The organism is Streptomyces sp. NPDC058295, from assembly GCF_042880655.1.
Lineage (GTDB): Bacteria > Actinomycetota > Actinomycetes > Streptomycetales > Streptomycetaceae > Streptomyces > Streptomyces coriariae.
The window spans coordinates 1-228646 of record NZ_JBHVYO010000006.1; the positions used below are offsets into that span (position 1 = coordinate 1).

201 protein-coding genes, 1 tRNA gene and 2 pseudogenes (1 of these 204 cut by a window edge) are annotated in these 228646 nt (G+C 72.0%); 87 read left to right on the forward strand and 117 right to left on the reverse strand.

The genetic code is table 11. From position 1 onward, the window contains the following. Positions 1–113 precede the first annotated feature (113 nt). Positions 114–2912 (reverse strand): penicillin acylase family protein, encoded by a 2799-nt coding sequence (locus ACFVYS_RS08160; protein ID WP_389499932.1) that lies wholly within the window; start codon positions 2910–2912, stop codon positions 114–116. Between the two features lie 267 nt (positions 2913–3179). On the opposite strand from ACFVYS_RS08160, the gene ACFVYS_RS08165 reads away from it, so the two are divergent. The 6 genes from ACFVYS_RS08165 (at position 3180) to mscL (ending at position 8982) form a co-directional block, all read left to right on the forward strand. Beyond that, positions 3180–4679, forward strand: coding sequence for a potassium/proton antiporter (locus ACFVYS_RS08165; protein ID WP_389500318.1), 1500 nt, complete (start codon positions 3180–3182; stop codon positions 4677–4679). A gap of 277 nt (positions 4680–4956) precedes the next feature. Then, positions 4957–6249 carry an MFS transporter gene (locus ACFVYS_RS08170; RefSeq protein ID WP_389499934.1) on the forward strand — a complete coding sequence of 431 codons (1293 nt, stop codon included), beginning with the start codon at positions 4957–4959 and terminating at the stop codon, positions 6247–6249. A 67-nt stretch (positions 6250–6316) separates the two neighbouring features. Next, on the forward strand, positions 6317–6631 hold the full coding sequence (locus ACFVYS_RS08175) for an FmdB family zinc ribbon protein (protein ID WP_389499935.1): 315 nt from the start codon (positions 6317–6319) through the stop codon (positions 6629–6631). A gap of 76 nt (positions 6632–6707) precedes the next feature. Next, on the forward strand, positions 6708–7550 hold the full coding sequence (locus ACFVYS_RS08180) for an S-methyl-5'-thioadenosine phosphorylase (protein ID WP_389499937.1): 843 nt from the start codon (positions 6708–6710) through the stop codon (positions 7548–7550). A 169-nt stretch (positions 7551–7719) separates the two neighbouring features. Further along, complete coding sequence (locus ACFVYS_RS08185; RefSeq protein ID WP_389499938.1) at positions 7720–8406, forward strand: RcpC/CpaB family pilus assembly protein; 687 nt, start codon at positions 7720–7722, stop codon at positions 8404–8406. Positions 8407–8514: 108 nt separating this feature from the next. Continuing rightward, positions 8515–8982 carry a large conductance mechanosensitive channel protein MscL gene (gene mscL, locus ACFVYS_RS08190; protein WP_389499940.1) on the forward strand — a complete coding sequence of 156 codons (468 nt, stop codon included), beginning with the start codon at positions 8515–8517 and terminating at the stop codon, positions 8980–8982. A gap of 76 nt (positions 8983–9058) precedes the next feature. Here mscL and ACFVYS_RS08195 read toward each other — a convergent pair whose 3' ends face one another. Then, entirely contained in the window at positions 9059–9241 is a 183-nt protein-coding gene (locus tag ACFVYS_RS08195) for a hypothetical protein (protein WP_389499942.1), read from the reverse strand. Positions 9242–9360: 119 nt separating this feature from the next. On the opposite strand from ACFVYS_RS08195, the gene ACFVYS_RS08200 reads away from it, so the two are divergent. From ACFVYS_RS08200 to ACFVYS_RS08215, 4 genes are all read left to right on the forward strand, one after another. Continuing rightward, on the forward strand, positions 9361–10629 hold the full coding sequence (locus ACFVYS_RS08200) for a low temperature requirement protein A (RefSeq protein ID WP_389499944.1): 1269 nt from the start codon (positions 9361–9363) through the stop codon (positions 10627–10629). 50 nt (positions 10630–10679) lie between these two features. Next, a complete protein-coding gene (locus ACFVYS_RS08205; protein WP_389499946.1) occupies positions 10680–11708 on the forward strand; it encodes a P1 family peptidase in 1029 nt (342 codons plus the stop codon). Between the two features lie 145 nt (positions 11709–11853). Continuing rightward, positions 11854–13080, forward strand: coding sequence for an Ig-like domain-containing protein (locus ACFVYS_RS08210; protein ID WP_389499948.1), 1227 nt, complete (start codon positions 11854–11856; stop codon positions 13078–13080). Positions 13081–13257: 177 nt separating this feature from the next. After that, the gene (locus ACFVYS_RS08215) at positions 13258–14004 is read left to right on the forward strand and encodes a DUF6227 family protein (RefSeq protein WP_171397809.1); all 747 of its coding nucleotides are present in this window, start codon (positions 13258–13260) and stop codon (positions 14002–14004) included. Between the two features lie 29 nt (positions 14005–14033). Here the strand turns inward: ACFVYS_RS08215 and ACFVYS_RS08220 are convergent, their stop codons facing one another. The 5 genes from ACFVYS_RS08220 to ACFVYS_RS08240 all read right to left on the reverse strand — a co-directional run bounded on the left by ACFVYS_RS08220 (position 14034) and on the right by ACFVYS_RS08240 (position 20821). Next, positions 14034–14351, reverse strand: coding sequence for a hypothetical protein (locus ACFVYS_RS08220; RefSeq protein ID WP_389499950.1), 318 nt, complete (start codon positions 14349–14351; stop codon positions 14034–14036). 243 nt (positions 14352–14594) lie between these two features. After that, a complete protein-coding gene (locus ACFVYS_RS08225) occupies positions 14595–16697 on the reverse strand; it encodes a fructose-specific PTS transporter subunit EIIC (RefSeq protein ID WP_389499952.1) in 2103 nt (700 codons plus the stop codon). Between the two features lie 460 nt (positions 16698–17157). Continuing rightward, positions 17158–18105, reverse strand: coding sequence for a 1-phosphofructokinase (pfkB, locus tag ACFVYS_RS08230; protein ID WP_389499954.1), 948 nt, complete (start codon positions 18103–18105; stop codon positions 17158–17160). After that, on the reverse strand, positions 18102–18863 hold the full coding sequence (locus tag ACFVYS_RS08235; RefSeq protein ID WP_389499956.1) for a DeoR/GlpR family DNA-binding transcription regulator: 762 nt from the start codon (positions 18861–18863) through the stop codon (positions 18102–18104). Before ACFVYS_RS08235 ends, pfkB begins: the two co-directional genes overlap by 4 nt. Positions 18864–19273: 410 nt before the next feature. Then, positions 19274–20821, reverse strand: a complete 1548-nt coding sequence (locus ACFVYS_RS08240) for an MFS transporter (RefSeq protein WP_389499958.1) — start codon at positions 20819–20821, stop codon at positions 19274–19276. A 62-nt stretch (positions 20822–20883) separates the two neighbouring features. Here ACFVYS_RS08240 and ACFVYS_RS08245 point away from each other — a divergent pair, with 62 nt between their 5' ends. Further along, entirely contained in the window at positions 20884–21954 is a 1071-nt protein-coding gene (locus ACFVYS_RS08245) for a helix-turn-helix transcriptional regulator (RefSeq protein ID WP_389499960.1), read from the forward strand. On the opposite strand, the gene ACFVYS_RS08250 is transcribed toward ACFVYS_RS08245, so the two are convergent. After that, positions 21951–22805 carry a TetR/AcrR family transcriptional regulator gene (locus ACFVYS_RS08250; RefSeq protein WP_389500320.1) on the reverse strand — a complete coding sequence of 285 codons (855 nt, stop codon included), beginning with the start codon at positions 22803–22805 and terminating at the stop codon, positions 21951–21953. The two genes, ACFVYS_RS08245 and ACFVYS_RS08250, sit on opposite strands and share 4 nt — an antisense overlap. A gap of 1029 nt (positions 22806–23834) precedes the next feature. Then, positions 23835–24833, reverse strand: coding sequence for an RNA polymerase sigma factor RpoD/SigA (locus ACFVYS_RS08255; RefSeq protein ID WP_389499962.1), 999 nt, complete (start codon positions 24831–24833; stop codon positions 23835–23837). Positions 24834–25018: 185 nt separating this feature from the next. Here ACFVYS_RS08255 and ACFVYS_RS08260 point away from each other — a divergent pair, with 185 nt between their 5' ends. Continuing rightward, the gene (locus tag ACFVYS_RS08260) at positions 25019–25558 is read left to right on the forward strand and encodes a GNAT family N-acetyltransferase (protein ID WP_389499964.1); all 540 of its coding nucleotides are present in this window, start codon (positions 25019–25021) and stop codon (positions 25556–25558) included. Positions 25559–25602: 44 nt separating this feature from the next. Here the strand turns inward: ACFVYS_RS08260 and ACFVYS_RS08265 are convergent, their stop codons facing one another. Continuing rightward, on the reverse strand, positions 25603–26412 hold the full coding sequence (locus tag ACFVYS_RS08265; protein ID WP_389499966.1) for a dioxygenase: 810 nt from the start codon (positions 26410–26412) through the stop codon (positions 25603–25605). A 296-nt stretch (positions 26413–26708) separates the two neighbouring features. Between ACFVYS_RS08265 and ACFVYS_RS08270 the strand changes: the two genes are divergently transcribed. Then, positions 26709–27218, forward strand: coding sequence for a MarR family winged helix-turn-helix transcriptional regulator (locus ACFVYS_RS08270; RefSeq protein WP_389499968.1), 510 nt, complete (start codon positions 26709–26711; stop codon positions 27216–27218). Between the two features lie 13 nt (positions 27219–27231). On the opposite strand, the gene ACFVYS_RS08275 is transcribed toward ACFVYS_RS08270, so the two are convergent. Then, the gene (locus ACFVYS_RS08275; protein ID WP_389499970.1) at positions 27232–28770 is read right to left on the reverse strand and encodes an MFS transporter; all 1539 of its coding nucleotides are present in this window, start codon (positions 28768–28770) and stop codon (positions 27232–27234) included. Between the two features lie 201 nt (positions 28771–28971). Further along, positions 28972–29619: a TetR/AcrR family transcriptional regulator gene (locus tag ACFVYS_RS08280; RefSeq protein WP_389499972.1), complete on the reverse strand. Its 648-nt coding sequence runs from the start codon at positions 29617–29619 to the stop codon at positions 28972–28974. Between the two features lie 432 nt (positions 29620–30051). Between ACFVYS_RS08280 and ACFVYS_RS08285 the strand changes: the two genes are divergently transcribed. The 4 genes from ACFVYS_RS08285 to ACFVYS_RS08300 all read left to right on the forward strand — a co-directional run bounded on the left by ACFVYS_RS08285 (position 30052) and on the right by ACFVYS_RS08300 (position 34155). Beyond that, on the forward strand, positions 30052–31377 hold the full coding sequence (locus ACFVYS_RS08285; protein ID WP_389499974.1) for a M6 family metalloprotease domain-containing protein: 1326 nt from the start codon (positions 30052–30054) through the stop codon (positions 31375–31377). Positions 31378–31793: 416 nt separating this feature from the next. Next, a complete protein-coding gene (locus ACFVYS_RS08290) occupies positions 31794–33410 on the forward strand; it encodes a helix-turn-helix domain-containing protein (RefSeq protein WP_389499976.1) in 1617 nt (538 codons plus the stop codon). Positions 33411–33473: 63 nt separating this feature from the next. Beyond that, positions 33474–33549, forward strand: a tRNA-Arg gene (locus tag ACFVYS_RS08295). 195 nt (positions 33550–33744) lie between these two features. Continuing rightward, complete coding sequence (locus tag ACFVYS_RS08300) at positions 33745–34155, forward strand: VOC family protein (RefSeq protein WP_389499978.1); 411 nt, start codon at positions 33745–33747, stop codon at positions 34153–34155. Between the two features lie 112 nt (positions 34156–34267). Here the strand turns inward: ACFVYS_RS08300 and ACFVYS_RS08305 are convergent, their stop codons facing one another. From ACFVYS_RS08305 to ACFVYS_RS08330, 6 genes are all read right to left on the reverse strand, one after another. After that, a complete protein-coding gene (locus ACFVYS_RS08305; protein WP_389499980.1) occupies positions 34268–34438 on the reverse strand; it encodes a hypothetical protein in 171 nt (56 codons plus the stop codon). Between the two features lie 36 nt (positions 34439–34474). After that, a complete protein-coding gene (gene amaP / locus ACFVYS_RS08310) occupies positions 34475–35068 on the reverse strand; it encodes an alkaline shock response membrane anchor protein AmaP (protein WP_389499982.1) in 594 nt (197 codons plus the stop codon). Positions 35069–35078: 10 nt separating this feature from the next. Continuing rightward, complete coding sequence (locus tag ACFVYS_RS08315; RefSeq protein ID WP_389499984.1) at positions 35079–35768, reverse strand: DUF6286 domain-containing protein; 690 nt, start codon at positions 35766–35768, stop codon at positions 35079–35081. Further along, a complete protein-coding gene (locus ACFVYS_RS08320) occupies positions 35765–35965 on the reverse strand; it encodes a hypothetical protein (RefSeq protein ID WP_389499986.1) in 201 nt (66 codons plus the stop codon). The genes ACFVYS_RS08315 and ACFVYS_RS08320 overlap by 4 nt, the downstream gene beginning before the upstream one ends. Before the next feature lie 242 nt (positions 35966–36207). Then, a complete protein-coding gene (locus tag ACFVYS_RS08325) occupies positions 36208–36435 on the reverse strand; it encodes a hypothetical protein (protein ID WP_310433611.1) in 228 nt (75 codons plus the stop codon). A 44-nt stretch (positions 36436–36479) separates the two neighbouring features. Beyond that, entirely contained in the window at positions 36480–36944 is a 465-nt protein-coding gene (locus ACFVYS_RS08330; protein WP_389499988.1) for an Asp23/Gls24 family envelope stress response protein, read from the reverse strand. A 604-nt stretch (positions 36945–37548) separates the two neighbouring features. Between ACFVYS_RS08330 and ACFVYS_RS08335 the strand changes: the two genes are divergently transcribed. Further along, positions 37549–37875: a GYD domain-containing protein gene (locus tag ACFVYS_RS08335; RefSeq protein WP_389499990.1), complete on the forward strand. Its 327-nt coding sequence runs from the start codon at positions 37549–37551 to the stop codon at positions 37873–37875. 658 nt (positions 37876–38533) lie between these two features. Here ACFVYS_RS08335 and ACFVYS_RS08340 read toward each other — a convergent pair. Then, positions 38534–39565, reverse strand: coding sequence for an N-acetylmuramoyl-L-alanine amidase (locus tag ACFVYS_RS08340; protein ID WP_389499992.1), 1032 nt, complete (start codon positions 39563–39565; stop codon positions 38534–38536). A gap of 432 nt (positions 39566–39997) precedes the next feature. Here ACFVYS_RS08340 and ACFVYS_RS08345 point away from each other — a divergent pair, with 432 nt between their 5' ends. After that, complete coding sequence (locus tag ACFVYS_RS08345) at positions 39998–41722, forward strand: dolichyl-phosphate-mannose--protein mannosyltransferase (protein ID WP_389499994.1); 1725 nt, start codon at positions 39998–40000, stop codon at positions 41720–41722. Between the two features lie 282 nt (positions 41723–42004). Here ACFVYS_RS08345 and chvE read toward each other — a convergent pair whose 3' ends face one another. The 5 genes from chvE to ACFVYS_RS08370 form a co-directional block, all read right to left on the reverse strand. Further along, entirely contained in the window at positions 42005–43102 is a 1098-nt protein-coding gene (gene chvE, locus ACFVYS_RS08350; RefSeq protein WP_389499996.1) for a multiple monosaccharide ABC transporter substrate-binding protein, read from the reverse strand. An 863-nt stretch (positions 43103–43965) separates the two neighbouring features. After that, positions 43966–44862, reverse strand: coding sequence for an RNA polymerase sigma-70 factor (locus tag ACFVYS_RS08355; protein WP_389499998.1), 897 nt, complete (start codon positions 44860–44862; stop codon positions 43966–43968). 106 nt (positions 44863–44968) lie between these two features. Beyond that, positions 44969–46168, reverse strand: a complete 1200-nt coding sequence (locus ACFVYS_RS08360; protein ID WP_389500000.1) for an NAD(P)/FAD-dependent oxidoreductase — start codon at positions 46166–46168, stop codon at positions 44969–44971. Positions 46169–46384: 216 nt separating this feature from the next. Further along, positions 46385–47080, reverse strand: a complete 696-nt coding sequence (locus ACFVYS_RS08365) for a response regulator (protein ID WP_389500001.1) — start codon at positions 47078–47080, stop codon at positions 46385–46387. After that, complete coding sequence (locus ACFVYS_RS08370) at positions 47077–48468, reverse strand: sensor histidine kinase (protein ID WP_389500003.1); 1392 nt, start codon at positions 48466–48468, stop codon at positions 47077–47079. The genes ACFVYS_RS08365 and ACFVYS_RS08370 overlap by 4 nt, the downstream gene beginning before the upstream one ends. A gap of 240 nt (positions 48469–48708) precedes the next feature. Here ACFVYS_RS08370 and ACFVYS_RS08375 point away from each other — a divergent pair, with 240 nt between their 5' ends. Together ACFVYS_RS08375 and ACFVYS_RS08380 are read left to right on the forward strand one after the other, a co-directional pair. Continuing rightward, a complete protein-coding gene (locus ACFVYS_RS08375) occupies positions 48709–49395 on the forward strand; it encodes an ABC transporter ATP-binding protein (RefSeq protein WP_389500321.1) in 687 nt (228 codons plus the stop codon). After that, entirely contained in the window at positions 49392–51776 is a 2385-nt protein-coding gene (locus ACFVYS_RS08380; RefSeq protein WP_389500005.1) for an FtsX-like permease family protein, read from the forward strand. The genes ACFVYS_RS08375 and ACFVYS_RS08380 overlap by 4 nt, the downstream gene beginning before the upstream one ends. Positions 51777–51782: 6 nt before the next feature. Here ACFVYS_RS08380 and ACFVYS_RS08385 read toward each other — a convergent pair whose 3' ends face one another. Continuing rightward, a complete protein-coding gene (locus tag ACFVYS_RS08385) occupies positions 51783–52874 on the reverse strand; it encodes an acyltransferase family protein (protein ID WP_389500007.1) in 1092 nt (363 codons plus the stop codon). A 316-nt stretch (positions 52875–53190) separates the two neighbouring features. Further along, entirely contained in the window at positions 53191–53589 is a 399-nt protein-coding gene (locus ACFVYS_RS08390; protein WP_389500009.1) for a BlaI/MecI/CopY family transcriptional regulator, read from the reverse strand. A gap of 127 nt (positions 53590–53716) precedes the next feature. Here ACFVYS_RS08390 and ACFVYS_RS08395 point away from each other — a divergent pair, with 127 nt between their 5' ends. Next, a complete protein-coding gene (locus ACFVYS_RS08395) occupies positions 53717–54229 on the forward strand; it encodes a DUF4396 domain-containing protein (protein WP_389500011.1) in 513 nt (170 codons plus the stop codon). 52 nt (positions 54230–54281) lie between these two features. On the opposite strand, the gene ACFVYS_RS08400 is transcribed toward ACFVYS_RS08395, so the two are convergent. Next, positions 54282–54779: a hypothetical protein gene (locus tag ACFVYS_RS08400; protein WP_389500012.1), complete on the reverse strand. Its 498-nt coding sequence runs from the start codon at positions 54777–54779 to the stop codon at positions 54282–54284. Positions 54780–54926: 147 nt separating this feature from the next. Between ACFVYS_RS08400 and ACFVYS_RS08405 the strand changes: the two genes are divergently transcribed. Then, entirely contained in the window at positions 54927–55361 is a 435-nt protein-coding gene (locus ACFVYS_RS08405) for a MarR family winged helix-turn-helix transcriptional regulator (RefSeq protein ID WP_389500323.1), read from the forward strand. 105 nt (positions 55362–55466) lie between these two features. Here the strand turns inward: ACFVYS_RS08405 and ACFVYS_RS08410 are convergent, their stop codons facing one another. After that, the gene (locus tag ACFVYS_RS08410; RefSeq protein ID WP_389500014.1) at positions 55467–56669 is read right to left on the reverse strand and encodes an MFS transporter; all 1203 of its coding nucleotides are present in this window, start codon (positions 56667–56669) and stop codon (positions 55467–55469) included. 135 nt (positions 56670–56804) lie between these two features. Here ACFVYS_RS08410 and ACFVYS_RS08415 point away from each other — a divergent pair, with 135 nt between their 5' ends. From ACFVYS_RS08415 to ACFVYS_RS08425, 3 genes are all read left to right on the forward strand, one after another. Beyond that, positions 56805–57776 (forward strand): ArsR/SmtB family transcription factor, encoded by a 972-nt coding sequence (locus ACFVYS_RS08415; protein ID WP_389500016.1) that lies wholly within the window; start codon positions 56805–56807, stop codon positions 57774–57776. An 83-nt stretch (positions 57777–57859) separates the two neighbouring features. Next, entirely contained in the window at positions 57860–58363 is a 504-nt protein-coding gene (locus ACFVYS_RS08420; RefSeq protein WP_389500018.1) for a glutathione peroxidase, read from the forward strand. A gap of 114 nt (positions 58364–58477) precedes the next feature. Then, a complete protein-coding gene (locus ACFVYS_RS08425; RefSeq protein ID WP_389500324.1) occupies positions 58478–59350 on the forward strand; it encodes a MerR family transcriptional regulator in 873 nt (290 codons plus the stop codon). 180 nt (positions 59351–59530) lie between these two features. On the opposite strand, the gene ACFVYS_RS08430 is transcribed toward ACFVYS_RS08425, so the two are convergent. The 3 genes from ACFVYS_RS08430 to ACFVYS_RS08440 all read right to left on the reverse strand — a co-directional run bounded on the left by ACFVYS_RS08430 (position 59531) and on the right by ACFVYS_RS08440 (position 61858). Continuing rightward, positions 59531–59722 (reverse strand): DUF397 domain-containing protein, encoded by a 192-nt coding sequence (locus tag ACFVYS_RS08430; RefSeq protein ID WP_020131958.1) that lies wholly within the window; start codon positions 59720–59722, stop codon positions 59531–59533. Between the two features lie 211 nt (positions 59723–59933). Next, entirely contained in the window at positions 59934–60803 is an 870-nt protein-coding gene (locus ACFVYS_RS08435; protein ID WP_028807189.1) for a helix-turn-helix transcriptional regulator, read from the reverse strand. 299 nt (positions 60804–61102) lie between these two features. Then, positions 61103–61858 carry a GPP34 family phosphoprotein gene (locus ACFVYS_RS08440; RefSeq protein ID WP_351763262.1) on the reverse strand — a complete coding sequence of 252 codons (756 nt, stop codon included), beginning with the start codon at positions 61856–61858 and terminating at the stop codon, positions 61103–61105. A gap of 427 nt (positions 61859–62285) precedes the next feature. Between ACFVYS_RS08440 and ACFVYS_RS08445 the strand changes: the two genes are divergently transcribed. Further along, complete coding sequence (locus ACFVYS_RS08445; protein WP_389500021.1) at positions 62286–64691, forward strand: D-alanyl-D-alanine carboxypeptidase; 2406 nt, start codon at positions 62286–62288, stop codon at positions 64689–64691. Between the two features lie 170 nt (positions 64692–64861). Beyond that, on the forward strand, positions 64862–66883 hold the full coding sequence (locus tag ACFVYS_RS08450) for an MFS transporter (RefSeq protein ID WP_389500023.1): 2022 nt from the start codon (positions 64862–64864) through the stop codon (positions 66881–66883). Here ACFVYS_RS08450 and ACFVYS_RS08455 read toward each other — a convergent pair whose 3' ends face one another. Next, positions 66884–67795, reverse strand: coding sequence for a hypothetical protein (locus tag ACFVYS_RS08455; RefSeq protein WP_389500025.1), 912 nt, complete (start codon positions 67793–67795; stop codon positions 66884–66886). A 76-nt stretch (positions 67796–67871) separates the two neighbouring features. Here ACFVYS_RS08455 and ACFVYS_RS08460 point away from each other — a divergent pair, with 76 nt between their 5' ends. Beyond that, entirely contained in the window at positions 67872–68657 is a 786-nt protein-coding gene (locus tag ACFVYS_RS08460; RefSeq protein WP_389500027.1) for an SDR family oxidoreductase, read from the forward strand. Positions 68658–68795: 138 nt separating this feature from the next. After that, a complete protein-coding gene (locus tag ACFVYS_RS08465; protein ID WP_389500029.1) occupies positions 68796–70364 on the forward strand; it encodes a sodium:solute symporter family protein in 1569 nt (522 codons plus the stop codon). Here ACFVYS_RS08465 and ACFVYS_RS08470 read toward each other — a convergent pair. Next, on the reverse strand, positions 70361–71479 hold the full coding sequence (locus ACFVYS_RS08470) for an ADP-ribosylglycohydrolase family protein (RefSeq protein ID WP_389500031.1): 1119 nt from the start codon (positions 71477–71479) through the stop codon (positions 70361–70363). The genes ACFVYS_RS08465 and ACFVYS_RS08470 overlap by 4 nt on opposite strands. 127 nt (positions 71480–71606) lie before the next feature. Between ACFVYS_RS08470 and ACFVYS_RS08475 the strand changes: the two genes are divergently transcribed. Then, entirely contained in the window at positions 71607–72134 is a 528-nt protein-coding gene (locus ACFVYS_RS08475; RefSeq protein WP_389500033.1) for a DUF2165 domain-containing protein, read from the forward strand. A gap of 31 nt (positions 72135–72165) precedes the next feature. Here the strand turns inward: ACFVYS_RS08475 and ACFVYS_RS08480 are convergent, their stop codons facing one another. Together ACFVYS_RS08480 and ACFVYS_RS08485 are read right to left on the reverse strand one after the other, a co-directional pair. Further along, complete coding sequence (locus ACFVYS_RS08480) at positions 72166–72753, reverse strand: hypothetical protein (RefSeq protein ID WP_389500035.1); 588 nt, start codon at positions 72751–72753, stop codon at positions 72166–72168. Positions 72754–72948: 195 nt separating this feature from the next. Continuing rightward, positions 72949–75552 carry a bifunctional FO biosynthesis protein CofGH gene (locus ACFVYS_RS08485; protein ID WP_389500037.1) on the reverse strand — a complete coding sequence of 868 codons (2604 nt, stop codon included), beginning with the start codon at positions 75550–75552 and terminating at the stop codon, positions 72949–72951. A 179-nt stretch (positions 75553–75731) separates the two neighbouring features. Here ACFVYS_RS08485 and ACFVYS_RS08490 point away from each other — a divergent pair, with 179 nt between their 5' ends. Continuing rightward, on the forward strand, positions 75732–76451 hold the full coding sequence (locus ACFVYS_RS08490) for a hypothetical protein (protein WP_389500039.1): 720 nt from the start codon (positions 75732–75734) through the stop codon (positions 76449–76451). A gap of 20 nt (positions 76452–76471) precedes the next feature. On the opposite strand, the gene ACFVYS_RS08495 is transcribed toward ACFVYS_RS08490, so the two are convergent. Both ACFVYS_RS08495 and ACFVYS_RS08500 read right to left on the reverse strand, forming a co-directional pair. Continuing rightward, positions 76472–77317 carry an LLM class F420-dependent oxidoreductase gene (locus tag ACFVYS_RS08495; protein WP_389500041.1) on the reverse strand — a complete coding sequence of 282 codons (846 nt, stop codon included), beginning with the start codon at positions 77315–77317 and terminating at the stop codon, positions 76472–76474. A gap of 177 nt (positions 77318–77494) precedes the next feature. Further along, positions 77495–78286 (reverse strand): hypothetical protein, encoded by a 792-nt coding sequence (locus tag ACFVYS_RS08500; RefSeq protein WP_389500043.1) that lies wholly within the window; start codon positions 78284–78286, stop codon positions 77495–77497. 228 nt (positions 78287–78514) lie between these two features. On the opposite strand from ACFVYS_RS08500, the gene ACFVYS_RS08505 reads away from it, so the two are divergent. Next, positions 78515–79405 (forward strand): DUF4344 domain-containing metallopeptidase, encoded by an 891-nt coding sequence (locus ACFVYS_RS08505; protein WP_389500045.1) that lies wholly within the window; start codon positions 78515–78517, stop codon positions 79403–79405. 372 nt (positions 79406–79777) lie between these two features. Here ACFVYS_RS08505 and ACFVYS_RS08510 read toward each other — a convergent pair whose 3' ends face one another. Both ACFVYS_RS08510 and ACFVYS_RS08515 read right to left on the reverse strand, forming a co-directional pair. Then, the gene (locus tag ACFVYS_RS08510; RefSeq protein WP_389500047.1) at positions 79778–80245 is read right to left on the reverse strand and encodes a protease inhibitor I42 family protein; all 468 of its coding nucleotides are present in this window, start codon (positions 80243–80245) and stop codon (positions 79778–79780) included. A 59-nt stretch (positions 80246–80304) separates the two neighbouring features. Beyond that, complete coding sequence (locus tag ACFVYS_RS08515) at positions 80305–80919, reverse strand: ALF repeat-containing protein (protein WP_389500326.1); 615 nt, start codon at positions 80917–80919, stop codon at positions 80305–80307. A 280-nt stretch (positions 80920–81199) separates the two neighbouring features. On the opposite strand from ACFVYS_RS08515, the gene ACFVYS_RS08520 reads away from it, so the two are divergent. Next, the gene (locus ACFVYS_RS08520) at positions 81200–81688 is read left to right on the forward strand and encodes a nuclear transport factor 2 family protein (protein WP_389500049.1); all 489 of its coding nucleotides are present in this window, start codon (positions 81200–81202) and stop codon (positions 81686–81688) included. Here the strand turns inward: ACFVYS_RS08520 and ACFVYS_RS08525 are convergent. Next, positions 81685–82527, reverse strand: coding sequence for an endonuclease/exonuclease/phosphatase family protein (locus ACFVYS_RS08525; protein ID WP_389500051.1), 843 nt, complete (start codon positions 82525–82527; stop codon positions 81685–81687). The genes ACFVYS_RS08520 and ACFVYS_RS08525 overlap by 4 nt on opposite strands. An 83-nt stretch (positions 82528–82610) precedes the next feature. Here ACFVYS_RS08525 and ACFVYS_RS08530 point away from each other — a divergent pair, with 83 nt between their 5' ends. The 3 genes from ACFVYS_RS08530 to ACFVYS_RS08540 are packed head-to-tail and all read left to right on the forward strand — an operon-like array spanning position 82611 to position 83561. Further along, complete coding sequence (locus tag ACFVYS_RS08530; protein ID WP_389500053.1) at positions 82611–83006, forward strand: nitroreductase/quinone reductase family protein; 396 nt, start codon at positions 82611–82613, stop codon at positions 83004–83006. 28 nt (positions 83007–83034) lie between these two features. Next, positions 83035–83265 carry a hypothetical protein gene (locus tag ACFVYS_RS08535; protein WP_389500055.1) on the forward strand — a complete coding sequence of 77 codons (231 nt, stop codon included), beginning with the start codon at positions 83035–83037 and terminating at the stop codon, positions 83263–83265. Beyond that, complete coding sequence (locus ACFVYS_RS08540) at positions 83262–83561, forward strand: type II toxin-antitoxin system PemK/MazF family toxin (protein WP_389500057.1); 300 nt, start codon at positions 83262–83264, stop codon at positions 83559–83561. Before ACFVYS_RS08535 ends, ACFVYS_RS08540 begins: the two co-directional genes overlap by 4 nt. A gap of 21 nt (positions 83562–83582) precedes the next feature. Here the strand turns inward: ACFVYS_RS08540 and ACFVYS_RS08545 are convergent, their stop codons facing one another. The 6 genes from ACFVYS_RS08545 to ACFVYS_RS08570 form a co-directional block, all read right to left on the reverse strand. Continuing rightward, positions 83583–84995 carry an aldehyde dehydrogenase family protein gene (locus ACFVYS_RS08545; protein WP_389500059.1) on the reverse strand — a complete coding sequence of 471 codons (1413 nt, stop codon included), beginning with the start codon at positions 84993–84995 and terminating at the stop codon, positions 83583–83585. 233 nt (positions 84996–85228) lie between these two features. Next, a complete protein-coding gene (locus ACFVYS_RS08550) occupies positions 85229–86959 on the reverse strand; it encodes an amidohydrolase family protein (RefSeq protein ID WP_389500061.1) in 1731 nt (576 codons plus the stop codon). A 164-nt stretch (positions 86960–87123) separates the two neighbouring features. Then, the gene (locus ACFVYS_RS08555) at positions 87124–88242 is read right to left on the reverse strand and encodes an LLM class flavin-dependent oxidoreductase (protein WP_389500063.1); all 1119 of its coding nucleotides are present in this window, start codon (positions 88240–88242) and stop codon (positions 87124–87126) included. Between the two features lie 112 nt (positions 88243–88354). Next, positions 88355–89125, reverse strand: a complete 771-nt coding sequence (locus ACFVYS_RS08560; RefSeq protein WP_389500328.1) for an SDR family NAD(P)-dependent oxidoreductase — start codon at positions 89123–89125, stop codon at positions 88355–88357. Positions 89126–89238: 113 nt separating this feature from the next. After that, a complete protein-coding gene (locus ACFVYS_RS08565) occupies positions 89239–90162 on the reverse strand; it encodes an LLM class F420-dependent oxidoreductase (protein ID WP_389500065.1) in 924 nt (307 codons plus the stop codon). Beyond that, positions 90159–91427, reverse strand: a complete 1269-nt coding sequence (locus ACFVYS_RS08570; protein WP_389500067.1) for an amidohydrolase family protein — start codon at positions 91425–91427, stop codon at positions 90159–90161. The genes ACFVYS_RS08565 and ACFVYS_RS08570 overlap by 4 nt, the downstream gene beginning before the upstream one ends. A 193-nt stretch (positions 91428–91620) precedes the next feature. On the opposite strand from ACFVYS_RS08570, the gene ACFVYS_RS08575 reads away from it, so the two are divergent. Beyond that, on the forward strand, positions 91621–94599 hold the full coding sequence (locus tag ACFVYS_RS08575) for a BTAD domain-containing putative transcriptional regulator (protein ID WP_389500069.1): 2979 nt from the start codon (positions 91621–91623) through the stop codon (positions 94597–94599). Between the two features lie 200 nt (positions 94600–94799). Next, the gene (locus ACFVYS_RS08580; protein ID WP_389500071.1) at positions 94800–94997 is read left to right on the forward strand and encodes a hypothetical protein; all 198 of its coding nucleotides are present in this window, start codon (positions 94800–94802) and stop codon (positions 94995–94997) included. An 89-nt stretch (positions 94998–95086) separates the two neighbouring features. Here the strand turns inward: ACFVYS_RS08580 and ACFVYS_RS08585 are convergent, their stop codons facing one another. Beyond that, a complete protein-coding gene (locus ACFVYS_RS08585) occupies positions 95087–96667 on the reverse strand; it encodes a FadD3 family acyl-CoA ligase (protein ID WP_389500072.1) in 1581 nt (526 codons plus the stop codon). 100 nt (positions 96668–96767) lie between these two features. Here ACFVYS_RS08585 and ACFVYS_RS08590 point away from each other — a divergent pair, with 100 nt between their 5' ends. Genes ACFVYS_RS08590 through ACFVYS_RS08600 form a run of 3 tightly spaced genes read left to right on the forward strand, consistent with a single transcriptional unit; the run spans position 96768 to position 99151 of the window. After that, positions 96768–97925, forward strand: coding sequence for a lipid-transfer protein (locus ACFVYS_RS08590; protein ID WP_389500074.1), 1158 nt, complete (start codon positions 96768–96770; stop codon positions 97923–97925). A gap of 39 nt (positions 97926–97964) precedes the next feature. After that, positions 97965–98381, forward strand: coding sequence for a Zn-ribbon domain-containing OB-fold protein (locus ACFVYS_RS08595; RefSeq protein ID WP_389500076.1), 417 nt, complete (start codon positions 97965–97967; stop codon positions 98379–98381). After that, positions 98378–99151, forward strand: a complete 774-nt coding sequence (locus ACFVYS_RS08600) for an enoyl-CoA hydratase/isomerase family protein (protein WP_389500078.1) — start codon at positions 98378–98380, stop codon at positions 99149–99151. Before ACFVYS_RS08595 ends, ACFVYS_RS08600 begins: the two co-directional genes overlap by 4 nt. 30 nt (positions 99152–99181) lie before the next feature. Here ACFVYS_RS08600 and ACFVYS_RS08605 read toward each other — a convergent pair whose 3' ends face one another. The 8 genes and pseudogenes from ACFVYS_RS08605 to ACFVYS_RS08640 all read right to left on the reverse strand — a co-directional run bounded on the left by ACFVYS_RS08605 (position 99182) and on the right by ACFVYS_RS08640 (position 106123). Then, entirely contained in the window at positions 99182–99562 is a 381-nt protein-coding gene (locus ACFVYS_RS08605) for a toxin-antitoxin system, toxin component, PIN family protein (RefSeq protein ID WP_389500080.1), read from the reverse strand. A 35-nt stretch (positions 99563–99597) separates the two neighbouring features. Then, positions 99598–100299, reverse strand: coding sequence for a DUF433 domain-containing protein (locus ACFVYS_RS08610; RefSeq protein ID WP_389500082.1), 702 nt, complete (start codon positions 100297–100299; stop codon positions 99598–99600). 22 nt (positions 100300–100321) lie between these two features. After that, positions 100322–101207: pseudogene (locus tag ACFVYS_RS08615) on the reverse strand (hypothetical protein). A gap of 279 nt (positions 101208–101486) precedes the next feature. Beyond that, positions 101487–101708 (reverse strand): DUF397 domain-containing protein, encoded by a 222-nt coding sequence (locus ACFVYS_RS08620; protein WP_389500083.1) that lies wholly within the window; start codon positions 101706–101708, stop codon positions 101487–101489. A gap of 127 nt (positions 101709–101835) precedes the next feature. Continuing rightward, positions 101836–101946: a Scr1 family TA system antitoxin-like transcriptional regulator gene (locus ACFVYS_RS08625; RefSeq protein ID WP_389500085.1), complete on the reverse strand. Its 111-nt coding sequence runs from the start codon at positions 101944–101946 to the stop codon at positions 101836–101838. A gap of 188 nt (positions 101947–102134) precedes the next feature. Further along, positions 102135–102671 (reverse strand): hypothetical protein, encoded by a 537-nt coding sequence (locus ACFVYS_RS08630; RefSeq protein ID WP_389500086.1) that lies wholly within the window; start codon positions 102669–102671, stop codon positions 102135–102137. Between the two features lie 165 nt (positions 102672–102836). Next, on the reverse strand, positions 102837–105212 hold the full coding sequence (locus tag ACFVYS_RS08635) for a PQQ-binding-like beta-propeller repeat protein (RefSeq protein ID WP_389500088.1): 2376 nt from the start codon (positions 105210–105212) through the stop codon (positions 102837–102839). Positions 105213–105400: 188 nt separating this feature from the next. Beyond that, complete coding sequence (locus ACFVYS_RS08640) at positions 105401–106123, reverse strand: VOC family protein (protein ID WP_389500090.1); 723 nt, start codon at positions 106121–106123, stop codon at positions 105401–105403. A 134-nt stretch (positions 106124–106257) separates the two neighbouring features. Here ACFVYS_RS08640 and ACFVYS_RS08645 point away from each other — a divergent pair, with 134 nt between their 5' ends. Then, the gene (locus ACFVYS_RS08645; protein ID WP_057600733.1) at positions 106258–106893 is read left to right on the forward strand and encodes a TetR family transcriptional regulator; all 636 of its coding nucleotides are present in this window, start codon (positions 106258–106260) and stop codon (positions 106891–106893) included. A gap of 86 nt (positions 106894–106979) precedes the next feature. Here the strand turns inward: ACFVYS_RS08645 and ACFVYS_RS08650 are convergent, their stop codons facing one another. Next, a complete protein-coding gene (locus ACFVYS_RS08650; protein WP_389500092.1) occupies positions 106980–107432 on the reverse strand; it encodes an Lrp/AsnC family transcriptional regulator in 453 nt (150 codons plus the stop codon). A gap of 82 nt (positions 107433–107514) precedes the next feature. Between ACFVYS_RS08650 and ACFVYS_RS08655 the strand changes: the two genes are divergently transcribed. Then, positions 107515–108129, forward strand: a complete 615-nt coding sequence (locus tag ACFVYS_RS08655) for a LysE family translocator (RefSeq protein WP_389500094.1) — start codon at positions 107515–107517, stop codon at positions 108127–108129. Between the two features lie 47 nt (positions 108130–108176). Here the strand turns inward: ACFVYS_RS08655 and ACFVYS_RS08660 are convergent, their stop codons facing one another. Together ACFVYS_RS08660 and ACFVYS_RS08665 are read right to left on the reverse strand one after the other, a co-directional pair. Next, a complete protein-coding gene (locus tag ACFVYS_RS08660; RefSeq protein ID WP_389500096.1) occupies positions 108177–108650 on the reverse strand; it encodes a nitroreductase family deazaflavin-dependent oxidoreductase in 474 nt (157 codons plus the stop codon). Then, complete coding sequence (locus ACFVYS_RS08665) at positions 108647–109888, reverse strand: acyl-CoA dehydrogenase family protein (protein ID WP_389500330.1); 1242 nt, start codon at positions 109886–109888, stop codon at positions 108647–108649. Before ACFVYS_RS08665 ends, ACFVYS_RS08660 begins: the two co-directional genes overlap by 4 nt. Before the next feature lie 113 nt (positions 109889–110001). Between ACFVYS_RS08665 and ACFVYS_RS08670 the strand changes: the two genes are divergently transcribed. Beyond that, the gene (locus ACFVYS_RS08670) at positions 110002–111171 is read left to right on the forward strand and encodes an acetyl-CoA acetyltransferase (protein WP_389500098.1); all 1170 of its coding nucleotides are present in this window, start codon (positions 110002–110004) and stop codon (positions 111169–111171) included. Between the two features lie 76 nt (positions 111172–111247). Here ACFVYS_RS08670 and ACFVYS_RS08675 read toward each other — a convergent pair whose 3' ends face one another. Further along, positions 111248–112051 (reverse strand): phosphatidate cytidylyltransferase, encoded by an 804-nt coding sequence (locus ACFVYS_RS08675; RefSeq protein WP_389500100.1) that lies wholly within the window; start codon positions 112049–112051, stop codon positions 111248–111250. After that, complete coding sequence (locus tag ACFVYS_RS08680; RefSeq protein ID WP_389500102.1) at positions 112048–113877, reverse strand: aminotransferase class I/II-fold pyridoxal phosphate-dependent enzyme; 1830 nt, start codon at positions 113875–113877, stop codon at positions 112048–112050. The genes ACFVYS_RS08675 and ACFVYS_RS08680 overlap by 4 nt, the downstream gene beginning before the upstream one ends. 225 nt (positions 113878–114102) lie before the next feature. Between ACFVYS_RS08680 and ACFVYS_RS08685 the strand changes: the two genes are divergently transcribed. Next, on the forward strand, positions 114103–115098 hold the full coding sequence (locus ACFVYS_RS08685; protein ID WP_389500104.1) for an expansin EXLX1 family cellulose-binding protein: 996 nt from the start codon (positions 114103–114105) through the stop codon (positions 115096–115098). 17 nt (positions 115099–115115) lie between these two features. Continuing rightward, positions 115116–115781 carry a pyridoxal 5'-phosphate synthase gene (locus ACFVYS_RS08690; RefSeq protein ID WP_389500106.1) on the forward strand — a complete coding sequence of 222 codons (666 nt, stop codon included), beginning with the start codon at positions 115116–115118 and terminating at the stop codon, positions 115779–115781. A gap of 364 nt (positions 115782–116145) precedes the next feature. Here ACFVYS_RS08690 and ACFVYS_RS08695 read toward each other — a convergent pair whose 3' ends face one another. The 3 genes from ACFVYS_RS08695 to ACFVYS_RS08705 form a co-directional block, all read right to left on the reverse strand. Beyond that, positions 116146–116625, reverse strand: coding sequence for a hypothetical protein (locus ACFVYS_RS08695; RefSeq protein ID WP_389500108.1), 480 nt, complete (start codon positions 116623–116625; stop codon positions 116146–116148). Between the two features lie 106 nt (positions 116626–116731). Beyond that, on the reverse strand, positions 116732–117334 hold the full coding sequence (locus ACFVYS_RS08700; protein WP_389500110.1) for a GNAT family N-acetyltransferase: 603 nt from the start codon (positions 117332–117334) through the stop codon (positions 116732–116734). Between the two features lie 25 nt (positions 117335–117359). Next, a complete protein-coding gene (locus tag ACFVYS_RS08705) occupies positions 117360–117764 on the reverse strand; it encodes a Zn-ribbon domain-containing OB-fold protein (RefSeq protein ID WP_389500332.1) in 405 nt (134 codons plus the stop codon). Between the two features lie 265 nt (positions 117765–118029). Here ACFVYS_RS08705 and ACFVYS_RS08710 point away from each other — a divergent pair, with 265 nt between their 5' ends. From ACFVYS_RS08710 to ACFVYS_RS08735, 6 genes are all read left to right on the forward strand, one after another. Next, positions 118030–119673, forward strand: coding sequence for a subtype B tannase (locus ACFVYS_RS08710; protein ID WP_389500112.1), 1644 nt, complete (start codon positions 118030–118032; stop codon positions 119671–119673). 343 nt (positions 119674–120016) lie between these two features. Continuing rightward, positions 120017–121207 (forward strand): flavin-containing monooxygenase, encoded by a 1191-nt coding sequence (locus ACFVYS_RS08715; protein WP_389500114.1) that lies wholly within the window; start codon positions 120017–120019, stop codon positions 121205–121207. 336 nt (positions 121208–121543) lie between these two features. After that, a complete protein-coding gene (locus ACFVYS_RS08720; protein WP_389500116.1) occupies positions 121544–123019 on the forward strand; it encodes a flavin monoamine oxidase family protein in 1476 nt (491 codons plus the stop codon). 148 nt (positions 123020–123167) lie between these two features. Beyond that, on the forward strand, positions 123168–125393 hold the full coding sequence (locus tag ACFVYS_RS08725; RefSeq protein WP_389500117.1) for an acetate--CoA ligase family protein: 2226 nt from the start codon (positions 123168–123170) through the stop codon (positions 125391–125393). After that, the gene (locus tag ACFVYS_RS08730; protein WP_389500119.1) at positions 125384–126178 is read left to right on the forward strand and encodes an enoyl-CoA hydratase/isomerase family protein; all 795 of its coding nucleotides are present in this window, start codon (positions 125384–125386) and stop codon (positions 126176–126178) included. The genes ACFVYS_RS08725 and ACFVYS_RS08730 overlap by 10 nt, the downstream gene beginning before the upstream one ends. Before the next feature lie 62 nt (positions 126179–126240). Continuing rightward, complete coding sequence (locus tag ACFVYS_RS08735) at positions 126241–126840, forward strand: flavin reductase family protein (protein WP_389500334.1); 600 nt, start codon at positions 126241–126243, stop codon at positions 126838–126840. 30 nt (positions 126841–126870) lie between these two features. Here the strand turns inward: ACFVYS_RS08735 and ACFVYS_RS08740 are convergent, their stop codons facing one another. Beyond that, on the reverse strand, positions 126871–128415 hold the full coding sequence (locus ACFVYS_RS08740) for a multicopper oxidase family protein (protein WP_389500121.1): 1545 nt from the start codon (positions 128413–128415) through the stop codon (positions 126871–126873). Positions 128416–128644: 229 nt separating this feature from the next. Then, on the reverse strand, positions 128645–129982 hold the full coding sequence (locus tag ACFVYS_RS08745) for an MFS transporter (protein ID WP_389500123.1): 1338 nt from the start codon (positions 129980–129982) through the stop codon (positions 128645–128647). A 71-nt stretch (positions 129983–130053) separates the two neighbouring features. Between ACFVYS_RS08745 and ACFVYS_RS08750 the strand changes: the two genes are divergently transcribed. Further along, on the forward strand, positions 130054–131091 hold the full coding sequence (locus ACFVYS_RS08750) for a GlxA family transcriptional regulator (RefSeq protein WP_389500125.1): 1038 nt from the start codon (positions 130054–130056) through the stop codon (positions 131089–131091). Here ACFVYS_RS08750 and ACFVYS_RS08755 read toward each other — a convergent pair. The 4 genes from ACFVYS_RS08755 to ACFVYS_RS08770 all read right to left on the reverse strand — a co-directional run bounded on the left by ACFVYS_RS08755 (position 130981) and on the right by ACFVYS_RS08770 (position 135664). Next, entirely contained in the window at positions 130981–132270 is a 1290-nt protein-coding gene (locus tag ACFVYS_RS08755) for an MFS transporter (protein WP_389500127.1), read from the reverse strand. The two genes, ACFVYS_RS08750 and ACFVYS_RS08755, sit on opposite strands and share 111 nt — an antisense overlap. Before the next feature lie 106 nt (positions 132271–132376). Continuing rightward, entirely contained in the window at positions 132377–133426 is a 1050-nt protein-coding gene (locus ACFVYS_RS08760) for a Zn-dependent alcohol dehydrogenase (protein ID WP_389500129.1), read from the reverse strand. A 41-nt stretch (positions 133427–133467) separates the two neighbouring features. Continuing rightward, complete coding sequence (locus tag ACFVYS_RS08765; protein ID WP_389500131.1) at positions 133468–134616, reverse strand: acyl-CoA dehydrogenase family protein; 1149 nt, start codon at positions 134614–134616, stop codon at positions 133468–133470. Between the two features lie 130 nt (positions 134617–134746). Further along, entirely contained in the window at positions 134747–135664 is a 918-nt protein-coding gene (locus ACFVYS_RS08770; protein ID WP_389500133.1) for an SDR family NAD(P)-dependent oxidoreductase, read from the reverse strand. A 101-nt stretch (positions 135665–135765) separates the two neighbouring features. Between ACFVYS_RS08770 and ACFVYS_RS08775 the strand changes: the two genes are divergently transcribed. Next, positions 135766–136692: a cyclase family protein gene (locus tag ACFVYS_RS08775; RefSeq protein WP_389500135.1), complete on the forward strand. Its 927-nt coding sequence runs from the start codon at positions 135766–135768 to the stop codon at positions 136690–136692. Positions 136693–137218: 526 nt separating this feature from the next. Here ACFVYS_RS08775 and ACFVYS_RS08780 read toward each other — a convergent pair. The 4 genes from ACFVYS_RS08780 to ACFVYS_RS08795 form a co-directional block, all read right to left on the reverse strand. Beyond that, the gene (locus ACFVYS_RS08780) at positions 137219–137731 is read right to left on the reverse strand and encodes an ATP-binding protein (protein ID WP_389500336.1); all 513 of its coding nucleotides are present in this window, start codon (positions 137729–137731) and stop codon (positions 137219–137221) included. A 551-nt stretch (positions 137732–138282) separates the two neighbouring features. Then, on the reverse strand, positions 138283–139167 hold the full coding sequence (locus ACFVYS_RS08785) for an acyl-CoA dehydrogenase family protein (protein WP_389500137.1): 885 nt from the start codon (positions 139165–139167) through the stop codon (positions 138283–138285). Positions 139168–139177: 10 nt separating this feature from the next. Further along, a complete protein-coding gene (locus tag ACFVYS_RS08790; protein ID WP_389500139.1) occupies positions 139178–140311 on the reverse strand; it encodes an acyl-CoA dehydrogenase family protein in 1134 nt (377 codons plus the stop codon). Positions 140312–140364: 53 nt separating this feature from the next. Next, positions 140365–141561, reverse strand: a complete 1197-nt coding sequence (locus ACFVYS_RS08795; RefSeq protein ID WP_389500141.1) for an amidohydrolase family protein — start codon at positions 141559–141561, stop codon at positions 140365–140367. Between the two features lie 177 nt (positions 141562–141738). On the opposite strand from ACFVYS_RS08795, the gene ACFVYS_RS08800 reads away from it, so the two are divergent. After that, entirely contained in the window at positions 141739–143247 is a 1509-nt protein-coding gene (locus tag ACFVYS_RS08800) for a class I adenylate-forming enzyme family protein (RefSeq protein WP_389500143.1), read from the forward strand. Between the two features lie 419 nt (positions 143248–143666). Here ACFVYS_RS08800 and ACFVYS_RS08805 read toward each other — a convergent pair whose 3' ends face one another. Beyond that, complete coding sequence (locus tag ACFVYS_RS08805) at positions 143667–144179, reverse strand: EF-hand domain-containing protein (RefSeq protein WP_389500144.1); 513 nt, start codon at positions 144177–144179, stop codon at positions 143667–143669. Between the two features lie 174 nt (positions 144180–144353). Further along, positions 144354–144734, reverse strand: a complete 381-nt coding sequence (locus ACFVYS_RS08810) for an STAS domain-containing protein (protein WP_389500146.1) — start codon at positions 144732–144734, stop codon at positions 144354–144356. A gap of 319 nt (positions 144735–145053) precedes the next feature. Here ACFVYS_RS08810 and ACFVYS_RS08815 point away from each other — a divergent pair, with 319 nt between their 5' ends. Continuing rightward, a complete protein-coding gene (locus ACFVYS_RS08815; protein ID WP_389500147.1) occupies positions 145054–145644 on the forward strand; it encodes a sigma-70 family RNA polymerase sigma factor in 591 nt (196 codons plus the stop codon). A 50-nt stretch (positions 145645–145694) separates the two neighbouring features. Beyond that, positions 145695–147281, forward strand: coding sequence for an anti-sigma factor family protein (locus ACFVYS_RS08820; RefSeq protein ID WP_389500338.1), 1587 nt, complete (start codon positions 145695–145697; stop codon positions 147279–147281). Between the two features lie 133 nt (positions 147282–147414). On the opposite strand, the gene purU is transcribed toward ACFVYS_RS08820, so the two are convergent. Next, positions 147415–148299, reverse strand: coding sequence for a formyltetrahydrofolate deformylase (gene purU, locus ACFVYS_RS08825; protein WP_020130207.1), 885 nt, complete (start codon positions 148297–148299; stop codon positions 147415–147417). Between the two features lie 94 nt (positions 148300–148393). Next, positions 148394–148894 carry a hypothetical protein gene (locus ACFVYS_RS08830; protein WP_078615735.1) on the reverse strand — a complete coding sequence of 167 codons (501 nt, stop codon included), beginning with the start codon at positions 148892–148894 and terminating at the stop codon, positions 148394–148396. A 118-nt stretch (positions 148895–149012) separates the two neighbouring features. Here ACFVYS_RS08830 and ACFVYS_RS08835 point away from each other — a divergent pair, with 118 nt between their 5' ends. Continuing rightward, positions 149013–150341, forward strand: a complete 1329-nt coding sequence (locus tag ACFVYS_RS08835) for an ABC transporter substrate-binding protein (RefSeq protein ID WP_389500149.1) — start codon at positions 149013–149015, stop codon at positions 150339–150341. 105 nt (positions 150342–150446) lie between these two features. On the opposite strand, the gene ACFVYS_RS08840 is transcribed toward ACFVYS_RS08835, so the two are convergent. Continuing rightward, positions 150447–152345 (reverse strand): hypothetical protein, encoded by a 1899-nt coding sequence (locus ACFVYS_RS08840; protein ID WP_389500151.1) that lies wholly within the window; start codon positions 152343–152345, stop codon positions 150447–150449. A gap of 212 nt (positions 152346–152557) precedes the next feature. Continuing rightward, positions 152558–153943, reverse strand: a complete 1386-nt coding sequence (locus tag ACFVYS_RS08845) for a transcriptional regulator (protein ID WP_389500153.1) — start codon at positions 153941–153943, stop codon at positions 152558–152560. Positions 153944–154278: 335 nt separating this feature from the next. Between ACFVYS_RS08845 and ACFVYS_RS08850 the strand changes: the two genes are divergently transcribed. Genes ACFVYS_RS08850 through ACFVYS_RS08860 form a run of 3 tightly spaced genes read left to right on the forward strand, consistent with a single transcriptional unit; the run spans position 154279 to position 157352 of the window. After that, positions 154279–154941, forward strand: a complete 663-nt coding sequence (locus ACFVYS_RS08850; protein ID WP_389500155.1) for a bifunctional DNA primase/polymerase — start codon at positions 154279–154281, stop codon at positions 154939–154941. A 36-nt stretch (positions 154942–154977) separates the two neighbouring features. Continuing rightward, positions 154978–155748, forward strand: coding sequence for an ABC transporter ATP-binding protein (locus ACFVYS_RS08855; RefSeq protein ID WP_389500156.1), 771 nt, complete (start codon positions 154978–154980; stop codon positions 155746–155748). Next, positions 155745–157352, forward strand: a complete 1608-nt coding sequence (locus ACFVYS_RS08860) for a transporter (protein WP_389500158.1) — start codon at positions 155745–155747, stop codon at positions 157350–157352. Before ACFVYS_RS08855 ends, ACFVYS_RS08860 begins: the two co-directional genes overlap by 4 nt. A 202-nt stretch (positions 157353–157554) precedes the next feature. On the opposite strand, the gene ACFVYS_RS08865 is transcribed toward ACFVYS_RS08860, so the two are convergent. Both ACFVYS_RS08865 and ACFVYS_RS08870 read right to left on the reverse strand, forming a co-directional pair. Further along, the gene (locus ACFVYS_RS08865) at positions 157555–158511 is read right to left on the reverse strand and encodes an alpha/beta fold hydrolase (RefSeq protein WP_389500160.1); all 957 of its coding nucleotides are present in this window, start codon (positions 158509–158511) and stop codon (positions 157555–157557) included. Between the two features lie 518 nt (positions 158512–159029). Next, a complete protein-coding gene (locus tag ACFVYS_RS08870) occupies positions 159030–159722 on the reverse strand; it encodes a metal-dependent transcriptional regulator (protein WP_020130217.1) in 693 nt (230 codons plus the stop codon). Between the two features lie 270 nt (positions 159723–159992). Between ACFVYS_RS08870 and ACFVYS_RS08875 the strand changes: the two genes are divergently transcribed. Beyond that, positions 159993–160748: an SIS domain-containing protein gene (locus tag ACFVYS_RS08875; protein WP_389500162.1), complete on the forward strand. Its 756-nt coding sequence runs from the start codon at positions 159993–159995 to the stop codon at positions 160746–160748. A gap of 85 nt (positions 160749–160833) precedes the next feature. Here the strand turns inward: ACFVYS_RS08875 and ACFVYS_RS08880 are convergent, their stop codons facing one another. After that, on the reverse strand, positions 160834–162312 hold the full coding sequence (locus ACFVYS_RS08880) for a PAS domain-containing protein (protein WP_389500164.1): 1479 nt from the start codon (positions 162310–162312) through the stop codon (positions 160834–160836). A 21-nt stretch (positions 162313–162333) separates the two neighbouring features. Next, the gene (locus ACFVYS_RS08885) at positions 162334–162837 is read right to left on the reverse strand and encodes a GNAT family N-acetyltransferase (RefSeq protein WP_389500165.1); all 504 of its coding nucleotides are present in this window, start codon (positions 162835–162837) and stop codon (positions 162334–162336) included. Between the two features lie 760 nt (positions 162838–163597). On the opposite strand from ACFVYS_RS08885, the gene ACFVYS_RS08890 reads away from it, so the two are divergent. Continuing rightward, positions 163598–164614, forward strand: a complete 1017-nt coding sequence (locus tag ACFVYS_RS08890) for an isopenicillin N synthase family dioxygenase (protein ID WP_389500167.1) — start codon at positions 163598–163600, stop codon at positions 164612–164614. 93 nt (positions 164615–164707) lie between these two features. On the opposite strand, the gene ACFVYS_RS08895 is transcribed toward ACFVYS_RS08890, so the two are convergent. Further along, positions 164708–165808, reverse strand: coding sequence for a citrate synthase 2 (locus tag ACFVYS_RS08895; RefSeq protein ID WP_389500169.1), 1101 nt, complete (start codon positions 165806–165808; stop codon positions 164708–164710). 383 nt (positions 165809–166191) lie between these two features. On the opposite strand from ACFVYS_RS08895, the gene pdxH reads away from it, so the two are divergent. After that, positions 166192–166872 carry a pyridoxamine 5'-phosphate oxidase gene (gene pdxH, locus ACFVYS_RS08900; RefSeq protein ID WP_389500170.1) on the forward strand — a complete coding sequence of 227 codons (681 nt, stop codon included), beginning with the start codon at positions 166192–166194 and terminating at the stop codon, positions 166870–166872. Positions 166873–166920: 48 nt separating this feature from the next. Here the strand turns inward: pdxH and ACFVYS_RS08905 are convergent, their stop codons facing one another. The 13 genes from ACFVYS_RS08905 to ACFVYS_RS08965 all read right to left on the reverse strand — a co-directional run bounded on the left by ACFVYS_RS08905 (position 166921) and on the right by ACFVYS_RS08965 (position 183728). After that, complete coding sequence (locus ACFVYS_RS08905) at positions 166921–167487, reverse strand: hypothetical protein (RefSeq protein WP_389500172.1); 567 nt, start codon at positions 167485–167487, stop codon at positions 166921–166923. 85 nt (positions 167488–167572) lie between these two features. Then, the gene (locus tag ACFVYS_RS08910; protein ID WP_389500174.1) at positions 167573–168220 is read right to left on the reverse strand and encodes a TetR/AcrR family transcriptional regulator; all 648 of its coding nucleotides are present in this window, start codon (positions 168218–168220) and stop codon (positions 167573–167575) included. Beyond that, a complete protein-coding gene (locus ACFVYS_RS08915; protein WP_389500176.1) occupies positions 168208–168954 on the reverse strand; it encodes an enoyl-CoA hydratase family protein in 747 nt (248 codons plus the stop codon). Before ACFVYS_RS08915 ends, ACFVYS_RS08910 begins: the two co-directional genes overlap by 13 nt. Next, entirely contained in the window at positions 168951–170519 is a 1569-nt protein-coding gene (locus ACFVYS_RS08920) for a 4-coumarate--CoA ligase family protein (protein WP_389500178.1), read from the reverse strand. Before ACFVYS_RS08920 ends, ACFVYS_RS08915 begins: the two co-directional genes overlap by 4 nt. Before the next feature lie 42 nt (positions 170520–170561). After that, complete coding sequence (locus ACFVYS_RS08925; protein ID WP_389500180.1) at positions 170562–171707, reverse strand: acyl-CoA dehydrogenase family protein; 1146 nt, start codon at positions 171705–171707, stop codon at positions 170562–170564. A gap of 80 nt (positions 171708–171787) precedes the next feature. After that, a complete protein-coding gene (locus tag ACFVYS_RS08930) occupies positions 171788–173635 on the reverse strand; it encodes an acetyl/propionyl/methylcrotonyl-CoA carboxylase subunit alpha (protein ID WP_389500182.1) in 1848 nt (615 codons plus the stop codon). A 5-nt stretch (positions 173636–173640) separates the two neighbouring features. Then, positions 173641–175248, reverse strand: a complete 1608-nt coding sequence (locus tag ACFVYS_RS08935; protein ID WP_389500183.1) for an acyl-CoA carboxylase subunit beta — start codon at positions 175246–175248, stop codon at positions 173641–173643. After that, positions 175245–176933 carry an acyclic terpene utilization AtuA family protein gene (locus tag ACFVYS_RS08940; protein WP_389500185.1) on the reverse strand — a complete coding sequence of 563 codons (1689 nt, stop codon included), beginning with the start codon at positions 176931–176933 and terminating at the stop codon, positions 175245–175247. The genes ACFVYS_RS08935 and ACFVYS_RS08940 overlap by 4 nt, the downstream gene beginning before the upstream one ends. After that, complete coding sequence (locus ACFVYS_RS08945; protein ID WP_389500187.1) at positions 176930–177724, reverse strand: TIGR03084 family metal-binding protein; 795 nt, start codon at positions 177722–177724, stop codon at positions 176930–176932. Before ACFVYS_RS08945 ends, ACFVYS_RS08940 begins: the two co-directional genes overlap by 4 nt. A 156-nt stretch (positions 177725–177880) precedes the next feature. Then, on the reverse strand, positions 177881–178321 hold the full coding sequence (locus ACFVYS_RS08950; RefSeq protein ID WP_389500189.1) for a hypothetical protein: 441 nt from the start codon (positions 178319–178321) through the stop codon (positions 177881–177883). An 84-nt stretch (positions 178322–178405) separates the two neighbouring features. Then, complete coding sequence (locus tag ACFVYS_RS08955) at positions 178406–179365, reverse strand: DMT family transporter (protein ID WP_389500191.1); 960 nt, start codon at positions 179363–179365, stop codon at positions 178406–178408. A gap of 143 nt (positions 179366–179508) precedes the next feature. Further along, complete coding sequence (locus ACFVYS_RS08960) at positions 179509–180633, reverse strand: lipid II:glycine glycyltransferase FemX (RefSeq protein WP_389500193.1); 1125 nt, start codon at positions 180631–180633, stop codon at positions 179509–179511. Positions 180634–180812: 179 nt separating this feature from the next. Then, on the reverse strand, positions 180813–183728 hold the full coding sequence (locus ACFVYS_RS08965; protein WP_389500195.1) for an FAD-binding and (Fe-S)-binding domain-containing protein: 2916 nt from the start codon (positions 183726–183728) through the stop codon (positions 180813–180815). A gap of 173 nt (positions 183729–183901) precedes the next feature. Between ACFVYS_RS08965 and serC the strand changes: the two genes are divergently transcribed. Then, on the forward strand, positions 183902–185020 hold the full coding sequence (gene serC / locus ACFVYS_RS08970; RefSeq protein WP_389500197.1) for a phosphoserine transaminase: 1119 nt from the start codon (positions 183902–183904) through the stop codon (positions 185018–185020). A gap of 127 nt (positions 185021–185147) precedes the next feature. Here serC and ACFVYS_RS08975 read toward each other — a convergent pair whose 3' ends face one another. Both ACFVYS_RS08975 and ACFVYS_RS08980 read right to left on the reverse strand, forming a co-directional pair. Further along, on the reverse strand, positions 185148–186668 hold the full coding sequence (locus ACFVYS_RS08975) for a cellulase family glycosylhydrolase (RefSeq protein WP_389500199.1): 1521 nt from the start codon (positions 186666–186668) through the stop codon (positions 185148–185150). Between the two features lie 142 nt (positions 186669–186810). Next, the gene (locus ACFVYS_RS08980) at positions 186811–187827 is read right to left on the reverse strand and encodes a WD40 repeat domain-containing protein (RefSeq protein WP_389500201.1); all 1017 of its coding nucleotides are present in this window, start codon (positions 187825–187827) and stop codon (positions 186811–186813) included. 101 nt (positions 187828–187928) lie between these two features. On the opposite strand from ACFVYS_RS08980, the gene ACFVYS_RS08985 reads away from it, so the two are divergent. The 3 genes from ACFVYS_RS08985 (at position 187929) to ACFVYS_RS08995 (ending at position 190362) form a co-directional block, all read left to right on the forward strand. Next, positions 187929–188603 carry a GDSL-type esterase/lipase family protein gene (locus ACFVYS_RS08985; RefSeq protein WP_389500202.1) on the forward strand — a complete coding sequence of 225 codons (675 nt, stop codon included), beginning with the start codon at positions 187929–187931 and terminating at the stop codon, positions 188601–188603. A 118-nt stretch (positions 188604–188721) separates the two neighbouring features. Continuing rightward, positions 188722–189312 carry a Uma2 family endonuclease gene (locus ACFVYS_RS08990; protein WP_389500204.1) on the forward strand — a complete coding sequence of 197 codons (591 nt, stop codon included), beginning with the start codon at positions 188722–188724 and terminating at the stop codon, positions 189310–189312. A gap of 60 nt (positions 189313–189372) precedes the next feature. Next, positions 189373–190362 (forward strand): aldo/keto reductase, encoded by a 990-nt coding sequence (locus ACFVYS_RS08995; protein ID WP_389500206.1) that lies wholly within the window; start codon positions 189373–189375, stop codon positions 190360–190362. A 207-nt stretch (positions 190363–190569) separates the two neighbouring features. Here the strand turns inward: ACFVYS_RS08995 and thpR are convergent, their stop codons facing one another. Continuing rightward, entirely contained in the window at positions 190570–191142 is a 573-nt protein-coding gene (gene thpR, locus ACFVYS_RS09000) for an RNA 2',3'-cyclic phosphodiesterase (RefSeq protein WP_389500207.1), read from the reverse strand. 51 nt (positions 191143–191193) lie between these two features. Between thpR and ACFVYS_RS09005 the strand changes: the two genes are divergently transcribed. Then, on the forward strand, positions 191194–191739 hold the full coding sequence (locus tag ACFVYS_RS09005; RefSeq protein ID WP_389500209.1) for a GNAT family N-acetyltransferase: 546 nt from the start codon (positions 191194–191196) through the stop codon (positions 191737–191739). A 12-nt stretch (positions 191740–191751) separates the two neighbouring features. Here ACFVYS_RS09005 and ACFVYS_RS09010 read toward each other — a convergent pair whose 3' ends face one another. Further along, the gene (locus tag ACFVYS_RS09010) at positions 191752–193023 is read right to left on the reverse strand and encodes an MFS transporter (RefSeq protein WP_389500211.1); all 1272 of its coding nucleotides are present in this window, start codon (positions 193021–193023) and stop codon (positions 191752–191754) included. A 124-nt stretch (positions 193024–193147) separates the two neighbouring features. Beyond that, the gene (locus ACFVYS_RS09015; protein ID WP_020130246.1) at positions 193148–193585 is read right to left on the reverse strand and encodes a MarR family winged helix-turn-helix transcriptional regulator; all 438 of its coding nucleotides are present in this window, start codon (positions 193583–193585) and stop codon (positions 193148–193150) included. A gap of 153 nt (positions 193586–193738) precedes the next feature. Here ACFVYS_RS09015 and ACFVYS_RS09020 point away from each other — a divergent pair, with 153 nt between their 5' ends. Continuing rightward, positions 193739–193921, forward strand: a complete 183-nt coding sequence (locus ACFVYS_RS09020) for a ribbon-helix-helix protein, CopG family (RefSeq protein WP_057600791.1) — start codon at positions 193739–193741, stop codon at positions 193919–193921. Between the two features lie 43 nt (positions 193922–193964). Here ACFVYS_RS09020 and ACFVYS_RS09025 read toward each other — a convergent pair whose 3' ends face one another. Next, positions 193965–195416: an NCS2 family permease gene (locus ACFVYS_RS09025; protein WP_389500213.1), complete on the reverse strand. Its 1452-nt coding sequence runs from the start codon at positions 195414–195416 to the stop codon at positions 193965–193967. Positions 195417–195534: 118 nt separating this feature from the next. On the opposite strand from ACFVYS_RS09025, the gene ACFVYS_RS09030 reads away from it, so the two are divergent. Next, positions 195535–195816 (forward strand): DUF2530 domain-containing protein, encoded by a 282-nt coding sequence (locus ACFVYS_RS09030; protein WP_389500215.1) that lies wholly within the window; start codon positions 195535–195537, stop codon positions 195814–195816. A 131-nt stretch (positions 195817–195947) separates the two neighbouring features. Then, positions 195948–198314 carry an HAD-IC family P-type ATPase gene (locus ACFVYS_RS09035; protein ID WP_389500216.1) on the forward strand — a complete coding sequence of 789 codons (2367 nt, stop codon included), beginning with the start codon at positions 195948–195950 and terminating at the stop codon, positions 198312–198314. Positions 198315–198330: 16 nt separating this feature from the next. Here the strand turns inward: ACFVYS_RS09035 and ACFVYS_RS09040 are convergent, their stop codons facing one another. The 5 genes from ACFVYS_RS09040 to ACFVYS_RS09060 form a co-directional block, all read right to left on the reverse strand. Beyond that, positions 198331–199143 (reverse strand): hypothetical protein, encoded by an 813-nt coding sequence (locus tag ACFVYS_RS09040; protein ID WP_389500218.1) that lies wholly within the window; start codon positions 199141–199143, stop codon positions 198331–198333. 169 nt (positions 199144–199312) lie between these two features. Beyond that, complete coding sequence (locus ACFVYS_RS09045; protein WP_389500220.1) at positions 199313–200242, reverse strand: hypothetical protein; 930 nt, start codon at positions 200240–200242, stop codon at positions 199313–199315. A 162-nt stretch (positions 200243–200404) separates the two neighbouring features. Next, complete coding sequence (locus tag ACFVYS_RS09050; RefSeq protein ID WP_389500222.1) at positions 200405–201172, reverse strand: calcium-binding protein; 768 nt, start codon at positions 201170–201172, stop codon at positions 200405–200407. Between the two features lie 147 nt (positions 201173–201319). Further along, positions 201320–204493, reverse strand: a complete 3174-nt coding sequence (locus ACFVYS_RS09055) for a sacsin N-terminal ATP-binding-like domain-containing protein (RefSeq protein ID WP_389500223.1) — start codon at positions 204491–204493, stop codon at positions 201320–201322. Between the two features lie 510 nt (positions 204494–205003). Then, positions 205004–205966 carry a DUF3027 domain-containing protein gene (locus ACFVYS_RS09060; RefSeq protein WP_389500225.1) on the reverse strand — a complete coding sequence of 321 codons (963 nt, stop codon included), beginning with the start codon at positions 205964–205966 and terminating at the stop codon, positions 205004–205006. Between the two features lie 387 nt (positions 205967–206353). On the opposite strand from ACFVYS_RS09060, the gene ACFVYS_RS09065 reads away from it, so the two are divergent. From ACFVYS_RS09065 to ACFVYS_RS09080, 4 genes are all read left to right on the forward strand, one after another. After that, positions 206354–207787, forward strand: a complete 1434-nt coding sequence (locus tag ACFVYS_RS09065) for an MFS transporter (RefSeq protein ID WP_389500226.1) — start codon at positions 206354–206356, stop codon at positions 207785–207787. 74 nt (positions 207788–207861) lie between these two features. Then, positions 207862–208374, forward strand: a complete 513-nt coding sequence (locus tag ACFVYS_RS09070) for a DUF2771 domain-containing protein (protein ID WP_389500228.1) — start codon at positions 207862–207864, stop codon at positions 208372–208374. Continuing rightward, on the forward strand, positions 208344–209093 hold the full coding sequence (locus tag ACFVYS_RS09075; protein ID WP_389500230.1) for a futalosine hydrolase: 750 nt from the start codon (positions 208344–208346) through the stop codon (positions 209091–209093). Before ACFVYS_RS09070 ends, ACFVYS_RS09075 begins: the two co-directional genes overlap by 31 nt. Next, positions 209083–209931 carry a 1,4-dihydroxy-6-naphthoate synthase gene (locus ACFVYS_RS09080; protein ID WP_389500232.1) on the forward strand — a complete coding sequence of 283 codons (849 nt, stop codon included), beginning with the start codon at positions 209083–209085 and terminating at the stop codon, positions 209929–209931. Before ACFVYS_RS09075 ends, ACFVYS_RS09080 begins: the two co-directional genes overlap by 11 nt. 39 nt (positions 209932–209970) lie before the next feature. Here the strand turns inward: ACFVYS_RS09080 and ACFVYS_RS09085 are convergent, their stop codons facing one another. Continuing rightward, entirely contained in the window at positions 209971–210354 is a 384-nt protein-coding gene (locus tag ACFVYS_RS09085; protein ID WP_020130260.1) for a cold-shock protein, read from the reverse strand. A gap of 181 nt (positions 210355–210535) precedes the next feature. Between ACFVYS_RS09085 and ACFVYS_RS09090 the strand changes: the two genes are divergently transcribed. Then, positions 210536–210787 (forward strand): hypothetical protein, encoded by a 252-nt coding sequence (locus ACFVYS_RS09090; RefSeq protein WP_020130261.1) that lies wholly within the window; start codon positions 210536–210538, stop codon positions 210785–210787. Here the strand turns inward: ACFVYS_RS09090 and ACFVYS_RS09095 are convergent. Then, entirely contained in the window at positions 210763–211410 is a 648-nt protein-coding gene (locus ACFVYS_RS09095) for an HAD family hydrolase (RefSeq protein ID WP_389500234.1), read from the reverse strand. The two genes, ACFVYS_RS09090 and ACFVYS_RS09095, sit on opposite strands and share 25 nt — an antisense overlap. 31 nt (positions 211411–211441) lie before the next feature. Then, on the reverse strand, positions 211442–212443 hold the full coding sequence (locus ACFVYS_RS09100) for a hypothetical protein (protein WP_389500236.1): 1002 nt from the start codon (positions 212441–212443) through the stop codon (positions 211442–211444). A 239-nt stretch (positions 212444–212682) separates the two neighbouring features. Here ACFVYS_RS09100 and ACFVYS_RS09105 point away from each other — a divergent pair, with 239 nt between their 5' ends. After that, positions 212683–215328, forward strand: coding sequence for a helicase-associated domain-containing protein (locus ACFVYS_RS09105; protein ID WP_389500237.1), 2646 nt, complete (start codon positions 212683–212685; stop codon positions 215326–215328). Between the two features lie 195 nt (positions 215329–215523). On the opposite strand, the gene ACFVYS_RS09110 is transcribed toward ACFVYS_RS09105, so the two are convergent. Beyond that, positions 215524–216078, reverse strand: a complete 555-nt coding sequence (locus tag ACFVYS_RS09110) for a hypothetical protein (protein ID WP_389500239.1) — start codon at positions 216076–216078, stop codon at positions 215524–215526. A gap of 161 nt (positions 216079–216239) precedes the next feature. On the opposite strand from ACFVYS_RS09110, the gene ACFVYS_RS09115 reads away from it, so the two are divergent. Further along, positions 216240–217886 (forward strand): DNA repair helicase XPB, encoded by a 1647-nt coding sequence (locus ACFVYS_RS09115; protein WP_389500240.1) that lies wholly within the window; start codon positions 216240–216242, stop codon positions 217884–217886. A gap of 1 nt (position 217887) precedes the next feature. Here ACFVYS_RS09115 and ACFVYS_RS09120 read toward each other — a convergent pair whose 3' ends face one another. Further along, positions 217888–218070 carry a hypothetical protein gene (locus tag ACFVYS_RS09120; RefSeq protein ID WP_389500242.1) on the reverse strand — a complete coding sequence of 61 codons (183 nt, stop codon included), beginning with the start codon at positions 218068–218070 and terminating at the stop codon, positions 217888–217890. Positions 218071–218381: 311 nt separating this feature from the next. Between ACFVYS_RS09120 and ACFVYS_RS09125 the strand changes: the two genes are divergently transcribed. Continuing rightward, on the forward strand, positions 218382–220469 hold the full coding sequence (locus tag ACFVYS_RS09125) for a HelD family protein (protein ID WP_389500243.1): 2088 nt from the start codon (positions 218382–218384) through the stop codon (positions 220467–220469). A gap of 95 nt (positions 220470–220564) precedes the next feature. Here ACFVYS_RS09125 and ACFVYS_RS09130 read toward each other — a convergent pair whose 3' ends face one another. After that, on the reverse strand, positions 220565–221284 hold the full coding sequence (locus ACFVYS_RS09130) for a copper homeostasis protein CutC (protein ID WP_389500245.1): 720 nt from the start codon (positions 221282–221284) through the stop codon (positions 220565–220567). Positions 221285–221398: 114 nt separating this feature from the next. On the opposite strand from ACFVYS_RS09130, the gene ACFVYS_RS09135 reads away from it, so the two are divergent. Next, entirely contained in the window at positions 221399–222043 is a 645-nt protein-coding gene (locus tag ACFVYS_RS09135) for a hypothetical protein (protein ID WP_389500247.1), read from the forward strand. Between the two features lie 11 nt (positions 222044–222054). Further along, positions 222055–222549, forward strand: a pseudogene (locus ACFVYS_RS09140) (GNAT family N-acetyltransferase); the annotation flags it as partial. Positions 222550–222593: 44 nt separating this feature from the next. Here ACFVYS_RS09140 and ACFVYS_RS09145 read toward each other — a convergent pair. After that, a complete protein-coding gene (locus ACFVYS_RS09145) occupies positions 222594–222860 on the reverse strand; it encodes a DUF4031 domain-containing protein (RefSeq protein ID WP_389500249.1) in 267 nt (88 codons plus the stop codon). A gap of 7 nt (positions 222861–222867) precedes the next feature. Beyond that, complete coding sequence (locus ACFVYS_RS09150) at positions 222868–223251, reverse strand: hypothetical protein (protein ID WP_267022497.1); 384 nt, start codon at positions 223249–223251, stop codon at positions 222868–222870. A 55-nt stretch (positions 223252–223306) separates the two neighbouring features. Between ACFVYS_RS09150 and ACFVYS_RS09155 the strand changes: the two genes are divergently transcribed. From ACFVYS_RS09155 to ACFVYS_RS09165, 3 genes are all read left to right on the forward strand, one after another. Further along, positions 223307–224200, forward strand: coding sequence for a MurR/RpiR family transcriptional regulator (locus ACFVYS_RS09155; protein WP_389500251.1), 894 nt, complete (start codon positions 223307–223309; stop codon positions 224198–224200). Positions 224201–224300: 100 nt separating this feature from the next. Beyond that, positions 224301–225236, forward strand: coding sequence for an N-acetylmuramic acid 6-phosphate etherase (gene murQ, locus ACFVYS_RS09160; RefSeq protein WP_389500253.1), 936 nt, complete (start codon positions 224301–224303; stop codon positions 225234–225236). A gap of 16 nt (positions 225237–225252) precedes the next feature. After that, positions 225253–226716: a PTS transporter subunit EIIC gene (locus ACFVYS_RS09165; RefSeq protein WP_389500255.1), complete on the forward strand. Its 1464-nt coding sequence runs from the start codon at positions 225253–225255 to the stop codon at positions 226714–226716. Here ACFVYS_RS09165 and ACFVYS_RS09170 read toward each other — a convergent pair. Continuing rightward, positions 226649–228163 carry a subtype B tannase gene (locus ACFVYS_RS09170; RefSeq protein WP_389500340.1) on the reverse strand — a complete coding sequence of 505 codons (1515 nt, stop codon included), beginning with the start codon at positions 228161–228163 and terminating at the stop codon, positions 226649–226651. The genes ACFVYS_RS09165 and ACFVYS_RS09170 overlap by 68 nt on opposite strands. Positions 228164–228341: 178 nt before the next feature. On the opposite strand from ACFVYS_RS09170, the gene ACFVYS_RS09175 reads away from it, so the two are divergent. Continuing rightward, positions 228342–228646, forward strand: partial view of a hypothetical protein gene (locus tag ACFVYS_RS09175; protein ID WP_389500257.1) — the 5' portion only. The gene runs 271 nt beyond the window's last position; the window shows 305 of its 576 coding nt (coding positions 1–305); it begins with the start codon at positions 228342–228344; the stop codon falls past the right edge of the window.

Sequence of the window (228646 nt, forward strand, 5' to 3'; positions counted from 1 at the left end):
GGGGCACCCGGTGGGGCCCGCCCCGCTCCACCCCCCAGCCCCGGTGCCCTCGTCCGCACCAGGGGGCCCGCCCGCCGCGGGGGGCGGGCCCCTTCTTCCGTACGGTCGGCAGCTCAGGGTTTGAGCACCAGGGTGTCGCTGGTGCTATCGTCGACCGCCTTCTTCGAGAAGGACCAGTCGAGCAGTTCACCGTTGGCCCACTTGTCCGTCTGGTCGGTGTAGTGCGCGCTGAAGGCGTGTCCCGAGGCTCCCGTGAGGTTGATCCACTTCGACTTGTCGAGATCGTCGAGGTTGACCACCATCCGCATCGACGGCACCCAGACGACGCCGTAGCCGCCGGCCGCGTTCCAGCCGGTCGCGTTGACCGTCGCCTCGCCGCCGCCCAGCTTCCACGGACCGCGGTTCAGGATGTACTGGAGGAAACCGGGACCGCTGGTGCCCAGGGTCTGGTTCTTCAGGAACAGGCGGTGCAGCCGGCCCCAGCTCCAGGTGTCGATGTCCTTGCCGAGCTTGGCGGTCAGCTCCCAGCGGGCGTCGATCATGGCGCGCGCGAACAGCTTGTCGCGGTCGTGGTCCGCGCCGGGGCGGGTGCCCGACTCGGGCGTCGTCCACCAGTCGCTGTCCGTCTTCGTCATGAGGTTGCGCACGACCTCGAACCAGCGGTCGCCGCCGTCCGGCTGCGCCTGGTCGGCGTCGCGCTGACCGCACTCGCGGACCTTCTCGGTGTCGTCGACCGGGCCGGTGGTGTTGACCGGATCGACCCACAGGCACTGGTCCTCGACCCGCAGCTCCTTGGGCAGCTTGTTGCCGAAGGCGAGCTTGAGGATGTTGCGCCAGACCGCGTTGAAGTAGGCGGCCGCGGCCGAGTCGGCGTCCTGGGTGAAGTCCCAGTTCTCGAGCAGTTTCTGTGCCTCGCGGACGTCCGGTTCGTCGAGGTTGATCTTCTTCAGCACGGGCACGAGCAGCTTCGCGATCTCGCTGTCGTCGTCCAGCTGCATCTGGCGCATGTCGTCGGTGGAGATCTTGCCGCCGCCCTTGATCTTGCCCTTGATCAGGTCGGTGATCCGCTGGCTGCGCGCGCCGTAGCCCCAGTCCGTGGTGAGCGTGTACGGGTACTTGTCCTTGTCGACGACGGCCTGGTTGGCGGTGACGATGTAGCCGCGGGCGGGGTCGTACTCGTAGGGCAGCTCATCGAAGTCGATGTCGCCCTTCCACTTGTACTTGGAGTCCCAGCCCGGCGCCGGGATCGAGCCGTCGACACCCTTCGCGCGCGTGGGGATCTTTCCGGGCAGCTGGTAGCCGATGTGGTTCGAGGTGTCGGCGTAGACGAGGTTCTGCGAGGGCACGTCGAATTTCTCGGCCGCCTTGCGGAAGCTGTCCCAGTCCTTCGCCTTGTCGATGGCGAAGACGGCGTCCATGGAGGTGCCCGGCTCCAGCGCGGTCCACTTCAGGGCGACGCCGTAGCCGTCACCGCGGTCGGGTGCCGAAGCGTCGACGTCGTCGACGGTGGCCTTCTTGCCGACATCGATGAGTTCGTCGTCACGGTCGGACAGGAGGGGCATCCCGTCCTCGGTCTGCCGGACGACGATCTTCTTGGACTCGCCGCCGGCGACCTTGATGGTCTCCTCGCGCGTGACGAACGGCTTCACCTTGTTGTTGTACTGGTAGCCGTCGTCCCCGGAGAGCTTCTCCAGGTAGAGGTCCGTGACGTCGACGCCGGAGTTGGTCATGCCCCAGGAGATCGTCTGGTTGTGGCCGATGATCACACCGGGCATGCCCGCAAAGGTGTAGCCGGAGACGTCGTACTGGCACTTACTGGAGACGGCGCGGCAGTGCAGGCCCATCTGATACCAGACGGACGGGAGCGACGCCGACAGGTGCGGGTCGTTGGCCAGCAGCGGCTTACCGGTGATCGTGTTCCCGCCGGCGACGACCCAGGAGTTCGAACCGATGCCGTTGCCGTTCACGCCGACGGCCGTGGGCAGGTCGTCCAGGACGTTGTAGAGGCCCGAAAGCTGGCTCTGGAGGGCCGAGCCCTCCGTACTGCCCGAGGACGAGGAGGACGAGTCCGAGGAGGTACCCGTGCCGTCCGTGGAGCTGTCGCCGGAGTCGCTCTGGCCGTCGGTCTGCTCGAACGTCTTGGTCAGCTCGTCGTACTGGCCGTCCTGGACGATCGCCTGGTTACGGTCGTACGGGTACTGCGGGTACAGCTCGGCGATCTGGGCCGGGCCGAGGCGGCTGGTCATCAGGGCGCGGTCGATCTCGTCCTGCATGTTGCCGCGCAGGTCCCAGGCCATCGCCTTCAGCCAGGAGACCGAGTCGACCGGGGTCCACTCGGTGGGCTTGTAGTCGTTGGTGAACCCCAGGGCCGCGTACTCCAGGGAGATGTCGGCGCCGTCCTTGCCCTTGAGGTAGGCGTTGACCCCCTTGGCGTAGGCCTGGAGATACTTCTTGGTGTCGGCGTCCAGCTTGGAGTCGTACTCCTCCTTGGCGACGCGGTCCCAGCCCAGGGTGCGCAGGAACTCGTCGTTGTCGACCTGGCTCTTGCCGAACATCTCCGAGAGCCGCCCGGAGGTCATGTGCCGGCGGACGTCCATCTCGTAGAACCGGTCCTGCGCCTGGACGTAGCCCTGCGCCATGAACAGGTCCTCGTCGGAGTCCGCGTAGATCTGCGGGATGCCGTAGCCGTCCCGCTTCACGTCGACGGGCCCGGTCAGGCCCTCGAGTGTGATCGAACCCTTGGTCTGCGGGAAGGACGCGCGGACGGTGCTGATGGACCAGTAGGCGCCGTAGGCGATGCCTCCGATGATGGCCAGCACCAGCACAAGCACGATCAAACGGGCTTTGCGCCCCTTCTTCCTGCCGGACTTGCCGGGCTTGTCACCCGATGTGGCGGTGGTGTTGGGGGGCATCGCTGTCCTTGCTGTCCTAACGCGAGCGGCAGGCGGTCCTGGAGTGCTGGAGCAACCATAGGCGCAGGGCCTTGTGCCACTTGACGCGGAGTCGGGTACCGGTACGGAGGGATGTTCGATCTTCCCTCGCCGAGCGTCAAGAAATCGTCAAGAGTTAGGTAAGGTAACGAAGTAGTTGGGTCCGGAGCTCGCAGCTTCGTGTCCGATGTATCCGAAGCACATGTGCGCCCGCGCGCAAGCCGCGCGCGCCGGTGAAGGGAACCGCCGCTGACTGTCCACCACCTCAACCAGCTCCTGCTCGTCTGCTCGCTCGTCCTGCTCGTCGCCGTCGCAGCGGTCCGGATCTCCTCGCGCAGCGGGCTCCCCAGCCTGCTCGTCTACGTGGGGATCGGCGTTCTCATGGGCCAGGACGGCATCGGCAACATCCACTTCGACAATGCCGAGATGACCCAGGTCATCGGCTACGCAGCCCTGGTCGTGATCCTCGCCGAGGGCGGCCTCGGCACGAAGTGGAAGGAGATCGAACCGGCCCTGCCGTCCGCCACGGCGCTGGCACTGGCCGGCGTCGCGGTCAGCGTCGGCGTCACCGCCACGGCCGCGCACTTCGTGACCGGCCTGGAGTGGAGACAGGCGCTGATCATCGGCGCGGTGGTGTCCTCGACCGACGCGGCGGCGGTCTTCTCCGTCCTGCGCAAGATCCCCCTCCCCTCGCGCGTGACGGGCACCCTGGAGGCCGAGTCCGGCTTCAACGACGCTCCGGTGGTCATCCTGGTGGTCGCCTTCTCCACGGCCGGCCCCGTGGAGCACTGGTACGTGCTGCTGGGCGAGATAGCGCTGGAGCTGGCCATCGGCGCCGCCATCGGCCTCGCGGTCGGCTGGCTGGGCTCCTGGGGCCTCAGGCACGTCGCGCTCCCCGCCTCCGGCCTCTACCCGATCGCCGTCATGGCGATCGCGGTCACCGCGTACGCGGCGGGCTCCCTGGCGCACGGCAGCGGCTTCCTGGGCGTCTATCTCGCCTCGATGGTCATGGGCAACGCGAAACTGCCGCACTGGCCCGCCACCCGCGGGTTCGCCGACGGTCTCGGCTGGATCGCCCAGATCGGCATGTTCGTGCTGCTCGGGCTCCTGGTGACCCCGCACGAGCTGGGCGACGACGTGCTCCCCGCGCTCGTCATCGGCCTGGTGCTGACCATGGTGGCCCGCCCGCTCAGCGTCGTGCTGTGCCTCACACCGTTCCGGGTGCCCTGGCAGGAGCAGACACTGATGTCCTGGGCCGGGCTGCGCGGCGCCGTCCCCATCATCTTGGCGACGATCCCCATGGTGAACGGAGTCGACGGCAGCCGCCGCATCTTCAACATCGTCTTCGTCCTGGTCGTCGTCTACACCCTGATCCAGGGGCCGACGCTGCCCTGGCTGGCACGCAAGCTGCGCCTGGGCGGCGATCCCGAGGCCGCGGATCTCGGCGTCGAGTCGGCGCCCCTGGAGCGGCTGCGCGGGCACCTGCTGTCCGTGGCGATCCCCGAGGGGTCGAAGATGCACGGCGTCGAGGTCAACGAGCTACGGCTGCCGGCCGGGGCGGCCGTCACCCTCGTCGTGCGCGAGGGGACGTCATTCGTGCCGCTGCCGACGACCGTGCTGCGACGCGGCGACGAACTCCTTGTCGTCGCCACGGACCCGGTCCGCGACGCGGCCGAACGGCGACTGCGCGCCGTCGGACACGGCGGCAAACTCGCCGGATGGCTGGGCACGGGCGGCGGCGCGCGTTAAGTGCATGTTTCGCACCGTTCACACCCCCCTCATTCGGAGGCGGCCGACCCTACGGTGCTCATTTTCACAGGGATGACGCACCTTGATCCCTGTACGATGAAGGCACACCTTGATCGAACCAACTCTGCCTGACGCAGAGCTGGCGCGACCGTATGGCGGCCGGGACACCTCGTGCGGCGAGCACCGGCATCTACCGCAGCACGCGCAAGAGGACAGCTCTCGGCGCCCCCGCCCTTACGACGGGGTCGCGCTACCAGGCGGCAGAAAGGCACGGGCCGTGGCATCCACGGTCACCACCGAGCCGTCGAAGGACTCGTCGGCCTCGTCCCGCCCGGGATACGGACAGCTGCTGCGTACCCGCGGCGCCTTGACGTTCCTGCTGCCCGGCTTCGCGGCCCGCCAGCCGTTCGCCATGCTCACCATCTCCATCGTGCTGCTCGTGCAGCACACCACCGGCTCGTACGGCGCGGCCGGTGCCGCCGCGGCCGTCACGGGTGTCTCCATGGCGCTGTGCGCGCCCTACAGCGGGCGGCTCGCCGACCGCTACGGGCAGCGCGCGGTGCTGATCCCCGGCGTGCTCCTGCACACGCTGTCGGGCCTCACCCTCACCGTGCTCGCCCTGAGCCACGCCCCCCTGTGGACGGTGTTCGCGGCCGCCGTGCCCACGGGCGCCTCGGTACCGCAGATCGGGCCCATGGTCCGGGCCCGCTGGGGTGCGCGGCTGAAGGGCTCGCCCCTGATGACCACCGCCGCGGCCTTCGAGTCCGTCACCGACGAGCTCACCTTCGTCTTCGGCCCTCTGCTGGCGACCGCCCTGTGCACCGCCGTGAATCCGGCCGCCGGCCTGGTCACCGAAGCCGCGCTGACGCTGCTCGGCGGTCTGCTGTTCGCCGCGAGCAAGAGCACGCAGCCCCAGGTCGCCGTCGCCGGGCACACGCGCGTGGAGCACGCCTCGGCGCTGCGCGTCCCCGGAGTGCGGGTGCTGATCGTGGCCTTCCTGGGCATCGGTACCGTCTTCGGCGGCATGCAGGTCTCGCTGGCCGCGTTCACCGAGTCCATCGGCGAGCCCGGCCTGAACGGCGTCCTGTACGGCACCTTCGCCGCGGGCAACATGCTCTCCGGTCTGGTCTGCGGCGCCATCGCCTGGAAGGTCGCCCCACAGCGGCGCCTGGTCGTCGCCTATGCCGCACTGGCGCTCGTCGCCTCCGGCCTGTGGGCGGCGCACTCGGTGCTCGTCCTGGCGGGCCTCGGCCTCCTGGTCGGCATGTGCATCGCGCCCGCGCTGATCACCGGCTACACGCTGGTCGAGGACCTGGTTCCGGCCGGCGCCCGCACCGAGGCGTTCACCTGGCTGACGGGCGCGGTCGCGCTCGGGCAGGCGGCCGCCGTCACGATCGCCGGACAACTGGAGGACCGCTTCTGGGGCGGCGCCGGTTTCCTGGTGCCCCTGGGGGGCACCGTACTGGCCCTGGTGACCCTGCTGGGGCTGCGTTCACGGCTGGAGACGCGTCCCCGCGCGCGTACCGTCGCACGTGGCGTCGGTCACCGCGTGCCGGTGACAGTGGACTGATCCCCCGGAATACGTCAAGATAGACCGTCGTTAGCACTCACTGAGTGAGAGTGCCAGGAGGAAGACAGTGCCGACCTACCAGTACCAGTGCACCGAGTGCGGCGAGGGCCTCGAGGCGGTGCAGAAGTTCACCGACGATGCCCTGACCGAGTGCCCCAACTGCAGTGGCCGCCTCAAGAAGGTGTTCTCCGCCGTCGGCATCGTCTTCAAGGGCTCCGGCTTCTACCGCAACGACAGCCGCGGCTCCTCGTCGAGCAGCTCGCCGGCGTCGTCCTCGAAGTCGTCGACGTCCGGGCCCGATGCGAAGCCGTCGACGTCGTCGACGTCGGACTCGAAGTCGTCGAGCACCGGCACCTCGACCGGCAGCAGCTCAGCCGCGTAAGGCTCGCTCACAGGACCCTGTCGTCATTGCGACGACGGGGTCTTCGGCGTTTCCCGGGGCCGTTAGGGTGCGACGCATGGTGAACAAGGCGAACGCAGAGATCGGTGTGATCGGCGGCTCAGGCTTCTACTCGTTCCTCGACGACGTGACCGAGCTCCAGGTCGACACCCCCTACGGACCGCCCAGCGACTCGCTCTTCCTCGGCGACTTCGCCGGCCGGCGGGTCGCCTTCCTGCCCCGGCACGGACGCGGACACCATCTGCCGCCCCACCGGATCAACTACCGGGCCAACCTGTGGGCGCTGCGCTCGGTCGGGGCGCGCCAGGTCCTCGGTCCGTGCGCGGTGGGCGGTCTGCGACCGGAGTACGGGCCCGGCACGCTGCTCGTGCCCGATCAGCTGGTCGACCGCACGAAGTCGCGGATCGGAACATACTTCGACGGGCTGCCCCTGCCCGACGGCACGGTGCCCAACGTGGTGCATGTGTCCCTGGCCGACCCCTACTGCCCCGCGGGACGCTCGGCTGCCTTGAAGGCGGCACGTGGCCGGGAGTGGGAGCCGGTGGACGGCGGGACGCTGGTCGTGATCGAGGGGCCGCGGTTCTCGACCCGCGCCGAATCGTTGTGGCACCAGGCGCAAGGTTGGTCGGTGGTGGGCATGACGGGGCACCCGGAGGCCGCGCTGGCCCGTGAACTCGAGCTCTGCTACACGTCCCTGAACCTGGTCACCGATCTGGACGCGGGCGCCGAGAGCGGTGAGGGCGTGTCGCACGAGGAGGTTCTGCGGGTGTTCGCGGCGAACGTGGACCGGCTGCGGGACGTGCTGTTCGACGCGGTGGCCGCGCTGCCCTCCGACGCCGAGCGCGACTGCCTGTGCTCGAACGCGCTGGGCGGGCTGAATCCGGGGTTCGAGCTCCCGTAGCCGATGCAGGAGGCGGGAGCAGCGGGAAACGGAGCCCAGGGCGCGGAAGTTCTTCCTCGGGTGAGGGAGTTGTCCACAACCCGGCGGTGGTCCACAGGTTCCGGCGAGCGGCGGCGCGAAGGCTCATCGTGGCTTCGCAAACCCGTTCCTCGTCGCAGGTGGTGATCTCGTGTCCGACTCTCTCGTTCCCCCCTCTCCTCTTTCCCCTCTTCCTCCGCTTCCTCCGCTTCCCTCGCCCGCCTCGTCCCCGCTCTCCTACGCGACGCGTCCACCGGGCACGGAAGCTCCGGCCACCTGCGAGGTGCCGCCCTTCGCTCCCGTGCGGGTCCGCGGCGGGCGGTACCGGCTGGGACGGCTCGTACGGAGCCGGCGGCGGGCCCTCGCCCTGGGGCTCGCCATCACCGCCGCCGCGCTCGTGGCGTCCGGCCTGCGGGACGGCGATCCGGCCCGCGGGCATCCCGGTGGGGCCATGCGCGCGGACGCAGGCGGGCGCTCACACCCCCGCGCGCAGGCTCCACTACGCGCCCCTGCACATGACCCTCGCGCCGGGGCGAAAGTGGCGGCGCCGGTACGGATCGCCGACGCGGCCACGGTCCGGCTGCTGCGCCCCGGTGACCGGGTCGATGTCATCGCCGCCGAGCCGACGCCGCTGGGCGGTGTGGACGGCACGGGCGGCGACGCCCATGTCGTCGCGCGCGGGGCACTGGTGACGAAGGTGCCGGAGCCGCTGGATACCGACAGCGCCGCCGGCCCGGCCGACGACGGGGCGCTGGTCGTCCTGTCGGTGCCCCGGTCCACCGCCGCGCGCCTGGCGGGGGCGAGCGCGACGGCTCGGTTGGCGGTGACCCTGTGGTGACGTCAAGCCCCTCGTCCGAGGGGCCGAATTGGACACGCCCTCCTGGCGTTGACGTAGGTTGCGGAGCTGTTTGTTCCACAACCTGTACATGCGAGGAGTGTCCCCGAGGTGAGCGAAAAGAAGGCAAGCGTCTGGCAGGGCTTCAAGACCTTCCTGATGCGTGGCAACGTCGTCGATCTGGCAGTAGCGGTGGTGATCGGCGCGGCCTTCACGAACATCGTCAACTCGGTGGTGAAGGGAATCATCAACCCGCTGATCGGAGCGGTCGGCACCAAGAACCTGGACAGCTACAACTCCTGTCTCAAGGGCCCCTGCACCGGCACGGGGGACAGCGCGACGGGGGTACGGATCCTGTGGGGGTCCGTCCTCGGCGCGACCCTCACCTTCGTGATCACCGCTGCGGTCGTGTACTTCCTGATGGTCCTGCCCATGTCGAAGTACCTGGCGAAGGTGGAGGCCCGCAGGAAGGCCAAGGAGGGCGCGCAGGAGATCATCGAGGTGACCGAGCTGGAGGTGCTCAAGGAGATCCGCGACGCGTTGGTCGCCCAGCGGGGCTCGGGGCACAGCGAGCGGTAGAGGCGCTCGACGGGGCCCTGCGGGCGGTGCTCCGTCAGGGCTCCCGGGCCTGCCGGACCGGCCGTGTCCGTCGGGTTCAGACGTGGTGGGGCGGCTTCTCGTCCAGGAAGCGCTTCAGGTCGGCGACGCTGTCGCCCTCTGTGGACGGACGCTCGCCCCACCCTCGGTCGGTGTCGTCCGAGGACTGCCGGTCCAGCGGGTCGTCGAAGATCAGCGCGGCCTTCGGGTCGCGCGGCTCGGAGGCGGAGGGTGTACTCATCCCTCCAGAGTACGGCCCCGGGACCAGCTCGGGTCAGGACCTGGCCGACGGCCACGCACCGCGCGAGCCTGCGGATTCCGCACAAGATTTTCCGCCGCTTGTCTGCTGTGCTGGTACCCATGACGTCCAGTACGCCCCCGTCGGCCTCTCCCCCTCCTCCCGGGACCCCCGGCACCCCGGCGCCCATCCGCTTGAAGCCACTGCGCAGCCTGACCGCGCGCGGGAAGGGCGAGAGGCACCGGGTCGCCTCGCCCCTCGAGCTCTTCTTCGACCTGTGCTTCGTCGTGGCCATCGCCCAGGCGGGCATCCAACTGGTGCACGCCGTGGCCGAGTCACACGCGGGCGAGGGCATCCTCAACTACGCGATGGTCTTCTTCGCCATCTGGTGGGCGTGGATGAACTTCACCTGGTTCGCGTCGGCGTACGACAACGACGACGTCCTGTACCGGATCGTCACGCTGGTACAGATCGCCGGAGTCCTGGTGCTGGCGGCGGGCATCTCGCGGGCGTTCGAGGACCACGAGTTCGTGGCCGTCTGGTTGGGCTACGCGATCATGAGGTTCGCGCTGAGCTTGCAGTGGCTGCGCGTCGCGTGGTCCGCCGAGGGCGCGGAGCGGACGATGGCGCTGCGGTACGCGGCGGGCGTGCTGATCTGCCAGATCGGTTGGCTGGGGCTGCTGGTCCTGCCCGAGGACGGCAGGGCGTGGCTGTTCCTGGTGATGGCGCCGCTGGAGATGTGCGTGCCGATCTACGCGGAGAAGGACCATCCGACGTCCTGGCATCCGCATCACATCGCCGAGCGCTACGGGCTGTTCACGATCATCGTGCTGGGCGAGACGATCGCGGCGGCGACGGTCGCCGTGAAGTCCGGCATCGACGAGAACGACGCGCTGGGCGAGCTGCTGCCGATCGCGGTAGGCGGGCTGCTGATCGTCTTCGCCGCCTGGTGGATCTACTTCGTGGTGCCCATCCATGGGCATCTGCGCTCCAACAAGCAGGCGTTTCTGTGGGGCTACGGGCACTACGTCGTCTTCGCCTCGGCCGCCGCGATCGGTGCGGGTCTGGAGGTGGCGGTCGAGCAGGCGGTCGGCGAGGCCCATATCTCGACGCTCGCCGCGTCGGCCGCGGTCACCCTGCCGACGGCGCTGTACCTGCTGGCGGTCTGGATCCTGCACGCACGCCACTTCAAGGTGGGCCTGGCCCAGCAGTTGGTGCTGCCCGTCGCCGCGCTGCTGGTGATCTGCGGCACCTTCCTCGGCGAGTGGGCGGTCCTCGCGGCCGGCCTGGTGTCGGCGCTGGCGGTGGCGACCGGGACGACCCTGACGGCGCGCCTGCTCACCCGGGAGTCACGGGAGAGCCCCGGGCGGGCATCGAGCGCGGTGATGTGACGGGGCGTGACACCGTCACGTACGACGCGGGCCGGGCGAGACTTACCCCCATGACAGTTGATGCTCTGACGGACGTCGCGGGCCTGCGCGTGGGACACGCCACGCGGACCGGCGACGGTTGGCTCACCGGCACCACGGTCGTCCTCGCACCGGAGGGCGGTGCCGTGGCCGCCGTGGACGTACGCGGTGGTGGCCCCGGCACGAAGGAGACCGACGCCCTCGATCCACGCAATGTGGTGCAGCGGGTCGAGGCGATCGTGCTGACCGGCGGCAGCGCCTACGGGCTCGACGCGGCGTCCGGCGTGATGGCCTGGCTGGAGGAGCAGGGGCGCGGGATTCCCGTCGGCACGGACCCGACGCACGTCGTGCCGGTGGTGCCCGCCGCCTGCGTCTTCGACCTGGCGCGGGGCGGCGACTTCCGGGCCCGCCCCGACGCCGCCACCGGCCGGGCGGCTGTGGAGGCGGCCGCGGCGAGCGTTCCGGGGACTCGGGTGCGGGAGGGATGCGTGGGCGCGGGGACGGGTGCCGTCGCCGGGCCGCTGAAGGGTGGGGTCGGCAGTGCGAGCGTGCTTCTCGACTCGGGGATCACGGTGGCCGCGCTGGTGGTGGTCAATGCCGCGGGGTCGGTGACGGATCCGGAGACGGGCGTGCTGTACGGGGAGTTGTTCCAGGGGCGCGCCGAGTATCCGGAGGCCCGCGTGCACGAGAGTGCGCGCCGGCGTCTCGCCGAGATCACGGCGCAGAACGCGCCTCCGCTGCTCAACACCACGCTCGCGGTGGTCGCCACCGACGCGGACCTGACGAAGGCGCAGGCTCAGAAGCTGGCGGGCACGGCGCACGACGGGATCGCGCGGGCCGTGCGTCCCGTGCATCTGCTCAACGACGGGGACACCGTCTTCACGCTCGCGACGGGCGCGCGCCCGCTCGACCCCGGTCACCCGCTCGCGCTGAACGACATCCTCGCGGCGGGCGCGGACGTGGTGACGCGCGCGATCGTACGGGCCGTGCGCGCCGCCGAGTCGGTGTCCGGTCCGGGCGGGGCGTGGCCGTCGTACGAGGAGTTGTACGGGGGCCGGTGACCCCGCGGGCCGGGAAAGGCGATTGTCCCGGTTCCGTCACGTGATGGTGCCAACGGCGACCGGAGGGAACCCCACCGGCCGCCGGATCCCTCCTTCTCCACGTACCAGAGCGGATCACTCACATCACACGAAGCTGGAGCAGCCCGTGACAACGGCGGACATAGCGGTGCGGCGCGCGGTCGGAGCCTGTGCCGTCCTGGTGGTCGGTGCCCTGACCCTGACCGCCTGCGGGGGCAGCGCCAACGCCAAGGACAAGGACGGGGACGCCAAGGGCGGCAAGAGCAGCGTCAAGACGTCCACGGCGAAGATCGTCATCTCGGCGAAGGACGGTTCGACGAGCGCGTCGATCAACGCGACCGGCGTGAAGGTGAGCGACGGCCGGCTCACCGAGGTGAAGATGACGGTGGCCGGGTCGGGGCAGGCCGTCGAGGGCTCCCTGTCGGCCGACGGCAGCACCTGGAAGCCGAAGGAGCAGCTGGAGCGCGGGACGAAGTACCAGATATCGGCGACCGCGAAGGATGCGAACGGCAAGACCGCCGCCGCCAACTCCATCTTCACCACCGTCTCTTCGTCCAACAGCTTCATAGGGACGTACACGCCGGACAACGGCACCACGGTCGGCGTCGGAATGCCGGTGTCCTTCACCTTCGACAAGACCATCAGCGACACGAAGGCCGTGCAGTCGCACATCACGGTCACCTCCAGCAGCGGCCAGCAGGTGGTCGGGCACTGGTTCGGGGCGCAGCGGCTCGACTTCCGTCCCGAGGAGTACTGGAAGGCCGGCTCCAAGGTGACGATGAAGATCGACCTGGACGGGGTCGAGGGCGCCAACGGCGTGTTCGGGGTGCAGAAGAAGACGGTCACCTTCACCATCGGGCGGTCACAGGTGTCCACGGTCGACGTCAACACGCAGACCATGACGGTGGTGCGGGACGGGCAGACCCTGAAGTCGGTTCCGATCTCGTCGGGCAGCCCGGAGCACACCACCTACAACGGGCAGATGGTGATCTCCGAGAAGTTCACGCAGACCCGGATGAACAGCCAGACGGTGGGCCTGGGCGGCGAGTACGACATCCCGGACGTGCCGCACGCGATGCGCCTGACGCAGTCCGGCACCTTCATTCACGGCAACTACTGGTACAGCAGGGGCAATCCGCCCTTCGGCCGTACCGGCACCAGCCACGGTTGCGTGGGGCTCGCGGACGCGCAGGGCGCGCAGGGCGACACGCCGGCCAAGTGGTTCTACGACAACTCGCTGATCGGCGATGTGGTGATCGTCAAGAACTCCCCCGACAAGACGGTGTCGCCGGACAACGGGCTCAACGGGTGGAACATGTCCTGGTCCGAGTGGACCGCGGGGAGCTCCTCCTGATCGTCGGAGATGCCCTCTGACCGGCGATTTCTGATGGGCCGTCGGGCCGTGCGGGAATTTTTCGCGCGGCCCCGGCGTTTTCACGGCGTACGTTTTCTCGGTTCCCGGGCATGACGTCCGACCGAGGGGCTACGGTATGCACCCACAAGGTGACATGCAGCAACGCCGGGAGAAACCTTGAGCGTTCCGTACGAGACAACAGCGTACGAACCAGCCGAGTCGCCCGAGTCTCCGGAGGAGCACCTCGCGCGACTGCTCGGTCGCGCCCTGAACTCGTTCGAGCTGCCCGACGAAGCACTGCGGCGGCTCGACTGCGCACTCGCGCATGACAGCTCCCTGCACTCCGCGCACCACAGCGCGGGTCTGCACCGGGAGACGTACCGGCACACCTGGCTGCTGGCCGACGGCTGCGCGCTCACGCTGTGGGAGCTCGTGCACAACACCGCGCCGGGCAGCGAGCCGCAGCACGAGGTGTACGTCGACGAGGAGGAGCTGCGGGCCGCCACGGCCCGGCTGCCGCTGCCGTCGGACACCCCGGACTTCGAACTGCCGGTGCTGGTACAGCTGTCGCCGATCCCCGGACCCCGGCACGTGTACGTGCCGGACGACTCGGCGGACCACGCGCGCAGACTGCTGCGCCGCGCGGAGAACCCCGACCGACCCGACGCGGACACGGCCGCGCTGCTGAAATCGGCGTTCGCGCACCAGATCACCCAGGCCTTCGGGCGTCCCTGCCGCGCGGGCAGGATCGGACTGGGCTACTCGCTCTACGAGCACGCCTTCCTGCTGCGGGACGGCCGGGAGATCTCCCTGTGGGAGGTCGAGCACACGGCAACGCCCGACGGGCGGCACATGTGCGAGGTGTACGTGTCCGAGGCCGCGGCCCGGGACGCGATGGAACGCCGGGCGGCGCAGGTCTCCTGAGCCGCTCAGCGGCCCCGCCTGGCCGTCGGTCAGCGGCCCCCGCCGAGCTGTCGTACGAGGCCGGCGAAGGCATCCCGCTCGGCCGGGGTCAGTTCGACGGCCTCGCGGCCGGGACCGGACTGCCGTTGGCGCGGGAGGGCGGGCAGCACCAGCGGGACGGGCAGCACCGGCGGGGTGGGGAGCGCCGGCGGGGTGGGGAGCGCCGGCGGGGTGGGGAGCACGGTGCGGGCCTCGCTGCCTGCGCGGCTGCGCCGCAGGATGCGGGTCACGAAGATCAGCCAGGCGATGGACGCCACGGCGAGGACCGTCAGGACCGCCAGCTGAGGGAACGTTAGATGCACGGGCATACCGACCAGTAGACACCACGGTCCGGGACCTGTGTCCCGGACCGTGACGTATCTCGCATGCCACACACATCACGCAGATCACTCACACCGCGCGATAGGCCTGTTCGGTGCGGAGAGTCATGAATCGCCACACATGGTCAGGAGCAGCCGCAACCTGCCGCGGGAGGCTTCGGCCTGCGGCAGGCAGCTTCGACCCGGGGCAGGCAGCTTCAGCCCGTGGCGGGAGGCCGCGGCCGTCGAGGGCTAGGCGGCCACCGGCTGCTTCGCTTCCGCCGCCGTGGCAGCCGCGGATGGTTCCGTCGTACCGGGCTCGACGGCGCCGGGGACCGGCTTGCGCAGGCCCTTGAGGACGACGACCACGGCCGTCGTCACGCACACGCCCAGCGCTATGGCGACCAGGTACAGGAACGGGTTGCCGATCAGCGGGACCACGAAGATGCCTCCGTGCGGGGCGCGGAGCGTGGCGCCGAAGGCCATCGACAGGGCGCCGGTGACCGCGCCGCCCGCCATCGAGGCAGGGATGACGCGCAGCGGGTCGGCCGCGGCGAACGGGATCGCGCCCTCGGAGATGAACGAGGCGCCCAGGACCCAGGCGGCCTTGCCGTTCTCGCGCTCGGTCGGGGTGAAGAGCTTCTTGCGGACGGTGGTCGCGAGCGCCATGCCCAGCGGCGGGACCATGCCCGCGGCCATCACGGCGGCCATGACCTTCATCGCGGAGTCGCTGGGGTCCTGGACGGCGATGCCGGCCGTGGCGAAGGCGTACGCGACCTTGTTGACGGGGCCGCCGAGGTCGAAGCACATCATCAGGCCGAGCAGCACACCCAGCAGGACGGCGTTGGTGCCGGAGAGACTGGCCAGCCAGTCCGTCATGCCCTTCTGGGCCTCGGCGATGGGCTTGCCGATCACGACGAACATCAGGAAGCCGACGATCAGCGAGGAGATCAGCGGGATCACCACCACCGGCATGATGCCGCGCAGCACCGGCGGGATCTTGATCCGCTGGATCGCGAGGACGATGCCGCCCGCCAGCAGACCGGCGACCAGGCCGCCGAGAAAGCCGGCGGCGATGTTGGAGGCGATCATGCCGCCGACGAAGCCGGGCACGAGGCCGGGCCGGTCCGCCATGCCGTACGCGATGTAGCCGGCCAGGACCGGGATGAGGAAGCCGAAGGCGACCCCGCCGATCTGGAACAGCAGGGCGCCCCAGCTGTCGACCTGGGTCCAGGAGAAGTGCTCCATGACCGAGGGAGCCTTGTTGATCTCCCAGCCGCCGATCGCGAAGCCGAGAGCGATCAGCAGACCGCCGGCGGCGACGAACGGGACCATGTAGCTGACGCCCGTCATCAGCCACTTGCGCAGCTTGGTGCCGTAGCTGTCGCCGGACTCGCCGGTCTGCTCGACCGGTGTCCCGCCCTTGGCCGACGCGCTCACCTCACCGCGCGCAGCCTTCCCGCGCACCTCGGTGATGAGTGCGGCGGGCCGGTTGATGCCCGCCTTCACGCCGACGTCCACGGTGGGCTTGCCGGCGAAGCGGTCCTTGTCGCGTACGGGGACGTCGTGGGCGAAGATCACGCCGTCCGCCGCGGCGATGACGGCCGGGTCGAGCCGGGTGAAGCCGGCCGAGCCCTGCGTTTCGACGACCAGTTCGACGCCCGCCTCGCGGCCGGCGTTCTCCAGGGACTCGGCCGCCATGTAGGTGTGGGCGATGCCGGTCGGGCAGGAGGTGACGGCGACGATCCGGAAGGGACGCGCGGCCTCGGCGTCCGTGTCCTCGCCGGTGGCCGTGTCGGCGTCGGCGGAGGCCGCCGCCGACGCCGACACGGAGTCTGCGGTGGTGCCCTCGGCTTCGGCTGCCGGGGCATCGGTGGCCGGGGTCTCGACGAGCGAGACGCCGGCGCTCGGGGCCGCGTCGCCGCGGATCAGCGCCGCCGCGGCCGCCGCGTCGTCGGCCGAGCGCAGCGCGTCGGTGAACTCGGCGTTCATCAGCTGCCGGGCGAGCGACGACAGGATCGTCAGATGGGCGTCGTCCGCGCCGGCGGGGGCGGCGATCAGGAAGATCAGGTCGGCGGGGCCGTCGGGGGCGCCGAAGTCGATGCCGGGGGCGCTGCGCCCGAAGGCGAGCGTCGGTTCGGTGACGTGGACGCTGCGACAGTGCGGGATGCCGATGCCCCCGTCGAGGCCGGTGGGCATCTGGGCCTCACGGGCGGCCACATCGGCGAGGAAGCCCTCCAGGTCGGTCACCCGGCCCAGGGCGACCATGCGCTCGGCGAGGGACCGCGCCGCCGCTTCCTTTGTTTCGACGGACAGGTCGAGATCGACCAGGTCCGCGGTGATCATGTCGCTCATCGCGGGCTCCTTCGCACGCGTATCGCCCGGGGCGTGGGGTGGTGGGCGAGGGTGGGGACGGGGACGGGGGTTGCTACGGCGGTGCATTGGGGGGAGGAGGCGGGGCCGGGGAAACCCCGCCTCCGCGGGGTGGCAGGCGGGTTCGGGCCATGCCTCCCCTGATCGGCAGGGCGCCTCGGGCGGCCCCGCCGACCATGTCGAGCGGCGAGTAACGAGGAGCTTCGCCGCTCGGCGACCGGTTCGCCGGACAGCCCGGGAGACGCGGGAGCCGTCATCAGCACGGAGGACGCCGCGGCCGTAGCCGGCACCGATGACGCCGCGGTCGCCGGCACGGACAGCGCAGGAGTCCTTCTCAGGGTGGAGAACACAGAAGCCCTTGTGAGCGCGGACAAGGCAGGAGTCCTCATCAGTACGGGCACCACAGAAGTCCTTGTCAGCATGGGCACCGCGGGGCTGGTCGTCATGACACCGGCTCCTTCAGTTCACGGTCCACCGGCACCTGCGCCGTGACCGTCACCGCCGCCGGGTCCAGGTCGTCCGGGGTCGGCATCACGCTGCCGGGCAGCTGGACGGCGGCCGCTCCGTGTGCGACGGCAGAGGCGAGCGCCGCGGGACCGCTGCCGCCGGCGACGAGAAAGCCGGCGAGGGAGGAGTCGCCCGCACCCACATTGCTGCGTACGACGTCGACGCGGGCGCTCGCGAACCAGGTACCCGTGTCCTCCACGAGCAGCTGTCCGTCGGCGCCCAGGCTCGCGAGCACGGCACGGGCGCCCATGCCGCGGAGTTCCTCGGCCGCCTTCACCGCGTCGCCCACGGTGGCCAGGGGGCGCCCGACGGCCTCCGCGAGCTCCTCGGCGTTCGGCTTCACCACGTCGGGACGCTCCCGCAGCGCCTCCAGGAGCGCCCGCCCGGAGGTGTCCAGGGCGATGCGCGCTCCCCCGGCGTGTGCCCGGGCGACCACCTCGGCGTACCAGGAGGGCGCGAGTCCGCGGGGCAGGCTGCCGCAGCAGGCGATCCAGTCTGCGTCGCGGGACTGCTCGCGGACCGTCTCCAGGAGCAGTTCCTGCTCCTCCGGGGACAGCTCGGGCCCTGGTGCGTTGATCTTCGTCAGGACGCCGTCGGACTCCGCGAGCGCGATGTTCGAGCGGGTGGCTCCGGTGACCGGGACCGGCGCGACCTCGATGCCCTGCGCGTCGAGCAGGTCGGCGACGAGCGCGCCCGGCGCACCGCCCAGGGGCAGGACGGCGACCGTGCGCCGTCCAGCGGCCGCGACGGCGCGCGAGACGTTCACGCCCTTGCCGCCCGGGTCCATCCGTTCGCCGGTGGCGCGGATGACCTCGCCGCGGTCGAGGGACGGGACCTCGTAGGTGCGGTCCAGGGACGGGTTGGGGGTGACGGTGAGGATCATGCGCGTACTACTTCCGTGCCGCCACGCTCGATGGCGGCCGCGTCGTCGGGGCTCAGCCCGCTGTCGGTGATCAGCAGGTCCACGTCGCTCAGGTCGCCGAAGCGGGCGAAGTGCTCCTGGCCGTGTTTGGCGGAGTCGGCGAGCAGCACCACGCGGCGCGCGGCGGCGACGGCCGCCCGCTTCACCGCGGCCTCGGCGAGGTCGGGGGTGGTCAGACCGTGCTCGGCGGAGAACCCGTTGGCGGCGACGAACAGGACGTCGGCGCGGATCTCGCCGTACGCCCGCAGCGCCCACGCGTCCACGGCGGCGCGCGTGCGGTGTCGTACGCGCCCCCCGACAAGGTGCAGCTGCATGCCCGGGTGGTCCGCGAGGCGGGCCGCGATGGGCAGGCTGTGCGTGACGACGGTGAGTTCGGCCTCGAGCGGGAGGGCCGCGGCCAGGCGGGCGACGGTGGTGCCGGCGTCGAGGATCATCGTGCCCTCGGTGGGCAGTTCCGTGAGGGCCGCCTTGGCGATGCGGTCCTTCTCGTCGGCGGAGGTGCCTTCGCGTTCGGCGAGGTCCGGTTCGAAGTCGAGGCGTCCGGCCGGTATGGCACCGCCGTGCACGCGGCGCACCAGGCCGGCCCGGTCGAGGGCCTTCAGATCGCGGCGGATCGTCTCCGCCGTGACCTGGAACTCCTCGGCCAGCGACAGGACGTCCACCCGGCCGCCCTCACGGGCGAGCCGCAGGATCTCCTGCTGCCGCTCCGGTGCGTACATGTCTGTTCTCCTCCGACCGTTACCAGCTTTATGCCCGAACTTGTGGTTTCGCCACGGAGGCTACGCCCGGATTTCCGGAAAGTAAACAGGTTCGGATGCGATCCGGGCATGAACGGACTTCTGCGTCGAGCGTGGCATGCCCGGATCTCCGTCCCGGACCGGAACGGACTCCGCTTCCGTCCTGCACCAGGACACGCGCGGAGGCCCGTCACCCACTCCCGCACCCGGGCACGCGCGCGTGGGCCGTCACCACTCCCGCGCACGAGGGCACGCGCGCGTGAGCCGTCGCCGTCACCACTCCCGGCGCCCGAGCACGCGCGCGTGGGGCCATCACCCCTGCTGCGCCCGGGCACGCGCGCGTGAGGGCCCGTCACCACATGGGTGACGGGCCCTCACGCGGGAACGTCCGCTCAGGCGACGAGCTCGCGCTCCCGGTCCCCGGAGGGGGCCGCCTCCGGGGCGTCCTCGGCGCCGCCCTCCACGTGCTGGGCCGGCCGCTTCGGCAGGGCGAACATCAGCAGGAAGATCGCGAACATCACCAGGGCCACCCAGCCGAGGGCATGCTCGAAGGCGTTCACGAAGGCGGGGCCCACCTCGGCCGGGGTCAGCCGGTCACCGATCCGGCCGAAGAAGACGACCGCGACCAGACCGAGCCCGAGCGCGTTGCCCATCTGCTGGACGGTGTTGATCAGCCCGGACGCCGAACCGGCGTGCTCGCGTGGCACGTCCGACAGCACCGCGTCCGTCAGCGGGGCGACGATCAGCCCCATGCCGACGCCCATCACGACCAGCGGAAGCGCCATCTGCCACGGGGCGATGTCGAGGCCGTACCGCTCGGACTCCCAGATGTAGAGGAGTACGCCGATGGCCATGGTCAGCGCGCCGGTCTGCAGCACCTTGCGCCCGAAGCGCGGGACCAGCTTCTGCACGGACAGCCCGGCCGCCGTCGAGACCGCGATCGAGAACGGGACCCCGGTCAGACCCGCCCGCAGCGGGCTCCAGCCCAGGCCGGTCTGCATGTACAGAGTCCAGACCAGGAAGAACACGCCGAGACCGACGCCGAAGACGGTCTGCACGGCGACGCCCGCCGCGAAGCTGCGCACCCGGAAGAGGGAGAGCTCGATCAGCGGCGAGCCGTCCCGCGCGCCCTTGCGCCGCTCGTACGCGACCAGCGCCCCGACGACACCGATCGAGCCGGCCATCGACACGTACCCCCACACCGGCCAGTCCAGCTCGCGGCCGCGGGTGAGCGGGTAGAGCAGCATGAGCAGGCCGAGGGTGACCAGGACGACGCCGACGAGGTCCAGCTTCAGCGCCTTCGGTGCCTTGGACTCCGTGATGAAGCGGCTGCCGAGGATCAGCCCCGCGATACCGACCGGCAGGTTGATGAGGAAGATCGGCCGCCACTCCAGACCGAACAGGTTCCACTCCGTCAGCAGCGCGCCGAGCAGCGGCCCGGAGACGGCGCCCAGCCCCACGATCGCGCCGAAGAGCCCGAAGACCTTCCCCCGCTCGTGCGCCGGGAAGGTGGCGTGCACGATCGACAGCACCTGCGGCACCATCATCGCCGCCATGGCTCCCTGCAGGATGCGGGAGGCGACCAGCATCTCCGGGTTCGCGGCGAACCCGCACAGCGCGGAGGCGAGGGTGAAACCGCCGATGCCGAGGAGGAACAGCCGCTTGCGGCCGTGGATGTCACCGAGCCGGCCGCCGGTGATGAGCCCGGCGGCGAAGGCGAGCGCGTAACCGGCGGTGATCCACTGGATCTGACTCCAGGAGGCGCCCGCGTCCTGCCGGATGGAGGGGATGGCGATGTTGACGATCGTGACGTCGACGAGGTCCATGAAGGCCGCGGTCATCACGATGGCGAGCGCGAGCCAGCGACGGCGGTCACCCGTCGCCGCCTGGGCAGTTCGAGGGTCGGGCGAGGTCCCGAGGGAGGTCTCCGTGGAGGTCATGGTGTGACAGTAGGACCGCACTAGGTCAGATCGTGTCCTAGTTCTACGGCATCCTCGGATGCATGACGACGGACACTCCGGCTCGGCTGCTCCAGCTCCTCTCCCTCCTCCAGACGCCCCGCGAATGGCCCGGCGGCGAGCTCGCCGACCGGCTCGGGGTCTCCCGCCGCACGGTCCGACGGGACATCGACCGACTGCGTGAGCTGGGATATCCGGTACAGGCGACCCTGGGCTCGGACGGTGGGTACCGGCTGGTCGCGGGCAAGGCGATGCCCCCGCTGGTGCTCGACGACGAGGAGGCGGTGGCGATCGCCGTCGGGCTGCGGGCGGGGGCTGGTCACGCGCTGGAGGGCGTCGACGAGGCGTCCGTACGGGCCCTGGCCAAGCTGGAGCAGGTGCTGCCGGCCCGGCTGCGCCACCGCGTCTCCACCCTCCAGGCCGCGACCACACCGCTGACCAGCGGGGACGGCGCGAGCATCGCACCCGAGACGCTGACCGTCATCGCCTCGACGGTGGCCGGGCAGGAACGGCTGCGGTTCGCCTACCGCACCAAGGACGGCACGGAGTCGCGCCGTCTGACCGAGCCCTACCGGCTCGTGTCCACGGGCCGGCGGTGGTACCTCGTGGCGTACGACCTCGACCGCGACGACTGGCGGACCTTCCGGGTGGACCGGGTCCAGGACCCGTTCGCGACCGGGGCCCGCTTCACTCCGCGCGAGCTGCCGACGGGGAGCGCGGCGGAATACCTCCGTCGGTCCATCCAACTCCGCCCGGACGCCTACGAGTACGAACTCGACGTCACGTTCGAGGCACCGACGGAGTTCGTGACGACACGCCTGCCGACGTGGCTGGGAACGCCGGTCACGAACCCTGACGCGGCCACGGGTTCCGACGGCGGGAGCGGATGCCGACTGCGAGGGACGACCAACCACCCGGTCGAGTGGGTGGCGATGCGACTGGCGACGCTGGGCTGCGAGTTCTCGGTCCAGGGGCCACCGGAACTGGTGCAGTGCGTACGGGAGTTGGGCGGACGGTTGAGCCGATCGGCGGGCGCGGCGGGCGTGGAGGGTGCGACGGGCGCAGCAGGCACAAAGGACGCGGCAGGCACGGCGGGCGGGGCAGGCGCGGGTTAGGGCTCCCCCGCCGGACTCTCTTCCCACGCGAACCCGCGCAGGGCCCGCAGATTGCGCAACGCCAGCTCCGCCGGGCCCTGCCGGCCGGTGGGAGGGGAGTCGGTCACCGCCCAGCTTTCCACCGCGACCCGAACTGCCGCCCCGGCCACCGCCGCGGTGAAGCGCTGATAGGGCGAGGCAACGTTGTCGAGCTCAGGCGTGGGGGTGGGGGTGGCAGCGGTCGGGGGCTCGGACGCGGGTGTGGGTGCAGGCGCGGGTGCTGGTGTGGGGGCTGAAGCAGGAGTGACAGCCGAGGAGGGCTCCGGGCCGGAAGCGGCGTCGCCGACGGAAGTGGCGTCATCGGCGGCGCCGGAAGGGGCGTCGGGAGGCGGTGCGGAAGCGGCGTCGGGAGGGGGCGCGGAAATACCCTCGGAAGCGCCCTCGGAAGCCGGTGCACGGGACAGCCCCGCCGTCCGCATCCGCTCCCCCAGTACCTGCGCGAGCGTCGCCTCCGAGGTATGGCAGACCTCAGCCCAGACCTTGCCCAGGGCGGGGCTGGTTCCAGCGAGTCGGATCAGGGTGCGGACCCATTCCCAGGACGCCGCCGACACTCCACGGCCGGGGACGAGGGTGTAGCGCACCGCGTGCTCCAGGGCCTCCGGCACGGTCAGTTCGGCCGGCGCCTCGCGTACCGCCTCCGCCCAGCGCTGCGCGCCCGCCGCGTAGAGCGGGGCGACGGCCTCCTCCTTGGTCGCGAAGTACCGGTAGAAGGTGCGCGGGGCGATGCCCGCAGCCAGGGCGATGTCCTCGGCCCGGGTGGCCTTCAGGCCCCGGCTGACGAAGAGGCCTGCCGCCGCACGGGCGATCTCCATACGGGTCGCCGCTTTGCGCCGCTCGGTCAGCGAAGCCGAAGCGGGGTGGGAGGTCGAGCTGATCACGTCGGCAGGCTATGCCCATGTGGCACAATCTGCCATTCGGGCGGGCCACCCCGTGGTTCAGGTACGGGGTGCCCCGCCCTCTCAGTGTGCCCGTCCGCTGTGTCATATGCCCGGCGGGTGTGTGCGCCCGCAATCCCCGCCCGGACAAGGAAGCAGGACGGCCCGGGTGCGAAGAGGAGCCGGGCCCCGGCGCCTGGGGGGAGAGGCGCCGAAGCCCGGCTCGGGGAAAGTCCCGGCGCCGGGGGGATGTGCGTCGGGACTTGGCTCATGTGCGGCGGAGTTCTCGGAAAGGGCTGCGAGGTCCGGTCGGCCCGAACTCCTGTGCCGACTCGGACTCCCGTGCCCAGAGGTCTTTTTCCCGCGCTTCTCGTCATTGAAGCGGCGTTCCTCCGCCATGTTTGCGCGGCTCTCCACCACCCGGCGCACGCGGGCGGGAACCAGGCACCACCAGGCGCCTCAAGCCCATTCGCCGCACCTTAGGGCCGTGCCGCAGGCACCCATTCGGCCGCTAGCCTCGCGGCGACTCCGACTCGGCCCCCACACCAACCAACACGGCGAAAAGGCCGACTTCAGCCGCCAGGCAGTGCTTGCGCTCCAAGCACCCGCTGCGCACTCGACGCACGCCGGCCGAGTGACTCACGCGCCACCTCTCGACGGCCAACCCCGGCGCCCGACGGGGCGATGGCCGATGCCCACCACTCCGGCGACGCCCTCCGGCGCAGTGCTGCCGACGAGCCACCCACACCGGCGGCACCCTGCGCCGGCAAGCCCCCACGACTCGGCCGGCACACGGACGACATCCCGCCCCGTCCCGCCCAAGCGCCGACCCCCGGCACCGACCCCGGTCGACCACCAAACAGCGGCCGGCAGCCGTCAACCCAGCCATCAGCCATCGTCAGGCCAAGGACCCGCGCCGCTCGACGGGGCGTCACGCTCCGGTCGGTCGACGGAGGTTCAGGCGTCCTATGCCGCTGCCTCGAAGCCCGTGTCGCGGGCCAGCTTCTTCAGTTCCAGCAGGGCGTGCTTCTCGATCTGGCGGATGCGTTCCCTCGTCAGACCGTGTTCCTTGCCGACCTCGGTCAGGGTGCGCTCGCGGCCGTCGTCGATGCCGTACCGCATCTTGATGATGGAAGCCGTGCGCGGCTCGAGACGGTCGATCAGGCCGTCCAGTTCCTCGCTGCGCAGCAGGGTCATGACGGACTGCTCCGGCGAGACCGCGGACGTGTCCTCCAGCAGGTCGCCGAACTGGGTCTCACCCTGGTCGTCGACCGCCATGTTCAACGAGACCGGGTCGCGGGCCCAGTCCAGGACGTCCGTGACACGCGCCGGCGTCGAGCCGAGCTCGGTCGCGATCTCGGCGGGCTCGGGGTCACGGCCGTTCTCGCGGTTGAACTCGCGCTGCACACGACGGATCCGGCCGAGCTCCTCCACCAGGTGGACGGGCAGGCGGATCGTGCGCGACTGGTCCGCTATCGAGCGGGTGATGGCCTGACGGATCCACCAGGTCGCGTACGTCGAGAACTTGAAGCCCTTGCGGTAGTCGAACTTCTCGACGGCGCGGACCAGACCGGCGTTGCCCTCCTGGATGAGGTCGAGGAGCGGGAGACCGCTGCGGGGGTAGCGGCGGGCCACCGCGACGACCAGCCGGAGGTTGGAGCGGATGAAGACATCCTTGGCTCGCTCGCTCTCGGCGACCAGGGCCTCGAGTTCTTCGCGCGTGGCGACGGACCGGGACTCCTCGTCGCCGTCGAGGACCTGCTGCGCGAAGACACCCGCCTCGATGATCTGTGACAACTCGACTTCCTTGGCGGCGTCGAGCAGAGGTGTGCGCGCGATTTCGTCGAGGTACATGCCGACCAGGTCGCGGTCGGCGATCTCGCCGCCATGGGCGCGAACACTGCGGGCCGCGTCGGTCGTCTCGCCGTTGGCGGACTTGCGACGGGCGACGGCACGGGTTGCCATGCGTGCTCCCTTGCGATGGAGGTTCAGCGGGTGGCCCTTCAGGCACCAGGCACTCTCGGACTCGGACTCTCCTCGGGTGCCCTGCATCTGATGGAAACAACGACTGGAATCAGGACAGAATTCCCAACCCGCACCCCGATTTTTATGATCTTGCAGTACCCTGTCCGACCACGCGAGGAGGCGCGATGTTGTCGGAACGTACAGAGGTGCAGGTCAGGCCGGGAGTCGAGGGTGACCTCGAAGCCCTCACGAGCCTCTACAACCACTATGTACGTGAGACGCCCATCACATTCGACACCGTGGCGTTCACTCCGGAAGAGCGACGTCCTTGGCTGCTCTCCCACCCTGAAGACGGGCCGCACCGCCTGATGGTTGCCACGGAAGCGGACTCACAGGGCGTCCAGGGGATCTCACAGGAAATCCTGGGTTACGCCACATCCAGCGCTTACCGGCCGAAGGCGGCCTACTCCACCTCCGTGGAGGTGACGGTCTACGTCGCTCCGCACGCGGGACGGCGCGGCATCGGCACGCTCCTCTACCAGGCGCTGTTCGACGCGCTGGCCGGCGAGGACCTGCACCGCGCGTACGCGGGCATCGCGCAACCGAACGAAGCGTCCGCGCGGCTGCACGAACGCTTCGGTTTCCGGCACGTCGGCACATACCGCGAGGTGGGCCGCAAGTTCGACCGCTACTGGGACGTGGCCTGGTACGAGAAGGAGCTCTGACCCCGGACGGAGCGCCGGCCACAGCCGGCACCCCGGCAGGAGCGTCAGCCGAACTGCACGGAGCGCTTCGCCATCCCCATCCAGAACCCGTCGATCACGGACTTCTGCGCGTCCAGCTCGCCGGACATCTCCGCCGCGCCCATGGTCACGAAGAGCGGGGCGAAGTGCTCGGTGCGCGGGTGGGCGTACCGGCCGGCCGGGGCCTTGTGGAGGAAGTCCAGCAGGCCGTCCCAGTCGCGGGTCTCCAGCGCGCGCCGGCCCCAGTCATCGAACTCCGAGGACCAGGTCGGCACTCCCCCGCCGGTGTGCCGCAGCGCGGCCAGGTTGTGGGTGAAGAAGCCGGAGCCGACGATCAGGACGCCTTCGTCGCGCAGCGGTGCGAGCTTTCGGCCGATCTCCATCAGCTTCACGGGGTCGAGGGTCGGCATGGAGATCTGGAGGACCGGGATGTCGGCGGCCGGGAACATCTCGACGAGCGGCACGTAGGCGCCGTGGTCGAGGCCGCGGTCGGGGATGTCCTGCACGGGGATACCAGGGGCGCGCAGCAGCTTCCGTACGCTCTCGGCGAGCTCGGGTGCGCCGGGGGCGTCGTACTTCACCCGGTAGTAGTGCTCGGGGAAGCCCCAGAAGTCGTAGACGAGGGGGACCGGGTCGACGGCACCGAGGGCGAGGGGGGCCTCCTCCCAGTGGGCAGAGACCATGAGGATCGCCTTGGGGCGGGGCAGGTCGGCGGACCAGGCGGCGAGTTCACCGGGCCAGATCGGGTCGTCCGCGAGGGGCGGGGCGCCATGGCTGAGGTAGAGCGCGGGCATGCGCTCCTGGGGGAGGGCACGCTCCTGAGGTGCGGCGGACATGGCGACTGCTCCTTCCGGGACCTCGGCCCCTGACTTCGGCTACATCCGACTTCGGACGCTCCTGCCATCGAGAACTCTTGCCACCGAAACTCGTGGCACCGAGAACTCGTGGCACCGACCGCCTCCGGCTTCGAACGCTTCCGGTGTCGAACCCCTCTGACTCCGAGTGCCCGGTGCCGAGTGCTTCGTGACACTTGATACTTCGTGACACTTGATTGAAATCTAAAACGTCAACATCGCTCAGCATATTCCCGATTGGTTTAAATTTCAAGGAGAAGACGTTTACAGTGGAGTACATGACGAAGGCATCCGCATCCGCTGACGAGCCCCAGTGGCTCACCGCCGAGGAGCAGCGCATCTGGCGCTCCTACGTGCACGCCACGACCCTCCTCGAAGATCACATGGACCGCCAGCTCCAGCGTGAAGCGGGTATGCCGCACATCTACTACGGCCTCCTCGTCAAGCTCGCCGAGTCCACCCACCGGCGCCTGCGGATGACCGAGCTGGCCAAGTACGCGAAGATCACCCGCTCCCGTCTCTCCCACGCCATCGCCCGGCTGGAGAAGAACGGCTGGGTGCGCCGCGAGGAGTGCGACTCCGACAAGCGCGGCCAGTTCGCCGTACTGACCGACCAGGGCCTGGAGGTGCTGAAGCGCGCCGCGCCGGGCCATGTCGCCGTCGTACGCCACGCGGTGTTCGACCGGCTCACCCCCGAACAGCAGAAGTCCCTCGGCGAGATCATGCAGATCGTCGCCGAGGGACTTCAGCCCGATGAAGCGGGTGCGGACCTGCCCTGGCTCCGCTAGCTCCCCAGCCGGGTCAGTGGACCATCACCGGCACGGCCGCGTCCTCGCCGTCCTCGGCACCCGAGCCCGCGACCGCTCCCATGTCCGGCTTGCCGGCGTTGACGAGCGTGAAGGCGATGGTCGCGGCGGCGACCAGGATGCCGACGGCGAACCAGATGGCGCTGGTGTAACCGTGCACCATGCCCTCCAGCTGCACCAGCTGCTGCTGGGGCTTGGTGGCGGCGCCCGCGACATGGTCCTTGATGTACGAGGTCGTCGCGGAAGCGGCGATGGTGTTCAGCAGGGCGGTGCCGATCGCGCCGCCCACCTGCTGCGAGGTGTTGACCATCGCGGAGGCGACACCGGCGTCACGCGGCTCGATGCCGTACGTGGCCAGGGACATGGCCGGCATGAACGCCGTACCCATACCGAGGCCGAGCAGCAGCATCGCCGGCATCAGCACGGCCGCGTACGAGGTGTCGACCTCCATCTGGGTCAGCAGCAGCATGCCGAGGGCGGCGACCAGGAAGCCGGGGCCCATCAGCAGACGCGGGGCGACCCGGGTCATCAGACGGGTGCCGATCTGGGTGGAGCCGGTGATCATGCCCGCGATCATCGGAAGGAAGGCGAAACCGGTCTTGACCGGCGTGTAACCCTTCACGATCTGCAGGTAGTAGGTCAGGAAGAGGAACAGACCGAACATCGAGATGATCGCGAGGCCGAGGGACAGGTAGATCCCACCGCGGTTGCGCTCGGTGATCACGCGCAGCGGCAGCAGCGGCGCCTTGACCTTCGACTCGACGATCACGAAGGCGGCCAGCAGCACGGCGGACGAGACGAACATGCCGATCGTCACGGAGTCGCTCCAGCCCTCGGACTCGGCGCGGGTGAAGCCGTAGACCAGGGACACCAGGCCGAGGGTGGACAGGATGACGCCCGGGATGTCGAGAGCGGAGCGGTTGCGGCCGCCCTCGGGCTCACGGATGACGAAGTAGGCACCGGCCGCGGCGATGATCGCGAACGGGATGTTCACGAAGAACGTCCAGCGCCAGTCCAGGTACTCGGTGAGGAAGCCACCGAGGATGAGGCCGACGGCGCCGCCACCACCGGCGATCGCGCCGTAGATGCCGAAGGCCTTGGCGCGCTCCTTGGCGTCCGTGAACATCACGGCGAGCAGGGAGAGCGCGGCGGGCGCGAGCAGGGCGCCGAACGCACCCTGCAGGGCGCGGGCACCGAACATCATCGCCTCGTTGGCGGCGGCGCCACCGAGCGCCGAGGCCGCGGCGAAACCGCCCAGACCGACGACGAAGGCGCGCTTGCGGCCCCACAGGTCGGCTATGCGGCCGCCGAAGAGCAGCAGACCGCCGAAGGCGAGGGCATAGGCGGTGACGATCCACTGCCGGTTGCCGTCGGAGATGCCCAGGTCCTGCTGGGCGGAGGGCATCGCGATGTTCACGATGGTGGCGTCGAGGACGACCATCAGCTGGGCGAGGGCGATGAACGCCAGCGCTTTCCAGCGGTTGGCGTCCGGGCCACCCGTCTTACCGGGGGCCTTCAGGGCTGATTCAGACATGGGAATACCCGCTTCGGGACTTCGTGACGGAAAAGAAGTGAGGTAAAGGGCGACTCGTCAGCGCTGACGGGCCGTTGCCGAGATCACCGCCGGCCGCCGAGGCAAGGTGAGGGGCGACCGAGGGCCATCAGGGGTCACCGCGACCGGCGACCACCGGTGAGGGTGATGACGACTGCTGCTGCGGTTCCGCGAACCGCTCGTTCAGGCCTGGCGCAGAACCTCCATGGTCACGGCCGAACCCGGCAGGACCGACGGGGCCGGGGCCCGCAGTCCGTCCAGGAACACCTGAAGGAGGCGGTGGACGAAGCGGTCGGCGTTCAGACAGCCGGTACCGGCCGGGGGTCGGCTGAGCTGGGCCACCGCGATCATCACGTCCCCCACGCCGACGTCGGGCCTGAGCTGCCCGGCCGCCTTCGCACGGTCCATGACTTCCCCGATGATCCGCTCGACCCGTTCGCGCGCTGCTTCGAGGTCGGGGTGGTGCTCGTCGAAGGTGCTGGAGATCATCGGGCACAGCGCACTGAGCCGCTCCTCGGCGGAGGCGTGCACGAACCGTTCCAGCGCCCCGAACGCGTTGCTCTCGGCGAGGGCGACCTGTCCGGCCTGGACCATGCGGTCCAGCACCGAGCAGACGACCTCGCGCACCAGGGCGTCACGGTCGGGGAAGTTGCGGTACACCGTGGCATTGCCGACGCCGGCCCGGCGGGCGATCTCGTCGAGCGGCACATCGGCACCGAACTCGACGAACATCTCGCGGGCGGCGGTGACGATCCGCTCCCGGTTGCGCAGAGCGTCGGCACGGGGCCGGGTCACCTTGCGCACGGTGGGGGTAGCGGTCGCGGTCTGCACGGCGCACTCCTTCTGACGTTTCGGATGCTGCGGATGCTGCGGATGCTGCGGATGTTTCGAGACTGAAGACGATCCGGGGATCGACTCCCCGTTTCGCTCGGACACATGGCTAAACGGGGATGGCGTCCCCGGTTATTTCCCAAACCCGGAAGTTTCTTGATGTGACCTGGATCACACACTGGATCGGGCAGCCGGGGTGGCCGACACGGCGGGAGCCGGAGCGGCCTAGAAGGGCCGCAACAAGGGGCGCTACCAGGGTTCTTTCAGGGGCGCGACCAGGGAATGTGCGTGCCGGAACGGGGCCGCCACAGCCGTACCGGTCGGTAATCCACGATCGGTCTCCTCCAGCGCGCGCCCGCGTGGACCACGTCGGAGGGTGATCGAAAGGGTGCAGCCGGTGATCGGGGGCTGCCTGGAGCGAAAGGCCCCTGCATGCAGCCGCAGCCCCTGCGCACCGCCCCGGCCCGCGCAGGCGAGCCACTCCGCCGTCGGATACGCCCGCGCCGCGTCGCCGCCCTCGTCTCCGTCTCCGTGCTGACGCTCGCGGTCAGCACGTCGGCCGGATCCGGACACCTCGCGCCGGCCCCCGGTGCGACGACGGCCGGCGCGGGCCCCGTCTCCCTGGCCCGTTCCTCCGCCCTCGCCCCCTGCATGATCAACGGCCGCGCCGGCGTCCAGATGTCCGAGGGCATGCCCACGCCGGGCGGCTACTCCCGCTCCACCGGCACCGTCCGCGCCCTCACCCTGATGATCGACTTCTCCGACGCGCCCGGCCGGGGCAGCGCACTGAGCCGCTACCGCGAGTTCTTCCCACAGACCGAGGAATGGTTCCGCACGGCGTCCTACGGCCGCCTCGACTACCGCGCCGAGACTCCGATCCAGCGCTGGCTGCGCATGCCCAAGCCGTTCCGCGAGTACGGCATAGAGCGTGGCGCGCCCTTCGACCCCGGCTACCGCGAACTCGTCCAGGACATCGTGGCCTCCGCCGACCCGACGGTGGACTTCCGCTCGTACGACCTCCTGAACGTGCTGGTCACCCCGAACGCGGGCCCCTCCGCCCTCGACACGGTCCTTTCGGTGACGTTCGCCGGCAACGCCGAGGCTCCGGTCGCCGACGGGGTCACCGTGGCGAACGCGTCCTTCGTCTACTCCCGCCAGGACGACGGCTCAGGCTCCTACGACCGCACCGGCTACCGCGTACTCCCCCACGAGAACGGCCATGTCTTCGGCCTCCCCGACCTCTACACCCAGGAGGGCGGGGGTGCCGTCGGCCACTGGGACATCATGAGCGAGGACTGGGGCGCCAACAACGATCTGCTCGGCTGGCACAAGTGGAAACTGGGCTGGCTGGACGCCTCACAGATCTCCTGCGCGGCCGCACCGGGCACGACGGAATACCCCCTGACCCCCCTGTCCCGCACGGCCGGCCCGAAGCTGGTCTTCGTCCCGCTCAGCGACCGCACCGGTTACGCCGTCGAACTGCGCGCCCGCGGCGGCAACGACGAGACGGTGTGCCGCCCGGGCGTCCTCATCTACAAGGTCGACGCGGACGTGGACACCGGCATGGGCCCGGTCACGGTCTACGACTCCCACACCGACAGCGGCGGCTGCACCCGCAGCCCCAACGTCCACGCGGAGCTCTCCGACGCCCCCTTCGCACCGGGCGAGACCTTCAAGGACCCCAAGAGGGGCATCCGCATCTCGGTGGTGGGGGCGGACCTGAAAGGCGACTACCGCGTACGGGTGAGCCGGGGGTAGCCGGCCGGAAGGACAACCACCGGAGGGGCGGGGGACGGGAAGGCGGATGGGAGGGGAGGTGGAGGGGCCGGAGGCGGAGGGGTGGATGGGCTGAAGGGTGGATGGGCGAGGGGTGATCAAGCGGACGGGGCGTGCGGTCCGCAGGACGACCGGGGCTACCGTAGGCCTGCCGCGACCCCGTACAACCACACACGACCACGCACGCGCGTACATGCACGCACGTACCTGCACGCGCGCGTGGCCGCACCCGGCCGATAACGACTGCCAACGACCACCGCCACGGCACACCACAACCGAGCACCCAGCACCGACCGCCAGCCGGCGACCACACACCACACAGCACGGCCCCCACGCCACGTACCGCCCCGCACACCGCCACCGTCAGTTCCGCCGCCGTATCGGAGAGCCGAGCAGCCATGTCCGCGAAGACGACCGCATCCGACCCGGTCCCGGCTCCGGTCCCGACCCCGGGGGCAGGGCAGGCGCCGGCGGAGGCGGTCTCACCGCTGATCCGGGGGGTCGCCGTGTTGCGGCAGCTGACCGAGGCGGGCGGCACGATGAGCCTGAGCGCCTTGGAGCGGAGCACCGGCCTGGCCCGCTCCACGGTCGACCGCATCACCGCGACCCTCACCCGCATGGGATACGTCCGTCTGGACGGCCGGGACGCGAGCCTGACCCCCCATGTCATGGAGCTCGGCAACGCCTACCTGGCCGCGCTGCGCCTGCCCGCGCTGCTGTCCACCCGCGCGGACCGCCTCGCCGACGAACTGGACGAGTCCGTGTCCCTGGCGGTCGCCGACCGTGACGGCATCCGCTTCATCCACCAGGCGACCCGCCGCCGCGCGATGTCCCTGAGCTTCCGCATCGGCGACCTGCTCCCCGCCGAACGCACCGCGCCGGGCCAGCTGTTCGCGACGGAGTGGACGGCCGAGGAGTGGCAGGCCTGGCGCGCCCGCAGGACGAGGGACCCGCAGAACCGCGACTTCCCGGCCGTGCCGCCGCCCCCGCAGAGCGCGTGGAGCGACGAGGACTTCACCCGAAGGACCGAGCGGGCGGCAGCGGAGAACTGCGCGCTGGACGACCAGTTGATCGAACCGGGCCTGGTGGCCGTCTCCGCCCCCGTACGGGATCCGCGCACCGCCCGGATCGCTTGCGTGGCGAACGTCGTCAGCCATACGAGCCGGCACACGTCGGCGGACCTGCGCGAGACGCTCCTCCCCCGACTCCGTCTGGCCGTGGCGGCGATGGAGGAGGACCTGCGCCGGGCACCGCGACCCGAGCCGGGCCCGTCCCCGGCGGGACTGGCGACCTGGACGGGCGCGTCGAAGCAGGAACTGGGCCGCGAGTTCATCGAGTCCCTCGCCCGGGGCCTGACGGTCCTGGCGGCGTTCGACGAGGGCCGGGCGGAGCTGACCCTCACGGAGGTCGCGAAGGCGACCGGCCTGGCGAGGGCGACGGCCCGCCGCGCCCTGATCACCTACGAACACCTGGGCCTGGTGACCCCCACCCCCCACCGCGCGTTCGCGCTCACCCCCCAGGTCCTCTCCCTCGGCTTCCCGCCCCTCTCCCGCACGTCCCTCCCCCGGATCGCGTCTCCCCACCTGACGACGCTGACGGACGCCATCCAGGAGACGACCTCCCTGGCGGTCCTGACCGAACGGGGCGACGAGCTCCAGTACGCGGCTCGGGCGACCGCGAACCACGTCATGAGCGTGGACATCGCCGTGGGCACCCGGCTCCCGGCCCCCTCCACAGCACTGGGCCGCCTCCTGCTCACCGGCCCCACAGCGGCGGCCTCCGGCTCCTACGCCCTGGTCGACGAGGAACTGGAACAGGGCGTACGCGCGATCGCGGTCCCGATCCACGACCGGAACGGCCGGGTGGTCGCCGCCCTGAACGCCGCGACCCACGTCGCCCGCCGCACGGCCGAGGAGTGCGTCCACGACATCCTCCCGGCCCTGCTCTCCACCGCCTCCCACATCGAGACAGACCTCCACACAGCCGCCCGCTTCACCCACGTCCCCCTGACCTGACCCCCACACCCGCCAACCCGAATCCGGTACGCTGACGCCAGTGACCCACAGGGCCACCATCCCGCCTTCGTAGCTCAGGGGATAGAGCACCGCTCTCCTAAAGCGGGTGTCGCAGGTTCGAATCCTGCCGGGGGCACCAGGGAAAAGGCCACCTAGGAACGTTCCTAGGTGGCCTTCGACATCTACTTCTGACATCAACGCGGGCGGTCACGCCCGACGTGCAGTCAGGCTTCGCGATGCCAAACATAGGATCGGGCGCCTTCGTGTTGGTCCGTTGCTTGCAGGGTCAGGGCCTGTCTCGAAGTCGGGTGTGAGCTTGTGCCAAGATCGCGGGATGCTGCGACTCACCGATTTCATCATCGACTGCCCGGACACGATGAAGCTGGCGGCTTTCTACTCCGAGGTGACGGGCCGTCCGATCAAGGAAGGCAGCTCCGAGGACTGGGCTGGCATCCAGTTCGGCGAGATCGAGCTGGCATTCATCCGGGTGGACGACTACCGCGCTCCGCAGTGGCCCGACAGCGAGCACCCCAAGCAGTTCCACCTCGACTTCGAAGTGGACGAGATCGGGTCCGAGCAGCGCCGCGTCCTCGACCTCGGCGCGACGCTGAGGCAGGACTTCATCGGCCCCAACGGCTACGGCTGGCAGGTCTACACCGACCCGATCGGCCACCCCTTCTGCCTGTGCCGCAACAAGAACGTCGTCTGGACCGACCAGGGCCCGATCTGGCCCAAGCGCGACTAATCGGCCGCCCACTTCCTCACCCACCACTCTCCCCAGCTCCCATCCCGTCCGCCGTCGGCCCACACGTATGTGGAGCGGGCGTGGTCCGCGGAGCGGAAAATACGAGCGGGTTTCAGCTGGCCGGGCGCCTGGTGGAGCGCCAGATGGAGCGGGCCGCCAGGTAGAGCAGATCGGCGATGAGAAGTAGTACGCCGACGGACATCAGGTAGAGCATGCCCTCGACGGCCGCGCCGATGGCGATCAGAGCGGTTCCGGCGATGAGCAGGGTCAGGAAAAGGACCACGACGGGATGCCTCCCGGGAAGGAATTGCGCGGGACCTCATGCGGTGCGTCGGGCGCGGTGGCGGGCCTCCCTGAGTCGGACCTTCGACGGCAGGCGGTCCAGGCCGGCCGAGTCTCGTGCGTGTGCGAGTGTTTCGCGGCTCAGCTGTCCCAGAGTTCGCACCGGCTCCGCGTAAGGCTCCAGCAGCAGCCGCACGCGTGCAGTGGGAGCAGTACGTCGGCCCGACAGTCGGACCTGAGCCTGCGAAACCCCGTTCAGGGCTCGCGCCTCTTCCTCGATGGCGTCCTCCAGCGTGCGGCCGTCGAGCCGGGCCGCCGCGCCGTCCTCGCTCTGGACGAGGACCCGGTCCAGGCGATGTCCGCGCTGCGCGAGGAGCCACCACAACAGCAGGACCAGCAGCACGGCGAGCACCGCGATCACGGCCGGCCACCACCAACCCTCGTCCCGCCACCGGGTACGTCCCTCGGCACCCAACAGCACATCGTCCGGCCCGACGAAGGGCCACCAGCCCGGCATGCGGAAACCCCAGCGGCGCTGGAGATCCAGCCCTCCCAACAGCACGCCGCCGCCCAGGGCGAACAGTCCGAGGCCGAGAAGCCCCAGCAGCACCCGGTTCACTGTCTTGAGCATCAGGATCACCTCAGCTCTTCTTCGGGCGCCGGACGCGCACGGTCAGTGTGGGTTGCCGGGCGAGACCCAAGGACTTCACGGCTTCCCCCAGCGTGGCGGCCAGATCCTCGTGGACCTCCTCGAGCCCGCGGAAATGGGCCTGTGCCAGGACTTTGACCTTCCGGCGGCCGACAGCGATCTGGGCCGACCGGACACCGGGCACCCGCACCGCCCAGTCACGCAGCACCAGAGCGGCCGCGCGGCGGTCGAGCCCGGCTCGGACATCCTCTGTACCGGGGATGACGGTGGGCTGCCGCATGGGCAGCAGCCTGCGCAGACCCGGCGTCACCGCCAGCAGGAAGAGCCACACGCCGACTGCCATCACCACCGCGGCCCCGACGATCACCCAGATGTCGTCCAGTGGCCGTGTGGCCAGTTCCTCGGCGAGCTGCCGCCGCCAGCTCATCGCGGACCGGCCTGCCCGCACCGAGACCACGTCGTACAGGAGCAATCCGATGGCCGCGGCGGACAGCAGGGCCACCAGGGTCGCGGGAATCCGCCGCGCCGACCAGAAGCGGCGCGCCGACCGGCCTGATGCGTCGGTCGTCGCCGTCTCGCCCGTGCCCGGGGTGTCATCGGCGGACGAAGCCGCCTGTCCGGGATCGGCGGGAAGGTTACTGTCGCTGTCACCGGTCGACTGCCGCCAGGTGTGCGCGCTCATCTCACCCTCTCCTGGTCCGTGTGACGTCCCTGCACCGAGTGCAACCTCTCGACCGACACCACGAGGTCGGACACGTCCATGCCGACCCATGTCCTGAGCCGTTCGGTGACTTCCCGGCGCACCGCGGCGCACTGCGCCCCGATGTCGGACGGATAGCCGAGCTCGACGGCGATGCGCAGCCGCGCCTCCCCGAGCACTGCCGGCCGTTGCGCGGCGGACTCGGCGTCTCGTCCTGCGGTATTCCGTCCCGGGGCTCGCCGCACAGATGTGTTCACACGTGGCGGGCGGCGGCCCGGCGGTACGTGGCCGGCCGACTCGGTGAACCCGCTCAGTGCCTCGCGCGTCACATGGGCGGCGATCTTCGCAACGACCCGGTCGGCGACGGTGATCGCACCGCGCTCCTCGCGGTGAACGGCCGGACGCCGATCTGCTTCACCGGTCACTGCCGCCAGTCCCCCCGGGTCCGTCGCCGGTCGTCGCGGATCCGCTCCTGTCGGTCCCGGCGGCGGACGAAGTCGCCCGGTTCGAGATCGCCTTCCGTGAACCGCCCGACCACAAGACCGACGACACCCAGCCCCAGCACCAGCAGGAAAGCCCAGAAGTTACCGAAATACGCCGCGAAACCCAGCGCCATTCCGGCCATCAAGCCCACCACGGCCCTGCTCATCACGCGCCCCTTCACTCAAGCCGGCTGCTCCGCGCGCGCCCCGGCTACTGAATCCGCTGCCGCTCTTCCCCTTCGTCCTCCTCGTCGGCCGGCAGCTTCACGTCGCTGACCGTGATGTTGACTTCCACCACTTCCCGACCCGCCATCCGCTCCACCGCGGAGATCACGTTCTCCCGCACCTCGGCGGCCACGTCCGTGATCGAGACGCCGTAGTCGACGACGATCTCCAGGTCGATGGCCGCCTGTAGCTCTCCGACCTCGACACTGACCCCGCGCGTGACAGATTTGCCACTGCCGGCGCCGGGCACTCGCTCCCGCATGGCTCCCATCGAGCGGGCGCGTCCACTGCCCAGGGCATAGACGCCGAGCACGTCCCGTGCCGCCATTCCGGCGATCTTCTCCACCACCACATCGGCGACGGTCGTCCGGCCGCGAGAACCGGGCGCACCGCCGAGCTTGACGCCAGTGCTCTTTACGCCGGTGTTCTTTACGCCGGTGTTCTCACTCATCGGGACATTCCTCCCTTGAGAAGCGCACATAACACTCACCGTTGATATTGTAGTCATTTTAGTATGTTTTGACCCACTATGTGGCGTGAGGTGGAGCGGTCCATGAGTGGCCCGAACGTCCTGGCTGGGGCCCTCGCGGACACTCCGAGCGCAGTGGTCGCGGTCGCTGGTCAGGTGTTGGTAGATCAGCGCGGCGGGTGAGTTGCTGTGGCCCATGGGGGCATCAGCGCATGGGGCTGGTGTCGGCGGGCTGGGCCAGGGGGTTTGCCAGTGTGGTGGCGATGGCGGGAGTGGGGCTTCGGAGTTCCGACGTCCCGTCGCCGGCTTCCTGGCTGATGGCGGCCGTCGCGGGGATCGCTTCGCCTGAGGCGGCCTTCCTGGGGGCCGGCGAAGCAGTGCTGTGCGGTCGCGGAAGTCGCGTCACGCTTCGCAGGGTGGATTCCGTTCCCTCGCCCGCTCCTCCGTGTCTTTCGGATGGGCCCCTCCTTCGTCGATCGTCGTCGCCGGGGCGGTCATCGGCCCGGCCGTATGGGGGATACGGGCCGCCGCCTGCGCACTTCCTCCCTCGTGGGGGCATCCCTTGACGGAACGAAAGGGAGACAGGATGCCGCTCTATCTATCGAGGTTCAGCTACACGCCGGAGACCTGGGCGCGGCTGATCGACCACCCGGAGGACCGCGCACAGGCGGCTCAGTCGTACATCGAGTCCGTCGGCGGGAAGCTCCACGGTTTCTGGTATGCCTTCGGCACGCACGACGGCTACAACCTGTGGGAGGCTCCGGACAACGTTTCCATGGCCGCGGTTGCGCTGGCGATCAGCGGGGGCGGCGCGCTCGGCTCGTTCGAGACGACTGTTCTCCTGACCGTGGATGAAACGCTGAAGGCCCTGCGTACAGCCGGGGAGGTCCAGTACCGGCCTCCTGGCGCGTAGCCGCCCGATCAGCTACGTCCGACCGGGTTGCGGCGGCAGCGTCCGGCACGGCGGGGAAGCAGGGAAGCGCAGGGCCCCGACGGCAGCCCGTCCAGCATCAACCAGGGCTGCCGGCGGACGCGTCCGGGGCCGCTGGGACGCGGACCGATCATGGTCCGGGGGCGCAGGTCGGACCGCACGCCGGGCTCGCCTTGCCCGTCAACCGCCATGCGCAGCGCGGGAGTCGGGAAACGAGTGCTTTCGCCTGTCTGACGGTTCCCGCGTACGCCATGCGGGCGGAGAGATCGTCATGCCCATCGCTTCCCAATTCGCGATCGTCGCTGTGGCAGGTGTTCGGCGCGCCCCGCTCCGGTGTCAGGGGGCCTCGGGGCGGGGCGCTCGGGGTGGTGTCAGTGTCTGGCGGACGTCGGGTGGGTGGGGGTGGGTAACTCCCGTTCGGACGGTTGGGTGGGGGTGGACGGGGGCTGGGGTTTCCGGGGTCCGGTGGTGGCGGCCGGGTCGGGGGTGTCGGGCTGGGCCGCTCCGCCGGGCTCTTCCCTGCCTGGTGGATCCTGTACGACGGCGTGCTCTTCGTCAGGTGTCCGCTCGGGCAGGGCGAGTTCAGTGGGGGCGGTGGTTCTCATGTGGTCCTCTCGGTCGCCCGGGTGGGGCGGGTGGGTCAGGCGGCCCAGTAGGGGCCGGTCGCGGTGCGGTGGAGGAGCGTGACCGGGCTGGCGTCGGCCGTTCGCACGCGGATCTGGAACCGCAGGTGCTTTCCGGCCGGGACGGTGCCGGACAGGGCGAACTGGTGGCCGCCGCCGCCGTAGCGGGTGACGGTCTGGAACGCGGACGGGTGCTTGCCCGAGGTGTCCGTCAGGTAGAAGCGGCCCTCGACCAGCGCGTCGTCCGGGGCCTTCTCCTCGAGTGAGACGTGCACCAGGGTGTTGTGCAGGCGCGGCCCGGAGTGGAGGACCGGGTCCGCGAACGCCAGGCCGACCCATTCGCCGGAGGGCAGCTCCACATCGATGACGTTCGACTCGTTCAGCATCGACGGGTTGGGCACGGTGTCCTCCTGGCTCGGGTCGGTCGGGGTGGGGATCGGTGTGTCGGTGTTGGGGGCCTTGCGCAGCCGGGTCGCGACCCTGGCGCGGAAGTCGGCCATGGTGAAGCCGCGCGGGTCGGTCTTCGTGTTCGTCCACTCCTTGTGGCCGATCACGGAGGCGGCGGACCAGCCGTGCGCCCGGCACAGCGCGGCCGAGGCGCGGACCATGGCATCCAGCTGGACCGCCGGCCAGGGGTCCTTGCCGTCGCCGAGGTTGACGCACTCGAAGCCGTAGAAGTGGACGTTGCCGTCGATGTCGTTCTCGTTCGGCGCGGGTAGCCCCTTCTCGGCGATGACCGCCTTCAGGACGTCGCCGTCGCCCCTGCCGGCGTGGTTGGCGCGGCCCCAGCCGACGAGGTGCACGACGCCCCGTTTGTCGATGACGCCGTGGCACAGGGGTCCGGGGAGACCGGCGTATCCGTCGCGGCATATCGCCACGGAGGCGGCCGTCCCGGATGTCACGGTGTGGTGGACGACCACCCCCGCGACCGGGCCCCACGCGCCGTGTCCCGCGCGGTTGTGGGTGCGCCAGCCGCCGACCTCGACGACGGTGACGCCCTCGGCTCTGAGGGCGGCGAGAACCCTTGCTGCGGTCAGGGGAGTTGCCATGGTGGTTCCTTTCGGAGAAGCCGTGCCTGTCTGGGTGCCCCGTCCATCGCATCGCCACCGTCGAACTTGTTGCCGTTGCAACGGAGTCCGGCGTTCGCGGCAGGGCAATTCATCCCGCTCCCGGCCCACCCGCCGCACAGGGGAAAGGTGCGGCTTATCCGTCGACATCGGGCCATGACGTCACATCAGGTGTCGCCGCCGCGGCCCCGGCGCCCTCGGGGGGAGCGGCCGTCGGCGCTCGGGAGGAGCGGCGGCCGTTCGCAGAAGAGAGCTGCGCGCTGGTCCACCCCCAGCGCCGCCGCACCCGTGTGCGCAGCGCGCTCCTCCTCGAGGATGACTACGTGTGCGCCGGACCGGACGTATGCGCCGGGTCGGACGGTGGAATGCGGGATCGCGCGGTCGTTCGCGCAGGTCGGCGTCTAGGGTCGTCCGGTGACGAGTAGCAGTGTGCGGCGCTCCCCCGTCCTCGACGGCGGCCGTCCGACGAAGGTGTCCGACGACTGGCAGGGCCGGCTGCGCCTGTTCGGATACGCCGGGCGCCCTCGGACCGGCGTCCGGGAACGTCTGGTTCCGCCCTTTCCGGGGCCGTCGACCCGTTGGGGGGAGCTCATACGCCTCGGTCCGGCCGGGGCGTACCGCGCGGCGAAGGTGATGGACTGGTTGGGGCCGGTACTCGTCGCCGTGCTGGCCGGGGTGATCCGGTTCCGGCGTCTCGGGCAGCCGCGGGGCCTCGTCTTCGACGAGACCTACTACGCCAAGGACGCCTGGGCGCTGCTGCGGCTCGGTTACGAGGGCACCTGGCCGGACCGCAGGGTCACCGACCCGCAGATCCTCGCGGACCCTCAGGTGATCCCGCTCTCCGACACCGGGGCGTTCGTCGCGCATCCGCCGACGGGCAAGTGGGTGATCGCGCTCGGTGAGTGGATGTTCGGCCTCACCCCGTTCGGCTGGCGCTTCATGACCGCGGTGCTGGGCACGCTGTCGGTGCTGATGCTGTGCCGCATCGGGCGCCGGCTGTTCCGGTCGACGGCGCTGGGCTGTCTGGCCGGCGCGCTGATGGCGCTGGACGGTCTGCATGTGGTGATGAGCCGGTCCGCTCTGCTGGACCTCGTCGTCATGTTCTTCGTGCTGGCGGCGTTCGGCTGTCTGCTGCTCGACCGGGATCACGCGCGGGCCCGGCTCGCGGCCGCCCTCCCGGTGGACGGGGACGGTCACGCGCGCCCGGACCGGGTCACCGGCGACCGTGCCGGGACGGGACCGCGTCCGTGGCGGCTCGCGGCCGGCGTCTTCCTGGGGCTGGCGGCCTCGACCAAGTGGAACGGCCTGTACTTCCTCGCCTTCTTCGTGGTCCTCACCCTGCTGTGGGACGTCGGCTCGCGGCGCGTGGCCGGGGCGGGGCGCCCGTACCGGGCAGTGCTGCGCAAGGATCTCGGCTGGTCCCTGCTGTCCGTCGTGCCGGTCGCCGTCGTGACCTACCTGGTGACGTGGACCGGCTGGTTCCGGTCCGACGGCGGTTACGGGCGGCACTGGGCGGACGGCCGTGGCGGCGCCTGGTCGTGGATACCGGCCCCGCTCCGCAGCCTGTGGCACTACGAGTACGGCGTCTATCAGTTCAATGTGGGGCTGCACACCTGGCACCGGTACGAGTCGAACCCGTGGAGCTGGCTGGTGCTCGGCCGCCCGGTGCTGTTCGACTACCGGTCGCCGAAGGCCGGGCGGGACGGGTGTCACGCCACGGTCGACTGCTCGCAGGCCGTCGTCGCGCTGGGCACGCCGGTGCTGTGGTGGTCGGCGTGCTGCGCGCTCGGGTATCTGCTCTACCGGTGGGCGCTGCGCCGCGACTGGCGGGCGGGCGCCGTGCTGTGCGCGGTGGCGGCCGGCTATCTGCCCTGGTTCCTGTACCAGGACCGTACGGTCTTCTCCTTCTACGCGGTCGCCTTCGTGCCGTACCTGTGCCTGGCCGTGGCGATGACCCTGGGCGCGCTCCTGGGCCCGCCGGGCGCGGACGACAGACGCCGGATGGCGGGCGCGGTCGTCGCGGGCGGGATCGTGCTGCTCATCGCCTGGAACTTCATCTATTTCTGGCCCGTCTACACGGGCCAGGCGATCCCGGTCGGCGACTGGCGGTCACGGATGTGGCTGGACACGTGGATCTAGCGCTGTGACCGAGGGGTTCACCGCATCCGAGGGTTGTCGTCCGAGGGTTGTCGTACGTGGTGGCTGGGCTCGACGGCGTGCCGCCCGTCCAGGCGGCGCCGGCGAGGGTGAACCGGCGCAGGGGTCCGAAGTGGGCCTCGATCGGGTTCGTCCGCGAGCCGTGGGCCGGGGTGCGGTGAGGACACGGCTCGGGCCTTGTTCTCGCGCACCATGGCCGACGATGACCGCGGTCGGCGTGGTCATCGTCGGTCGTGGCCCGGCTCCGACGGGTCCGGGCCGTGGCTACTTGAGTTCGGCGTCGGTGTAGTAGCCGCCGGCGACCAGGACGTACTCGTAGTTGGTCTTGTCGACGGTCGTCGGCTGCAGCAGGTAGGCGGGCACGGCCTTGACTCCGTTGTCGTAGGCCCTTCTGTTGTTCACCTTCGGCGTCTTGTCGTTGAGTATGTCGTCGGCCATCTCGGCGGCGACACCGGCGAGTTGACGGAGGTCCTTGTAGACGGTCTGCGACTGCTCGCCCGCGATGATCGACTTCACCGAGGCGAGTTCGGCGTCCTGCCCGGTGACGATCGGCAGGGGTTTGCTGCCGGAGCCGTAACCGCCCTTCTTCAGCGCGTTCAGGACGCCGATGGAGATGCCGTCGTACGGCGAGAGGACCGCGTCGACCTTCCTGCTCCCGTACGCGTCGGCGAGGATGCCGTCCATGCGCTTCTGCGCGGTGGGCCCGTCCCAGCGCAGGGTGGTGACCTCCTTGAGCCCGGTCTGGCCGGACCGGACCACCAACTGCTTGGTGTCCAGGTACGGCTGGAGGAGGTGCATCGCGCCGTCGAAGAAGTACTTGGTGTTGTTGTCGTCGGGGGAGCCGGCGAACAGCTCGATGTTGAACGGGCCCGCGCCGTCCTCCAGGCCGAGCTTGTCGATGATGTAGCGCGCCTGGAACCGGCCGACCTGCTCGTTGTCGAAGGACACGTAGTAGTCGACGTTCGCGGTGCCGAGGATGAGCCGGTCGTAGGAGATCACCGGGATGTCCGCGTCGGCGGCCTTCTGGAGCACGTCGTTGAGCGACTTGTTGTCGATGGCCGCGATGATCAGTGCGTCGACGTCCTGCTTGATCAGGGCCTCGATCTGTGCGACCTGCGTCTTCGGGTCGTCCTGGCCGTACACCAGCTTGGTCTGGTAGCCGTCGGCCTTCAGGTCGGCGACGACGCTCTTGCCGTCGGTGAGCCAGCGCTCGGAGGCCTGGGTCGGCATGGCGATGCCGATGGTGCCGCCCCCGGAGTCGCCCTCGGAGCTGCCCCCGATGTCGCTGCCGCAGGCGGACAGCGTGAGGGCGAGAGAGACGGCTCCGGCGGTGACGGCGAGGGCGGCTCTTCGGTTGCGCATGGTGATCGTTCCTCGTTCTTCTCGTCGTTGAGAGGATGGGGGGTGTCAGAAGGCTGTGGGGAACCGGTGGAGCGGGTCGCGCCGGCCTGCGAGCGGGGGCGGGCGATCCGGGGTGGGACGCGCCGTGTCCGCTTCCGCGCGTTCCCGGTGGGGGGTCGGGTGTCGATCCCTCAGGGGGGCGTCGTGCGGGTGGGTCTCGGGCGCTCCGTACCGACCGGACGTGCGGTGGAGCGGTGGGCCCCGCGGCGCGGATCCGCTCGGGGATCTTCTGGATCCGCGTGCGGCCGCGAGGCCGTCAGGGGCCTGGTGCGCCTGTTCATGGACGGTGAACAGGCGGAGGGTCACGCTGAACCGACCGACGATCGGATCGCCCGGCGCGTCGCTCGGACCGGCGCTCGGGCGCCTCGGTGTCCGGTGGATCGTCGATCAGTGCGGCGGTGCGGCCCTGTAAGCAGGCCTCGCCGAATCCCGTGATCGCGTCATCGGGGCGCACCTGTACATACGCCGGGCGGCGCCGGGGCGCGCCTGCCACGTATGCACTGATTTCGGTGGCGCGCAGGGCACTTGCCTTTCAGCTGTTCGAAATATCGTCACGTGGTCGGAATGGTGGCGTGACAATAAGAGGGGGTGTGCGGGGTGTCAACGCTACGAACAGAAACGGTTCCGGAAAGTGGTGGAGATCGCTTTCTGTCCGCGCCGACGCCCTCTCCGCGACGCCGGAAAATCCCGCCACGCTTGCGCGTTTATCCTGGTCAGCGCCATGACCCGACCTGGCCGGGTCATGCCGGGAAGCGCTACGGCCCTTGCTGTGAATACGCCATGAAAATCGGCCCGGAGGCGGCGGAGTCCGCCCCCCGTGGCGTTCAGCGCAGCGTGAGGGGGGTCTCGGAGGCGACCCGGGTCAGCTTCTCGGGGTTGCGGACGTAGTAGATGCCGGTGATGCGGGCGTCCTCGACGCGGATCGCCATGACGCCGTCGTCCTCGCCGTCGAGCCGGACCAGAAGGGCCGGGTGCCCGTTGACCAGGGCGAGTTCGCCGGTGAGGGTGGCATCGATCCGGCCGGCGCCGCCGATGATGAAGCGGGCCACCTTGTCGGCGCCGACGACGGGCCGTCGCGCGGCCTGTTTGACGCCGCCGCCGTCGCTCAGCAGGACCACCTCGGGCGCGAGCACGTCGAGAAGGCCCTGGATGTCCCCGGTGTCGAGCGCGCGCCGGAACGACTCCAGCACCGCCCGGGTCTCGCGCGGGGAGACCACCTCGCGCGGACGGCGGGCGTCGACGTGCTTACGGGCGCGGTGCGCGATCTGACGGACGGCCGCGGGGCTCTTGTCGACCGCGGCCGCGATCTCCTCGTAACCGACGTCGAAGGCCTCGCGCAGCACGAAGACGGCGCGCTCCGTCGGCGAAAGGGTCTCCAGGACGAGCATCAGCGCCATCGACACGCTCTCGGCGAGCTCGGCGTCCTGGGCCACGTCCGAGGCGGTGAGCAGTGGCTCGGGCAGCCAGGGGCCGATGTACGCCTCCTTGCGGCGCGTCATGGTGCGCAGCCGGTTGAGCGCCTGACGGGTCGTGATCCGGACCAGGTAGGCGCGCCGGTCGCGCACCTGTGCCAGGTCGACCTCGATCCAGCGCAGCCAGGTCTCCTGGAGGACGTCCTCGGCGTCCACCGCCGATCCGAGCATCTCGTACGCGACCGTGAACAGGAGGTTGCGGTGGGCGACGAACGTGTCGGTCGCCGGATCAGCGGTGTCGTCGCCCATGGCTCGGCCCTCTCCTCTTCCTCGCGGTCGGCGCCGGCCGCCGACGGTCTTCAGGCGTGCGTGCACACCGAGGTCCATTCTTCCCCGCGCGGACGCGCCCGCCCCGCTAGGCCGCCCGGCCGGCGGTGTCGGGGGCCTCGCCCCGCTGCGCCCGGAGCAGTTCCCGGCGCCTGCCGTCCTTGCTCCACCAGGTGCGCACGCCGGGCTTGCGCGCCTCGTACGCCAGTTGCCAGACGGTGCTCCGGCACACGATCTCCTTGACCCTCCCGCCCAGACGGCCGCCAAGGTACAGGCTGACCGCCATGTCGTTCTTACGGGCGAACTGGAAGACGCCGGAACGCCGTCCGAGGCTCAGGCACTGGCCGGCGAACCCCACGTCGATGGGTGCGGGCAGCTCGCCGGCGATGCGGCTGAGTACCGTCTCGGCGGCCTGCGGGCCGAGTTGGACCGCGGACTGGCAGCCCTGCCGGAACGGCAGGTCCGACGGTGCCGCGGAGTCCCCGGCCGCGATGATGCGCGGGTCGTCCACGCTGGTCAGCGTCTCGTCGGTGCGCAGGCGGCCCAGGGCGTCGGTGCTCAGTCCGCTGCGCGCGGCCAGGTCCGGCACGCCGAACCCGGCGGTCCAGACGGTCACCTCGCTCGGCAGCTCGCGGCCGTCGGCGAGCCGCACGGCCTCGCGGGTCACCTCCGTCACCCGGGTGTCGGGGCCGTCGAGCACAGTCACGCCGAGCTTGGCCAGCCGCGCGGCGACCGCGCGGCGGCCCCGCGGGTGCAGGTACGGGCCGAGCACGCCGCCGCAGACCAGCGTCACGGTGCGGCCCTCCTCCGCCAGTTCGGCGGCGGTCTCGATGCCGGCCGGGCCGGCGCCGACCACCGACACCGCGGCCGAGGCGGGCGCGCCGGCGAGGACCGGCCGCAGCCGCTCGGCCTCCTCCAGGTCGGCGAGCGGGTGGGCGTGCTCCGCCGCGCCGGGTACCCGCGGGTCGGCGCTGCCGCTGCCCACCGCGTAGATCAGGTAGTCGTAGTGGACCGTGCCGCCCGAGGCCAGCTCCACGTGGCGCCCGGCCGCGTCGATCCGGGTCACGGTGTCGACCGTCAGCCGGACGCGGTCGGCCAGGATCTTCGCGTAGTCGACGACCGCGTCGTCCGAACCGCCCACCAGCTGGTGCAGCCGGATCCGCTCGACGAAGGTACGGCGGGGGTTGATCAGTGTCACGGTCACGTCGTCGCGCTGCGTCAGCCGGTTGGCCGCCATGACGCCGGCGTATCCGCCGCCGATCACGACAACATCGGTGTTCTCAGCCATGTCGTCTCCTCCAGAATCGGTGGTTCGGCCTCAAGACACCGCGTCGCCGATCCCTGTGACAGCGTGTGAGGCAGGTCACCCGTTTGGCCCCAAGAGGACCCGGAGGAGACCGGAGAAAGGCCGGCGGAGGCCGGAGAACCCCGCCGGAGGCCGGAGAACACCGGCGAAGGGCCGGCGGAGGGCCGGCGCAGGCCCGGCGGAGCGCGGGCCCGGCAGCTAGAGGTCCGTCCGGGTGCCCGCTCCCGGGGCGATCAGGCCGGTCTCGTAGGCCACGACGACGGCCTGGGCGCGGTCCCGCAGGCGGAGCTTGGCGAGGATCCGGGCCACGTGGGTCTTCACGGTGGCCTCGCTCAGCCGGAAGCGCGCGGCGAGTTCGGCGTTGCTCAGGCCGGTGCCGAGCGAGCGGAGGACCTCGAGTTCGCGGGGGGTGAGCACCGTCAGGTCGCGGTGCAGGGCCACGGAGGCCGCCGTCTCACGGGCGACGAAGCGTTCGACCAGGCGCCGGGTGATGGCCGGCGCGAGCAGCGCGTCACCGGTGCGGGCGAGACGGACGGCGGCGACCAGGTGCTCGGGGGTGACGTCCTTGAGGAGGAAGCCGCTCGCCCCGGCGGTGAGGGCCGCGTACACGTAACGGTCCAGGTCGAAGGTGGTCAGCATGATGACGCGGGGCCGCTCGGGGGATTCGGCGCCGGAGAGGATCCGCCGGGTGGCCTCAAGGCCGTCGGTCCCGGGCATCCGGATGTCCATGAGGACCAGGTCGGGCCGGGTGCGGCGGACCGCGTCGACGGCCTCGTCCCCGTCGGACGCCTCGGCGACGACGTCGATGCCGTCCGCCGCCAGGATCATGCCGAAGCCGGTGCGGACCAGCGCCTGATCGTCGGCGATCACCACGCGCGGCGGCTCTTCGGTCACGCGATCTCCTCCGCGGGTATGACGGCGCGGACCTCGAAGCCGCCGGTGGGGCGTTCGCCCGCGTGGAGGGTGCCGCCGTAGACGGCGAGGCGTTCGCGCAGGCCGGTCAGTCCGCGGCCGCCGCCGGGACCGTCCGGTGCCGCGGACGTGCCGCCGGTGTCGGACACCTCGATGCGCACCGCGCGGGGGACGTGCTCGATGGCGATCCGCACCCGGCTGCCGACGGCATGCCGGACCGTGTTGGTCAGCGCCTCCTGCACCACGCGGTACGCGGCCAGGTCGGCGCCGGCGGCGAGCGGGGCCGGGGTGCCGGTGACGGTCAGCTCGACGGGCACGCCGGTCTCACGGACCCGGTCGGTGAGCGCGGGCACCTGGGCGAGGCCCGGCTGCGGTGCCAGACCGGACCCGGCGGCCGGGTCGGAGGCATCCCCGGCCCGCTCCGCGTCCCCGCCCCCGTCGCCCCCGTCGGTGGCCATGGTGAGCAGGCCCATGACGTGCCGCAGTTCGGCCATCGCCGTACGGCCGCCCGCCTCGACGGCCAGCATCGCCTGGCGGGCCCGGTCGGGCGCGGTGTCCATCACCTTGCGGGCCGCTCCCGCCTGGATCACCATCACGCTCACATTGTGGGTGACGACATCGTGCAGTTCGCGCGCGATCCGGGAACGCTCGCGGTCGACGGCCAGCAGCGTGGCGGCCTCGTGCTCCTCCTCCAGAGCGGTCAGCCGCTGCTTCCAGATGTGGACCGCGTTGGCTCCCAGTCCCACCCCGAGCAGCGCGAGGAACGGCACGAGACCGGGCGCGAACGACGGGAAGTTCTCGTCGCGCAGTACGGCGACCAGGGCGGCGCCTGCCACCAGGCCGGCGAGGGCCCGCGCCCGGTACGGGCTGTACACGGCCGCGCTGTAGGCGGCGACCACACAGGACAGGAACGTGTACAGGGTCGGGTCGCCGCCGCTCAGATGCTCGTTGAACAGCAGGCTCGCGACGATCACCGCCCAGAACGCAGACAGCGGGTACCTGCGACGCACCACCAGGGGCAACGCGGTCAGGGCGGCCAGCACCAGCTGCCAGGGCTGGACGGCCTCGGCGAACCGCGCCACGCCCACTCCCCCGTCCGGGAACGGACCGACGTACGGGACGCCGGGCGCGGGCACCCGCGGCGGCACCGGCACGAGCCCCGGCGGAACCGGCGCGGCGCCGTCGCCCTGCCGGTAGGCGGCGCCCACCGTGCAGGCGGCGAGGACGAAGGCGAGGATCGCGTCGGCCGTCCACATCCACCGGGACGGGCGGGGCAGCGGGCTCCGGCGCAGCAGGGCCGCGGCCCCCGTTCGCCACCGCTCCACGAACTCCGCCCGCACCGTCCCGGCCGCCCCGCCCACCCCGCCCATGCGCACAGTGTGGCAACCCGTGTTGCCTCCCACATCCGTCCCGCTGCGGACGGCGGCGCGGGCGGCCTGCATCCGCCGCGTACATCGCAGGGATGACGTGCCCGGCGGGTCATCCCGGGGCAGCAGCCGGCCTCGCCGTCGCAGGCGACGACCCGGGCCGGGGTCCGCCCCTAGCTTCGGACCGAACCGCCGAACGCCGACCCTGGAGGCACCGTGGCAGCGACCGCGCCCGTCATCGACATGCGGGCTGTGAGCAGGACGTACGGGGAAGGGCCGCCGGCCCTCGCCGACGTGACGCTGAGCGTGGCCGCCGGGGAGGCGCTCGCCGTCCTCGGGCCGTCCGGCAGCGGCAAGTCCACGCTGCTCAACCTGATCGCGGGGCTGGACCGGCCGAGCACGGGCACCGTCACGGTGGACGGGCTGCGGGTGGACGAGCTGAGCGAGGCGGGCTCGGCACGCTACCGGCGTACGAAGGTCGGCATGGTCTTCCAGTTCTTCAATCTGCTGGACGATCTGACGGTCACCGACAACGTGCTGCTGCCCGCCCAGTTGGCGGGGATGCCCCGGGCCGAGGCCCGCGCGCGGGCCGCCGGTCTGCTGGCGGACCTGCGCATCGACCGGCACGCGGACGCCTACCCGGGCAGGTTGTCCGGCGGGGAGCGGCAGCGTGTCGCGGTCGCCCGGGCCCTGATGAACCGTCCGGCCCTGCTGCTGGCCGACGAGCCCACCGGCGCGCTGGACACGGCCTCCGGCGCGGACGTCCGGGAACTGCTCGCCGAACTCAACGCGTCGGGGCAGACGATCGTCCTGGTCACCCACGATCTGAGCCTCGCGGCATCCTGCGCGACCCGGACCGTCGAGCTGGTCGACGGCCGTGTCGTCCGGGACACCAGGAGTGCCGGGGGCGCGGCGGCGGCGGCCCGATGAGCGCCCTCGGCCGGGTGGTGCGCGCCGGGGTCGGGCGCCGGCGGGTGCAGACCGCCGTGATGATCATGACGACGCTCATGGCCGTCACCGCGTCGTTTCTCGCCGCCGGGCTGCTCGTCGCGTCCCAGGCGCCTTTCGACCACGCCTTCGCCCAGCAGCGCGGCGCCCATCTGACCGCGCGGTTCGACGGCGCGAAGGTGACGGCGGCGGACCTCACGGCGACCGCCCGCGCGAAGGGCGTGAGCGCCGCGGCCGGGCCCTTCCGGACCGTCGCGGCACGCGCGCGTACCGCCTCGTCCTCGGACATCCTCCCGGAAGGTGTCGATCTGCCGCCGGTGACCGTCGCCGGCCGGGCGGACGCCGGGGGCGGTGTCGACCGGGTCGACCTCGTGTCCGGCACCTGGCTCACCGGCCCCGGCCAGATCGTGGTGGCCAGGGGCATGCTGCCCGTCGAACCGGGCGCGCGGCTGACGTTCCCCGACGCGCCGGGCAGCCCCACGCTGACCGTGGTCGGGGTCGCCCGGTCGGTGACCGGCACCGCGGACGCCTGGGTGACTCCCGCGCGAGCCGCGTCGCTGGCCGCGCCGGGCAGCGCGCCCACGTACGAGATGCTCTACCGCCTCGCGCGCGCGGGGACGGACGCCCAGGTGGCCGCCGGCCGGGCCGCGATCACCGCGGCGGCGCCGAAGGGCGCGCTGACCGGGTCACAGTCCTATCTGACGGTCAAGCAGGAGAAAACCGCCAACGCGATGGCGTTCGTGCCGTTCCTGGCCGCCTTCGGTGTCCTCGGGCTGCTCCTGTCGGTCCTGGTCATCGGCATCGTCGTGAGCGGCGCGGTGGGGGCCGCGACCCGGCGCATCGGCATCCTCAAGTCCCTCGGCTTCACCCCCGCGCAGGTCGTACGGGCCTACGTCGGGCAGGCGCTGGTCCCCGCGGCCGTCGGCTGTGTCCTGGGGCTGGTGGCGGGCCATCTGCTGGCCGTCCCCGTGCTCGCCGAGGTCGGCGAGGCCTTCGACGGTCCGTCGGCGTCGATCCCGCTGTGGATCGACGTCGCCGTGCCCGCCGCGGCCCTCGCCCTGGTCGCCTGTGCCGCTCTGGTGCCCGCGCTGCGCGCCGGACGGCTGCGCACCGTGGCGGCGATCAGCACCGGCCGTACGCCCGGCACCGGCCGGGGGCGCCTGGCACGGCGGCTCACGGGACGGCTGGCGGTGCCGCGGGCGGTCGGTCTCGGGCTGGCGGGCCCCTTCGCCCGGCCGGCGCGTTCGGCGACGATGGCCGCCGCGGTGGTCTTCGGCGCCGCCGCCGTCACCTTCGGGGTCGGGCTCGCCCTCACGCTCGGGGCCGTCCAGTCGGGCCGCATGCTGAACTCGGGCGGGTCGGTCGTCGTCGGGACGGGCGGCGGGCAGGCGCCGCCCGGCGCGCAGGCGGTGCACGTGGGCGGCGGGCCCGAAGAGCCGAAGGCCGACCCGGCCGAGATTGCCGCCGCGCTCCGCGCCCAGCAGGGGACCGGCCGCTTCTACGGCACGACCCAGGCGGAGGTGAGCGCGTCCGGCGTCACCGGCGCCACCACGGTGGTGGCGTACCAGGGCGACGCGTCCTGGGCCGGCCCCCCGATGGTCTCGGGCGACTGGCTGGACGGGCCGGGCCAGGCCGTGGTCACCACGCGGTTCCTGAAGGCCGCCGGAATCCGGGTCGGCGACACGGTGACACTGGCGGAGCAGGGGCGGCACGTCCCGGTACGGATCGTCGGCGAGGCGTTCTTCACCGAGGGCGAGGGGATGGAGCTCCTGACCCCGACCTCGACCCTCACCGCGCTCGGGCTCGACGCGACACCGGGCCGGTACGACGTGGAGACGAAACCGGACACGGATCCGGCGCGCTACCTGGCCGCGCTCAACGACAGGCTCGACCCGCTCGGTGCCGTCGCCCAGGCGAACACCTCCGACGACTCCAGCGTGATCGCCGCCATGGACGCGCTGATCGGGACGCTCACCCTCATGCTCGTCGTGGTCGCCGGCCTGGGCGTGCTCAACACGGTCGTCCTCGACACCCGCGACCGGGTCCACGACCTCGGCGTTCTGAAGGCCCTGGGCATGGCCCCGCGCCAGACCCTGAGCATGGTCGTCACCTCGGTCGCCTGCGTCGGCCTGCCGGCCGGCGCGCTGGCGGTCCCGGTCGGCGTGGCCCTGCACCACTACGTCACGCCGCTCATGGGCGACGCCGTCGGCATGACCCTGCCGCCCTCGCACATCGCCGTCTACGACGCGCCCGGGCTGGCCCTGCTCGCCCTGGGCGGGCTGGTCATCGCGGTGGCGGGTGCCCTGCTCCCGGCGGGCTGGGCCGCCAGGACGACCACCGCCACCGCCCTGCGCACCGAGTGATCCCGCCTACGCCGCCGCGCGTCCGCCCTCGCCGCTCCGCCTGAACGCCCACTCCGCCCTCGGCTCCACCACGCACCGGAAGACCCGCCGGACGGGGGAGGTGCACAGCAGGGTCACGGTCAGCGCGGCGACGAGGGTGACGGCGAGGGCGCCGAGCGGCTGGTGGATCCAGGGGTGGTCGTACCAGTGGGCGGGGCCGGCGGCCTGCTTGACGAAGCCGTGCAGGAGATAGCCGTAGAGCGTGGCCGCGCCCAGGGCGGTGAACCAGGTGGGGCGTCCCGGCACCCAGGCCAGGAAGCAGGCCACCAGGACGAGGGAACAGCCGAAGGTGGCCAGGGTCATCACGGGGCCGTACCAGGCGGGCGCCCCCAGCTGTACGGCGCTGTCGTTGTGGAAGAACCAGGGGTAGACGCCGCGTGGGGCCGCCCAGTACGCCACGGCCAGGGCGGCCGCGAAGACCGGCACCGCGGCGACGCGTACCGCGCGGCGGCGCACCAGCCGGAAGTGCTCCGGCTTCAGCAGCAGGCCCAGGACGAAGTAGGGCAGGAACTGGAGGACCCGCTGGAGGTCGAGGTCCTTGCCGATGGCGGGCGAGAGGATCGCGAGCATCGCGACGGCCAGCGCGAGCGCCAGCGGCCGGCGTACGAGCCGCCAGACCGGCACGGTCAGCCGCCAGACGAACAGCGCGGCCAGGAACCAGGTCAGGTAGAGGGGGTCCAGCAGGCTGATGTCGCGGTCCGGGGCGCCGTCGGTCCACCTGGTGACGAGGGTGTACGCCACCTCGAACACCACGTACGGCACGGCCACGCCGGTGATCAGGCGCTTGACGCGCCGCGGGCTGCCGTCGAAGCCGCGGGAGAAGTGGCCGGAGATGACGATGAACGCCGGCATGTGGAAGGCGTACACGAGCGTGTAGAACGCGGTGACCGTGCGGCTGCCCTCGCGCAGGGGTTCCCAGGCGTGGCCCACGGCGACCAGCAGGATCGCCAGGTACTTGGCGTTGTCGAAGAAGGCGTCCCGCTGCTTCGCGGGCGCGGCCCGTGGGGACCCTGCGGGTGTCGGCACGGCGGGCGTCCGCTCCGCGGGTGTCGGCTCCACGGGTGTCGGCTGGGCCTGTGGAGGCTCGGCCGGTGGCGGCGCCGCCTGTGCCGGCTCGGTGCCGCTCGTCGCGGGCAGTGTGGCCTGCCCGATGCCCTCCTGGCGCAACCCGGACAGACCAGAACACCTCTCACACGACCGTGCTCCCTGCCCAGGACCCGCCGGGGGGACGCTCCGACACCATTACCCGGGCCCTGCTTACCGGCTTTCGGCCGGATAAACCTCCCGACGCGGCCGAACGGTCACAGGCGCGTCGCGGCGTACGGATGCAGATGCTGTTCGGCCGGCCGCGCGCTGAGCGGCAGCAGCTGAGACGTCAGCCTTCCTCCTCTTCCTCTTCGTCGCGGGGCCGGTCCAGGAGTTCGCGCAGCAGCCGTTCGTCGTCGGGGCCGAGGCCGTTGACGAAACTGGCCAGCACGGCCTCGCGGTCCCGCTCGGCGTCCAGCACCCTGCGCATGCGGTGGGCGGCGAGACCCGCCTCGTCGGACGCGGGCAGCCAGGCGAAGGACCGCCCGCCGCGCTCGCGGGTGACCGCGCCCTTGGCGAGCAGCCGGGTGAGGATCGTGATCACCGTCGTATAGGCGAGACCGCCGCCCAGGCGTTCCTGCACCCACCCGGCGGTGGCCGGACCGTCCGCCTCCCGCAGCACCGACAGGACCAACGCCTCCAGCTCGCCCTGTCCGCGCCGCCGGGGACGCTGCCGGTGATCCGTCACGCCCCGTCTCCTCTCCGCCGCCGTCCGTTTCCCGGTCGGACATCGTATAGACGCCGCCCGCCGCACCCGCTCCTCGTCGCCCGAGTGGACCCTTGCTCCCCATACCCCTAGGGGGTATACAGGAGGCATGGACCACGACCAGCACCACCCTCCGCACGGCGACCGGCACCACGATCACGCCTCCCCGGCGGCGAAGCACGGGAGCGTCTCCTGGTCCATGGCGATGAAGGCGACCCTGCACTGCCTCACCGGGTGCGCCATCGGCGAGATCCTCGGGATGGTCATCGGTACCGCCCTCGGCTGGGGCAATGTGCCGACCATGGTCGTCGCGATCGCCCTCGCGTTCCTGTTCGGCTACTCCTTCACCCTGTTCGCGGTGCGCCGGGCCGGCCTGGGCCTCAGGGCCGCGGTCAAGGTGGCGCTGGCCGCCGACACCGTGTCGATCGCCGTGATGGAACTGGTCGACAACGCCGTCGTCGCCCTCACCCCGGGCGCGATGGAGGCCCAGTTGTCGGACGGGCTGTTCTGGGCGGCCCTCCTGGGCGGCTTCGTGATCGCCTTCCTGATCACCACGCCCGTGAACAAGTGGATGATCGGCCGCGGCAAGGGCCACGCCGTCGCCCACGCCCAGCACGCCTGAGGCTCCTCGCCGCCTGCCCTCCCGCCCCCCCTCGCCCCTCCCCCGGCTTCGCTCACAGCCGGCCGAAGGCCACCCCGCGCCAGATCCAACCCGCCGCCAGCACCGCCTCCCGCAGCGGATCCTTCATCTCCGCCGGGTCGAAGCGGTACATCTCCTGGAGGCGCCGGCGGCCGTCGGGACCACGCTCGACCGCCCATTGGCGGGAGACCGCGGTCACCTGGCCGCGGCCGAACTCCCGCGCCACGGCCAGCCGGGGAGGGTTGCCCACCCACGTGACCTCACGCAACTCGTCGACGCTGCGCACCTCGTGGGTCCCCGGCAGCAGACGCATCCGTGTCTTGAGCGTCTGCCGCATGCGTACCTGGACGAAGTACGAGTGCCAGGAGGGCTCCCTGACCCGCCACTCCGCCACCAGATCGGCACGTTCCTCGGGCAGCGCGTTGCGTACCCCGTACGCAACCTCCGGGCCGTTGACGGTGAACAGCGCGGCCCGGACCTCCTCGGCGGAGCGCGGCATGAGACCGCTCTCGGGGTACCTGGTTCCGGTCAATCTGTCGAAGAAGCCCATCCGATCAACCTAGGGCAAGGGCGGGTACGACCGTCCGGGCCGCCCGGACATCTCGTCCGGCCGAGGGTCGAACCGTCCCCACGCCCGCCGCTAGTCTTTCCCCTCATGGGGAAAACCGCAGGTGGGCAGATGGCGGTCGTGGCCGCGTTGGTGCGGTCGGCGTTCCTCGTGAACGCCGTGTACGCCGAGTCGAGCCGCGCCCACGGCATCACACCGCAGCAGGGCCAACTGCTGTGCGTGCTGATGCCACAGCCGTACGGCATGAGCGAACTCGGCGAGATGCTCGGGCTCGCCAAGTCCAGCCTGACGGGGCTGGTGGACCGGACGGTCCAGCGCGGACTTCTCCGGCGCGAGCCGGATCCGCGGGACGGGCGAGCCGTCCGCGTCGGACTCACCGAGGAAGGCCACCGGCTGGCGCAAGGGTTCTACGACGAGACGTGCCGCCGCCTCGAGAACCTGCCCTCGGGGCTGAACACCAGCGAACGCGACCGGCTCGCCGCGCTGCTCGCCCGCGTCGTCGTCGACAACAAGGTGCCCGAGGTCTTCACCGACCCCGACGCCTGAACCCGGTCCGGCCCCGACGCCCCGGTCCGACCCTGACCCGCTCCCGGTCGGCCCCCGACCAGACTCCGGCCCGACCCCGACCCGACCCCACGGCTATCCTTCCGGTCACCCACTCACCCGACCCAAGTCGTGCGCCTCGCGCTTCGCGTCGGCTCGTCCGGCGACCTGCAAGGCCAGGGTCACCGTGATCGACGTCAGTGCCATCACCGTCATCGCCGTTGCGGGCGATGTGAGTTGGGCGACCCCTCCGGCCAGCGCGGCGCTGACGCCCTGCATCGTGAGCATTCCTGCCGAGTGCAACCCCAGTGCGTGGCCGCTGAGTTCGGGCGGGGTGAGGGCCATCAGCCGCTCCTGCTGGACCAGGCTCGCGCCGAAGCCGACGGAGGCGAGGGCGGCGCAGGCCGCGGCGAGCGGAAGGGCGGGGTGCAGGGCGAAGAAGGCGTAGGGGGTGGCCAGCAGCAGCAGGAGGGGAGTGGCCAGGCGGGGCCGCAGGGCCGGCGGGACGAGGCGGCCCACGGTCACGTCACCGACCAGCATGCCCAGCGCGCCGCACGCGAACAACGTGCCCGCCGCGTCGGGGTCGTAGGACACGAAGAGCGCCTCGCAGCCGACGACCAGCCCGTTGGGGAGCCACAGGCCCAGATAGGTGAGGCGGCGGGGTCGGGAGGACCACAGCACGGCGTTCGTGCGCCGGGTCGCCGCGACCGAGGGACGGCCGGAGGCGCGGGGCGGGCGGACGGTCAGGCCGAGGCGGGTGACCACGGCGGCGGTCGCGTGGAGCAGGGCGGCGAGCAGCAGGACCGGACGCGGGGAGAGCACGGTCACGAGTGCGCCACCGGCGGCGAAGCCGATGATCTGCATCAGTCCGCTCAGCATGTTGAAGAGCGAACGCCCGGGGAGATAACCGTCCTTGGTGAGGATCTCGTTCAGCAGGCCCCAGCGGACGCCCCCGCCGAGCGAGGCGACCAGCCCCTGGAGGAGCACGACCGCGAAGACACCCCACACCGGCAGTCCGGGCAGCGCCAGGACGGCCGTCGCGGCGGCGAAGGCGAGGGAGAGTCCGGTCAGCGCCGACCTCGGGGGCAGCCGGTCGGCGCCCGAGAGGAAGAAGGTCGCGCCCAGCACCTGCGCGAGCGACGGGCCGAACATGCTCACCGCCGACAGCAGCGGGGAGTCGGTGGCCCGGTAGACGAGCGTGCCGAGGGCGAGCCCGCTCACCGTCCCGGCGGCGGTCTGGGCGGCGGCGGAGAGGAAGAGGGGCGTGAACTCGGGGGTGCGGAAGAGCTGTCGGTATGTGTGGCCGGTCATGGGCGGAGTCTGCGACGGGCCGTAGAGGGATGGTTATTGTTTCGCGGGACCGCGAAACTTCACCAGCCGCACGGGCGCGGGAGTCGTCAGTCGCACGGGCGCGGGATTACGGGCACGGGATGGGGGCGCAGGGGCATGGGCTGGTGGCAGGTGAACGCGGACACGCTGGCGCGCAGCCGGTTCGTGCTCTCGCCGCTCGCCGAGACCTTCGCGAGCCTGAAGCTGCTGCACGCGGGCGTGGGGACGCATCCCGGCGAGCGCGACTGGCTGCGCGACCACCTCCCCGGCTACCGCACTGTCCTGGCGGCCGACCCGGTGACCGCGCGGCTGGTGCGGGCCGGGCTGGGGCGGAGCTGGGTCGCCGACTTCCTCACGCCCACGCCGAGGGACGGCGAGAGCTTCGAGGAGGGCGTCGCCCGGGTACGGTCGGCCGATCCGGGGGAGGCCCGCGCCCATCTGCGGATGTCCCTGGGCGGCCCGCTTCCCGCCGCCCTGGACCGGGACGATCTGCCGGACCGGGCGGCCGGGCTGCTGGAGTACGTGTGGGAGGCGGGCGTACGACCGCACTGGGAGCGGCGGCGGCGCGTCCTTGAGGCCGATGTCGTCGCGCGGACGGTGCAGGTCAGCCGGGGTGGCTGGGCCGCCGTGCTGGACTCGTTGCGGCCGGGGACGCGGTGGCTCGGCGGAAGTCGGTTTCAGGTCAACCCGCACGAGTACCCGCCCCGCGAGATCTCCGGCGCCGAGCTGGTGTTCGTGCCGGTCACCCCGAAGACGGGGTGGGTGTCGTGGGACGAGCGGGAGCGGTACGCCGTCGTCTATCCCTGCACGGGAGCGCTCGCCGAGGACCAGCGGGACCGGGCCCGTGCCGTACCGGCCGCCTTGGGCGCCCTGCTGGGGCCCGGCCGGGCCGCGGTGCTCGTCCTCCTCGCCGGCCCCCTGAGCACCACCCAGCTGGTCGCCCTGACCGGCCAGGGCCTCGGCTCGGTCGGCCGCCATCTGCGGGTGCTGCTGGAGGCCGGGCTGGTGGAGCGGCGGCGGGCGGGGCGGTCGGTGCTGTATTCGCGGACCGCGGCGGGCGAGGTCCTGGTCCGGGCCGGCGCGGGGTAGGTCCTGGCCGTCCCGGCCGGAACCGGAAGCGGGGGATGGCCCCGGAAGGGGCGGGTTCACCGCCCGGGGCTAGCATCCGGAGCATGACTACTGATGCCGGTGCCTCTCCCCTCGACCTCTCGATCGATGCCCTCAAGGGCGGATCCGCGGAACTCTCCCAGTACGCGGGCAAGGCCGTGCTCGTGGTGAACGTGGCCTCCAAGTGCGGTCTGACCCCGCAGTACACGGGCCTGGAGAAGCTCCAGGAGCGCTATGCCGCCCAGGGCTTCACCGTGCTCGGCGTGCCCTGCAACCAGTTCCTCGGGCAGGAGCCCGGCACCGCCGAGGAGATCGCCGAGTTCTGCTCGGCCACCTACGGCGTGTCCTTCCCGCTGACCGAGAAGGTCGAGGTCAACGGCGCGGAGCGGCACCCGCTGTACGAGCGGCTCGTCGGGTTCGCGGACGCCGAGGGCCACGACGGCGACATCCGCTGGAACTTCGAGAAGTTCCTGATCGGGCGGGACGGGTCCGTCGTCGCCCGTTTCTCCCCGCAGACCGAGCCCGAGGCCGCCGAGGTCGTCGCGGCCATCGAGGGCCAGCTGGGCTAGGCGGTTCCCGACCGAGGGGATCGTCCGGCTTGACCTTGCCCCTGGGGCAGGGCGGAGCCTCCTCGTCGCCGGGCGCCAAGGCCGCCCGGCGACGGAGGACGACGGGGGTGCGTGGTGGACATCGGGGATGACGGCGCGCTGCTCACGATCGGCGCGTTCGCCGCGCGGGCCCGGCTCTCGGCCAAGGCGCTGCGGCTGTACGACCGGCTCGGGCTGCTCGCCCCTGCGCACATCGACGAGGCCAGCGGCTACCGCTACTACCGGGCCGGCCAGGTGGAACGCGCCCGGCTGGTGGCCATGCTGCGTCAGCTGGACATGCCGCTCGCGCGGATCGCCGAGCTGGTGGAGACCGCTGACGGGCCCGCGTCCGGGGAGCTGCTCGCCGCCTACTGGGGCGATGTCGAGGCCCGGTTCGCCGCCCAGCGCACCCTCGCCGCCTACCTCCGTGCACGGCTGTCGGGGAGGAGCTCCGAGATGTACGAGAAGTTCGAGGTCCGGTTGGTCGACGTGCCCGAGCGGGTGATCGTCACCGAGTCACGCCATACGCTCGCGGACGAGCTGCCCCTGTGGATCCCCGCCTCGCTGGGGCGGCTGGAGGAGGCGGCCGGGGAGTGCGGGGGTGTGGTCGCGGCGCCGTACGTCGTCTACTACTCCGCGGTGTCCATGGAGAGCGACGGGCCGGTCGAGTCCTGTGTGCCGGTCGCCGACGAGGCCGGGGCCCGGGCCTGGGCGGCCGCCGCGCAGGGCCGGGGCCGGCAGTTCCGGGCGCGGGTGGAGCCCGCCCACCGGCTCGCGTACACGAGGATCACCAAGGCGCAGGTGGCGCACCCGCAGATCCTCGCCCCGTACGAGGCGGTGGAGGCGTGGATGAAGCGGGAGGGCTGGGACTACGACGGTCCCTGCCGGGAGATCTACTTCGCCGACTGGGACGCGGCGGGAGCCGAGGACCCGGTGTGTGACGTGGCGTTCCCGGTGAAGCGGGGCTAGCCCGGGCCGGCGGGCCTGTCGGCGGCCCGGCGCCGGGAATGTGCCGAGCCCCCTCGGCAAGGACGGCGAGCTGGTCGAGGGGGCTCTTGGGTGGTGAAGGTGAAGCCGGTCGTGCAGGTGAAGCCGGTTGTACTGGTGAAGCTGGTCGTGCTGGTGGGGCGGTCTCAGGGGATCGTCCCCTTACGCCTTGACCGATGCCACGAAGGTGTTCCACGCGTCGGCGGGGAAGGCCAGGGTCGGGCCCTCGGTGACCTTGGAGTCACGGACGGCCATGGCCGCACGAAGAGGGGACTTGATCTCGACGCATGCGCCGTTGCCCTGGGAGTAGGAGGACTTGACCCACTCGTTCGCGGCGCCCTGCTGGATTGCCATGTTCGCTCCGGTAGTCAGTTGCTGAGTTGCTGTCACCACGCCGTGCGCAGATCTCCGTCTGCACGGCATGGTTTGCGCCATCGTTGTTGCTTGATGGCGTGATCGACGCTACTCGCCAACATCGTGATGCGGAGCGACTATTCACCCGTCCGGATGGCATATTCCATAGGGACTTCCCTCCGGCCCGGCCGAAGGTGTACCTTGCGGCGCCTCACGGGGCGACCTCCCTGGCGTAGTCCTTCGCCACCTTCGCGATGAACTCCCGTGTCTGGTCGGCGTTCAGGGCCTGCGCCCGCAGGTGCTCGTACATCACGCTGTACTTCTGCACGTCCTGCGGCTTCTCCAGGTACAGGTCGCTGGTGACGCCCTCGATGTAGACCACGCTGGAGTCGGCGGCGTCCGGGAACTCGAGGATCGCGTACTGGCCGCTCACCCCCGGATGCGCGCCCATGGTGAACGGGATCAACTGCACGGTCACGTGCGGCAGCTGGGACATCTCCAGCAGGTAGTCCAGCTGCTCGATCATCACCTGCCGGTTGCCGACCTCGCGGCGCAGCGCCGCCTCGTCCAGGACCGCCCACAGACGCAACGGGTTGTCGGCTGTGGAAATACGTTCCTGTCGGCGCAGGCGCACCTGGATCCGCTTCTCGATGTCCGCCGGCGGGGCCTCCGGCAGCGCGCCCGAGATCAGCGCTTCCGCGTACTGACGGGTCTGGAGCAGCCCGGGCACGACCTGCGGGTCGTACACGCGCAGACTCGCCGCGTCCGTCTCCAGGCCGATGTAGACGCTGTACGGAACATCGCCGAAGGCATGCCACCAGCCCTGCTGGCGGGAGTCCTTGGCCATCTCCATCAGCGAGTCGACCATCCGCTGGTCCTCGACCTCGTACACCCCGCACAGGTCACGGACGTCACGCTGACTGATACTGCGTCGGCCGTTCTCCAGCCGGCTGATCTTCGACTGGGACACCAGCAGGCGCTCGGCGACCTCTTCGGCCGTCATGCCCTTGAGCTCACGGAGCCGACGCAGCTCCTGGCCCAGTCGGCGCCGCCTGACGGTGGGATTGACATTGGACGCCACGGGACGTGCACCTCCGGCTGCGTGTCTGTAACTGACACTTTGCGTATCTGCTGTTGAGCAGACTGCCACCAAGGCACTTTCCACCGCTGGAAAACGGTGGATATGCGGCGGGTACACGCCAGTTCGGGTCCGTTTCCCGACATGCGTCCGCGCGGGGTGGCGGATCGATACGTCCACCACCCCGCGCGGCCGCTGCGGCTCCCGGAACGGGTCCTGTGTCCGACGGGTCCAACTGGCCCTGCGGGTCTTACGTCTTGCGGTTCTCCGGCCCGGCCGGCGCGATGTCGTGGGACTGCGGCTCAGTGAGCCACGACACGCGCCATGGGACCGCGGTGCGGCTGCGCCGGAACGCCACGGGCGGGTTCCGGTGCGGGCCTGGCACCGGGTCCGGCCTGCCGGCCGGGTGGTGCCTGGTTGCGGCGCGGCTGTGCCACCGCTCCGTTCTGGACGTCCATCACGGCGTGCGCCACGAGGCCGCCCATCGGGTCGTGCCTGATCAGATCCCGCAACCGGGAGCGGGACGAACGTCCCTCGTTGCCCGGGTACAGGTGCTTGCCGAGGCCGACCGCGTGCGCCAGTGCGGCGAGCGCCGCGGTCCGCGGGTCCGGCGGTACGCCGGTGCGGATCGCGGAGTCCAGCCGGGCCTTGATCTCCCGGCTGATGTCGGTGTCCGTCGCCTGGTAGCGAGTCGTCGGCAGTACTCCGCACATCTGACCCGCCACGGCATGAACCATGCCGCACCGCTCCAGATGCGAGAGGTAAATCTGGCGTAGCCCGAGACGCGGCCCGCCGATCCAGTGGACGGCCCGTACAGGAGCGCCACGCCTTCGCAGCAACTCCAACGCGCAGTCCAGCGTTGGGTCTCCAGTCGGCCGTGGGGACACCACGGCGATACGATCCCCGTCAGGGGCTATCCGTCCGGCCAGCGCCAGCTCCACTAGCTGTGCTCCGGCCAGACCGAGGTCGAGCGACTGCGGCTGTGCGGTGGTACCCGTGGTCGGGTCCAGCGCCAGCAACAAAAGCTCTTCCGGAATTGTTCTGCGGCTCCTGCCCATCCATGCCTCCCCGCGTGGATGAATGACAGGGTGACCCCTCTCACATTGGTCTGTCGAGGGTGCGTGACCTGTTCGTAGTGGAACCAGTAGGTATGTCGTTCTCGTCTACCGCAGGAGCCAAGCCCTCTACACAGGACACTGGTACATGGTTCGGACATGCGGTGAGGCGTGTTTCGGGCGGGCGGTTCACGGTTCGGCACGAGCGCGCGGTGGGCGTGCGGCACAGGAGGAGGCATCGGTGGCGGGCGAGTCCCCCGACAGGTCGAAGCAGCGCGAGTCGTCGGCAGAACCGACGTCGGGGAGCGCGAGCACGGTTCCCGAGGCGCGTGAGCCTCGCGATTCCCGCGAAGTCCGCGATCCGCGGGTGGCCGTGGCGCGGGAGGCCGAGCCGTCAGCGTCACGGGGCGGCGTGGACACGGCGACACGAGTGTTCTCGGTACGGGACCTGAAGACCGCGGAGTCCGAACAGCCCGAGGCGTCGGCGGAGCCCGAGGAGGGCGAGGAGCCCGCGGGCACGGAGGACGGCGACGAGGCCACGGCGGACTCGTCCGCCGAGGACGCCACGGAGGCCGGGCACACCGAGGAGCCCGAGGACGGGACCGAGGCCGACGACGCCGAGGAGCCCGCAGCGGCGGAAGCCGCAGAGGCCACAGAGCCCACAGAGGCCGAAAACAGCGGTACGGCAGCCAAGACCGGGTCCACCGGGACCGAGGGCGCCGAGAGTGGCCCCGAGGGCGCCCAGGACGGCCCTGAGGGCGCCGAGGCACCCGAGAGCGCGTCCGGGACCGCCGAGGGCGCTTCCGGGGGCAGCGACGAGCGTCTGCGGGAGGCCGTGGCCCAGTGGGTGGCCTCGGCGGACGACAAGGGCTCCGCCGAAGAGCCCGCGACGGACCCGGCGGCCGACGAGGGCGACTCGGACGGGGACGCCTCGGCCGAGACGACCTCGGACAGGACCGCCTCGGGCCGGGACACCGGTGCCGAGGCGGAGGAACGTTCCGCGAGCGACGCCCCGGAAGCCGACGAAACCGACAAAGCCGATAAAGCTGACGAGCCCTCCGGCGCGAAGCCGGACGCCGAGGCCGGAGCCGAGACCGCCTCCACGTCCGCGTCCACGTCCGCGTCCAGGTCCGCCTCCAAGCCCGCGCCGAAGTGGGCGTCGGGCACCGACGAGCAAGCCGTCCGGGACGCCGAGCCCGGTCAGGCCGAGGACGCCGACACCGGCACCGGCACCGGCAAGCCCGACGACTCCCCCGTCGACCAGCCCACAGCCGTCTTCAAGGCGCCCCGGCCGAAGCCCGCCGTCGACCAGCCGACCACCATGCTGAAGCTGGGCGGCGCCACCAAGCCCAAGCCGGACGAGGACGAGGACGAGGCCGAGTCCGAGGCCGCCCCGAAGGCCGACCGGCCGGCCGAGCCCGCGGCCCCTGCCGAGCGGGCCAGCAAGTTCGTCGCGCTCAAGCCGCTCGACGAGCCCCGCCCGCCGAAGGCGGCCGACGTCACCGCCCTGGTCCCGCAGGTCGGCCCCGAGCGCACCACCCAGCAGCCGCTGCCGCCGAGGCCGCCGCTGGACCTGCTGGCGGAGCTGACGAACACCCCGCCGCCCCCGCCGACCCCGCTGCGCACGCTCGGACGGCGGCTCAAGATCTGGACGCCGCTGGTCATCCTGCTGCTGGTCGCGTTTGCGATCGCGCAGGCCGTACGGCCGCTGCCGGAGACCGCGCTGACCCTCACCGCGAAGGACTCGTACACCTTCGAGGGCGGCAAGACACAGCTGCCCTGGCCGGGTGAGGGGCAGGGCTGGATGGACGCCGACGGCGTCGGCACGGTGGGCAGTTTCGGCAAGCAGACGCCGGTGGCCATCGGTTCGGTCGCCAAGACCATGACGGCGTACATCATCCTCAAGGACCACCCGATGAAGGCCGGGGAGGAAGGCCCTGAGATCGAGGTCGACGCGACGGCGGAGAAGGAGGGCGGTTACGACGTCTCCGGCGACGAGTCGACGCTCAACACCGTCAAGGCCGGCGACCGGCTCACCGAGAAGCAGGCCCTGTCGGCCGTCCTGATCCCCTCCGCCAACAACATCGCGCGGCTGCTCGCGCGCTGGGACGCGGGTACGGAGGCGGCGTTCGTGAAGAAGATGAACGCCACCGCCAAGGAACTGGGGATGGCCGACACGACGTACACCGACCCCTCGGGCCTGAAGGAGACCACCGTCTCCACGGCCGAGGACCAGGTGAAGCTGGGCCGCGCGTTCGTGAAGGTCCCGGCCCTGGTCTCCATCTCCAGCGCGGCCAGCTGGACCGACCCGTCCGGCAAGTACTGGAACAACTACAACGAGCTGCCGTACAAGATCGGCGCGATCGGCATCAAGACCGGCAGCACCACCGCGGCCGGCGGCAACCTGCTCTTCGCCTCCCGCAAGACGGTGAACGGGCAGACGGTGACCCTCGTCGGCGCGGTCCTCGGCCAGCACAAGCCGAAGATCCTCGAGACGGTCAACGCGGTCAGCCAGACCGCGCTGCTCGCCGCCCAGGACGCGCTCACCTCGGCGAAGATCCTCAAGAAGGGCGATGTCGTCGGGTACGTGGACGACAAGCTGGGCGGCCACACGCCCGTCGTCATCACCAAGGACGTCTCGGCGGTCGGCTGGGCGGGCATGACGGTGAAGCTGTCCTTCACCGCCGACGACGTGCCGCACACGGCGAAGGCCGGCACCCAGGTGGGCACGCTCACCGTCGGGGACGGCACCAGCAGTGCCGTGAAGGTGCCCGTCGCTCTGCAGACGGACCTGGCCGAGCCGGGCTTCTCGGACAAGCTGACGCGCATCGGCTGACCCGCGACCCCGCTCGTACGCCTGCGTCACCCCGCCGGGCAGCCGCCCGGCGGGGTGCGTGCTAGCGTCACGAAACGGGACAGGTCGCCGGTCGCAAGGACGCAGCCGTGAAGCGGACGCGAACGGCATGCGGCCGAGAGCAGAAGACGGGACACGGGGAGTGCCTTCAGGTGGCCACTGCGGAGCCGACACGCGCCGACGACACCGGTCCGGACCCGGACGCCGGCGCGCGACCGAGAGTGCCCGCCCCACAGTCGGGCGACCACGACCGTGACGACCGCGGCGAACGTGCCGACCACGGCGCGATGGTAGAACTCGAGCGGGACCACGTTCCGGACCCCGAGGCGGCCCACAGCCGCGCGGACGGCCCTACGGACAGCCGCGCGGACGGCCGTACGGACGATCCGGTGGACGGCCGTACGGGCGACGCGGGCCCTGCGCGTGAGCCGTCCCGGGTGAGGTCCGCGTTCGACCGGGTGGGCGGGTGGCTGCGACGCCACCCGGTGCTGTCCATGACGGGACTGTCCGGTGTCCTGCACCTCGTCTGGTTCTTCACGTTCGCGAACAGTGGTGGCGACCTCGCGGCGCAGGACGCCTGGGCCGAGTTCGTCGGCCGGCACCCCGACTCCGCGTACAACCTCGCCTGGTACGGCGGCATGCACCCGGTGTCGTACAGCATGGTGTCGCCGTATCTGATGTCCCTGCTCGGCGTCCGGACGACGATGATGATCGCCGGGACGCTCTCGGCGGGGCTGCTCACCCTGATCCTGCTGCGCTGCCGACCGGTGAAGAACCCGTGGTGGCCGGCGCTGGCCGGGGTCTTCGCCCTGCTGTGCAACGCGGCTTCCGGGCGCGTGACGTTCGGGCTCGGCAACACGTTCGCGCTGGGCGCGGTCGCCGTCGTGTTCTGCTGGCCGTACCGCTGGCGCTACAAACGCTGGGCGAAGGCGCTGTGCGCCGCCCCGCTCGCCGCGCTCGCCACGATGGGTTCGCCGGTGGCGGGGCTCTTCGTGGGGCTCGTCGCCGCCGCGCTGTTCCTCCAGAAGCGGCGGCCGGGCGCGTGGGCGCTGGGCCTCGCGCCGACGGTCGTGGTCGCCCTGTCCGCCTGGCTGTTCCCGTTCTCCGGCACCCAGCCGATGTCCTTCGGCTCGGCGTCCCTGCCGCTGCTGTCCGCGGTGGCCGTCTTCGCGCTCGTTCCGCGCGACTGGAAGACGGTACGGATCACCTCGGCGGTGTACGGGCTCGGGGTCCTGCTGGTGTGGCTGATCAGCTCGCAGATCGGGTCCAACATCACGCGTCTCGCGATGCTGTTCACGGGCGTGGTGCTGATGGCGGCGCTGCCGTTCGCCGTGCCGCGCAGCCGCAAGTGGTACGCGATCGTCGTGGCGTTCCTCGGGTTCGTGGGCTGGATCGGCTTCAAGTCGGTCGACGACGTCCTGCGCACCACCCCGGCGGCCTCCTGGGCACGCGAGCTGGCGCCGCTCGTCAACGAACTCCAGGAGATCGGCGCGGAGAAGGGGCGGGTGGAGGTCGTACCGGCCCGCTCGCACCGCGAGGCGTCCGCGCTCGCGCCGTACGTCAACCTCGCCCGGGGCTGGAACCGCCAGGCCGACATGGAGCGCAACCCGCTCTTCTACGACGACACGCTCAACTCGGCGAACTACCACGAGTGGCTCCAGCGGTGGGCCGTGCACTTCGTCGTCGTCCCGAAGGAGGCGCTGGACGGGGACGGCGGCGAACGGGAACGGCAGCTGGTGCAGCGGGGGCTGCCGTATCTGGTGCAGATCTGGGGTGACGCCAACTGGCAGCTGTTCAAGGTCACCGACCCCGCCTCGCTCGCCGAGCCGAACGCCGTGGTGCAGCGGGCCAAGCAGGACGAGATGACGATCGACGTGAAGAAGGCGGGGCGGATCCTGATCAAGATCCCGTACTCGCCGTGGCTGAGCGTCGTCGACGCGGAGGGCAAGAGCCTGAAGCCGCCGCGGCAGACGGACGCGTCCAAGCACCGGGCGGAGGGGGAGCCGAAGACGTACGACAACGTCGACGGGTGCCTGTTCGAGACGGAGGAGGACGCGGAGGGGGACAAGTGGACCATGCTGGTCGCGCCGAAGGCGGGGATCTACCGGCTGGCCGCGCCCTATCAGCTGCCCCGGGGCACCCCGTGTCCGGACGAGCTGAAGAAGCAGCCGTGATCAACGGAGCCGATCCACGTACCGGTCCGTTCCCGGGATCGTAGGGACGAACGGCGCCACCAGCTCCACCCTGCCCAGTCCCGACTCCGCCACCGCCTCGGCCAGGCCCGTGAAGTGGGGGTCCCAGCAGTTTCTCGGGTCCGATTCCAGGAACCAGAGCAGGGTCAGGCGGGTGTCGACGCCCTCGACCTGCTTGACGTAGGTCATGCGGTCGCCGGGCAGCGGGGTGGGGCGGAAGACGGTGACCATGGCCGTCGGGGAGCCCGCCACCCGCTTGGGGAGGTGGCGGGCGCGCAGCCACTCCAGGAGTTCGGCCCGCTGCCGCGCCGAGTCGGTGTCGATCACCTCGAGCACCAGGCCCGCGTACGGGTGGTCCAGGGCGTGGAAGTCGCGGGGGCCGGCGGCGCCGTCCCGGTAGACGGTCGTCTCGTGGTCCTGGAACGCGGTGAAGACGTGGGTGCGGTCCTGGTAGACGCGGGCGTCCCGGTTGAGGCGCTTGTTGATGGCGACCGTCCACTTCATGTGGTCGTCGTAGCGGCCGTCGGTGATCCAGTAGGTGGAGAGGTAGCAGCCGGCGGTGACCGGCTGGGCGATCGCCGACTTCTCCGGCCGGCGCAGCAGCTGGAGGTCGCGGGTCGCCACCCACCTGCGGCCGGCGTACATCCAGGGCATCGCCATCGCGCCGGCGTAGTAGTGGTCGTCCTCGTACCAGCGGTTGTAGGCGTACTCGTGGCCCGGGTGCGGTTCGACCATGGTGATCAGGGCATGGCCGGGGCGCACCCCGTAGGGGCCGACGGCGGCCAGTTCGGCGTACGTCTCGCTGTGCGTGTCGCTGTGCGTGTCGCTGTACGTCTCGCTGTGGGTGTCGCCGTGCGTGCCGTTGCGTTTGTCGCTGTGCGTCTCCTCGCGCATGCTCTTCCCCATCCTCGGTGACTGGCCCATACTCTGACGCTCCGTCAGATAATGCGCCAGAGTCCAGGGGGTCCCGATGTCACTGCTCACCGGCAAGACCGTCGTCGTCTCGGGAGTCGGCGCCGGGCTCGGTCACCAGGTCGCCGCCGCGGTCGTCCGGGACGGCGGGAACGCCGTGCTGGGGGCGCGGACCGAGGCGAATCTCGCGAAGAGCGCGGCCGGGATCGATCCCGAGGGGGCGCGTACGGCGTACCGGGTCACCGACATCACCGACGAGCGGAGCTGCGAGGCGCTCGCGGGGCTGGCGCGGGAGCGGTTCGGCGGGATCGACGCCGTGGTGAACGTGGCGGCCTGGGACTCCTACTTCGGCGGGGTCGAGGACGCCGACTTCACGACCTGGCAGTCGGTGATCGACGTGAACCTGCTGGGGTCGCTGCGGATGACGCGGGCCTGTCTGGCGGGGCTGCGGGTGCGGGGCGGGTCGGTGGTGTTCATCGGGACGCAGTCCGCCGTGGCGGCCCCCTCGCAGGTGCGGCAGGCGGCGTACGCGGCCTCCAAGGGGGCGCTGACCAGCGCCATGTACTCGCTCGCGCGGGAGTGGGGGCCGCACCGGATCCGGGTCAACACCGTGCTGCCGGGATGGATGTGGGGACCGCCGGTGCAGGCCTACGTCCAGTTCACCGCACAGACGGAGGGAGTGCCGCAGGAGGAGGTGCTGGGGCGGCTCACCGAGCGGATGGCATTGCCCGAGCTGGCGACGGACGGGGATGTGGCGGACGCGGCCGCGTTCCTGGCGTCGGACCGGGCGCGGGCGATCACCGGACAGTCGTTGCTGGTCAACGCCGGGGAGCTGATGCGCTGAGTTCATATAGATGAACGCGAACCACCATACCGAATTCCTTTACCTCCCTTTGACCTTACGGTTACTTGTCGTGTTCACGCGGCAGCGCCCACGATGAGCGCCGGACTGAACGCCGGTCTGAACCCTGGGAGGGCGCACATGAACGGTCTCGACTGGGCCGTGCTCATCGGCTATTTCGGCGTGATGGTCGCGATCGGCGTCTGGTCGCACAAGCGCGTCGACAACGTGAGCGACTTCTTCACCGCCGGCGGCAGAATGCCCTGGTGGCTGTCCGGCATCTCGCACCACATGTCGGGCTACAGCGCGGTGATGTTCACCGGGTACGCGGGCATCGCCTATACCTACGGCGTCACCTCCTTCGTCACCTGGTCCTTCCCCATCGCGCTCGGCATCGCCATCGGCTCGAAGCTGTTCGCGCCGCGCATCAACCGACTGCGGTCGCGGCTCCACGTGGCTTCCCCGCTGGAGTATCTGAAGAACCGCTACGACCTCAAGACCCAGCAGGCACTGGCCTGGTCGGGGATGCTGCTGAAGATCGTGGACGTCGGCGCGAAGTGGGCCGCCATCGCGACCCTGCTCTCCGTCTTCACCGGGATCTCCCTCAACCAGGGCATCCTCATCACCGGCGCGATCACCGCCGTCTACTGCACGATCGGCGGGCTGTGGGCGGACGCGCTGACCGAACTCGGCCAGTTCGTCATCCAGTTGCTGGCCGGCGTCGCGATGTTCGTCGCCGTCGTACTGAAGCTGAACGACAAGGGCATCGGGTTCCTGGACGCCTGGGACCAGCCGGCGCTCCAGGGCCACGACAAGCCCCTGGTCGCCCAGTACGGCACGGTGTTCCTGCTCGCGTTCCTGTTCATCAAGCTCTTCGAGTACAACGGCGGCATGCTCAACCAGGCCCAGCGGTACATGGCCACGGCCGGTCCGAAGGAGGCCGAGCGCTCCGCGCGGCTGTCGGCGGTGCTGTGGCTGGTCTGGCCGCTGGTGCTGTTCTTCCCGATGTGGATGTCACCGCTGCTGGTCACGTCGAACAAGCCGGACGGCTCCGACTCCTACGCCCTGATGACCGAACAGCTGCTGCCGCACGGTCTGCTGGGGCTCGTCATCGTCGGCTTCTTCTCCCACACGATGGCCATGTGCTCGTCCGACGCCAACGCCATCGCCGCCGTCTTCACCCGGGACTGCGCGCCGGTGATCTGGGCCAGGGCGCGGGAGTGGAACCAGCGGTCGGGGCTGATCGCGGCGCGGGTGGCGACCGTCGTCTTCCTCGGGCTGTCGATGGCGGCGGCCACGCAGGTCAACTCCCCCGCCTTCAAGGACATCATCACGGTCGTCATCAAGTGGGTGGCCGGCCTGATGGGCCCGATGGCGATCCCGATGATGCTGGGCCTGCTGCGCCCGTTCCGCCGCTCCGGCCCGACGGCCGCGCTGACCAGCTGGTCGATGGGTCTGCTGGCCTTCTGGCTGGTCAACTACCCGATCAACTGGAACGTCGACGGCGGAGTGCCGCTCCAGTACCAGGTGTCGATCCCGCTGGCCGTGTCGCTGGTCCTCTACATCCTCATCGGGTTCATCAAGCCCGAGGACACCCCGGAGCGCCTGGCGATCATCGAACAGATCAACACGGACGGGGACGGCAGCGCTTCGGCCGCCGCGCAGGTGCCGCGGCCCAAGGACGAGGTCCCCACGGCGGTGACGGACTAACCGCCCCTGGGGTACCGGGCCATCCAGCCCGGTGACGCCCCGGCGGGACCGTGCAGGGCAGGCCCCTGGGTCATCTCCATGGCGAAGTCGTCGGCCAGTTCCAGGATCGTGGGGCGGCCCTCCAGCTCGGCCAGCCAGGCCGGCGGGAGGGCCGTCTCGCCGTGCAGGGCGCCGAGCAGGCCGCCGGCGAGGGCGGCGGTCGGCCCCGAGGGCGCGCCGTGGTTCACCGCGAGCCGCAGCCCGTGCCGGACGTCCTCCGCGACGAGCGCGCAGTAGACGGCACCCGACAGCACGGCCTCCGCGGTCCCCGCGCCCGCGAGCTCCTCCACCCGCGCAGGACCCGGCAGCCCCTGCCGTACGGCGCCCAGCGCGCGCTGCAACGCCTCCGACACCGTCTCGTGTCCCGGCCGCGCGGCGAGCAGGGCGAGCGCCCGCTGCACCGCGCCGTCGAGACTCTCGCCGCAGGCCAGCGCGTGCACGGTGACGGCGTACGCGGCCGCCGCGAGGTACGCCGTGGGGTGGCCATGGGTCTGGGCGGCGCACTCGACGGCGAGCTGGGCGACGAGTTGCGGCTCCCAGCCGACGAGCAGCCCGAAGGGCACCGACCGGGGAACCACCTCGGGCCCGGCCGCGCCGGGGCTCTTGGGCGAGTCCAGGGTGCCCATGACCTCGTCGCCGAGCCCCAGCAGCAGCGTCCGGGTCGGATCGCGCCGGGCGTACAGCCACTCCTCGCGGGCCAGCCAGCCGTCGTCCTTGCGGCGCAGGTCGGGCCCCCAGTCGCGCTGGGTGGCCGCCCATCTCAGATACGCCCGGTGCAGATCGGTCGGCGGATGCCAGGCGCCGGTGTCCCGCCGCACCTGGGCACGGATCAGCCCGTCCACGGTGAACAGGGTCAGCTGGGTGAGATGGGTGACCGCGCCGCGCCGCCCGTGCGCCGGGACCAGGTCCACGATCCCCTCGGGCCCGTGCGCCTGCCGGAGCTCCTCGATCCCGAGCCCGTCGACGGGCGCCCCGAGGGCGTCCCCGACGGCCGCGCCCAGCAGCGTGCCACGCACCCGGCTGCGGAAGTCCTGCTGTTCGGCACGGCCCCAGACGGGCCCGGCAGTCGCACCCACCCAGTCCTCCCGCACCGTGCGTACATACGACGTCCGTCACTGTAATCGAACAGCGCTCCGTTCCGGCCCGGTGCACGTGCTGTCCGGTGGAGGGGTGATGAAGACCTGGTGGGGTAAGGACACCGGCATGACCACCCCCACCACACGTATCCCCCACGCGTCACGCGTGCTTCCGCTCACCGCCGCCCTCCTCACCGGGACGGTCGCGCTCTACATGCTTCTCGTCGCCTTCGGGAACATCACGGACTTCGGCACCAACCAGCAGTTCGTGCGGCATGTGCTGGCGATGGACACGACGTTCAAGGACGACGACGTGATGTGGCGGGCGGTGACGAGCAAGGGGCTTCAGGACACCGCCTATGTCGCGATCATCGCGTGGGAGACCGTCGCGGGCGTGGTGCTGGCCGCCGGGACGTGGTTCTGGGCGCGGCGGGACGACATACGCGGCCGGTCGCTGTCCACGTACGGGCTGGTCATGGTGATGCTGCTGTTCGGCGCCGGGTTCATCGCGATCGGCGGGGAGTGGTTCTCGATGTGGCAGTCGGACACCTGGAACGGGCTGGACGCGGCGACCCGGGCCTTCCTGTTCGCCGGGGTCGTGCTGATCGTGAACCAGCTACCGACCGGGGCGGCACAGGACGACTCACGGGCGTGACGTGAGGGCGTGACGTCCGGACTTCCGGGACCTACTCGACGACCCTGACCTTCGTCCCCGTCTCGCCGAACGCCCACAGCGCCGTCCCGTCCGCCTTGGCCATCCGGATGCCGCCGGTCTGCGTGCCGGCGGCGGCCGGGGGCGGGGAGGAGCCGTCGACGGCGTTGGAGAAGGCGATGTTGACGCCCGAGGTGGCGGAGAAGTAGACGATGTGCTCGATCGCCACACCGTCGGAGCCCGTGGTGGCGTCCTTGCGGAGCGAGACCGTGAAGCTGCCGACGGCCGGGTCCACCGTGCCGGGCCAGACCGTGAAGGTGCGGCGGGCCGTGTCGTCCGCGTCGACCAGCCAGACCCGGTGCTGCTCCAGCGAGTAGACGATCCGCCGGCCGGTGCCCGAACCGGCGGGCACCTCGGCCGCCTTGGGGGTGGCCGACGGTTTCGGTGAGGCCGAGGGCTGCGCGCCCGCCGACGCCGAGGCGTTCGGACGGTTCGCCGCCGACGCCGTCGGGTGCGGGCCCTGTTCGGCCTGCGCCGTCAGGAAGACCACCGCCGCGATCGCGCCGGTCGTCAGGCCGGTGACCCAAACCCAGGAGGGAAGCCGTCGGGCAGGCACGGGCACGCATCTCCTCAGCTACGGGACCCCTCCGATCGGGGCCCGATCATCGTACTGCGAGGGGCCCGCTCCCCGGTCCCTGAGTGGACCCTGACTGGTCCCTGAAAGGTCCCTGAATGGCCCCTCTGCGCTCCCTGAGCGGTCCCCCGGTGCCTCCCCGAGCGGCCCGTGGTGGTCCCCGGTGCCGTCCGGGTGATCCCCTCAGTCCAGCACCGGCAGCAGTTCCGGCAGATGCCCGTCCGACGCCGAGGCCGCCCGCCGCCGCTCCTCCGGCACCTCGCCGTACAGCGTCGTACGCGGCCTGGCCGGGCGGCCCGCCGCGTCCGCGACCGCGATCAGGTCCTTGACGGACTTGTAGGAGCCGTACGACGAGCCCGCCATCCGCGAGATCGTCTCCTCCATCAGCGTGCCGCCCAGGTCGTTCGCTCCCGAGCGGAGCATCTCCGCGGCCCCCTCCGAGCCCAGTTTCACCCAGCTGGTCTGGATGTTGGGGATGTGCGGGTGCAGCAGCAGCCGGGCCATCGCCGTCACCGCCCGGTTGTCCCGCATGGTCGGACCGGGGCGGGAGATGCCCGCCAGGTACACCGGCGCGTTGGTGTGGATGAACGGGAGGGTGACGAACTCCGTGAAGCCGCCGGTCCGCTGCTGGATCCCGGCGAGGGTCCGCAGGTGGCCCAGCCAGTGCCGGGGCTGGTCGACATGGCCGTACATCATCGTCGAGGACGACCGGATGCCGAGCTCGTGCGCCGTCGTGACGACCTCGATCCAGGTCGCGGCCGGCAGCTTGCCCTTGGTCAGCACCCAGCGGACCTCGTCGTCCAGGATCTCGGCCGCCGTGCCGGGGATGGAGTCGAGCCCGGCCTCCTTCGCCGCCGTCAGCCACTCGCGGATCGACAGTCCGGTGCGGGTCGCGCCGTTGACGACCTCCATCGGCGAGAAGGCGTGCACATGCATGCCGGGGACCCGCTCCTTCACCGCCTTCGCGATGTCGAAGTAGGCCGTGCCGGGCAGGTCCGGGTGGATGCCGCCCTGCATGCAGACCTCCACCGCGCCCAGTTCCCAGGCCTGTTGGGCGCGGTCGGCGACCTGGTCGAGGGAGAGCGTGTACGCGTCGGCGTCGGTGCGGCGCTGCGCGAAGGCGCAGAAACGGCAGCCCGTGTAGCAGACGTTGGTGAAGTTGATGTTCCGCGTGACGATGTACGTGACGTCGTCGCCGACGGTCGAGCGGCGCACGTCGTCCGCGATGCGGGTCAGGGCGTCCAGGGCGGGGCCGTCCGCGTGGAGCAGGGCGAGGGCCTCGTCGTCGGTGAGCTTCGTCGGATCGTCGGCGGCCGTCGCGAGGGCCTGGCGTACGTCCGTGTCGATGCGCTCCGGCGCCATGCCGGGGGCGGCCGCCTCGCGCAGGGCGCCCCAGTCGCCGTACACCTCGTCGAAGTCGTCGCGGCGGTCGGAGGTCCGGCCGTCGGTGTCGATGGTGCGGTGCAGGTCGGTACGGCCGGACGGCACGAACACCTCCTCCGGCTCCTGCCAGGGGCGGCCCTCGACGACGGCGTCCGGCACGGCCAGCCCCGTCTCCGGGTCGCCCAGCGCGCGGACGTGCGGCAGCAGCCGCGGGTCGAGCCACGGCTCGCCGCGCCGGACGAACTCCGGGTACACGCAGAGACGTTCCCGCAGCTCGAAGCCGACGGCGGCGGACTTCTCGGCGAGTTCCTCGATCTGCGGCCAGGGGCGCTCGGGGTTGACGTGGTCGATGGTGAGCGGGGAGATCCCGCCCCAGTCGTCGATCCCGGCCCCGATCAGCCGCTCGTACTCGCTGTCGACGAGGTTGGGCGGGGCCTGGAGGTTGGCGGCCGGGCCCATGATGTGGCGGGCCACGGCCACGGTCGCGACCAGCTCGTCGAGTTCCGCGTCCGGCATGCCGCGCATCGCGGTGTCCGGCTTGGCGCGGAAGTTCTGGATGATCAGCTCCTGGACGCCGTGGTAGGCGCGGGAGATCTTGCGCAGCGCGAACAGCGACTCGGCGCGCTCCTCGTAGGTCTCGCCGATGCCGATCAGGATCCCGGAGGTGAACGGGACGGAGGAGCGGCCGGCGTCCTCCAGGACGCGCAGCCGGACGGCCGGCTCCTTGTCCGGGGAGCCGTGGTGGGGGCCGCCGGGCTCGGACCACAGCCGGGTGGCGGTGGTCTCCAGCATCATGCCCATGCTGGGCGCGACGGGCTTCAGCCGCTGGAAGTCGGTCCAGCTCATCACCCCGGGGTTGAGGTGCGGCAGCAGTCCCGTCTCCTCGAGGATGCGGATGGAGATGGCGCGGACGTAGGCGATGGTGTCGTCGTAGCCGTGCGCGTCGAGCCACTCGCGCGCTTCCGGCCAGCGGTCCTCCGGCTTGTCGCCGAGGGTGATGAGGGCTTCCTTGCAGCCGAGCGCGGCACCGCGCCGGGCGATGTCGAGCACCTCGTCGGGCGACATGAACATCCCGTGTCCGGCCCGGCGCAGTTTGCCGGGGACGGTGACGAAGGTGCAGTAGTGGCACTTGTCACGGCAGAGCCGGGTGAGCGGGATGAAGACGCTCTTCGAGTACGTGATGACACCGGGCCGCCCGGCCGCCTCCAGTCCGGCGTCCCGCACCCGGGCGGCGGAGGCGGTGAGGTCCTCCAGCTGCTCGCCGCGCGCCTGGAGCAGCACGGCCGCCTCGCCGACGTCCAGGGCGACGCCGTCACGGGCCCGTTTGAGAGCGCGACGCATGGAGTTCTCGGTGGGGCCGGGGGTCGGGCCTGGGCCGGTTCCGGAGGTCGCGGAAGTCGTCATCCATCGAGCATACGATCACGTTTTCCGAGCCTGGGGCGGGACCGGGGCCCGGAACGGAACCGGCAGCGGCACCGGGGCCCCGGCCCGGACCCGGCGCCGCGCACTCTGAGTACGCGTACCCAGCCCCGTACGCAGCCGTACCGATGCCCCGCGCGCCCCGGCCGACCTACGGTCGCCGCATGCCCGAGGAGATCACCACCGCCACCGCCACCACCCCCGCACCCGCACCCGCACCCGCATCCGCCTCCGCCGCGACCGGCCGTACCGCCGCGCAGGCCTTCGGCATCGGCTGCGCGGTGCTCGTCGCCGTGCCGCTGGTCCTCGTCGTCGCCTTCGCCGGCTGGATCGCCGTGGTGACGAAGGACGCGTCGGACTTCCCGCGCGTCGCACCCGAGGAGATGGTGACCCGCGCGGTCGACCGCTCCCGGGAGGCGTACGACGTCCTCGGGTTCACCCGCACCATCAGGCCCGGTGTCGAGGAGATCGGGGTCTCCACCGAGAACACGGTCGGCTCGGACTACTGCTACCGGGGCGGTCTGACCGACGAGACCGTCGAGGGCGCCTACCGCGTCGGTCACAGCTGGGCGCTCGACCACGTCCCCGCCGAGCAGGCGGTCCCCGGTCTGCGCCGGCTGCGCGACCATCTCGAGGACACCGGCTGGGACATCACCTCCTACCGGGAGAACGTCTCCGGGGACTACTGGGCGCTGTACGCCTCGCGTTCGGACGGCGACGAGCGCATGTCCTTCCAGTGGTTCGCGGACCGCGACTACTTCACCGGCGGCACCTCCACGCCCTGCGCCGTGGACCCGGGTTGGCGGCAGGGCGACGACGAGCCCGCCGGGGACCAGCTGTGGCCGCCCGACTTCGGGCCGTCGGCCAAGAAGAACGGGTCCTGACGGTACGGCGCGAACGGGCCCTACAGGTACGGCGCGAACTCGTCCAGTGCGCGCAGCGCCTCCGCCTCTCCCACCGGCGGCAGCTGCACCACGACCTCCTCGATGCCCAGCTCGGCGTAGTACGCGAGCTTGCCGGGGGACGGCTGGACGGCGTACGGCACGACCTGGAGGGCGTCCGGCTCGCGGCCCGCGTCCGCCCACGCCGAGCGCAGCACGGGAAGCGCCTCGGACAGGCCGCGGCCGCCGATCGGCAGCCAGCCGTCGGCGTACTCGCCGATGTGCGAGAACAGCTTCGGTCCCGCGGCGCCGCCGACGAGGGTGCGGGGGCCGGTGACCGGCCCGCGCGGCTTCTGCACGGGCTTGGGGTACGCGGTGCTGGCGCGGACGCTGCCGTACTCGCCCTCGTACGCCGTCGGTTGCTCCGCCCACAGGGCCTGCATCAGCCGCATCCGGTCCCGGACCAGCTCGCGGCGGGTGCGCCACTCGACGCCGTGGTCGGCGGCCTCCTCCACGTTCCAGCCGTAGCCGAGGCCGAGGGTGAGGCGGCCGCCCGACAGGTGGTCGACGGTGGCGATCTGCTTGGCGAGGTCGATCGGGTCGTGCTGGGCGACGAGCGTGATGCCGGTGCCGAGGCCCAGCGTCTCCGTCACCGCCGCCGCCTGACCGAGGGCGACGAAGGGGTCGAGGGTGCGGCCGTACTCGCGGGGCAGGTCGCCGCCGGCCGGGTAGGGGCTGGTGCGCTCGACGGGGATGTGCGTGTGTTCGGGCAGATAGAGCCCGGCGAAGCCGCGCTGCTCCAGCTCACGGGCGAGGCGGGTGGGGGTGATCGTCTCGTCGGTGAGGAAGATCGTGACGGCGATGCGCATGGGGGGCCTTTCGCTGCGTACGGCTCTGTCGACGGCGTCGTCGCGGGTGACTTCCCATCTGTACCTGCGGAACGATCCACTGTCCATACCGACTGGTCGGCATCAACCATCGGGGGGCCATCCCGAGACATCCGCTCCCCCGCGTTCTCCCGCCTGCCCTCGGTACGCCGTACGCCGTCAGAACGCGCCCGGGGTGTCCAGCGGCCACCTGTCCGGCTCTGGCGGAGGGCTGTAGGCCATGGCCCGGTCGAGCCGCTCGCGCTGCGCCGCGTCGAGGGCGGCCTCGGCCGGGTGCGGCGGGAGTGCTCGGCAGTACTCCGCGAACCGGTACCGGCGCTCCGGCCACCCGATCATCACCACCACGTGCAGAACCAGCGCGAACACCACCCACGTCAGCAGACCCGCGATCACGCCCGCCGCGATCTCGGCCACGTTCGCGGCGAACATCCCGCTCGCGTACATCAGTTGGGCGGCGAGCCACCCCGCGAGCAGCGCGGCGACCACGATCGCGGCCATCTGGACGCCGTCCCCGTCGTGCTCGGACCAACGCGGCCATCCGGCGTCCTCGGCGCGCAGGAAGGGGTCGCGCCGTCGGCGGTGCTCGGCGTCCACGTACAGCCAGTTCAGCGGCCACGGCCCGGCGTGCCCGCGCAGCGTGACCAGCACGGCGGCCGGGACCGGATGCTCCGGCGTCCGGGCGGTGTCGGCCCCCTCGCCGGTGACCGACACCCGCCCGTCCTCCTCGATCCGGATCAAACCGGCCAGCAGCAGTTCGGCGGCGCCGGCCCGGTCCGCGCCCTGCTCACCACCGGCCGTGGCAGCCGCGTGGTACGGGTCCACGCGCGCCCCGTCCACCTGCGCGACGGCGATCCGGTCGGCCCGGTCACGCAGCCACCACAGCACGCCGAGCACGGCGTACACCCCGCCGAAGACCGCCAACACCGTCATGAGCAACTCGACTTGACTCACGGCACGCTCCCTCTCGGACGGGGGCGCCGACATGGAACGACGGCGGGGACGACGGCAGGAACTCGGCGGATCAGCTCACGTGCCGGAGTTCCCCGTCCCACGACGGAAGCATGTGCGCAGTGCGCTCGTTCGTGCGAACCCGTGACAACGCGACGGCATACTCGGCAACGCCGTAACCGAGCTGCCACGCAGTCGACTTGAGTCCGCTTGGGGTGAAGGGGGAGTGTGATGCCGATGCGCACGAGCGGGGACGGGAGCGTCCGCAGGCAGGGGCGGGGCCGCGCTGCCCTGCGATCCGCGACACTGCCACTGGCCCTCGTCCTCACCACCGCCTGCCAGACGAACGCGGCCGACGGCCCGAGCACCGCTGCACCGAGCTTCACCGTCCGCTATGACCAGCCGTCGAGCCCGGACGCGGACGACGCGGCGTTCGTCCGGGAACGGCGGCTGCCGGAGGAGGCCGTGCGGCACGTCACCGCTCTTGTGCGGCTGAACCCGCCGGTCGTGATGACCGTTCGGTCCTGCGCCGGTGAAGGGCCCTCCTACGACCCCCGGAGCCGCGAAGTGGAGATCTGCTACGACGAGATCTCCGAGACACGGCGCCTCTATCAGGACGCCGGCCAGGGGCTCTCCGACGACGCCCTGTCCGCCGTCCTGCTGGAATCGCTGTTCCACGAGAGCGCACACGCCGTGATCGACGTACTCGACCTCGCGGTGAGGGGCAAGGAGGAGGACTTCGCCGACCAGTTCGCCGCCCTCATGCTGCTCCGCCAGGGGGCGCAGGGAGAAGGGCGACTGCTCGACGTCGCCGAGACATGGCGGCTGTCCGCGATCACCTACGAGAACGAGGACGAAGGTCAGCAGGACGAACACTCCTCGGACCACCAGCGCGCCGTCGACCATCTCTGCTACCTCTACGGAGCCGCCCCGGCGAACCACGCAGACGTGATCGGCGCGGACGCCCTTCCCGCGGGCCGGGCACGCGGCTGCGCACGGGAGTGGCGGAGAGCGCGGGCCGCATGGATGAACGCCCTGGGGCGACGTGCCGAGAGCGCCGACGCCTCCGCTGCCCGGCCCGTCGGCGGCCTTCACGAATCCGGTGCACCCGGGCGGGCGTGACGGCGGCCGAGGGGGCTCGCGCCGGAGTGCATCCAGGCCGCCCCGGAGGCCGGCACCTTCTCACCGGAAGTTCTGACCGCGCTGCACGCAGCCGTCGAAGGCCCGGGCGGGCTGGTCGACTCCCCTGCCACCCCGCGCTTCGCCGTGATCACGATCGAGCGCGCCACGGATCCGGCCGCCGTCGAGAACGCGCTGGACGCCTGGGCCGGTCATGTCGGCCAAGTGGCATGGTGGTTCGGAAACGGTGACGCCGACGAGTAAGGACCCAGGGGGAGGCTCAGCCCACCACCTGGGGACGAGCGACCGAGTCCGCCGACCCCGCCCGCTGCGTCCTCACCACCCCCGCCGCGTTCGCCGCGTTGCTCACCGCGCTCAGCGCACGGTGACCCCGTAGGTGACCCGCTCCGGTTCGGCCGTCGGGGACGGGGACGGGGACGGACTGGCGGCGCCGCCGCAGGCGGCCGTCTCCGCCGTGGGGAACGTGCAGTGCAGCAGCACGATCCGGGTGCTGCCCCGGCCGGTGGCCTCGAAGGTGAGGACGAGGGTGCCGCCGCCGCCGACCGACTTGCCGTCGTCGGCCGGCTCGTAGGTGCGGTCGGCGGCACGGACCACCGACGCGTCCGGCTGCGGGGCGACCACGAACCAGTGCTCGCGGGTGGACGCGTTCTCCGGGACGGAGAGCGTGAAGCGCTCGCCGACCTCGGCGGTGATGCTCAGGTCCTGCGTGGGGTGACGCGTGGGCCCGTCCGCACCGGAGCCCGACGCGCAGCCCGCCACCAGCGTGACGGTGCAGAGTGCCGCCGCGACGGCCCGCGTGCCCCTGCTCGACCTGGCCGTCATCGGCTCCCCCGTTTCGATCTTGACCGCCGGGAGAGTAACACCCGCCCGGCGGACCCTTCCTAGCCGTCGACCTCGTACCGGCCGACCTCCAGGAAGTACCGCAGCTCCTCCGGCGTCCCGTCGATGACCTCCTCGGCGGCCGCGCGCAGGGCGGCGCTGATCTTCGGGTCGGCCAGGATGCGGGCCACGGCGACGCGGTCGTCCTCGGCCCGGGCCAGGCGGAACCCGGTCTCCAGGAAGGCGCGCAGAGCCTCCGGGGTGCCGGCGTCGAGGGCCTTGTTGGCCTCCCGGACGACCCCCCTGCCGGAGTTCACGTCCGCCAGGATGCGACCGATGGCGACGGCGTCGTCCTCGGCCTGGGCGAGGCGGTAGCCGGTCTTCAGGAAGGTGCGCATGTCCTCGGCGGTGCCGTCGAGGGCCTCGCCGGCCTCCCGGAGGACCCTCCTGCCGCTGTCCTTGTCGGCCAGGATGCGCGCGATCGTGACACGGAGTTCCTCCTCGGACATCTCGTCCACCGGCGTATCGGTCGTCACCACCGACGCCGTCGTGGTCGTCGCCGAGACCGTTGCCGCCGTCGTGCCGGTGGCGAACGCCGGAGTGGTGAGGAGCAGGGCCGGCGTCAGGGCGGTGGCCGTGACGAGCAGGGCGGCACGGCGCCGTCTCGGGGATCTCATGAAGCTCATGGGTGGGTGCCTCCGTGGTCGGGCGGTGGTACGAAGATCCTCGCCGCTGCGCGCCATCGATGTCATTGCCGGATGCCGGCAGTCCTCGTCGGCTTTCGTTGCCGTACCCGTACCCGTACCCGCACCCGGTCGGCCGCTCGACGGGATGCACAACTCCCTGCGCGAGCAAGGCGGTTACCTCGGAGGTAATCGCTCCGAGCCGGCTCCGCCGGTGATGATGGCGGCCTCGTCGCGTCAGTGGGACGCGGCACCCGCATCGGAAGGATCCACCGTGTCCTCAGCCACGCACACGACCCCCCGCGCCGTGGTCCAGGAACTGCTGCGCCGGATCGGCGAGGGCGACCCCGAGCGCATCGCGGAGCTGTACGCCGAGCAGAGCGACTGGAAGCTGGCCTGGCCGGAGGACGAGCACGGTCGTGCGCGGAGCGCCACCCCGTGGATCCGTCAGCGGGCCACCCGTGCCGACGCCGCCGCCCACTACCGCGAGCTCGTCGAGCACCACGTGCCCGGGCAGGCGGCCACCGGGATCGAACGCGTCCTCGTCGACGGTGACGACGCGGTCGTGCTCGGCGAGATCCGCCAGACCGCCCGCTCCACCGGGCGGGCCTATCGCGCCCGGTTCGCACTGCACCTCACGATCGAGGGCGGCCTGGTCACCCGGCACCACGTGTACGAGGACAGCCTCGCCGTCGCCCGCGCCTTCGGTACGGGGACGGAGGGGACGGGAGAGAAGGGGGAGACGGGTCGGGCGACGGTCTAGATGATCGCCGTCTCCTCCTCCGCCAGGTCGGCGACCACCGCCGCGTGGTCCGAGGGCCAGACGCCGTCCACGGGGCCGTGGCCCGCGCGGCGGATGTGCCGGACATGGCCTTCGCCGACCGGGCCGGGCGGGCCCACGTGGATGTAGTCGATGCGGACGGCGGGTTCCAGCACGCGGGCCGCGTAGGGGTTCTCGGGGGCCCAGGTGGCGGCGGGGGCGGTCGGGTCGGCGTAGTCCCAGGCGTCGTAGAGGACCTGCCCGGGGACGGCCGACGCGGTCCTCGTGCCGCCGAAGAGGCGCACCTCGTCGGAGTCCGGCCAGGCGTTGAAGTCACCGGTGACGACGGGCGGGAAGGGCGTGCCGTCGCGGTGCCGGGCGACGAGTTCCGCGAGGGCGGTGACCTGGGCGCGGCGGACCGCCGAGGCGTGGCCGGCCGAGGTGAGGTGGGTGGTGAAGAAGGGGATGTCGAAGGAGGGGGCGGCCACGCGCGCGTAGAGGGCTGCGCGGCCGTCGGCCAGGTCGGGGGGCGCGGGCAGGAGCAGCGTCTCCCGTTCCACCACCGGCCAGCGGCTCAGCACCGCGTTGCCTATGTCGACCGAACCGGCGTCGGGGTCCGTGATCCGCTTCCGCCAGCGTTCGGGGGCCGGTGACGGAGCCCAGGTGCAGTGCAGACCGAGTTCGTCGGCCAGCCACTCGGCGAGGTTCTCGGCGCCGGCCGCCCACACCTCCTGGAGGCCGACCACGTCGGGGTCCAGCTCGCGCAGGACGGCCAGGATGGCCTTCTGGCGTTCCCGCCAGGGACCGAACCGCCACCACAGGTTCCAGGTCACCACGCGCATGTGCAGCTACCCGCTCTCGTCGCGCCGACGGCGTCGGGGACCATTGAAGCAACAAACCTGTGCGCGAAGGAGTCCTACGGATCATGACCCGTTCCAGCGACCTCCGTTTCCGCGCGACCACCGCCCTCCAGCGGTACGTCGCCAACCCCCTCATGCGCCGCCTGCCGTTCCACACGCTCCTGGAGACCACGGGCCGAGTCTCCGGCCTGCCCCGGCGCACCCCGCTGGGCGGCCGCCGGGTCGGCGACGTCTTCTGGCTGGTCTCGGAGTTCGGCGAGCGGTCGCAGTACGTCCGCAACATCCAGGCCGATCCGCGGGTGCGGGTGAGGATCGGTGGGCAGTGGCACCACGGCACCGCCCACCTGCTGCCCGACGACGACGCGGTGGCCCGCCTGCGCACCCTGCCCAGGGCCAACAGCGCGGCGGTACGGGCCCTGGGGACGGGGCTGCTCACCATCCGGGTGGATCTGGCGGGGTGAGTCATCATGCCGGTCGTATGATGAAGCCATGACGGTGAACATGACGATGAGCCTGCCGGACGACGTGGCTTCCTTCGTGAAGGCCAAGGGCAACGCATCCGCGTACACGGCCCGCATACTGCGTCAGCAGATGCTCGCCGAGCAGTTGGAGAAATCCGCGCAGCTGCGAGCCGAGGCCGGCATCGTGACGACGACCGCCGAACCCTCCGAGAGCGAGGAGGCGACCTTCGAGCGATGGGGCCGGGTGGCGGGGCGGTGAAGCGGGGCCACATCTACGAACTGGCCTTCGCCGGAGGACCGGCGCACGTTCTGGTGATCTCCTCAGACGCCCTCAACGCCCAGCACAAATCGGCGACGTGCGTACTGGTCTATCCCCAGCAGGTGCGCGAGTCGACACTTGTGGACATCCCCGTGAGTTCACCCTCGGCCGGCACGATCGTGCTCGGCGAGTTCCGGACCCTGTCCGCCGTTCGGTTCACGGAGGATCTGGGTGCTGTGGACGAGCGGATCATGGAAGCGGTCGAGATCGGCCTACGTGCGGTGTTCGACCTGTGACGGCCGGCGTGTGAAGCGTTCTCACCCCGGCCACACGATCGCCTGCACCTCGCTGTACGCGTGCAGGGCGTACGAGCCGACGTCCCGCCCGACGCCGCTCCGCTTGAACCCTCCGAACGGGGCCTCCATGTTGCGGCCCACGGTGTTGATGCCGACGCCGCCGGCCCGGAGCCTGCGGGCGACCCGGAAGGCCCGGGCCACGTCCGCCGACCAGACGTAGTCGATCAGGCCGTAGTCGCTGTCGTTGGCCAGGGCGATGCCCTCCTCCTCCTCGTCGAAGGGGATGACCGTGACCACCGGGCCGAAGATCTCCTCCCGCGCCACCCGCATGTCGTTCGTGCAGTCGGCGAGGAGGGTGGGAGCGACGTAGAAACCCCGCTCCAGCGGCGGGCGTTCGCCACCCGCGACGACCACCGCCCCTTCCTTCCGGCCGAGTTCGACGTACGACTCCACCCGGTCCCGATGCGCGGCCGAGATCACCGGGCCGACCACCGTGTCCGGGGCGCGGGGGTCGCCCACCGGCAACCGGCCCGCGTACGCCGCGAGGTGCTCCACCAGCCGGTCGTACACCCGGCGCTGTGCCAGCACCCGCGTCGGGGCGGTGCAGATCTGGCCGCTGTAGAAGGAGAAGGTGGTGCCGATGCCGGCCACCGCCGAGGCGAGGTCCGCGTCGTCGAGGACGACCGCCGCGCCCTTCCCGCCCAGCTCCATCAGCTGGCGCCGCATGTCCCGGCCGCACACCTCGGCGATGCGCTGCCCGACCGCCGTCGAGCCGGTGAAGCTCACCATGTCGACGTCCGGCGACGACACCGCCGTCTCGCCGATCTCGACGGCCCGCCCGGAGACGACGTTCACCACCCCGCGCGGCACGCCCGCCGCCTCCAGCGCCTCCGCCATCCGGTAGACGGACAGGGGGTCCTGCGGCGCCGGTTTCACGACCACCGTGTTGCCCATGGCGAGTGCGGGGGCGACCTTTCCGGCCGGGTTCGCCCACGGGTTGTTGTAGGAGGTGACGCAGGTGACGACCCCGACCGGCTGCCGTACGGCGACCGCGCCCATCACGCCCGCCCTCCCCATCGGCCCGGCCTCGTTGACCTGCGGCGCGATCGGCCACTCGGCGGGCTCCACGCGCGCGTAGCGCCGGAAGCGGGCCACCCCCACCCCGACCTGCATCCCGCGCGCGGTGCCGGTCGTGGCGCCGGTCTCCGCCTGGGCCAACTCGGCGTACGGCAGCAGCCGGGCGCGCATGATGTCGGCCGCTCGGGCGAGGATCGCCGCCCGTTCCTCGGGCGAGGTGCGCGACCAGGGCCCGAAGGCCTCCCGGGCCGCCGCGCAGGCAGCGCGCACCTGCTCCCGGGAGGCCTCCGGAGCCAGACCGACGGTCCCCTCGGTCGCCGGGTCGACGACCTCGTAGTGCCCGCCGTCGGGCTCCACCCAGACACCGCCGACGAACAGCCGCTGCCCGCCGGACCCGTGGGGCCCACCGGACCCCTGGGACCCGCCAGAGCCGTGGAACCCGCCGGACCCCTGGGACCCACCGGACCCCTGGGACCCACCGGACCCCTGGGACCCACCGGACCCCTCGGAGCCTCCGGACCCCTCGGAGCCTCCGGACCCCTCGGAGCCTTCGGACCCGCGAGATCCGTCGGTCGTGCCGCTCCCGTTCGTCACCTGGTGCTCACCGTCCTGGTGTCCCGCCCCGAGCGCAGCACCCGGCCCGGGACGGCGCCCGTCACCACGTCGTCGCGGATGGCCGCCACGCCGTTGACCCAGACCGCCCGCACGCCGATCGCCTTCGAGTCCAGCCGCGGGCTGTCGCCCGGCAGGTCGTGCACCAGGGTGGCCTTGCCGGCGTCGATCCGCTCCGGGTCGAACAGGACGAGATCCGCATGCCAGCCCTCCCGGATCCGGCCCCTCTCGCGGAGGCCGAACAGCCGCGCCGGGTCGTCCGTCAGCATCTTCACCGCCTGCTCCAGGCCCGCGAGCTTCCGGCCGCGCAGACAGTCGCCGAGGAAGCGCGTGGTGTACGGCGCCCCGCACATCCGGTCCAGGTGCGCGCCCGCGTCGGAGCCGCCGAGCAGCACGTCCTCGTGGCTCCAGGTGTCCGCCCGCAGCGCCCAGGAGTCCGGGTCGTTGTCCGTCGGCATGGGCCACAGGACTGTACGCAGTTCGTCGGCGGCGCAGATCTCGACCAGACAGGCGAAGGGGTCCAGGCCGCGTTCGGCGGCGATGTCGCGTACGACCCGCCCGGTGAGGCCCTCGTTCGCCGCGCTGTAGGTGTCGCCGATGACGTACCGGCCGAAGTTGGTCAGCCGCCGGAAGACGCCCGCCTCCTTGGAGTTCGCCCGCCTCAGCAGTTCCGCCCGCAGCTCCGGGTCCCGCAGCCGCTCGATCCGCTCCGGGACGGGCAGGCCGAGGACCGGCCCCCATCCCGGGATCAGGTTCAGCGCGCAGAACGTGCCCAGGGACATGTTCATCGGCGTGAGGATCGGCATGGTCAGCGCGACGACCCGGCCGCCGGCCTTCCGCGCCCGTTCGCTCGCCATGAGCTGCCGGGGCACGCGTTCCGGAACGGCCGCGTCGACGGTGAGGACGTTCCAGTTCAGGGGGCGTCCGGCGGCCGCGCTCATCTCCACGAACAGATCGATCTCGGCGTCGCTGAACTGGTCCAGACAGCCCGCCACGATCGCCTCGATCTGGGTGCCCTCGTGCTCGCCGACGGCCCGGGACAGCGCGAGCAGCTCCTCCGGCCGGGCGTGCCGGGAGGCGACCGGCTGCCCGTCGCCGTCGGAGTGGGTCGAGGACTGGGTGGTGGAGAAACCCCACGCGCCCGCGTCCATGGCCTCGTGCAGCAGCCGGACGATGTCGGCCAGTTGCTGCTCGCTCGGCTGCCCACCCACCGCGTCCGCGCCCATCACGTACCGGCGCAGCGCGCAGTGCCCCACCATGAACCCGGCGTTGACGGCGATCCGCCCCTCCAGCGCGTCCAGGTACTCCCCGAAGCCGTGCCAGCTCCAGGGCGCCCCCTCCTCCAGCGCGATCAGGGACATGCCCTCCACCTTGGACATCATCCGACGGGTGTAGTCGGCGTCCTCGGGACGGTCCGGGTTCAGCGGCGCGAGCGTGAACCCGCAGTTCCCGCCCGCGACCGTGGTCACCCCGTGGTTCAGGGACGGGGTCGCGTACGGGTCCCAGAAGAGCTGGGCGTCGTAGTGCGTGTGCGGGTCGACGAAGCCGGGGGCGAGGACGAGCCCGTGCGCGTCCTCGCTGGTCCGCGCCTCCTCGGTGACCGACCCGACCACGGCGATCCGCCCGTCCCGGATCCCGACGTCGGCGACGTAGGCGGGCGCACCGGTCCCGTCGACGACGGTCGCGCCTTTGATGACGTGATCAAGCATGAGGGCTCCTTATCGACTCCGATGCGATGGGCGCCCTGAAGGGGCGCGGGGCTGTACCGCTGTGCGGCTCCGCCGCGTGGGCGCGACCAGCCACGACGGAGTGGCAGCCGCCGAACGACCCGCAGCCCCAAGGCGATGACGCGCCCGCAAGTCCGCGACAGCGACTACGCGCCCTGGCGGAACCGGGTGGTGCGATGGACGGGATCCGTGTCGATCTTCGGAATGACCTGTTCACCGATCAGCCGGATCGTCTGGAGCGTCTCCTCCTTCGGCACGCCCACCGGCAGCCCGAAGGACAGCTGATCGGCCCCCGCCTGCTCCCACCGCTTGCACTGCCGCAGCACCTCGTCCGGGTCGCCGCAGATCAACAGCTCTTCCTCGACGAGGAGTTCGACGAACTCGGCGTTGTACTCGGGCAGCGTCTCCGGCCAGACCGGGAAGCCCTCGGGCCGGGGGAAGGTGTCGTGGTAGCGGAACACGAGCGAGGGCAGATAGTGCAGCCCGCCCTCGACGGCGATCCGGATCGCCTCGTCGTGCGTGGGCGCGCAGATCGCCGTCGTCGTCACCATCACGTTGTCGTTGACGAAGTCGCCGATCGGCTCGGCGTTCACCACCGCCGTCTTGTACTGCTCCAGCACCCACTCCATGTCGGAGACCTTCTGGATGCTGAAGCCGAGCACCCCGAGGCCCTTGCGGGCGGCCATCGCGTACGAGGGCGGGGACCCGGCCGCGTACCACATGGCCGGGTGCGACTTCCCGTGCGGCTTCGGCAGGATCTTGCGCGGCGGCAGCTGCCAGTGCTTGCCCTGGAAGCCGACGTACTCGTCCTGGAGCCACATCTTGGGGAACTCGGCGATGGTCTCCTCCCAGATCTCCTTCGTGTAGTTCATGTCGGTGATGCCGGGCAGGAAGCCGAGGATCTCGTGCGAGCCGGCGCCGCGTCCGCTGCCGAACTCGAAGCGGTTCACGGTGAGATGGTCGAGCATGGCGACCTTCTCGGCGACCTTCACCGGGTGGTTGACCTGGGCGAGCGGGTTGAAGATGCCCGAGCCGAGGTGGATGCGGTCGGTCGCGTGGGCGAGGTAGCCGAGGAAGACGTCGTTGGCGGAGAGGTGCGAGTACTCCTCCAGGAAGTGGTGCTCGGACGCCCAGGCGTACTTGAAGCCGGACTTGTCCGCCTGGATGACGTACTCGGTCTCCTCCATCAGCGCCTTGTGCTCGGCGAGCGGATCGGTCTCGGCGCGCTTGCCCACGTATCCCTGTACAAAGAGCCCGAATTCCACGGAGGTTCACCGTCCCGGTTCCTGGATCGCGATTAACTGACGGTCCGTCAGATTCAGCGGATGCCGCCGACTGTGGCACCGGGCTCCTGGATGGTCAATAGCTGACGAACGGTCAGATGACCGAAACCCCCGCCAGCCAGCCCCCGTCGATCACGAACGGCTGCCCGGTGATGTACGACGAGTCCTCCGAGGTGAGGAAGAGGGCGAGCCGGGCCACCTCGTCCGCGCGGCCGATCCGGCCCAGGGGTACGAGCTTGCGGTAGAGGGAGTCGAGGGCGCGGGTCGTCTCCTCGGGGTCGGAGTCCGGCTCCAGACGGGAGGGGTTGGACATCGCCGTGTCGACGGCTCCGGGACAGACCGCGTTGACCCGGATACGGCGGGGAGCCAGCTCCAGGGCCGCGACCCGGGTGAGGCCGAGCACCGCGTGCTTGGTCGCCGCGTAGGCACCCACGGCCGCCATGCCGGTGAGCCCGGTGTAGGAGGCGGTGTTGACGATGGTGCCGCCGTCGGACAGCTCCGGCGCGGCGGTCCGGATGCCCAGGAAGCAGCCGACCTGGTTGACCCGTACGACCTGCATGAACTCATCGAGAGGGGTGTCGACGAGGGCGTTGAAACGCAGGATGCCGGCGTTGTTGACGAGCCCGTCGAGATGGCCGTACGCCCGCTTGGCCTCCCGCACCGCCGCGGTCCACTCCTCCTCGACCCCCACATCGAGGTGGACGTACAGCGCGCCGATCTCCTCGGCGAGCGCCTTGCCCTGCTCGTCGAGCACGTCGGCGACGATCACCTCGGCGCCCTCCTGCCGGAACAGCCGCGCCTCCTGTTCGCCCTGGCCGCGCGCCGATCCGGTGACGAGAACCACCCGTCCGTCGAGCTTGCCCATGCCGGCTCCCTTCGCCTCGGTGGAGCTCAGCATCGTAGCGCCGTATCTGACGGAACGTCAGATACGTGCGCCGGGAAGGTGGGTGGGGAACCGGCGCACGTCGCGTCCCCCCTTCAGGACGCGCTGTCCAGCAGCGGCCCCACCTCGGCTCCGAACAGCGCGATCTGGTCGGTGAGTTCGGTGCGGCTCCGGCAGCGGAAGCGCACCTGGAGCTGGTGGACGCCCATCGCCCCGTAGGCCCGCAGCGACTCGGCGAGGACCTCGGGCGGCCCGGTGAGGGTGCGGCGGCCCACCTCCCAGCCGGGGGCGCCGACGTACAGCGGCTCGGTGATGGCGCCGACGGTGAGCGGTGTGTCGTCCCCGCGCAGCCGCCGCAGCGTCTCGATCTGCGCGGGCAGCCGGTCCCTCGGGTCGCCCTGGGGCAGCCAGCCGTCGCCCTTGAGGGCGGCCCTGCGGACGGCGGCCGGGGAGGAGCCGCCGACCCAGAGCGGCACCCGCGCCTGGGCCGGCCGGGGCCGCTGCCCGAGCCCCTCGAAGTCGTACGACTTGCCGTGGTGGGAGGGGAACTCGTCCGGCCCGAGCGCGGCGCGCAGCGCGTCGATCGTCTCGTCGAGCACGGCGCCCCGCCGCTCGAAGTCCACCCCCAGCGCCTCGAACTCCTCCCGCACGTGACCGGCTCCCACGCCGAGGATCAGCCGGCCGCCGCTGAGGTGGTCGAGGGTCGCGTACTGCTTGGCGGTGAGCAGCGGGTGGCGCAGGCCGACGACGGCGACGTGCGCGAGCAGCCGGACCCGGTCGGTCACGGCGGCCAGGTGGGCGAGGGTGGCCACGGGGTCGTACCAGACCGTGCTCATGGCCTCGGCCAGCCGGTGCGGGATCGCCACGTGGTCGCAGGCGGCGACATAGGCGAAGCCGGCGCGGTCGGCGGCGCGGGCGATCTCGACGAGGTCGGCGGGGCCCGCGTCCGCCTCCCAGGGTTCGGCGTAGAGCGTGGACTGGGACTGGACCGGGAGCTGGATGCCGTAGTCGAGACTCACCGCGGGCTCCAGAGACCGTCCGGGGTCAGCCCCAGCAGGTCGATCGCGTTGCCCCGTACGATCCGCTCGACCACGTCCGGCGCCAGGTGACCCATCTGCGCCTCGCCGACCTCACGTGACTTCGGCCAGGTGGAGTCGGAGTGCGGGTAGTCGGTCTCGTAGAGGACGTTCCCGACGCCGATGGAGTCGAGGTTCCGGAGGCCGAAGGCGTCGTCGAAGAAGCAGCCGAAGACGTGCTCGGCGAACAGCTCGGACGGGGGACGGTGGACCTTGTCCGCGACCCCGCCCCAGCCCCGGTTCTCCTCCCACACCACGTCGGCGCGCTCCAGGATGTAGGGGATCCAGCCGATCTGGCCCTCCGCGTACATCACCTTCAGGTTCGGGAAGCGCTCGAACTTGCCGCTCATCAGCCAGTCGACCATCGAGAAGCAGCAGTTGGCGAAGGTGATGGTGGAGCCGACGGCGGGCGGCGCGTCGGCGGAGGTGGAGGGCATCCGGCTCGACGAGCCGATGTGCATGGCCACGACCGTGCCGGTCTCGTCGCAGGCGGCGAGGAAGGGGTCCCAGTCGTCGGTGTGGACGGAGGGCAGGCCGAGGTGCGGGGGTATCTCGGAGAAGGCGACCGCGCGGACCCCGCGGGCGGCGTTGCGCCGGACCTCCGCCGCCGCCAGTTCGGCGTCCCAGAGCGGGATGAGGGTGAGCGGGATCAGCCGGCCCCGCGCCTGCGGGCCGCACCACTCCTCCACCATCCAGTCGTTGTAGGCGCGCACGCACAGCAGACCCAGCTCGTGGTCGGCGGCCTCGGTGAAGGTCTGGCCGCAGAAGCGCGGGAAGGTGGGGAAGCAGACAGCGGACTGGACGTGGTTGACGTCCATGTCGGCGAGCCGGGAGGGGACGTCGAAGGACCCCGGGCGCATCTGCTCGTAGGTGATGACCTCCAGCTTGATCTCGTCCCTGCTGAAGCCGACGGCGGTGTCCAGGCGGGTGAGGGGGCGGCGCAGGTCCTCGTAGATCCACCAGTCGCCGATCGGGCCGTCGTCGCCTGGCTCGCCCATGACGGGCTTGAAGCGGCCGCCGAGGAAGGTCATCTCCTTCAGCGGGGCCCGGACGACGCGGGGCCCGGTGTCGAGGTACTTCTTCGGGAGGCGGTCCTGCCAGACGGTGCTCGGCTCCACGGTGTGGTCGTCGACGGAGATGATCAGCGGGAGGTTCTCCGTGGCCTTCGCGGTCCTCGCGGTCTTCGCGGTCTCCAATGCGTTCTCCATGGGGGCACGGTAGCGCCGATCTGACGGATCGTCAGCTAGCGGGCGGGAGTCGGAGTTGATCGACTCTGTGGGGATGTGTGCACACCGGATGTGAGGGGTGTGTGGACTCCCGTGCACCTGCCGGGCAAGCTGACGCTTCCGGCATGGACAGGGCAAACTGGCCTAGTAGTTCGGATGCCTAAAGGGAGCCCTGATGGACGACCGGGTAGGACACCGCGACCCGCGTGTGCCGGAGCAGAGACGGCCCGGCTCCCCCGAGGAGCCGGCGACGCTGCGCTTCGACGTGCTCGGCCCGGTGCGCGCACGCCGCGGCGACGAGCGGCTGGCCACCGGTTCACCGCAGCAACGCGCCCTGCTGGCAGCCCTGTTGCTGCGTGAGGGACGTACGGCCACCGCAGCCGAGCTGATCGACGCGCTGTGGGGCGAGGAGCCTCCGTCGCAGGCGCTGGCGGCGGTACGGACCTACGCCTCCCGGCTGCGCAAGGTGCTCGACCCGGGCGTCCTGGTGAGCGAGTCGGGCGGCTACGCGGTGCGCGTGCCGGCCGAGGGCGCGCTGGACCTGGCGGTGGCGCAGGAGTGGGCGGTGGAGGCGGAGAAGGCACGGACCGCCGGCGACCTCTCGCACGCCCGCGAGGTGCTGAACCGGACGCTGGGGCTGTGGGACGGGGAGGCCCTGGCCGGCGTCCCCGGGCCGTACGCGGAGGCGCAGCGCGTCCGGCTGGAGGAATGGCGGCTGGGACTGCTGGAGTCCCGGCTCGACATGGACCTGGAGCAGGGCTGCCACGCGGAGGCCGTCTCCGAGCTCACCGCCCTCACCGCGGCGTACCCGCTCCGCGAGCGGCTGCGCGAACTGCTGATGCTGGCGCTGTACCGCAGCGGCCGGCAGGCGGAGGCGCTCGCGGTGTACGCGGACACCCGACGGCTGCTGTCCGAGGAGCTGGGGGTGGATCCGCGGGCCGGACTGCGGCAGCTGCAGCACCGCATCCTGCGGGCCGACCCGGAGCTGGCGGAGCCGTCGGCGTCGACGACGGAGCCGGCGGTGGTACGGGTGCGGCCCGCGCAACTCCCGGCCACGGTGCCCGACTTCACCGGACGTTCCGCCTTCGTACGGGAACTGAGCGAGGTGCTGGCCGGAGCCGGTGACGGCACGGGCGCCGGCGGCCGGGTGATGGCCGTGTCCGCGCTCGCGGGCATCGGGGGCGTGGGCAAGACGACCCTCGCCGTGCACGTGGCCCACCAGGCCCGTCCCGCCTTCCCCGACGGCCAGCTGTACGTCGATCTCCAGGGCGCGGGGCCGCGGTCGGCGGAGCCGGAGACGGTCCTCGGGTCGTTCCTGCGGGCCCTGGGCACGGCGGACTCGGCGATCCCCGACTCCCTGGAGGAGCGGGCGGCGCTGTACCGCTCGGTGCTGGACGGCCGCCGGGTGCTGGTGCTGCTGGACAACGCGAAGGACGCGGCCCAGATACGCCCCCTGCTGCCGGGCACGGAGGGCTGCGCGGCGCTGGTCACCTCACGGGTGCGGATGGTGGACCTGGCGGGAGCGCATCTCGTCGACCTGGACGTGATGTCCCCCGAGGAGGCTCTCGCCCTCTTCACCCGGATCGTCGGCGAGGAACGGGTCGCGGCGGAGCGCAAGGCCGCGCTGGACGTGGTGGCCGCGTGCGGCTTCCTGCCGCTGGCGATCCGGATCGCGGCCTCCCGGCTGGCCGCCCGCCGCACCTGGACGGTGTCCGTCCTCGCCGCCAAGCTGGCGGACGAACGGCGCCGGCTGGACGAGCTCCAGGCGGGCGACCTGGCGGTGAAGGCGACCTTCGAACTCGGCTACGGCGCGCTGGAGCCCGCCCAGGCCCGCGCGTTCCGGCTGCTCGGCCTGGCGGACGGCCCGGACACCTCCCTGGCGGCGGCCGCGGCGGTCCTGGACCTGCCGGCGGAGGACACCGAGGACCTGCTGGAGTCCCTGGTGGACACCTCCCTGCTGGAATCCGCGGCCCCCGGCCGCTATCGCTTCCACGACCTGGTACGGCTCTACGCGCGTGCGTGCGCCGACCGCGACGAACCACCCGGCGAGCGCGGCGCGGCGTTGTCGCGGTTGCTGGACTTCTATCTGGCGACGGCGGCAGGGGTGTACACGATCGAGCGGCCCGGCGACCGCACGGTCGTCCACCTGGAGCCCACCTCGTACCGGGGGCTGTCCTTCGGCGAGCGGACCCAGGCCCTGGACTGGCTGTTCGCCGAGGCGCAGTGCCTGCTGGCGTGCGCACGGCAGCAGCAGTCGGGCAGTGGGCTGCGTCGTGCCGTCGATCTGCTCTGGGCCGCCAAGGACCTGGCGGAGTCGGGCGCGAACGCGAAGCAGTACGAGTGGGCGGCCACGGCCCTGCGGGACGCCGCGCAGGACGCCGCCGACGTCCGCGCGGAGAGCCGCGCGCGGACGGCACTGTCCAACGTCCATCTGGCCGCCGGACGTTACTCCGAGGCGGACGAGGAGGCCCGGCGCGCGATCGAACTCGCCACGGCGGCGCACGACGCGACGCCGGTGAGCTGGGCGGCGACGGACCGGGGGATCATCGCCCTCGGCCAGGGCCGCTACGAAGAGGCCGAGAAGTTCCTCACCACCGCCAGGGACGGCTATCGGGCGGACGGGAACCGGCCGGGAGAGGCCAACGCGCTGTGCAACCTCTCGCGGCTCTACGAGCGGATGAACCGCCCGAGCGACGCCGTCACCCTGGCCCGGCAGGGTGTCGACATCTACCAGCAACTCGGACTCACCCTGCGCCTCGCGAACGGCCGTTACGCCCTCGGCGTCGCACTGATCAGCGCCGGCAGGCTCTCCGACGGCCTGGTGCAGCTGTCCGACGCGCTGGAGATGTTCGGCAGCAACCGGCAGCGCCTGTGGGAGGGCACGACGCACTTCCGCATCGCCCAACTGCACCTGGCCGACCGGCGTCCGGCCCAGGCCGCGCAACACGCCGAACAGGCACTGGCGATCGGGTTCATTGGCGGGGACCTCATCCGAGGCAGTGTGCTGACCGCGCTGGGCCGGAGCCTGCACGCACTCGGCCAGTCGGACCGGGCACGAGCCTGCTGGCACGAGGCCCTGTCCCTCCTGGAGCGGTCGGGAGCGCCCGAGGCGGTCGAGGTACGCCGTCTGCTGGCACCTCTGGACGCGTCGTGAACTCGCCGTCGGTGGCGTTCATCGAACGTTTATGACCGCCTGGCAGGGTCTACTCAACGGTCCGTCGCTTCGGGGGGCAGACGGACCGGACGAGCCCGCTGGGGGGTGGGCTCCGGCACATGTCTCTGTCCGGCGATACTCGGGGGAATCGCCGGACAGAGACGCCTCACTCACTTGAACACTCCCAGGGGGAGCCGAACATGAGCAACACCGAGAATCAGACGACGAACGCCACCGCGGACATCACCACGCTGGAGAACCACGCTCCGATCCTGCCGGCCCTGTCCAAGCCGGCGACGCTGGAGGCCGAGGCAGCCACACCGGCGGCCGAGGAGAAGATCGTCTCGCTCGAGAACCACGCACCCGTCCCGCCCGCCCTGGACCTGGACGGCAAGTAGGCACCACCCGTCACCAAGGCGACGGGGATCGGCCGCGGCGGCGCGGAGGGGAGCCGCCGCGGCTGTCGCGCGTCCGGGGGCACGCGCGCTCAGCGGGAGCGCAGCTCGCCCTTGACCACCTTGCCGCTCGCGTTGCGAGGCAGGACGGGCACGAACTCCACCGCTCTCGGCACCTTGTAGTTGGCCATCTCCCGCCGGGCCCAGGCGATCAGGTCCTCGGCCGTGGAGACCGCGCCCGGACGCCGCACCACGTACGCCTTGCCCACCTCGCCCAGGCGGGGATCGGGGACGCCGATCACGGCCACGTCGGCCACGTCCGGGTGCAGGCCCAGGCGTTGCTCTATCTCCGCCGGGTAGGCGTTGAAGCCGCCGACGATGAACATGTCCTTGAGGCGGTCGGTGATCCGGAGGTTGCCGGCGGCGTCCAGGACGCCCACGTCACCGGTGCGCAGCCAGCCGTCCTCCGTCAGGGCCTCCGCCGTCGCCGTCTCGTCCTCGTAGTAGCCGCGCATCACGTTGAAGCCGCGGACCAGGACCTCCCCGGGTTCGCCCGGCGCCGCGTCCACCCGCACCTCGGTGCCGGGGATCGCGCGGCCCGACGTCGAGGCGATGACCGTGGGGTCGTCCCCGCGGCGGCACATCGTGACGACACCGCTCGCCTCCGAGAGGCCGTACGCCGTCAGGACGGTCTCCACGCCCAGTTCGCCCCGCAGGCGTTCGACGAGCCGCAGCGGCACCACCGCCGCGCCCGTGACGACCAGCCGCAGCGCCGACAGGTCGTGCTTGTCCCGGGACGCGTGGTCAAGGAGCGACTGGTGCAGGGTCGGCGGGCCGGGGAGGACCGAGACCCGTTCCGACGCCACGTTCGCGAGGACCGTGTCCACGTTGAACACCGGCTGCGGGATCATCGTCGCGCCCCGCATCAGACAGGCGATCACGCCCGCCTTGTAGCCGAAGGTGTGGAAGAACGGGTTCACGATCAGATAGCGGTCGCCCTGCCGCAGCCCCGCCAGGTCGGTCCAGATCTCGTACGCCCGCAGGGTCTGCGCGTGGGTGATCACCGCGCCCTTGGGGCGGCCCGTCGTACCCGAGGTGAAGACGATGTCCGAGGGCCACTCCCCCGCCACCCGGTCCGCCCGCGCCCGGACCTCCGCCGTCCCGGTGCCCTCCCCGCTCGCCAGGAAGTCCTTCCAGGTCCGGAAGTCCGCCGGGGCGTCGTCCGAGAGGACCACCACCTGCTCCAGCGCGGGAAGCCCCGGCAGCGGGCCGCCGCCGGCGCCCTCCGCCGCCGCCCGCCGCAGCGACGCCACGTACGACGTCCCGAGGAAGGTGCCCGTCACGAACAGCAGCCGCGTCCCGCTGCGGCGCAGTACGTCCGCCGCCTCCGTGCCCTTGAGACGGGTGTTCAGGGGCACCAGCACCGCCCCCGCGCTCACCGCGCCGAGCGCCGCCACCATCCAGTCCAGCGAGTTCGGGGCCCAGACGGCCACGCGGTCGCCCGCCCGCACCCCGTTCGCCAGACAGGCCGCCGCCGCGCGTTCGACGCGGGCGCCGAGCTCGGCGTACGAGATCCGGGTACGGCCCTCCACCACCGCCTCGGTCGTCGCGTACCGCTCGGCGGACCAGCGGACCAGGCCGGGGATCGTCCCCCACTCCATGTCACCACGCATGACCAGCCTCCCCACCCGACCACTAGCTGACTGACCGTCAGATTAGCGGTAACCTGACGGACTGTCAGCAGCACTGTCGCCGTGTGGAGGTGGGTGCGGCATGCCCGCAGTGACCGGAATCAAGGACGCCACGGCCATCGTCGGCATCGGGCAGACGTCCTTCGCCAAGCACCTCCCCGAGGACGAACGCACGCTCGCCTGCCGGGCCGTCCTCGCCGCCCTCGACGACGCCGGGATCGCCCCCGGCGAGGTCGACGCCCTCGCCTCCTACACCATGGAGGAGACGGACGAGGTCGAGCTCGCGAAGGCCGTCGGGTTCGGTGACCTGAGCTTCTTCAGCAAGATCGGGTTCGGCGGCGGTGGTTCCTGCGCCACCGTCGCCCACCTCGCCGCCGCCATCGCCGCCGGACAGGCCACGGTGGGGGTCGCCTGGCGGTCCCGGAAACGGGGCTCCGGACCGCGTCCGTGGACCAACACCGCCGTCCAGCTCCCCACCCCCGCCCAGTGGACCCGGCCCTTCGGGCTGCTGCGGCCCGCCGACGAGATAGCCATGCTCGCCCGCCGCTATCTGCACGAGTACGGCGCCACCCGCGACCATCTCTTCAACGTCGCCCTCGCCTGCCGCAACCGCGCCAACCAGAACCCGGCCGCCGTGATGTACGAACGGCCCCTCACCCGCGAGATGTACATGTCGTCCCGGTGGATCAGCGAGCCCCTGTGCCTGTACGACAACTGCCTGGAGACGGACGGGGCGTTGGCGTGCGTGGTCGTGAGCCGCGAGCGGGCCAGGGACTGCCGCCGGGCACCCGTGTACGTCCACTCCGCCGCCCAGGGCCTGCCCGCCCAGCACCACGGCATGGTCAACTACTGGAACGACGATCCCCTCACCGGCCCCGCCTGGGCGGCCGCCCGGCACCTGTGGAAACACGCCGACTTCACCCCGTCCGACGTCGACGTCGCGCAGATCTACGACGCCTTCACGCCCCTCGTCCCGCTCTCCCTGGAGGGGTACGGGTTCTGCGGCCGGGGAGAGGGTGGCGCGTTCACCGAGGGAGGGGCCCTGGAGACCGGCGGACGGCTGCCCCTCAACACCGGCGGGGGCGGACTCAGCGAGGCCTACGTCCACGGCTTCAACCTCATCAACGAGGGCGTCAAGCAGCTGCGCGGGACCAGCACCGCCCAGGTGCCCGGAGCGGCGACCTGCCTCGTCACGGCCGGCGAGGGCGTCCCGACCTCCGCCCTGCTGCTCAGGAACTGACCCGCACCGAGGAGAACGCACCGAGGAGTTGATCCCGCGATGCTCACCCCCGTCACCGACGCCGACGGTGCCCCCTTCTGGCGGTACGCCGCCCAGGGCGAACTCCGCGTCCAGGCCTGCGCCGACTGCGGCGAACCCCGCTTCCCGCCCCGCCCCTGCTGCCCGCACTGCCGGTCCTTCGCGAGCGAGTGGCGGCGGACGTCGGGACGCGGCCGGATCTGGTCCTACGTCGTCCCGCATCCACCCCTGCTGCCCGACTACGCCGCCCACGCCCCCTACAACGTGATCCTCGTCGAGCTGGCCGAGACGCCCCGGATACGGATGGTGGGGAACCTGGTGAGCGGACCGGGGGCGGCGATCGACTCCTTCTCCCCCGACCGCATCCGCATCGGCGCCCGCGTACAGGTCGTCTTCGACGGCGGGGGGCTTCCGCAGTGGGTTCTGGAGCGGCCGTGAGCGTGCGACGGGACATCGACAAGGACACCGGGGTCGCCGTCGTCACCCTCGACCGGCCGGCCCGGCTGAACGCCCTCGACCTCGAGGCCGTCCGCCAACTGAAGTGTGTCTGGCGGGAGTTGCGGTTCGACGACTCGGTACGGGCCGTCGTCCTCACCGGGGCGGGACAGCGGGCGTTCTGCACCGGCCTCGACCGGGACGCCGTCGTGCCGCAGCCCGGCTCCCCGTATATGCAGGACGATCCGCTGCTCACCGTCGGTCCGAAGGCGAACGACCTGTGGAAGCCGGTCGTCGCCGCCGTGGAGGGGATGGCCTGCGGGGGCGCCTTCTACCTGCTCGGGGAGTGCGAGTTCGTCGTGGCCGGCGCCGACGCCCTGTTCTTCGACCCGCACACCACGTACGGGATGGTCAGCGCGTACGAGTCGGTGCTCCTGGCCCAGCGGATGCCCTACGGGGAGGTGGCGCGGATGATGCTGATGGGGACGGCGGAACGGATCTCCGCCCGGCGGGCCTTCGACGTCGGGCTGGTGTCCGAACTCACCGACACCGGCGGGGCGTCGGCCGCCGCCGTCGCCTGCGCGGCCATCATCGCCGGGTATCCCCCCGCCGGGGTCCAGGGCACCGTGCGGGCGCTGTGGTCGGCGAAGGAGGCGGCCCGCGCGATGGGCTTCGCCCAGGCGCCGCACCTCATCTCGCTGGGGAACCTGCCGAGCGAGCGCCAGGCGGAACTGTTCGCCGGCCGCTCGTCCGCCGAACCCCGGGTCCGCTGAGCCCCCGCCGCCGGCGCGCAGTTCACCCCGTCACGGCCAGGTGCGCTCGATGCGGTCGCTCCTCACCGCGTAGGCAGCCGGCCCGCCGTTCTCGACAGCCCGGTGGATCGCGTCACGGCGTGCCACGAGACGTTCGATCATCTCGGTGGTGCGAAGTTGCTGATTGTCGAGATAGAAAAGCACTGCCTTACGCTCCAGGACAGGCTGGATCTCCAGGTCCCGCGTCTTGATCCGGCCGTCCTTCGAGAGCGGGACCCACGACCGGTCGAGACCGTGCGCGATCCACTCCTCGACGTCCTGCCCGTCGTCCGGGAAGACGTCGACGATGCGGTGAACGGTCCACCCGCAAGTCCTCAGTCCTTCGGCGACACGACGACCGAGATTCCGGTCGAGGAAGAACTCAGGCGGCAAGATGCACCACTGCCTGGCAGAGCGCGTCCACCTGCTCAGGCGTCATGGCGTAGTCGTACGCGATGTCCTCGACGCTCTCCCCAGGCCTCCCATAGGTCAGTGATCGCCTTGACCGAGACGCGATTGGCCGCCACCACGGGAAGTCCCTGGCCGAACCTGGGGTCGATCACGACGGGGACGGAGTCCGGGTACTGCCTCAGCCGCAGGCTGGAGGGAAAGTCGTCACCGGCGTCCCAGTTCAGGTAACGGAGATAGCTGGAGACCACTTCCTGGATGGGGGCCTGGCCGTCCCAGGCTCTGCGGAGATCTCCGAGACCGTGTTCGACGAAGATGTCCACACCGTCCGTCGCGATGCGTTTCGACACGAGGCCGTAAGGGGTGTCGAAGGCGTCCCGTACGGCGGCGGCGGCTTCCTTGATCTCACTCATGCGAAGGCCGAGGGAACGCAGAGAGCGGAGCACGTGCGCCTCGGCCACCGCGATGAACGGCACCAAAGGCTGCCCCTTGCGTGCCGGATCCACCTGGTGGACCAGTGGGGCTCCGGCAGCCTTGCCCTTCAGCCACGAGGTGAGGGTCGACTGCGGAATCTCAAGGCAGGAGGCCGTTTCGGTGGGCGTCAGAAGTCCGTCCCTGAACCTGTCGACCATGTCCCACCTCCTCTTGGCGCCGGATTTCGCATCGTGCCACATCAAGCCTCCCACCTGCGGGTGGACCGCACACCCGGTCATCGGGGTCATCGGGGTCATCGGGGTCATCGGCTCAGCCGGCCGCGCGGAGTTGGTCCCGGGCCCGGCAGTCCCGGCAGCGGCCGGGTTCCGTCGTACGGAATCCGCGGTCGCAGCCGTCGCAGTTCCGCATGCGCACGACCGCCGGGCGACCGGGGGCTTCCGTGCTTCGGGCCGGTGTGGAGAGAGGCAGGGGCGCCTCCCTGAGCCGGTAGGCGAGGATGCCGGCCGGGCGGGCCAGCAAGTGGTCCGGGAGCCTTGCGGTGAGGTGGTCCGTGATGTGCGTGGGCAGGAGACCTGCCGCAAGCCACCGGGTGACGGCCGGGGCGAGTTTGGCGGCTTCCTGTGCGGACAGGACGAGTCGGGGGGTCGACGCGGCGCAGGGCGGTGAGTACGGCGACGGCCCGGGGGTCGGCGTCGGTGGCATCGGCAACGTCGGCGACATCGGTGAGCGGGGCCGGGATCTCCACCTCGGGCTGGACCGGCGGCCGCAGCGGTCCGCGTACGGCGGGCTGCCTGCGGGGGCGACGGGGCTTCGGCGGCTCGGGAGGCCCGTCCGGATGCGGCGCGCCGTCGGGTACGTCGTAGAAGTATGTTCGGGTACGGACCTGTCCGGTGGGCGTTCGCTCGCGGCGGCGCTCCAGGTGTCCGGCCGCTTCGAGCTCCCTGAGCGCTCGCGAGATCAGGATCTCCCCCTCGCTGAAGTGCTCGCACAGGGCGGTGATGGTCACGGAGGAGCCGTCGGGCAGAGAGGCGATGTACGCCGCGACACCGACCGTGACCGCGCTGCCACGCCGTTGGGCGAGGGCGTTGGAGATCACGGTGAAGTCGGCCGTGAGGCGGGTGCGGACATGGATCACGCCGGAGGACGGAGCTCCGGCGTCGGCGCGCAGGGGCGCGTTAGACTGCGATTCAGCCATCGGGAAGGTCTTTTTCCTGATTGGTCAGGCCCTCGTTCGGGATTGCCGTCCCGGCCGGGGGCCGTATTCGTTTGTGGTGGTCGCGGCGAACGTAACCGCCCGTATCCCGCTGCTGCAAGCCAGTCACCCGCACGGTGACGCGGGCCTCGCGGCCGGGGAGGGTGGGTGGGCGGGAAGTTCTTTCCCCCGGTTCTTTCAGGAGGCCAGCGGCCCGCCGGACCCTCGCGGACAAGGGCCCGGTGAGCCGGAACGACGGGCGGGGGCCGGGGCCCGGCTGCCTCAGGGACGGTGCTGTCCGGCCTTCAACTCGCCTGTGAAGGTGCCCCAGGAGGCGGCTACGAAGCACAGCGCCGGACCGTGCGGAACCTTGCTGTCACGGACCGGGACGACGGCCCCTCGGAACCCGTCGGCCACCTCCACGCAGTTGCCGCCCTCCTGATTGCTGTAGCTGCTCTTGCGCCAGGCGGCGCCGTTCAGATCGGGACGGGACGTTCGCTCCACGGTGGTTGTCCTCCATCACGGATCGGATCATGTCGAATGACATGAGCGGGGGCAGAGCTGCCGCCCGCAGCCGGTCGTAGGTCAGCGCGAAACTCCTGACCTCGTCCGGATCCTCGACGAGTTGGCCCTAGTGCGCGCCCTCCGTGTAGGCGATCTCCGAGCCGTCCGGCATGGTGAGCACCGTCAGCGAGCCGCCCATGACATCGTGCTCGCCCTGGTCGAACGGCAGTACCTGCACGGTGATGTGAGGTTCCGTCGCGGTCCCGCCGTTCCGCCCCCGGTGTGCCCCGAGGGCGAGTCCGGTCGCGGACTGCTCCTGGTGGACGCCATGACCCTGCGGTGGGGGTGGACTCTCCGCGTGCCCGTGGGCAAGACGGTGTGGGCGGAGGCACCCGTGGAGGCGTCGGCCCGTTGAGAGGCGTCCGGTCAGTTCGCCGAGGCGTAGGGCTCCGGGTCGCAGTGGTCGACCTTCGCGGCGACGCCCGGGGCGGACAGGTCCACCTGTACCGTCGCCGTGTCGTTCCCGGCGACGTACTCTTCCGTGCTCCGCTCCTCCACCCTGCCGGAACCGGCGTCGAGGAAGTCGACCGTGACGGTGAAGTAGCCGCCGGTCGCGTTGGGGTTGTCGACCTCGACCGTCGCGTAGGGCTCGCTCGGCGTCGCGCAGTCGATCAGCTTCACCGTGGCGTCCTGCTGCGTCGTGGACGTGCTGGAGGAGCCGCCGTCGCCGTAGGTGTCGTCCGAGTAGTCGTCATCGTCGTCGTAGTCGTGGTAGGTACTGCCCGAGCTGCCGCCGCTGCTCGACGACGAGCTGTCGTGGTTCTGGCTCGAGCTGCTGCATCCGCCGCCCCCGCCACCGCTGTGACGGCTGCCGTGGCCCCTGCTCGTCGAGAAACCGGTCAGCGCCAGTCCGACGACCACGGCCACCGCTGTGAACTTGAGTTTCTGCCCCCGTCGATCCATACCGACAGCGTAGACACTGCCTGTCACGGTCATGTCACCGCGTGGCGACCGGCCGGTCCCCGGCGTAGCGTCGGCGGTGGCGGCCGCCGTCCGGGACCCTTCCGTGCGCCCGGCACGACGGCCGTCCCGGTTCGACGGCCGTCCTCCCGGCGGTGAGCGGTCGGCTCAGGCCGTCCGCGCCGTGCCCGTGCCCTTCTCCGCGTCCAGGGCGTACACGCAGCGGTCCTTGCTGGACGCGTACACGACGCCGTCACGGACCACCGGGGAGCCGGTGATCTCGCCGCCGGTCGCCAGCTTCCAGCGCAGCCGACCGTCGTCGGCCTTCAGGGTGTACAGCAGATGGTCCGTGGAGCCGAAGTGGATACGGCCCTCCGCGACCGCCGGGGCGCCCACGATGTCGCCGCCCGCCTGGAAGCGCCACTTGGGCGTGCCGGTGACCGCGTCCAGGGTGTAGAGCCCCTTGCCGCTGCCGACGTGGACATGGCCGGCGGCCACCAGCACCGGGTCGACGGACGCACGGGCCTCGGTGGCGATGCGCCAGCGGTCGCGCCCGTCGGTGGCGTCGATGGCGTACACGGTGCCGAGGTAGTCGGCGAGGTAGACGCCTCCGCCGGTCACCGCCGGGCCGGGCACGAAGGTCGGCGGGGACAGGAAGACCGCCGGGGCCTCGAAGTGCCAGCGCACCATGCCGCTCGCGACGTCGACGGCGAGGACGCGGGTGCCGGCGGAGAGGTAGACATAGCCGTCGGGGGCGGGGGTGACGCGGACCGGGACACCGCCGCAGGAGGCCGTGTCGCCGATGGGGTACGACCAGCGTTCCTCGCCCGTGCGGGCGTCCAGGGCTCTGAGCCGGGCGTCCTGCCAGACATAGACCGTGCCCTCGTGCAGGACCGGGCCGGCCTCCGGGGACTCGAAGTCGGTCTGGCAGCCGGTGATCTCCCAGAGCTTCTGGCCGGCCGAGGCCTCCCAGGCCTGGACGCCGCCGCCGCGCGTGCCGGTGACGACCGTGCCCCGGTCGGCCTTGAGCGAGTACACCCAGGCGTCCGTCGACAGCCGCCACAGGTCGCCGCCCTCACGGGCGTCCAGGGCGAACAGGGTGGGTCCGTCGGAGGCGTGCACCCTGCCGTCCGCGACCGCCATCGACCAGGCCACGTCCCGCGTCTTGAAGCGACGGCGGCCGGTGGCCACATCCAGGGCGTGCACCTCGAAGGAGGTCACGTAGACGAGGTCCCCGGCGACGGACGGCGTGCCCCACACATCGTTCGACATGCGAAAACGCCAGGGCCGCCAGCCCGCCGGGGTCTCCGAGGGGGCGCTCTGCGGGGCCGGTACGGTCGTGTCGGCGCCGTTCACGCCGGGGCGCGGGCGGGACCAGTTGGCGACCAGGCCGGGCTCGGCCACCGGCGCCTTCACGGCGGCCGTGGCACGGACGTCGGCGATGCGTGGCCCCGGCCCGATCGGCACGGCGGCGCCCGCCAGCCGGACCGGACCGATGTCGGGGGCGCCGACCGCCACGGGCGCGGGGGCCGGGCGGGAGAGGACCACGGGGGCGTGGGGCGGCGGGGGCGGGACCGCGGGCCGGGCCATGCCCACGCCGCCTCCTCCGCCGCCGCTGCGGGGGCTCGGCGGCGCCGGTTTCGCCTGACGGCCGCCGCGGCGCGTCTCGATGAGGGCGACCGCCTTCTCGGGCAGCCACGCCGACGCCGTACCACTGTCGTCGGAGCCGGAGCCGAAGAGGTGGGGGGCGAGCTGGGCCTGGAGGTCGGCCGGGTTGGGCCGGGCCGTGGCCTCCATCTGCATACAGGACTCGATGAGCGGACGCAGCTCGTCCGGCAGGCCCTCCAGGTCCGGTCCCTCGCGCAGCAGCATGAAGACCGTCTCGACCGGGTTGGCGCCGTGGAAGGGCGGGTGGCCGGTGGCGGCGAAGACCAGCATCGAGCCGAGCGAGAAGACATCGCTCGCGCCGGTCACGCTGCGTGAGTCCTTCGCCTGCTCGGGTGACATGTAGGCGGGGGTGCCGACAGCCACGTTCGTCATCGTCAAACGCGTGTTCGAGACGCCGGACGCGATACCGAAGTCGATCACCCGGGGCCCGTCCTCGACGACGAGCACGTTGGACGGCTTCAGGTCACGGTGGACCAGCCCCGCGCCGTGGATCGACTGGAGCGCCTCGGCGACGCCCGCCGCCAGCCAGCGCACCGCCTGGGCCGGCATCGGCCCGCAGTCGTTCACTATTTCCTCGAGGGAGGGCGCGGGCACGTACGCGGTGGCCAGCCAGGGCACGGCGGCGCGGGGATCGGCGTCGACGACGGCGGCCGTGTAGAACCCGGAGACCGCCCGGGCCGCCTCCACCTCGCGGGTGAAACGCACCCGGAAGAGCTGGTCCTCGGCGAGCTCGGTCCGGACCGTCTTGATCGCCACGCGCCGGCCCGAGGCCGAACGGGCCAGATAGACCAGCCCCATGCCGCCGGCACCCAGCCGTCCCAGCACCTCGAACGGCCCGATCCGCCGCGGATCGTGCTGCGTCAGCTGATCCACCACTTGCCTGCCACCTCCCCGTACGAACCGCGTCACCCGCTTGTGCACACGGCCCCGTGCAGCGTCTCACCACCGCACCGCCATGGCGGCACGCACCCTGATTCTTCCTGGCCGGACGGCCGGTTGCGAACCCGGGGGCAATCGGGGTGTCTCATTTCATATACGCGCATACGGCACGCATACGGCACCTGTCAGCGCTGGAGAAGCGCGAACGACGCCCCTTGATTGTCCGTGACGACCGCCACGATTCCGTACGAAGCGGTGAACGGACCCGCCTGCACCCGCCCGCCGAGCCGGCTCACCGCGCCGAGGGCCGCCTCGCAGTCCCGCACGCCGAAGTGGACGAGGAAATGCGGCGGCATGACCTCCGGGAAGACATCGCCGACCGGCGCCCGCCCGAAGTCGGGTTCGGCGCCGGGACCGAACAGGGCCTCGTGGAAGAGATGACCGTAGAAGGTGTTGGCGGCCTCGGTGTCCCGGGCGTAGAGCTGCGCCCAGGCGAAGGTGCCGGGCCGGTGCCGTACGCCGAAGCCGGGGTGGCCGGCCGGCTGCCACAGACCGAAGACCGCGCCCTCGGGGTCGGCGGCGAGCACGGTGGTGCCCGCCCCGCCGACCGGCAGCGGCGCCATGATGACCTGCCCGCCGGCGTGCTGGATACGGCGGGCGGTCTTTCGCGCGTCCGGGGTCGCGAAGTACACGGTCCAGACGGTGGGCATCCGGCCGTCCGTCTTGTGGGCGAGCGCGGCCACCGGCTCGCCCTCCAGCCGGGCCCACACGGAGGAGCCGTACGCCTCCTCGAAACCCCACCCGAAGAGCTCACCGTAGAACCGCTTGCCCGCGTCCACGTCGGGGAGCTGTGCGTCCACCCAGCAGGGGACGCCCTCTGCGTACACCGATGCCCTGTTTTCGGCCATGCAGCCAAACTAACGGCGCCGCACGCAAGCCGCAGACCAGGCACACCCGTCTCCGCGCCCCCTCGCACCCCATTTGCAGTCGGCCGAATAGCGCTCCGATCACCCCTCGGTAAGCTGACGGCATGACAGGACAAGTGCGTACCGTCGACGGCCGCGTGGCCGGTCGGCGCGGGCAGGCGACGCGGCAGAAGCTGCTCGACTGCCTCAGCGAGATGCTCAGCTCCTCTCCGTACCGCGACGTCAAGGTCATCGACGTTGCCCGGAAGGCGGGCACTTCGCCCGCGACCTTCTACCAGTACTTCCCGGACGTCGAAGGCGCCGTACTGGAGATTGCCGAGCAAATGGCCGCCGAGGGAGCCGAGTTGACCGGCCTCGTCGAGGGGCGGTCATGGGTCGGCAAGGCGGGCTGGCAGACGGCGCAGGAACTCGTCGACGGCTTCCTGGAGTTCTGGCGGAAGAACGACGCGATCCTCCGGGTCGTCGACCTCGGCGCCGCGGAGGGGGACAAGCGCTTCTACAAACTCCGCATGAAGATCCTCAACTCGGTGAACAACTCCCTTTCGGACGCGGTCGCCGAGTTGCAGTCCAAGGGCAAGGTCGACAAGGACGTGAACCCGGCCGCGGTCGCCGGCGCGCTCGTCGCAATGCTCGCGGCGGTCGCCTCACACCAGAAGGGCTTCCAGACGTGGGGCGTCAAGCAGGCTGAACTCAAGCCGAACCTTGCCCTGTTGGTCCACCTGGGCATCACCGGCAAGAAGCCGACGAAGTAGCCCGGCCCCCACTCGATTCACGGTCAAGTCCTGTCTGCCAGGCGGCAGCTCACCCGGGTGAGCTGCCGCCTGCCGCGCTGTCGGCCTCAGGCGGGCAGCCCCCGGTCCTTCACCACGTGCTTCATCACCAGCGTCGACGTCAGCCGCTGCACCCCCGGCAGGGTGGCGAGGCGCTCGTCGTACAGCCGCTGGAAGGCCGCGAGGTCGGCGGTGGCCACCCGCAGCAGATAGTCGGGCTCCCCGAACAGCCGCTGCGCGTCCAGGACGTGTTCCACCTCGCCCACCGCCCGCTCGAACTCGACGACGGTGTCCCGGTCCTCCTGCCGCATCGAGACGAAGACCAGCGCCTCGAAGGTCAGCCCGACGGCGGCCGGCTCCACCACCGCCCGGTAGCCGCTGATCGCCCCGGACCGCTCCAGCTCCCGCAGCCGCCGGTGACAGGGCGAGACGCTCAGCCGCACCCGCGCGGCCAGCTCGGTCACGGTCAGCCGCCCGTCCTGCTGAAGCTCGGCAAGAATCTTCCGGTCCACGTCATCCATGGGGTAGATCTTCCCTCAGAACGCGGCGATCTGCGAAAACTTCGGGAACACTGTCGCCCGCATCGCACCTAATGTTCCCGGTATGGACTCGGGAACGCTGATTTCTTTCCTCGCCGTCGACCTGCTGCTGGTGTGTGTGCCGGGCGCCGACTGGGCGTACGTGATCTCCGCCGGGCTGCGCGGCCGTTCGGTGGGCGCGGCGGTCGGCGGCCTGGTGAGCGGGTACGCCCTGCACACGGTGCTGGCCGCGGCGGGCCTCGCGGTGCTGGTCGCGGGGTCACCGACGCTGCTCACCGGGCTGACGGTGGCGGGCGCGGCGTACCTGGTGTGGCTGGGGTGGGCCGTGCTGCGGCGGCCGGGGACACCGGGCGCGGGCGAGGAGATGACGGCGGGCGGCGCCCGGGTGTTCCTGCGCGGGGCCACGATCAGCGGCCTGAACCCCAAGGGTCTGCTGCTCTACCTCTCGGTCCTGCCGCAGTTCCTCACCACGGGCGAGGGGCACCTGCCGGTGGCCGCCCAGACGACCGCCCTCGGCCTGCTGCACATGGCGTGCTGTGCCGCCGTCTATCTGACGGTGGGCGTCCTGGCCCGCAGGCTGCTGGGCGCCCGCCCGGCGGCGGCACGGGCGGTGACCCGCACCTCCGGCGCGGCGATGCTGGGCATCGGCACCTTCCTCCTGCTCCAACACGCCTGGTAGCCCCTCCAGGGCCGTTCTGCCCCCGGGCGCCCTGGCCTCCGGCCCCTCTACGCCCGAGGGGTGAGCCGGAACAGGCGGATCTCGCGGTTCACCCGGGCCTGGTACGTGGCGTACGGCGGCCAGAAGGTCAGCAGGGTCTTCCAGACGGCCGACCGCTCCTCCCCCGTCAACAGCGCGGCCGTCACCGGGATGTCCTTGCCCTTCCAGTTGATCTCGGCGTCGGGGTGGGCCAGGAGGTTGCCGGTCCAGGCGGGGTGGCCGGCGCGGCCGAAGTTGGAGCCGATCAGGATCCAGCTGCCGCCGCCCTCCTCGGGCATGCAGGCCAGCGGCGCCCGACGCGGCAGCCCGCTCCTCGCGCCGGTGGACGTCAGGATCACCCCGGGCAACATCTGGGCGCTGAGCAGCACCTTTCCCCGGGTGAGGCGATGGACGGCCCGGTCGAGGGCGGGGATGACATGGGGTGCCACCTTGGCGAAGGCCTTCGTCGAGGAGACCTTCTGCACCACGCGGACGCCGATCACACCGCCACCTCCGTCCGCTCGAAGAGCCGGGCCCCCTCGGCCGCGTGCGCCCGCAGCCGGTGCACGGGCCCGAACAGCAGCTCGTCGCCGGCGGCCCGCTTGAAGAACAGGTGCGCCTCGTGCTCCCAGGTGAAGCCGATGCCACCGTGCAACTGGATGCCCTCGGCCGCGGCCCGCCGCAACGCCTCCAGCGCCTGGGCGAGAGCCAGCCCGCCGACTCTGCCGTCCGGGCCACCGAGACCGTCCGGGCCACCGAGACCGTCGGGGCCGCCGTGACCGCCCGCCGCCCAGGCGGCGTAGTACGCGGCGGACCGGGCCGCCTGGATCCGCACATACACGTCGGCCAGCCGGTGCTGCACCGCCTGGAAGGAGCCGATCACCCGCCCGAACTGCTCCCGTCGGCCGAGGTACTCGACGGTCCGCCCCAGCGCGCGGTCGGCGGCCCCGACGGCCTCGCAGGCCAGGAAGGCGGCCGCGAAGTCACCGGCGCGGGAGAGGGCCTCCGGTACGCCCGCCGCCGTCTCCTCCTCGCCCCCGAGCAACTCGGCCCGTACGTCGCGAAGTTGGACCCGGGCCTGCGGGCGGGTGGCGTCCAGGGCCGTCTGCCGGGTGCGGACGAGCCCGCCGGCGTCCGCCGACACGACGAACAGCAGGGTGCGCGACCGTACGAACCCCCCGGTGTGCGCGGCGACCACCAGCGCCCCCGCGCTGTGCCCGTCGAGCACCTGCGCGGCCTCCCCGTACAGCCGCCAGACGCCCTGCACCCGCCGGGCCTGGATCCCGCCCGCGCGCCCGCCGCCGGCCCAGTCGCCGTCCGGGGGGCCGGTCAGGGCGAGGGCGGCGGCCAGGGCGGGCGCGGGCACGGCGAGGGCGGCGGTCAGGGTGCCGTCGGAGATCCGGGGCAGCAGGTCGGCGCGCTGGGCGTCGGTGCCGAGCGCGAGGATCAGCGGCGCGGCGAGGACGGAGGTCGCGAGGAGCGGGGAGGGCGCGAGCGCCCGGCCGGTCTCCTCGGCGGCGAGGGCGAGGTCGGTGACCGGGCAGCCGACCCCGCCGTACGCCTCGGGCAGCGCGAGGCCGGGCAGCCCGAGCTGCTCGGCGAGGGCGGCCCAGAGGGCGGGATCGTGGCCGAGGGGTGTGTCCAGGGCGGCGCGCAGCTCTTCGGGGCCGCAGCGTTTGTGCAGCAGTTCGCGCAACGTGCGGCGGATCCCGTCCTGTTCGGCGGTGAAGCCGGGGTCCATGGCCACCCCTCTCATCCTCATCTGACGGAGCGTCATATTAGGGCGGGGGAACAGGAATGCCCAGAGAGACGGCACCTGTCAGGACAGGCATTATCTGATGTACCGTCAGATCCATGGCATCCGGTACCCGGAAGGCGGCCGTGGTCGGCGTCGCCCTCTCCGACTGCGGCCGAGTGGACGACGCCACCCCCTACGCCCTGCACGCCCAGGCGGCCCGGCGGGCGCTGACGGACGCGGGGCTCGACCGATCACGGGTGGACGGCTTCGCGTCCGCCGGGCTCGGCACGCTGGCCCCGGTCGAGGTGGCGGACTATCTGGGCCTGCGGCCCACCTGGGTCGACTCCACCTCCGTCGGCGGTTCGACCTGGGAGGTCATGGCGGCGCACGCGGCCGACGCGATCGCCGCCGGTCACGCGAACGCGGTCCTGCTGGCGTACGGCTCGACGGCCCGCGCGGACGTGAAGGCGGGCCGCCGCACCGGCACCTTCGCGTTCGGCGGCCGCGGCCCGCTGCAGTTCGAGGTCCCCTACGGCCACACCCTGATCGCCAAGTACGCGATGGCCGCCCGCCGCCACATGCTCCAGTACGGCACGACCATCGAGCAGTTGGCGGAGGTGGCGGTCCAGGCGCGGGCGAACGCGGCGCTGAACCCCGACGCGATGTTCCGCGACCCGGTGACGGTGGACGACGTCCTGTCCGGCCCGATGATCGCCGACCCCTTCACGAAACTGCACTGCTGTCTGCGCTCCGACGGCGGCGCGGCGGTCCTCCTCGCGGCCGAGGAGTACGTACGCGACTGCCGCACAACCCCGGTGTGGATCCTCGGGACGGGGGAGCATGTCTCGCACGCCTCGATGTCCGAGTGGGACGACTTCACGGTCTCCCCGGCGGCGGTGAGCGGCCGGCTGGCCTTCGAGCGGGCGGGGCTGCGTCCGCAGGAGATGGACTTCGCCGAGATCTACGACGCGTTCACCTACATGACGCTGGTGACCCTTGAGGACCTGGGCTTCTGCGCGAAGGGCGAGGGCGGCGCGTTCGTGGAGAAGGGGCGGCTGACCCGGTCCGGCGCCCTGCCGGTGAACACGGACGGTGGCGGGCTCTCGGCCCAACATCCGGGCATGCGGGGGCTGTTCCTGCTGGTGGAGGCGGTACGGCAACTGCGGGGCGAGGGCGGGGACCGACAGGTGAGGGCGACGGACGGGGGCTTGCCCCGGCTGGGCGTCGCCTCCGGGACCGGCGGGTGGTTCTGCTCGTCGGGGACGGTGGTCCTGGGACGGGACTGAGCCGCGCCGCGCCGCCCCGCCCGGCGGTTCACGGCCAGCAGATCCCGCTCGGCGGGTCACGCCCGGCCGCCGGGGGTCAGCTCAGGACCAGCAGCACCGCCAGTGCGACGAGCAGGGAGTCGATCCGGTCCAGCAGGCCGCCGGAGCCGGGCAGCCAACGGCCTGCGTCCTTCGTCCCCGCGCCCCTCTTCACCATGGATTCGAGAAGGTCCCCGGCCGGCCCGCCGACCGCGACGGCGACCGCCGTCGGCCAGCTCAGCACGGACAGCACGGCCAGCACCCCGAGCCCGGCCGTGGACCCCGCCAGGGTCCCGCTCCACCGCTTGGCCGGTGACAGCGGCGACAGCCGCGGCCCGCCCAGCCGCCGACCGGCGAAGTACGCCACGATGTCGGCGACCGACACCGCCACGAACAGCGCGAGCCCACTCGCCCCGAGCGGCACCAGCGCGGCCGGCACACTCAGCCAGGCCAGCCCGAGCAGTCCGGCGCCGACCCGGTGCAGGCCGCGGTCGGCGTCCCCGGCCAGCAGCGGTACCGCGGCCACCGCGAGCGCCCCGATCGCCACCACCCGGAGCACCTGTCCGGGCGCCAGCCAGGCCGCCAGCACCACGCCCGCCACCGCCGCGGCCAGCACCACCCGGTCCGGCCGGCCCAGCCGCAGCAGCCCGCCGTACTCGAACACCGCGATCAGCCCGGCCGCGAGGGCGACGAGGGCGGCGCCCGGCCGGCCCCACCAGAACGCGGCGGTCACCAGGGGCACGCCGACCGCCCAGGCACACCACCGGATCAGCAGCTCCCTTCGCCGGGACGCCACCACCGCGACACCCCCCAGCGCCAGCGCCCCACCGAGGTAGGGCACCAGCGAGGCCACCGTGATCACCGGGCGGATCCGGCGCCCGATCCCACAGCCGACCCGACAACCGACCCGACGGCGGATCCAGCCGCGGTGGAAGTGCCCGTGGGTGTCGTGACGTGCGGGGCGGGGGCCGGGCGCAGCGCGTTCAGGGAGGTCCGGCAGGCGGCCACGATGCGGGCGTTCTCGGCGGTGTCCCTGACCGCGACCCGCACCGTGTGTCCCTGATAGCGCGACGACAACGGCGACAGGTCGCGCAGGTACACGTCGTGGCGGCGGCACTCGTCCACCAGGCGGGCGGCACTCGGCCCGCCGGACGGCAGGGTCAGGTTGAGGAAGTTCGCGACGCCTTCCTCGACGACGACGGACTCGTCCAGCCCGGCCAGGTCGGCGGCGAGCCGCCGGCGCAGCGCGTGGGTGCGCAGCCGGCAGTCGGTGTAGTACTCCGGGTCGCGCAGGGCCGCCACCGCGGCGAGCTGCGCCGGGAGGCTGACCGGCCAGGGCGGGGTCCACCGGCGCAGCAGCGCGGCGGTGTCCGGTTCGGCCACCAGGTACGCGGCCCGCATCCCGGAGAGCGCGTACATCTTGGACAGCGAGGTGCAGACCACCACCCGGGGGTCCGTCGCGGCCAGGCCGGCGAGCGACTCGGCGGGGTCGACATAGCCCAGGTAGGCCTCGTCGATCCACCAGCGGGTCCGGGCCGGCGCGGCGGCGATCAGCGCGCGCAGTTCGACGGCCGGCGCGTGACGTCCGGTCGGGTTGTTCGGGTTGACCACCACCACGAGGTCGTAACGGCCGGATCCGACGGCGGCGGACAGCCGGTCGGGGTCGATCCGCCAGCCGTCCTCGCGGCGCAGCCGGAACCGGTCCACCCGGCAGCCGATCACCCGCTCCGTGACATGGGCGTACTCGCCGTAGCCCGGGTCCATGAGGAGCACCCTGCTGTCCGGGGTCAGCAGGCGGCCGAACGCCCGGAAGATCAGGTCGGACGAACCGGCGCCGACCGCGAGGGTCTCCACCGGCAGCGCGCGGGCCGTGGCGATCTCCGCCAGCAGTCCCTCGGCGCCGGTCGGCGGCGAGGTCCGGGCGGCCCAGGCCGGATCCTCCGTGAGCGCCGCCCGCACCCCGGGGGCGGGCGGGAACCAGGCGTCCAGCACGTCGGCCGCGACGATCCGATGGCGCCGGTGCAGGCTGCGGAAGTCCGCGCCGATGGCGGTGAAGGAGGCGCCGCCGTGTTCGCAGCCGTCCGGCCGGGGGGCGAACGGCATGTCCAGCCGCCAGTCCACCGTGGACTCGAAGCGCCGCAGCAGGGCGCGGTAGCGGTCCGTCGCGCCCTTCGTCAGCTCGGTCACGCCGCCGGTCAGCACCTCGAACGTGACCGCGCCGCTGTGGACGGTGCGGCCGACCGGGCGCAGCCCGGCGGCCAGGTACATGTCGAGCAGGTCGGCGCGGCCCATCGCCACCACCCGGCGGCCGCCCCTGGAGGCGATCCAGCGCAGCGCCGCGTACATCAGCAGCGGTGCCGCCGCGGTCGCCCGCCAGCGGGGCTCGACGGTGAGGATGCGCACCTCGAACGGGTCGCCGTCGTTCAGCAGCGGCAGCTCGTCCCGGGTCAGGTACTTGTCCAGCGCGTACCGCCCCAGCCAGGGCGGGGTCAGGCTGACGAAGCCGATCCGGACCGCTCCCCGTGCCGCGACCAGGTAGACGTTGTCGCCGTCCAGCCCGTCACGGAGCCGCCCGGCGGGATCCGGCGCGTGCTGGCCCAACTCCTGCGCGTACACCCGGTGACGCAACGCGTGGATCCACTCCAGATCCTCCGATGTGGCGGTACGCAGCTGAAGGTCACGGCCCATGAGCACCTCTCTCGACGCGGGGACACCCATCGTCGGGAGCGCGGACCGGCCACGTCAGGGCCGAGCGACCCAGCGCCACTGAGTACGCGTACTCAGGCGCGGCCGGGCTTTCCGCCGGACGCGGCAACCTTTCCGCCGGACGCGGCAACCTTTTCGCCGCCGGCGGCAACGACGAGTCGAAAGCTTTCCAGGACGTGCTTCGCCGAACCGCGTAAGGATTCATCCGTGGCATCCTCCTCACACCGCCGACCCCGCCCCGAGAGGCGCACGCGCCGCGTTCCCGTCGTCACGGTGGTCGCCGTGGCGGCCGTCGCGCTCGTCGTGTCCCTGGTCGTGGCCTTCCGTCCCGACGGCGGGTCCGAGACCGGGGCCGACGCCGGGGCCCGCACGGTGGAGCCCGCCGCCGGGGCCGGGGTGAGCGGTGCGCCGACGGCGACCGGGACCACCGGGTCGCCGTCGCCGAAGCCGAAGCCGTCCAGCGCGTCCCCGAGCGCGACGGCCGGCCGGGCGTCCACGCCCGCGGCCACCCCGGCCGGCGCGTCCGGCTCGTCGGGCGGGCGCTCGGCCGCGCCCGCCGCGCGGACCGCGTCCGGCGCGGCCCCGTCGGCGGGGCGGATAGCGCCCGGGACCGCCTACCGGGGCATCGCCACCTCCTACGACGTCGGGAACGGCGACGGCGCCTGCTCCTACGGCCCGACCTCCGACGTCATGACCGCGGCGATGAACACCGCCGACTACGAGACGTCCAAGGCGTGCGGCGCGTACGTCCTCGTCCGGGCCGGGAGCGGAGCGTCGATCACGGTCCGGATCACCAACGAGTGCCCGGCGCCCTGCGAGGCCGGTCAACTCGACCTCAGCCGGCAGGCCTTCGCCAAGCTGGCCCCCCTCTCGGCGGGCCGGATCGCTATCACGTGGAGCCTGCTGAGCCCCGCCACGTCCGACACGATCTCGATCCGCTACAAGACCGGTTCCACCCAGTACTGGTGCGGCATCCAGGCGATCGGCCACCGCAATCCGCTGGCCCGGCTGGAGGTCCGCACGAGCGCCGGCTGGACCCGTCTGGCACGCACCGACTACAACTACTTCCTCTCCGAGCAGGGTTCCGGCTGCGGTGGCGCGCTCCGGCTCACCGACATCTACGGGGAGCAGCTGACGGTCGAGGGGATCGCCGTCCGGGCGAACGTGGTGCAGTCGACGCGGGTCCAGTTCGCCCGGCACTGACCGCTTACCCTCACGGTATGGCCAAGGATCTGCACGAGCTGCTGAGGTCGCTGCGGGTGTGGGACCCCGAGGTGACCGCGCTGCCGCCGTTCGCCCCGGAGGAAGCCCCCGCTGAGCCGCTGTCCCTCTTCACGGACTGGTTCGCCGAGGCGGTGGCGGCGGGCGAGCGGGAGCCGCACACGACGACCCTCTCCACCGTCGGCGAGGACGGCCTTCCGGACGCCCGCATCGTGATGCTGCACGGCGCCGACGCGGACGGCTGGGCCTTCGCGACCCACGCCACCAGCCGGAAGGGCCGTCAGCTCGCCGCCCGCCCGTACGCGGCCCTCACCTTCTACTGGCCGGTGCTGGGCCGCCAGATCCGGGTACGCGGCCCGGTCACCTCCGCCCCTTCCGAGGAGGCCCAGGCCGATCTGCACGCCCGCTCGACAGGCGCCCTGGCCGCCGCCCTGACCGGACGGCAGAGCGAGGTCCTGGCCTCGACGGAGGAACTGACGAGCGCGTCGCAGGCGGCCTGGGAACACGCCCGCGCGAACCCGACGGCCACGTCCCCGACCTGGACCCTGTACCGACTGCGCCCGGACGAGGTCGAGTTCTTCCAGGGCGACAGCACCCGCCGTCACGCCCGGCTGCGGTACCGCCGGACGGGAGAGTCCTGGTCCAGGGAGCAGTTGTGGCCGTGAGGACACCCCTCAGGGACGGTCCGTGGCACGAGGGTGCCCTGTCCCGGCGAAGGTGATCCAACAGGTGGCACGGGACGTGTCGAGGAGATACCAGACCCGCCCGCCGCCGGTCACCTCGATCTGCCACTGCTGGCAGGTCCGCCCCGGTGCGTGCCGTGTGCCAGGCTGCCCTTGAGACGGTGGTGCCGAGACGTCTCGGCTGCCGGTGCCGGATCCGTACGCATGACGGTCCAGGCGCGGCAGGTGTTCTCCCGCGCCTGCTGAGCCAGGTTCTCCCAGCCTTTCGCCGAGGCCGCGTCCGCGAAGCGAACCTCCCATTGGCCCTCCGGTGCCGGTGGCGTGGCACGGTCTCCGCGGCCCGCGCTCACCCGGCTTCCCGGGGATCCGAGGCCGGACCGTAGTCCTCGGCGTGTTCTCTGGTCAGCGCGGCCAGCAGTTCCGGATCGGAGTGCACCTCGGCCGTGTGCTGCCATGCGATGAGCAGCTGGGCGACGGACGCGCTGTTGCCGACGGAGTCCGCGGCCCGCATGGTGTCGACCAGTTCGACGGCGAAGGCGTGTACGTCGGCCTCGGGCAGGAAGTGGGTCCAGGGGAAGGCGTCGGGCAGTATGCCCAGCAGTAGTTCCATGCTGTGAGGCTCTCGGCGTGCCAACGCGGCCAGCATCCGCGTGGCGGCCGATACCACTGTCCGGTCCTGCTCGGCCCGGGTGGCGGTGGTCAGCACCAGATCCTCCCCGTCCCGGCGGTGCAGCAGCAGTCGGGGCGATTCCTCGAGCCTGGCCAGAGTCTGTTTGTTCTTGTTCACCAGCTCGGAGAAATTCACGGCGGCGTTCTCAGTCGGCATGACTTCGAAATTACTTCGAAAGTCTCACCTCTGCCACGCCCCGCTCCCTCACTCACCCGAAAGAGGAGGCGGCACGCCCCGCCCACGGCCTGTCAGTGGTCCTGTCTCACGGCCACACGGGCTCCGGGTCCGTCGTCAGGCGGCCGTGCAGGTGGACGTCCCGGAAGGCGTCCCGGCGGCCCGACTCCCACATCGCGCCGCGCAGGGTCCCCTCGCAGCGGAAGCCGCAGCGTTCGGCGATCCGGCAGGAGGCGTCGTGACCGAGCGCGTGGCCCAGCTCCAGCCGGTGCAGACCGATCTCGGTGAACGCCCACCGGGCCGCGAGCAGCAGGGAGCGGGTGGCGACGTGCCGGCCCCGTGCCTCCGGCAGGATCCAGTAGCCGACTCTGGCGAAGCTCAGCACGTGGTCGATCATGTTGACTCCGACCTGCCCGAGGACCGTGCCGTCGGCCGCGTCCGTGACACAGAACGTCATGGCGCGTCCGGCGGCCGCGTCCGCGCTCCTGCCCTCCAGGGACGCCCGGGCGCCGGCGGCGTCGGTGATCGTCCGCAGCGGGGTGTTCCAGCGCACGAACTCCGGGTCGACGTGCCCGCGCAGCCAGGCGTCCACGTCGGTGGCGGACTCCGGGTCCCAGGACCGCAGGGTCAGGCCGTGGCCGTGGAGACCGGAGGCGAGGGGGGCCGGGTACGGCTCGCGTATGTCGGTCATCCGGCCATTGAACACCGCCGGTCTTTCACGGCGCGGGCCGGAACACCGGCACCCCGTCCCGGAACGCGACCGCCAGCTCCAGCCCCGCCCGCAGCCCCGCCGCCGACTCCCCGGCCGCCTCCCCCACGATCTCCGTGGACATCCGCGGCCCCTCGGCCAGGTCGACCACCGCCGCGACGTACGGCGTGCGCCCCCCGAAGGGCGGCAGGTCGTTGCGGTGGACGACGGACCAGGTGTAGAGGGTGGCCCGGCCGCTCGCGTCCTCCCAGGTCACGTCCTCGCTCCAGCAGTACGGGCAGAACTCGCGGGGGTAGTGGTGGGCCCGTGCGCAGGCCCCGCAGCGCCGGATCAGCAGCCGGCCCCCGGCGGCCGCGTCCCAGTACGCGCGGGTGAAGCCGTCGGCCTCCGGGACGTCGAAACGGTTGCCCATCTCCATGGATCTGACGGTACGTCAGACGCTCGGATCCGGGAAGACCGCGCCTTTCCCGCGACGCGCCCATAGCGCTCCCCGCGGCATTTCCCGCGCCCTGCCGCATGTATCCCGCATGAGAGATCCCTGTGCGCTCGCCATGAAACTGTGCGTCGCCCGTGAATATCCCGCAGATTGTTGACGATTTTGTTGGCTCCGAATTACGTTCACCAACGCAACCCCGGAGAGCACGCATTCACCACCCGGTTCATCGAGAGGCAGCATCGTGAAGCACAGGGCAGTCAAGCGCAGGTCGGTCGTCTTGGGGCTCGGCGCCACCGCGGGTGTCGCGGCAGTGGGCGGCATCGCCCTGAGCGCGCAGGCGTCCGGCGGCACGTCGCCGTCCTCGTCCTCGGGCGCCGGCTCCCTGACCTTCGACCCGGACGCCTACACCGAGCTCACGACGACCGTCACGGACACCGCCGGCGACGAGCACGCCGTGACGTACCACTTCTGGAAGGCGATCACCTACGTCGCCAAGCCGGTGGACGCCACCTACCAGTCGCTGAACGTGAGCGTGCCGGTCGAGATCGACGGCACGGCCGTCGACGCGAGCAACGCGCCGATCCTGTTCGCGAACTCCGTCGGCGGCTACATGCCGTCCTCCGTGGCCGACGCCACCGGGATCGGCGCCGGCGGAATGGGCGGCGGAACGGGCGGCGGAGCGCCCAGCGGAGCCCCCTCGGCCTCCGCTTCGGCCTCGGCGCCCGGTGCCAACGGCAACACCAACGCCACCGGCGGGGCCCTGTCCTCCAACCAGCTGCTGGCCCTGGCCGCCGGCTACGTCGTCGTCGAGCCCGGCGCCCGCGGCCGTACGCTCAAGAACTCCGCCGGCGAGTACTACGGCGTGGCTCCCGCCGCGATCGTCGACCTCAAGGCCGCCGTGCGGTACGTGCGGGCCAACAAGGGCGTCATCCCCGGCGACACCGACCGGATCGTGTCCGCCGGCACCAGCGCGGGCGGCGCGCTCTCCTCGCTGCTCGGCGCGTCCGGCGACAGCCCGCTCTACGACAGGTACCTCGAGGAGCTCGGCGCGGCCGACGCCTCCGACGCGATCTTCGCGACCGGCGCCTGGTGCCCCATCACCGACCTGGAGCACGCCGACGGCTCCTACGAGTGGAACTGGGGCGGCAACGCCCTCAGCACGGGCAAGCAGGTCGACCAGACGGTGTCGAAGACGCTCCGGTCGCAGTTCGCCGAGTACCAGGCCGGACTGAAGCTCAAGGGCCTGAACGGCTTCGGCACGCTGAACGCCCGCAACTACGACGAGTACCTGGTCAAGCAGTACCTGGAGCCGTCGGCCACCACCTACCTCGCGGCCCTGTCCGACACCGCCCGCGAGACCTACCTCGCCGCCAACACCTTCATCACCTGGAAGAACGGCAGGGCCGGCTTCTCCTGGGCGGACTTCCTCACCCACGTCGGCGCCCGCAAGAAGACCGTCCCGGCCTTCGACGCCTTCGACCTGTCGGCGGGCGAGAACAACGAGTTCGGCAAGGGCACGGTCATCTCCCGCCACTTCACGGCCTACAGCCTGAAGAACGACACCACCGGGCTCACCGCCAAGCGCCTCGACAATGACATCCCCGAGATGCTGCGGCTGATGAACCCGATGTACTTCCTGACCGACAAGCCCAACGCGGGCCGCAGCAAGCACTGGTGGATCCGTCTGGGCACCAAGGACTCCGACACCTCGCTGACGGTCTCCGCCAACATCGCCGCCGCCGCGCACGGCCTCGGCGACGACGTCGACCACCTCTACTACTGGGACCAGGGCCACGGCGCCAACACCGACCCGGGCGACTTCATCGCGTGGATCGCCAAGGTGACGGGCCACAGGGCGAAGTCCGGCAGCCAGGTCAAGAAGTAGTGGTTCCGCATGCCTCCCGGTCCGTCCGGGAGGCATCCTGAACGCGGAGGCGCGCGTTTCCCGTCATGGTCACGAACGCCCCCGCCCGCACCGGCGTCTGTTTCCCGTCATAAGTCACCGACGCCGCCGCACGCGACGCCTGGCCCGAGCGCACCTGGGCCAGGCGTCGCTCCTTTTCCCCGCCGCTTCCCCACCGGTTTCCCCACCGATCCGCCCTGCCGCGCACAACCGAGTGGTCTACGTCACCGGTCCTACCCGCACTTCCCCCACGCGTGATCGATCCGCAACCAATTCCGGTCTTGACCGAGACCCATCAACCGCGCGCGTGATTACGCTCGCGCTCATGGAAGACTCCGCACCGCGCCCGACCCCTCAGGCGATCACCACCGCGAACCCGGCCGACCGCCCCGTCTACGTCATCGGCGGCGGTCCCGGCGGCCTCGCCACCGCGTACGCGCTGCGTGCCCAGGGCATACGGGCCGTCGTCGTGGAGAAGTCCGACGGGGTCGGCGCGTCCTGGCGGCGCCATTACGACCGGCTGCATCTGCACACCACCCGGCGCCTGTCGGCCCTGCCCGGGCTCGCGATGCCGCGCCGGTTCGGGCGGTGGGTGGCGCGCGACGACATGGTGCGTTACCTGGAGAAGTACGCCGAGGTCCACGAGCTGGAGATCGTCACCGGCGTCGAGGTCTCCCGCGTCGAGCGCACCCCGGACGGCACCGGCTGGCTGCTGCGTGCCACCGGCGGGCGCGAGCTCGTCGGCTCGGCGGTGGTCGTCGCCACCGGCTACAACCACACCCCGCTTCTGCCGGACTGGCCCGGCCGCGAGGAGTTCACGGGCGAGCTGGCGCACGCAGCCGACTACCGCAGCGGCAAGGAGTACGCCGACCGGGACGTCCTCGTCGTCGGCGTCGGCAACACCGGCGCCGAGATCGCCGTCGACCTGGTGGAGAGCGGTGCGGCCCGGGTGCGGCTGTCCGTGCGCACCGCCCCGCACATCGTGCGCCGTTCGACGGCCGGCTGGGCCGCGCAGTACACGGCCGTGCTCGTACGGCGGCTGCCGGTCCGCCTGGTGGACCGGCTCGCGCGGCCGATGGCGAGGCTCAGCGTGCCGGACCTGTCGGCGCACGGTCTGCCCCGCCCCGACAGCGGCCTGTACTCGCGCGTCAGAGAGGGCGCCATCCCGGTGCAGGACGTCGGCCTGATCGACGCCGTGCGCAAGGGCAGGGTGGAGGTCGTGGCCGCCGTGGCCGGATTCGAGGAGGGCGGCGAGATCGTCCTCGCCGACGGCACCCGGATCACCGCGGACGCCGTGGTCGCCGCCACCGGGTACGTCCGCGCCCTGGAGGGCCTGGTCGGCCACCTCGGCGTGCTCGACGACCGCGGCAGACCCGTCGGCCACGGCGCCCGCTCCCCCAAGGACACTCCCGGCCTGTACTTCACCGGCTTCACCACCCCCATCAGCGGCACGCTCCGCGAGCTGGCGATCGACGCGGCGAAGATCGCGAAGGCCGTACGCCGCCACCTCCGGTGACCCTCCCCACCTCCGGCAGCCCGTCCCACCACCTCCGGTAAGCCGTCCCGCCCCGTCCGGTAACCCGCCACGCCACCTCCGGAAGCCCGTCCCGGCGCCCCCGGTAGCCCGTCCCGGCAGGCCGCGGCCTTCCGCTCCCGCGGCCAACTCCCTCCATCTCGCTGCCCGTTACACCTGTGTCAGATGCGACGAGAGCGTTGTCCCGTGCCCTCCCACGGAGCCAGAATGTGAGCACTGTTCATCTTTCTGGTTCCACCCCCGCTCGCTCTCGAAGCTCGACGGAGGACGCACGTGGCAAGTGAAAGACAGCATTCCCGCCGTTCCGGTGACGGCGGCATGTCCCGCCGTTCCCTGCTCGGCCGCACCGCCGCCGTGGCCGCCGGCGCCACCGCCGTGACCGCGGCCGCCGCCGGTACGGCCGCCGCGGCCACCACCCGGGACGTGGACGTCGCGATCGTCGGCGGCGGCCTCGCCGGCCTCACCGCGGCGCGCGACCTCGTGGCCGCCGGCCGGACGGTCGCCGTCCTGGAGGCCCGCGACCGCGTGGGCGGCCGGGTCGTCAACCTGCCCCTGGCCAACGGGGGAGTCACCGAGGGCGGCGGCGAGTTCATCGGCCCCACCCAGGACCGCATCAAGGCGCTCGCCGACTCCCTGGGCGTGGCCACCTTCGCCACCTACAACACCGGCAAGAACCTCCTCTACAAGGACGGCAAGAAGACGCCGTACGCCACCGACGGCCTCCTCGGCTCGGTCCCGCCGATCGACGTGGCCGGGCTCGCCAACGCCGCGATCGTGCAGGCCTCGCTGGACGACATGGCCAAGCAGGTGCCGGTCGACGCGCCCTGGACCGCCGCCAAGGCCGCCGAGTGGGACAAGCAGACCTTCGAGAGCTGGCTGAACGCCAACGCGGTGGTCCCGTCGGCGAAGTTCCTCCTCGACGTGGCCTGCACCTCGATCTTCTCGGCCGAGCCCCGCGAACTCTCGCTCCTCTTCGTCCTCTTCTACATCGCGGCCGCCGGCAACGACTCGACCCCCGGCACCCTGGAACGCCTCACCGAGACCGCGAACGGCGCCCAGGAACAGCGCTTCGTCGGCGGCTCCCAGCTGGTGCCGATCAAACTCGCCGCCACCCTCGGCGACCGGGTGGTGCCGAACGCCCCGGTGCGCACGATCGCCCGGTCCGGCGGCAAGTACGTCGTCACCGCCGACGGCATCACCGTCACCGCCAAGCGGGTCGTCGTCGCCGTGCCCCCGCCGCTCGCCGCCCGCATCCGGTACGACCCGCTGCTGCCCGCCGCCCGCGACCAGCTCACCCAGCGCCTGCCGATGGCCTCGGTCGGCAAGGCGATCGCGATCTACGACACCCCCTTCTGGCGGGCCGACGGGCTCAACGGCCAGGTCGTCAGCGACACCGGAGTGATCAGCTCCACCTTCGACAACTCCCCGCCCGACGCCTCGTACGGCGCGCTGATGGGCTTCATCGAGGCCGACGAGGCCCGCAAGCTGGACGCGGCGAGCGAGGCGGAGGTCAGGGCGGCCGTACTGAAGGACTACGTGACGTACTTCGGCGAGAAAGCCGCCTCCCCTTCCTCCTTCGTCCTGCAACGCTGGAACAACGAGGCCTACACCCGCGGCGGCCCCGTCTCGATCGCCGCACCGGGTGTCCTGACGCAGTACGGCCCGGCCCTGCGCGAGCCGGTCGGCGGGATCCACTGGGCCGGAACGGAGACCTCCGTCCACTGGATGGGCTTCATGGACGGAGCCGTACGGTCGGGCGAGCGGGTGGCGAAGGAGGTGCTGGCGGCGCTGTAGTCGCCGTCCGCGTCCGTCCCCCGCCCGCTGCCCGCCCGCTCCTTTCTGTGTGCACGACCATTCCTGACGCTCCGTCAGGTATGTAACCTGACAGGGCGTCAGTTACTTGACGGTCACTCATGGCAGTCACACAGGAGCGGGCGGACCGATGCTTGGATCAACCCACGGCACCCTCACCACCGACTCCCGCCGGGCCCGGGTCCTCGCGTGCGGCGAGCACCCCGGGCCCGCCGTCCACGGCCGGCCCGCCGCGGCGGACGACCTCGACGTCAGCGGCCGTCCGCTGTACGCGGACGTCCCCGACCTGGACCGGTTCTTCCGGCCGGAGTCGGTCGCGGTCATCGGCGCCTCGGACGCCGAAGGACGCCCGAACACCGGTGTCACCCGGCAACTGGTGGGCTGGGCCGAGCGGGTGGGGGCGCGGCTGCATCCCGTGCACCCCACCCGCGCGAGCGTCTTCGGCCTGCCCTGCTCGCCGTCCGTGGCCGACCTGCCCGAGCAGGTCGACCTGGCCGTCCTGCTGGTCGCCGACCCGCTGCCCGTCATCGAGCAACTGGCCGAGACCAAGGTGAAGTTCGCCGTCGTCTTCGCCTCCGGGTTCGCGGAGACGGGCGAGGAGGGGGCGGCCGCGCAGGCCCGCCTCTCGGCGGCGGTGGCCCGCTCGGGCATCCGCCTGCTCGGCCCCAACACCAACCTCAACGCCTTCGAGCGGTTCCGCGACGATCTCCCCGGCCCGTCGATCGCGCTGATCACCCAGTCCGGTCACCAGGGCCGCCCGGTCTTCGCCCTCCAGGAACTCGGCATCCGCCTCTCCCACTGGGCGCCGACCGGCAACGAGGCCGATCTGGAGACCGCCGACTTCCTCTCCTACTTCGCCGAACGCCCCGAGGTCGGCGCGATCGCCTGTTACGTGGAGGGCCTGAAGGACGGCCGGTCCTTCCTCCTCGCCGCCGACCGGGCCGCCCGGCGCGGGGTACCGGTCGTCGCGGTCAAGGTCGGCCGCACCGAGACCGGCGCCCGCACCGCCGCCTCCCACACCGGCAAGCTGACCGGCGCGGACGAGGTGGTCGACGCGGCGATGCGCCAGTACGGCGTGATCCGGGTGGACGGCCTCGACGAACTCCAGGACACCGCAGCTCTGTTGGCCCGCGCCCGGCCGCCGCAGGCCGACGGGGTCGTCGTCTACTCGATCTCGGGCGGCACCGGCGCCCACGCGGCCGACCTGGCGACGGCGGCGGGGCTCACCCTGCCGACCCTGTCGGCGGCCAGACAGGCCGAGCTGCACCAGTGGATCCCCGACTACCTGAACGTGGCCAACCCGATCGACAACGGCGGCCATCCGGTGGGCGACCACCGCGGCCGGAAGATCATCGACGCGATCCTCGACGACCCGGCCGTCGGCGTCCTGATCTGCCCGATCACCGGCCCGTTCCCGCCGCTCAGCGACCGCCTGGTCCAGGACCTGGTCGACGCGGCGGAGCGGACGGACAAGCTGGTGTGCGTGGTCTGGGGCTCGCCGGTGGGCACCGAACCGGCCTACCGCGACGTCCTGCTGGGCTCCTCCCGGGTGGCGACCTTCCGCACCCTCGCCAACTGTGTCTCGGCCGTCCGCGCCCACCTCCAACACCACCGTTTCGTGAGCGACTACCACTCGCCCTTCGACGAGGCCCCGCGCACCCAGTCCCCGTCCTTCCGCAAGGCGCAGCTGCTGATGCGGCCGGGACAGCAGCTGAGCGAGCACGCGGCGAAGCAGCTGCTGCGGGCATACGGCATCCGGGTACCGCGCGAGCAGCTGGTGACCAGCGCCGCGGCTTCGGTGCGGGCGGCGGGGCTGGTCGGCTACCCGGTGGTGATGAAGGCGTCCGGCGGGCAGATCGCCCACAAGACCGAGCTGGGCCTGGTGAAGGTCGGCCTGACCTCGGCCAGCCAGGTCCGGGACGCCTACCGCGAGCTGACCGACATCGCGCGCTACGAGGGGGTCGCGCTGGACGGCGTCCTGGTGTGCCAGATGGTCGAGCGGGGCGTGGAGATGGTGGTCGGCGTGACCCACGACGACCTGTTCGGCCCGACGGTGACGGTGGGCCTCGGCGGGGTCCTGGTGGAGGTCCTGCGGGACGCCGCCGTGCGCGTGCCGCCGTTCGGCGAGGACCAGGCCCGCGACATGCTGGCCGAACTGCGCGGGAGAGCGCTGCTGGACGGCGTTCGGGGCCGCCCGCCGGCCGATCTGGACGCGCTCGTCGAGGTGATCCTGCGGGTGCAGCGGATGGCCCTGGAGCTGGGCGACGACCTCGCCGAGCTCGACATCAACCCCCTGGTGGTCCTGCCCTGGGGGCAGGGCGCGGTGGCGCTGGACGCCCTGGCGGTGTGCCGGTGAGCATCACCTCGTCGCAGTCGGCCGACGGACAGGTCACCCACCTCACCCTCGACCGCCCCGAGACCCTCAACGCCCTCACCCCCGACATGCGGGACCACCTGATCGCCCTCCTCGCGCAGGCCTCGGCCGACCCGGACGTCCGGGCGGTGGTCCTCACCGGCACCGGACGCGGCTTCTGCGCGGGAGCGGATCTGCGGGGCGGCGCCACGGGCGGCGAGCGGGTGGCCGGCGATGTGAGCCGGACCCTCCGACTCGGCGCCCAGCGCCTGGTCTCCGCCGTGCTCGACTGCGAGAAGCCGGTGATCGCCGCGGTGAACGGCACGGCGGCCGGGCTGGGCGCGCACCTCGCGTTCGCCTGTGATCTGGTGCTGGCCGCGGAATCGGCGAGGTTCATCGAGGTGTTCGTCCGCCGGGGCCTGGTCCCGGACGGCGGCGGCGCCTATCTCCTCCCCCGGCTGATCGGGCCCCGACGGGCCAAGGAGCTGATGTTCTTCGGCGACGCGCTCACCGCGCCGGACGCCGAACGCCTCGGCCTGGTCAACCGCGTGGTCCCGGACGGCGAGCTGGACAAGACGGCCCGTGAGTGGGCGGCCCGCCTGGCCGCCGGCCCCACCCGCGCCCTGTCGCTCACCAAGCAACTGGTCAACGCCTCCCTGGACGGCGACCGGGCCACCGCCTTCGCCGCCGAGGCCGCCGCGCAGGAGATCAACATGACGACGGCGGACGCGCAGGACGGCGTGCGGAGCTTCGTGGAGCGGCGGGAGCCGAGGTTCCGGGGCCGTTGACACGGTCCCGGCGGTCTCGACCCTTCCTATCTGACATGCCGTCAGTTTCAATGGAACACATGATGGGACATGCGGGAATGGCGGCCGCGGCCGTCCGTTACCTCAGGGCGGACCACACGGTCGAGGCGCTGCCACGCCCGGAGCTGCGCTGTGTCCGCGAGGACGAACGCGCGCCGGTGGACCAGGGCGAGTTCCGGCGGGTGCTGGGGAGCTTCGCGTCGGGCGTGACGGTCGTGACGGCACCGGCCGTCGAGGGCGAGGAGGGCGGCGCGGGCCCCGCCGGCTTCGCCTGCCAGTCCTTCTCCTCCCTCTCCCTCGATCCGCCCCTGGTCGCCTTCATGGTCGGCCGCACCTCCACGACCTGGCCGCGCATCGCCCGCGCGGGCGCCTTCTGCGTCAACGTGCTGAGCGCCGGCCAGGCCGGTCTGTGCCGCGCCTTCGCGGCGAGCGGCACCGACAAGTTCGCCGGGGTGGCCCATGACGCGGCCCCGGTGTCGGGGGCGCCCCGCCTCGCCGGCACCCTCGCCTGGATCGACTGCGCGGTGCACGCCGTCCACACGGGCGGCGACCATCTCGTCGTCGTGGGCCGGGTGAACGCCCTGGGGACGGGCGAGGGCGCGGAGGAACCGCCCCTGCTGTTCCACCGGGGCCGTTTCCTCTGAGCATCGGCCGGCCCGCCCGGTACGCCCCGCTCAGCGCACGTAGTCGACGACCTGCATCATGCCTTCGTCGCCGTGCTGGAGCTGGTGGCAGTGCAGCATGGAGCGGCCGGTGAAGTCCTCGGCGCGCAGCCGGAAGGTGATCGAGCCGTTCGGCGGGATGCCCACCGTGTCGTGCCAGACCGGCGTGGCCAGGCGGCGGTTGTCGACGGCGGTCAGGAGGAAGTGGTTGGTGTGCAGGTGGAAGGGGTGATGGCTGTGGGCGTGGGAGTCGTTGACGACCGTCCACTCCTCGACCTCGCCCAGCCGGACGCGCTGGTTGACGAAGTCGGACGCGAGGCGCCCCCAGGCGAGGTCGCGGCGGCCGGCCAGCGGGTCGGCGGGCGGGGTCTCGCCGTCGCCCAGGATGCGGTAGGCGTTCGGGAAGGCGCCTGAGAAGACGTTCTCGTAGCTGCGGAAGGTCAGGGTCCGGGTGCGGGTGGGCTCGGGCAGGCTGGTGGGCCTGCCGGGCAGGGCGGTCGGCAGCGCCATCGGGCGGGCTTCGCCGGTGACGACGAGCGTCAGCAGGCTCTGCGAGGGGCCCCCGCCGGAGAACTTGTAGGTGCCGGGCTCGCCTCCGCGGATCAGCAGGTCGACGCGCCCGCCCATCGGCAGCGTCAGTCCGGTGGTGGTGACGGGTTCCATGAGGGTGATGCCGTCGTAGGCGATCTGGTGCAGTTCGTGCCCGCGCAGGGTCAGGAAGTGAGCGGTGATCGCTCCGGCGTTGACGATCCGCCAACGCTGGACCTCCCCCGGGGCGATGGTCAGCACGGGGTTCTTGGCGCCGTTGACCAGGAAGGTGGAGGTGATGCCCTCGTAGGCGCCGTGCGAGGTCAGGTCCGGCACCCGTCCACCGGACAGCTTGAGCTCGTTGATGCAGACGACGACGTCCTTGGCGGCGGCGATCTCGGGCACCTCGTCGATGTCCCCCTCGACGACGAGCACGCCCCCCATGCCGCCCAGCAGCTGGGTCGCCGTGGACCCGTGATGGTGCGGGTGGTACCAGAAGGTGCCGGCCGGATGATCCGCCGGGACGTCGACGACGCTGCGGTAGGTGGTGGTGCTTCCCGGCGTCTCGGAGGGCTCGAACGTGCGGTAGATGTTGTCCGCCTCGCCCGTGGGGTCCACGTGCATGCCGTGGGTGTGCAGGTTGAACGTGTTGAAGTGGTGCGGGACGTTCATGTCCTGATGCGTCGCGTCGGCATGCGCCGCCTCACCGTTCGGCGGCAGCGCGTTGACGTGCGTGATCTCCAGCGCGTCCCCCGGACGCACCCGCAACGTCGGCCCGGGGATCCCCCCTTCGTAGGCGCGCGTGGTCACCGTGCCGACCCCGGGGAGCGCCAGCTCGGTGAGGGCGACGGTCAGACGGGTCTCCAGCCGCCCCGTGTGCGGCGGCGTCCTGCGGATCTCCGGCTGCGGGAAGGCGGCGCCCCTCTCCTGCCGCGCCGCCGCTCGCGGACTCGTCGCCCCGCCGGTCAGGACCGCCCCGGCGGCGACCGGCAGGCACTTCAGCACGCCACGACGGGCCAGAGAAGTCACGTATCGCCTCCAGGGGCAGAAAAAGCAGCGGTGAGCAGCGGACGGCAGTGCACGGCAGCGCACGGGCAGAGCAACGACACGGAGGCCGCACAACGCGGCCATCCGTGTCGGAATGTGCCCATATGGTACGTAAAGGAGGCCTGAAATCACCTTCGCCTCACCGGCCAGGACAGTCACCGGCTGAGGCGGCCGCCGGCTCAGGCCGTGGTCGGCTCAGGCGGTCGTCGGCTCAGGCGGTCACCGGTGCGGGGACAGCCGGTGCGGGGACCGCCGGCCGCCGCCGGATCACCAGCGCCATCAGCGCCGCCGCGGCGCACAGCGCCCCCGACGCGTACCAGACCACGTCGTACGAGCCGAACGTGTCCCGTGCCATGCCGCCCAGGAAGGCCACCAGGGCCGCGCCGACCTGGTGGGAGGCCAGCACCCAGCCGAAGACGATGGCGCTGTCCTCGCCGTAGTGCTCGCGGCACAGAGCCAGGGTGGGCGGGACGGTGGCGACCCAGTCGAGGCCGTAGAAGACGATGAAGAAGATCATCGGAGGGTGCACGGAAGGGGCCAGCAGCATCGGCAGGAACAGCAGCGAGATGCCCCTCAGCGCGTAGTACACCGCCAGCAGCCGACGCGACTCGAAGCGGTCGGTGAACCAGCCGGAGGCGATCGTGCCGACCACGTCGAAGACGCCGATGACCGCGAGCAGCGAGGCCGCCGCCGTGATCGGCATGCCGTGGTCGTGGGCGGCGGGCACGAAGTGCGTCTGGATCAGGCCGTTCGTGGAGGCGCCGCAGATCGCGAAGGTGCCGGCCAGCAGCCAGAACGGGCCCGTGCGGACCGCCGAGAAGAGGACCCGCAGCGTGCGGCGCGCGGCGCCCTGCACCGGGGCCGGCTTCGGGACGAACTCCGTCGCGCCGTACGGCTTCTGACCCACGTCCGCCGGATGGTCACGCAGCAGCAGCCAGACGAAGGGAACGACGGCCAGCGCGGCCAGCGCCACCGTCACCGCCGCCGGACGCCAGTCGTAGCGCGTGACCAGCCAGGACAGCAGCGGCAGGAAGATCAGCTGGCCGGAGGCGGAGGCGGCGGTCAGGATGCCGCTGACCAGGCCCCGGCGCGTGGTGAACCAGCGGTTGGTGACCGTGGCGGCGAAGGCGAGCGCCATCGAGCCCGAGCCGAGGCCCACCAGCAGGCCCCAGTACAGCAGCAGTTGCCAGGCCGCCGTCATCCAGACCGTCAGGAGCGAGCCGACCGAGATCACGGTCAGCGCCACCGCGACCACCCGGCGGATGCCGAAGCGGTCCATGAGCGCCGCCGCGAACGGGGCGGTGAGGCCGTACAGCGCCAGATTGACCGAGACCGCCGCGCCAATCGTGCCGCGCGACCAGCCGAACTCCTGGTGCAGCGGGTCGATGAGCAGACCGGGGAGCGAACGGAAGGCGGCCGCGCCGATGATCGTGACGAAGGTGACGGCGGCGACGAACCAGGCGCGATGGATGCGACGGCGGCCGGGGACACGGTCGGAGACGGGCTGCTGTTCCTCGGCGGATGCCGGAGTTTCGGTTGTCTGGGTCACGTCACAGAGCTTCCGATACCGGGACCCGGCGGGCGAGTGGCCCGAGAGACAGCATTCGCTAGGATCGGGCCATGGCCGAACCGTACGCATCCTCCCGCCATCGCGTCGTCGTCCTCGCCCTCGACGGGCTGATGCCCTTCGAGCTCGGCATCCCGCAGCGCATCTTCGGCAAGGCGCGCGACGCGGCGGGCCGCCGCCTGTACGACGTCGTCACCTGCTCCGTCCGGCCGCCGGGCCCCGTCGAGACCGACGCCGACTACGCCGTCCTGGTCGGCAACGGCCCCGAGGCGCTGGCCACCGCCGACACCGTCGTCGTCCCCACCTCCTACGAGCTGGGGCCCGTCTACGAGAAGGGCGTGCTCACCCCCGAACTGGCCGCCGCCCTCGCCCGCCTGCGCCCCGGCACCCGCCTCGTGTCGATCTGCACCGGCGGATACGTCCTCGCCGCCGCGGGCTACCTGGACGGCCGCCCGGCCACCACGCACTGGATGCACGCCGAGCACTTCCAGCGGCTCTTCCCGAAGATCCGGGTGGACGCGGACGTGCTGTTCATCGACGACGGCGACGTCCTCACCTCCGCCGGGGTGGCCGCCGGGATCGACCTCTGCCTCCATCTCCTGCGCCGCGACCACGGCGCGGCGGTCGCCAACGAGGTGGCCCGCCGTACGGTCGTACCGCCGCACCGCGACGGTGGGCAGGCGCAGTACATCGAGCGCCCCGTGCCCGACCCGCAGCAGGCGACCACGACCGCCGCCCGCGCATGGGCGCTGGGCCGCCTCCACGAGCCGATCCAACTGCGCGACATGGCCGAGCAGGAGGCCATGTCGGTCCGGACCTTCACCCGCCGCTTCCGCGAGGAGGTCGGTATCAGCCCCGGCCAGTGGCTCACCCAGCAACGGGTCGAGCGGGCCCGGCATCTGCTGGAGTCCAGCGACCGGTCCGTCGACCAGATCGCCCGGGACGCCGGTTTCGGCACCGCCCAGTCGATGCGGCAACACCTACAGGCGGCCCTCGGGGTCACGCCGACCGCGTATCGCCGCACCTTCCGCACCGTCCGCGCCGGGAGCGGCGAGAGCGGTGGTCACGGCGTCGTCGACGCCCTGCGCTGACCTCCCCGCGGTGCGCGCCTCGCCCCACCAGCCGACCGCCGTGAGGAGCAGGGTCACCCCGACCCCGGCCAGGACCGCCGTCGACGGGGCGACCACCTTCAGCAGGGCGCCGGCGAGGGGGCCCGTCGCCGCGTAACCCGCTCCCGCGGCCGCGTACATGACCGAGTATCCCGCGGCCAGGGCGTGCGGCGGGAGCGCCTCGCGCAGGGACAGGTTGCGGGTGAGCATCGCGGCGGACTGGAGGACGCCTCCCACGGCCAGCGCCGCCGCGATCCCCACCGCGTCCGGGGTCAGCGCGGCGACCGTCACACAGACCGACGTCCCCGCCATCAGCACCACGCTGCGGGTGCGCAGCCGCCCCGGCCAGGCCCGAAGACCGTAGGCGAACGCGCCGAGCCCCCCGCCCACCGCCATCCCGGTCAGCAGCGGACCGGACCAGCCGACCCCGACGCCCCGCTGTTCCAGCAGGGCGGGCAGGACGAGTTCGGCGAGCCCGAGCAGGGTGAGGCTGGCCGCGCCCGTCACGTACACCGGCCAGGCGCCGGTCAGGACCCGCAGCGGCGACGCGCCCGCCCGGTCCTCGCCCCGCGGGTCCGCCGTGCCGGCCGCGCCCCAGGCCGCCGGGAGCAGCCACACACCCGCGACCGACCAGGCCATCAGGGCGGCCGCGAGAAGCAGCGGGACGCGCGGCGCGACGCCGAGGGCCAGCCCGGCGACCGCCGCGGGCGCGACGGCCCACACCCCGGCCGTCAGCATCGACTCCACGGACAGCGCCTGGGCCGTGGCTCGCTCCGGAACCAGCGCGGTGAGCAGTGTGCGCAGCCCGCCGGTGGCGGCGGCCGGGGCGGCACCGGCCACGACCGCGAACCCCCCGAGGACCGCCGGATGCGCGGCCGGGAAGGCCCCGAGCCCCGCGAATCCGACGGCCCCGGCCGCCAGCCCGCCGGCCAGCTGGACCCGGGCCCGCTCGGGGCGCAGCCGCATCCCGAGGGCGGGGGCGCCCACGATCTCCCCGACGACGTAGGCCGCCGCGAGGATCGCGCCCAGCGTGTAGCCGCCGGGACGCTCGCGCACCAGGAACACCAGCGCCAGCGGCGCCATGGCGACCGGCATACGGGCGCCGACCGCCGTGCAGCACCAGATCAGAACCTGTCTGGTGGCGACGTCGCGGTAGCTCATGCAAGGACCGTAGGGGGCCGCGCCTGCACCGCCCCACGGGTTTTCCGGGCAGCCGGCCGAACTTTCCGGTCAGCTCACGGTGCCTCGGTCGGCCCGCGGCTCCTGGTCAGAACGTGAGCACAGCCCGCGCCACCCGCCCGGCCTCCGCGTCCGCCGCCGCCTTCGCGAAGTCCTCCACCGGGTAGGTGTCCGTCACCAGTTCGTCGAGGAGCAGACGGCCGGTGCGGTACAGCTCGGCGTACAGCGCGATGTCCCGCTGCGGGCGCGACGAGCCGTACCGGCAGCCCAGGATCGACTTGTCCAGGTACATCGACGAGACCAGGAAGGACGCCTCGGCGGTGGCCGGCGGCACCCCGAGGAGCACCGCCTGCCCGTGCCGGTCCAGCAGGTCGATCGCCTGCCGGATCAGCTCGACCCGGCCGACGCACTCGAAGACGTGGTCCGCGCCCGTGAGCAGCACGTCCCGCACCGCGTCCGTCGAGGTCAGGAAGTCGGTCGCGCCGAACCGCCGGGCCACCGCCTCCTTCGCCAGGTTCGCGTCCACCGCGACGATCCGCGAGGCGCCCGCGATCCGTGCTCCCTGCACCACGTTCAGCCCGATCCCGCCCGTCCCGATGACGACGACGCTCTCCCCGTACCCGACCCGCGCGCGGTTGAGCACGGCCCCGACACCGGTCAGCACGCCGCACCCGATCAGCGCGGCGGAGGTCAGCGGGATGTCCTTCGGGATCCGGACCGCCTGTACGGCCTTCACCACCGTGCGCTCGGCGAAGGCGGAGTTGGACGCGAACTGGTACACCGCGCTCCCCGCGCGCGTGAACGGCTTCCGCGGGCGCCCGATGGCCTGCCGGCACATCGTCGGCCGGCCGCGGTCGCACTGCGCGCAGGTGCCGCAGTTGGCGAGCGTGGACAGCGCGACATGGTCCCCCGGCACGACATGAGCGACCCCCGCGCCGACCGCCTCGACGACCCCCGCGCCCTCATGACCGAGGACGACGGGCGCCGGGAAGGGAATCGTCCCGTCGACGACCGAGAGGTCGCTGTGGCACAGCCCGGCCGCCGAGATCGCGACGAGCACCTCACCCGGCCCCGGATCGCGCACGGCCAGATCGTCGACGACCTCGGCCCGCTTCCCGTCGAACACCACACCTCGCATCGCGTCCCCACCGTCCTGTCCGTTTCCGGTCCGCTGTCCCTTTATCCCTTGGGCTGCCTGGGCAGGCCGAGCACCCGCTCGGCGATGATCGTGCGCTGGATCTGGTCCGAGCCGCCGTAGACGGTGTCCGCCCGGGAGAACAGGAACAGGTGCTGCGCGTCGTCGAGTTCGTACGGCGAGGACGGCGACCAGTCCGCGGGACCGACGCTCGCCGCCGCCCCCCGCACCTGTACCGCCACCTCCCCCAGCCGCTGATGCCAGCCGGCCCACAGCAGCTTCGCCACGCTGGGCGCGCCCGGCCCGCCGGAGCCTCCCAGCGTCCGCAAGGCGTTCCACCGCATGGTCCGCAGCTCGGCCCACAGCCGCACCAGCCGCTCGCGTACGACGGGGTCGTCGGCCGCCCCCGTCCGCACCGCCGTACGCACGACGCGCTCCAGTTCCTGGGCGAAGCCGATCTGCTGGGCGAGGGTCGACACCCCGCGTTCGAAGCCGAGGAGGCCCATCGCCACCCGCCAGCCGTCGCCCGCCGCGCCGACGACGTGCTCCACGCGCGCGTGCGCCCCGTCGAAGAAGACCTCGTTGAAGTCGCTGGTGCCGGTCAGCTGCCGGATGGGCCGTACCTCGATCCGTCCCGGCTGGTCCATGGGGACGAGGAGAAAGGTCAGTCCGTGGTGGCGCCTGGACCCCGGGTCGGTGCGGGCGAGCACGAAACACCAGTCGGCCTCATGGGCGAGCGAGGTCCAGATCTTCTGCCCGGTGATGCGGTACGACCGTCCGTCGGGAGCGAGTTCGGCCCTCGTACGGACCCCGGCCAGGTCGGACCCGGCGTCCGGCTCGCTGTACCCCTGGCACCAGAGCTCGGCACCGGCGGCGATCGGCGGCAGGAAGCGCGCCTTCTGCTCCGCCGTGCCGTGCGCGAGCAGGGTCGGCGCGAGCAGCTTCTCCCCGATGTGCCCGGAACGGGCCGGGGCCCCCGACCGCGCATACTCCTCGGCCCAGGCGACCTGCTGGGTGAGGGTGCCGGTCCGGTTGCCGTAACCGCCCTCCGACCACCCGAGCCCGATCCACCCGGCCGAGCCGAGGGTGCGCTCCCAGGAACGCCGATCAGAGGCATGCGGGACATGCGCATCGAGCCAGCCCCGCACTTCCCCACGGAACGAGTCGTCCGCCGACGCAAAACCGAAATCCACGCTGACCTCCTAGAGAAGGGCGACCGCCGCCACCTCAGGGGCGCGGGGGCTGCATCAATATGCGGCTCCGCCGCGTGGGCGCGAACAACCACGACGCACCCGCAGCCGCCGAACCACGCACACCCCCGGGCTACTGGGCGTTGGGCCGATCCCCCTCCCGCGCAGCCCGCTCCATCTCCTCCAACCGAGCAAGCATCGGCATCGGATCCATCCCCACCGTCCCCGGCAACACCTCCGCGATCCGCTCCGGCGTCCAGGACCCGCCCTCCGCGTAAGCCGAACGCAGTTCACTCGGCTGCGCCCACACCGCGATCTTCGGCCCCGCGACGGTGTACACCTGCCCGGTGACCTTCGCCTCCCGCGCACGATCCGACAGCAGGTACACCACGAACGCGGCCACGTCCTCGGGTTCACCGATCTCCGCCAACTCCATCGGCACGCCCGCGGACATTCGCGTACGGGCCACGGGGGCCACCGCGTTGGCGGTCACCCCGTACTTGTGCAGACCCAGCGCCGCACTCCGCACGAGCGAGATGATCCCGCCCTTGGCGGCGCTGTAGTTGGCCTGCGAGACCGAGCCCTGATGGTTGCCGCTGGTGAAGCCGATCAGCGTGCCGGAGCGCTGGCCTCGCATCACCGCCGACGCGGCCCGGAACACGGTGAACGTGCCCTTGAGATGGGTGGCGACGACCGGATCCCACTCCTGTTCGGACATGTTGAACAGCATCCGCTCCCGCAGGATCCCGGCCACGCAGACGACTCCGTCGAGCCGCCCGTACGACGCCAGCGCGGTGTCGACGACCCGCTGCCCGCCGGCCATCGTCGAGACGTCGTCGGCGACGGCGACCGCCTCCCCGCCCGCCGCCTCGATCTCCTTGACGACCGACTGCGCGACCTCGCTGGTGGGTGAGGCGCCGTCCACCGAGACGCCGTAGTCGTTGACGACGACCCGCGCGCCCTCGGCCGCCGCCGCGAGCGCCACCGCCCGCCCGATGCCTCGTCCAGCCCCGGTGACGGCGACGACCTTGCCGGTCAGGAAGTTCCCCACGTCCGGCCCCCTCCCGCAGTTTCTGACGGACCGTTAGATTTGAACGCGAGGTCTAGATTGACCCGTCCGTCGGTCGGGGACAAGCCCCGGGGAGGCACGGAATGACACTGCCGGTCGAGTTCCACGAGATCGCGAAGCGCGTCAACAACTGGGGGCGCTGGGGGGCCGACGACGAGATCGGCACCCTGAACCTCATCACCGACGACGTCGTCCGCGCGGCCGTCGCCGAGGTACGCACCGGCCACCGCGTCCCGCTCGCGCTGCCCCTGCGGGAGGACGGTGTGCAGACCGGGCTGATCCCGGGGCGGGTCAACCCCCTGCACGCCATGGTGCAGATCAACCAGGAGATCTTCGGTCCGGGCACGGTGGCGTGCAGCGACGACACCGTGACCATGGGCCTCCAGGCGGGCACCCACTGGGACGCGCTGACCCATGTCTCGCACTCGGGGAAGCTCTACAACGGCCGGCCGGCGGGCACCGTCACCCCGCACGGCGGCGCCGAGTTCAGCGGCATCGACAAGGCGCGGCACGTCGTCTCGCGCGGGGTGCTCCTGGACGTGGCACGCGCGCGTGGCGTCGACCGGCTGGACGGCGGGCACGCGGTCACCCCGGAGGACCTGGCGGCGGCCGAGGAACTGGCCGGCACGCGCGTGCGGGCCGGTGACATCGTGCTCGTACGGACCGGGCAGGTGCAGCTGTACCTGGCCGGTGACAAACAGGGGTACGGCTATCCGTCACCGGGCCTCTCGGTCCGCACGCCGGCGTGGTTCCACGCGCGCGATGTGGCGGCGGTCGCCAACGACACCCTCACGTTCGAGATCTTCCCGCCCGAGATCGACGATCTGTGGCTGCCGGTGCACGCCCTCGACCTGGTGGAGATGGGCATGCTGCAGGGCCAGAACTGGAATCTCGAAGAGTTGTCCACAGCCTGTGGACAAACCGGCCGCTACGCGTTCCTGCTGTCGGCGATGCCCGAGCCGTTCGTCGGCGGCACGGGGACGCCGGTGGCCCCGGTGGCAGTGCTGTAGCCATCGGCGCGCGAACAGGCGTTCCCCTCACGTCGACTGGCGGCGCGCGGCTGCCCGCCCCGAGCACGGCACCGCGCACCGCCATCCGACTCCGGCGCACCCTCCCCCGCTCCCGGCTTCGCCCGAGCGGGAGGGGCCCCCACCGACTCCCCTCGGCCCTGAGGGAGTCGGCGCCGAATCACGACCCACACTCGGCGAGAGCCTCCGTCACCGAAGCCCTCGTCGTCCCCTCGCGGCGAATCGCTGACCACAAGCGTGATCAAACGGACACGTCGCGTCAACACCTGAACGGAGATTTATTACTTACGTCCCCTTTGTGGTGGGCGCGCACGGAAGCACAGCCGGGCGCACCGATGTCGAACCGGACGATTCACGGCAGCGCTTTCTGCGCCCGTGCACCGCAAGCCGCGGGGCGCTCCGCACCCGTGCGCCCTCGTCGGCCGCCATGCGCGTCACCGGTCGCCTGCCGGCCGCGCCGCCGGTGACCCGCCGCCCGGTCGACGCCCGATCGCCGCCCTATCGTCGCTCAGACGACCTCGTACGCGAGCCCTCCGTAGGCCGGCTCGGGCTCCGCCGGGACCACGCCCCGGCATTCCTCCACGCCCCGGCGCTCCTCCGCGCCCCCGTGGTCCGCCTCGGCCGCACCGGGCTCCGCGCAGCGGTCCAGTTCGCACCAGATGCGCTTGCCCGCACCCTCGACACTCCAGCCCCAGCGGTCCGCGAGACCGTCGACGAGGGCCAGACCACGGCCGCCGGTCGCCTCGTCACCGGCGCAGCGGGGCACGGGGGCCCGGTCGCTGGTGTCGGCGACCTCCAGTCGGACGGTGGACGGCTCGGCCGTCCCGCCCGGCAGGGAGAGCCGCAGCACGGCCGGACAGCCGGTGTGCACCACGGCGTTGGTGACCAGTTCGGAGACGAGCAGGATCAGCGTCTCGGCGAGCGGCTCCTCGTCCCCTATCCCGGACCCGGCGAGGCGCGAACGGGCCCACCTGCGGGCGCGCCCCACCTCAGCGGGGTCGGGCCGGATCTCCAGCTGCACTTGAAGCACCTGCACCGCTCACACCATCCGAACCGGCGGACACATGGCCGTGCGCCACGCAAGCCACGCGAGCCGCGTGTGCACCATGACGACGGGGGCCACGATCGTAGCCATTTTCTGCATGACCAGAACAACAGCCAGAGGCAGGGTGACGGAACGTGAATCCCTTACGAGACAGCTTGGTTGACATACAGTCACCTCAACAAGCGCTTCGGGCATATTCCAGCGCGAAGGAGTACCCGTGCGGCATACTGTGCGACGCTCGTTGCGGGGAGTCGAACAGGCGGGCTCCAGAAGCCCGTCCGCCCTGCGAGCGGCGGCGCGCACCGCCGGATCCGGCACCGCCCCAGGGGCACCGCCGGCATGGCTCATGCTCGGAACCACTCGCATCCCACAGAAGGTACCGGAGAGGTCCGCCGACTCCAGGCCGTGACGGGTCACGCATCGGACACAACCCGATATCAACGCTCCGTGATTCCGGTATGCCACAATCCGCGACACCCGTACGGCCGTCCGCGCGCCGCCCCCGCCGTCACCGCAGGCAGGCGCCCCTAACGGCCCCCTCCGGACAGCAGGTCGGCCGCGAGCAGTTCCTCACTCTCCGTACCGCCGCCCGCACGCCGGGTGCGCAGCCAAGCCCGCTTGAGCAGCAGATGTACGTCCGCCTCCCAGGTGAAGCCCATGCCGCCGTGCACCTGGAGGCAGTCGCGCGCGCCGCGTACGGCGGCCTCGTCGGCGAGCAGCCGGGCGGCCGCGATGTCGGCCGGGTCGGCGGTGACGGCGGCCGCGTAGACCGCCGCGCGGGCCACCTCGACCCGCACCAGCAGTTCCGCGCACAGATGCTTGACCGCCTGGAAGGCGCCGATCGGCTGCCCGAACTGCTCGCGTGCCCGGGCGTGTTGCACGGCGAGCTCGCACGCGCGCGTGGCCGTGCCGAGCTGCTCGGCCGCGGTGAGGAGCACGGCGACGGGATCCACGGCCGCCGAGACACCCGGGACGCGGTGCAGCGGAGTCAGCGGATCCACCGACCGCAACGGCACGGCCCCGCCGGCCTCCCCGCACACGACGTCCGCCTCCGTCAGCCACTCCACCAGCCCGCCGCCGTCCACGGCCGCCACGACCGTCTCCCCCTCAGCCGCGCCGGGCACCCGGCCCGCCGCGAGGTGGGTGGCCACGAGCGGCCCCGGCAGCAGCGCCCGGCCGGCCTCCTCGAACGCCAACACGGTCTCGGGCAGCCCGAGTCCCACCCCGCCGTCCGCCTCGGGCAGCCGCAGCGCGAAGAACCCGGCCGCCCCCAGCTCCCGCCACAGCGCCCGGTCCAGCCGCCCCGGCCGGTCCACGGCGGCCCGCAGCGCCGCCCGGTCGAAGCGGCGCGCCACCAGCCCCCGTACGCCGTCCCGCAGCGCCCGCTGGTCCTCCGTCAGTCGAAAACGCATGTCGGAGAGTTCACCGTCCCTTCGGCAGGCCCAGGATCCGTTCGGCCACGATGTTCCGCTGGATCTGCGAGGTTCCGGCCGCGATGGTGTACGAGAGGGAGGAGAGCCGGTCGTGGACCCAGGGGTGGTCGGTGTCGAGGGACTCGTCGCCCAGGACGTCGGCGGCCGCGTCGTACAGCTCCTGGCGGGCCTGCGAGTACCTCAGTTTGAAAACCGAACCCCCGACGCCCGGCAGACCGCCTACGGCCTCCGCCTCGCTCACGTTCCACTGCGTCAGCCGCCAGAGCGCCCGGAACTCGGCGTTGAGGGCGCCCAGCCGCCGCCGCAGGGCGGGATCGTCCCAGCGTCCGTTCCTGCGTGCCTCCACGGCGAGTTCGCCCAGCACACGCCGACAGGCGACGACCTCGCCCACGAAGGCGGTGCCGCGCTCGAACGACAGCGTCACCATCGTCACCCGCCAGCCGTCGTTCTCCTCCCCCACCCGATGACCGACCGGCACCCGCACCTCGTCGAGGAACATTTCGGCGAACTCGGCGGATCCGGCGAGGGTACGCAGCGGCCGTACGGTGATGCCGGGGGCGTCCATGGGCATGGCCAGCCAGGTGATGCCCCGGTGCTTGGGCGCCGCCGGATCCGTGCGGACCAGCAGTTCGCACCAGTCGGCGACCTCCGCGTGCGAGGTCCAGATCTTGGACCCGCTCACCACGTAGTCGTCGCCGTCGCGCCACGCGCGCGTGCGCAGCGCGGCGAGGTCCGACCCGGCGTCCGGCTCGCTGAAGCCCTGGCACCACACCTCCTCGCCGCGCAGGATGGGCGGCAGCCAGCGGGCCCGTTGTCCGGCCGTTCCCTCGGCGGCGATCGTCGGCCCGGCGTGCAGCAGCCCGACGAAACCGGCCCCCACGTAGGGCGCGCCGGCCCTCTCCGTCTCCTCCAGGAAGATCAGGCGGACGCCGGGCGAGGCCTGCCAGTGCACGTCGGCGTACCCGGCCTCGTACAGCGTCCGCTGCCAGCCGAGGTCGTGGGCGCGGCGGCCGGGCCAGTCGTCCGGGGAGGGCTTCGGCGGGAGCGTGGGCAGCACCTTGCCGAGCCACTCGCGCAGCCGGGCCCGGAACTCCGCGTCCTCGGGGCTGTCCGCGAGGTCCATGTCCTGATCCCCCTGATCCCCTGATCCCCTGAACCGCCTGATCCCCGGCCCGGCTACTTGTCGAGGTCCAGGTCCAGCATGCGGATCGCGTTGCCCCGCATGAGCTTGTAGACCGTCTCGTCGTCGAGACCCTTGACGTGGTCGAGGGCGACCTCCTTGGTGTGCGGGAAGGTCGAGTCGACGTGCGGGTAGTCGGTCTCGAAGGTCGCGTTGTCGCGCCCCACCACGTCCAGGGACGCGACCCCGTGCTTGTCGCGGAAGAAGCAGCAGAACATCTGCCGGTAGTAGTACGTGGACGGCGGCTCGGGGATGAGATCCCTGACCCCGCCCCACGCGCGGTGCTCCTCCCAGACGTCGTCGGCACGCTCCAGGGCGTACGGGATCCAGCCCATCTGGCCCTCGGAGTAGGCGAGTTTGAGGCGCGGGAACCGCACCAGCACCCCGCTGAAGAGGAAGTCCATCATCGAGGCCATCGCGTTGTTGAACGAAAGGGACGCCTGGACTGCCGGCGGTGCGTCCGGCGAGGCGGCCGGCATCTGCGAGGACGAACCGATGTGCATGTTGACGACCGTGCCGGTCTCCTCGCACACCGCGAAGAAGGGGTCCCAGTAGCCCGAGTGGATCGACGGCAGCCCGAGGTGGCTGGGGATCTCGGAAAAGGTCACCGCGCGCACCCCGCGGGCCGCGTTGCGCCGGATCTCGGCGACCGCCAGGCCGATGTCCCACAGGGGGATCAGGCAGAGCGGGATCAGCCGTCCGCCGCTGTCCCCGCACCACTCCTCGACCATCCAGTCGTTGTAGGCGCGCACACAGGCCAGCGCGACCTCCTTGTCGTGCGCCTCGGCGAAGGTCTGCCCGCAGAAGCGGGGGAAGGAGGGGAAACAGAGAGAGGCCTCGACGTGGTTGAGGTCCATGTCGGCCAGCCGGGCCTTCGGGTCCCAGCAGCCGCGCCGCATCTCCTCCCGGGTGATGCCCTCCAGCGTCATCTCGTCCCGGTCGAAGCCGACGGCGGCGATGTTGCGCTTGTACGGGAACTTCAGATCCTCGTAGATCCACCAGTCGGTGGGCTGGCCGTCCGGGTCCATCGTGATCTGGTACTTCCCGGCGACGTAGGCGAGCTCGCCGATCCCGGCGGTGAGGGGCTGCGGCCCCCGGTCCCGGTACCTCTGCGGCAGCCAGGTCGCGAAGAGGTGCGCGGGCTCGATCACATGGTCGTCGACGCTGACGATGCGCGGCAGTTCGGTGCTCATGGCTTCCCCTCCGCCTGGCGGAACGCCAGTTGTCCGATGGACGTGCTCCAGCTATCTGATGGCCCGTCAGATTGATTCTCCCCAGCAGGCTAGCCCCCGCCCCCTGGACCGACAAGGCGACCAGCCCTACGCTCTGCCCAAAATCTGACAGCCCGTCAGTTACGCCAGGGGGCCGATGTGAACGACACCGCCACCGCCCACGAGCTGAGCGCGTCCCGCACCCTCTGGGACCTGCTCGCCCGCCGCGCCGACCTGACCCCGGGCCGCCAGGTCCTCCTCCAGGACGACCGGGCCCTCACCTTCGGCGAGCTGCGCGAGAGCGCCGAGCGGGTCGCGGCCGGCCTGCACGACATGGGTGTACGCCCCGGCACGGTCGTCGCCTGGCAGCTGCCCACCCGCCTGGAGACGGCCGTCCTGTCCTTCGCGCTCGCCCGCCTGGGGGCCGTCCAGTCGCCCGTCATCCCCTTCTACCGCGACCGCGAGGTCGGCTTCGCGCTGCGCGAGTCGAAGGCGGAGTTCTTCGCGGTGCCGGGCGTCTGGCGCGGCTTCGACCACGCCGAGATGGCACGGCGACTGGGCGCGAAGGGCGTCTTCGAGGCGTACGACGAGCTGCCCGACGGGGACCCGGCCGTGCTTCCGCCACCGCCCGACGAGGGCACCTCGGTGCGCTGGATCTACTGGACCTCGGGCACCACCTCCGACCCCAAGGGCGTGCTGCACACCGACCGTTCGCTGATCGCGGGCGGCTCCTGCCTCGCCCACGCGCTGCGCCTCACCGCGGACGACGTCGGCTCGATGGCGTTCCCGTACGCCCACATCGCCGGCCCCGACTACACCGTCATGCTGCTGCTGTACGGCTTCCCCGCGGTGATGTTCGAGCACTTCGCGCTGCCGGACGCGCTGGACGGGTACCGGCGGCACGGGGTGACGGTCGCGGGCGGGTCGACGGCGTTCTACTCGATGTTCCTCACCGAGCAGCGCAAGCGGCCGGACACGCCGCTGATCCCCTCGCTGCGGCTGCTCGCGGGCGGCGGAGCGCCCAAGCCGCCCGAGGTGTACCACGCCGTCGTACGCGAGATGGGGGTGCAGCTGACGCACGGGTACGGGATGACCGAGGTGCCGATGATCACCATGGGGGCGCCGGACGACACCGCGGAGAACCTCGCGACGACGGAGGGCCGGCCCCCGGAGGGCATGCGGATACGCGTGGTGGACGGCGAGGTGCGGCTGCGCGGCGAGGCCGTGTGCCAGGGGTATCTGGATCCCGCCCAGACGGCCGAGGCGTTCGACGCGGAGGGGTTTCTGCGCACCGGCGACCTGGGGCACGTGACCGGCAGCGGGCATCTGGTCCTCACCGGGCGGCTGAAGGACGTCATCATCCGCAAGGGGGAGAACGTGTCGGCCAAGGAGATCGAGGACCTGCTCGCCGCCCACCCGGCCGTCGGGGACGTGGCGGTGATCGGCCTGCCCGACGCGGAGCGCGGGGAACTGGTGTGCGCGGTGGTGGAGCGGGCGCCGGGAACCCGGGAGCCTTTGACGCTCGCGGCGATGACCTCGTACCTGCGCGCGGGCGGCCTGTCGGTCCACAAGCTGCCGGAGCGCCTGGAGGTGGTCGACGCCCTGCCGCGCAACGACACCCTGCGCAAGGTCCTGAAGTACAAGCTCCGCGACCGCTTCTCCCACTGAGCACGGCTCGGACGAGTACCCCTCGGGCACGTACCGGTCGGGCGACCGCCTGCTCGGGTGGCTGCGTGCTCGGGGCTACCGGTCGGCTGGGTGCCGCTCGGGCTACAGCCCGGCGGGTGACTGCCGGTCGGCTGCGTGCCGCTCCGAGGGCTGCCTGCCCGGGTGACTGCGTACTCGGGTCGCTACCGGTCGGCTGAGTGCCGGTCGCCGCTCGCGTGACTGCTTGCTCGGGTGGCTACCGGTCGGCTGAGTGCCGCTCGGGCTACTGCCCGGCGGGTGACTGCCGGTCGGCTGCGTGCCGCTCCGAGGGCTGCCGGTCGGCTGCGTGCCGCTGCGGCGACTGCCTGCCCGGGTGACTGCTCGCTCGGGTGGCTGCCGTCGGTTGCGTACCGCTCGGGTGGCTGCCGGTCGGCTGGGGGCTACTCGGCGACCGTGAAGTAGCGGGCGAAGGCGGGGACGATCTCCGCCTCGCCGACCTTGCCGTCCGCGTCGGCGTCGAGGACGTCTGCGGCCCCCCGGGCGACCTCTTCGGGCGCTCCCAGCGCCCTGAGCACCCGTACCGTGTCCGCGACCGTGGCCCGGCCGTCGCCGTCGGGGTCGGCGATGTCCAGGGCCGCGTGCAGGAAGGGGCGGGCGATCTCGGCGAACCGCTCCGGGTTGTCACGCAGGCGCTTGACCGCGCCGTTCACGAACTCGTCCCGGCTGATGCGCTGGTCGCCGTCCCGGTCGGCGATGCCTGCCATGCCCTGCCAGAACGCCTCGGCGCCCGCGTACAGCGCCTGCCCCTTGTCGGACCGGGCCGCGGTGCCGAACTCGGCGAGCAGCGCCTTGGCCGCCGAGCCGAAGTCCACCCGGTCGATGTAGCCGTTGCCGTCCTGGTCGAAGGTGGCGAACCGGGCGGCGATCCTGCGCTCGTACTCACTGCTGACCATGTCTTCTCGGGCCGCCTTACGTCATCGCGTGGAGATTCTGCTGGGAGTGGTTCCGGCAGGGAGCGTACGACGCCGGCGACTCCCGGGCAGCGGGAAAGCGACGCCTGTACCAAGACCGGGGAAATTCTGGGACGAGGGTGTAGCGGAGCGAGCCCAGTGGGGGCCCGCGCGGCCCTACGCCGAGAGCGGTTCCGTCCCCTCGTCCACGGCGGCCGTGAGGTCCCCGTAGACGTCGAAGAGGCGGCGGACGCCCAGCGCGCCCAGCACCCGGTTGACGTGGGAGCCCTCCGCCGCGCCCCGCGCGGGAAGTATCAGGCGCAGCCGTCCCCGGCAGGAGCGGATGAGGCGGCGCGAGGCGATGAGGACACCGACGCCGCTGGAGTCGCAGAAGTACACCTCGGACAGGTCCAGGACGAGACTGTGACGCCCCTCGGCCACCTCGTCGTGCACCTTCTGACGCAGTACCGGCGACGTCACCAGGTCCAGCTCGCCCGACACCTGGAGCACGGCCCATCCGCCCTGCTCCCAGCCGGTCACTTTGAAGGCCACCACCACGCCCTTCGCTCGCTGTAGCTCGCGGAAAACGGAAGCTGTCCCTTCGCTTCCTTGCAGCGCGGCTGCCCAGCGGCCGTGCCCCGAAACACCGAAGGAAAAACAGAAACGGAGAGAAAGAGGCTTGTTCCAGTCACATCCAGTCCGGTTCGATCCTTCCCTGTCGGGTAGGCGCCGCCCATACCACCCTCTCGCGGACAGGGGGCGCACATTGAAACAAAGGGGCGTGCGTTGTCGGACGTGCCGACTACATTCGAGGTGACGGTGGACGCACGCTGGACACACGCACAGGCAGAGGCACGCGCACGGGTGAGGGGGCCGCATGGCGAAGAAGGACGCACCGCCCCGCTGGGACCGCAAGATGCAGCAACGACTCGCGCGCGGTGAGGCCGCCGCCCTCGGCGAGCTCTATGACCGATTCGCTTCGCTCGTGCACGGTCTCGCCCACCGCGTGCTCGGAGATGAACGGGCAGCCGACGGCATCACCCGCGAGGTCTTCGCGCATGTCTGGGAACATCCCGACGCCTACGACCCGAAGCAGGGCCCGCTGCGCACCTGGATCGCCTCGTTGGCCCACCGCCTCGCCGTGCAGCGCCTGCGCACCACCGAGACCGCCGCGCTGGCCCAGGCCCGTCCCGGCTCCGCCGAGGCGGCCGAGGAGCTGGAACGCAGGGTGCGGCACGCCTCCGTCGCCGCCCGCGCCGACTACATCGTCCAGGCCATGCCCGCCCCGCTGCGCGCCGCTCTGGAACTGGCCTACTTCCAGCGACGCGACTACCGCCAGACCGCGGCCGACCTCGGCGTCACCGAGGACGAGGCCCGCCGCCGGCTCCGCCTCGGTCTGCAACTCCTGTCCACCGCCCACGACTCGGCGGCCCCCGGGGCACCGCCCGAATACGGGGGTGCGGCGTGAGTGGCGAGAACGTGTTCCCGCCGCCCGAGGACGGCGGAAACGAAGAGGACATGAAGAGGGACCAGAAGAGGGACGAGGAGCGGGACCGGGAGAGGGACCAGGAGAAGCTTTCGGAGGAGGGCAGGGCAACGGCGTCCAGCGACGACGGCAACGGGCCGAGCGGCCCCGCCGGTTCCGGTGGCAACGGCCTCGGTGACAGCGGTCTCGGTGGCAGCGGTCTCGGTGGCAGCGGTTCCGGTGACGGAAACTGCGCGCCTCCGGAGCGCGAACCCGGCCGCCCGGCGCGCATCCCGCTCCCCCGCGCCTCCGTGGAGGACAGCGGGCTGCCGCTGCCGCCCGCGGAGCCCGTCGGCCCGGGACCGCTCACGCTCGAGCACTCGGTGCTCAAGTCCCTGCTGGGCGCCTGGGCACTGGCGGCCTGCTCGGCCGAGGAGACGGCGGCCGTCGAGGAGCACCTCGGCGACTGCGGAGCCTGCGCGGACGAGGCACGGCGGCTGCGCGAGGCGGTCGGCCTGCTCCAGCGTCCGGAGAGCCTCGACCTCGACCCGGGCCTGCGCACCCGCGTCCTCGACGGCTGTCTGACCCGGCGGCCGCCCCGCATCCCGGTGCCCGTCTGGGCGGCGTCGTACGACGCCGAGACCGCGCGGCTCGACGCCCTGCTCCAGGACTTCGGGGACGCCGAGTGGCATGCGCCGGTGCGGCTGCGCTGGTTCCGCGGTGAGGGTGCCACGAGCCGCCGGACCACCGTCGCCGGAGTCATCGCCCACCTGCTCGCCGTGGACGGGCTGGTGGCCGTCGCCCTCGGGCTCGACGACCCGCTGGCCCCGTTCACCACCGGCGACAGGCCGGGCGGGACCGACCAGATGAACGAGACGGACAGGACAGGCAAGGCGGACGCGGCAGGCGAGGCGGACAACGCGGATCAGAACCACGGGCGGGACGGGTCGACCCGGTCCGGCGGGCCGGTGGACACGCCGGCGCGGCGCACCGAGTCCTTCTGGGCGGGCTCGCACTTTCCGCCCACCCGTTCCGTGCGCGGCCCCTGGCGCGAACAGACCCACGCCCTGGTGCGGACGGTGTCCTTCACCGGTGGGGGTACCTCCCGCGCGAGCGAAGCCGAGCGTGGGGGAGGCCCCGGCACCATGCCGGTGTCGTACGGCGGCTTCGAACTGCCCCTGCGTGACGCCATGCTGGACCGGGCCTTCGAGTGCTGGGTGCACGCCGAGGACATCGCGGAGGCGGTCGACTACCCCTACGCGCCGCCCGCCCCACGCCACCTGCACGGCATGATCGACCTCGCCGCGCGGATGCTGCCCGAGACCCTCGCGGCCCGCCGCCGCGCGGGGCTCGCCACGCCCTCGCGCACCCGCCACCTGGTGACCGCGGGCCGCCCCGGCCGCAGTCTGCGTCTGGAGATCGAGGGTACGGGTGGCGGCCAGTGGCTGATCCCGCTGGACTCACCGGGCGCGGTGGGCTCCGCCGACCACGAGGTGGCCCACGTCGCCCTGGACGACGTGGAGTTCTGCCGCCTGGCCGCCGGCCATGTCTCCCCGGAGGAGGCGGCGGCGGGCCAGCTGGGCGACCGCGAGGCGATCAGGGACGTACTGTTCGCGGCGGCGTCACTGAGCCGGATGTAGCGGGATGTAGCCGGATGCGGCACCCGATGCAGCCGGACAGGGCCGGAGCCGCTCGGCGCCGGGCAGGAGCGCCGGCGGGACTGCCCGCCGATGCTCGCGACGACGTGCGACGACTCGCGGCGGTTCGGGACGGCTACGCGAAGACGACCGTGCGCCGTCCGTTGAGCAGGATCCGCCGCTCCGCGTGCCACTTCACGGCCCGTGCCAGCGCCTGGCACTCCACGTCCCGCCCGACGGCGACGAGCTGGTCCGGCGTGACGCCGTGCCCCACGCGCTCGACCTCCTGCTCGATGATCGGCCCCTCGTCGAGGTCGGCCGTCACATAGTGCGCCGTCGCGCCGATCAGCTTCACGCCCCGCGCGTGCGCCTGGTGGTACGGCTTGGCGCCCTTGAAGCTCGGCAGGAAGGAGTGGTGGATGTTGATGATCCGGCCACTGAGCTGCTTGCACAGGTCGTCGGAGAGGACCTGCATGTAGCGGGCGAGGACGACCAGCTCGACGTCCTGCTCCCGCACCAGCTCGAGCAGCTGCGCCTCGGCCTCCGCCTTGTTCTCCCTCGTCACCGGGATGTGGCGGAAGGGGATGTTGTACGAGCCCACCAGCTCGGCGAAGTCGGTGTGGTTGGACACCACGGCCGCGATCTCCACCGGCAGCGCGCCGATGCTGGCGCGGAACAGCAGGTCGTTCAGGCAGTGCCCGAACTTGCTGACCATGAGGACGACGCGCATCTTCTCGTCGGCCCGGTTGATCTGCCAGTCCATGTGGAAGGAGTCGCCGATCGCCGCGAAGCTCGCCCGGAGCTTGTCCACGGTCACCGGGGGCTCGGCCGAGAAGTGGACGCGCAGGAAGAACAGACCCGTGTCGTGGTCACCGAACTGCTGACTGTCCTCGATGTTGCAGCCGGTCATGAAGAGATAGCTCGACACGGCGTGCACGATGCCCTGCTTGTCGGGGCAGGAAAGGGTGAGGACGTACTGGTCGGCGGCGGTTGCCGCGGCTCGGGTGGGCTGCGCGTTCATGCCCGACAGGGTCGCACACCGGCCACCGCCGTGGGCAATCGTCCCGCAGGACGGAACACGGCGCCCGCCCCGCTTTCCCGGCCCCGCCCGCGGTTCACGCGGCGCGCGTCATGATCCGCAGCACCTCGAGGGTGCGCGGCGGCGCGTCGGCGTCGTCGCCGTCGCTCGCCGCCATCCGCACATGCGCGTCCCGCGCCGCCCGTACCGCCTCCGGCCACGCCTCGTGGTCGACGTACGCGGAGACCGGGGCGTCCGGCCCGACCTGGTGCATGATCCGCAGCACCCGCAGCACGGCGGTGTCCACGAGGGCCGCCTCCTGCGAGTCGCGGAAGATCGTGCCGACGTACTTCTCGGCGGACCAGTTGTCGAGCCAGGTGTCCTCGACGAGGCGGTACACGGCGTCGGTGACGTCCCCGTACCCCTCGACGCCGGCCAGCCAGACGTTCTGCTGGAACACCGGGTCGGAGAGCATGTGCAGCGCGGAGCGCACATTGCTGCGCCAGCGCCACCACGGCATGTCGTTGAGTGGCATGCCGCCCATGGTGGGGGAGCGACGGCCGCGACGGGAAGAGTTCTCCGAACCTTGCACGGTCATAGATCGTACGTTTCCCCGCCCCACGTACCGCACGTGCCCCCGTAATTCACCTTGCCGTCACCACCCGTTGACCGTGGGTCACTCCCAGGTTAGTGATGTGACGGAATCGTGCGTGTCCATGACCGGCAAGCGACGCACAGCAACGCGAAGCACCTTCCTCCCCAGGTCCTTCCGCTTCACCAGGTCCGTCAGAACGACCGCCCTCTCGGCGGGTGCCCTGGCCGCCTGCGCGTCACTCGCCGTCGGCTGCGGGGTCGTCCCCGGTGTCTCGGGGGGCGCCGGGGACGACCCGATCGTCGTCATGACGTGGGCGCCCGAGGAGACGTCCGCCACCAACAAGCCGGGCATGCCCGCCTTCGCCCTCGCCTACGCCCGCTGGATCAACGCGAACGGCGGCCTGAACGGCCGCAAGCTCAAGGTCCTGACCTGCAACGACCACAACGACACGGTGTCCGCGGCGACGTGTGCCCGGCGCGCGGTCAAGGAGAAAGCGGTCGCCGTGGTCGGCTCCTACAGCCAGCACTCCGACGCGTTCTTCCCGCACCTGGAAGGCGCCGGAATCCCCTACATAGGCGGCTACGGCGTCACGAACGCCGAGTTCACCAGCCCGCTGTCCTACCCCGTCAACGGCGGCCAGCCCTCGCTGCTGGCCGGCCTCGGCAAGGAGCTCGGCGCGACCTGCGGTCCCGTCTCGCTCGTCCGCCCCGACACCATCGCCGGCGACGCGCTGCCCCCGATGCTCAACGCCGGACTGACCGCGGGCGGGCACGACAAGGCCGAGGACCAGCGGGCTCCGGAGGACGCCACCGAGTACGCGACGCAGGCCGAGGCCGCCATGAAGAACGCGACCGGCGACGCGGCCGGGGACGGCAAGGGGTGCGTGGTGACCGCGCTCGGGGACCGCACCGCCACCTTCATGGACTCGTTCCGGCGCACCCGCGCGGACTACCCCGACGTCCGCTCCGGCACCGTCCTCGGCAGCGTCGACCAGACGGTCATCAACGCCGCCGGTGCCGCCTCCGGACCCTTCGAGGGCGCCTACGTCACCGGCTGGTACCCGGTGACGAGCGACCCGGCCTGGGCGCCGATGAAGAAGGTGATCAGCGAGGAGGCGTTCTCCGACACCCGGGTCGACCCCACCGACACCGGCGTGCAGACCACCTGGATCGCCTACACCGTGTTCCGGCAGGCCGTGGAGTCCCTGGACGGCGGCGAGGTGACCGCCGACTCCGTACGGGGCGCCCTGGACGACGGGCTGAAGGTCACCACCGGCGGACTCACGCCGACGCTTCGCTGGGAGTTCACCGACCAGCTCGCCTCCATCGGCTTCCCCCGTCTGGTCAACGCCGACGTCACCCTCCAGGCGGTGCAGAAGGGCCGCCTGGTGGCCGCCAAGAAGGGCTTCGTGGACGTGACGAAGACCCTGGAGAAGGCCGACATCGACTGACCCGCCCCATCCGGCCGCCCCGGGCACCCGGCCGGCCTGGCTGGGCCGGTCGACCCGGCTGACCGGGCCGACCCCGCCCCTGCGACGGCGTCGGCCGGTCCGCGTCTACAACTGGGTGGGCTGGCGCTCCGTCAGGCCGTACGTCCGCGCGATCTTGTTCCACAGCTTCGCGGCCTGCGTCTTCTGGGCGCTGGCGGTGCCGCTCGCGCGGTTGCCGGCCTGGGTCTCGGAAGTGGTGCGGGCCGAGCCCTTCTTGCAGCTCTTGTTCTTGCTGCCGGCGACCTGGTCGGCCCAGGTCGCGTAGTGGTTGTCGGCGGACGCGGACGCCTGCCACGCCTTGGTGAGGGCCGTGGTCAGCGCGGTGTGGTCCGGCAGCTGGTCGACCTTCAGCGCGGACAGTCTGGTGACCAGTTCGGAGCGCTGCTTCGCCGCGTCCCGCAGGTCCGTGGCGGCCTGGGCGAGATTGCCGCACGCCTTCACGTCGGCCACGGCGCTGATCACGCTGGCCCGGCTGCTGCCGCTGTCCGCGAGCAGCTTGTCGAGCTCGACGGCCTGCTGCTCGGCCGCGCCGGTGGACGCCGACGCGGACCCCTCGGTCGCGGGGGCCGACGCGGCGACGGTCTGGTTGTCGTCGCCCTCGCCACCACCCCCGCCCGCGAGCATCGCGCCCGCGCCGACGCCGACGACCGCGAGCGCCACGCCGACCGCCGCGAACAACGGCAGCCGCGAGCCGGTACGGCCTCCCCGGCCGCCGCCGTCGTCACGCGCCCCGCGCCGCCCACCCGCCGCCGGGTCACCGGGCGGGGTGTAGGCGGGCTGCGGGGAACGGGCCGCGGGCCCGGCGCCGTAGCCCGGTGCGCCACCGCGGCCGCCCGGACCGCCGTGTCCGCGTCCGGGGGTGTCCGGCTCGGAGAAGCGCGGGAGCTGCTGCGTGGATCCTGCCGGGCTGTCGGTGGCCGGCCCGCTGCGGAAGAGGTTCTCGAACTCGGCGGGCGGCTGCCGGTCGCCCTCGCCCTGCGCGGCGACGGGCGGGATGTACTGCGTGGGCTCGGAGTCGGAGTACGCGCCGGGCTGCGTCCCGGGGGCCGGCATCGGCCCCGGTGCGTTGTGCGGGGTACGGCCCAGGAACTGGGTCGACTCGGCCGGCACCTCGGGCGGCAGCGCGCCGGGGGCGACCGGCGGTATGTACTGCGTCGCGCCCTCGTCGACGGGGGCGGCGGGGACGGGCGGCAGGTACTGCGTCGCGCCCTCGTCGGCGGCGCCGGGTCCGGCGAACTGCGGCGGGTACGGGCCACGGCCGTCGGCGGCCGGGTCGGCCGGGACCGGCGGTATGTACTGCGTCGCGCCGTCGTCGATCGAAGCGGGGGCGGCGGGCGGCAGGGGTGCGCCCGGCGCCGGTGCGCTCTCCGGCGGGAGCGGGCCCGCGCCCGCCGGGGTGCCGCCGTTCCACGGGGCCGGCTGCCCGCTGTCCCACTGCGCCTGCGGCTGCTGCTGCTGCTCCGAGTACTGAGGCTGCTGCGAGTACTGAGGCTGGTGCTGGTGTCCCTGGTCCGTTCGGCCAGGGCCGTCCGGCTGGTCCGCCGGGAGCGGCCAGCCCTGGGCGGACTGCTGCGGCCCGTGCTGCCCCGGGGCGGGCGTCTGCCGGCCGGGACCCCAGGGGTCCCCCCAGGTCTGTCCACCCGCCGGCGCCTGCTGCCCGTACTCAGGCTGCCCCTGGGGCGCCTGCTGCCCGTGCTGCCCGTGCTGCCCGTAGTCCGGTTGCCCGTACTGCTGCTGCCCGTACTCGTCCTGGCCGTACTGCTGCTGCCCGTACTGCTGCTGAGCGCCGTACTGGTCGGACGGGTGGCCCGACGGCGGCCCCGACGGCGGTCCCTGGCGGGGTACCGGCCGCGGCGGGTTCGTCGTCATCCCCGGCAGCAGGGGTTCCCCACCGTCGGAGGGCAGCACGATGCCTTCGCGCGCGGGTTGCGCCGAGGGCTCCTCGCCCTGTCCACTCTGCGTCACCGGGACTCCTACGAATGGGGGACCTTCGGAATCGTCGGCTCACGCTACCGGGTCCCCGGAACCCCGTGCCACGCAGCTCAGAACGTGATCTCCCTCCACCGGGTCGGACAGTGACCTCGGTGACAGATCCGGAGCGCCGTGCGCTGTATCCGTCCCGCCTTCCGCGCGACCATGCCGTTTCCCGCGTGTTCACGCGGCGGCGCCCCGTCCGTTCACGCCGCGGTCTGCAACTCCAGCCGCGCCCCGAACTCCCTTACCACCGACTCGTCCCGGAACGGTTCCAGCCGTACCTGGAGGTCCTCCAGGTACTCCGCGCCCCGGTTGGAGCGGAGCGTCTCGAGGAGCTCGACCGCCTTGAGGCCCGTGTGGCAGGCCTGCTCGATCTCGCGCTGCTGCACCTGCGCGGTGGCCAGCAGGACGTAGCCGATCGCGCGCCGGCGCGCACGGCTCTCCGGGTGCCCGGCCAGGGACTGTTCGGCGCAGCGCGCCGCCGCCTCGGCCTGGCCCAGGTCGCGGTGGCAGTGCGCCAACTCGTCGGCCAGATAGGCCTCGTCGAAGTGCGCGATCCACGCGGGGTCGTCCCCGGCGGACGGCTCGGCCGCCTCCAGCGCCGAGATCGCCCGCCCGGACGCCGCCTGCGCCCCGCGCGCGTCCCCCAGCAGCGCGTGGCCGCGTGCCTCTGCCGCGAGGAACATCGCCTCCGCACGCGGCGTCACCCGTCCCCGCGCCCCTTCCTGCGCGGCGCGCGCCAACTGCGCGATCTCCCGCGGGTTTCCGAGCTGCGCGGCGAGGTGGCTCATGGACGCGGCGAGGACGTACCCGCCGTACCCCCTGTCGCCCGCCGCCTGGGCGAGCCGCAGGGCCTGGATGTAGTAGCGCTGGGCGAGGCCGGGTTGGCCGGTGTCGACGGCCATGTAGCCGGCCAGTTCCGTCAACCGGGCCACGGCCGCGAAGAGTTCCCGGCCCACCGCCTCCCGGTAGGAGCCGGCCAGCAGGCCCGAGACGACGCTGTTGAGGTAGTGCACGACGACCGGGCGCACATGCCCGCTGCCGTACTGGTGGTCCAGGTCGACCAGCGCCTGGGTCATCGCCTTGACGGCCGCGACGTCGGAGAGGCCCACCCGGGGGCCGGCCGCCCGCGCCACCTGCGCGTCGGGGGAGGAGATCAGCCAGTCGCGGCTCGGCTCGACCAACGCGGAGGCGGCCACCGACGAACCGGAGAGGAAGTCGCGTCGGCCCACGTCACTGCGCCACAGTTCGCAGACCTGCTCGATAGCCCCCAGTACCGTCGGCGAGAACTGGAGACCCACGCCCGAGGCGAGGTTCTTGCCGTTGGCCATGCCGATCTCGTCGATCGTGACCGTACGGCCGAGCTTGCGGCCCAGCGCCTCGGCGATGATCGCCGGGGCGCGGCCCCGCGGCTGCTGTCCGCGCAGCCAACGGGCCACGGACGTCTTGTCGTAGCGCAGGTCGAGTCCGTGCTCGGCGCCGCACATGTTGACGCGGCGGGCGAGCCCTGCGTTCGAGCACCCCGCCTCCTGGATGAGCGCCTGCAACCGTTCGTTCGGTTGCCTCGCGACTAGCGGCCTTGCGGCCATGGGCACTACCCCCTGTGGCTGCGGTGACCGGGACGGCGGGTGCCCGCCCACACACCGAGTTGACGTGTCTTCCACCGAAAAGTTCCGGCCGAGAAGATCAATGCCCCACAGCCGCAGCGAAAATGCGAGGCATGTGAGGATTGCCAAGACTTGCCGAGGAATACAGAGAATTGCCGGGTTACCGGCGGACGCCCGCCCCCCTCTACCTGGTTACCCGCTCCCGCGCCCGTTCCTCCCGCGCGCCCCCGCCCGTGCTCCCATGCGCCCCGGACGCGGAATCGATGCTCCTCCCCCGCGCAATGTGGCGGGCGTAACCCCTGGTGACGACTAGAGTTGTGTTCATCGTGGAAGAGACCATCGCGGGCGCCGAAGCCACTCAAATCCCGAAGCAGCGCGGGGAATCGCTGCTCGAGACCGCTGTTCGCTACGCCGAGGAACGTCATTGGGACGTGTTCCCCGGCACCTGGCTGGAACCCGTCGACGGACTGCAGCGCTGCTCCTGCGGCGACGGCGCGTGTGCGGCACCGGGCGCGCACCCCGCGCGCCCCGACTGGGCGACCCAGGCCACCGGCAGCGCGACGGTCGCGCGCCGGATGTGGCAGAAGCAGCCGACCGCCTCGATCCTGCTGCCGACCGGGCGTACGTTCGACGCGATCTCCGTTCCGGAGACGGCCGGGTTCCTCGCGCTGGCACGGATGGAGCGGATGGAGTTGACGCTCGGTCCCGTCACGTTGACGCCGGACCGGCGGATGCAGTTCTTCGTGCTGCCGGGGGCGGCGGCGAAGGTGCCGGACCTGGTGCGCAAGCTGGGCTGGTCGCTGGGCGCGCTCGATCTCCTGACGCTCGGCGAGGGCATGTGGGTCGCCGCGCCGCCCACGCGGTTCGGGTCCCGGGGTGCCGTGCAGTGGGCGTGCCGGCCCACCGCCGCGAACCGCTGGCTGCCGGACGCGGAGGAGTTGATCTCGCCGCTCGCCTACGCCTGCGGGCGGGATCGCTGACCCCCTGGGGCGCTTTCTCCGCCGTAGGGTTCGTGCATGACGTCCGTACGCGTGCGTAACCTCTGGAAGCGGTTCGGGCAGCAGGTCGCCGTAGCCGGGATCGATCTCGATCTGCCGTCCGGGAAGTTCATCGGGCTCGTCGGGCCGAACGGCGCCGGGAAGACCACGACCCTGTCGATGGTGACCGGGCTGTTGCGGCCCGATCAGGGGTCCGTCGAGGTGGTCGGGCACGACGTGTGGCGCGATCCCGTCGAGGTGAAGGCACGGATCGGCGTGCTGCCGGAAGGGCTACGGCTGTTCGAGCGGCTGTCAGGGCGTGAACTTCTCGGCTACAGCGGGCGGTTGCGGGGGCTGCCGGGCGCCGAGGTCGACAAGCGGGCCACGCAACTGCTCGACGTCCTCGATCTGGCCGGGGCCCAGCACAAGCTCGTCGTCGACTACTCGACCGGCATGCGGAAGAAGATCGGGCTCGCGGCCGCGCTGCTGCACAACCCCGAAGTGCTCTTCCTCGACGAGCCGTTCGAGGGCGTCGACCCGGTGTCCGCGCAGATCATCCGGGGAGTGCTGGAGCGGTACACCGCGTCCGGGGCGACGGTCGTCTTCTCCTCCCATGTCATGGAGCTCGTCGAGTCGCTGTGCGACTGGGTGGCGGTGCTGGCGGCGGGGCGGATCCGGGCGCACGGGACGCTGGAGGAGGTGCGGGGTTCGGCTCCCTCCTTGCAGCAGGCGTTCCTCGAACTCGTCGGGGCGCACGGGCGGGACACCGGTTCCGACCTCGACTGGCTGGGCGGCGGGGCGGCCCGGTGAGCGAGCCGACCTCCCCACCGGGCCTCGTCCCCACCGTCGTACGGCTGAAGCTGTCGCTGCTGCGCAACGGGCTGCGGCAGTCGGGTGGGCGGCGGGCCGCGTACGTCGCCTCGGCCGTCGTCACGCTGCTGTTCGCCGCGCTTCAGCTGCTCGGACTGATCGCGTTGCGCGGGCACGACCACGCGGTGTCGCTGGTGGTGCTGCTCGCGGCGGTGCTGGGGCTGGGCTGGGCGGTGATGCCGCTGTTCTTCCCCAGCGGTGACGAGACCCTGGACCCGACCCGGCTGGTGATGCTGCCGCTGCGGCCCCGGCCGCTGGTGCGGGCGCTGCTCGCGGCTTCCCTGGTGGGCATCGGGCCGCTGTTCACGCTGCTGATGCTGGTGGGGTCGGTGGTGTCCGTGGCGCACGGGGCCGCCGCGTGGACGGTAGGCGTGCTCGCCGTCGCCCTCGGGCTGCTGGTGTGCGTGGCGCTCGCCCGGGCCGTGGCCGCCGCCAACATCCGGCTGCTGACCAGCCGTAAGGGACGCGATCTCGCGGTGCTGAGCGGGCTGGTCATCGCGATCGGGGCGCAGGTCGTCAACTTCGGGGCGCAGCGGCTCGGGACGTCCGGTCTCGGGCAGCTCGATCCGGCGGCGGACGTGCTGCGCTGGCTGCCGCCCGCCTCGGCGATCGGCGCGGTGGACTCGGTGAGCGAGGGCGCGTACGGGACGGCCGCCGCGCAGATCGCCGTCAGCGCGGGCGCTCTGGTGCTGCTGGTGCGGGTGTGGACGCGGAGCCTGACCCGGCTGATGATCTCGCCCGACGGCTCCACCCTCCAGGCGGCCGAGCCGGCCGCGCGGAAACGGCGGAGCTCGGCGGGGCTCGGGCGGCTGCTGCCGGGCGGGCGCACCGGCACCGTGATGGAGCGCGGTCTGCGCTACATCTGGCGCGACCCGAAGACGAAGGCGGCCTGGGTGACCTCGCTGGCCATCGGGCTGATCGTGCCGGTCTTCAACGCCCTGCAGGGCACCGGCTCGATCTACTTCGCCTGCTTCGCCGCCGGGATGCTCGGCATCCAGATGTACAACCAGTTCGGGCAGGACACGTCCGCGTTCTGGATGGTCGCGATGACGATCTCCTCGCGCCGGGACGCATACGTCGAGCTGCGCGCCCGGGCGCTGGCCCTGCTGCTGATCACCCTGCCGTACGCGACGCTGGTGACCGTGCTGACGACGGCGATGCTCGGCGACTGGTCGAAGCTGCCCGAGGCGCTGGGGCTGTCGCTCGCGCTGCTCGGCGCGATGCTGGCGACGGGTGCCTGGACCTCGGCCCGCTTTCCCTACTCGATCCCGCAGGAGGGCTACAAGAACGTCGCCCCCGGCCAGGCCGGTCTCGCCTGGATCGCGATCTTCGGCGGGATGGTCTCGGCCGCCCTGCTGTGCGCGCCCGTCATCGCGGTGACGATCTGGCTGCACGTCACCGAGGGCGGGGATTCCTGGACCTGGCTGCTGCTGCCGGGGGGCGCGGTGTACGGCGCGGCGATCACGCTGCTGGGACTGCGTCTGGCCGCTCCCCGGACGGCGACGCGCCTCCCGGAGATCCTGACGGCGGTGAGCAAGGGCTGACCGCCCCACCGCGCGATCGCCCGACCGCCGGTCCGGTCGCCCGCGACCGCCCGACGTCCGCGGGCGACCGGACCGCGTGCCTCGGGAGGGCTTCGGCGGGGGTGGGAGAGGGCCTGAGCGGGCCGTGAGGGGGCAAGGGGGCCCGCCCCGGGACCTCGGGGGCCCGTGGGGCTCTCCGTGGGCCTCAGGGGGCTCAGGGGGTTCAGGAGGCTTCGGGAGTGAGTACGGCGTCGAGGAACGGTTCGATCGCCGTGCGCCATCCCTCCGGCTGGTCGTAGTGCACGAGGTGCCCGGCGTCGGCGACCTCCGCGTACGCGCCGCGTGGCAGGACCCGCACCATCTCCTGGGCCTCGGCACGGCCGAGCTCGCCGTCCAGGCCGCGCACCACCAGCGCCGGGCACTGGACCTGGGTGAGCTCCTCCCAGTGCGCGTCGTAGACCCAGGTCTCGCGGGACTTGAGCATCTGCTCGGGCTCGAAGACGGGACGCCAGCCGTCCGGCGACTCGTGCATCACCTCGGCGTAGAACTCGCCCCGGGACGGGTTCGGGCGCTCCACCCACGGGTCGTCCTCGCCGAACCACTTGCGGACGTCGGCGAGCGTGGCGAAGGGGGCAGGCCAGGACTTGAACCAGTCGCCCCACTCGCGCTGCGAGGCCGCGCCCAGCGCGGAGGCCCGCATGTCGCAGACGATCAGACCCTGCACCAGGTCGGGGCGCTTGGCGGCGAGCTGCCACGCGGTGAGCGCGCCCATGGCGTGGCCGATGAGGACGGCCGGGGCGAGGCCGAGCTGCTCCAGGGCGGCCTCCGCGTCCTCGACATAGGCCTCGCGGGTGAAGGCGGCCTCGGGCAGCTTCGCGCTCTGGCCGTGACCGCGCTGGTCGAGGGCGACCGCGCGGTGCCGCTCGGAGAGCCAGCGGGCGGTGGACGACCAGTGCGAGGCCCGGCCCATCAGACCGTGCAGTAACAGGACGCCCGGCCTGCTTCCGGCGCCGTTCTCGAGGGGCTCGGCACCCCGGCCCCCCTCCCGCTTCCCTACGGACTGGGCCGGAATCACCGGCTCCGCCACCGCTTTCGCCGGGTCGCCCTTGGGCGGGTCACCGAACTCCCAGGCCGCCAGGCGTACGCCGCCCGCCCCGGTCACGTCGATGCGTCGCGCCATAGGTCCTGGCACCCCCTAGCCGTCATACCGCTGCGCTTCCGATGCCTTCGTACTGCCTTCAATCACCCGCAGGCTATCGAATGGCCTTTCGAGAAATGCACTCTCCGCGCACAACACCCCTCAATCGAGTGACCCCACTCAAGGAATGATCGCCGCTGCCGAGGGGAGACCTTCAGCGGGAGGCGGACCGCTCGGGGAAATCGGTCCGAGGGGAATGACCCTGAGAGCTCGGGGCTCCGGGTCAGTACAGGGGAGGACAGGCCCCGGTGCCTTACGGCACCGGGGCTCTCCACTGCTCCGCGGCACGGCATCCGGCCCCCCTCAGGTCATATGCCCCACGCGACAGCCTGGCACGTGAAGCGCCGGAGCGCTGCGATTCGACACAGGGAATCTGCGATTCGACGAGATCGACGGAGCACCCCAACTTCCCCACGCTCCCCAGGAGTTGAACAAAGCTCAGCGTTTCGGCGACGGCCGGCGGTCGCCCCGACGACGTCCCGTGCCCGCCCCGCCGGAGCTCAGCGCTTCGCGACGAACACGTGGGACGCGACGTCCGACTCCAGCTCGGCCGCCTCGCCGCCGCTGCCCACCAGGACACCGCCCGCCGACTCCGTGACGCTCACCACCGAACCGGGCTGCACGCCCGCGCGACGCAACGTGTACATCAGTTGCGCGTCCGTCTGGATCGGCTCGCCGATCCGGCGCACGACGACCGTCTTGCCCTCCAGACCCGGGTCGAGGTCGGCCAGCGAGACCATGCCCTCGTCCAGGAACGGGTCGGCGCCGTCCTTCTCGCCCAGCTCCTCCAGGCCCGGGATCGGGTTGCCGTACGGCGACTCGGTCGGGTGCCGCAGCAGCTCCAGCACGCGCCGCTCGACGGCCTCGCTCATCACGTGCTCCCAGCGACAGGCCTCGGCGTGCACCTGCTCCCACTCCAGGCCGATCACGTCGACGAGGAGACACTCGGCGAGGCGGTGCTTGCGCATCACGCGCGTGGCGAGCCGGCGGCCCTCGTCGGTGAGCTCCAGGTGCCGGTCGCTGGCCACGGAGACCAGACCGTCGCGCTCCATGCGCGCCACCGTCTGGCTGACCGTCGGCCCGCTCTGGTCGAGGCGTTCGGCGATCCGGGCACGCATGGGCACCACGCCTTCCTCTTCCAGCTCGAGGATGGTGCGGAGATACATCTCCGTGGTGTCGATCAGTCCGGACATGTGTGCCCCTCGATTAGCTCTGCTGGCTCTGCCGAAGGCTGAACGGCTCTCCGGCGCGTGCGCTGGCCCTGGACTCAATTCTGCCGGATACCACTGACAAGCGTGCCGCGCCGTTGAAACGAGGCGGTTACATCGTGGCGCGCATCCCCGCCGCGAGGCGGGCCGGCACCCCGGCCGCCCCACCGTCACCGGGCGTATTGACAGCGCACTGGTCCAGACCGCACGGTGATCCGCGACACGGACACCCGCTGAGGCAAAGGGGCCCTTCGGATGAGCGACCGCAAGCTCGCCGCCCAGTTCTTCGACGCCGCGATCGCCCTGCTCCAGCGAGCCCGCGACGAGGAGGCCGACACCGTCGAGGCCGCCGGCACGCTCCTCGCCGACACCGTCGCCGCAGGCGGCCGCCTCTTCGCCTTCGGCGCCGGTCACTCCTCCCTCGCCGCCCAGGACATCGTCTACCGCGCGGGTGGCCTCGCCCTGATGAACCTGCTCGCGGTCCCGGGAGTCGTCGGCGTGGATGTCACGCCCGCCACCCTCGGCTCCGCCCTGGAGCGCGTCGACGGCCTTGCCGGCGCCGTCCTGGAGACCTCGCCCCTGCGCGCGGGTGACGCCCTCGTCATCGTCTCCCTGTCCGGCCGCAACGCCCTGCCCGTGGAGATGGCGCAGAAGGCCCGCTCCCTGGGCGTCCGGGTGATCGGCCTGACGTCGGTGGCCTACGCCTCGGAGACGACGTCCCGGCACGCCTCGGGAACCTTCCTGAAGGACCACTGCGACGTCGTCCTCGACTCGAAGATCGCGGTCGGCGACGCCGAGCTCACCCTCGACACCGTCCCCGCGCCCTTCGCCCCCGCCTCCACGGTCGTCACCTCGGCCCTCCTCCAGGCCGTGATGGCCACCGCGGCCGGTGTCCTCGCCGAGCGCGGCATCGAGCCCCCGCTGCTGCGCTCCGGCAACGTCGACGGCGGCCACGACTGGAACGGGCGGATCATGGAGGAGTACCGGGAACGGATCTTCTACCGCCGCTGAACGGGCGCCACCGCCACCCGGCGGCGCGACGGCGGACCGACCGACCGGGAGACCGCGCGACCGACGAACCAGGCGACCGCGCGGGTCAGGCGCCTTCGCCCCGGCCCGCCGCGTCGGCCGCCCCGGTCAGATCGGCGAGGTCCAGCGCCGCGGCTATCCGGACGGCGACATCCTCGGCGTAGATCGCGTCGGAACGCTCGAAGGCCGTACGGCCACCGCCGCGCAGGAACGTCACGACCCCCAGGGTGCTGCCCCGGCTGCGCAGCACCGCGCACAGGGCGTGCACCGTGTCGTCGGGCCACAGGCGCGCCCGGGCCCACTCCCGTGCCTCGTCGGCCGGCGCGGAGCCCACCCCGGCCCGCACCGAACCCGCCCGTGCCACGCACTGGAGCGCCGGGTGCGACTCGCCGTAGCGCACCGGCAGGCCCGTGTGTCCGGTGAGCGCGCTGGGGCCCGGCCCGCCCGACGGGGTGGCCGCGACCCGCGTCAGCCGCTGCGGCCCTACCCCCTCGTGGTCGGCCGGGGCGCCGCCCATCACCCGGTCGACCAGGGCGTGGTCGGCGAAGCCGGCGAGCGCGAAGTCGAGGTGCACGGTGGCCGCCTCGGCGGGGTCCTCGCACTCGGCGGCCGCGCGGGCGGCCCGGTGCAGCTGGTTGGCGCGGAAGCGCAGCAGCGAGGCCTCCTGCTCGCCCTGCTTGGCCTCGGTGACGTCCTGGAAGATCCAGCCGACCCCGAGGGGCACCGGCTCCTCGGCGAGCGGCGAGGCGAGCCGCAGGAAGCCGCTGCGCCAGCAGCGCCGCTTCTCGCCCTCCGGGGTGCGCACCCCGACCCACAGCTCGGCGGGGGCCGGCGGAGCGCCCTCGGCGAGGACGTGCGTCAGCGCGTTCTCCAGCTCCTCGACGCCCCGGGTGAGCAGATCGCCCAGGGGGCGGCCCAGGGCGGCCGTACGGCCCGTGCCGAGCGCGCGGGCGGCGTGCGCGTTCACGACGGCGGGGCGCAGGTCGGCGTCGACCAGGACGACTCCCCAGGAGGCGTCGTCGAAGAGGGCCTCGCTGAGCGCGATGGAGCGCTCCAGGTCGATCTGGGCGTGCACCTCACTGAACGCGAAGTACAGTCCCGCGGGCTTGCCGTCGGGCCCGCGCACGGCGGCGGACTGGCTGCGCACGAGGACCCGGCCGCCGTCCTTGGTCAGCAGCGCGAACTCGTGGACCTGGCGGCCCGGCGCGTGCATGGCGGACATCAGCCGCCCCTCGATGTCCTCGGCGTCGGCCTCGCGCACGGCCCATCCCGCGAAGCCGTGCCGGCCGACCGCCTCGGCGGCGGTCCAGCCGAGGATGCGCTCGGCCTCGCGGTTCCAGTGGGTGACGAGGCCGTCGCCGTCGAACGCGCAGAGCGCCGCGTCCATGCCGTCGAGCAGCGCGGCGAGCAGATCGGTGCCGTCCGGGCCGACCGGGCCGACCGCCGGCTCCGCGCCTTCCGGGGGCGTGGGGCCGTCGCCGCCCGACCGCTCGGGCTCGTCCGGCCCCAGCTCGTCGGTGGTCCCACTACGTCGGGAAGCACTCACCTGGACCCCCTGCAGGTTCGCTCACTTGCCCTCATTCAACTCGAACGTGACGCAGCCCACATATGGTTCCCGCAAGATTGCAGAGGAATCGTGCTCCGCGCCCTGGTCATCGCGGGGCAGGAGCCGCAGGTCGACCCATTCCGCCGTCCCGCCGTCGAGCACGTACCGCTCGACCTCGACGAAACCGCGTGCCCGCGCGAACCGCAGGCCGTCCTCGTTGACGGCCAGCACGCACGTCTCGACCACCCGGGCGCCCAGCACGCGCGCGTGGGCGAGAGCGTGGTCGTACAGGGCGGCGCCGTGGCCCCGTCCCCGGTAGGCGGGCAGCACGCGCGCGATGACCGTCGCCACCGCCTGCCCGCCCTCGGGCGGCCGCACGGTCGAGCAGCCGACGAGGACGTCACCGACGTAGGCGTTCTCCAGCCGGTAGCGGCCCGCGCGCTCGCGCACCTCGTCCAGCGACATCGCGACCGGCGGCACGATCGTGTTGTGGACGTGCCGCCACCTGTTCCAACGCGGCCTCACCGGCCACGACCTCTGTGCGCAGACGAAGATCGGTCACGCGAGCAGGGAATCGCCTCCCGGTCCGCCGAGTCAACATCCCAGAAAAACACTTGAGCGACCGGAGACGGGTTCCTAGTGTGTTCCGTACCGAAGGAAAGGAGGTGGTCCGAAGCATGTATGCACATCGGACGTCGGAGGTGGCTGCGGGCTAGTGGCCCGTCGCCCACTGAGTGCGGTGCCGGACCGGCGTGTGTGAGTTGCGCGCAGCCGGCCAGTTCAACGCAGTCACCCGACCCGCGAGTCGCCGGTACGTCCGGCCGGCCCTCCTGAGCGAGGACCAGACTCGCGGGTCGCCTGCGTTTCCGGCCTTCGCTCCCCCGTCGCCTGCGTTTCCGGCCTCCGCTCCCCCGGCCTCGTCCTTCCGCCGGCCATCCTCCGGCCTCCGGCCTTCGTCCTTCCGCCGGACCTCCGCGCCTCCGGCCCTCCGGCCTCAGGGCCCTCCGTCCGTAGGGCCCACCGTCCGCAGGGTTTGCGGGGCGTGATCCGCGCCACGTACGGATCTTTCGTCAGGCAGTACCCTGGCCGCATGCTTGCGCTCGTTCGACGCCGCCACGTGGACTACGTCCGCGTCACGAGCATGGGCTGTCGACGCTCCCTCTGAGCTTCCAGCCCCTTCCGCGGTTCACATCCGCCTGCGTTCCCCCTCCCTCTTGCCCACTTGGCACCCGTGCGCCGCCCCACCCACGGCGGCGGCCGGGCCCCGTACACCTGCGGACGTACCATGACGAACCCGTCGTACCAGCAACTGCCGATCATCGATCTCTCCGCCGCCGACCGCGGTCCCCAGGCGCGGGCGCTGCTGCACGCGCAGCTGCACAGTGCCGCGCACGACGTGGGGTTCTTCCAACTGGTCGGGCACGGGGTCGGTGAGCGGGAGACCGGCGAGCTGCTGTCCGCCATGCGGGCCTTCTTCGCGCTGCCCGAGGCCGAGCGGCTCGCCATCGACAACGTGAACTCGCCGCACTTCCGCGGCTACACCCGGACCGGCGACGAGCGGACCGGCGGGCGGCAGGACTGGCGGGACCAGCTCGACATAGGGGCCGAGCGGCCCGCCCGGACACCCGGGTCCGACGAGCCCGCCTACTGGTGGCTGGAGGGGCCCAACCAGTGGCCCGCCGGGCTGCCCGCGCTGCGGACCGCCGCGCTCGCGTGGATCGCGCGGCTGAGCGCCGTCGCCGAGAAGCTGCTGCACGAGCTGCTCGCCTCGATCGGGGCGCCCGTCGACTTCTACGACCATGCGTTCGGTGAGCGGGCGCATCCGCATCTGAAGCTCGTGCGGTACCCGGGAAGCGCGGGCGACCGTGCCGGTCAGGGCGTCGGGGCGCACAAGGACTACGGGTTTCTGACGCTGCTGCTGCAGGACCAGGTCGGCGGGCTCCAGGTGCAGCGCGCGGACGGGCTGTTCCATGACGTCCCGCCGCTGCCGGGCGCCTTCGTCGTCAACCTGGGTGAGCTGCTGGAGGTGGCGACCGACGGGTATCTCGTGGCCACCAACCACCGGGTCGTCTCGCCGCCGAGCGCCGTCGAACGGTTCTCCGTGCCCTTCTTCTACAACCCCCGTCTGGACGCCCGCGTCGAGCCGCTGCCCTTCCCGCACGCCTCCGCCGCGCCCGGCGTCACCGACGACCCGGCCAACCCGCTCTTCGCCGAGTACGGCTTCAACGAGCTGAAGGGCAAGCTGCGGGCCCACCCGCTGGTGGCCGAACGGCATCACGCGGAGCTGCTCAGCCCCGCGTGACGCCGCGTGTGACACCGCGTGGGTGCCGCGTGTGACGGCCTGTGGATGCCGACCGTGACGCCGCGTTTCGGCGGTCGGCCCGGGCGGCCCGGCCTAGCCGCTGATGTCCCCGTAGCCCTCGATCTCCCGAGGGTCGCGGGAGCCCGGGCCGATGTAGCGGGCCGACGGGCGGACCAGGCGGCCGGTGCGCTTCTGCTCCAGGATGTGCGCCGACCAGCCCGCCGTGCGGGCGCAGGTGAACATCGAGGTGAACATGTGCGCCGGGACCTCGGCGAAGTCCAGGATGATGGCCGCCCAGAACTCGACGTTCGTCGCCAGGACCCGGTCGGGGCGGCGGGCGTGCAGTTCCGCGAGGGCCGCCTTCTCCAGGGCTTCGGCGATCTCGAAGCGGGGCGCGCCCAGCTCGCGGGCCGTACGGCGCAGCACACGCGCGCGTGGGTCCTCGGCGCGGTAGACGCGGTGGCCGAAGCCCATGAGCCGCTCGCCCTTGTCGAGGGCCCGCTTGACGTACGCCTCGGCGTCCCCGGTCCGCTCGATCTCCTCGATCATGCCGAGGACGCGGGAGGGGGCGCCGCCGTGCAGCGGGCCCGACATGGCGCCCACGGCGCCGGACAGGGCGGCGGCGACGTCGGCGCCCGTGGAGGCGATCACGCGGGCCGTGAACGTGGACGCGTTCATGCCGTGTTCGGCGGCCGACGTCCAGTAGGCGTCGACCGCGGCCACGTGCTTGGGGTCCGGCTCGCCACGCCAGCGGATCATGAACCGCTCGACGACGGACTGCGCCTTGTCGATCTCCCGCTGCGGGACCATCGGCCGGCCCTGACCGCGCGCGGACTGGGCGACGTAGGAGAGGGCCATGACGGCGGCGCGGGCGAGGTCCGCGCGGGCCTGCTCGGCATCGATGTCGAGGAGGGGCTTCAGGCCCCAGACGGGCGCGAGCATGGCGAGCGCGGACTGCACGTCGACGCGGATGTCACCGGAGTGGACGGGGATCGGGAACGGCTCGGCGGGCGGCAGGCCGGGGTTGAAGGCGCCGTCGACGAGCAGGCCCCAGACGTTACCGAAAGAGACGTGACCGACCAGGTCCTCGATGTCGACGCCCCGGTACCGCAGGGCGCCGCCCTCCTTGTCGGGTTCGGCGATCTCCGTCTCGAACGCGACGACTCCTTCGAGTCCGGGTACGAAGTCGGACATCGGGCGGCTCCTCGTGATGTGTGCGACGGGATGTGCGGGACGGAAGGTGCGGAACAAAGGGTGTGGGGCGGGATGTGCGGGGCGGGGGCTGGGGGTGGGGCGGCTGCGTCGGTCGTGGGGGACAGCGGGTGTACGACGGGCGGCGCCGGCGGTTCCACGGTCCTGTGCACCTCGGTGCGAAGACTCGCGGTCCTGGGCGGTACTCCACTGATGCCCCGTGCGGCCGTCGGTCACCCGACCGGCACCCCACCGGGGCGGTACGGCGGCGACGGGTGCCTCTGCACCATATCCCCGAGTGCCACCCTTGGGGAGTGGTCGGTGGCACTCAGTGCCACCTTTGGTGGGTCGGTCTGCGGCGGTGGGCCATACGGCAAGATGACCACGTGACCGACGCAGACGCCGTCTCCCCCGGCCCCGTCCCCGATCCCGCCGCCATGCGCAAGCAGTACCGGGCCGAGGGGCTCTCCGAGGCCGAACTGGCCGCCACACCCGTGGAGCAGTTCGCCCGCTGGTTCAAGGACGCGGCCGTCGAGGCCCATCTCTTCGAGCCGAACGCCATGGTCGTCTCCACCGCGGACGCCGAGGGCCGGCCCGGCTCCCGCACGGTGCTGCTGAAGCACTTCGACGAGCAGGGCTTCGTCTTCTACACCAACTACGACTCCCGCAAGGCCCGCGACCTCGCCGAGAACCCGTACGTCTCGCTGCTCTTCCCCTGGCATCCGATGGCCCGGCAGGTCATCGTGCGGGGCGTGGCACGGCGCACCGGGCGCGACGAGACCGCCGCGTACTTCCGGACCCGGCCGCACGGTTCCCAGCTGGGGGCCTGGGCCAGCGCGCAGTCCTCGGTGATCGCCACCCGCGCCGATCTCGACGCCTCCTACGCCGAGCTGGCGGCCCGCTACCCGGAGGGCGAGCAGGTGCCGGTGCCGCCGCACTGGGGCGGTTTCCGGGTGGCTCCCCAGTCGGTGGAGTTCTGGCAGGGCCGCCTGAACCGGCTGCACGACCGGCTGCGGTACGTGGCGGAGGCGGACGGGAGCTGGCGGGTGGAGCGGCTCAGCCCCTGACGGGACCGTCTGGGCTCAGCCCCTGCCGGGACCGTCTGAGCCGGGCACTCAGATCTTGCCCGGCAGGAACGCCGTTCTGTGTCCGTCCACGAGCCCGGACACGCGGGCGCGGAACTCCTCGCTGAGCTCCGGCCAGTTCCAGAACTCGAAGCCGAGGTGGGCGAAGGCGAGGGAGTCGTCGGCCCACCGCCAGCCGGACAGGTCGACGGACCGGGCGCAGCCGGGGCAGTCGACGGCGGCGCCGCCCGTCTCGTACCAGGCCTCGGTGGCCTCGCTGAAGCGCTCCGTGAGGTCTTCCCGCACCTCGGTGGCCTCACCGCAGCGCGTGCAGATCACCACCGTCGGGCCGGGGCGGTGGTGGAAGTTGCTCCAGAAGATGTGGTGCTCGGCGTACACGGCGACGCCCTCCGGCGAGCCCCAGCGGGCGTCGGCGACCGCGGTGTGCCAGTTCGGGCCGGGCGGATGGGCCGGCCCGTTGCCCAGGGCCCAGCCCGGCTTCGCCTCGGGGAGCAGGATGCCCTCGGCCACGAGCCGGTCGACCACACGCGCCGCGAGGCGCGGCGCGTCCTGCGGGCCCGCGTCGAGATCGACGATCGTCTGAAAGGTGTCCCCCATCCCCGCACGGTAACCGCGGCCACCGACAGTCGGGTCGGGCGGCAGGAAGCCAGGTGACTGCCGGGCCGCGCCGTCGGCGGCGGGATCAGCCGAGTGCGTCGTCCAGCAGTCCCGCCCACTGCGCCACGACGCGCTCGCGGCGCCCCCCGTCGTCGGTGAGGAGGTTGGCGAGGCCGAGGCCGCGGGCCATGTCCAGCAGGCCCTGGACGGTCTCGCGGACGCCGGGCGCGGACTCGTCGGCACCCAGGAGCTCGACGGCTATGCGGTGGCTCTCGCGGCCCACGCGGGCCTCCAGCTCGGTCACGCGCGAGCGCAGCTGCTCCTCGTTGGAGGCGGCCACCCACAGGTGCAGGGCGGCCCGGAAGAGGGGGCCGGTGTAGAGGCCCACGAGGGCGGTGACGACCGCGCGCCGGTCGCCCGTCGCGCCCTGCGGGAACAGCGCGCGCAGCGCGTCCGAGCGTTCCTCGGCGACGTACTCGACGGCCGCGGTGAAGAGGTCCTCGCGGGTGGGGAAGTGGTGCTGGGCGGCCCCTCGGGAGACGCCCGCGCGTTCCGCGACGACGGAGACCGTGGAGCCCGCCCAGCCGCGTTCGGCGAGGCAGGCCACGGCGGCCGCCAGGAGCCGCTGCCGGGTGGCCCGGCTGCGGTCCTGCTTGGGCACCCGATCACCCGGCCCGCGGTCGCCCGGCCCGCGGTCGCCCGGAGCACGGTCGTCCGTGGTCACAACACCCATGGAGGATCCCGTCGTTCGAGGAAGGCCGTCATTCCCTCGCGGGCGTCGGGGCCGGCGAACAACGAGGCCGAGAGCCTGGTCATCTCGCCCGCGTCCTCGACGAGGGCCTTCAGCACCTTAGCCGTGAGCAACTCCTTCGTCCCGGCCAGGGCCGTGGGCGCGGCCCGGCGCAGGCCGTCGAGGACGGGTGCCAGGGCCTCGTCCAGGTCGCCGTCGCCGGCCGAGAGGGTGACGAGGCCGATCCGGGCCGCCTCGGCCGCGCCGAAGGTCTCGCCGGTGAGGCAGTAGCGGGCGAGGGCGCGCGGGTCGACGCGGGGCATCAGCGGCAGCGAGATGACGGCGGGCGCGACTCCGATGCGCACCTCCGTGAACGCGAAGGTCGCCGTCCCGGAGGCGAGCGCGATGTCGCAGGCGCCGAGCACGCCCAGCCCGCCCGCCCGCACATGCCCGGCCACCCGGGCCACCACGGGCTTGCGCAGTTCGAGGATCCGCTGAAGCAGCGCGGGCACCGCGTGGGGCGGCGGGGGGTCCTTCAGGTCGGCGCCCGCGCTGAAGGTGTTGCCGGTGTGGGTGAGGACGACGGCGCGTACGTCGTCGTCCTTGTCGCAGCTCCCGAGCGCGTCCGTCAGTTCGCTCACGAGGGCGCGCGAGAGGGCGTTGCGGGTGGTGGGCGAGTCGAGGCTGAGGGTCTCGACCCCTCGGACGCGGGTCCGGCCGACCAGGGCGGTCGTCATGCACGCTCCCTCAGTTGACGGCGCAGGATCTTGCCGGAGGCGGCGCGGGGCACGGCGTCGATGAAGGTGACCTGGCGGACGCGCTTGTAGGGGGCGACCCGCTCGGCGACGTACATCGCGATCTCTCCTCCGGCGAGCTCGGGTGACGTGGGCTGCCGGACCACGTACGCGTGCGGGACCTCGTTGCCGTCGTCGTTGTAGACGCCGATGACGGCCGCGTCCGCTATGCCGGGGTGGGTGAGCAGGAGGGCCTCGAGTTCGGCGGGGGCCACCTGGAATCCCTTGTACTTGATCAGTTCCTTGACCCGGTCGACGACGAACAGCCAGCCGTCCGCGTCGACCCGCCCGACGTCGCCGGTGTGCAGCCAGCCGTCGCCGTCGATCATGTCGGCGGTGGCGTCGGGGCGTCCCAGGTAGCCCTTCATGATCTGCGGCCCCCGGATGAGGATCTCGCCGGACTCACCGACGTCGAGGTCCTTGTCGGGGTCGTCGAGGGAGACGATCCGCATCTCGGTGCCGGCGATCAGCTTGCCGACGGTGCCGGCGGGGGCGTCCCGCATGACGTCGAGCGGGACGACATGGGTGCCCGGGGACAGTTCCGTCATGCCGTAGGCCTGGCCGACCGGCGGCAGGTTCAGGCGCTCGGCGCAGGCGGCGGCGAGGGCGGCGTCCAGGGGCGCGGCCGCGCTGACGACGTACCGCAGGGACGACAGGTCGTACCGGGTGACCGCCGGGTGCTTGGCGAGGGCCAGGACGATCGGCGGTGCCACGTACAGGCCGGTGATGCGGTGGTTCTGGATGGCCGCGAGGAAGGTCTCCAGGTCGAAGCGGGGCAGCACCACGACGGTGGCACCCTCCCTCAGGGGCGCGTTCATCAGGGCGGTCAGGCCGTAGATGTGGAAGAAGGGCAGCACCGCGAGGATGCGGTCGCCGGGCCCCGCGGACATCGCCGGCCGGAGCTGGGCGAGGTTGGTGGCGATCTGCCGGTGGGTGAGCATCACGCCCTTGGGGACGCCGGTGGTACCGGAGGAGTACGGCAGGACCGCCACGTCTTCCACCGGGTCGATGTCCACCCGCGGTTCGGGGGCCGCCGAGGCGAGCATGTCGACGAGCGAGCGGTGCCCGGCGGCGGTGTCGCAGACGAAGATCTCCTCGACGCCGCCCGCGAGTTCGGCCGCCCGCCGGGCCGTCTGGAGCAGCGGGGAGACGGTGACGATCCAGCGGGCGGCGGAGTCGTCGAGCTGTTTGGCGAACTCCTCGGCGGTGGCGAGCGGGTGCACGGTGGTGACCGTGGCGCCCGCGCGCGTGGCCGCGTAGAACGCGAGCGGGAAGGCGACGGTATTGGGGCTGTGCAGGGCCAGTACGTCGCCCTTGCGGACCCCGGCCTCGGCGAATGCGGCGGCGACCCGCCGGTGGAACCGGTCCACCTGGTCGTACGTGAGGGTGGTGCCGTCCGTGCCGTCGACGAGCGCCGGCAGTTCGCCGAACTCCGCGGCTCGGCCCAGCACGGCGTCGTGGATGGGGAGTTCTACGGGCGGGACGTCTGCGAACTCGCTGCGGAACATGGTTCCTCCTCGCGCGCCGGACACGACGGTTGCCGGCTGCGGTCAGTACGACTTGGGCAGGCCCAGGGTCTGGTGGGAGACGTAGTTGAGAATCATCTCCCGGCTCACCGGGGCGATACGAGCCACGCGGGAGGCGGTTATCAGCTTGGCGAGGCCGAACTCGCGCGTGAGGCCGTTGCCGCCGAGGGTGTGCACCGACTGGTCGACGGCCTTCACACAGGCCTCCCCGGCCGCGTACTTGGCCATGTTGGCGGCCTCGCCCGCGCCGACGTCGTCCCCCGCGTCGTACAGCTGGGCCGCCTTCTGCATCATCAGGCGGGCCAGTTCCAGGTCGATGTGGGCCTGCGCGAGGGGGTGCGCGATCGCCTGGTGGGCGCCGATCGGGCTCTTCCAGACGGTGCGGTCGCGCGCGTACTCGATCGCCTTGGACAGGGCGTGGCGGCCCATGCCGATCGCGAAGGCGGCCGTCATGATGCGCTCGGGGTTGAGTCCGGCGAAGAGCTGGAGCAGGCCCGCGTCCTCGTCGCCGACGAGCGCCTGCGCCGGGAGCCGCACCTCGTCGAGGGCGAGCTCGAACTGCTTCTCCACACTGTTCAGTTCCATGTCGATGCGGCGACGGGAGAAGCCTTCGGCATCGCGCGGGACGATGAACAGGCAGGGCTTGAGGCTGCCGGTGCGGGCGTCCTCGGTGCGGCCGACGATCAGGGTGGCGTCGGCGATGTCGACGCCGGAGACGAAGACCTTGCGGCCGGTCAGCAGCCAGTCGCCGCTCGCGGGGTCGCGGCGGGCGGTGGTGGTGATGCGGTGGCTGTTGGAGCCCGCGTCGGGTTCGGTGATGCCGAAGGCCATGAGGCGGCTGCCGTCGGCCAGGGCGGGCAGCCACTCCCGCTTCTGGGCCTCGGTGCCGAAGCGGGCGATGACCGTGCCGCAGATCGCCGGGGAGACGATCATCATCAGCAGCGGGGCGCCGGCTGCGCCGAGCTCCTCGAGGATCAGGGAGAGCTCGGCGATGCCGCCGCCTCCGCCGCCGTACGCCTCCGGCAGGTTGACGCCGATGTAGCCGAGCTTGGCGGCTTCCTGCCAGAGGCCGCTCCGCTCGGAGTCGGTGTCGTGGGCGTGGCTCCGGGCGAAGGACGAGACCGCCGCGCGGAGTGCCTTGTGCTCGTCGGATTCGATCAGCGTGCTCAATGTGGCTCCTTCGTCTGCGGGTTCGTCATGGCCGGTCGCGCCCACGCGGCGGAGCCGCACGAGGTGGCGCCCCGCGGCCCCTAGGTCTGCTGCACCACTGCCAGCAGGGTGCCGACCCTCACCTGCTGTCCTGTCGTCACCGGCAGCGCCGTCACCGTGCCCTCCACCGGGGCCGCAATGACGTGCTGCATCTTCATCGCTTCGAGCCACAGCAGCGGTTCACCGGCCCGGACACTCGATCCGGTGACAAGACCGTCCGCGAGCTTGACGACCGTGCCGGGCATCGGCGCGAGCAGGGAGCCGGGGGCGTGCTGGGCCTCCGGGTCGGGGAAGCGGGGCAGCGCGGTGAGGGCGGCGTCGTTGACGTGCACGCGGTCGCCATAGCGGGCGACCTCGAAGCGGCGCCGTACGCCGTCGATCTCCAGGACGACCAGGCCGGGGTCGGCGTGCACCACCTGCACCCCCTCGGCCGTGAGGCCGGTCCGGGTGTGGTGGTAGCGGACCTCCGTCTCCTCGCCCGCCGCCGCGTAGCGCTTCGTCTGCGGCTGGGACGGCAGGTTGCGCCAGCCGCCCAGCGGCGAGCGGGTGCGCGCGTCCGCGAGGGCGGCGGCCAGCGGGGCGTACGGGTCGGGTTCCGCGACGGTGAGGTCGCCGAGATGCCGGTCGTAGAAGCCGGTGTCCATGCGGGCGGAGGTGAACTCCGCGTGGCGCAGCGAGCGGACCAGCAGGTCGCGGTTGGTGACGGGGCCGTGCAGGGCCGTGCGTTCCAGGGCGCCCGCGAGCTTGCGGATCGCCTCCGCGCGCGTGGGGGCGTGGGCGACGACCTTGGCGAGCATGGGGTCGTAGTGGACGCCGATGTCGTCGCCGTCGCCGAAGCCGGTGTCCAGGCGGACGCCCTCGGGGACGGTCAGACGGTGCAGGGTGCCGGTCTGCGGGGTCCAGTTGTTCGCCGGGTCCTCGGCGTAGAGCCGCGCCTCGACGGCGTGGCCACGCGCGCGTGGGGGCTCGGGATCCAGGGCGGCGCCCTCCGCGACCCGGATCTGCTCGGCCACCAGGTCGAGGCCGAAGACGGCCTCCGTGACGGGGTGTTCGACCTGGAGGCGGGTGTTCATCTCCAGGAACTGCGCGCGGCCGTCGGCGACCAGGAACTCGACGGTGCCGGCACCGACGTACGAGACGGCCCGCGCGGCACGCACGGCCAGCGCGCGCAGTTCCTCCGCCGTCCGCTCGGACAGGCCCGGCGCGGGCGCCTCCTCGATCACCTTCTGGTGGCGCCGCTGGAGGGAGCAGTCGCGGGTGCCGAGCGCCCACACCGTGCCGTGCGTGTCGGCGAGGATCTGCACCTCGACATGGCGGCCGTTCTCGACGTACGGCTCGACGAACACCTCGCCGTCGCCGAAGGCGCTCGCTGCCTCGGCCCGGGCGCCCTCCAGCGCGGCGCCCAGCTCCGCCAGGCGGCGCACGACGCGCATACCGCGCCCGCCGCCGCCCGCGGCCGCCTTCACCAGCACCGGCAGGTCGGCCTCCGTCACCTCGTCCGAGGCGAGCGGGGCGAGCCCCATGAGCTGCTTGGCGCGGGTCTTGGACGCCATCGCCTCGATCGCCTCGGGCGGTGGCCCGATCCAGACGAGGCCCGCGTCCAGGACGGCGCGCGCGAAGCCGGCGTTCTCGGAGAGGAAGCCGTAGCCGGGGTGCACGGCGTCCGCGCCGGCGCCGACGGCGGCCTTCACCACGAGGTCGGCACGCAGGTAGGTGTCCGCGGGCGCGCTGCCCGGAAGCCGTACGGCCGAGTCCGCCACGCGCGCGTGGAGGGCGCCCGCGTCGGCGTCCGAGTGCACGGCGACGGTGCGGATGCCCGCCTCGCGGCAGGTCCGGAAGACGCGGCAGGCGATCTCGCCGCGATTGGCCACCAGAACGGAAGTAATCATGAGCCTCACATCCGGAAGACGCCGAAGCCGCCCCGCGCGCCCTCGAAGGGCGCGGTGTGGACGGCCGACAGGCACAGGCCGAGAACGGTGCGGGTGTCGCGCGGGTCGATGACACCGTCGTCGTACAGCCGCCCGGACAGGAACATCGGCAGCGACTCGGACTCGATCTGCTGCTCCACCATGGCGCGCAGGGCGGCGTCCGCGTCGTCGTCGTAGGGCAGGCCCTTCGCGGCCGCCGACTGCCGGGCGACGATGGACAGGACCCCGGCGAGCTGCTGCGGGCCCATCACCGCCGACTTGGCGCTCGGCCAGGCGAAGAGGAACCGGGGGTCGTAGGCGCGCCCGCACATGCCGTAGTGGCCGGCCCCGTACGAGGCGCCCATGAGGACGGACAGGTGCGGGACCTTCGAGTTGGCGACCGCGTTGATCATCATCGCGCCGTGCTTGATGATGCCGCCCTGCTCGTACTCCCTGCCGACCATGTAGCCGGTGGTGTTGTGCAGGAAGAGGAGCGGGATGTCGCGCTGGTTGGCGAGCTGGATGAACTGGGCGGCCTTCTGGGACTCGGCGCTGAAGAGCACGCCCTGGGCGTTGGCCAGGATCCCGACCGGATAGCCGTGCAGGGTCGCCCAGCCGGTGACGAGGCTCGTCCCGTAGAGGGGCTTGAACTCGTCGAAGTCGGAGGCGTCGACGAGCCGTGCGATCACCTCGCGCGGGTCGAAGGGGGTGCGGAGATCCCCGGGGACGATGCCCAGGAGTTCGTCCTCGTCGTACTTGGGAGGGACGGCCAGGCCCGGGTCCGGGTACGCCTTGCGGTGGTTGAGGCGGGCCACCACGCGGCGTGCCTGCCGCAGCGCGTCCCGCTCGTCGACGGCGAAGTGGTCGGCGAGTCCGGACACGCGCGCGTGCATCTCCGCGCCGCCCAGCGACTCGTCGTCGCTCTCCTCGCCGGTCGCCATCTTCACCAGGGGCGGCCCGCCGAGGAACACCTTCGCGCGTTCCTTGACCATGATGGCGTGGTCGCTCATGCCGGGGATGTACGCGCCGCCCGCGGTCGAGTTCCCGAAGACGACGGCGACGGTCGGGATCCCGGCGGCGGAGAGCCGGGTCAGGTCGCGGAAGACGGCCCCGCCCGGGATGAAGATCTCCTTCTGCGACGGCAGGTCGGCCCCGCCCGACTCCACCAGGCTGATGCAGGGCAGTCGGTTGGCGAGGGCGATGTCGTTGGCGCGCAGGGCCTTCTTCAGGGACCAGGGGTTGCTGGCGCCCCCGCGCACGGTCGGGTCGTTGGCGGTGATCACGCACTCCACGCCCTCGACGACCCCGATGCCGGTGACGAGGGAGGCGCCCACGGCGTACTCGGGGGAGGCGCTGCCCCAGGCGGCCAGCGGCGACAGTTCCAGGAACGGCGTGTCGGGGTCGAGGAGCAGCTCGATGCGCTCGCGGGCGAGGAGCTTGCCGCGCGCGCGGTGCCGGGCGACGTACTTCTCCCCTCCCCCCGCCAGCGCCTTCGCGTGCTCGGTGTCGAGGTCGGCGAGCTTGGCGAGCATGGCCTCGCGGTGCGCGCGGTAGTCGGGGCCCTGGGTGTCCAGGGCGGACGTGAGAGCCGTCACAGGAGGGCCTCCGGGATGTCCAGGTGTCGGGAGCGCAGCCATTCGCCGAGTGCCTTGGCCTGCGGGTCGAAGCGGTGCTGGGCGGCGACCCCGGCGCCGAGGACGCCCTCGACGACGAAGTTGAGTGCGCGCAGCCGGGGCAGCGGGTGACGGGTGACGGTCAGCTCGCGGCTCTCGGGGATGAGCTGCCGGAACCTGTCGGCCGTGAGTGCGTGGGCGAGCCAGCGCCAGGCCTCGTCCGTGCGGGCCCACACCCCCACGTTGGCGTTGCCGCCCTTGTCGCCGCTGCGGGCGCCGGCCACGAGCCCGAGGGGCGCGCGCCGTACGGGGCCGGGGGGCGGCGGATCCGGCAGGTCCGGTTCCGGCACCTCCTCGAGTACGCGGGTGCCGGCGGCCGGGGGCGCGGCGACGGGCAGGCGGCGGCCGTCGTGGAGGACGGCGAGGTGCTCGACGTCCTCCTGCGGCACGTACGCGGCCTCGAACACCCCGTAGGGGGAGCCCTTCCCGGGCGGCGCGAGCACATGGAAGCCGGGATAGCAGGCCAGCGCCAGCTCCACGGCCGCTCCGCTCAACGCCCTTCCCACGGCGTCCTGTTCGGGGTCGCGCACGACGAGCCGCAGCAGTGCGCTCGCGGTCTCCTCGGTGTCGGCGTCGGCCCGGTCGGTGCGGACCAGCTCCCAACGCACCTCAGCTGGGCGTGACTTGAGGAACACCTGCGCCATCTGTTCCCGTACGAGTGCGGCCTTGGCCTCGATGTCCAGGCCGGTGAGCACGAAGACGACCTCGTTGCGGAAGCCGCCGATGCGGGTGCGGCCGACCTTGAGGGTCGGGGGCGGGGCTTCCCCGCGTACGCCGTGGATCCGTACCCGGTCCGGGCCGTCCTGGGTGAGCCGTACGGTGTCCAGCCGGGCGGTGACGTCGGGCCCGGCGTACCGGGCGCCCGTCGTCTCGTACAGCAGCTGCGCGGTCACCGTGCCGACGTCGACGAAGCCGCCGGTGCCGGGGTGCTTGGTGATGACGCAGCTGCCGTCCTCGTGGATCTCGGCGAGCGGGAAGCCGGGTCGCCGCAGGTCACGGCCGCCCTCGGCGAAGAAGGCGTAGTTGCCGCCGGTGGCCTGTGTCCCGCACTCCAGGACGTGTCCGGCGACGACGGCGCCCGCGAGCCGGTCGTACTCCCCGGGCCCCCAGCCGAAGTGGGCGGCGGCGGGGCCGGTGACGAGGGCCGCGTCGGTGACGCGCCCGGTGACGACGATTTCCGCGCCCTCGCGCAGACAGGCGGCGATGCCGGAGCCGCCGAGATAGGCATGGGCGGTGAGGCTGCCCGGGTACCGGGCGCCGAGGTCGTCGCCCTCGACGTGCGCGACGCGTACCGGGATGCCGAGCCGGTCGGCCAACTGCCGTACCGCGTCGGCGAGTCCGGCCGGGTTGAGGCCTCCGGCGTTGGTGACGACACGTACCCCGCGGTCGTGGGCGAGGCCGAGGGACTCCTCCAGTTGCCGGAGGAAGGTGCGGGCGTACCCGCCGGCGGGGTTCTTCAGCCGGTCGCGGCCGAGGATCAGCATGGTCAGCTCGGCGAGGTAGTCGCCGGTGACGACGTCGAGTTCGCCGCCGGTGAGCATGTCGCGCAGGGCGTCGAAGCGGTCGCCGTAGAAGCCGGACGCGTTGCCTATCCGCAGGACCGTCACCGGACGGCTCCCTTCGGCGCACGGCCGCCGCCGGGCGGCCCCGCGAAGGCCTGGGCGATGTCCAGCCAGCGGTCGGCGTCGGGGCCTTCGGCGCGCAGGGCGAGGTCGGCGCGGTGGGCGCGCTGGGTGACCAGGAGGCAGAAGTCGAGGGCGGAGCCGGTCACGCGGTCCGTGGCGTCCTCGGGACCGTACGTCCACAAATCGCCCGACGGGCCGCGCAGTTCGACGCGGAACTCCTCGAACGGCGTGGAGAGTCCGTGCACGCCGAAGGCGAAGTCCCGGGTGCGGACTCCGAGGCGGACGATGTGCCGGAGCCGGTCGGTGGGCGCGGGCGTCTCGCCCAGCGCGTCCGCCACGTCCCGGCCGTGGGCCCAGGTCTCCATGAGCCGGGCGGTGGCCATGGAGGCGGCCGACATGGGCGGGCCGTACCAGGGGAAACGCGCTCCCGCGGGCGCCTTGCGCAGGGCGTCCGCCAGGGCATCGCGGCCGGCCCGCCAGTCCGCGAGCAGCCGCTCGGGCGGCTTCGCGGCCCCCTCCCGCGCGCCGTTGTCGACGAAGTCCCCGGGCGCGGCGAGCGCCTTCTCGACCTCGCGGGCGAACGCGTCCTGGTCGGTCACGGCCAGCGCCGAGGAGTGGTCGGTCCAGGCGAGGTGCGCGATCTGGTGGGCGACGGTCCAGCCGGGGGCGGGGGTCGGGAGCGTCCACCGCTCGGGACTCAACTCGGCCACCAGCCGGTCGAGTTCGTCGCTTTCGGCACGGAGATCGTCGAGCACGGGCGTCGGGTCGGCCATGGGGTGGAGCATGGCAGCGGGGCAAGAAACAATCAAGCATGCTTGCATGAATTTCGGGCCGCCCGTGCCTGCCACACCGACAGAGCCCTGGTCACCCCAGGAGCGCCCCCGTCACTCCCGCCGCCCCGCCGTCCCGTCACCCCCGTCGTCCCCCGGTCAGACGGTGAACTCGCAGTAGAGGTGGTACCCCTCGGCTCGCGCCGGGACGGCCAGCGCCGCCAGCTGCGTCAGGAACCCGAAGAGGCCCTCCGGATGCCCGCCGGGCGCGAACTCCTCGATGCACGACCAGGACTCAGCGGTCCGGCGGAACCGGTCGGGAGTCGCCGTCGCGACGGCGTCCCGCAGCTCGTCGGCGACGGTCACCAGCAGCCGGTCAGCCTCCTCCTCGGTGAGGAGTTGGCAGAATCGGGGCAGTCGGACGACCTCGTCGTAGGGCAGCCCCGTAAGGAGGCTCTGCCCCTTGCCCAGCACGACATAGGGGTCGATGCCCTTGACGGAGAGGGGCGACAGGGGGCGCACCTCCAAGTCCCGCCGGTCGAAATCAGCGATCGCCAGGCGATCGTCCGGGGCGCTGAAGTAGTCGTAGAAGGTGCTCATGGGCGCATGCTGCCACCGCCCGCCGACAGCCCCCACCAGGCCGCCGTCAAACCGCCGCCAAGCCTCTCTCGCGGCGCGCCCCGCTCAGGCCTCCGGTACCGCCGCCTTCGGCCGCCCCACCTGTGTCCGTACCGCGCCCATGCTCGCCGCGACGACGAGGGCGATCGCGGCCGCCTGGATCGTGGTCAGGGCCTGGTCGAGGATGAGGAAGCCCGCGGTGGCGGCGACGGCCGGTTCCAGACTCATCAGGATCGCGAAGGTGGAGGCGGGCATCCGGCGCAGGGCGAGGAGTTCGAGGGTGTAGGGCAGGACCGAGGAGAGCAGGGCCACCGCCGCCCCCAGCCCCAGCGTCACCGGGTCGGCCAGCTTGCTGCCCGACTCGACGAGGCCCAGCGGGAGGAAGAGCAGGGCGCCCACCGCCATCGCCAGCGCCAGGCCGTCCGCCTGCGGGAAACGGCGGCCGGTGCGGGCGCTGAAGACGATGTACGCCGCCCACATCGCCCCCGCCCCCAGCGCGAAGGCGACACCCACCAGGTCGAGGCCGCCGCCCAGCCCTCCGCCGTCCCCGCCGCCCCCGCTGAGCAGGAAGACGCCCACGAGGGCCAGGCCGGCCCAGACCAGGTTCAGCGCGCGGCGCGAGACCACGACCGACAGCGCGAGGGGGCCGAGGACCTCCAGCGTCACCGCCGCGCCCAGCGGGATGCGGTCCACCGCCTGATAGAAGAGGCCGTTCATCGCGGCCATCGTGACGCCGAAGACGACGACCGTGCCCCAGTCGGTGCGGGAGTGGCCGCGCAGCCGGGGCCGGCAGATGACCAGCAGGACCACCGCCGCCACCAGCAGCCGCAGCGCCACCACGCCCAGGGCGCCCGCCCTCGGCATCAGCGTCACCGCCAGCGCGCCGCCGAACTGCACCGAGATGCCTCCGGCGAGCACGAGTCCGACCGGGCCGAGGGCGCCCAGCCGGCCCGGGGCCCCGGGGGCACCGGTCGTTGTGGCGGTGGGGGCGAACTGGGGGGTGGCGGCGGTGTCGGGGGCAGTCACGGGCGGTCCTGGGGTCGACTCGAGGTGTGTACATCACGCTGCACTGTCGAGTCCAGGGTAGTGGACTTGGTCAGGCGTGTGAACCCGTTATGCCACTGTCTCGGGCCGTGAGACGTCGGCCGCCCTCGACGCTGAGCAGGCGGCTATCTGCGCGCCATGTAGAAGTCCAGGGCCCGGTGCAGCAGCTTGTTGAGCGGGAAGTCCCACTCCCCCAGGTACTCCACGGCCTGTCCGCCCGTGCCCACCTTGAAGCGGAGCAGGCCGAGCAGATGGTTGGACTCCTCCAGGGTGTCGGTGATCCCCCTCAGGTCGTAGACGGCGGCGCCCAGTTCATGGGCGTCGGCCATCATGCGCCACTGCATGGCGTTGTTCGGCTGGACCTCGCGCCTGCGGCCGGTGGAGGCGCCGTAGGAGTACCAGACGTGCTCGCCGACGGTCAGCATGGTCGCGGCGGCGAGGACCTCCCCGTCGTGGTGGGCGAGGTAGAGCCGCATACGGTCGGGGTGTTCGGCGTTCAGCGCGCTCCACATACGCTGGAAGTAGGACAGGGGGCGCGGGATGAAGCGGTCGCGTTCGGCGGTCTCGGTGTACAGCCCGTAGAACGCCGGCAGGTCCTCCGCCCCGCCCCGGACGACCTTCACGCCCGCCTTCTCGGCCTTCTTGATGTTGCGCCGCCACTGCTGGTTGAGGCCGCTGTGGACGTCCTCCAGCGTGCGCCCGGCGAACGGGACCTGGAAGACGTAGCGGGGCTGACCGGCCGCGAAGCCGTCCTCGCCGCCCGGCTCCTTCTGCTGCCAGCCGGCGCGGCGCAGCCGGTCGGCGACCTCGAAGGCGCGCGGCTCGGACGAGCTCGCCTCGGCGTCGCGCAGCCGGTGGGCGCCCGGGTCGGCGATGGCCGCCTTGACCGCGTCGGCGCTCCAGCGCCGTACGACGACGGGCGGGCCCATCTTCACCGAGAACGCCCCCTGCGCCTTCAGCCACGCGAGCATCGGCTCCAGCCAGCGCTCGACCAGATCCGGCGCGTGCCAGTCGACGAGCGGCCCCTCGGGCAGATACGCCAGGTACTTCCGCAGCCTCGGCAACGGCCGGAACAGCACCAGCCCCACCCCCACGAGCGCACCCGTCCCGTCGGTCCAGCCCAGGCTCTCCGCCCGCCAGTCCGGCTTCACGTCACCCCACGAAGGGAGCTGCATATGACTGGCGGAGGGGCGGGCCGCGACGAACGCCAGGTGCTCGTCACGGGTGATGAACTGGACGCGCAGGCTCATACGCGGGACTCCTTCGAACGAATGTTCGCATCGCCCGTTCGCATCGCCGGACGACCGTCCCGGTCAGCGTAGGAGTCGGCGCCTCCCGTCCGGGGCTCAGCCACGCCCGCCACCGCCCGAGCGGGCCGCCTCCCCTCGGAAATCCCGCGGCGCTCCCTCAGCACCCGTTCGGGCTCCCCTCAGTGCCCCCGTCCGTCGTCCCGCAGGTGCTCTGCCAGTACCTCCGCGAGGTGCCTCCCCGGGGTCCCCACCAGTTGCTCCAGTTGGGTGCGGCAGGAGAAGCCGTCCGCCAGGACCACCGCTCCCTCGGGGGCGTCCCGCACGGCCGGCAGGAGCTGTTCCTGCGCGCACGCCGCCGACACCTCGAAGTGGCCCTTCTCCAAGCCGAAGTTGCCTGCGAGGCCGCAGCACCCGCCGCTCAGGTCACCGGTGAGACCCGCGGCCTCGCGCAGCCGCCGCTCGGCCGCGTCGCCCAGGACCGCGTGCTGGTGGCAGTGGGTCTGACCGACCGCCGGGCGGTCCAGACGGGGCGGGGTCCAGTCGGGCGCGTGCCGCTCCAGGGCCTCCGCGAAGGTGAGGACGCGGGCGGCGAGACGGGCCGCACGCGGGTCGTCGTGCAGCAGCTCGGGCAGGTCGGTGCGCAGGGCGGCCGCGCAGCTCGGCTCCAGGACGACGACCGGCGCGGCCGTCTCCAGCACCGGCTCCATCAGGTCGAGCGTGCGGCGCAGCACCACGCGCGCGTGGTCGAGCTGGCCGGTGGAGACGTACGTCAGCCCGCAGCAGACCCGGCCCCGGCGGGCGGTCAGCAGCGCGGCCGCGCTCCTCGACCGGCCGTCGCCCACCGGCCGGCCCCGCATCCGCAGGGTCGGCGGCAGCGCCACCCGCAGCCCCGCCGCCTCCAGGACCCGTACGGCCGCCCGGCCCACGGACGGCGAGAGGTGCTCGGTGAAGGTGTCGGGCCACAGGACGACGAGGTCACCGCCCTGCCCCGGCCCAGGGACGGGAACGGGCTCCCTGCGCCGCCACCACCCGCTGAACGTCTCCCGTGCCAGCCGCGGGATGTCCCGCTCGGCCGCGATCCCGCCCAGCCGCTTGGCGACGCCCGCCAGCGGGCCGACCGAGGCGAGCGCGTTGAGCGGGGCGGCCGCCCGCAGCCGGCTCGCCCACCGCAGCCACACCGGCAGCCGCCCCATGCTGTAGTGGGCGGCCGGACGCCGGCGACCCTCGTAGTGGTGATGCAGGAACTCCGCCTTGTAGGTGGCCATGTCGACCTCGACGGGGCAGTCGGAGCGGCAGCCCTTGCAGGACAGGCACAGGTCGAGCGCGTCCCGTACCTCCGTGGAGCGCCAGCCGTCGGTCACCAGCTCCCCGGCCAGCATCTCGTGCAGCAGCCGGGCACGCCCGCGCGTGGAGTGCTCCTCCCGGCCCGTGGCCCGGAACGACGGGCACATCACCCCCGAGCCCGCGCCCGCTCCCGGTACCGCCCCCGGCGCGGTCGTCGTACGGCACTTCGCGACGCCGACGCACCGGCGCACCGCCGCCGAGAAGTCACCGCCGTCGGACGGGTAGCCGAAGGCCACGTCGACCGGCTCGCGCGGGAGCACGGCGAAGCGCAGGTTGCCGTCGAGGGGCGCGGGGCGCACCAGCATCCCCGGGTTGAGGAGGTCGTCCGGGTCCCAGACCGCCTTGGCCCGCTCGAACAGGGCCACCATGTCCGGCCCGTACATCTTCGGCAGCAGCTCGGCCCGGGCCTGTCCGTCACCGTGTTCGCCGGAGAGGGAGCCGCCGTGGGACACGACCAGTTCGGCCAGTTCCTCGGAGAACCGGCGGAAGCGGGCGATCCCCGCCGCCGTCAGCAGGTCGAAGTCAATACGGACGTGGATGCAGCCGTCCCCGAAGTGCCCGTACGGCGTGCCGCGCAGGCCGTGGTCGGTGAGCAGCACCCGGAAGTCCCTCAGGTACGCGCCGAGCCGGGCCGGCGGCACCGCGCAGTCCTCCCAGCCGGGCCAGGCCTCCGTGCCGTCCGGCATACGGGTCGCCGTCCCGCTCGCGTCCTCGCGGATCCGCCACAGCGCCCGCTGCCCGGCGGGGTCCCGCACGATCCGCGCGTCCAGGACGTCCGCCGCGCGCACGACGGCCTCCGCACGCGCGCGTGCCTCGTCCTGCGACTCGCCGCCCGTCTCCACGAACAGCCAGGCCCGGCCCCGCGGCAGCCCGGCCGACGCGGCCGGCGGCACCAGGTCGGCCGCCATCCCCTCCACCGTCAGCGGCCCGAACGGCAGCAGCCCGGCGGCGGCCTCGGCGGCGGCGCCCTCGTCGGCGTACCCGAGCACGGCGAGCACGCGCGCGCGTGGAGCCTCGACGAGCCGTACAACGGCCTCCGTGAGCACGCCCAGGGTGCCTTCGCTGCCGCAGAAGGAACGGGCGACGTCGGCGCCGTTCTCCGGCAGGAGTGCGTCCAGCGCGTACCCCGAGATACGGCGGGGCAGCTCGGGGAAGCCGGTCCGCAGCCGGGCGAGTTCCCCGTCCACCAGTGCGCGCAGGCCGTCCGGCGCCCCCGCCCACCCCTGCCCCAGCCGCAGCCGCCCCCCGCGCGCGGTGACGACCTCCAGCTCGCGGACACCGTCGGCCGTCGTGCCCCACGCCACCGAGTGGGAGCCGCACGAGTTGTTGCCGATCATCCCGCCGAGCGTGCAGCGGCTGTGGGTGGAGGGGTCGGGACCGAAGCGCAGGCCGTGCGGGGCGGCGGCCTCCTGGAGCCGGTCGAGAACCAACCCCGGCTGCACGACGGCCGTCCGCACCTCCGCATCCAGGGTGACCAACCGGTTCATGTGGCGGGTGAAGTCCAGCACCACGCCGGTGCCGGTGGCCTGCCCGGCGATGGACGTACCCCCGCCGCGCGCGACGACCGGGACCCCGGCCGCCCGGCAGACCTCCAGCACGGCGGCCACGTCGTCACCGTCCCGGGGCGCGACCACACCCAGGGGGACGCGGCGGTAGTTCGACGCGTCCATGGTCATGAGCGCCCGGGAGGTGACGTCGAAGCGGACGTCACCCCGGACGGCCTTGCGCAGCTCGGCCTCAAGATCCGTCATGACTTCAGCAAACCAGCATGCGTCCGCCCCTACAGCCCGTCCGGCGTTCGAGGACGAGGCCGTCCAGGCCGAACGGGGGTTCGGGGCACAGCCTCCGGCAGCACAAAAGAAACCCGTCTCACCCGACGGACCAGGTTTCACCCAGGTTTCCCCCACCGGCTAACCTCGCTTCCGTGGCTGAGATCCGGATTCCTGCTGACATCAAGCCCGCCGACGGTCGTTTCGGCGCGGGCCCCTCCAAGGTGCGGGTCGAGGCGCTGGACGCCCTGGCCGCCACCGGTACGTCCCTCCTCGGCACCTCCCACCGCCAGGCCCCGGTCAAGAACCTGGTCGGCCAGGTGCGCGAGGGCATCTCCGAGCTGTTCTCCCTGCCCGAGGGATACGAGGTCGTCCTCGGCAACGGCGGCTCGACCGCGTTCTGGGACATCGCGACCCACGGCCTGATCGAGAACAAGTCGCAGCACCTCACGTTCGGCGAGTTCTCGTCCAAGTTCGCGAAGGCCGCCAAGCTGGCCCCGTGGCTGGCCGAGCCGACCGTCGTCTCCGCCGACCCGGGCACGCACCCCGAGCCCGCGGCCGAGGCGGGTGTCGACGTCTACGCCTTCACCCACAACGAGACCTCCACCGGTGTCGCCGCCCCGATCAAGCGCGTACCGGGCGCCGACGAGGGCTCCCTCGTCCTGGTGGACGCCACGTCCGGCGCCGGCGGCCTCCCGGTCGACATCGCCGAGACGGACGTCTACTACTTCGCCCCGCAGAAGTCCTTCGCCTCCGACGGCGGCCTGTGGATCGGCGTGTTCTCCCCGGCCGCGATCGAGCGCGCCGAGCGGATCCACGCGTCCGGCCGGCACATCCCCGAGTTCTTCAGCCTGCCGACGGCGATCGACAACTCCCGCAAGAACCAGACGTACAACACCCCGGCCCTCGCCACCCTCTTCCTGCTGAACCAGCAGCTGGAGTGGATCAACGGCCAGGGCGGCCTGGACTGGTCGGTGCGCCGCACCGCCACCTCCGCGCGCACGCTGTACGGCTGGGCCGAGGACGTGAAGTACGCCAACCCGTTCGTCACCGACCCGGCCAAGCGCTCCCAGGTCATCGGCACGATCGACTTCTCCGACGACGTGGACGCGGCCGCCGTCGCCAAGGTGCTGCGCGCCAACGGCATCGTCGACACCGAGCCCTACCGCAAGCTCGGCCGCAACCAGCTGCGGGTCGCGATGTTCCCGGCGGTCGACCCGGCCGACGTCGAGGCGCTCACCAAGAGCATCGACTACGTGATCGAGAAGCTCTGACCGCTTCGGTACCGCATGAGTACCTCTCAGGTATGAGGACGAAGGGCGCCCGGTGCACACCGGGCGCCCTTCGTCATGTCTCACACCGCCGTGCGGCCCACACCGCCGTGCGGCACCGCCGTGCGTCTCACACCGCCGTGCAGCTCACGCTCGGCGCACCCCCGCCCCCGGGCGTACCACCGAACCCGAAGCTCGCCGAACCGCCCGCCGGGACCGCCCCGTTGTGCGAGGCGTTCACCGCGGTCACGCCGGCCCCGCTCTGGGTGTACGAGGCGTTCCACATGCTGGTGATCTGCTGCGCGCCGCTCCAGGTCCAGGTGACCTTCCAGGAACCGATCGCCGTGGTCCCGGTGTTGGTGACCTTCACCTCGGCGTTGAACCCGCCGCCCCAGTCGCTGCTGACGGTGTAGGCGGCTGCGCAGGAGGCCGTACCGCCGCCACCGCCGCCCCCTCCGCCGCCGCCGGTCCCCGGGAAGCCGGGCGCCTTGACGCTCGCCAGGTACCCGTCCTTCACGGTGTCGACGGTCTGCCAGTCGTCCTTGAGGATGCCGCCCGTGTCACCGGAGTTGGGGTTCCAGGACCAGAAGGTCCAGTGGAAGGAGTCGGCGCCGTACGTCGACGTCGGCCGGAGGTAACTCACCAGGGCCGCCAGCCACTTCTGGTCCACCGTCGACTGGAGCGTGGTGCCGAACTCGCCCACCCACACGGGTGCGATGTTCTGCTTGAAGATGTACCCCCAGTACTTGTCCCAGATCCCCGGCATGTTCGCGGGGAACGTCGGGTCGCTGAACCAGCTCTGCTGGGCGACGCTCGTCGCGTAGTCGTGGGCCGAGTACACGACCCGGTTCGCCACGTCGAGCTGCACCGGGTACTGGCCGACGCCCATCAGGTTGCCGCCCCACCAGCCGGAGACGCCGTTGAAGGTCTGCACGCCCTCGACGAAGATCAGCAGCGCGGGGTTGACGGACAGGACGGCGTTGCCGGCCCGTTGCGCGGCCAGCCGCCAGTCGGTCGCGGTGTCCCCGCAGCCCCAACAGGCGGGATCGTGGGGTTCGTTGTGCAGGTCGATGCCGACGACCGTGTCCTGGCCCCGGTAACGGGTCGCGAGGGCCTTGAGGTTGGCGATCCACGTCGACTCGGGAACCGCGGCCGTGTACCAGAGCGCCGACTGCCCGCCCGCGTCCGGCCGGTGCCGGTCGAGGATGACCTTCAGACCGTCCTGGCCGGCGTACGAGACGATCCTGTCCAGGATCTGGAGCGAGTTCAGGCCCTGGAGGTCGGCGTTCTTGCCGCTGCTGAAGTCGATGCTGTTGGGGACGGTCGTGCTCTTGAAGATGTCGTCGCTGTAGGGGATACGGATCGTGTTGTAGCCCAGCGTCCTCATCTGGTCGATCATGCTCTTGTAGTCGCGGGACCAGAGTCCGTGGACGACGTAGTTGCCGGTCTCGAAGCCGAACCAGTTGATTCCGGCGACCCGGACCGGCTGCCCGGCGGCGTCCAGGATCTGCCGGCCGCTGGTGTGCCAGTAGCCGGCTCCGGCCTCGGCGGCGACGGTGTCCGCCGCGTGGGCCGTCTGCGCTCCGGCTCCCAGCGGTATCAGAAGCGCGGCGGCCAGGCCGCACAGCACTCTTCGCAAGCTGCGGAACAATTCGCTGCTTCCTCTCGGGAGGCGCGGGCCCGAAACACATGGGAGCGCTCCCATACACCGCGCACCACCCAGGAAACTGACACACCATGACCACGTCAAGAAGCGCGGCAACGGCGGTGGCCGTGACGGCGCGGAAAAGCGCTCAGTTGCGGCGCAGCAGCCGGCGGAGACCGAAGAGGGCGACACAGACGGCGGCGACCGCCAGCGCGCCGAACTTCACGCTGCCGGTGGCCGAGGAGCCGTCACCTTCGCCCGAGGCACTCGAACTTCCGCTTCCGGACGGTGACTTGGCACCCGAAGCCGCACCCTCGGGCGCGTCCTCCGCCACCACGGAGCTCCCGGAACCCTCGCTCCCGTACAGGAGCTTGGTGCCGTCGGCGGAGTAGCTGACAGACTCCCCCTGTCGCTGGAGCGGCACGTCGAGCCGCCCCTCGCGCTTGATCTTCCCGCCGTTCCAGGCGTAGGAGATGCCGCCGAAGTAGCCGCGGACGGCGAGCTGGGTACCGTCCGGGGAGAAGGCGGCGTCGGTGGCCCACAGGTCGACGGCGGCGACCGGCTCGAAAATGTTCGCCCCGGAGGCGGAGAGCTTCGCCGGCCCCTCGTAGAGGTGCCCGCCGTCCTCCTTCTTGTCGATGATGTAGACCCGCCCGGTCTTGGGGTGCACGAGGAGCGACTCGGCGTCGCGGGCGCCGTCGGAGTACTTCACCACGTACTGGGTGGCCTTGACGGTCTGGTCGACGAGCTTCGCCGGCTCGGGCAGCCGGTAGATCCACACGTACTGCCAGGTGCCGCCGAGGTTGTCGCCGATGTCGCCGACCCAGATCTCGTTGCCCGGCCCGATGGAGATCGCCTCGACGTCCCGGGGCGTGCCGACGCCGGTCAGGGTGAGCCGGGCGACGGTCTTCCCGGTCGCGCTGTCGACGGCGTAGAGGTAGGGGCCGTCGTCGCTGTCGTTGTGCGTCCAGTAGACGCCCTGGTGCTGACGGGAGGCCGCGAGACCGCTGGACTCGGTGATGCGCGGATCCTCGATGGTGAATCCCTTGTCGCCGTCGGCCGCGTACGCGGCGGGCGCGGTGGACGCGGCGAGCACGGTGAAGGCGCCCGAGAGGAGGACTCCGGCGAGAAGGGCTCCGGCTCGGACGGCGAAAGATCGGCGCATGCCCACAAGCCTGCCATCCCGCCCTCCCGTTCACGGATTCGTGGCCGGTCTCACACGCCCCCGGAGGCGGTGATCCTTTGCCGATCCCTCATCATGAGCGGATGCTCAGGTTCATGCCCGTAGGCGACTCGATGACGATCGGCAGCTCGGGCGAGCACACCTGGCGCTACCGCATGTGGCGGCACCTGTGCGCCACGTACGAGGGCCCGTTCACCCTCTCCGGGCCGCGCGAGACGCTCTACGACAAGGCGACGGACTCCGCCGCGTCCTGCGCCTACGCCGACCCCGACTTCCCGCGCGGTCACCTGGCCGGCTGGGGCGAGGGCTGGCTGCACATGGCCCCGCTGATCGGCGAGGCGGTGCGGACGTCGCGGGCCGACATCCTGCTGGTCTCGCTCGGCCTGATCGACCTGGGCTTCTACACGAACGCCGAGCAGACCGCGGAGAACGCGCGCGCCTTCGCCGCCGAGGCCCGCGCGGCGAACCCGCGGATCGCCATGGTGTGGCTGCCGGTCATCCCCAACATCCGCGCCGCGGACGACGAGCCCTTCGCCGCCCAGGTCACCCGCTTCAACGAACTCCTCGCGAAGACGGCCGCCGACCTGGACGAGCCGGGCTCCCCCATCCTGCTGGCCTCGGTCCCGCAGGCCTGGGACATCGACACCGACACCTACGACGGCACCCACCCGAACGCGAACGGCGAACACCGGCTGGCCTCGGCCTTCGCGGAGGCGATGCACCAGGGGTGGGGACTGGGCGGGGAGTACGCGGGCTGAGGTCCGCGACCCCGCCCGGTTCTGGCATACGCGCTCCGCGCCGTGACCTGGTCACCGTGCGTATCGTTGTACTGCGCGGCGGCACTCACGCATGGGGGCAGCCGGGGAGGAACGCCAGATGACCGTCCTGGAAGACAGGATCGAGATCGACATGGCCGACGAGAACACCAGGCGCTTGGACGAATGGTTCGAGCGGCTTGAGCGGATGCCCGTCCCCGAAGGATTCAGGGTCGAGATCGTCGGGGGCAACGTCCACATGACACCGCAACGGGAAACCCACTGGGAAATCATCTTCCAGATCGCCATCGCCCTGCGCCACAGGTTCGGGAAGGGCGTCAGGGTCTTCTCGGACGTGCGCATCGATTTCCCCGGCCACGAGAACGGGTTCTGCCCAGATATCGTCAAGCTCTGCGAGTCCGCCGAGAAGGACGACGAAGGGCGCTGGCACTACGAAGACGTGGAGTTCGTCGCCGAAGTCATCTCGAAGGGTACGGCCGCCAACGACTACGGCCCCAAGAAGACCACCTACGCCACCGCTGAGGTCCCCGTCCTCCTGATCGCCGATCCCTACCAGGGCAAGTGCCATCTGTACACCGAGCCCAAGGACGGCGAGTACTTGAGTGAACTGTCCGTCGCCTTCGGCACGGAGATCGACCTCTCCACCTCCCTCGGCCTCACCCTCAAGACCGACGAGTTCCCCCGCGACTGACCCGTTCCCCGGCCGGTCCCCCTTGCGTGGAGCGCACTCCAAGTCGTTGGCTTGAGTCCCATGAAGTACACGCAGCTCGGACGTACCGGACTCAAGGTCAGCCGCCTCGTCCTCGGCACCATGAACTTCGGCCCGCAGACCGACGAGACCGACAGCCACGCGATCATGGACGCGGCGCTCGGCGCGGGCATCAACTTCTTCGACACCGCGAACGTGTACGGCTGGGGTGAGAACAAGGGCCGTACCGAGGAGATCATCGGCAGCTGGTTCGCGAAGGGCGGCGGCCGGCGCGACCAAGTGGTCCTCGCCACCAAGGTGTACGGCAACATGGCCGACGGCGACGCCTGGCCGAACCACGACAAGCTCTCCGCGCTCAACATCCGGCGGGCCGTCGACGCCAGCCTCAAGCGGCTCGGCACCGACCACATCGACCTCTACCAGTTCCACCACGTCGACCGCAGCACTCCCTTCGAGGAGATCTGGCAGGCCATCGACGTACTGGTGCAGCAGGGCAAGATCCTCTACGCCGGCTCGTCCAACTTCCCCGGCTACAAGATCGCCCAGGCCAACGAAATCGCCGCCCGGCGCGGCGGCACCATCGGGCTGGTCAGCGAGCAGTGCCTGTACAACCTGGCCGAGCGGCGCGCCGAGATGGAGGTCATCCCGGCCGCGCAGGAGTACGGCCTCGGGGTCATCCCCTGGTCGCCGCTGCACGGCGGACTGCTCGGCGGCGTCATCAAGAAGCAGGCCGAGGGCGGCCGCCGCGCCTCCGGGCGGGCCGCCGACACCCTCGCCGACGCCACCGCACGCGCACAGATCCAGGCCTACGAGGACCTGCTGGAGAAGCACGGCGTGGAGCCCGGCGAGGCAGGCCTGGCCTGGCTGCTCACCCGGCCCGGCGTGACCGGCCCGATCGTCGGTCCGCGCACCGCGGAGCAGCTCGACTCCGCCCTGCGCGCGGTCGAGCTGGAGCTGAGCGAGGAGCTGCTGTCCGGCCTGGACGAGATCTTCCCCGGCCCGGGGCCGTCCCCGGAGGCTTTCGCCTGGTAGAGGGGTGCGCCCCCGAGGGGGCGCGGGGAATCGCGCGACCGGTCGCACACGGTGCGCAGCCGGCGGACGGCGCGCGGTTCCCCGACGGGGCGCGCTCGGTCGGTCCGCCTATCTACCGAGCGCGGCCGCCAAGGCCACCACGACGAACAACAGCACAAGCGCACCGGCCATGATCCGGTTCCGGGTCTTCGGGTCCACATGTGGAGCCTAACCGGCCCCGCCGAGCGCCCAGCGCCCGACCGGCTCGTAACGGGGCTGCTCCCCGGGCACACCGGACTTCGGCAGGCTGCTGCGGACCAGCACCAGTTCCTCCACCGTCCAGGTGCGGCCCTCGAAGGTGTCCAGCGCCTCGACGTACGCCCGCACGTCCACCGCCTCACGGCTGCGGGCCAGCGTGAGGTGCGCCTTGTAGCGGCGGTGCTCCCCCATCTCCACGCCCGCCTTCCGGGCCGCCGCCTCCGCCCGGTCGGCCAGCAGGCGCAGTGCCGGTACGTCCCCGGCGGCCCCGGCCCACAGCGCCCGCCCGTGTCCGAACTGGCCCCCGCCCCGCACGGCCAGCGCGAAGGGCTTACCACGGTGCGCGGCCCGCCCCAGCCGTGCCGACAGCTCCGGTACGAGGTCGTCGTCGACCTCGCCGTAGAAGGCGAGGGTGAAGTGCCAGCCGGGGCGGCCCGTCCAGCGCAGCCCGTCCGCACCGGGCAGCGTGTGCAACCGGGCGACCTCGGCGGCGAGTTCGTCGGCGATGTCGTCCGGGGGCAGCACGGCGGCGAAGAGTCTCATGCCCCCGATTTTCCCGGTCGGCGGGGCCGCCCGCCCGGCATGATGGGCGTCATGCGGATCACCATCAGAGAAGGCGGACCCGACGACGTCCCCGTGATACTCGGCATGCTCGACAGCAGCGTGGAGTGGCTGGTCGCGCAGGGGCGCCCCGGCCAGTGGGGGACGGAGCCCCTGTCCCGCAGCACGAAGACGGTGGAGTCGGTCGTCCGGTACATGGACGAGGGCTGGGTGTTCGTCGCCGAGGCCGACGGTGTGCCGGCCGCCACCCTCACCCTGACCGACGCGCCCGGCGCGTATCTGGCCCATCTCCCGCCGCCCGGGGAGCCCGAGCGGTACATCCACTGGCTCGCCTCCGACCGCCGCTTCAAGGGCCACGGGGTGGGCAGCGCCCTGCTCGCGCACGCCGCCGAGGAGACCCGGCGGGCGGGCGTCGGCCTGCTGCGGGTGGACTGCTACGCGGGCGACGACCGCAAGCTCGTCGCGTACTACGAGGCCAACGGCTTCACCTCGACCGAGGCCTACACCGTCGGCGAACACGCGTGGCCGGGCCAGGTGCTGGCCCGGCGGGTGCGGCCCCCCGCCGCACCCTCCGGGTGACGTCGTAGGCGGTCAGGCCACCGCGGCGAGTTCCCGGGCCTCCCGGGGCACGAACCGCACGCTCGGGTGGCCGTGGTTCCAGCCCACCGCCAGGCGCAGGTTGCCCATCCGGGCCAGGACCAGGCCGATGGTGAGGGCCGCGGCGGCCGAGACGACACCGCCCGCCGCCAGGCCCGCCCGGACGCCGTACGCGTCGGTGATCCAGCCGGCGATCGGCGCGCCGATCGGGGCGCCGCCCATGAACACCATCATGTAGAGGGCCATGACCCGGCCGCGCATGGCCGGGTCGGTGCTCAGCTGGACGCTGCTGTTGGCGGTGACGTTGACCGTCATGCCGAACATGCCGATCGGGGCCATGAGCAGGGCGAACAGCCACAGGGAGGGGGCCATGGAGGCCACGATCTCCATCGCGCCGAAGGCCACCGCCCCGGCGACCAGCACCCGCATCCGGGCGGTGCCGCGCCGGGCCGCGAGCAGGGCGCCCGCCAGGGAGCCCACCGCCATCAGCGTGTTGAACAGGCTGTAGGAGCCCGCGCCCGCGTGGAAGACGTCGTCGGCGAAGGCCGAGAGGTAGACGGGGAAGTTGAAGCCGAAGGTGCTGACGAACCCGACCAGGACGATCGTCCAGATCAGCTCGGGGCGCCCGGCGACGTAGTGGAGCCCCTCGCGCAGCTGGCCCTTGCCGCGCGGGGCGCGCTCGACGGCGTGCAGGTCGCGCGAGCGCATCAGCAGCAGGCCGGCGAGGGGGGCGACGAAGGACAGCCCGTTGAAGAGGAACGCCCAGCCGGTCCCGACGCCGGTGATCATCACGCCTGCCACGGCGGGGCCGACCAGCCGCGCGGACTGGAAGTTCGCGGAGTTGAGACTGACCGCGTTCTGGAGCTGGTCGGGGCCGACCATCTCGGAGACGAAGGTCTGGCGGGCCGGGTTGTCCAGGACCGTCGCGAGGCCCACGGCGAAGGCGGCCACGTAGACGTGCCAGACCTCGACGTGGCCGGAGAGGGTGAGGACGGCGAGCGCGATGCCGGTGAGGGCCATCGCGGACTGGGTGAACAGCAGCGTCCGGCGCTTGGGCAGCCGGTCGACGAGCACGCCGCCGTAGAGGCCGAAGAGCAGCATGGGCAGGAACTGGAGGGCCGTCGTGACGCCGACGGCGGTCGCGGAGCCGGTGAGGCTGAGGACCAGCCAGTCCTGGGCGATGCGCTGCATCCAGGTGCCGATGTTGGACACGACCTGGCCCATGAAGAACAGGCGGTAGTTCCTGACCTTCAGAGAGCTGAACATCGATGACTTGCGGGCGCCCCGATCGGGCTTCTCGGCAAGGGTCTCGTGGGTGGTCGGTGCGGGGGCGGAGTCTGCTCCGGATCCCGAACTCAAAAGTGTCGCCTCCTCATGGCCTGACGGCTGTCTACAGGTGTGCGAGTTTCTCCAGCACGGGGGCGGCGGCGCGCAGTTTCGCCCACTCGTCCTCGTCGAGGCCGTCGACCAGGGTGGCCAGGAAGGCGTTCCGCTTGGCGCGGCTCTCCGCGAGCATGGCCTCGGCCTGCTCGGTCTTGGTGACGACCTTCTGGCGCCGGTCCTCGGGGTGCGGCTCCAGCCGGACCAGACCCTTGGCCTCCAGCAGCGCCACGATGCGGGTCATCGAGGGCGGCTGCACGTGCTCCTTGCGGGCGAGCTCGCCCGGGGTGGCACTGCCGCAGAGGGAGAGGGTGCCGAGCACCGACATCTCGGTGGGGCTCAGCGACTCGTCGACCCGCTGGTGCTTGAGCCGACGGGACAGCCGCATCACGGCTGAACGCAGGGAGTTCACGGCGGCAGCGTTGTCGCCATGGGTGAGGTCAGGCATCTCTTTAGGATAACTCATTACTCTGGCTAAACAAGCTGGGGGGTGCCGGGATTCCCCAGGACCCCGGCCACGGAAACCTCTCCATCACTCGAACGAGTGAGTAGGCAGCGGAAAGTGACCGGAGTGCGGTACGTGCCCGCGACCCTCTTCCTCATGGGGACCAGTGTGCTCAGCCTGCGGATAGACGGGGAGCTGCTCGAACGGCTCCGGCAGCATGCCGCGAAAAGGGGAATGAGCGTCCAGGACTATGTCGTCCAGACGCTCATTCGCGATGACTTCGACGAGCGGTTCCAGACCGCCGTCGAGGAGACGGAGAAGTTCTACGGGCTCACCTGAGCCGCCGTCGCGGGCGGGCATCAGGTGAGACCGAGGGCCGGCATCAGGTGAGGCCGAGGGCCGGCATCAGGTAGTAGAAGGCGAAGACGGCGGAGACCACGTACATGGGCGCCGGGACCTCCCGGCCACGCCCGGCCGCCAGGCGCAGCAGCACGAAGGTGATGAAGCCCATCCCGATGCCGTTGGTGATCGAGTAGGTGAACGGCATCATCACCATGGTGATGAAGGCCGGGATGGCGATGGTGTGGTCGGCCCAGTCGATCTCCTTGACCGAACCGGCCAGGATCAGGAAGCCCACCGCGAGCAGGGCCGGGGTGGCGGCCTGGGACGGGACCATCGTGGCGACCGGCGTGAGGAACAGCGCGACGGTGAAGAGGCCGCCGGTGACGAGGTTCGCGAGGCCGGTGCGGGCGCCCTCGCCGACACCGGCCGTGGACTCCACGAAGGCGGTGGTGGCGGAGGAGGAGCTGGCGCCGCCTGCGGCGACCGCGAGGCCGTCGACGAAGAGGACCTTGTTGATCCCGGGCATCTCGCCGTGGGCGTTGGTCAGCTTGGCCTCGTCGCTGACGCCCATGATCGTGCCCATCGCGTCGAAGAAGCACGACAGCAGGACCGTGAAGACGAAGAGGACGCCGGTCAGGACGCCGACCTTGCCGAAGCCGCCGAACAGGCTGAACTCGCCGATGAGCCCGAAGTCCGGGGTGGCGACGGGGTTGCCGGGCCACTCGGGGGTGGTGAGGCCCCAGGACGGGATCGTCGCGACCGCGTTGATGATCAGCGCGAGGACGGTCATCGCGACGATCGAGATGAGGATCGCGCCGGGCACCTTGCGGGTGATCAGGGCCAGTGTGAGCAGGGCGCCCAGGATGAAGACGAGGACCGGCCAGCCGTTCAGGTGACCGTCGGCGCCGAGCTGGAGCGGGACGGTGGTGTGGGCGGCGTCCGGGATGCGGCTGACGAAGCCGGAGTCGACGAGACCGATCAGCATGATGAACAGGCCGATACCGATGCTGATCGCCTTGCGCAGGCCGAAGGGCACCGCGTTCATGACGCGCTCGCGCAGACCGGTGGCGACCAGGAGCATGACCACGAAGCCCGCGAGCACGACCATGCCCATGGCGTCCGCCCAGGACATCCGGGGGGCGAGCTGGAGGGCGACCACCGAGTTCACGCCGAGGCCGGCGGCCAGGGCGATGGGCACGTTGCCGATGACGCCCATGAGGAGCGTGGTGAAGGCGGCCGTGACACAGGTGGCGGTGACCAGCTGACCGTTGTCGAGCTGATGCCCGTACATGTCCTTGGCGCTGCCGAGGATGATCGGGTTCAGCACGATGATGTACGCCATCGCGAAGAAGGTGGCGAAACCACCCCGGATCTCGCGGGGCAGGGTGCTGCCCCGTTCGGTGATCCTGAAGTAACGGTCGAGGGCGCCGAAGAGGGGCGTGGCTCCCGGCTGTTCAGGGGCGGGGACCTTGGCGGGGGCCGACGTGGGCATCTTTTTGGATTTTCCTACGAAGAGAAGCGGTCAGTACCAAACCGTTTCAGTATGAACATATAACGTTCGGATCGGCCATCTCCGCGCGTAGACCCGACCGCCTCGTAAGCTGAGCACCATGAAGAAGTGGATCCCTGAACACGAGGCGCCGGAGCCCCTGGAGGGCCCCGTGGTCGCCACCGTCACCGGCGGCACGATCCTCTGGTTCGTCCTCTTCCTCGTCCAGCTCCCCTTCTACGGCTGGTACGACGACCACGGCCGTGCATGGTGGATCTGGACGTGCCTCGCGGGCGCCGGTCTCGGCCTCATCGGCATCTGGTACGTCCGCAAACGGGACGCGGCGATCAAGCGGGACGCGGCGAACGGGCCGACCGAGCCCGCGAGCCCGCTCATCGATTAGGGGGTGTCCCCCAGGCAGGTCCCGGGGCGCTACTACCGAGGTACTGCACGCCACCGCGCCCGTCCTCCCGAAGTCGGATCTTCGGCGTCCCCAGGGGGTGAACCCCCAGATCCGCACGTACCGTCGATCCCATGGCCCACACCGACGCCCCCGCCTCCGTGCCGACGGCGACCGGCCTCACCGCCGCCGAGGTCGCGGAGCGGGTCGCGCGCGGTCAGGTGAACGACGTACCGGTCCGCAGCAGCCGCTCCGTCGGCGAGATCGTCCGGGCGAACGTCTTCACCCGGTTCAACGCGATCATCGGCGTCCTCTGGGTGGTCATGCTGTTCGTCGCCCCCATCCAGGACGGCCTGTTCGGCTTCGTCATCCTCGCCAACACCGGCATCGGCATCATCCAGGAGTGGCGGGCCAAGCAGACCCTGGACTCGCTCGCGGTCGTCGGCGAGGCCCGGCCCACCGTCCGCCGCGACGGCACGGCCGTCGAGGTCCCCACCTCCGGACTCGTCCTGGACGACCTCATCGAGATCGGCCCCGGGGACAAGGTCGCCGTGGACGGGGTGTGCGTCGAGGCGGACGGGCTGGAGATCGACGAGTCACTGCTCACCGGCGAGGCCGACCCCGTCGTCAAGCGGCCGGGCGACCAGGTCATGTCGGGCAGCTTCGTGGTGGCCGGCGGCGGCGCCTTCCAGGCCACGAAGGTCGGCCGGGAGGCCTACGCCGCCCAGCTCGCCGAGGAGGCCTCCCGCTTCACGCTCGTCCACTCCGAGCTGCGCTCCGGCATCTCCACGATCCTCAAGTACGTGACCTGGATGATGGTCCCGGCCGCGATCGGCCTGGTCGTCACACAGCTCTTCGTCAAGAACAACGACCTCAAGGAGTCCATCGCCCGCACCGTCGGAGGCATCGTCCCGATGGTCCCCGAGGGGCTCGTCCTGCTCACCTCCGTCGCCTTCGCGATCGGCGTCATCCGACTCGGCCGAAAACAGTGCCTGGTGCAGGAGCTGCCGGCCATCGAGGGCCTCGCCCGCGTCGACACCGTCTGCCTGGACAAGACCGGCACGCTCACCGAGGGCGGCATGGACGTCACCGCGCTCAGCACACTCGACGGCTACGACGAGTCGTACGTCCGCCGGGTGCTCGGGGCCCTCGGCGAGTCCGACCCGAGGCCCAACGCCTCCCTCCAGGCGATCATCGACGCCTACCCGGACGCCGAGGACTGGCGCTGCACCGAGTCCCTGCCCTTTTCCTCCGCCCGCAGGTACAGCGGCGCCAGTCTCAGCGAGGGCAACGGGGAGAACGGCACCTGGCTGCTGGGCGCGCCGGACGTGCTGCTGGCCGACGACGATCCCGCCCTCGCCGAGACCGAGCGGCTCAACGAGCAGGGCCTGCGGGTGCTGCTGCTGGCCCGCGCCGCCCGCGACCTCGACGACCCCGAACCGGCGCGCGACGCCAAGCCCGCCGCACTCGTCGTCCTCGAACAGCGGCTGCGGCCGGACGCCGCCGACACCCTGCGCTACTTCGCCGAGCAGGACGTCCGCGCCAAGGTCATCTCCGGTGACAACGCCGTGTCGGTGGGGGCGGTGGCCGCGAAGCTCGGGCTGGACGGCCGTACGGTCGACGCGCGCCGGCTGCCCGCCGAGCAGGAGGGCATGGGCCGGGCCCTGGAGGAGGGCACGGTGTTCGGCCGGGTCACCCCGCAGCAGAAGCGGGACATGGTCGGCGCGCTCCAGTCGCGCGGGCACACGGTCGCGATGACCGGGGACGGCGTCAACGACGTCCTCGCGCTGAAGGACGCCGACATCGGCGTCGCGATGGGCTCGGGTTCCGAGGCCACCCGGGCGGTCGCGCAGATCGTGCTGCTGAACAACAGCTTCGCGACGCTGCCGTCGGTGGTGGCGGAGGGCCGGCGGGTCATCGGCAACATCACCCGGGTGGCGACCCTGTTCCTGGTGAAGACGGTCTACTCGGTGCTGCTGGCCCTGCTGGTGGTCTGCTGGCAGGTCGAATACCCCTTCCTGCCCCGGCACCTGACGCTGCTGTCCACCCTCACCATCGGCATCCCGGCCTTCTTCCTCGCCCTCGCCCCCAACACGGAACGGGCCCGGCCGCACTTCGTACGACGGGTGATGCGGTACTCGATCCCGGGCGGGGTGGTGGCCGGGGTCGCGACCTTCGTCACCTATCTGGTCGCCCGTCACCACTACACCGGCGGGGGCTCCTTGGAGGCCGAGACCAGCGCCGCGACCCTCACCCTGTTCCTGATCTCGATGTGGGTGCTGGCGATCATCGCCCGGCCCTACACCTGGTGGCGGGTGCTGCTGGTGGCCTCGATGGGCGCGGCGTTCGTGCTGGTGCTGGTGGTCCCTTGGCTTCAGGACTTCTTCGCGCTGAAGCTGATCGGGATGACCATGCCGTGGATCGCGGTGGGGGTCGCGGCGGTGGCGGCGGTCGCCCTGGAGTTCTCCTGGAAATGGGTCGACCGCCGTTTCCCGGCCTAGGTACCGGCGTGCCGACCTACTTGACGTCGACGAAGTCGCCCGCCGCGCTGACCGCCGGGGTCGTCGTGGTGCCGGCGAAGCTGTAGCGGTAGTAGCCGTCGGCGGCGGCCTTGACCGTGGTCTTCAGGGCGCCGGTCGAGCTGGTCTTCACGGTCTTGACCGTGGTGTAGGTGGTGCTGCCCTTCTTCTTGAACTGGAGCTTCACCGGCTGGGCCGCGTAGCCGCCGAGCTTGTTGGTGTCCCAGTTGGCGCGGGTCAGCTTGCCCGTGACGGTGAGGGTCTTGCCCTTCTTCACCGGCTCCGGCGTCGCGTCGGCCGTCAGCTGCGCCTGGCGCTGCACCTTGACGGTGCCCAGGTTGCTCTGCCACTTGAGGTCGGCTTCGCCGGTGGCGTCGTGCGGGACGGCGAGGGCGCCGACCTTCCAGGTGCCGGCCTGGCTGTTGGCCAGGTCGTCGTACGCGCTGGAGGCGGTGGGACGGAACTGGATCTTGGCGGTGCAGCTGAGGACCGTCGTGGAGACGGCCTTGCAGGTGCCCGGCTCGTCACCGGCGATGATCTGGGAGTTCTCGTTGAGCGAGGTGCCCCGGTAGAGCATCGGCCCGTTGTCGAAGGAGCTCGCGCTGAGGCTCGCGGGCTTCGTCACGGTGTACGTGGCGGTGACGGTGACCTTGGCCGAGGGGCCGACCACGACGGCCTTGCCCGCGTTGACCTTCATGGCGGAGAAGGTGACGTTCGGCGCCGCCGTCGGAGCGGCCTGGGCGGCTGGGACGGCGAGGGCGGACAGAGCGAGGGCGCCGGAGGAGGCGACCACGAGGGCGCGTATGCGCATTGCGTTCCCCAGATGGGAGAGAGATCTCGGAGTCTGTTGACTCATCGGGTGAGATCCATGGCGGACGGGGCCGGTTGTACGGCGGGAGGTAAGAACCGGGGAAGAGCGGCGAACGGCCGGCCCCGGAAATCCGGAGCCGGCCGTCCTGCGCCACGGCGTGACGCGAGTCCTACTTGACGTCGACGAAGTCGCCCGCGGCGTTGACCGCCGGGGTGGTCGAGGTGCCCGCGAAGACGAAGCGGTAGTAGCCGTCCACGGACGCCTTGACCGTGGTCTTCAGGGCGCCGGTGGTGCTGGTCTTGATGGTCTTCACCGTGCTGTAGGTGGTGCTGCCCTTCTTGCGGAACTGCAGCTTCACCGGCTGGGTGGAGTAGCCGTGGTAGGCGCCGTCGTCCCAGTTGGCACGGGCCAGCTTGCCCGTGACGGTGATGGTCTTGCCCTTCTTCACCGGCTCCGGTGCGGCGTTGACCGTCAGCGTGGAGAAGCGCTGGAGCTTGGTGGTGGCCAGGGCGTCGCCCTCGGCGTAACCGACCTTGGTCCAGTCGATGTCGTCGTCGGTGTACGGGTCGACGTCGTTCCAGTCGATGACGTAGCCGAGCGCCTTCCAGGTGGTGGCGTCGGCGTTGGTCAGCTCCTCACCCGGGTAGATGTCGAGGGCGCCCTTGCAACTGGCGACCGTGGCCGAGGTGTTGGTGCAGGTCGGCCAGTCGTCGCCGACGAGGATGTTGGCCGGGTTCGCGGACGAACCGCGGTAGATGACCAGGTCCAGCTCGGTGTCGCCGGCGGTGACGTCGACGCCCGCGCCGTGCGTGACCTTGAAGGTGACCGGGACGGTGACCTTGCCACCGGTGCGGGCCACGATCGGGAAACCGTTGTTGATCTTGACGCTGCCGAACTTGGCGTCCAGCGCGTACGGGGTGCCGGTGTCGGCGGCGGTGGAACCGGTGAAAGCGCTCTTGCCGGAGGTGGCGGCGTGGAGGGCCTTCAGGGTGTCGACGGGGTTGTGCGTGTCGCTGCCGGTGGCCTGCGCGGCCGGCACGGCGAAGGCGGACAGGGCCAGGGCGCCGGTGACGGCGGCCACGGTGGCTCGTATGCGCATGAATGTCCCAAGGGGATCAAGGGGCTCTCCGGGCGGGTGCCACCAGCGAGCCCAAGTGGTCGACGAGCCTGTCGGCTCGCATGATCAGATTCCTGAAACCGGGAAATGGTTGTACGTGAAACGACTTCCCGGACGATCGGCCGTTCCGGAGTGCGGGCGTGCCTACTTGACGTCGACGAAGTCGCTCGCGGCCGTGACCGCCGCCGTGGTCGTGTTGCCCACGAAGGTGTAGCGGTAGTTGCCGTCCGCCGTCGCCTTCACGGTGGTCTTCAGACCGCCGGTGGAGGTCGTCTTGACGGTCTTCACGGTGCTCCACTTGGTGGAGCCCTTCTTCTTGTACTGGAGCTGTACCGACTGGGCGCCGTAGCCCCCGAACTTGAGCGTCTCCCAGTTGGCGCGGGTGAGGGAGCCGGTCACGGTGATCGTCTTGCCCTTCTTCACCGGCTCCGGCGTCGCGTTGACCGTCAGCTTGGAGACGCGCTGGAAGTGGAAGGAACCGGCCTTCTCCTTCCACACGAAGTCGCCGTCGGCTGCGTCGATCCACGCGTCGACGTACCAGGTGCCGGCGTTCTTGTTGCTGAAGTAGTCGGTCCTCGGGTCCACCTTCACGGAGGCGGTGCACGTGGAGGTGGTGGCGTTGACCTTCTTGCAGGTCGGCGTGCCCGTCATCTCGAAGCCGTAGTCGGGGCCCGTCAGCGTGAAGTGCTCGGCGCTCTTGATACCGGAGTTGTCCGTGGCGGTCACGCTGATGGAGATGGTCTTCGCCGCGTTGGTGGAGACGGGCACCTTGTTGTCACCGTCGACGACGACCTTGGTGATCCGGGTGTCGCCGGTACCGCCGTCGCTCGGCGCGGCCTGCGCTGCGGGAACGGCCAGGCCGGCGAGGGCCAGAGCACCGAAGGAGACGGCGGCGGTGGCGCGGATGCGCATAGGTTTTCCCCCCGTTGGAGATCGCATTCACGGGAAGAGACTCGTACCCCTGTCCGACGGTTGCACGTTCGATGGAGAAATTGCGCAGAACATGTGAGCGCCCCCGCGGAAACCCCGCGAGGGCACTCCAGTTGAACCGTGCCGCTGTCAGTCGAACCAGCGGTCGCGGGCCAGTTCCGCGGTCCGTGACGGGTCCTCCAGCAGGGCGGCGACCTCGAAGCGGCGCGGCCACTGCCGTGCCGCCCAGGCGAGTCCGGCGGCGACACCCTCCAGGGTCGCGGCGTGCAGGACACCGTCGTCGGTCAGCCGCCAGTCGATCTCCACGCCGTCGACGACGAGCTCCTCGTGCTCGACGTACGTGCCGGGCGTGCGCGGGCCGAGCAGCACCCGCACCGACTCCGCTACGTCGTGCTCGACGCCCTCGGAGTCGACCCGCCCGGTCACGGACTCGCTCAGCCGCCGCACCTGGAACAGCTCGGCCAGCTCGGCGGCGCGGGACGGCCGTACCGGAAGCAGCGGCACGCCCTCGGTGAAGGGCAGCAGATCGGGCGAGTCGACGACGACGGCCTCGGCCGCGTCCACGACCCCGACCCGCCCGTCGACGACCGCCCGCAGCTCGTCCGGCAGAGTCACCTGCTCGGGATCCAGCTCGGCCAACGCGCCGTAGAGCCCGTGCAGTTGGGATGCCGAGACCGGGCGTTCCGGATCGGCGAGGCGGTCCAGGAGTTCGGCGGCGCCGCCGGGCTCCTCGAGCAGCGCGGCCACGGAGGTCCGCACGCCGAGGGCGCGCAGCACCTGCTCGTCGTCGAAACCGGTGGCGTCGGCCTCCTCGTACAGCCCGTGCAGGAGCGGATCCCCGCCGGCCGCCAGCAGACCGGCCGGACGGCGGCCGTCGAGCACCGGGTTCCCGCGCAGCCACCAGGCGGTGTACGGCCGGACGACCTCGTGGGTGCCGTCGGGCAGCAGGATCCGGACGGGCTGGGTGAGGGCGTCCCGCAGCGGCGGCCGGGCGAGCAGCGCGAGGGCCTGGGGCCAGCGGTCCTCGTCGACGAGGTCGAGGTCACGGACGGCGACCAGCTCGGTGGCGACCGGAGGCACCGGGCTGTCGGGGAACCGGTCGAGGATGTCCTCGCACCACACGTCGACGGCGTCCAGCAGGCCCGCGTCGTCGGGTTCGGCGAAGTCCCCTTCGCGGGGCTCCAGTTCGTCCGGGTCGAGGACGACGTCGGTGGCGCGGACGAGCGCGAAGTTCGCGAGGACACCACAGGCGGCGAGGGGCTGTTCGCCCCACCGGTCCGCCAGTTCGGCGTCGACGAAGGCGAGTTCGTCCTCCCGGACGACGGAGGCGAACGGGCTGCCCGGCAGCACCAGTTCACCGGCGGGGACGAGTTCCCCCTCCTCGTCGGGCAGCGCGAGGGCGCCGAGCCAGGGCTCGTCGCCGGGGTCCAGGCCGGCGTCGCGGACCAGCGCGAGCACGGTGTCGGCGAGTTCCTCGGCGTCCGGGGTGTCCTGGTCGTCCCAGGCGCCGCCGTCGTCGTCCAGGGACGCGGCCACGGCCGCCCGCACCTGCGGCGTGGTCAGCACGGCACGGGGGGTGGCGGGCAGCGCGCCGAGCTTCTCCAGGAGGGGGTGCGCGGCGTCCTGGTGGGCGACCTTGAGGCCGAGGCGGGCGAGGACCTCCGGGTCGGGACCGGCCGCGTCCGCCGTGGGCAGCAGCACCTGGCGCGGGCCGATGGTGGTCCGCCGGTCGGCCAGCGGCACCGGCAGCCCGGAGAGCCGCTCCGGGTCGACCCCGGCCAGGCTGTCGTAGAGCCGGTACCACCACTCCGGGTCCTTCTCCAGGCCTGCCAGCCGGTCCACCGCGTCGGCGAGCGGGATCCGGGCGACGCCCAGCGTGCGCAGCTCCACACGCCGCTCCAGCCCGGCGGGCAGCAGGGTGGGCAGCACCTCCGCCAGCACCCGTACGGTGTCGGCGCCGGCGCCCTCGACGACCTCGGCGTCCCGGGGGCGCAGCGCCTCCGGAAGCTCGACCACGTCGACCCCGTCGGCCCCGTCGGCTTCCCCGTCCTCGGGGACGGGCCGGACGGCGGGCGGCAGGAACGCGGTCCGCGGCAGCCGCTCCAGGATCGCCTGGCGCAGCGCCCCGTCGAGCTCCCCCTTGCCCAGCGGCCCGGGCACGAGGTCGATGATCCCCGCGCCCACCGGCCGCCAGCCGGCGAGGAGTTCGGCGTACGCGTCGGCCGCGCACCGCACCAGGTGGTCGGTGAGCGGGCCGGGGGCGGCGTGCCGGCGGGTGGTGTCGAGCGGGAAGGAGGCGATGAGCAGGGCGGGGACGCCCAGCGGCTCGTCGCTGGGGGTGGGGGCGTGCACGACGGGGGTGGTGCGGGGCCGGGCGGGCGAACCGTCCTCGTCGACCGGGACGGCCCAGGTGACCGACCAGTGGGGGCGCAGCCGCTCCTCCACCGGGCGGTCGACGAGGAGGTCGGGCGTGAGGGGGCCGTGCGCGGCGGCGACACGCCAGCGGGTGGTCCCGTCCCGCGTGTCCGCCACGACGGTGAGGGCGTCGTCGTCGGCGTCGGTGGTCCGGCGCAGGACGCGGGGCGCGTCGTCGCCGATCTCGATCACGACCTCTTCCAGGCCCGGGAGGGCGAGCAGGAGGGCGTCGTCGACGGCGGTGAGGAGGCGTTCGGCGAGGTCGGCGGCGGCGGTGTCGCGCAGCGGCAGGATCACGGCCGTGTCGTACGGGTCGGGGGCGGTGCCCTGGGCGGCGAAGGGCAGCCGGAGCAGGGGCACATGCCCGTCCCGCCGCCGGATCTCGTCGCCGAGCCCCGGGCTGTGCCGGGCGGTCTCGGAGGCGAGCGCGCGGGCCTCGGCCAGGTCCCAGCGGACACCGCCGTGCCGCCCGACGACGGCGGGCTCGTCGGTGACGGCGAGGACGGCGGCGAAGCCGACACCGAACCGCCCGACGGCCACGGCCGACTGCCGGGCCTCGCGCTTGGCGGAGGCGCGGAGGGTGGCGAGGGACTCCACACCGGTGGCGTCCAGGGGCGCGCCGGTGTTGGCGGCGACGAGGACGCCGTCCCGGAGGGTGAGCCGCAGCCTCCCGGGCACGTCGGCCCTGGCCGCGGCGTCGGCGGCGTTCTGAGCGAGCTCGACGACGAGCCGGTCCCGGTACCCGCCGAGGACCAGGTCCTCCTCGGCGTTGGCGTCCTCCCGGAAACGGGCGGGGCTGGTGGCCCAGGCATCCAGCACTCCGCGACGCAGGCGGGCCGTGCCGAAGGGGTCCGCGCCCTCGGGTGCCGGCCGCACGAACTTGCTCACGTTCACTCTCCTCATCGGCGTGGGCTCGAAGGTACCGCGCGGCGGAGTGACGGCAGAACGTCCCGCCGAGCCGCGCCCGGACCCCCGGACATCCCCCACATCACAATCACACAACGACTGCCGTGCCCGACCGGCGGGCAGGCCGGAACGGGCCCCACATGGACCCCCCGGGAGGCGTCGGGACGACCGGGGACGGCCCGGAAAGCCGGGGACCCGGGAAGGCGAGGGACCCGGGAGGGCTGGAAACGCCCGAGGACGGCGGCTCCGGGAGGACACCCGGAGGGTTCACCCGACGGCACCGGTGCGGGGCGCGCGGGCGGCCCCGGAAGCGGCCGTTCCCGGCCCGGTGCCGCGCCGGGAGCGACCCCGGCGGCCCGAGGACCAGGGCTGCGCCGGGAGCGGCTGCAGAAGGCCCCGGGGCCCTCGGGACGGCATCGGGGCCGGCTTCCGGGCCGACCGCCGGAGGCCCGAGGAGCCGACGGCACCCAGGGGCCCGTGCGAGGGCGTGCCCTAGGAGTGGCCCAGCTCCGCCGTGTCCGCGTCCGTCGTCTCCGGGACCGAACCCGAGTCCGCCGCCGGGCGGAGGGGGAACGGGTCGACCCGGGTCTCGTCGATCACCGGCGGAGCGGGCCGCGGGGGCGTCGGCATGACCGCTGCCTCCGAGTGGCCGCCGCAGCCGTACGCCAGCGAGACCACCCGGCCGTCGGCCGGGGAGAACTCGTTGGCGCAGATGCCGAAGGCCTGCCCGAGGGAGCCACCGATGGGAGTGAGGAAACCGCAGCTCACACAGGACGCGGGGGCCGCCTGGGCCATGGGCGTCTTGGGGCCGAAGCCGTCCTCCCAGCGGTCGGCCGCGGTGTGCAGACCGTAGCGGGAGAGCACCCGGGCGCGACGCAGGCCCAGTTCCTCGGCGACCGCCGCGATGGTGCCCCGGCGCGGAGCCGACGGAAGGGCCGCGGGCGGGGCCGGCGTCACCTCCGCGTCCTCCGCCTCCACCAGCTCGGCCATCTCCTCGGAGAGGGGCGAGTTCGGCGTCGGCTCGTCCGAGTCGAAGTAACCCGGCTGGAGGCGCGGATCGTCCTCACCGGTGTAGCCGGGCTCCAGACGCAGGTCCTCCGCGTCCGTGGGGAGGAGGTCGCCGGGGCCCATGTCGCCGGGGCGCAGACGGTCGCTCCACGGAACCCATTCGGGAGCCAGGACCGCGTCCGGGCCGGGCAGCAGGACCACCTCGTCCAGCGTGACGACCTTGGCGCGCGAGGCCCGTGCCACCGTCGCCGCCCAGCGCCAGCCGCGGTAGCCCAGTTCCTTGCACTCGAAGTAGTGGGTGACCACCCGGTCGCCCTCGGAGACCAACCCCGCATGCTCACCGACCACACCGGGGGCGGCTGCCTCCTCGGCTGCGGCACGTGCGAGGTCGACGGCCTCGGCGCACAGGCGGTCGGGGGTGCGGCTTCGCGTGGTCGCTGCGCTCACAGGTATCGCTTCTCTCCTACGCCGTCTCTCGGTGCGCCGGCCTGAAGGCGGCGGGTGCGGACGGAGCGGCTGGAGGTACCTCCCAGGCTCTTCAAGCACTGGGGGAGTGCCGCGTCGACGTCCGCGCCCGATCGCGCTCGGGCGCACCTGCTGTCATCCATTCTGCGGGATGGCCGGGAGGCGCGCGGCCGAGAACAATCGCCACGGCGCGCTACGCACGCTACCTGCTCGCGGACGCTCGGCCTACACCGACGGGACGTTTCCCGCTCACAGAAGCCGCCGAACCGCCGCCGAACCCTGTCCTGACCGGCCCGGCGCGGCGACGATCACACGCCCATACGCGCGGTAACCGCACTACGTACCGCTTTTCCGGGGCACTATGACGGGGTGGCAGCCGCGAGGACACCCCAGGGCGCCACCGGGATCGGTGCGACGAAGGGGAACAAGGGGAGGAGCCGGGTGAGCGGTTCGGGCCGGATGAGCGGGTCCGTCCGCGCGGTCGGCCGTGCCCTGCACTTCCCGTTCACCGGCACCGCCCGCGGGATCCGGAAGGCCACGCACGCGCACGGCGCAGGCGAGTCCGGCCTCGGCAAGCTGATCGAGCTGCACGGCGTGAACGGCGCCGGCGATGTCATGATCACCATCGCGCTCGCCTCCACCGTGTTCTTCTCGGTGCCCACCGACGAGGCCCGTGGGCGCGTCGCGCTGTACCTCGCCATCACCATGGCCCCCTTCACCGTCCTCGCCCCCGTGATCGGCCCCCTGCTGGACCGGCTCCCGCACGGGCGGCGTGCCGCCATGGCCGGGGCCATGCTCGCCCGCGCACTCCTCGCGCTCGTGCTGTCCGGGGCCGTCGCCACCGGCAGCATCGAGTTGTATCCGGCCGCGCTCGGCGTGCTCGTCTCCTCCAAGGCGTACGGGGTGGTCAGAAGCGCCGTGGTGCCCCGGCTGCTGCCACCCGGGTTCTCCCTGGTCAAGGCCAACTCGCGGGTCACCCTCGGCGGTCTCCTCGCCACCGGGATCGCCGCGCCCGTCGGGGCGGGGCTCCAGGCCCTCGGGCCGCGCTATCCGCTCTACGGCGCCTTCGTGATCTTCGTGGCCGGTACGTTCCTGTCCTTCTCGCTGCCCCGCAAGGTCGACTCCGCCAAGGGCGAGGCCGTGGCGCTGCTCGCCGCCGACGAGCAGCATCTGCACGGCCCGCACCGGCAGCCGGTGAAGCGGCCGGGCCTGCGGACCGTCGGCATCGCCGTCACGCACGCCCTCGGCGCCAACGCGGCCCTGCGCTGGCTGTCCGGGTTCCTGACCTTCTTCCTGGCGTTCCTGCTGCGCGAGCATCCGCTGACGGGGCAGAGCGCGGCCGTGTCGCTGGGCATGGTGGCGGTGTCGGCGGGCGTGGGCAACGCGCTCGGTACGGCGGTGGGGGCGTGGCTGCGTTCCAAGGCCCCGGAGCTGATCATCGTGACGGTCGTCGCCGTCGTGCTGGGCGCGGCGATCACCGCCGCGGTGTTCTTCGGGGCGTTCCTGGTGGCGTGCATGGCGGCGGTCGCCGGGTTCTCGCAGGCCCTGGCCAAGCTGTCGCTGGACGCGCTGATCCAGCGGGACGTGCCGGAGCTGGTGCGCACCTCGGCGTTCGCCCGCTCGGAGACGCTGCTGCAGGTGTGCTGGGTGTTCGGCGGCGCGGTCGGCATCGTGATGCCGCTGAACGGCGCGCTGGGCCTGTCGGTGGCCGCCGCGGTGGTCGCGCTGGGCTGGCTGACGACGGTCCGCGGTCTGCTGTCCTCGGTGCGGCACGGGAGCGGTGCGAAGCCCCGCGTGGCGTAACCGCGTGGCCTAACACACAGCCACGTCGCCCCCCACGTAAAGAGACCGCCGGGCGTGCCCGATAGCCTTCCGCCATGACCACGATGCCCCGCGGCGGAGCCGCTGATGTACCTGGCGTTGCGCGACGCCGCCGCGTCGTCGCCGCCGCCGGCGCCGTTTGTGCCGGACTGCTCGTCCTGTCGGCCTGCGACAAGCCGACGCCGCTGTCCACGATCACCGTCGGCCGCACCTCGGTCAGCGCCGAGGCCACCTGTGGCGGGGAGGGCGACACCCTCCAGGCCGCCGCGCTGACCAAGTGCCTCGCGGACAAGGACATCAAGTCGATCACCGTCGACCCGGACGAGACCGTCCGCTTCGGCGTCGACCCCGACGTGGCCGACAAGCGCTGGACGATCCTGATGAACGGTCAGCCGCTCACCGAGGACAGCGACAAGACCTACCGCACGATCCCGGGCAGCGTGTTCTTCAACGCCCAGTACGGCGCCCAGGGCGACTCCACCCTCGTCTCCATCAAGGCTGGCGACGGGAAGAAGGACAGCCAGGGTGTGACCGGCCTGTGGTCGTTCAAGCTCAAGAAGGACGACTGACCACGTCCCGCACCCGCGTCCTCGTGGCCACCGCGGTCCCCGCCGAACGGGACGCGGTGGCCCGGGCGCTGTCCGGGGCCGGCCGTGAGGTACGCCTGCCGGGCGTGACCCTGCACCGCGCGGACGAGCCCTACGACCTCCTCGCCGCCGGGGTCGGCCCGGCCCTGGCCGCCGCCTCCGTCTCGGCCGCCCTCACGGCCGCCGCGCTGAGCGGCGACCCCTACGGTCTGGTCGTCTCGACGGGCATCGCCGGCGGTTTCGCGCCCGACGCCCCCGTCGGCTCCCTGGTCCTCGCCGACGAGATCACCGCCGCCGACCTGGGTGCCGAGACCGCCGACGGCTTCCTGCCCGTCACCGAGCTGGGCTTCGGCACCGTCACCCACCGTCCGCCCGAGTCCCTCGTACGAGAGACCGCGGCCGCCACCGGGGCCCTGACCGGCGTCGTCCTGACCGTCTCGACGGTCACCGGGACCGCCGCCCGGGCCACCGCCCTGCGCGCGCTGCACCCGCGCGCCCTCGCCGAGGCGATGGAGGGCTTCGGGGTCGCCGAGGCCGCCGCCGCGCACGGCGTGCCCGTGCTGGAGATCCGCGCGGTCTCCAACCCCGTCGGCCCGCGCGACCGCGACGCCTGGCGCATCGGCGCCGCGCTCGCCGCCCTGACCACGGCCTTCGGGAAGCTCACACCCGTCCTGGAGAGTTGGAACCCGCATGACCGGTGACGATCTGAAGATCGCGTACTCGCCCTGCCCGAACGACACGTTCGTCTTCGACGCCCTCGCCCACGGCCGGGTGCCGGGCGCGCCCGGCTTCGACGTGACGTTCGCGGACATCGACATCACCAACGGCATGGCCGAGCGCGGTGAGTTCGACGTGCTGAAGGTGTCGTACGCCGTGCTGCCGTACGTCCTCGACGAGTACGCGCTGCTGCCGTGCGGGGGCGCGCTGGGCCGTGCCTGCGGCCCGCTGGTGCTGACGCGGGAGGCCGGGCTCGAGCTCACCGGCCGTACGGTCGCCGTACCCTCCGAGAGGTCGACGGCGTACCTGCTGTTCCGGCTCTGGGCGGCGGAACAGGTGCCGGGGGGCGTCGGCGAGATCGTCGTCATGCCGTTCCACGAGATCATGCCGGCCGTGCGGGACGGAAAGGTCGACGCGGGGCTGGTGATCCACGAGGCCCGCTTCACCTACCGCGACTACGGGCTGCACAAGCTCGCGGACATGGGCGAGCACTGGGAGTCCACGACCGGCCTGCCGATCCCGCTCGGCGCCATCATCGCCAAGCGTTCCCTGGGCACGCAGGCCCTCACCCGGCTCGCCGACGCGATCCGTACCTCCGTACGCGCCGCCTGGGACGCCCCCGAGATCTCCCGCCCGTACGTCATGGAACACGCCCAGGAAATGGACCCGTCCGTCGCCGACCAGCACATCGGTCTGTACGTCAACGGGTTCACGGCGGACCTGGGCGAGGACGGCTATGCGGCGGTCAGGGGATTGCTGACGCGCGCGGCGGCCGAGGGGCTGTTGCCGCCCCTCGGCCCGGATGCACTCGATTTCCCGTAACGCCCTCGGCGGACGACGATTTTCCGTCGGCCGGTACCGTCAGACGTCCAACTGGTCGGCGACCGCGCGCAGCAGTCCGGCAATCTGCTTGCCGGAGGTCTTCTCCGGGTAACGGCCCTTCTCGAGCATCGGCGTGATGTTCTCGAGGAGGGTGGTCAAGTCCTGGACGATGGACGCCAGTTCGTCGGGCTTCTTGCGCTGTGCGGCGGCGACCGAAGGGGTCGGGTCGAGAATCACGACGGAGAGGGCCTGGTCGCCGCGCTGTCCGGCGACGACGCCGAACTCCACTCGCTGGCCCGGCTTCAGTGCCTCGACTCCGGCAGGCAGGACGGAGGAATGGACGAAGACGTCACCGCCGTCGTCACGGGAGAGAAAGCCGAAGCCCTTCTCGCTGTTGAACCACTTGACCTTGCCGGTAGGCACGTCTGTCCTCGTCCTCGTACTCGTCGGAAAGCTGCTTCTCGACACCGAAACAGCTCTGAACGGCTCTGGATAGCACTCGGGCGGGTCGACCACGACCCGCCGGTACCAAGGCTAATGGTCTTCGGGCCGGTGACAAGACGTCCTCCGGTTGTTCCTTCGCGCAGGGAACTACCCTGGTCCGGTGCGTGACAAAACCCAAACGAATTCCGCCGCTCCCGGTGACCGACTGATCCGTGCCGGCGCCATCGTGTTCTTCGTCGGCGCTGTGGCCACACTGGTCACAGTCGCCCCACTCCTCCTCGATACGACGCCTTTTCCGACCTACATGTTCGGCTTGAGCATGCTCATGGGCGTCGGATTCCTCGTCGCGGGCGCCGGCGTCCTGCAATCCGTCGCCGCGGGCCGACGTCAGGCGCGGGGCGCCGCGCGGTAGGCCTCCAGGTGACCGGCGAGCCAGGCCGGGAATTCGGTGAGGTCGGCGAGCACGACATCCGCACCGGCCGTCCGCAGTTCCTCCGCACCGATCGGTCCGGTCGGCACGGTCACCGACAGCGCACCGGCGGCGCGCGCCCCGCGTACGTCGCCCACGTGGTCGCCGACGTAGACGCTCGCGCCGTGCTCGCGCAGCGCCTCCGCCTTCTGTTCGGCCCACAGGTTGCCGATGACCGCGTCGGGGCCGAGGCCCAGATGCTCCACCTGGAGCTTGGCGTTCGGCTCGTGCTTGGCCGTGACGACGATCGCGCGTCCGCCGGCCGCCCGCACCGCCGCGATCGACTCGCGGGCGCCGGGCAGCGCGGTCGCGCCGGTGACGCCGTGCTCGGGGTACAGCGAGCGGTACAGGTCGGCGACGGCCGCGACCCGCTCCGCCGGGTACCAGTGGGCCAGCTCGGTCTCGGGCGGCGGCCCGAGCCGGGTGACCACCAGATCGGCGTCGATGTACGTCCCCGTCCGCTCGGCGAGCGCCACATAGGTGGCGCGGATACCGGGCCGGGAGTCGATGAGGGTCATGTCGAGGTCGAAGCCGACGGTGATCACGGGTGACGTCATACGGCTCATTCTGCCTGGCCGTTACACCCGTTCTTCCGTACTACCTCGGCTTCTGTGACCGCCAGACCAGGAACAGCGCCGACGCCACGGCCGCGCCCCGGATCACCCACGGCCAGGTCTGAGCGACGGCGTCGTTCATGTGGCCGTCCGCGATGGGGTCGCCCCAGCGCCCCTCGGACCGCCCCCACAGCCAGACGAGCCCGGCCGTGAGCGCGAGTCCCGGCAGCCACATGACGGCGAACTTCGTCTCCCGTTCGGTCAGCCGGCGCGAGGCGTAGGCGAGGAGCCACCCCAGGATCAGCCCGAACCAGTTCCCGAGCACGGCGCCGACGACGAGACAGCCGGCGGCGATCAGCAGCAGGGGGTTGCTCCAGCGGGCCCGCTCACCGGAGGGCGACCGCCGAAGGACGCGGAACCGACGCCGCCCCGGCCGACCACCGTCCTCGTCCGCCCCCGACTCCCCCTCGCCCTCTTCGTCTTCTCCGTCCCGCTCCTCGTCCAGCTTCCTGGGCCGCGGAGGCTTGAGCAGGTCCGGGATCTCCACCCCGCCGACGAACCCCGGCACGTCCTCGCCGATGCCCAGCGGGGTCGGCTCGTTCAGCCACCAGTCGGGCGTCTCGCGGCTGTCGCCCAGTTCGTGCGCGGGAGCGCGGTGCGGCGGGGACGCCACGTCGGAGGGGGCTGCGGGGGGCGGCGTACCGGTCCGGGGACGCGGCACGACCCGCCGGATCCCCTTCGGCCGCTCCGGCTCCTCCTCGCGGTCGCGCTGCGCGGGCACGGAGGGCGGCGCCGGCGTCTGCGGCACGTCGCCGCCGCGACCGGCCGCTGCGGCGACGATGTCGTCGGGGCTGCCGAGGCGGTCGATGATGCGGCGGACGGCGGCGGGCGAGTCGACGACCGCTTTCGCGCGGCGCCGGTCGATCTCGTTGCGCAGCTCGGAGACGAGCCGCATCCGCGTGGCCGACGACAACTGCCGCTGCTGCGCGACATCCCCGACCCGGCTCAGATACTCGTAGACGACTTGGTCGCTCTCGATCCCCACGGGAAGAAGCTACCGCTTCCCCCCACCCCCACCGCTTCCTCCCGCCCGACACCACTCCGCCTCACCGCACCCCCAGCACGCCGGGCAGTCGAGCACCGGTCCGCGTCACCCGGCCCATGCGACGTCAGGGGCGGAGATCATCCAGCCCGTCCGGCGATTGAGGACAAGGCCCCTTCAGGGCCGGTGCGGGGGTCTGGGGGCGCAGCCCCCGGGGGACGCCAACCGCTACCGTGGGCAAGATGAGCACCGAGGACCAGCGGGCCCCCCGCTCCCTAGCGGCAGCGCTCCGCGCCCGGGACGACGCTTCACTTGCCGCACTTCTGCGCGCCCGCCCCGACCTCATCACCCCGGTCCCCACCGACCTCACCCAGCTCGCCACCCGCGCCGGCACCCGCGCCTCCGTCGTCCGCGCGCTGGAACGGCTCGACCGGTTCGCCCTGCAGACCGCGGAGGCGCTGGCCGTGGCCGGCGACCCGGCGACGTACGCCGAACTGCTCGGGCTGATGGCCGGCGACACCCGCGACCAGGCGGTCGCCGACGCCCTGCCCGGCGCCCTGACGGCCCTGCGGGAACAGGCCCTGGTCTGGGGCGACGAGGGCAACCTCCGCCTCGTCCGCACCGCCCGTGAACTGCTCGCGCCGTCCGCGCAGCACCCGTCCCCGACGGGGCTCGGGCCGAGCGTGCGGGAGGCGACCGCGGGCATGTCACCGGGCCGGATCCAGGAGTTGGTGGCGACGGCCGGGCTGCCGTCCACGCACGACTCGGTGTCCGCCGTCGGCGCGCTCACCGCCCTGTTCACGCACCGCAAGAAGATGACCGCCCTGCTCGCGAAGGCGCCCGCCGACTCCGTCGACGTCCTGAAGCGGCTGATGTGGGGGCCGCCGTACGGGCAGGTCACGGCCGATCCGGCGGCGCGACTGCGCTGGCTGCTCGATCGCGGGCTGCTGCTGCCGACGGCGCCCGGGACCGTCGTCCTGCCCCGCGAGGTCGCCCTGCATCTGCGCGAGGGCCGGGCCCACCGCACGGCCGAACCCGTGCCGCCCACCGTCGAGGCGGTCGCCACGCATCGTCCCCAGGTGGTGGACGCGACGGCCGCCGGGCAGGCGTACACGACGCTGGCGACCGTGGAGGAGCTGCTGAAGGACTGGCACGAGGGCGGCCCCGCGGTCCTGCGCGCGGGCGGGCTGAGCGTGCGCGACCTGAAGCGGACGGCCGTCGCCCTCGACGTGTCCGAACCGATGGCCGCGTTCTGGGTCGAGCTGGCGTACGCGGCCGGACTGCTCGCCTCCGACGGGGAGGCCGACGAGCGGTACGCGGCCACCCCGGAGTACGACGACTGGCTGGAGCGGCCGCCCGCCGACCGGTGGGCGCAGCTCGCGCAGGCGTGGCTGGCGGCGACCCGGACGTCCGGGGTGGTCGGCGGCCGGGACCTCAAGGAGCGGGCTCTCTCGGCGCTGGGGCCGGGCCTGGACCGGTCCGCCGCGCCGGAGGTGCGCCATCGGGTGCTGACCCTGCTGGCCGGGCTGCCCGAGGGCGCCGTCCCGGACCCGGAGGCGGTGCTGGCCCGGCTGCGCTGGGAGCGCCCGCTGCGCGGACCGCAGGGCCAGCAGAGCCCACCAGGTGCGCAGGGACAGCAGGGACCGCAAGGACCGCAAGGACCGCAAGGTGTGCAGGGGCCTCAGGGCGACGACGACCTGCGAACCCGGCTGGCCCGCTGGACCCTGATGGAGGCCGAGCTCCTGGGCGTCACCGGCCGGGGCGCGCTGTCGGCGCACGGACGGGCCCTGCTGGGGGCAAGGGCGTCCGCGCCCAAACCGCCCACCCCCACAGCGCAGGACGACCCGACCGGTCCGACCGGCCCCGGCGACAAGCTGCCCGCACCGCACCGCGCGGCCGCCGCCGGATCCCCGGCCACGCCCCTCTCGCCTCCCGAGCAGGCCGTGGCCACCGCGGCCGCCGCCCGACTGCTCGCCCCGCTGCTCCCCGAGCCCCTGGACCACGTCCTGCTCCAGGCCGACCTGACCGCGGTCGCCCCCGGCCCGCTGCGGCGCCCGCTGGCCGACGTGCTGAGCGTCCTCGCGGACGTCGAGTCCAAGGGCGGCGCGACCGTCTACCGCTTCACCCCCGGCTCGGTGCGCCGCGCGCTGGACGCCGGCCGCAGCGCCTCCGACCTGCACGCCTTCCTCACCGAGCACTCCCGGACGCCGGTACCGCAGCCGCTGGCGTACCTGATCGACGACGTGGCCCGCCGGCACGGCCATCTGCGGGTGGGCGCGGCCTCGGCCTACGTCCGCTGCGACGACGACGCCCTGCTGAACGAGATCCTCGCCGACAAGCGCGCCGCCGCCCTGCGCCTGCGCCGCCTGGCCCCGACGGTGCTCGCGACCCAGGCCGACCCGGCGGCCCTCCTCGAGGGCCTGCGCGCGATGGGCTTCGCGCCCGCCGCCGAGTCGGCCGAGGGGGACGTCCTGATCACCCGCGCCCACGCCCACCGGACCCCGCCCCGCACGGCTCCCGAGCCGGTGCCGGACGGTCCGCCGGTACCCGACACCACGCTGCTCACGGCGGCGATCCGCGCGATCAGGGCCGGCGACCTGGCCGCCACGACCCCCCGCAAACCGACGGAGGACGCCGCCCCGCTCGCCCCCGGCGAACTCCCCCGGACCAGCTCCGCCGAGACCCTCGCCACCATGCAGGCCGCCGTCCTCACCGGCGAGGCCCTGTGGATCGGCTACGTCAACGCCGAGGGCACCGCCAGCCAGCGCGTCATTGCCCCGGTCCGGGTGGAGGGCGGCTTCGTGACGGCGTACGACCACACGGCGGACGAGGTCCGCACCTACCCGCTGCACCGCATCACAGGCGTCGCAGAACTGGCGGACGACTGACCCCGACGGCCTTGTGCCCGACGGCCGCCGGCTCAAGGCCGCCAAGCCGCCGGGCGTCAGGCACAAGGCCACCGGGCACAAGGCCGACGGGCCAGAAGGCCGCCGGTTGCATGACCGCCAGGCCATGCAACCGCCCGGCACAAGGCCGTCAGGCCAGAACCCGCCGGTTGAACGCGACGGGCCGGGCCCGGCCGGTCAGCATTCGCCGATCGAGGCGTCCGCGGGCAGGCCGAAATGGGCCCGGGCCGTGGCCTCCAGGGCGTGCGGCGACATCGGGTCCTGGAGGGAGGGCCGGGTGAAGACCCCGAAGTGGGACTCGGTCCACCGCCCGTACCCTTCGCCGTCCGGCGGCTCCTCCCGGGCGACGACCCGGTAGCCCCCGGCGGCCGCCTCGTCCCGCTCCAGCCGCACCACCTGCGGATACTGTCCGGCCCCGCACTCGACGAGACTGTCGTCCTGCACCCCGTACTCGACACACAGCGTGTTGACGCCGGCCCGCACCACGCCCGCGTGCTCCTCCAGTTCGAGCGCCTTCGCCTGGCAGAACCAGCGCGCCTCGAGCGCGGGCACGGTCTCGCCGTAGCCGCTCCCCCGCGACTCCGCCGCGATCCTGGCCTCGATCACCGGCCGTACCTCGCTCCACAGCCGCCCGTCGATGCCCGCGGGCCACATCACCCAGGTGCCCGTGGCCGCCAGCACCGCCGCGGCTCCCACGCCGACCGCACCTCTGCGGAACGACAGGACCGACATACCGTGACTCCCCACCGCGTCGCGCCCATCGCGCTGCTCCCCCGGTCAGACCCACGAACGCAGGTCAGGGTTGCGCAGGGCCGCCGGGAAGAAGCGGCCCACCACTACGGCGCGCCGTACGGCACACTGGAGGTTTGGCCCGTGCGGAAGGGATGGCGTACGTGAACGGACCGCTGATCGTCCAGTCGGACAAGACTCTGCTCCTGGAGGTAGACCACGAGCAGGCGGACGACTGCCGTCGTGCCATCGCGCCGTTCGCGGAGCTGGAGCGGGCGCCGGAGCACATCCACACCTACCGGCTGACCCCGCTGGGCCTGTGGAACGCGCGGGCCGCCGGCCACGACGCCGAGCAGGTCGTGGACGCGCTCGTGCACTACAGCCGCTACCCGGTGCCGCACGCGCTGCTCGTCGACATCGCCGAGACGATGGACCGCTACGGCCGTCTGACCCTGAGCAAGCACCCCGCGCACGGGCTCGTGCTCACCACGACCGACCGGCCGGTGCTGGAGGAGATCCTGCGCTCCAAGCGGGTCGCTCCGCTGGTCGGCGTGCGGATCGACCCGGACAGCGTCGCCGTGCACCCCTCCGAGCGCGGGCAGATCAAGCAGACGCTGCTGAAGCTGGGCTGGCCGGCCGAGGACCTCGCCGGGTACGTCGACGGCGAGGCGCACCCGATCGAGTTGGACGAGGACGGCTGGGCACTGCGGCCCTACCAGAAGCAGGCGGTGGAGAACTTCTGGCACGGCGGCAGCGGCGTCGTGGTGCTGCCGTGCGGTGCGGGCAAGACCCTCGTCGGCGCCGGGGCGATGGCCCAGGCGAAGGCGACCACGCTGATCCTGGTCACGAACACCGTCTCCGCGCGGCAGTGGAAGCACGAGCTGGTGAAGCGGACGTCGCTGACCGAGGAGGAGATCGGCGAGTACAGCGGCACGCGCAAGGAGATCCGGCCCGTCACCATCGCCACGTACCAGGTGCTGACGACCCGGCGGAAGGGCGTCTACCCGCACCTGGAGCTGTTCGACTCCCGGGACTGGGGGCTCATCCTCTACGACGAGGTGCATCTGCTGCCGGCGCCGGTCTTCAAGTTCACGGCGGACCTCCAGGCGCGCCGCCGCCTCGGGCTGACCGCGACCCTCGTCCGCGAGGACGGCCGTGAGTCGGACGTGTTCTCCCTGATCGGGCCCAAGCGGTTCGACGCGCCGTGGAAGGAGATCGAGGCGCAGGGCTACATCGCGCCCGCCGACTGCGTCGAGGTCCGGGTCAACCTGACGGACTCCGAGCGGCTGGCGTACGCGACCGCCGAGGCGGAGGAGAAGTACCGCTTCTGCGCGACGACGGCGACGAAGCGGAAGGTGACGGAGGCGCTCGTCCGCCGCTTCGCGGGGCAGCAGATCCTGGTCATCGGCCAGTACATCGACCAGCTGGACGAGCTCGGCGAGCATCTGAACGCCCCGGTGATCAAGGGCGAGACCACCAACGCGCAGCGCGAGAAGCTCTTCGGCGCCTTCCGGGAGGGCGAGATCAGCGTGCTGGTGGTGTCCAAGGTCGCGAACTTCTCGATCGACCTGCCGGAGGCGACGGTCGCCATCCAGGTCTCGGGCACCTTCGGCTCCCGCCAGGAGGAGGCCCAGCGTCTGGGCCGGGTCCTGCGCCCCAAGGCGGACGGCCACCAGGCCCACTTCTACTCGGTGGTGGCACGGGACACCCTCGACCAGGACTTCGCCGCGCACCGCCAGCGCTTCCTGGCGGAACAGGGCTACGCGTACCGGATCATGGACGCGGACGAGCTGCTCGCGGGTGAGGCCTGAGTCACCTGCGGCGGCGGACGCCCGCCTCCTCGCCGTACTCGCCCAGGATGATCACGTCGAAGGCGGCGCCCGCGAAGACCTTCACGGCGCGCAGGGCGTCGCCGAGGCGGTGGCGGTGTAGGTCGGACAGGGAGGTCGCGCCGGACGGGCGACCGGGGGCCGGGGTCAGGGTCGCTGCACTCATGTCTCCATGATGGGCTCCCGGTCATAAAGCGGGCATCGGTCCCAGGTCCCCATTCGGCGTACTACTCCGGTACACCTGCGGGCGGGGGTGTCCCCTACGGGACGACGGCCGCCGGGTAGGGGTTGGGGGGCGCGGTGAGCCCGGAACGGGCGTCCACCGGGAGGCGTCCCGATAAATGCGTTGGCACGCCCCTGCCTCGTTCACCTACAATCTCCGCTCTTGCCCGCCTCCCTTTCCGGAGTGCCGCCGTCCGGACGGAAACCGGACGGACTCACCGCAGCGCCCACCTCAGCCGGTCCGGAGGCACCCCCTTGTCCACGCCGTCCACGCCGTCCATCCCGTCCACGCCTGTCGACGACGATCCGCTCGCCCGCGAGCGCGCCCACCTCTCCTCCTCCCGGGGCGCCCTGCGTGCCATGCGTGAGGACGCCGAGGCCCTCGACATCAGCGACGTCACCGCGAACTGGGTCAACGCCCAGATCCTGGAGCGCCAGATCGGAGAGCGGATCAAGGCGCTCGCCGACCTCAGCGACACCCCGCTGTTCTTCGGCCGGCTCGACTACCTGCACGCTCCCGGCGCCGAGCGGGCGGAGGGCGCGGAGGGGGAGCAGTTCTACATCGGGCGTCGGCATGTGCACGACGGCAACGGCGATCCGATGGTCATCGACTGGCGTGCGCCGGTCTCGCAGCCGTTCTACCGGGCCTCGAAGAAGGATCCGATGGACGTCGGGCTGCGCCGCCGCTTCGGTTACACCGGCGGCGACCTCACCGCCTACGAGGACGAGCACCTGTCCGACCCGGCGGAAGCGGCACGGACCAGCAAGCTGCTCCAGCGGGAGATCGAGCGGCCCCGTGTCGGACCGATGCGGGACATCGTCGCCACCATCCAGCCCGAGCAGGACGAGATCGTGCGCAGCGGGCTGGGCGGCACGGTCTGTGTCCAGGGAGGCCCGGGGACCGGTAAGACGGCCGTCGGTCTGCACCGGGTGGCGTATCTGCTGTACGCCCACCGCGAGCGGCTCGCCCGCACCGGCACGCTGGTCATCGGACCGAACCGGTCCTTCCTCCACTACATCGAGCAAGTGCTGCCCGCACTGGGTGAGTTGGCGGTACGCCAGGGCACGGTCGACGACCTGGTGGCCCATGTGGAGGTGCGGGGCACGGACGACGCGGCCGCGGCGGTCGTCAAGGGTGACGCGAGGATGGCGGAGGTGCTGCGGCGGGCCGTGTACGCGCACGTCAGCATGCCGAGCGAACCGCTCGTCGTCGTGCGCGGCTCGCGGCGGTGGCGGCTGCCGGCGTACGAACTCGAGGAGATGATCCGGGAGTTGCTGGACCGGGACATCCGCTACGGCGCCGCCCGCGAGGCTCTGCCGCAGCGGATCGCGCACGCGATCCTGGTGCAGATGGAACGCTCGGGGGAGGCCCCGGACGACCGGGTGCAGGACGCCGTCGCCCGCAACAGCGCGGTGAAGGCGGCCGTGAAGGAGGTCTGGCCGGCCGTCGATCCGGCGAAGCTGGTGCTGCGGCTGCTCACCGACGCGGACTTCCTCGCCGAGCACGCGAAGGGCGTGCTGAGCGAGGACGAGCAGAAGACGATCCTGTGGGCGCTGCCGGGATCCGGCAGAAGGCCGGCCCGGTCCGTGAAGGCGGCCAGGTGGTCGGCGGCGGACGCGGTGCTGATCGACGAGGCGACCGACCTCGTCGAGCGCACCCACTCCCTCGGCCATGTGGTCCTGGACGAGGCGCAGGACCTGTCCCCCATGCAGTACCGGGCGGTCGGCCGCCGCTGCACGACGGGTTCGGCGACCGTGCTGGGCGACCTGGCGCAGGGCACCACCCCGTGGGCGACCCGGAGTTGGCAGGAGGCCCTCGGTCACCTGGGCAAGGCGGACGCGGTGATCGAGGAACTGACGGCCGGTTTCCGCGTGCCGACGGACGTCATCACCTACGCGTCCCGCCTGCTCCCGCACATCGCGCCGGGCCTGACACCCGTCGCCTCGGTCCGCGAGAACCCCGGCTTCTTCGACCTCCGGCCGGTCGCCGGCACCGACGAAACCGTCGCGGCCTGCGTGGAGCTGCTGCGCAACGAGGGCTCGACGGGCCTGATCGCGGCCGACGCCCGGATCCCGGTCCTGGCCGAAGCGCTGACCGCGTCGGGCATCGGCCACCTGGCCCCCGGCGAGGAGACCACGGCCGAGACCCGCCTCACCCTGGTCCCGGCCTCCCTGGCCAAGGGCCTGGAGTACGACTACGTCGTCCTGGACGAACCCCAGGCGGTGGTCGACGGCGAACCGGACGAGCGGACGGGCCTGCGGCGGCTGTACGTGGCGCTGACCCGAGCGGTGTCGGGCCTGATCGTGACCCACACAGCCCCCCTGCCACCCCAGCTCACCTGACCGACCCGGCCCCTTCTGAGCCCCCGCTCCTCGTACTCGTCCCGCTCGCCGTACTCGGCGCGGTCGTCGCGGTCGTCGCGGTCGTCGCGGTCGTTCTACTTACCGGGCTCGTCCTGCTCGCCGTCCACCGCTCGTCGCCACTCCCGCACGGCCTCCGCCGAGACGGGCCCGGTCCAGCCGGCCGGGCGGGCCGCGCCGCCGATGTGGAAGGCGTCGATGCCGGCGGCCCTCAGCACCGGCACATGGTCGAGACGCAGCCCGCCGCCGACGAGGAGCTGCTGCTCGTACCCCTGCTCCCCCTGCCGTGCCGCCTCCGCGAGCAGAGTGGACAGGCCGGTGTCGACGCCGGTGGCGGAACCGGCCGTGAGGTAGGTGTCCAGTCCGGGCAGGCCGTCCAGCTGCTTGCGCAGGGCGTCGCGGTCGGCGGCGTGGTCGAGGGCGCGGTGGAAGGTCCAGCGGCAGCCGTCCAGCTCGGCGACGACCCGCTCCACCGCGGCCAGGTCCACCCCGCACTCCGCGTCGAGGAACCCGAGCACGAACTCGTCCGCGCCGGCCGCCCGCAGCTCGCCGGCGACCCGTACCAGGGAGTCGACCTCCTCGGCGGCTCCCGCCGCGAAGCCTTCGGAGCGTCTGAGCATCACGCGCAGGGAGAGGTCGACGGCGGCCCGGATCCCGGCGAAGACCGCGACCGGCGGGGTGAGCCCGTCGGCGGCCATGTCGGTGACCAGCTCGAGGCGGTCCGCGCCTCCGGTCTGGGCGGCGACGGCGTCCTCGGCGTCGAGGGCGATCACCTCCAGAACTGCACGCTTGCTCATGGCACCCCATTCGTCGGCGTTCATCGCGTTCATCGGCTTCGTCGGGCGGCTACAGGTCTAGTCCAATTCAAGAATACGCCGGAGAACCCCGTCCGTACGCGCGACAATGGGGCCATGGCCGATCTCGACGCCCTGCGCACCCGTTTCAGCCACACCCTGGACAGGACCCGGGGCCCGGCCGGTGGCCCGGACCCGAAGCCGTACGCCGACGACCTCCTCGCCCGCTGGCAGGAGCCGCAGCGCCGGTACCACACACTCACGCACCTCACCCATGTCCTCGACCGCGTCGACGTCCTCGCAGAGCACGCCGCCGACCCGGACGTCGTCCGGCTGGCCGCCTGGTTCCACGACGCCGTCTATCTGCCCGACCGGTCCGAGAACGAGGAGCGCTCCGCCCGCCTCGCCGAGCGCGCGCTGCCCGAGGCGGGGGTGTCGCCGGAGCGGACCGCCGAGGTCGCGAGGCTCGTCCGGCTCACCGTCACGCACGATCCGGCCGACGACGACCTCGACGGCCAGGTCCTGTGCGACGCCGACCTCGCGATCCTCGCCGCGCCGCCGGCCGCGTACGCCGCCTACACCGCCGCCGTCCGCGAGGAGTACCACTTCGTCCCGAGCGACGCCTTCCGGGTCGGCCGGGCGGACATCCTGCGCCAACTCCTCGACCTGCCAAGGCTGTTCAGGACGCCGTACGCGAGCGAGCGGTGGGAGGCCACGGCCCGCTACAACCTGCGGGGCGAACTGGAACTGCTCGCCTCGTGACCACCCCGCGCATCCCCGCCGAACGCCTCACCCTGGAGGGCGTCACCCCCAGCGCCGCCGCCGGACTGCGGGCGGGCGGCGGCGGAGGCTTCGTGTGGCTCGACGGCGGACCCTTCGAGGGGACGCGGGACGCCGCGGGCATGTTGGTGCGGGCGTATGTGTCGGGGGTGCACCGGCCGGAGTTCGGCATGTACGTCCTCGTACGGCGGGCGGACGGCCGGGCCGTCGGCAGCATGTGCTTCCACACGGCCCCGGACGAGGAGGGCCGCACGGAGATCGGCTACGACCTGGTGGAGGCCGCCCGCGGCCACGGCTACGCGACCGAGGCGCTGCGCGCGCTGGCCGGCTGGGCGCTGGCACGGGACGACGTACGGCGCCTGTTCGCGGTCGTCGAGCACGCCAACGCCCCCTCCCGCGGTGTGCTCGAACGGGCGGGGTTCGTCAAGGTCGCCGCGGGCGACGGGGAGGACGCGTACGAGCTGCGCGGGCGGGGGCACCCGACGTAGGACGTCCTGCGCCCGCCCCGCCCGCCCTACCCGTCCCTGCTGCCCTATCGGTCGGCGCCCTTGCGTCTGCGCAGGCCGGCCGCCGTCAGCAGGCGCACCACCTCGCGGCTGCTCACCTCGACCGCGCCGGCCGCCACCACCTCGGCGTAGCGGTGCGACGGGATGTCGTAGTGATCGCGCTCGAAGGCGCGCCGCGGGACGCCCAACCCCTCGGCGAAGACGTGCAGTTCGGCGTACGAGACATCGCTCACGAGGTGGGACCACATACGGCCGTGGCCCGGCCAGTCGGGTGGGTCGATGTAGACGGTCACGAGAGCCTCACGAGGACGGGTCGCCTCCCAGGGCCGGCCCCAGCGAGCCCACCGAGGCGACCTTCACGCCCGCCTTGTGGCACACCCAGTGCGGGTCGGGGCCGAGTTCGGGCTCGACCTCGAGGGCGTGCGGGTCGCCGGAGCCGCAGACCGGGCAGATCGGCCAGCGCCCGTACCGCTCCAGCAGCGCGTCCTGCACGTCCTGCGCCACCAGTCCCGCCACGTACGCCACGCCGTCCGGCCACTGCTCGACCCACCAGCGCCGCTGCACGACGGAGTCCTCGACCAGCGACACCACATCCGCCGCGGCGACCTCGCCCGAGGCCAGATCGGCCAGCACGAGGGCGCGTGCCGTGTGCAACGCCTGTTCCAGGGGGCTGATGGGGTCCATGCACCCATTGTGCGCACTCTTGACCCCGAGCCCGAACAGAAAATAGCTTTCAGAGGTGACCAAGGCAGTGAAGGAAACCTTCAGTCCCGATCCTGCCGCCCTCGCGGCCAAGGTCCGCACCCTGGCCCCTTCGCTGACCCGCTCCATGCGGCGCGTCGCCGAAGCCGTCGCGAACGACCCCGCGGGCTGCGCCGCCCTCACCGTCACCGGCCTCGCCGAACTCACCGGCACCAGCGAGGCGACCGTCGTGCGCACCGCCCGGCTGCTCGGCTACCCCGGCTACCGCGATCTGCGGTTCGCCCTCGCCGGGCTGGCGGCGCAGCAGCGGTCCGGGCGGGCGCCCTCCCTCACGACCGACATCGCGGTCGACGATCCGCTGGCCGACGTGGTCGCCAAACTCGCCCACGACGAGCGGCAGACCCTCGCCGACACCGCCGCCGCCCTCGACACCGGCCAGCTCGAGGCGGCCGTCACCGCCGCGGCGGCCGCGCGGCGGATCGACGTGTACGGCGTCGGGGCGTCCGGGCTCGTCGCTCAGGACCTCACCCAGAAGCTGCTGCGGATCGGGCTCATCGCGCACGCCCACAGCGACACCCACCTCGCGGTGACGAACGCGGTCCAGCTGGCCTCCGGTGACCTCGCGATCGCCATCACGCACTCCGGCGCGACGCGGGACGTCATCGAACCGCTGCGGGTGGCGTTCGAGCACGGGGCCACCACCGTCGCCCTCACCGGACGGCCGAAGAGCGCGGTGACGCAGTACGCCGATCATGTGCTGGCCACTTCGACCGCGCGGGAGAGCGAACTGCGTCCGGCGGCGATGTCGTCCCGGACGAGTCAGCTGCTGGTGGTGGACTGTCTGTTCGTGGGGGTGGCCCAGCGGACCTACGCGACGGCCGCGCCGGCGTTGGCCGCGTCGTACGAGGCGTTGGCCCACCGGCACCGGTAGACCGTGGAGGTGCAGACAGTTCTGCAGACCGTTGTGCAGACAGTTCTGCAGACCGTTGTGCAGACCGTTGTCCGACCCGCACCGGAAAGAGCTCTCCCCGATGACCTCCCAGCCCGACCCCAGTGAGCTGCGCGCCGCGCTCGAATCCCTCACCACCGAGGCGTTCCGCCCCGATCTCGCCGAGATCGACCGGCTCCCCACCCTCGACATCGCCCACCTCATGAACGAGGAGGACTCCGACGTCCCCGCCGCCGTCGGTGTGCGGCTCCCGCAGATCGCCGCCGTCATCGACGCGGTCGCCGCACGCATGGCACGCGGCGGACGGCTGGTCTACGCCGGTGCCGGTACCGCCGGGCGGCTCGGAGTCCTCGACGCCTCCGAGTGCCCGCCGACCTTCAACACCGCGCCCGGCCAGGTCGTCGGACTGATCGCGGGCGGCCCGTCGGCCGTGGTCACCTCCGTCGAGGGCGCCGAGGACTCCCAGGAGCTCGCCGAAGCGGATCTGGCCGCCCTCGCGCTCACCCCCGACGACACCGTGATCGGCGTCTCCGCCTCCGGTCGCACCCCGTACGCCGTCGGCGCCGTGCGGTACGCGCGGGCCCGGGGCGCCCTGACCGTCGGGCTGGCCTGCAACCCGGACAGCGCGCTGGCCGCCGCCGCCGAGCACGGGATCGAGGTGGTCGTGGGTCCTGAGCTGCTCACCGGCTCCACCCGGCTGAAGGCGGGCACGGCCCAGAAGCTGGTCCTGAACATGATCTCGACGATCACGATGATCCGGCTGGGCAAGACGTACGGGAACCTGATGGTCGACGTCCGTGCCTCGAACGAGAAGCTGCGCGCCCGTTCCCGGCGGATCGTGGCGCTGGCGACCGGGGCGGACGAGCCGGAGATCGAGGCCGCCCTCGCGGCCACCGACGGCGAGGTGAAGAACGCGATCCTCGCCCTGCTGGCCGGGGTGGACGGGCCGGCGGCCGCCCGCCTTCTGGAGGAGTCCGGGGGACATCTGCGCGCCGCGCTCGGTGCGGCGCGCGCCTGAGCCGCACGCTCGGGGGGTGCGTATCGACTCCTCCTCCACAGCCGCCGCGATCCTGCCCCTGGTGGGCGGCCCGGCCAACGTCACGTCCGTCGCCCACTGCATGACCCGGCTGCGGCTGGGCCTCGCCGATCCGTCCCGCGCGGACGAGGAGGCACTGCGGGCGCTGCCCGGGGTGCTCGGGGTCGTCGTGGACGACGGCTCGTACCAGGTGGTCCTCGGGCCGGGCGTGGTGACCCGGGTGACGGCCGACTTCGAGCAGCTGCTCGCCCGGCCGTCCACCGCCGACGAACTGGACGCCCGCGGGGCCGAGTTGCGGGAGGTGCGGCGCAGGGGCAACGCGACTCCGTTCAAGGCCGGTCTGCGCCGGCTGGCCGCCGTGTTCGTCCCTCTGATCCCCGCCCTCGTCGGCTGCGGGATCCTCGCCGGGATCAACGGTCTGCTGCTCAACACCGGGTGGCTGCCCGGCCTCAGCCCCGCCCTGGCCGCCGTCGCCTCCGCCTTCATGGCGCTGATCGCCGTCTTCGTCGGCCACAACACGGCGAAGGAGTTCGGCGGCACCCCGATCCTGGGCGGTGCGGTCGCGGCGATCGTCGTCTACCCGGGGGTCGCGAAGGTGACGGCGTTCGGGGTGACCCTCGCCCCCGGCCAGGGCGGAGTCCTCGGCGCGCTGGCGGCCGCGCTCCTCGCGACCCGCGTCGAGAAGTGGTGCCGTGGCCGGGTCCCGGAGGCGCTGGACGTGCTCCTCACCCCGACCCTGACGGTCCTCGTCGCCGGGCTCGGCACGCTGTACGGCCTGATGTACGCGGCCGGCGTGGTGTCCTCGGCCATCGGCACGGGGGCGAACTGGCTGCTGGCGACGACGGGCGCCTTCGCGGGTCTGGTGCTCGGCGGTCTCTTCCTGCCGCTGGTGATGCTCGGCCTGCACCAGGCCCTCATCCCCATCCACACCACCCTCATCGACCAGCAGGGCTACACGGTTCTGCTGCCCGTCCTGGCGATGGCGGGCGCGGGCCAGGTCGGCGCGGCGGTGGCGGTGTACGTCCGGCTGCGCCACGACACCTCCATCCGGACGACGATCAGGTCGGCGCTCCCGGCCGGGCTGCTGGGCGTCGGGGAGCCCCTGATCTACGGGGTGTCGCTGCCGCTGGGCCGTCCCTTCCTCACCGCCTGCGCGGGCGGGGCGGCCGGCGGCGCCTTCGTCGGGTTCTTCGCGATGCTCGGCGACAAGGTGGGGGCGACGGCGATCGGCCCGTCCGGCTGGGCCCTGTTCCCCCTGCTGGCGGGCAACCGGGGACTGGGCCTGACGGCGGCGGTCTACGCCGGCGGGCTGCTGACGGGGTACGCGGTCGGCTTCGCGGCGACCTACGCCTTCGGCGTCACCGACCGCGTCACCGACCGCGTGCTGTCCGGCGCTACTTCCCGCGGGAGCCGGAGCGGGAGCGGAAGCCCTGGTGGCCCGACACCTCGCCGATCCAGCTGACGAAGTCGCCGGGGTCCAGGTCGGCGCCGTGGCCGGCGTCCCAGTAATAGGCCGTGTCGACGTCGTCGCCGAGGGCGGTCAGGCGGGTGGCGAGGTTGGCGGCCACGGACAGCGAGGTGTCGCTGTCCTTCGTGCCGAGGCGTATCCACCAGTGCTTCGCGCGGTGCGGGTTGACCTTGTCGACGAGGTGGTACATCGGGTTCATCAGGTGCAGCTTGGCGGGGAGGTCGGCGTCCAGACGGGCGCTGTCGCCGGCCTCGTGGCGGAGGCTGTAGAGCGTGAAGTGGCGGGCCTTGGTGGTGCCGGTGCCGAACAGGTTGCACTCGGGCGTGGACAGGTCGAACCCGTCGAAGGAGGGGGCGTTCTTCTTGCGGGCTCCGACGTGGGTGAGGAAGTCCGCCCAGGTGAAGGTGGCCTTGCCCGCGGACCAGCTGATGAAGGGGTTCGCCGCGAGGTAGGTGTCGCGGGCGGTGTCCGTCAGGGCCGCCAGGTACTTGGTGGCCGAGGGCTGGATGAACGTCTCCAGCAGATAGGTGTCCAGGTTGCGGGCGGTGAGTGCGCCGTAGCCCTTGGCGCGCAGTCTCAGGGCCGCCAGGTAGTCCGTGAACTGCGCTTTCAGGTCGGCGGAGATCGTCGCGTCGACCTGCGCGCCGGAGGCGAGCGGGTTGGCGCCCCAGCACCACTCGTAGGCGGCGTCCGCGTGCTCCAGATCGGTGATGGGGCACCAGTCGCCGCTGGCGAAGATGGCGTCGGAGGTGTCCGCCGCGCCGATCTCCGCCAGGTAGGAGTGGTACAGCGGGCTGTCGCCGGAGGCACCGAGCAGCGCGGAGAGGGCTCCGCCGGCACTGACGCCGGAGGACACGATCCGCTCGACGTCGCCGGGGACGCGGCCCTTGTTGAACTTCAGGTACCGCACCGCCGCCTTGAGGTCGACGATCGCGGCGGGCGCGGTGCCGTAGTACGTGCCGTTCGCGTCGACGAGGCTACGGCCGCGGGCGCCGGGCTCCACGACGACGTACCCGGCGGCCAGCGCCAGCGCCTGCCGGCTGGTGCCGCCGCCCATGCCGGACGCGCTGATCCCGGTGGCGTTCGCGACGGAGGACGGCATGTAACCGCCTACGGCGTTGGCGAGGAGGATGGGTGCGTCGGAGGCGTCCACAGCGGTGCCGTCGATGGACACGGGGACGCTGACGTTCAGGGACTGGTAGGTCGCGTCCACCGGCTTGGCCACATAACTGGCGACCTTGTGGAAGCGGTAGGTCACGCTGTGCGCGGTGCCGGTGGTGTCCTTGATGCTGATGGTCTGCTCGGTGTAGGCCGTGGGGTCGAAGACCAGGGAGGCGTCGGCCGCCGCCCCGGAACCCCCGAAAGCCCCGCTCCGCCCGGCCGCGGCGGCCTCCGGGGCGAACCCGAGGGCAGGCACGGCCCCTGCCGCGGTGAGCCCCATGACCACAGTCCTGCGCTTCACTCGCTTCACTTCCGTCTCTTGAGTAGGCAGTTCTTGCCGTCGCCCCTTGCTACCACCCCCACCCCATAATCGTCACCGAAATTGTCAACAATCACAGCTTGCACGGCACAGATTGACCGAGAGCCGTCCCCCGCCGCGCCCGCCCTACCCTGGAGCCATGAACCACGCCCAGCTCACCGCGCTCGGCCGTGCCCTGAGACTCCTCGGCGAGCACGGCGAAGCGCTCACCGGCGACACCCCGGACACCCGGCTGCACGAGGTCAAGGCCGATCTGCGGCGTGCCCTGGACCTGCTGGACGACAGCGTCGTCGGCGCCACGCCCACCACCCGCTGCGCCGAGCACCCGCACGGCCCGGTCGACGAGGCGGCCCCCGACCTGTGCCTGCTCTGCGAGACCCGCCGCCGGGCGGCCCGCCGCGCCGAGTTCAACGGCCCCGCCCCGCAGGCCCCCTACAGTGCCCC

What these genes read in the sequence shown, in the direction of transcription:
- ACFVYS_RS08370 (WP_389500003.1), bottom strand. Translation starts at nt 48,468, where the DNA reads ATGGGCGGGGTGGGCGGGGCGGCCGGGACGGTGCGGGCGGAGTTCGTG.
- ACFVYS_RS08750 (WP_389500125.1), top strand. Translation starts at nt 130,054, where the DNA reads ATGGCCGAACCGTACGCATCCTCCCGCCATCGCGTCGTCGTCCTCGCC.
- ACFVYS_RS08785 (WP_389500137.1), bottom strand. Translation starts at nt 139,167, where the DNA reads ATGCGTTTTCGACTGACGGAGGACCAGCGGGCGCTGCGGGACGGCGTA.
- ACFVYS_RS08375 (WP_389500321.1), top strand. Translation starts at nt 48,709, where the DNA reads ATGCGGGCTGTGAGCAGGACGTACGGGGAAGGGCCGCCGGCCCTCGCC.
- ACFVYS_RS08725 (WP_389500117.1), top strand. Translation starts at nt 123,168, where the DNA reads ATGCTTGGATCAACCCACGGCACCCTCACCACCGACTCCCGCCGGGCC.
- ACFVYS_RS08755 (WP_389500127.1), bottom strand. Translation starts at nt 132,270, where the DNA reads ATGAGCTACCGCGACGTCGCCACCAGACAGGTTCTGATCTGGTGCTGC.
- ACFVYS_RS08240 (WP_389499958.1), bottom strand. Translation starts at nt 20,821, where the DNA reads ATGACCTCCACGGAGACCTCCCTCGGGACCTCGCCCGACCCTCGAACT.
- ACFVYS_RS08945 (WP_389500187.1), bottom strand. Translation starts at nt 177,724, where the DNA reads ATGGCCGACCCGACGCCCGTGCTCGACGATCTCCGTGCCGAAAGCGAC.
- ACFVYS_RS08505 (WP_389500045.1), top strand. Translation starts at nt 78,515, where the DNA reads ATGCCGATGCGCACGAGCGGGGACGGGAGCGTCCGCAGGCAGGGGCGG.
- ACFVYS_RS08315 (WP_389499984.1), bottom strand. Translation starts at nt 35,768, where the DNA reads ATGAGCGCGCACACCTGGCGGCAGTCGACCGGTGACAGCGACAGTAAC.
- ACFVYS_RS08705 (WP_389500332.1), bottom strand. Translation starts at nt 117,764, where the DNA reads ATGGGCAACCGTTTCGACGTCCCGGAGGCCGACGGCTTCACCCGCGCG.
- ACFVYS_RS08995 (WP_389500206.1), top strand. Translation starts at nt 189,373, where the DNA reads ATGAAGTACACGCAGCTCGGACGTACCGGACTCAAGGTCAGCCGCCTC.
- ACFVYS_RS08960 (WP_389500193.1), bottom strand. Translation starts at nt 180,633, where the DNA reads ATGAGCCTGCGCGTCCAGTTCATCACCCGTGACGAGCACCTGGCGTTC.
- ACFVYS_RS08610 (WP_389500082.1), bottom strand. Translation starts at nt 100,299, where the DNA reads ATGACCCCGATGACCGGGTGTGCGGTCCACCCGCAGGTGGGAGGCTTG.
- ACFVYS_RS09070 (WP_389500228.1), top strand. Translation starts at nt 207,862, where the DNA reads ATGACCACGATGCCCCGCGGCGGAGCCGCTGATGTACCTGGCGTTGCG.
- ACFVYS_RS08690 (WP_389500106.1), top strand. Translation starts at nt 115,116, where the DNA reads ATGGCCAAGGATCTGCACGAGCTGCTGAGGTCGCTGCGGGTGTGGGAC.
- ACFVYS_RS08875 (WP_389500162.1), top strand. Translation starts at nt 159,993, where the DNA reads ATGAGCGACCGCAAGCTCGCCGCCCAGTTCTTCGACGCCGCGATCGCC.
- ACFVYS_RS08910 (WP_389500174.1), bottom strand. Translation starts at nt 168,220, where the DNA reads ATGGGTGTTGTGACCACGGACGACCGTGCTCCGGGCGACCGCGGGCCG.
- ACFVYS_RS08360 (WP_389500000.1), bottom strand. Translation starts at nt 46,168, where the DNA reads ATGGCTGAGAACACCGATGTTGTCGTGATCGGCGGCGGATACGCCGGC.
- ACFVYS_RS08890 (WP_389500167.1), top strand. Translation starts at nt 163,598, where the DNA reads ATGACGAACCCGTCGTACCAGCAACTGCCGATCATCGATCTCTCCGCC.
- ACFVYS_RS08335 (WP_389499990.1), top strand. Translation starts at nt 37,549, where the DNA reads ATGCCGCTCTATCTATCGAGGTTCAGCTACACGCCGGAGACCTGGGCG.
- ACFVYS_RS08260 (WP_389499964.1), top strand. Translation starts at nt 25,019, where the DNA reads ATGTTGTCGGAACGTACAGAGGTGCAGGTCAGGCCGGGAGTCGAGGGT.
- ACFVYS_RS08245 (WP_389499960.1), top strand. Translation starts at nt 20,884, where the DNA reads ATGACGACGGACACTCCGGCTCGGCTGCTCCAGCTCCTCTCCCTCCTC.
- ACFVYS_RS08915 (WP_389500176.1), bottom strand. Translation starts at nt 168,954, where the DNA reads ATGACGACCGCCCTGGTCGGCCGGACCCGCGTCCGAGGGGTCGAGACC.
- ACFVYS_RS08680 (WP_389500102.1), bottom strand. Translation starts at nt 113,877, where the DNA reads ATGGGCCGTGACCTTCAGCTGCGTACCGCCACATCGGAGGATCTGGAG.
- ACFVYS_RS08930 (WP_389500182.1), bottom strand. Translation starts at nt 173,635, where the DNA reads ATGATTACTTCCGTTCTGGTGGCCAATCGCGGCGAGATCGCCTGCCGC.
- ACFVYS_RS08220 (WP_389499950.1), bottom strand. Translation starts at nt 14,351, where the DNA reads ATGCCCGTGCATCTAACGTTCCCTCAGCTGGCGGTCCTGACGGTCCTC.
- ACFVYS_RS08455 (WP_389500025.1), bottom strand. Translation starts at nt 67,795, where the DNA reads ATGCGCGAGGAGACGCACAGCGACAAACGCAACGGCACGCACGGCGAC.
- ACFVYS_RS08440 (WP_351763262.1), bottom strand. Translation starts at nt 61,858, where the DNA reads ATGGGCAGGAGCCGCAGAACAATTCCGGAAGAGCTTTTGTTGCTGGCG.
- ACFVYS_RS08805 (WP_389500144.1), bottom strand. Translation starts at nt 144,179, where the DNA reads ATGGTCAGCAGTGAGTACGAGCGCAGGATCGCCGCCCGGTTCGCCACC.
- ACFVYS_RS08865 (WP_389500160.1), bottom strand. Translation starts at nt 158,511, where the DNA reads ATGGCGCGACGCATCGACGTGACCGGGGCGGGCGGCGTACGCCTGGCG.
- ACFVYS_RS08255 (WP_389499962.1), bottom strand. Translation starts at nt 24,833, where the DNA reads ATGGCAACCCGTGCCGTCGCCCGTCGCAAGTCCGCCAACGGCGAGACG.
- ACFVYS_RS08415 (WP_389500016.1), top strand. Translation starts at nt 56,805, where the DNA reads ATGGGCTGGTGGCAGGTGAACGCGGACACGCTGGCGCGCAGCCGGTTC.
- ACFVYS_RS08845 (WP_389500153.1), bottom strand. Translation starts at nt 153,943, where the DNA reads ATGGCCGCAAGGCCGCTAGTCGCGAGGCAACCGAACGAACGGTTGCAG.
- ACFVYS_RS08950 (WP_389500189.1), bottom strand. Translation starts at nt 178,321, where the DNA reads ATGAGCACCTTCTACGACTACTTCAGCGCCCCGGACGATCGCCTGGCG.
- ACFVYS_RS08665 (WP_389500330.1), bottom strand. Translation starts at nt 109,888, where the DNA reads ATGGACCCCGGCTTCACCGCCGAACAGGACGGGATCCGCCGCACGTTG.
- ACFVYS_RS08830 (WP_078615735.1), bottom strand. Translation starts at nt 148,894, where the DNA reads ATGACCGTGCAAGGTTCGGAGAACTCTTCCCGTCGCGGCCGTCGCTCC.
- ACFVYS_RS08595 (WP_389500076.1), top strand. Translation starts at nt 97,965, where the DNA reads ATGCTCACCCCCGTCACCGACGCCGACGGTGCCCCCTTCTGGCGGTAC.
- ACFVYS_RS08905 (WP_389500172.1), bottom strand. Translation starts at nt 167,487, where the DNA reads ATGGGGGACACCTTTCAGACGATCGTCGATCTCGACGCGGGCCCGCAG.
- ACFVYS_RS08815 (WP_389500147.1), top strand. Translation starts at nt 145,054, where the DNA reads ATGGCGAAGAAGGACGCACCGCCCCGCTGGGACCGCAAGATGCAGCAA.
- ACFVYS_RS08475 (WP_389500033.1), top strand. Translation starts at nt 71,607, where the DNA reads ATGACCACCCCCACCACACGTATCCCCCACGCGTCACGCGTGCTTCCG.
- ACFVYS_RS08250 (WP_389500320.1), bottom strand. Translation starts at nt 22,805, where the DNA reads ATGGAGATCGCCCGTGCGGCGGCAGGCCTCTTCGTCAGCCGGGGCCTG.
- ACFVYS_RS08590 (WP_389500074.1), top strand. Translation starts at nt 96,768, where the DNA reads ATGCCCGCAGTGACCGGAATCAAGGACGCCACGGCCATCGTCGGCATC.
- ACFVYS_RS08570 (WP_389500067.1), bottom strand. Translation starts at nt 91,427, where the DNA reads ATGGAGAACGCATTGGAGACCGCGAAGACCGCGAGGACCGCGAAGGCC.
- ACFVYS_RS08410 (WP_389500014.1), bottom strand. Translation starts at nt 56,669, where the DNA reads ATGACCGGCCACACATACCGACAGCTCTTCCGCACCCCCGAGTTCACG.
- ACFVYS_RS09015 (WP_020130246.1), bottom strand. Translation starts at nt 193,585, where the DNA reads ATGCCTGACCTCACCCATGGCGACAACGCTGCCGCCGTGAACTCCCTG.
- ACFVYS_RS09130 (WP_389500245.1), bottom strand. Translation starts at nt 221,284, where the DNA reads ATGAGCAAGCGTGCAGTTCTGGAGGTGATCGCCCTCGACGCCGAGGAC.
- ACFVYS_RS08820 (WP_389500338.1), top strand. Translation starts at nt 145,695, where the DNA reads ATGAAGAGGGACCAGAAGAGGGACGAGGAGCGGGACCGGGAGAGGGAC.
- ACFVYS_RS08920 (WP_389500178.1), bottom strand. Translation starts at nt 170,519, where the DNA reads ATGTTCCGCAGCGAGTTCGCAGACGTCCCGCCCGTAGAACTCCCCATC.
- ACFVYS_RS08735 (WP_389500334.1), top strand. Translation starts at nt 126,241, where the DNA reads ATGGGACATGCGGGAATGGCGGCCGCGGCCGTCCGTTACCTCAGGGCG.
- ACFVYS_RS08380 (WP_389500005.1), top strand. Translation starts at nt 49,392, where the DNA reads ATGAGCGCCCTCGGCCGGGTGGTGCGCGCCGGGGTCGGGCGCCGGCGG.
- ACFVYS_RS09135 (WP_389500247.1), top strand. Translation starts at nt 221,399, where the DNA reads ATGGCCGATCTCGACGCCCTGCGCACCCGTTTCAGCCACACCCTGGAC.
- ACFVYS_RS08225 (WP_389499952.1), bottom strand. Translation starts at nt 16,697, where the DNA reads ATGAGCGACATGATCACCGCGGACCTGGTCGATCTCGACCTGTCCGTC.
- ACFVYS_RS09030 (WP_389500215.1), top strand. Translation starts at nt 195,535, where the DNA reads ATGAAGAAGTGGATCCCTGAACACGAGGCGCCGGAGCCCCTGGAGGGC.
- ACFVYS_RS08855 (WP_389500156.1), top strand. Translation starts at nt 154,978, where the DNA reads ATGACGTCCGTACGCGTGCGTAACCTCTGGAAGCGGTTCGGGCAGCAG.
- ACFVYS_RS09105 (WP_389500237.1), top strand. Translation starts at nt 212,683, where the DNA reads ATGAGCACCGAGGACCAGCGGGCCCCCCGCTCCCTAGCGGCAGCGCTC.
- ACFVYS_RS08290 (WP_389499976.1), top strand. Translation starts at nt 31,794, where the DNA reads ATGTCCGCGAAGACGACCGCATCCGACCCGGTCCCGGCTCCGGTCCCG.
- ACFVYS_RS08720 (WP_389500116.1), top strand. Translation starts at nt 121,544, where the DNA reads ATGTCCCGCCGTTCCCTGCTCGGCCGCACCGCCGCCGTGGCCGCCGGC.
- ACFVYS_RS08395 (WP_389500011.1), top strand. Translation starts at nt 53,717, where the DNA reads ATGGACCACGACCAGCACCACCCTCCGCACGGCGACCGGCACCACGAT.
- ACFVYS_RS08835 (WP_389500149.1), top strand. Translation starts at nt 149,013, where the DNA reads ATGACCGGCAAGCGACGCACAGCAACGCGAAGCACCTTCCTCCCCAGG.
- ACFVYS_RS08510 (WP_389500047.1), bottom strand. Translation starts at nt 80,245, where the DNA reads ATGACGGCCAGGTCGAGCAGGGGCACGCGGGCCGTCGCGGCGGCACTC.
- ACFVYS_RS08550 (WP_389500061.1), bottom strand. Translation starts at nt 86,959, where the DNA reads ATGCTTGATCACGTCATCAAAGGCGCGACCGTCGTCGACGGGACCGGT.
- ACFVYS_RS08715 (WP_389500114.1), top strand. Translation starts at nt 120,017, where the DNA reads ATGGAAGACTCCGCACCGCGCCCGACCCCTCAGGCGATCACCACCGCG.
- ACFVYS_RS08490 (WP_389500039.1), top strand. Translation starts at nt 75,732, where the DNA reads ATGCCCGAGGAGATCACCACCGCCACCGCCACCACCCCCGCACCCGCA.
- ACFVYS_RS08895 (WP_389500169.1), bottom strand. Translation starts at nt 165,808, where the DNA reads ATGTCCGACTTCGTACCCGGACTCGAAGGAGTCGTCGCGTTCGAGACG.
- ACFVYS_RS08235 (WP_389499956.1), bottom strand. Translation starts at nt 18,863, where the DNA reads ATGTACGCACCGGAGCGGCAGCAGGAGATCCTGCGGCTCGCCCGTGAG.
- ACFVYS_RS08430 (WP_020131958.1), bottom strand. Translation starts at nt 59,722, where the DNA reads ATGGCAATCCAGCAGGGCGCCGCGAACGAGTGGGTCAAGTCCTCCTAC.
- chvE (WP_389499996.1), bottom strand. Translation starts at nt 43,102, where the DNA reads ATGCGCAACCGAAGAGCCGCCCTCGCCGTCACCGCCGGAGCCGTCTCT.
- ACFVYS_RS08775 (WP_389500135.1), top strand. Translation starts at nt 135,766, where the DNA reads ATGACACTGCCGGTCGAGTTCCACGAGATCGCGAAGCGCGTCAACAAC.
- ACFVYS_RS08460 (WP_389500027.1), top strand. Translation starts at nt 67,872, where the DNA reads ATGTCACTGCTCACCGGCAAGACCGTCGTCGTCTCGGGAGTCGGCGCC.
- ACFVYS_RS09095 (WP_389500234.1), bottom strand. Translation starts at nt 211,410, where the DNA reads ATGAGCCGTATGACGTCACCCGTGATCACCGTCGGCTTCGACCTCGAC.
- ACFVYS_RS08205 (WP_389499946.1), top strand. Translation starts at nt 10,680, where the DNA reads ATGACAGTTGATGCTCTGACGGACGTCGCGGGCCTGCGCGTGGGACAC.
- ACFVYS_RS08285 (WP_389499974.1), top strand. Translation starts at nt 30,052, where the DNA reads ATGCAGCCGCAGCCCCTGCGCACCGCCCCGGCCCGCGCAGGCGAGCCA.
- ACFVYS_RS09120 (WP_389500242.1), bottom strand. Translation starts at nt 218,070, where the DNA reads ATGAGTGCAGCGACCCTGACCCCGGCCCCCGGTCGCCCGTCCGGCGCG.
- ACFVYS_RS08670 (WP_389500098.1), top strand. Translation starts at nt 110,002, where the DNA reads ATGGCATCCGGTACCCGGAAGGCGGCCGTGGTCGGCGTCGCCCTCTCC.
- ACFVYS_RS09020 (WP_057600791.1), top strand. Translation starts at nt 193,739, where the DNA reads ATGGGGACCAGTGTGCTCAGCCTGCGGATAGACGGGGAGCTGCTCGAA.
- ACFVYS_RS08575 (WP_389500069.1), top strand. Translation starts at nt 91,621, where the DNA reads ATGGACGACCGGGTAGGACACCGCGACCCGCGTGTGCCGGAGCAGAGA.
- ACFVYS_RS08980 (WP_389500201.1), bottom strand. Translation starts at nt 187,827, where the DNA reads ATGCGCCGATCTTTCGCCGTCCGAGCCGGAGCCCTTCTCGCCGGAGTC.
- ACFVYS_RS08340 (WP_389499992.1), bottom strand. Translation starts at nt 39,565, where the DNA reads ATGGCAACTCCCCTGACCGCAGCAAGGGTTCTCGCCGCCCTCAGAGCC.
- ACFVYS_RS08195 (WP_389499942.1), bottom strand. Translation starts at nt 9,241, where the DNA reads ATGAGTACACCCTCCGCCTCCGAGCCGCGCGACCCGAAGGCCGCGCTG.
- ACFVYS_RS08405 (WP_389500323.1), top strand. Translation starts at nt 54,927, where the DNA reads ATGGCGGTCGTGGCCGCGTTGGTGCGGTCGGCGTTCCTCGTGAACGCC.
- thpR (WP_389500207.1), bottom strand. Translation starts at nt 191,142, where the DNA reads ATGAGACTCTTCGCCGCCGTGCTGCCCCCGGACGACATCGCCGACGAA.
- ACFVYS_RS08355 (WP_389499998.1), bottom strand. Translation starts at nt 44,862, where the DNA reads ATGGGCGACGACACCGCTGATCCGGCGACCGACACGTTCGTCGCCCAC.
- ACFVYS_RS08420 (WP_389500018.1), top strand. Translation starts at nt 57,860, where the DNA reads ATGACTACTGATGCCGGTGCCTCTCCCCTCGACCTCTCGATCGATGCC.
- amaP (WP_389499982.1), bottom strand. Translation starts at nt 35,068, where the DNA reads ATGCTCAAGACAGTGAACCGGGTGCTGCTGGGGCTTCTCGGCCTCGGA.
- ACFVYS_RS08495 (WP_389500041.1), bottom strand. Translation starts at nt 77,317, where the DNA reads ATGCGCATCGCCGTCACGATCTTCCTCACCGACGAGACGATCACCCCC.
- murQ (WP_389500253.1), top strand. Translation starts at nt 224,301, where the DNA reads ATGACCTCCCAGCCCGACCCCAGTGAGCTGCGCGCCGCGCTCGAATCC.
- ACFVYS_RS08760 (WP_389500129.1), bottom strand. Translation starts at nt 133,426, where the DNA reads ATGCGAGGTGTGGTGTTCGACGGGAAGCGGGCCGAGGTCGTCGACGAT.
- ACFVYS_RS09045 (WP_389500220.1), bottom strand. Translation starts at nt 200,242, where the DNA reads ATGCGCATACGAGCCACCGTGGCCGCCGTCACCGGCGCCCTGGCCCTG.
- ACFVYS_RS08965 (WP_389500195.1), bottom strand. Translation starts at nt 183,728, where the DNA reads ATGACGGATCTTGAGGCCGAGCTGCGCAAGGCCGTCCGGGGTGACGTC.
- ACFVYS_RS09035 (WP_389500216.1), top strand. Translation starts at nt 195,948, where the DNA reads ATGGCCCACACCGACGCCCCCGCCTCCGTGCCGACGGCGACCGGCCTC.
- ACFVYS_RS09150 (WP_267022497.1), bottom strand. Translation starts at nt 223,251, where the DNA reads ATGGACCCCATCAGCCCCCTGGAACAGGCGTTGCACACGGCACGCGCC.
- pfkB (WP_389499954.1), bottom strand. Translation starts at nt 18,105, where the DNA reads ATGATCCTCACCGTCACCCCCAACCCGTCCCTGGACCGCACCTACGAG.
- ACFVYS_RS08695 (WP_389500108.1), bottom strand. Translation starts at nt 116,625, where the DNA reads ATGCCGACTGAGAACGCCGCCGTGAATTTCTCCGAGCTGGTGAACAAG.
- ACFVYS_RS08870 (WP_020130217.1), bottom strand. Translation starts at nt 159,722, where the DNA reads ATGTCCGGACTGATCGACACCACGGAGATGTATCTCCGCACCATCCTC.
- ACFVYS_RS08790 (WP_389500139.1), bottom strand. Translation starts at nt 140,311, where the DNA reads ATGGACCTCGCGGACAGCCCCGAGGACGCGGAGTTCCGGGCCCGGCTG.
- ACFVYS_RS08525 (WP_389500051.1), bottom strand. Translation starts at nt 82,527, where the DNA reads ATGCGCGTGGTGACCTGGAACCTGTGGTGGCGGTTCGGTCCCTGGCGG.
- ACFVYS_RS08640 (WP_389500090.1), bottom strand. Translation starts at nt 106,123, where the DNA reads ATGGCCGAAAACAGGGCATCGGTGTACGCAGAGGGCGTCCCCTGCTGG.
- ACFVYS_RS09010 (WP_389500211.1), bottom strand. Translation starts at nt 193,023, where the DNA reads ATGTTCAGCTCTCTGAAGGTCAGGAACTACCGCCTGTTCTTCATGGGC.
- ACFVYS_RS08330 (WP_389499988.1), bottom strand. Translation starts at nt 36,944, where the DNA reads ATGAGTGAGAACACCGGCGTAAAGAACACCGGCGTAAAGAGCACTGGC.
- ACFVYS_RS08560 (WP_389500328.1), bottom strand. Translation starts at nt 89,125, where the DNA reads ATGGGCAAGCTCGACGGACGGGTGGTTCTCGTCACCGGATCGGCGCGC.
- ACFVYS_RS08180 (WP_389499937.1), top strand. Translation starts at nt 6,708, where the DNA reads ATGGTGAACAAGGCGAACGCAGAGATCGGTGTGATCGGCGGCTCAGGC.
- ACFVYS_RS08535 (WP_389500055.1), top strand. Translation starts at nt 83,035, where the DNA reads ATGACGGTGAACATGACGATGAGCCTGCCGGACGACGTGGCTTCCTTC.
- ACFVYS_RS09080 (WP_389500232.1), top strand. Translation starts at nt 209,083, where the DNA reads ATGACCGGTGACGATCTGAAGATCGCGTACTCGCCCTGCCCGAACGAC.
- ACFVYS_RS09050 (WP_389500222.1), bottom strand. Translation starts at nt 201,172, where the DNA reads ATGCGCATCCGCGCCACCGCCGCCGTCTCCTTCGGTGCTCTGGCCCTC.
- ACFVYS_RS08465 (WP_389500029.1), top strand. Translation starts at nt 68,796, where the DNA reads ATGAACGGTCTCGACTGGGCCGTGCTCATCGGCTATTTCGGCGTGATG.
- ACFVYS_RS08700 (WP_389500110.1), bottom strand. Translation starts at nt 117,334, where the DNA reads ATGACCGACATACGCGAGCCGTACCCGGCCCCCCTCGCCTCCGGTCTC.
- ACFVYS_RS08795 (WP_389500141.1), bottom strand. Translation starts at nt 141,561, where the DNA reads ATGAGCACCGAACTGCCGCGCATCGTCAGCGTCGACGACCATGTGATC.
- ACFVYS_RS09170 (WP_389500340.1), bottom strand. Translation starts at nt 228,163, where the DNA reads ATGGGGCTCACCGCGGCAGGGGCCGTGCCTGCCCTCGGGTTCGCCCCG.
- ACFVYS_RS08650 (WP_389500092.1), bottom strand. Translation starts at nt 107,432, where the DNA reads ATGGATGACGTGGACCGGAAGATTCTTGCCGAGCTTCAGCAGGACGGG.
- ACFVYS_RS08990 (WP_389500204.1), top strand. Translation starts at nt 188,722, where the DNA reads ATGACCGTCCTGGAAGACAGGATCGAGATCGACATGGCCGACGAGAAC.
- ACFVYS_RS08200 (WP_389499944.1), top strand. Translation starts at nt 9,361, where the DNA reads ATGACGTCCAGTACGCCCCCGTCGGCCTCTCCCCCTCCTCCCGGGACC.
- ACFVYS_RS08580 (WP_389500071.1), top strand. Translation starts at nt 94,800, where the DNA reads ATGAGCAACACCGAGAATCAGACGACGAACGCCACCGCGGACATCACC.
- ACFVYS_RS08585 (WP_389500072.1), bottom strand. Translation starts at nt 96,667, where the DNA reads ATGCGTGGTGACATGGAGTGGGGGACGATCCCCGGCCTGGTCCGCTGG.
- ACFVYS_RS09110 (WP_389500239.1), bottom strand. Translation starts at nt 216,078, where the DNA reads ATGTCGGTCCTGTCGTTCCGCAGAGGTGCGGTCGGCGTGGGAGCCGCG.
- ACFVYS_RS09005 (WP_389500209.1), top strand. Translation starts at nt 191,194, where the DNA reads ATGCGGATCACCATCAGAGAAGGCGGACCCGACGACGTCCCCGTGATA.
- ACFVYS_RS08265 (WP_389499966.1), bottom strand. Translation starts at nt 26,412, where the DNA reads ATGTCCGCCGCACCTCAGGAGCGTGCCCTCCCCCAGGAGCGCATGCCC.
- purU (WP_020130207.1), bottom strand. Translation starts at nt 148,299, where the DNA reads ATGAACGCGCAGCCCACCCGAGCCGCGGCAACCGCCGCCGACCAGTAC.
- ACFVYS_RS08485 (WP_389500037.1), bottom strand. Translation starts at nt 75,552, where the DNA reads ATGACGACTTCCGCGACCTCCGGAACCGGCCCAGGCCCGACCCCCGGC.
- ACFVYS_RS08270 (WP_389499968.1), top strand. Translation starts at nt 26,709, where the DNA reads ATGACGAAGGCATCCGCATCCGCTGACGAGCCCCAGTGGCTCACCGCC.
- ACFVYS_RS08300 (WP_389499978.1), top strand. Translation starts at nt 33,745, where the DNA reads ATGCTGCGACTCACCGATTTCATCATCGACTGCCCGGACACGATGAAG.
- ACFVYS_RS08515 (WP_389500326.1), bottom strand. Translation starts at nt 80,919, where the DNA reads ATGAGATCCCCGAGACGGCGCCGTGCCGCCCTGCTCGTCACGGCCACC.
- ACFVYS_RS08275 (WP_389499970.1), bottom strand. Translation starts at nt 28,770, where the DNA reads ATGTCTGAATCAGCCCTGAAGGCCCCCGGTAAGACGGGTGGCCCGGAC.
- ACFVYS_RS08655 (WP_389500094.1), top strand. Translation starts at nt 107,515, where the DNA reads ATGGACTCGGGAACGCTGATTTCTTTCCTCGCCGTCGACCTGCTGCTG.
- ACFVYS_RS08325 (WP_310433611.1), bottom strand. Translation starts at nt 36,435, where the DNA reads ATGAGCAGGGCCGTGGTGGGCTTGATGGCCGGAATGGCGCTGGGTTTC.
- ACFVYS_RS09025 (WP_389500213.1), bottom strand. Translation starts at nt 195,416, where the DNA reads ATGCCCACGTCGGCCCCCGCCAAGGTCCCCGCCCCTGAACAGCCGGGA.
- ACFVYS_RS08630 (WP_389500086.1), bottom strand. Translation starts at nt 102,671, where the DNA reads ATGGATCGACGGGGGCAGAAACTCAAGTTCACAGCGGTGGCCGTGGTC.
- ACFVYS_RS08530 (WP_389500053.1), top strand. Translation starts at nt 82,611, where the DNA reads ATGACCCGTTCCAGCGACCTCCGTTTCCGCGCGACCACCGCCCTCCAG.
- ACFVYS_RS09040 (WP_389500218.1), bottom strand. Translation starts at nt 199,143, where the DNA reads ATGCGCATACGCGCCCTCGTGGTCGCCTCCTCCGGCGCCCTCGCTCTG.
- ACFVYS_RS08985 (WP_389500202.1), top strand. Translation starts at nt 187,929, where the DNA reads ATGCTCAGGTTCATGCCCGTAGGCGACTCGATGACGATCGGCAGCTCG.
- ACFVYS_RS08160 (WP_389499932.1), bottom strand. Translation starts at nt 2,912, where the DNA reads ATGCCCCCCAACACCACCGCCACATCGGGTGACAAGCCCGGCAAGTCC.